Annotated in this window: 220 protein-coding genes, 1 tRNA gene, 1 other RNA gene and 1 riboswitch (2 of these 223 only partly in view); of the genes, 107 read left to right on the plus strand and 115 right to left on the minus strand. The window is 64.3% G+C overall.

Translation table 11 applies throughout. The features are described 5' to 3' along the window. The 7 genes from hrcA to R2N11_RS05035 all read left to right on the plus strand — a co-directional run. On the plus strand, positions 1 to 828 hold the 3' portion of the coding sequence (hrcA, locus tag R2N11_RS05005) for a heat-inducible transcriptional repressor HrcA (protein ID WP_199031377.1). The gene continues 231 nt to the left of window position 1, outside the view; only the last 828 of its 1,059 coding nucleotides appear in the window; the start codon falls outside the window, past its left edge; the stop codon is at positions 826 to 828. Between the two features lie 215 nt (positions 829 to 1,043). Continuing rightward, positions 1,044 to 2,105, plus strand: a complete 1,062-nt coding sequence (gene tauA / locus R2N11_RS05010) for a taurine ABC transporter substrate-binding protein (protein ID WP_199031378.1) — start codon at positions 1,044 to 1,046, stop codon at positions 2,103 to 2,105. Further along, positions 2,102 to 2,893, plus strand: coding sequence for a taurine ABC transporter ATP-binding protein (locus tag R2N11_RS05015; RefSeq protein ID WP_316680372.1), 792 nt, complete (start codon positions 2,102 to 2,104; stop codon positions 2,891 to 2,893). Before tauA ends, R2N11_RS05015 begins: the two co-directional genes overlap by 4 nt. Beyond that, on the plus strand, positions 2,890 to 3,759 hold the full coding sequence (locus R2N11_RS05020) for an ABC transporter permease subunit (RefSeq protein ID WP_316680373.1): 870 nt from the start codon (positions 2,890 to 2,892) through the stop codon (positions 3,757 to 3,759). The genes R2N11_RS05015 and R2N11_RS05020 overlap by 4 nt, the downstream gene beginning before the upstream one ends. Before the next feature lie 106 nt (positions 3,760 to 3,865). Then, entirely contained in the window at positions 3,866 to 6,211 is a 2,346-nt protein-coding gene (locus R2N11_RS05025) for a hypothetical protein (RefSeq protein WP_316680374.1), read from the plus strand. Then, positions 6,208 to 7,446: a hypothetical protein gene (locus R2N11_RS05030; RefSeq protein ID WP_199033228.1), complete on the plus strand. Its 1,239-nt coding sequence runs from the start codon at positions 6,208 to 6,210 to the stop codon at positions 7,444 to 7,446. The genes R2N11_RS05025 and R2N11_RS05030 overlap by 4 nt, the downstream gene beginning before the upstream one ends. A gap of 12 nt (positions 7,447 to 7,458) precedes the next feature. Then, a complete protein-coding gene (locus tag R2N11_RS05035) occupies positions 7,459 to 8,127 on the plus strand; it encodes a DUF1266 domain-containing protein (RefSeq protein ID WP_316680375.1) in 669 nt (222 codons plus the stop codon). Here the strand turns inward: R2N11_RS05035 and hutC are convergent. Next, entirely contained in the window at positions 8,124 to 8,837 is a 714-nt protein-coding gene (gene hutC, locus R2N11_RS05040; protein WP_199032526.1) for a histidine utilization transcriptional repressor HutC, read from the minus strand. The genes R2N11_RS05035 and hutC overlap by 4 nt on opposite strands. Positions 8,838 to 8,990: 153 nt before the next feature. Here hutC and hutU point away from each other — a divergent pair, with 153 nt between their 5' ends. From hutU to hutI, 4 genes are all read left to right on the plus strand, one after another. Then, on the plus strand, positions 8,991 to 10,709 hold the full coding sequence (hutU, locus tag R2N11_RS05045) for a urocanate hydratase (protein ID WP_199032527.1): 1,719 nt from the start codon (positions 8,991 to 8,993) through the stop codon (positions 10,707 to 10,709). A 120-nt stretch (positions 10,710 to 10,829) separates the two neighbouring features. Beyond that, entirely contained in the window at positions 10,830 to 12,386 is a 1,557-nt protein-coding gene (gene hutH, locus R2N11_RS05050) for a histidine ammonia-lyase (protein WP_316680376.1), read from the plus strand. A gap of 2 nt (positions 12,387 to 12,388) precedes the next feature. Beyond that, a complete protein-coding gene (gene hutG, locus R2N11_RS05055) occupies positions 12,389 to 13,366 on the plus strand; it encodes a formimidoylglutamase (protein WP_316680377.1) in 978 nt (325 codons plus the stop codon). Continuing rightward, the gene (gene hutI / locus R2N11_RS05060) at positions 13,359 to 14,582 is read left to right on the plus strand and encodes an imidazolonepropionase (RefSeq protein ID WP_316680378.1); all 1,224 of its coding nucleotides are present in this window, start codon (positions 13,359 to 13,361) and stop codon (positions 14,580 to 14,582) included. The genes hutG (R2N11_RS05055) and hutI overlap by 8 nt, the downstream gene beginning before the upstream one ends. A gap of 17 nt (positions 14,583 to 14,599) precedes the next feature. On the opposite strand, the gene R2N11_RS05065 is transcribed toward hutI, so the two are convergent. Continuing rightward, positions 14,600 to 15,598, minus strand: a complete 999-nt coding sequence (locus R2N11_RS05065; protein ID WP_316680379.1) for a CsgG/HfaB family protein — start codon at positions 15,596 to 15,598, stop codon at positions 14,600 to 14,602. Positions 15,599 to 15,917: 319 nt separating this feature from the next. Between R2N11_RS05065 and hemH the strand changes: the two genes are divergently transcribed. Both hemH and R2N11_RS05075 read left to right on the plus strand, forming a co-directional pair. Next, a complete protein-coding gene (hemH, locus tag R2N11_RS05070; RefSeq protein ID WP_316680380.1) occupies positions 15,918 to 17,033 on the plus strand; it encodes a ferrochelatase in 1,116 nt (371 codons plus the stop codon). Beyond that, the gene (locus R2N11_RS05075) at positions 17,030 to 17,425 is read left to right on the plus strand and encodes an RNA-binding S4 domain-containing protein (protein WP_199032533.1); all 396 of its coding nucleotides are present in this window, start codon (positions 17,030 to 17,032) and stop codon (positions 17,423 to 17,425) included. The genes hemH and R2N11_RS05075 overlap by 4 nt, the downstream gene beginning before the upstream one ends. Positions 17,426 to 17,460: 35 nt before the next feature. Here R2N11_RS05075 and R2N11_RS05080 read toward each other — a convergent pair whose 3' ends face one another. After that, the gene (locus R2N11_RS05080; protein ID WP_021195890.1) at positions 17,461 to 17,655 is read right to left on the minus strand and encodes a hypothetical protein; all 195 of its coding nucleotides are present in this window, start codon (positions 17,653 to 17,655) and stop codon (positions 17,461 to 17,463) included. A gap of 262 nt (positions 17,656 to 17,917) precedes the next feature. Here R2N11_RS05080 and grpE point away from each other — a divergent pair, with 262 nt between their 5' ends. From grpE to rnk, 3 genes are all read left to right on the plus strand, one after another. Then, a complete protein-coding gene (gene grpE, locus R2N11_RS05085) occupies positions 17,918 to 18,556 on the plus strand; it encodes a nucleotide exchange factor GrpE (protein WP_199032534.1) in 639 nt (212 codons plus the stop codon). Positions 18,557 to 18,576: 20 nt separating this feature from the next. Further along, complete coding sequence (locus tag R2N11_RS05090) at positions 18,577 to 18,825, plus strand: hypothetical protein (protein ID WP_316680381.1); 249 nt, start codon at positions 18,577 to 18,579, stop codon at positions 18,823 to 18,825. Between the two features lie 162 nt (positions 18,826 to 18,987). Continuing rightward, positions 18,988 to 19,392 (plus strand): nucleoside diphosphate kinase regulator, encoded by a 405-nt coding sequence (rnk, locus tag R2N11_RS05095; RefSeq protein WP_316680382.1) that lies wholly within the window; start codon positions 18,988 to 18,990, stop codon positions 19,390 to 19,392. 133 nt (positions 19,393 to 19,525) lie between these two features. Here the strand turns inward: rnk and R2N11_RS05100 are convergent, their stop codons facing one another. Next, the gene (locus R2N11_RS05100; RefSeq protein ID WP_316680383.1) at positions 19,526 to 20,821 is read right to left on the minus strand and encodes a phospholipase A; all 1,296 of its coding nucleotides are present in this window, start codon (positions 20,819 to 20,821) and stop codon (positions 19,526 to 19,528) included. 270 nt (positions 20,822 to 21,091) lie between these two features. On the opposite strand from R2N11_RS05100, the gene dnaK reads away from it, so the two are divergent. The 3 genes from dnaK to R2N11_RS05115 all read left to right on the plus strand — a co-directional run bounded on the left by dnaK (position 21,092) and on the right by R2N11_RS05115 (position 26,258). Further along, a complete protein-coding gene (gene dnaK / locus R2N11_RS05105; RefSeq protein WP_199031952.1) occupies positions 21,092 to 23,050 on the plus strand; it encodes a molecular chaperone DnaK in 1,959 nt (652 codons plus the stop codon). Positions 23,051 to 23,184: 134 nt separating this feature from the next. Further along, positions 23,185 to 24,333 carry a molecular chaperone DnaJ gene (gene dnaJ, locus R2N11_RS05110; protein ID WP_199031953.1) on the plus strand — a complete coding sequence of 383 codons (1,149 nt, stop codon included), beginning with the start codon at positions 23,185 to 23,187 and terminating at the stop codon, positions 24,331 to 24,333. Between the two features lie 35 nt (positions 24,334 to 24,368). Continuing rightward, positions 24,369 to 26,258 (plus strand): bifunctional chorismate-binding protein/class IV aminotransferase, encoded by a 1,890-nt coding sequence (locus R2N11_RS05115; protein WP_316680384.1) that lies wholly within the window; start codon positions 24,369 to 24,371, stop codon positions 26,256 to 26,258. On the opposite strand, the gene R2N11_RS05120 is transcribed toward R2N11_RS05115, so the two are convergent. From R2N11_RS05120 to R2N11_RS05160, 9 genes are read right to left on the minus strand one after another with little or no spacing between them, the layout of a single operon-like run. Then, positions 26,202 to 26,900 (minus strand): ATP-binding cassette domain-containing protein, encoded by a 699-nt coding sequence (locus R2N11_RS05120; RefSeq protein WP_316680385.1) that lies wholly within the window; start codon positions 26,898 to 26,900, stop codon positions 26,202 to 26,204. The two genes, R2N11_RS05115 and R2N11_RS05120, sit on opposite strands and share 57 nt — an antisense overlap. Then, positions 26,897 to 27,604 (minus strand): ABC transporter permease, encoded by a 708-nt coding sequence (locus R2N11_RS05125; protein ID WP_316680386.1) that lies wholly within the window; start codon positions 27,602 to 27,604, stop codon positions 26,897 to 26,899. Before R2N11_RS05125 ends, R2N11_RS05120 begins: the two co-directional genes overlap by 4 nt. Before the next feature lie 11 nt (positions 27,605 to 27,615). After that, a complete protein-coding gene (gene panB, locus R2N11_RS05130) occupies positions 27,616 to 28,434 on the minus strand; it encodes a 3-methyl-2-oxobutanoate hydroxymethyltransferase (protein WP_199031957.1) in 819 nt (272 codons plus the stop codon). A gap of 56 nt (positions 28,435 to 28,490) precedes the next feature. Beyond that, positions 28,491 to 29,135, minus strand: a complete 645-nt coding sequence (locus R2N11_RS05135) for a deoxynucleoside kinase (protein ID WP_199031958.1) — start codon at positions 29,133 to 29,135, stop codon at positions 28,491 to 28,493. A gap of 27 nt (positions 29,136 to 29,162) precedes the next feature. Next, a complete protein-coding gene (folK, locus tag R2N11_RS05140; RefSeq protein ID WP_048935021.1) occupies positions 29,163 to 29,678 on the minus strand; it encodes a 2-amino-4-hydroxy-6-hydroxymethyldihydropteridine diphosphokinase in 516 nt (171 codons plus the stop codon). After that, positions 29,675 to 31,267, minus strand: coding sequence for a polynucleotide adenylyltransferase PcnB (gene pcnB / locus R2N11_RS05145; RefSeq protein ID WP_316680387.1), 1,593 nt, complete (start codon positions 31,265 to 31,267; stop codon positions 29,675 to 29,677). The genes folK and pcnB overlap by 4 nt, the downstream gene beginning before the upstream one ends. 12 nt (positions 31,268 to 31,279) lie before the next feature. Further along, entirely contained in the window at positions 31,280 to 31,954 is a 675-nt protein-coding gene (locus tag R2N11_RS05150; protein WP_199031960.1) for a histidinol-phosphatase, read from the minus strand. 52 nt (positions 31,955 to 32,006) lie between these two features. Then, entirely contained in the window at positions 32,007 to 32,708 is a 702-nt protein-coding gene (gene hda / locus R2N11_RS05155) for a DnaA regulatory inactivator Hda (RefSeq protein WP_199031961.1), read from the minus strand. A 45-nt stretch (positions 32,709 to 32,753) separates the two neighbouring features. Continuing rightward, positions 32,754 to 33,824, minus strand: coding sequence for an AI-2E family transporter (locus tag R2N11_RS05160; RefSeq protein WP_199031962.1), 1,071 nt, complete (start codon positions 33,822 to 33,824; stop codon positions 32,754 to 32,756). A gap of 164 nt (positions 33,825 to 33,988) precedes the next feature. On the opposite strand from R2N11_RS05160, the gene purM reads away from it, so the two are divergent. Next, positions 33,989 to 35,038 (plus strand): phosphoribosylformylglycinamidine cyclo-ligase, encoded by a 1,050-nt coding sequence (gene purM, locus R2N11_RS05165; protein ID WP_316680388.1) that lies wholly within the window; start codon positions 33,989 to 33,991, stop codon positions 35,036 to 35,038. 81 nt (positions 35,039 to 35,119) lie between these two features. On the opposite strand, the gene R2N11_RS05170 is transcribed toward purM, so the two are convergent. The 10 genes from R2N11_RS05170 to mutL form a co-directional block, all read right to left on the minus strand. Next, positions 35,120 to 35,557, minus strand: coding sequence for a hypothetical protein (locus R2N11_RS05170; RefSeq protein ID WP_316680389.1), 438 nt, complete (start codon positions 35,555 to 35,557; stop codon positions 35,120 to 35,122). A 38-nt stretch (positions 35,558 to 35,595) separates the two neighbouring features. Further along, a complete protein-coding gene (locus R2N11_RS05175) occupies positions 35,596 to 35,859 on the minus strand; it encodes an Ada metal-binding domain-containing protein (RefSeq protein ID WP_199031965.1) in 264 nt (87 codons plus the stop codon). Next, positions 35,856 to 36,935, minus strand: coding sequence for a bifunctional DNA-binding transcriptional regulator/O6-methylguanine-DNA methyltransferase Ada (gene ada, locus R2N11_RS05180; RefSeq protein ID WP_316680390.1), 1,080 nt, complete (start codon positions 36,933 to 36,935; stop codon positions 35,856 to 35,858). Before ada ends, R2N11_RS05175 begins: the two co-directional genes overlap by 4 nt. Positions 36,936 to 37,030: 95 nt before the next feature. Further along, the gene (locus R2N11_RS05185; RefSeq protein ID WP_316680391.1) at positions 37,031 to 37,669 is read right to left on the minus strand and encodes a DNA-3-methyladenine glycosylase family protein; all 639 of its coding nucleotides are present in this window, start codon (positions 37,667 to 37,669) and stop codon (positions 37,031 to 37,033) included. A gap of 16 nt (positions 37,670 to 37,685) precedes the next feature. Continuing rightward, positions 37,686 to 38,342, minus strand: coding sequence for a DNA oxidative demethylase AlkB (gene alkB / locus R2N11_RS05190; RefSeq protein ID WP_316680392.1), 657 nt, complete (start codon positions 38,340 to 38,342; stop codon positions 37,686 to 37,688). Between the two features lie 10 nt (positions 38,343 to 38,352). Further along, the gene (locus tag R2N11_RS05195; RefSeq protein ID WP_316680393.1) at positions 38,353 to 39,057 is read right to left on the minus strand and encodes a 2OG-Fe(II) oxygenase; all 705 of its coding nucleotides are present in this window, start codon (positions 39,055 to 39,057) and stop codon (positions 38,353 to 38,355) included. Next, a complete protein-coding gene (locus tag R2N11_RS05200) occupies positions 39,054 to 39,566 on the minus strand; it encodes a methylated-DNA--[protein]-cysteine S-methyltransferase (RefSeq protein WP_316680394.1) in 513 nt (170 codons plus the stop codon). Before R2N11_RS05200 ends, R2N11_RS05195 begins: the two co-directional genes overlap by 4 nt. 112 nt (positions 39,567 to 39,678) lie before the next feature. Beyond that, the gene (locus R2N11_RS05205) at positions 39,679 to 40,203 is read right to left on the minus strand and encodes a GNAT family N-acetyltransferase (RefSeq protein ID WP_316680395.1); all 525 of its coding nucleotides are present in this window, start codon (positions 40,201 to 40,203) and stop codon (positions 39,679 to 39,681) included. Next, entirely contained in the window at positions 40,200 to 41,180 is a 981-nt protein-coding gene (gene miaA / locus R2N11_RS05210) for a tRNA (adenosine(37)-N6)-dimethylallyltransferase MiaA (RefSeq protein WP_316680396.1), read from the minus strand. The genes R2N11_RS05205 and miaA overlap by 4 nt, the downstream gene beginning before the upstream one ends. A 7-nt stretch (positions 41,181 to 41,187) precedes the next feature. Further along, positions 41,188 to 43,092: a DNA mismatch repair endonuclease MutL gene (gene mutL / locus R2N11_RS05215; protein WP_316680397.1), complete on the minus strand. Its 1,905-nt coding sequence runs from the start codon at positions 43,090 to 43,092 to the stop codon at positions 41,188 to 41,190. Positions 43,093 to 43,227: 135 nt separating this feature from the next. On the opposite strand from mutL, the gene R2N11_RS05220 reads away from it, so the two are divergent. Further along, complete coding sequence (locus tag R2N11_RS05220) at positions 43,228 to 43,875, plus strand: VTT domain-containing protein (RefSeq protein WP_316680398.1); 648 nt, start codon at positions 43,228 to 43,230, stop codon at positions 43,873 to 43,875. Between the two features lie 3 nt (positions 43,876 to 43,878). Here the strand turns inward: R2N11_RS05220 and R2N11_RS05225 are convergent, their stop codons facing one another. Together R2N11_RS05225 and murJ are read right to left on the minus strand one after the other, a co-directional pair. After that, positions 43,879 to 44,724 carry a SirB1 family protein gene (locus R2N11_RS05225; RefSeq protein WP_021195860.1) on the minus strand — a complete coding sequence of 282 codons (846 nt, stop codon included), beginning with the start codon at positions 44,722 to 44,724 and terminating at the stop codon, positions 43,879 to 43,881. Next, the gene (gene murJ, locus R2N11_RS05230; protein ID WP_316680399.1) at positions 44,724 to 46,277 is read right to left on the minus strand and encodes a murein biosynthesis integral membrane protein MurJ; all 1,554 of its coding nucleotides are present in this window, start codon (positions 46,275 to 46,277) and stop codon (positions 44,724 to 44,726) included. Before murJ ends, R2N11_RS05225 begins: the two co-directional genes overlap by 1 nt. Before the next feature lie 309 nt (positions 46,278 to 46,586). Between murJ and rpsT the strand changes: the two genes are divergently transcribed. Next, positions 46,587 to 46,853 carry a 30S ribosomal protein S20 gene (gene rpsT / locus R2N11_RS05235; protein ID WP_199031893.1) on the plus strand — a complete coding sequence of 89 codons (267 nt, stop codon included), beginning with the start codon at positions 46,587 to 46,589 and terminating at the stop codon, positions 46,851 to 46,853. 143 nt (positions 46,854 to 46,996) lie between these two features. On the opposite strand, the gene R2N11_RS05240 is transcribed toward rpsT, so the two are convergent. Continuing rightward, positions 46,997 to 47,314 (minus strand): DUF3579 domain-containing protein, encoded by a 318-nt coding sequence (locus R2N11_RS05240; RefSeq protein WP_199031894.1) that lies wholly within the window; start codon positions 47,312 to 47,314, stop codon positions 46,997 to 46,999. Between the two features lie 369 nt (positions 47,315 to 47,683). Between R2N11_RS05240 and argF the strand changes: the two genes are divergently transcribed. After that, a complete protein-coding gene (gene argF / locus R2N11_RS05245) occupies positions 47,684 to 48,610 on the plus strand; it encodes an ornithine carbamoyltransferase (protein WP_199031895.1) in 927 nt (308 codons plus the stop codon). An 83-nt stretch (positions 48,611 to 48,693) separates the two neighbouring features. Here argF and argG read toward each other — a convergent pair whose 3' ends face one another. Together argG and ppnP are read right to left on the minus strand one after the other, a co-directional pair. Continuing rightward, entirely contained in the window at positions 48,694 to 50,031 is a 1,338-nt protein-coding gene (gene argG, locus R2N11_RS05250; protein ID WP_199031896.1) for an argininosuccinate synthase, read from the minus strand. A 32-nt stretch (positions 50,032 to 50,063) separates the two neighbouring features. Beyond that, the gene (gene ppnP, locus R2N11_RS05255) at positions 50,064 to 50,381 is read right to left on the minus strand and encodes a pyrimidine/purine nucleoside phosphorylase (protein WP_199031897.1); all 318 of its coding nucleotides are present in this window, start codon (positions 50,379 to 50,381) and stop codon (positions 50,064 to 50,066) included. Positions 50,382 to 50,514: 133 nt separating this feature from the next. On the opposite strand from ppnP, the gene R2N11_RS05260 reads away from it, so the two are divergent. Then, positions 50,515 to 51,564 (plus strand): patatin-like phospholipase family protein, encoded by a 1,050-nt coding sequence (locus R2N11_RS05260; protein WP_199031898.1) that lies wholly within the window; start codon positions 50,515 to 50,517, stop codon positions 51,562 to 51,564. Here the strand turns inward: R2N11_RS05260 and murB are convergent. Beyond that, positions 51,561 to 52,589: a UDP-N-acetylmuramate dehydrogenase gene (gene murB, locus R2N11_RS05265; protein ID WP_316680400.1), complete on the minus strand. Its 1,029-nt coding sequence runs from the start codon at positions 52,587 to 52,589 to the stop codon at positions 51,561 to 51,563. The genes R2N11_RS05260 and murB overlap by 4 nt on opposite strands. Before the next feature lie 106 nt (positions 52,590 to 52,695). Between murB and R2N11_RS05270 the strand changes: the two genes are divergently transcribed. Next, positions 52,696 to 53,181: a YajQ family cyclic di-GMP-binding protein gene (locus tag R2N11_RS05270; RefSeq protein ID WP_316680401.1), complete on the plus strand. Its 486-nt coding sequence runs from the start codon at positions 52,696 to 52,698 to the stop codon at positions 53,179 to 53,181. Between the two features lie 465 nt (positions 53,182 to 53,646). Here the strand turns inward: R2N11_RS05270 and aspA are convergent, their stop codons facing one another. Beyond that, complete coding sequence (gene aspA, locus R2N11_RS05275) at positions 53,647 to 55,053, minus strand: aspartate ammonia-lyase (protein WP_316680402.1); 1,407 nt, start codon at positions 55,051 to 55,053, stop codon at positions 53,647 to 53,649. Positions 55,054 to 55,262: 209 nt separating this feature from the next. Further along, positions 55,263 to 57,656 carry an acylase gene (locus R2N11_RS05280; RefSeq protein WP_316680403.1) on the minus strand — a complete coding sequence of 798 codons (2,394 nt, stop codon included), beginning with the start codon at positions 57,654 to 57,656 and terminating at the stop codon, positions 55,263 to 55,265. A 154-nt stretch (positions 57,657 to 57,810) separates the two neighbouring features. On the opposite strand from R2N11_RS05280, the gene R2N11_RS05285 reads away from it, so the two are divergent. After that, positions 57,811 to 58,827 carry a GlxA family transcriptional regulator gene (locus R2N11_RS05285; protein ID WP_316680404.1) on the plus strand — a complete coding sequence of 339 codons (1,017 nt, stop codon included), beginning with the start codon at positions 57,811 to 57,813 and terminating at the stop codon, positions 58,825 to 58,827. Here the strand turns inward: R2N11_RS05285 and plsY are convergent. From plsY to queG, 6 genes are all read right to left on the minus strand, one after another. Next, on the minus strand, positions 58,824 to 59,447 hold the full coding sequence (gene plsY, locus R2N11_RS05290; protein ID WP_199032817.1) for a glycerol-3-phosphate 1-O-acyltransferase PlsY: 624 nt from the start codon (positions 59,445 to 59,447) through the stop codon (positions 58,824 to 58,826). The two genes, R2N11_RS05285 and plsY, sit on opposite strands and share 4 nt — an antisense overlap. 70 nt (positions 59,448 to 59,517) lie before the next feature. Next, positions 59,518 to 60,009: a Cys-tRNA(Pro) deacylase gene (gene ybaK, locus R2N11_RS05295; protein ID WP_316680405.1), complete on the minus strand. Its 492-nt coding sequence runs from the start codon at positions 60,007 to 60,009 to the stop codon at positions 59,518 to 59,520. A gap of 18 nt (positions 60,010 to 60,027) precedes the next feature. Next, on the minus strand, positions 60,028 to 60,972 hold the full coding sequence (xerD, locus tag R2N11_RS05300; protein ID WP_316680406.1) for a site-specific tyrosine recombinase XerD: 945 nt from the start codon (positions 60,970 to 60,972) through the stop codon (positions 60,028 to 60,030). Further along, entirely contained in the window at positions 60,969 to 61,445 is a 477-nt protein-coding gene (locus R2N11_RS05305) for a methylated-DNA--[protein]-cysteine S-methyltransferase (protein WP_316680407.1), read from the minus strand. The genes xerD and R2N11_RS05305 overlap by 4 nt, the downstream gene beginning before the upstream one ends. Before the next feature lie 111 nt (positions 61,446 to 61,556). Next, a complete protein-coding gene (locus R2N11_RS05310) occupies positions 61,557 to 62,216 on the minus strand; it encodes a chalcone isomerase family protein (RefSeq protein ID WP_316680408.1) in 660 nt (219 codons plus the stop codon). A 231-nt stretch (positions 62,217 to 62,447) separates the two neighbouring features. After that, the gene (gene queG / locus R2N11_RS05315; protein WP_316680409.1) at positions 62,448 to 63,611 is read right to left on the minus strand and encodes a tRNA epoxyqueuosine(34) reductase QueG; all 1,164 of its coding nucleotides are present in this window, start codon (positions 63,609 to 63,611) and stop codon (positions 62,448 to 62,450) included. Positions 63,612 to 63,627: 16 nt separating this feature from the next. Between queG and tsaE the strand changes: the two genes are divergently transcribed. From tsaE to R2N11_RS05330, 3 genes are read left to right on the plus strand one after another with little or no spacing between them, the layout of a single operon-like run. After that, entirely contained in the window at positions 63,628 to 64,206 is a 579-nt protein-coding gene (tsaE, locus tag R2N11_RS05320) for a tRNA (adenosine(37)-N6)-threonylcarbamoyltransferase complex ATPase subunit type 1 TsaE (protein ID WP_199032825.1), read from the plus strand. Then, positions 64,200 to 65,735 carry an N-acetylmuramoyl-L-alanine amidase gene (locus R2N11_RS05325; protein ID WP_316680410.1) on the plus strand — a complete coding sequence of 512 codons (1,536 nt, stop codon included), beginning with the start codon at positions 64,200 to 64,202 and terminating at the stop codon, positions 65,733 to 65,735. Before tsaE ends, R2N11_RS05325 begins: the two co-directional genes overlap by 7 nt. Further along, positions 65,735 to 66,271, plus strand: coding sequence for a GNAT family N-acetyltransferase (locus R2N11_RS05330; RefSeq protein WP_316680411.1), 537 nt, complete (start codon positions 65,735 to 65,737; stop codon positions 66,269 to 66,271). Before R2N11_RS05325 ends, R2N11_RS05330 begins: the two co-directional genes overlap by 1 nt. Here R2N11_RS05330 and R2N11_RS05335 read toward each other — a convergent pair whose 3' ends face one another. Beyond that, complete coding sequence (locus tag R2N11_RS05335; RefSeq protein ID WP_316680412.1) at positions 66,272 to 67,291, minus strand: bile acid:sodium symporter family protein; 1,020 nt, start codon at positions 67,289 to 67,291, stop codon at positions 66,272 to 66,274. It lies immediately after the preceding gene. A gap of 119 nt (positions 67,292 to 67,410) precedes the next feature. Here R2N11_RS05335 and R2N11_RS05340 point away from each other — a divergent pair, with 119 nt between their 5' ends. Next, entirely contained in the window at positions 67,411 to 68,307 is an 897-nt protein-coding gene (locus R2N11_RS05340; protein ID WP_316680413.1) for a LysR family transcriptional regulator, read from the plus strand. A 9-nt stretch (positions 68,308 to 68,316) separates the two neighbouring features. Here R2N11_RS05340 and R2N11_RS05345 read toward each other — a convergent pair whose 3' ends face one another. The 7 genes from R2N11_RS05345 to R2N11_RS05375 all read right to left on the minus strand — a co-directional run bounded on the left by R2N11_RS05345 (position 68,317) and on the right by R2N11_RS05375 (position 73,459). Further along, positions 68,317 to 69,075, minus strand: coding sequence for a 3-hydroxyacyl-CoA dehydrogenase (locus tag R2N11_RS05345; protein WP_199033025.1), 759 nt, complete (start codon positions 69,073 to 69,075; stop codon positions 68,317 to 68,319). A gap of 159 nt (positions 69,076 to 69,234) precedes the next feature. Then, the gene (gene adk, locus R2N11_RS05350; RefSeq protein ID WP_199033024.1) at positions 69,235 to 69,903 is read right to left on the minus strand and encodes an adenylate kinase; all 669 of its coding nucleotides are present in this window, start codon (positions 69,901 to 69,903) and stop codon (positions 69,235 to 69,237) included. A gap of 337 nt (positions 69,904 to 70,240) precedes the next feature. After that, positions 70,241 to 71,047, minus strand: coding sequence for a 3-deoxy-manno-octulosonate cytidylyltransferase (gene kdsB, locus R2N11_RS05355; protein WP_316680414.1), 807 nt, complete (start codon positions 71,045 to 71,047; stop codon positions 70,241 to 70,243). 17 nt (positions 71,048 to 71,064) lie between these two features. After that, a complete protein-coding gene (locus R2N11_RS05360; protein ID WP_004631803.1) occupies positions 71,065 to 71,253 on the minus strand; it encodes a Trm112 family protein in 189 nt (62 codons plus the stop codon). 61 nt (positions 71,254 to 71,314) lie between these two features. Continuing rightward, positions 71,315 to 72,364 carry a tetraacyldisaccharide 4'-kinase gene (lpxK, locus tag R2N11_RS05365; RefSeq protein ID WP_316680415.1) on the minus strand — a complete coding sequence of 350 codons (1,050 nt, stop codon included), beginning with the start codon at positions 72,362 to 72,364 and terminating at the stop codon, positions 71,315 to 71,317. Positions 72,365 to 72,379: 15 nt separating this feature from the next. After that, positions 72,380 to 72,811 carry an ExbD/TolR family protein gene (locus R2N11_RS05370; protein ID WP_316680416.1) on the minus strand — a complete coding sequence of 144 codons (432 nt, stop codon included), beginning with the start codon at positions 72,809 to 72,811 and terminating at the stop codon, positions 72,380 to 72,382. 27 nt (positions 72,812 to 72,838) lie between these two features. Continuing rightward, entirely contained in the window at positions 72,839 to 73,459 is a 621-nt protein-coding gene (locus tag R2N11_RS05375) for a MotA/TolQ/ExbB proton channel family protein (RefSeq protein WP_199028423.1), read from the minus strand. A 1,100-nt stretch (positions 73,460 to 74,559) separates the two neighbouring features. On the opposite strand from R2N11_RS05375, the gene xseA reads away from it, so the two are divergent. Together xseA and sodB are read left to right on the plus strand one after the other, a co-directional pair. Then, positions 74,560 to 75,966 carry an exodeoxyribonuclease VII large subunit gene (gene xseA, locus R2N11_RS05380; RefSeq protein ID WP_316680417.1) on the plus strand — a complete coding sequence of 469 codons (1,407 nt, stop codon included), beginning with the start codon at positions 74,560 to 74,562 and terminating at the stop codon, positions 75,964 to 75,966. Positions 75,967 to 76,126: 160 nt separating this feature from the next. After that, positions 76,127 to 76,705, plus strand: coding sequence for a superoxide dismutase (gene sodB, locus R2N11_RS05385; protein WP_199028419.1), 579 nt, complete (start codon positions 76,127 to 76,129; stop codon positions 76,703 to 76,705). A gap of 57 nt (positions 76,706 to 76,762) precedes the next feature. On the opposite strand, the gene R2N11_RS05390 is transcribed toward sodB, so the two are convergent. The 3 genes from R2N11_RS05390 to R2N11_RS05400 form a co-directional block, all read right to left on the minus strand. Next, entirely contained in the window at positions 76,763 to 77,482 is a 720-nt protein-coding gene (locus R2N11_RS05390) for a site-2 protease family protein (RefSeq protein ID WP_316680418.1), read from the minus strand. 19 nt (positions 77,483 to 77,501) lie between these two features. Further along, positions 77,502 to 78,422 carry a DUF2167 domain-containing protein gene (locus R2N11_RS05395; protein ID WP_199028407.1) on the minus strand — a complete coding sequence of 307 codons (921 nt, stop codon included), beginning with the start codon at positions 78,420 to 78,422 and terminating at the stop codon, positions 77,502 to 77,504. Positions 78,423 to 78,568: 146 nt separating this feature from the next. Next, positions 78,569 to 79,108, minus strand: coding sequence for an ester cyclase (locus tag R2N11_RS05400; protein WP_316680419.1), 540 nt, complete (start codon positions 79,106 to 79,108; stop codon positions 78,569 to 78,571). 252 nt (positions 79,109 to 79,360) lie between these two features. Between R2N11_RS05400 and R2N11_RS05405 the strand changes: the two genes are divergently transcribed. From R2N11_RS05405 to R2N11_RS05435, 7 genes are all read left to right on the plus strand, one after another. Continuing rightward, on the plus strand, positions 79,361 to 79,879 hold the full coding sequence (locus R2N11_RS05405; protein ID WP_316680420.1) for a hypothetical protein: 519 nt from the start codon (positions 79,361 to 79,363) through the stop codon (positions 79,877 to 79,879). A 109-nt stretch (positions 79,880 to 79,988) separates the two neighbouring features. Continuing rightward, positions 79,989 to 80,750 carry an IclR family transcriptional regulator gene (locus R2N11_RS05410; protein WP_316680421.1) on the plus strand — a complete coding sequence of 254 codons (762 nt, stop codon included), beginning with the start codon at positions 79,989 to 79,991 and terminating at the stop codon, positions 80,748 to 80,750. A 66-nt stretch (positions 80,751 to 80,816) separates the two neighbouring features. Continuing rightward, positions 80,817 to 81,572, plus strand: coding sequence for a glutamine ABC transporter substrate-binding protein (locus tag R2N11_RS05415; protein WP_199028399.1), 756 nt, complete (start codon positions 80,817 to 80,819; stop codon positions 81,570 to 81,572). An 18-nt stretch (positions 81,573 to 81,590) separates the two neighbouring features. Further along, complete coding sequence (locus R2N11_RS05420; RefSeq protein WP_048934972.1) at positions 81,591 to 82,259, plus strand: amino acid ABC transporter permease; 669 nt, start codon at positions 81,591 to 81,593, stop codon at positions 82,257 to 82,259. Continuing rightward, complete coding sequence (locus tag R2N11_RS05425; RefSeq protein ID WP_269848263.1) at positions 82,256 to 83,056, plus strand: amino acid ABC transporter ATP-binding protein; 801 nt, start codon at positions 82,256 to 82,258, stop codon at positions 83,054 to 83,056. The genes R2N11_RS05420 and R2N11_RS05425 overlap by 4 nt, the downstream gene beginning before the upstream one ends. Further along, a complete protein-coding gene (gene hutG, locus R2N11_RS05430) occupies positions 83,053 to 84,000 on the plus strand; it encodes a formimidoylglutamase (protein ID WP_316680422.1) in 948 nt (315 codons plus the stop codon). Before R2N11_RS05425 ends, hutG (R2N11_RS05430) begins: the two co-directional genes overlap by 4 nt. Further along, on the plus strand, positions 83,997 to 84,581 hold the full coding sequence (locus R2N11_RS05435) for a HutD/Ves family protein (protein ID WP_199028395.1): 585 nt from the start codon (positions 83,997 to 83,999) through the stop codon (positions 84,579 to 84,581). Before hutG (R2N11_RS05430) ends, R2N11_RS05435 begins: the two co-directional genes overlap by 4 nt. Before the next feature lie 93 nt (positions 84,582 to 84,674). Here R2N11_RS05435 and R2N11_RS05440 read toward each other — a convergent pair whose 3' ends face one another. Further along, entirely contained in the window at positions 84,675 to 84,959 is a 285-nt protein-coding gene (locus R2N11_RS05440; RefSeq protein ID WP_003272088.1) for an HU family DNA-binding protein, read from the minus strand. A 312-nt stretch (positions 84,960 to 85,271) separates the two neighbouring features. Between R2N11_RS05440 and R2N11_RS05445 the strand changes: the two genes are divergently transcribed. Further along, the gene (locus R2N11_RS05445) at positions 85,272 to 86,024 is read left to right on the plus strand and encodes an oxidoreductase (protein ID WP_316680423.1); all 753 of its coding nucleotides are present in this window, start codon (positions 85,272 to 85,274) and stop codon (positions 86,022 to 86,024) included. A gap of 37 nt (positions 86,025 to 86,061) precedes the next feature. Here the strand turns inward: R2N11_RS05445 and R2N11_RS05450 are convergent, their stop codons facing one another. Further along, a complete protein-coding gene (locus R2N11_RS05450) occupies positions 86,062 to 87,402 on the minus strand; it encodes an MFS transporter (RefSeq protein WP_199028391.1) in 1,341 nt (446 codons plus the stop codon). A 190-nt stretch (positions 87,403 to 87,592) separates the two neighbouring features. Here R2N11_RS05450 and R2N11_RS05455 point away from each other — a divergent pair, with 190 nt between their 5' ends. Together R2N11_RS05455 and R2N11_RS05460 are read left to right on the plus strand one after the other, a co-directional pair. Beyond that, a complete protein-coding gene (locus R2N11_RS05455; protein WP_316680424.1) occupies positions 87,593 to 87,913 on the plus strand; it encodes a hypothetical protein in 321 nt (106 codons plus the stop codon). Positions 87,914 to 88,109: 196 nt separating this feature from the next. Continuing rightward, complete coding sequence (locus R2N11_RS05460; RefSeq protein ID WP_199028387.1) at positions 88,110 to 89,510, plus strand: GntP family permease; 1,401 nt, start codon at positions 88,110 to 88,112, stop codon at positions 89,508 to 89,510. A gap of 603 nt (positions 89,511 to 90,113) precedes the next feature. On the opposite strand, the gene R2N11_RS05465 is transcribed toward R2N11_RS05460, so the two are convergent. From R2N11_RS05465 to R2N11_RS05480, 4 genes are all read right to left on the minus strand, one after another. After that, the gene (locus R2N11_RS05465) at positions 90,114 to 90,881 is read right to left on the minus strand and encodes a TSUP family transporter (RefSeq protein WP_316680425.1); all 768 of its coding nucleotides are present in this window, start codon (positions 90,879 to 90,881) and stop codon (positions 90,114 to 90,116) included. Positions 90,882 to 90,944: 63 nt separating this feature from the next. Beyond that, positions 90,945 to 92,501 carry an ABC transporter permease/substrate-binding protein gene (locus R2N11_RS05470; protein WP_316680426.1) on the minus strand — a complete coding sequence of 519 codons (1,557 nt, stop codon included), beginning with the start codon at positions 92,499 to 92,501 and terminating at the stop codon, positions 90,945 to 90,947. Further along, positions 92,483 to 93,685 (minus strand): HD-GYP domain-containing protein, encoded by a 1,203-nt coding sequence (locus R2N11_RS05475; RefSeq protein ID WP_199028381.1) that lies wholly within the window; start codon positions 93,683 to 93,685, stop codon positions 92,483 to 92,485. Before R2N11_RS05475 ends, R2N11_RS05470 begins: the two co-directional genes overlap by 19 nt. Before the next feature lie 353 nt (positions 93,686 to 94,038). Continuing rightward, positions 94,039 to 94,311, minus strand: a complete 273-nt coding sequence (locus R2N11_RS05480; RefSeq protein WP_021195810.1) for a hypothetical protein — start codon at positions 94,309 to 94,311, stop codon at positions 94,039 to 94,041. A 410-nt stretch (positions 94,312 to 94,721) separates the two neighbouring features. Here R2N11_RS05480 and R2N11_RS05485 point away from each other — a divergent pair, with 410 nt between their 5' ends. Together R2N11_RS05485 and tet are read left to right on the plus strand one after the other, a co-directional pair. Next, a complete protein-coding gene (locus R2N11_RS05485) occupies positions 94,722 to 95,528 on the plus strand; it encodes a hypothetical protein (protein ID WP_199028377.1) in 807 nt (268 codons plus the stop codon). 145 nt (positions 95,529 to 95,673) lie between these two features. Beyond that, the gene (gene tet / locus R2N11_RS05490) at positions 95,674 to 96,855 is read left to right on the plus strand and encodes a Tet(A)/Tet(B)/Tet(C) family tetracycline efflux MFS transporter (protein WP_199028376.1); all 1,182 of its coding nucleotides are present in this window, start codon (positions 95,674 to 95,676) and stop codon (positions 96,853 to 96,855) included. A gap of 25 nt (positions 96,856 to 96,880) precedes the next feature. Here the strand turns inward: tet and R2N11_RS05495 are convergent, their stop codons facing one another. Together R2N11_RS05495 and R2N11_RS05500 are read right to left on the minus strand one after the other, a co-directional pair. Then, entirely contained in the window at positions 96,881 to 97,696 is an 816-nt protein-coding gene (locus R2N11_RS05495) for a transporter substrate-binding domain-containing protein (protein ID WP_316680427.1), read from the minus strand. 75 nt (positions 97,697 to 97,771) lie between these two features. Beyond that, on the minus strand, positions 97,772 to 99,199 hold the full coding sequence (locus tag R2N11_RS05500; RefSeq protein WP_199028372.1) for a M20 family metallopeptidase: 1,428 nt from the start codon (positions 99,197 to 99,199) through the stop codon (positions 97,772 to 97,774). Positions 99,200 to 99,400: 201 nt separating this feature from the next. Between R2N11_RS05500 and R2N11_RS05505 the strand changes: the two genes are divergently transcribed. Next, positions 99,401 to 99,673 carry a hypothetical protein gene (locus R2N11_RS05505; RefSeq protein WP_199028370.1) on the plus strand — a complete coding sequence of 91 codons (273 nt, stop codon included), beginning with the start codon at positions 99,401 to 99,403 and terminating at the stop codon, positions 99,671 to 99,673. Positions 99,674 to 99,710: 37 nt separating this feature from the next. Here R2N11_RS05505 and R2N11_RS05510 read toward each other — a convergent pair whose 3' ends face one another. The 5 genes from R2N11_RS05510 to R2N11_RS05530 all read right to left on the minus strand — a co-directional run bounded on the left by R2N11_RS05510 (position 99,711) and on the right by R2N11_RS05530 (position 105,077). After that, entirely contained in the window at positions 99,711 to 101,039 is a 1,329-nt protein-coding gene (locus R2N11_RS05510) for a HipA N-terminal domain-containing protein (RefSeq protein ID WP_316680428.1), read from the minus strand. Positions 101,040 to 101,401: 362 nt separating this feature from the next. Beyond that, positions 101,402 to 101,926 (minus strand): cytochrome b, encoded by a 525-nt coding sequence (locus tag R2N11_RS05515; RefSeq protein ID WP_199028366.1) that lies wholly within the window; start codon positions 101,924 to 101,926, stop codon positions 101,402 to 101,404. 104 nt (positions 101,927 to 102,030) lie between these two features. Beyond that, positions 102,031 to 102,948, minus strand: coding sequence for a DMT family transporter (locus tag R2N11_RS05520; RefSeq protein ID WP_316680429.1), 918 nt, complete (start codon positions 102,946 to 102,948; stop codon positions 102,031 to 102,033). A 75-nt stretch (positions 102,949 to 103,023) separates the two neighbouring features. After that, the gene (locus tag R2N11_RS05525) at positions 103,024 to 103,572 is read right to left on the minus strand and encodes a methylated-DNA--[protein]-cysteine S-methyltransferase (protein ID WP_316680430.1); all 549 of its coding nucleotides are present in this window, start codon (positions 103,570 to 103,572) and stop codon (positions 103,024 to 103,026) included. Between the two features lie 5 nt (positions 103,573 to 103,577). Next, the gene (locus R2N11_RS05530) at positions 103,578 to 105,077 is read right to left on the minus strand and encodes a DNA-3-methyladenine glycosylase 2 family protein (RefSeq protein ID WP_316680431.1); all 1,500 of its coding nucleotides are present in this window, start codon (positions 105,075 to 105,077) and stop codon (positions 103,578 to 103,580) included. A 137-nt stretch (positions 105,078 to 105,214) separates the two neighbouring features. Here R2N11_RS05530 and R2N11_RS05535 point away from each other — a divergent pair, with 137 nt between their 5' ends. Both R2N11_RS05535 and R2N11_RS05540 read left to right on the plus strand, forming a co-directional pair. Next, the gene (locus tag R2N11_RS05535; RefSeq protein ID WP_316680432.1) at positions 105,215 to 105,961 is read left to right on the plus strand and encodes an SDR family oxidoreductase; all 747 of its coding nucleotides are present in this window, start codon (positions 105,215 to 105,217) and stop codon (positions 105,959 to 105,961) included. 197 nt (positions 105,962 to 106,158) lie between these two features. Then, the gene (locus R2N11_RS05540; RefSeq protein ID WP_316680433.1) at positions 106,159 to 108,279 is read left to right on the plus strand and encodes a hypothetical protein; all 2,121 of its coding nucleotides are present in this window, start codon (positions 106,159 to 106,161) and stop codon (positions 108,277 to 108,279) included. A gap of 133 nt (positions 108,280 to 108,412) precedes the next feature. On the opposite strand, the gene ypfJ is transcribed toward R2N11_RS05540, so the two are convergent. Continuing rightward, positions 108,413 to 109,300, minus strand: coding sequence for a KPN_02809 family neutral zinc metallopeptidase (gene ypfJ / locus R2N11_RS05545; protein ID WP_316680434.1), 888 nt, complete (start codon positions 109,298 to 109,300; stop codon positions 108,413 to 108,415). Positions 109,301 to 109,613: 313 nt separating this feature from the next. On the opposite strand from ypfJ, the gene R2N11_RS05550 reads away from it, so the two are divergent. Further along, positions 109,614 to 110,183, plus strand: coding sequence for a hypothetical protein (locus R2N11_RS05550; RefSeq protein WP_316680435.1), 570 nt, complete (start codon positions 109,614 to 109,616; stop codon positions 110,181 to 110,183). 21 nt (positions 110,184 to 110,204) lie between these two features. Here the strand turns inward: R2N11_RS05550 and dapA are convergent, their stop codons facing one another. From dapA to R2N11_RS05570, 4 genes are all read right to left on the minus strand, one after another. Beyond that, a complete protein-coding gene (dapA, locus tag R2N11_RS05555) occupies positions 110,205 to 111,110 on the minus strand; it encodes a 4-hydroxy-tetrahydrodipicolinate synthase (protein WP_316680436.1) in 906 nt (301 codons plus the stop codon). 8 nt (positions 111,111 to 111,118) lie between these two features. Then, positions 111,119 to 111,469 (minus strand): hypothetical protein, encoded by a 351-nt coding sequence (locus R2N11_RS05560; RefSeq protein ID WP_316680437.1) that lies wholly within the window; start codon positions 111,467 to 111,469, stop codon positions 111,119 to 111,121. A 126-nt stretch (positions 111,470 to 111,595) separates the two neighbouring features. After that, positions 111,596 to 112,912: an MFS transporter gene (locus tag R2N11_RS05565; RefSeq protein ID WP_316680438.1), complete on the minus strand. Its 1,317-nt coding sequence runs from the start codon at positions 112,910 to 112,912 to the stop codon at positions 111,596 to 111,598. Between the two features lie 100 nt (positions 112,913 to 113,012). Next, positions 113,013 to 114,641, minus strand: coding sequence for a gamma-glutamyltransferase family protein (locus R2N11_RS05570; RefSeq protein WP_316680439.1), 1,629 nt, complete (start codon positions 114,639 to 114,641; stop codon positions 113,013 to 113,015). Positions 114,642 to 114,762: 121 nt separating this feature from the next. Here R2N11_RS05570 and R2N11_RS05575 point away from each other — a divergent pair, with 121 nt between their 5' ends. After that, complete coding sequence (locus R2N11_RS05575) at positions 114,763 to 115,653, plus strand: LysR family transcriptional regulator (RefSeq protein ID WP_316680440.1); 891 nt, start codon at positions 114,763 to 114,765, stop codon at positions 115,651 to 115,653. 28 nt (positions 115,654 to 115,681) lie between these two features. Continuing rightward, positions 115,682 to 116,092 (plus strand): DoxX family protein, encoded by a 411-nt coding sequence (locus R2N11_RS05580; RefSeq protein WP_316680441.1) that lies wholly within the window; start codon positions 115,682 to 115,684, stop codon positions 116,090 to 116,092. A 10-nt stretch (positions 116,093 to 116,102) separates the two neighbouring features. On the opposite strand, the gene R2N11_RS05585 is transcribed toward R2N11_RS05580, so the two are convergent. Beyond that, positions 116,103 to 117,659 carry an MFS transporter gene (locus R2N11_RS05585; RefSeq protein ID WP_316680442.1) on the minus strand — a complete coding sequence of 519 codons (1,557 nt, stop codon included), beginning with the start codon at positions 117,657 to 117,659 and terminating at the stop codon, positions 116,103 to 116,105. Between the two features lie 73 nt (positions 117,660 to 117,732). Between R2N11_RS05585 and R2N11_RS05590 the strand changes: the two genes are divergently transcribed. From R2N11_RS05590 to R2N11_RS05600, 3 genes are all read left to right on the plus strand, one after another. Next, a complete protein-coding gene (locus R2N11_RS05590; protein ID WP_316680584.1) occupies positions 117,733 to 118,635 on the plus strand; it encodes a LysR family transcriptional regulator in 903 nt (300 codons plus the stop codon). 64 nt (positions 118,636 to 118,699) lie between these two features. Beyond that, complete coding sequence (locus R2N11_RS05595) at positions 118,700 to 119,668, plus strand: LysR family transcriptional regulator (protein WP_199028337.1); 969 nt, start codon at positions 118,700 to 118,702, stop codon at positions 119,666 to 119,668. A gap of 57 nt (positions 119,669 to 119,725) precedes the next feature. Beyond that, complete coding sequence (locus R2N11_RS05600) at positions 119,726 to 120,193, plus strand: MliC family protein (RefSeq protein WP_316680443.1); 468 nt, start codon at positions 119,726 to 119,728, stop codon at positions 120,191 to 120,193. Here R2N11_RS05600 and R2N11_RS05605 read toward each other — a convergent pair. From R2N11_RS05605 to R2N11_RS05625, 5 genes are all read right to left on the minus strand, one after another. After that, positions 120,190 to 121,152: an MBL fold metallo-hydrolase gene (locus tag R2N11_RS05605; RefSeq protein ID WP_316680444.1), complete on the minus strand. Its 963-nt coding sequence runs from the start codon at positions 121,150 to 121,152 to the stop codon at positions 120,190 to 120,192. The two genes, R2N11_RS05600 and R2N11_RS05605, sit on opposite strands and share 4 nt — an antisense overlap. Positions 121,153 to 121,190: 38 nt before the next feature. Continuing rightward, a complete protein-coding gene (locus tag R2N11_RS05610; RefSeq protein ID WP_316680445.1) occupies positions 121,191 to 121,643 on the minus strand; it encodes a DUF192 domain-containing protein in 453 nt (150 codons plus the stop codon). 91 nt (positions 121,644 to 121,734) lie between these two features. Further along, a complete protein-coding gene (locus R2N11_RS05615) occupies positions 121,735 to 123,057 on the minus strand; it encodes a cytochrome-c peroxidase (RefSeq protein WP_316680446.1) in 1,323 nt (440 codons plus the stop codon). Beyond that, complete coding sequence (locus R2N11_RS05620) at positions 123,054 to 124,574, minus strand: metallophosphoesterase (protein WP_316680447.1); 1,521 nt, start codon at positions 124,572 to 124,574, stop codon at positions 123,054 to 123,056. Before R2N11_RS05620 ends, R2N11_RS05615 begins: the two co-directional genes overlap by 4 nt. A 184-nt stretch (positions 124,575 to 124,758) precedes the next feature. Further along, positions 124,759 to 124,968: a hypothetical protein gene (locus tag R2N11_RS05625; protein WP_021195779.1), complete on the minus strand. Its 210-nt coding sequence runs from the start codon at positions 124,966 to 124,968 to the stop codon at positions 124,759 to 124,761. A 277-nt stretch (positions 124,969 to 125,245) separates the two neighbouring features. Here R2N11_RS05625 and R2N11_RS05630 point away from each other — a divergent pair, with 277 nt between their 5' ends. Both R2N11_RS05630 and icd read left to right on the plus strand, forming a co-directional pair. Beyond that, positions 125,246 to 125,713, plus strand: coding sequence for a sugar dehydrogenase complex small subunit (locus tag R2N11_RS05630; protein WP_316680448.1), 468 nt, complete (start codon positions 125,246 to 125,248; stop codon positions 125,711 to 125,713). A 242-nt stretch (positions 125,714 to 125,955) separates the two neighbouring features. Beyond that, positions 125,956 to 127,206 (plus strand): NADP-dependent isocitrate dehydrogenase, encoded by a 1,251-nt coding sequence (gene icd / locus R2N11_RS05635; RefSeq protein WP_021195777.1) that lies wholly within the window; start codon positions 125,956 to 125,958, stop codon positions 127,204 to 127,206. Between the two features lie 201 nt (positions 127,207 to 127,407). Here the strand turns inward: icd and R2N11_RS05640 are convergent, their stop codons facing one another. Next, a complete protein-coding gene (locus R2N11_RS05640; protein ID WP_199029054.1) occupies positions 127,408 to 128,082 on the minus strand; it encodes a DsbA family oxidoreductase in 675 nt (224 codons plus the stop codon). Between the two features lie 152 nt (positions 128,083 to 128,234). Continuing rightward, a complete protein-coding gene (locus R2N11_RS05645) occupies positions 128,235 to 130,169 on the minus strand; it encodes an SBBP repeat-containing protein (RefSeq protein ID WP_316680449.1) in 1,935 nt (644 codons plus the stop codon). A gap of 391 nt (positions 130,170 to 130,560) precedes the next feature. Here R2N11_RS05645 and R2N11_RS05650 point away from each other — a divergent pair, with 391 nt between their 5' ends. The 7 genes from R2N11_RS05650 (at position 130,561) to R2N11_RS05680 (ending at position 137,620) form a co-directional block, all read left to right on the plus strand. Further along, entirely contained in the window at positions 130,561 to 131,358 is a 798-nt protein-coding gene (locus tag R2N11_RS05650) for a response regulator transcription factor (RefSeq protein WP_199029086.1), read from the plus strand. After that, positions 131,355 to 134,102 (plus strand): hybrid sensor histidine kinase/response regulator, encoded by a 2,748-nt coding sequence (locus tag R2N11_RS05655; RefSeq protein WP_316680450.1) that lies wholly within the window; start codon positions 131,355 to 131,357, stop codon positions 134,100 to 134,102. Before R2N11_RS05650 ends, R2N11_RS05655 begins: the two co-directional genes overlap by 4 nt. 223 nt (positions 134,103 to 134,325) lie before the next feature. Continuing rightward, entirely contained in the window at positions 134,326 to 134,502 is a 177-nt protein-coding gene (gene cydP, locus R2N11_RS05660; RefSeq protein WP_316680451.1) for a cytochrome oxidase putative small subunit CydP, read from the plus strand. Continuing rightward, the gene (locus R2N11_RS05665; protein WP_199029048.1) at positions 134,499 to 136,055 is read left to right on the plus strand and encodes a cytochrome ubiquinol oxidase subunit I; all 1,557 of its coding nucleotides are present in this window, start codon (positions 134,499 to 134,501) and stop codon (positions 136,053 to 136,055) included. The genes cydP and R2N11_RS05665 overlap by 4 nt, the downstream gene beginning before the upstream one ends. A gap of 10 nt (positions 136,056 to 136,065) precedes the next feature. Further along, a complete protein-coding gene (cydB, locus tag R2N11_RS05670) occupies positions 136,066 to 137,208 on the plus strand; it encodes a cytochrome d ubiquinol oxidase subunit II (protein ID WP_316680452.1) in 1,143 nt (380 codons plus the stop codon). 17 nt (positions 137,209 to 137,225) lie between these two features. After that, the gene (cydX, locus tag R2N11_RS05675; RefSeq protein WP_316680453.1) at positions 137,226 to 137,351 is read left to right on the plus strand and encodes a cytochrome bd-I oxidase subunit CydX; all 126 of its coding nucleotides are present in this window, start codon (positions 137,226 to 137,228) and stop codon (positions 137,349 to 137,351) included. Then, complete coding sequence (locus R2N11_RS05680) at positions 137,348 to 137,620, plus strand: cyd operon YbgE family protein (RefSeq protein WP_199029042.1); 273 nt, start codon at positions 137,348 to 137,350, stop codon at positions 137,618 to 137,620. The genes cydX and R2N11_RS05680 overlap by 4 nt, the downstream gene beginning before the upstream one ends. Positions 137,621 to 137,624: 4 nt before the next feature. Here R2N11_RS05680 and R2N11_RS05685 read toward each other — a convergent pair whose 3' ends face one another. The 3 genes from R2N11_RS05685 to R2N11_RS05695 all read right to left on the minus strand — a co-directional run bounded on the left by R2N11_RS05685 (position 137,625) and on the right by R2N11_RS05695 (position 139,192). Beyond that, positions 137,625 to 138,245 (minus strand): DUF4126 domain-containing protein, encoded by a 621-nt coding sequence (locus tag R2N11_RS05685; RefSeq protein WP_199029040.1) that lies wholly within the window; start codon positions 138,243 to 138,245, stop codon positions 137,625 to 137,627. A gap of 82 nt (positions 138,246 to 138,327) precedes the next feature. Beyond that, complete coding sequence (locus tag R2N11_RS05690) at positions 138,328 to 138,789, minus strand: YjjA family protein (RefSeq protein ID WP_199029038.1); 462 nt, start codon at positions 138,787 to 138,789, stop codon at positions 138,328 to 138,330. Positions 138,790 to 138,988: 199 nt separating this feature from the next. After that, positions 138,989 to 139,192 carry a cold-shock protein gene (locus tag R2N11_RS05695; RefSeq protein WP_004631953.1) on the minus strand — a complete coding sequence of 68 codons (204 nt, stop codon included), beginning with the start codon at positions 139,190 to 139,192 and terminating at the stop codon, positions 138,989 to 138,991. Positions 139,193 to 139,768: 576 nt separating this feature from the next. On the opposite strand from R2N11_RS05695, the gene clpS reads away from it, so the two are divergent. Further along, on the plus strand, positions 139,769 to 140,095 hold the full coding sequence (gene clpS, locus R2N11_RS05700; protein WP_011002382.1) for an ATP-dependent Clp protease adapter ClpS: 327 nt from the start codon (positions 139,769 to 139,771) through the stop codon (positions 140,093 to 140,095). Further along, a complete protein-coding gene (clpA, locus tag R2N11_RS05705; RefSeq protein ID WP_199029036.1) occupies positions 140,092 to 142,380 on the plus strand; it encodes an ATP-dependent Clp protease ATP-binding subunit ClpA in 2,289 nt (762 codons plus the stop codon). The genes clpS and clpA overlap by 4 nt, the downstream gene beginning before the upstream one ends. Before the next feature lie 78 nt (positions 142,381 to 142,458). Here clpA and dut read toward each other — a convergent pair whose 3' ends face one another. Genes dut through coaBC form a run of 3 tightly spaced genes read right to left on the minus strand, consistent with a single transcriptional unit; the run spans position 142,459 to position 145,150 of the window. After that, positions 142,459 to 142,905: a dUTP diphosphatase gene (dut, locus tag R2N11_RS05710; RefSeq protein ID WP_316680454.1), complete on the minus strand. Its 447-nt coding sequence runs from the start codon at positions 142,903 to 142,905 to the stop codon at positions 142,459 to 142,461. Continuing rightward, a complete protein-coding gene (locus R2N11_RS05715; RefSeq protein WP_316680455.1) occupies positions 142,902 to 143,948 on the minus strand; it encodes an LLM class flavin-dependent oxidoreductase in 1,047 nt (348 codons plus the stop codon). Before R2N11_RS05715 ends, dut begins: the two co-directional genes overlap by 4 nt. Further along, positions 143,945 to 145,150, minus strand: coding sequence for a bifunctional phosphopantothenoylcysteine decarboxylase/phosphopantothenate--cysteine ligase CoaBC (coaBC, locus tag R2N11_RS05720; RefSeq protein WP_316680456.1), 1,206 nt, complete (start codon positions 145,148 to 145,150; stop codon positions 143,945 to 143,947). Before coaBC ends, R2N11_RS05715 begins: the two co-directional genes overlap by 4 nt. 149 nt (positions 145,151 to 145,299) lie before the next feature. On the opposite strand from coaBC, the gene R2N11_RS05725 reads away from it, so the two are divergent. Then, positions 145,300 to 145,872: a YdcF family protein gene (locus R2N11_RS05725; protein WP_316680585.1), complete on the plus strand. Its 573-nt coding sequence runs from the start codon at positions 145,300 to 145,302 to the stop codon at positions 145,870 to 145,872. Positions 145,873 to 145,882: 10 nt separating this feature from the next. Here the strand turns inward: R2N11_RS05725 and R2N11_RS05730 are convergent, their stop codons facing one another. The 4 genes from R2N11_RS05730 to R2N11_RS05745 form a co-directional block, all read right to left on the minus strand. Continuing rightward, positions 145,883 to 146,260, minus strand: a complete 378-nt coding sequence (locus R2N11_RS05730) for a DUF4180 domain-containing protein (protein ID WP_316680457.1) — start codon at positions 146,258 to 146,260, stop codon at positions 145,883 to 145,885. 5 nt (positions 146,261 to 146,265) lie between these two features. Beyond that, positions 146,266 to 146,802, minus strand: a complete 537-nt coding sequence (gene lspA, locus R2N11_RS05735; RefSeq protein WP_199029027.1) for a signal peptidase II — start codon at positions 146,800 to 146,802, stop codon at positions 146,266 to 146,268. Continuing rightward, a complete protein-coding gene (gene ileS, locus R2N11_RS05740) occupies positions 146,802 to 149,681 on the minus strand; it encodes an isoleucine--tRNA ligase (RefSeq protein WP_316680458.1) in 2,880 nt (959 codons plus the stop codon). The genes lspA and ileS overlap by 1 nt, the downstream gene beginning before the upstream one ends. Before the next feature lie 101 nt (positions 149,682 to 149,782). After that, complete coding sequence (locus R2N11_RS05745) at positions 149,783 to 150,781, minus strand: bifunctional riboflavin kinase/FAD synthetase (protein ID WP_316680459.1); 999 nt, start codon at positions 150,779 to 150,781, stop codon at positions 149,783 to 149,785. Between the two features lie 222 nt (positions 150,782 to 151,003). On the opposite strand from R2N11_RS05745, the gene R2N11_RS05750 reads away from it, so the two are divergent. After that, positions 151,004 to 152,839 (plus strand): ATP-binding response regulator, encoded by a 1,836-nt coding sequence (locus R2N11_RS05750; protein WP_316680461.1) that lies wholly within the window; start codon positions 151,004 to 151,006, stop codon positions 152,837 to 152,839. Positions 152,840 to 152,894: 55 nt separating this feature from the next. Here the strand turns inward: R2N11_RS05750 and R2N11_RS05755 are convergent, their stop codons facing one another. Further along, positions 152,895 to 153,560, minus strand: a complete 666-nt coding sequence (locus tag R2N11_RS05755; RefSeq protein ID WP_199029019.1) for a response regulator transcription factor — start codon at positions 153,558 to 153,560, stop codon at positions 152,895 to 152,897. Positions 153,561 to 153,975: 415 nt separating this feature from the next. Here R2N11_RS05755 and purN point away from each other — a divergent pair, with 415 nt between their 5' ends. The 7 genes from purN (at position 153,976) to nadC (ending at position 161,758) form a co-directional block, all read left to right on the plus strand. Next, on the plus strand, positions 153,976 to 154,626 hold the full coding sequence (purN, locus tag R2N11_RS05760; RefSeq protein ID WP_199029018.1) for a phosphoribosylglycinamide formyltransferase: 651 nt from the start codon (positions 153,976 to 153,978) through the stop codon (positions 154,624 to 154,626). Then, a complete protein-coding gene (locus tag R2N11_RS05765) occupies positions 154,623 to 156,032 on the plus strand; it encodes an RsmB/NOP family class I SAM-dependent RNA methyltransferase (RefSeq protein WP_199029017.1) in 1,410 nt (469 codons plus the stop codon). The genes purN and R2N11_RS05765 overlap by 4 nt, the downstream gene beginning before the upstream one ends. Continuing rightward, the gene (locus R2N11_RS05770) at positions 156,029 to 156,595 is read left to right on the plus strand and encodes a phospholipase D family nuclease (protein WP_316680465.1); all 567 of its coding nucleotides are present in this window, start codon (positions 156,029 to 156,031) and stop codon (positions 156,593 to 156,595) included. Before R2N11_RS05765 ends, R2N11_RS05770 begins: the two co-directional genes overlap by 4 nt. Positions 156,596 to 156,607: 12 nt before the next feature. Then, positions 156,608 to 157,972: a mechanosensitive ion channel family protein gene (locus R2N11_RS05775; RefSeq protein ID WP_199033148.1), complete on the plus strand. Its 1,365-nt coding sequence runs from the start codon at positions 156,608 to 156,610 to the stop codon at positions 157,970 to 157,972. A gap of 371 nt (positions 157,973 to 158,343) precedes the next feature. Then, a complete protein-coding gene (locus R2N11_RS05780) occupies positions 158,344 to 159,534 on the plus strand; it encodes a DesA family fatty acid desaturase (RefSeq protein WP_199033149.1) in 1,191 nt (396 codons plus the stop codon). A 191-nt stretch (positions 159,535 to 159,725) separates the two neighbouring features. Beyond that, positions 159,726 to 160,874 (plus strand): quinolinate synthase NadA, encoded by a 1,149-nt coding sequence (gene nadA / locus R2N11_RS05785; protein ID WP_199033150.1) that lies wholly within the window; start codon positions 159,726 to 159,728, stop codon positions 160,872 to 160,874. Next, positions 160,871 to 161,758 (plus strand): carboxylating nicotinate-nucleotide diphosphorylase, encoded by an 888-nt coding sequence (gene nadC, locus R2N11_RS05790; protein WP_316680466.1) that lies wholly within the window; start codon positions 160,871 to 160,873, stop codon positions 161,756 to 161,758. Before nadA ends, nadC begins: the two co-directional genes overlap by 4 nt. A gap of 30 nt (positions 161,759 to 161,788) precedes the next feature. Here the strand turns inward: nadC and nadB are convergent, their stop codons facing one another. The 4 genes from nadB to radC form a co-directional block, all read right to left on the minus strand. After that, the gene (nadB, locus tag R2N11_RS05795; protein ID WP_316680467.1) at positions 161,789 to 163,390 is read right to left on the minus strand and encodes an L-aspartate oxidase; all 1,602 of its coding nucleotides are present in this window, start codon (positions 163,388 to 163,390) and stop codon (positions 161,789 to 161,791) included. A gap of 189 nt (positions 163,391 to 163,579) precedes the next feature. Beyond that, the gene (rpmG, locus tag R2N11_RS05800) at positions 163,580 to 163,750 is read right to left on the minus strand and encodes a 50S ribosomal protein L33 (RefSeq protein ID WP_003262397.1); all 171 of its coding nucleotides are present in this window, start codon (positions 163,748 to 163,750) and stop codon (positions 163,580 to 163,582) included. Positions 163,751 to 163,764: 14 nt separating this feature from the next. Then, positions 163,765 to 163,998 carry a 50S ribosomal protein L28 gene (gene rpmB / locus R2N11_RS05805; RefSeq protein ID WP_004631999.1) on the minus strand — a complete coding sequence of 78 codons (234 nt, stop codon included), beginning with the start codon at positions 163,996 to 163,998 and terminating at the stop codon, positions 163,765 to 163,767. Positions 163,999 to 164,178: 180 nt separating this feature from the next. Continuing rightward, complete coding sequence (radC, locus tag R2N11_RS05810) at positions 164,179 to 164,853, minus strand: RadC family protein (protein ID WP_199029494.1); 675 nt, start codon at positions 164,851 to 164,853, stop codon at positions 164,179 to 164,181. Positions 164,854 to 164,977: 124 nt separating this feature from the next. Here radC and R2N11_RS05815 point away from each other — a divergent pair, with 124 nt between their 5' ends. The 7 genes from R2N11_RS05815 to R2N11_RS05845 all read left to right on the plus strand — a co-directional run bounded on the left by R2N11_RS05815 (position 164,978) and on the right by R2N11_RS05845 (position 171,934). Continuing rightward, entirely contained in the window at positions 164,978 to 165,457 is a 480-nt protein-coding gene (locus R2N11_RS05815) for an FKBP-type peptidyl-prolyl cis-trans isomerase (RefSeq protein WP_064804675.1), read from the plus strand. Further along, positions 165,457 to 166,431 carry a 4-hydroxy-3-methylbut-2-enyl diphosphate reductase gene (gene ispH, locus R2N11_RS05820; RefSeq protein WP_316680469.1) on the plus strand — a complete coding sequence of 325 codons (975 nt, stop codon included), beginning with the start codon at positions 165,457 to 165,459 and terminating at the stop codon, positions 166,429 to 166,431. The genes R2N11_RS05815 and ispH overlap by 1 nt, the downstream gene beginning before the upstream one ends. 454 nt (positions 166,432 to 166,885) lie before the next feature. After that, on the plus strand, positions 166,886 to 168,094 hold the full coding sequence (locus R2N11_RS05825; protein WP_199029428.1) for a branched-chain amino acid ABC transporter substrate-binding protein: 1,209 nt from the start codon (positions 166,886 to 166,888) through the stop codon (positions 168,092 to 168,094). 231 nt (positions 168,095 to 168,325) lie between these two features. Further along, positions 168,326 to 169,261, plus strand: a complete 936-nt coding sequence (locus R2N11_RS05830) for a branched-chain amino acid ABC transporter permease (RefSeq protein WP_048934552.1) — start codon at positions 168,326 to 168,328, stop codon at positions 169,259 to 169,261. A gap of 13 nt (positions 169,262 to 169,274) precedes the next feature. Beyond that, positions 169,275 to 170,411, plus strand: coding sequence for an ABC transporter permease subunit (locus tag R2N11_RS05835; RefSeq protein ID WP_199029430.1), 1,137 nt, complete (start codon positions 169,275 to 169,277; stop codon positions 170,409 to 170,411). Between the two features lie 13 nt (positions 170,412 to 170,424). Beyond that, positions 170,425 to 171,201, plus strand: coding sequence for an ABC transporter ATP-binding protein (locus tag R2N11_RS05840; protein WP_199029432.1), 777 nt, complete (start codon positions 170,425 to 170,427; stop codon positions 171,199 to 171,201). Positions 171,202 to 171,217: 16 nt separating this feature from the next. Continuing rightward, positions 171,218 to 171,934, plus strand: a complete 717-nt coding sequence (locus tag R2N11_RS05845) for an ABC transporter ATP-binding protein (RefSeq protein WP_199029435.1) — start codon at positions 171,218 to 171,220, stop codon at positions 171,932 to 171,934. A gap of 53 nt (positions 171,935 to 171,987) precedes the next feature. On the opposite strand, the gene R2N11_RS05850 is transcribed toward R2N11_RS05845, so the two are convergent. From R2N11_RS05850 to R2N11_RS05860, 3 genes are all read right to left on the minus strand, one after another. Beyond that, complete coding sequence (locus R2N11_RS05850; RefSeq protein ID WP_199029437.1) at positions 171,988 to 172,464, minus strand: GNAT family N-acetyltransferase; 477 nt, start codon at positions 172,462 to 172,464, stop codon at positions 171,988 to 171,990. A gap of 91 nt (positions 172,465 to 172,555) precedes the next feature. Beyond that, the gene (locus R2N11_RS05855; protein WP_316680471.1) at positions 172,556 to 173,743 is read right to left on the minus strand and encodes an acetylornithine transaminase; all 1,188 of its coding nucleotides are present in this window, start codon (positions 173,741 to 173,743) and stop codon (positions 172,556 to 172,558) included. A gap of 287 nt (positions 173,744 to 174,030) precedes the next feature. Then, on the minus strand, positions 174,031 to 175,080 hold the full coding sequence (locus R2N11_RS05860) for a CDP-6-deoxy-delta-3,4-glucoseen reductase (RefSeq protein ID WP_199029441.1): 1,050 nt from the start codon (positions 175,078 to 175,080) through the stop codon (positions 174,031 to 174,033). Positions 175,081 to 175,139: 59 nt separating this feature from the next. On the opposite strand from R2N11_RS05860, the gene R2N11_RS05865 reads away from it, so the two are divergent. The 3 genes from R2N11_RS05865 (at position 175,140) to R2N11_RS05875 (ending at position 178,871) form a co-directional block, all read left to right on the plus strand. Continuing rightward, on the plus strand, positions 175,140 to 176,138 hold the full coding sequence (locus R2N11_RS05865) for an NAD-dependent epimerase/dehydratase family protein (RefSeq protein WP_430715415.1): 999 nt from the start codon (positions 175,140 to 175,142) through the stop codon (positions 176,136 to 176,138). Between the two features lies 1 nt (position 176,139). Beyond that, complete coding sequence (locus tag R2N11_RS05870) at positions 176,140 to 177,819, plus strand: sensor domain-containing diguanylate cyclase (protein WP_316680474.1); 1,680 nt, start codon at positions 176,140 to 176,142, stop codon at positions 177,817 to 177,819. Positions 177,820 to 177,914: 95 nt separating this feature from the next. Further along, positions 177,915 to 178,871 carry an OmpA family protein gene (locus tag R2N11_RS05875; RefSeq protein WP_316680475.1) on the plus strand — a complete coding sequence of 319 codons (957 nt, stop codon included), beginning with the start codon at positions 177,915 to 177,917 and terminating at the stop codon, positions 178,869 to 178,871. An 11-nt stretch (positions 178,872 to 178,882) separates the two neighbouring features. Here the strand turns inward: R2N11_RS05875 and R2N11_RS05880 are convergent, their stop codons facing one another. Both R2N11_RS05880 and R2N11_RS05885 read right to left on the minus strand, forming a co-directional pair. Then, the gene (locus R2N11_RS05880) at positions 178,883 to 180,694 is read right to left on the minus strand and encodes a chloride channel protein (protein ID WP_316680476.1); all 1,812 of its coding nucleotides are present in this window, start codon (positions 180,692 to 180,694) and stop codon (positions 178,883 to 178,885) included. Between the two features lie 4 nt (positions 180,695 to 180,698). Next, complete coding sequence (locus R2N11_RS05885) at positions 180,699 to 181,127, minus strand: MarR family winged helix-turn-helix transcriptional regulator (protein ID WP_233176838.1); 429 nt, start codon at positions 181,125 to 181,127, stop codon at positions 180,699 to 180,701. A 241-nt stretch (positions 181,128 to 181,368) separates the two neighbouring features. On the opposite strand from R2N11_RS05885, the gene R2N11_RS05890 reads away from it, so the two are divergent. Together R2N11_RS05890 and dkgB are read left to right on the plus strand one after the other, a co-directional pair. Next, positions 181,369 to 182,571: an MFS transporter gene (locus R2N11_RS05890; protein WP_199029451.1), complete on the plus strand. Its 1,203-nt coding sequence runs from the start codon at positions 181,369 to 181,371 to the stop codon at positions 182,569 to 182,571. A gap of 21 nt (positions 182,572 to 182,592) precedes the next feature. Next, complete coding sequence (dkgB, locus tag R2N11_RS05895) at positions 182,593 to 183,399, plus strand: 2,5-didehydrogluconate reductase DkgB (protein WP_316680477.1); 807 nt, start codon at positions 182,593 to 182,595, stop codon at positions 183,397 to 183,399. 75 nt (positions 183,400 to 183,474) lie between these two features. Here the strand turns inward: dkgB and R2N11_RS05900 are convergent, their stop codons facing one another. The 9 genes from R2N11_RS05900 to R2N11_RS05940 form a co-directional block, all read right to left on the minus strand. Further along, positions 183,475 to 184,338 (minus strand): ion transporter, encoded by an 864-nt coding sequence (locus tag R2N11_RS05900; protein WP_316680478.1) that lies wholly within the window; start codon positions 184,336 to 184,338, stop codon positions 183,475 to 183,477. A gap of 84 nt (positions 184,339 to 184,422) precedes the next feature. Next, a complete protein-coding gene (locus R2N11_RS05905) occupies positions 184,423 to 185,232 on the minus strand; it encodes a prolipoprotein diacylglyceryl transferase family protein (protein ID WP_316680479.1) in 810 nt (269 codons plus the stop codon). Positions 185,233 to 185,399: 167 nt separating this feature from the next. Beyond that, a complete protein-coding gene (gene ilvD / locus R2N11_RS05910; RefSeq protein ID WP_316680480.1) occupies positions 185,400 to 187,259 on the minus strand; it encodes a dihydroxy-acid dehydratase in 1,860 nt (619 codons plus the stop codon). A 180-nt stretch (positions 187,260 to 187,439) separates the two neighbouring features. Continuing rightward, complete coding sequence (locus tag R2N11_RS05915) at positions 187,440 to 188,087, minus strand: LysE family translocator (protein ID WP_316680481.1); 648 nt, start codon at positions 188,085 to 188,087, stop codon at positions 187,440 to 187,442. A 71-nt stretch (positions 188,088 to 188,158) separates the two neighbouring features. Then, the gene (locus R2N11_RS05920; RefSeq protein ID WP_233176839.1) at positions 188,159 to 188,932 is read right to left on the minus strand and encodes an AraC family transcriptional regulator; all 774 of its coding nucleotides are present in this window, start codon (positions 188,930 to 188,932) and stop codon (positions 188,159 to 188,161) included. A 183-nt stretch (positions 188,933 to 189,115) separates the two neighbouring features. Further along, a tRNA-Leu gene (locus R2N11_RS05925) sits at positions 189,116 to 189,200 on the minus strand. Positions 189,201 to 189,270: 70 nt separating this feature from the next. Next, positions 189,271 to 190,155 carry an NAD(P)-dependent oxidoreductase gene (locus R2N11_RS05930; RefSeq protein WP_316680482.1) on the minus strand — a complete coding sequence of 295 codons (885 nt, stop codon included), beginning with the start codon at positions 190,153 to 190,155 and terminating at the stop codon, positions 189,271 to 189,273. A gap of 21 nt (positions 190,156 to 190,176) precedes the next feature. Beyond that, on the minus strand, positions 190,177 to 191,346 hold the full coding sequence (locus R2N11_RS05935) for an ABC transporter substrate-binding protein (protein WP_199029464.1): 1,170 nt from the start codon (positions 191,344 to 191,346) through the stop codon (positions 190,177 to 190,179). Between the two features lie 37 nt (positions 191,347 to 191,383). Continuing rightward, a complete protein-coding gene (locus tag R2N11_RS05940; protein ID WP_199029466.1) occupies positions 191,384 to 192,325 on the minus strand; it encodes a CysB family HTH-type transcriptional regulator in 942 nt (313 codons plus the stop codon). A 150-nt stretch (positions 192,326 to 192,475) separates the two neighbouring features. Between R2N11_RS05940 and R2N11_RS05945 the strand changes: the two genes are divergently transcribed. The 7 genes from R2N11_RS05945 to cobA all read left to right on the plus strand — a co-directional run bounded on the left by R2N11_RS05945 (position 192,476) and on the right by cobA (position 199,599). Further along, positions 192,476 to 193,249 (plus strand): sulfite exporter TauE/SafE family protein, encoded by a 774-nt coding sequence (locus tag R2N11_RS05945; protein WP_316680586.1) that lies wholly within the window; start codon positions 192,476 to 192,478, stop codon positions 193,247 to 193,249. A 157-nt stretch (positions 193,250 to 193,406) separates the two neighbouring features. Beyond that, complete coding sequence (locus tag R2N11_RS05950; RefSeq protein ID WP_316680483.1) at positions 193,407 to 195,068, plus strand: nitrite/sulfite reductase; 1,662 nt, start codon at positions 193,407 to 193,409, stop codon at positions 195,066 to 195,068. Positions 195,069 to 195,085: 17 nt separating this feature from the next. After that, positions 195,086 to 195,634: a DUF934 domain-containing protein gene (locus tag R2N11_RS05955; protein ID WP_316680484.1), complete on the plus strand. Its 549-nt coding sequence runs from the start codon at positions 195,086 to 195,088 to the stop codon at positions 195,632 to 195,634. Continuing rightward, a complete protein-coding gene (locus tag R2N11_RS05960; protein ID WP_316680485.1) occupies positions 195,631 to 196,446 on the plus strand; it encodes a phosphoadenylyl-sulfate reductase in 816 nt (271 codons plus the stop codon). The genes R2N11_RS05955 and R2N11_RS05960 overlap by 4 nt, the downstream gene beginning before the upstream one ends. 20 nt (positions 196,447 to 196,466) lie before the next feature. After that, positions 196,467 to 197,426 (plus strand): sulfate adenylyltransferase subunit CysD, encoded by a 960-nt coding sequence (gene cysD, locus R2N11_RS05965; RefSeq protein WP_199029474.1) that lies wholly within the window; start codon positions 196,467 to 196,469, stop codon positions 197,424 to 197,426. Positions 197,427 to 197,428: 2 nt separating this feature from the next. Beyond that, on the plus strand, positions 197,429 to 198,736 hold the full coding sequence (locus R2N11_RS05970) for a sulfate adenylyltransferase subunit 1 (RefSeq protein ID WP_316680486.1): 1,308 nt from the start codon (positions 197,429 to 197,431) through the stop codon (positions 198,734 to 198,736). Positions 198,737 to 198,792: 56 nt separating this feature from the next. Beyond that, complete coding sequence (cobA, locus tag R2N11_RS05975; protein WP_316680487.1) at positions 198,793 to 199,599, plus strand: uroporphyrinogen-III C-methyltransferase; 807 nt, start codon at positions 198,793 to 198,795, stop codon at positions 199,597 to 199,599. A 7-nt stretch (positions 199,600 to 199,606) separates the two neighbouring features. On the opposite strand, the gene R2N11_RS05980 is transcribed toward cobA, so the two are convergent. Further along, the gene (locus R2N11_RS05980; protein ID WP_199029480.1) at positions 199,607 to 200,623 is read right to left on the minus strand and encodes a zinc-dependent alcohol dehydrogenase family protein; all 1,017 of its coding nucleotides are present in this window, start codon (positions 200,621 to 200,623) and stop codon (positions 199,607 to 199,609) included. A 125-nt stretch (positions 200,624 to 200,748) separates the two neighbouring features. Here R2N11_RS05980 and R2N11_RS05985 point away from each other — a divergent pair, with 125 nt between their 5' ends. The 3 genes from R2N11_RS05985 (at position 200,749) to R2N11_RS05995 (ending at position 203,047) form a co-directional block, all read left to right on the plus strand. Continuing rightward, positions 200,749 to 201,645, plus strand: coding sequence for a LysR family transcriptional regulator (locus R2N11_RS05985; RefSeq protein WP_199029482.1), 897 nt, complete (start codon positions 200,749 to 200,751; stop codon positions 201,643 to 201,645). A 29-nt stretch (positions 201,646 to 201,674) separates the two neighbouring features. Next, positions 201,675 to 202,079, plus strand: coding sequence for a 5-carboxymethyl-2-hydroxymuconate Delta-isomerase (locus tag R2N11_RS05990; RefSeq protein WP_316680488.1), 405 nt, complete (start codon positions 201,675 to 201,677; stop codon positions 202,077 to 202,079). Positions 202,080 to 202,225: 146 nt separating this feature from the next. Further along, positions 202,226 to 203,047 carry a hypothetical protein gene (locus R2N11_RS05995; protein WP_316680489.1) on the plus strand — a complete coding sequence of 274 codons (822 nt, stop codon included), beginning with the start codon at positions 202,226 to 202,228 and terminating at the stop codon, positions 203,045 to 203,047. A 31-nt stretch (positions 203,048 to 203,078) separates the two neighbouring features. On the opposite strand, the gene R2N11_RS06000 is transcribed toward R2N11_RS05995, so the two are convergent. From R2N11_RS06000 to lptF, 3 genes are read right to left on the minus strand one after another with little or no spacing between them, the layout of a single operon-like run. Beyond that, positions 203,079 to 203,459, minus strand: coding sequence for a sirohydrochlorin chelatase (locus R2N11_RS06000; RefSeq protein WP_316680490.1), 381 nt, complete (start codon positions 203,457 to 203,459; stop codon positions 203,079 to 203,081). Next, the gene (lptG, locus tag R2N11_RS06005) at positions 203,459 to 204,655 is read right to left on the minus strand and encodes an LPS export ABC transporter permease LptG (RefSeq protein ID WP_199029502.1); all 1,197 of its coding nucleotides are present in this window, start codon (positions 204,653 to 204,655) and stop codon (positions 203,459 to 203,461) included. Before lptG ends, R2N11_RS06000 begins: the two co-directional genes overlap by 1 nt. Continuing rightward, positions 204,655 to 205,782: an LPS export ABC transporter permease LptF gene (gene lptF / locus R2N11_RS06010; protein WP_316680491.1), complete on the minus strand. Its 1,128-nt coding sequence runs from the start codon at positions 205,780 to 205,782 to the stop codon at positions 204,655 to 204,657. Before lptF ends, lptG begins: the two co-directional genes overlap by 1 nt. A gap of 136 nt (positions 205,783 to 205,918) precedes the next feature. Between lptF and R2N11_RS06015 the strand changes: the two genes are divergently transcribed. The 3 genes from R2N11_RS06015 to R2N11_RS06025 are packed head-to-tail and all read left to right on the plus strand — an operon-like array spanning position 205,919 to position 208,309. Continuing rightward, entirely contained in the window at positions 205,919 to 207,427 is a 1,509-nt protein-coding gene (locus tag R2N11_RS06015) for a leucyl aminopeptidase (RefSeq protein WP_316680492.1), read from the plus strand. A 31-nt stretch (positions 207,428 to 207,458) separates the two neighbouring features. Then, on the plus strand, positions 207,459 to 207,887 hold the full coding sequence (locus R2N11_RS06020; RefSeq protein WP_199032382.1) for a DNA polymerase III subunit chi: 429 nt from the start codon (positions 207,459 to 207,461) through the stop codon (positions 207,885 to 207,887). Beyond that, a complete protein-coding gene (locus R2N11_RS06025; protein WP_316680493.1) occupies positions 207,884 to 208,309 on the plus strand; it encodes a DUF2486 family protein in 426 nt (141 codons plus the stop codon). Before R2N11_RS06020 ends, R2N11_RS06025 begins: the two co-directional genes overlap by 4 nt. 44 nt (positions 208,310 to 208,353) lie before the next feature. Here the strand turns inward: R2N11_RS06025 and R2N11_RS06030 are convergent, their stop codons facing one another. Then, positions 208,354 to 208,830: a DUF2938 domain-containing protein gene (locus tag R2N11_RS06030; protein WP_199032384.1), complete on the minus strand. Its 477-nt coding sequence runs from the start codon at positions 208,828 to 208,830 to the stop codon at positions 208,354 to 208,356. 58 nt (positions 208,831 to 208,888) lie between these two features. Beyond that, positions 208,889 to 210,562, minus strand: coding sequence for a dihydroxy-acid dehydratase (gene ilvD / locus R2N11_RS06035; protein ID WP_199032385.1), 1,674 nt, complete (start codon positions 210,560 to 210,562; stop codon positions 208,889 to 208,891). A 247-nt stretch (positions 210,563 to 210,809) separates the two neighbouring features. Here ilvD (R2N11_RS06035) and R2N11_RS06040 point away from each other — a divergent pair, with 247 nt between their 5' ends. Then, positions 210,810 to 211,742: a LysR family transcriptional regulator gene (locus R2N11_RS06040; RefSeq protein ID WP_316680494.1), complete on the plus strand. Its 933-nt coding sequence runs from the start codon at positions 210,810 to 210,812 to the stop codon at positions 211,740 to 211,742. A gap of 12 nt (positions 211,743 to 211,754) precedes the next feature. After that, positions 211,755 to 212,675 carry a prolipoprotein diacylglyceryl transferase gene (gene lgt, locus R2N11_RS06045; protein WP_316680495.1) on the plus strand — a complete coding sequence of 307 codons (921 nt, stop codon included), beginning with the start codon at positions 211,755 to 211,757 and terminating at the stop codon, positions 212,673 to 212,675. 64 nt (positions 212,676 to 212,739) lie between these two features. Here the strand turns inward: lgt and R2N11_RS06050 are convergent, their stop codons facing one another. The 5 genes from R2N11_RS06050 to R2N11_RS06065 all read right to left on the minus strand — a co-directional run bounded on the left by R2N11_RS06050 (position 212,740) and on the right by R2N11_RS06065 (position 215,194). Further along, positions 212,740 to 213,441, minus strand: coding sequence for an SIMPL domain-containing protein (locus tag R2N11_RS06050; RefSeq protein ID WP_316680496.1), 702 nt, complete (start codon positions 213,439 to 213,441; stop codon positions 212,740 to 212,742). Positions 213,442 to 213,535: 94 nt separating this feature from the next. After that, complete coding sequence (locus R2N11_RS06055) at positions 213,536 to 214,006, minus strand: EVE domain-containing protein (RefSeq protein ID WP_199032389.1); 471 nt, start codon at positions 214,004 to 214,006, stop codon at positions 213,536 to 213,538. Positions 214,007 to 214,133: 127 nt separating this feature from the next. Next, positions 214,134 to 214,354: non-coding RNA, 6S RNA (gene ssrS / locus R2N11_RS26385), on the minus strand. A gap of 208 nt (positions 214,355 to 214,562) precedes the next feature. Then, the gene (locus tag R2N11_RS06060; RefSeq protein ID WP_021195656.1) at positions 214,563 to 214,880 is read right to left on the minus strand and encodes a cell division protein ZapA; all 318 of its coding nucleotides are present in this window, start codon (positions 214,878 to 214,880) and stop codon (positions 214,563 to 214,565) included. After that, positions 214,877 to 215,194 (minus strand): hypothetical protein, encoded by a 318-nt coding sequence (locus tag R2N11_RS06065; protein WP_199032390.1) that lies wholly within the window; start codon positions 215,192 to 215,194, stop codon positions 214,877 to 214,879. Before R2N11_RS06065 ends, R2N11_RS06060 begins: the two co-directional genes overlap by 4 nt. Positions 215,195 to 215,350: 156 nt before the next feature. Further along, positions 215,351 to 215,603: riboswitch (cobalamin riboswitch) on the plus strand. Positions 215,604 to 215,728: 125 nt separating this feature from the next. Between R2N11_RS06065 and R2N11_RS06070 the strand changes: the two genes are divergently transcribed. From R2N11_RS06070 to cobC, 7 genes are read left to right on the plus strand one after another with little or no spacing between them, the layout of a single operon-like run. Then, complete coding sequence (locus R2N11_RS06070) at positions 215,729 to 217,615, plus strand: TonB-dependent receptor plug domain-containing protein (RefSeq protein ID WP_316680497.1); 1,887 nt, start codon at positions 215,729 to 215,731, stop codon at positions 217,613 to 217,615. Between the two features lie 11 nt (positions 217,616 to 217,626). Beyond that, positions 217,627 to 218,634: a FecCD family ABC transporter permease gene (locus R2N11_RS06075; RefSeq protein ID WP_316680587.1), complete on the plus strand. Its 1,008-nt coding sequence runs from the start codon at positions 217,627 to 217,629 to the stop codon at positions 218,632 to 218,634. Beyond that, on the plus strand, positions 218,631 to 219,467 hold the full coding sequence (locus R2N11_RS06080) for an ABC transporter ATP-binding protein (protein ID WP_316680498.1): 837 nt from the start codon (positions 218,631 to 218,633) through the stop codon (positions 219,465 to 219,467). Before R2N11_RS06075 ends, R2N11_RS06080 begins: the two co-directional genes overlap by 4 nt. Next, entirely contained in the window at positions 219,448 to 220,089 is a 642-nt protein-coding gene (gene cobO / locus R2N11_RS06085) for a cob(I)yrinic acid a,c-diamide adenosyltransferase (protein ID WP_430715416.1), read from the plus strand. Before R2N11_RS06080 ends, cobO begins: the two co-directional genes overlap by 20 nt. Positions 220,090 to 220,107: 18 nt before the next feature. Continuing rightward, positions 220,108 to 221,160 (plus strand): nicotinate-nucleotide--dimethylbenzimidazole phosphoribosyltransferase, encoded by a 1,053-nt coding sequence (gene cobT / locus R2N11_RS06090; protein ID WP_316680499.1) that lies wholly within the window; start codon positions 220,108 to 220,110, stop codon positions 221,158 to 221,160. Next, positions 221,157 to 221,927 (plus strand): adenosylcobinamide-GDP ribazoletransferase, encoded by a 771-nt coding sequence (locus tag R2N11_RS06095; RefSeq protein ID WP_316680500.1) that lies wholly within the window; start codon positions 221,157 to 221,159, stop codon positions 221,925 to 221,927. Before cobT ends, R2N11_RS06095 begins: the two co-directional genes overlap by 4 nt. Then, the gene (gene cobC, locus R2N11_RS06100; protein WP_316680501.1) at positions 221,912 to 222,499 is read left to right on the plus strand and encodes an alpha-ribazole phosphatase; all 588 of its coding nucleotides are present in this window, start codon (positions 221,912 to 221,914) and stop codon (positions 222,497 to 222,499) included. The genes R2N11_RS06095 and cobC overlap by 16 nt, the downstream gene beginning before the upstream one ends. Before the next feature lie 3 nt (positions 222,500 to 222,502). Here cobC and R2N11_RS06105 read toward each other — a convergent pair whose 3' ends face one another. Continuing rightward, positions 222,503 to 222,505, minus strand: the end of a protein-coding gene (locus R2N11_RS06105; RefSeq protein ID WP_316680502.1) for a cobalamin-binding protein. It continues 945 nt past the right edge of the window; 3 of the gene's 948 nt are visible here — the last part of the coding sequence; its start codon lies beyond the right edge, outside the window; it ends in the stop codon at positions 222,503 to 222,505.

Here is a 222,505-nt window from a genome sequence, read left to right on the forward strand (position 1 = left end):
CTGACGGCCAGCCCGCTCGACGTGCTCGGCGCGCAAGATCGCATGGCGCAGCAGATGGCCGGCGTGATTGCCGATCAGGTACGCGCTCAACTGGCGTCGCACGGTTCTGAATCGTCGCAGCGGGTGATTGCGGCGGCGGCGCAGACGCTGTCCAACCTGTCGCAGTTTGCCGGTGTGGTGATGACGCCGCGGCGCTCGCACGCGTTCCGGCAGATCGAATTCCTGCGGCTGTCGGAAAACCGCATCCTGCTGATCGTCGTCACGCCCGAGGGCGACGTGCAGAACCGCATCATCCATACCGATACGCCCTACACCCCGTCGCAGCTGGTGGAGGCGGCGAACTACATCAACGCGCATTACGGCGGCCTGACCTTCGACGCCGTGCGCGAGCGCCTGCGCGGCGAGCTGTCTGCGCTGCAGGCCGACATGACCTCGCTGATGCAGGCGGCGGTGGAGGCGGGCAGCAGCGCCGCCTCGGAAGAGGACCCGGTGGTCATCTCTGGCGAGCGCAAGCTGCTGGATGTGGAAGACCTGTCGTCCTCCATGGACAAGCTGCGGCGCCTGTTTGCCGTGTTCGAGCAGAAGACCGGCCTGCTGCAGCTGCTGGACGTCTCCAGCCGCGCCGAGGGCGTGCAGATCTTCATCGGCGGCGAAAGCAGCCTCGTGCCGCACGAAGACATGGCCGTCATCACCGCGCCGTACGAGGTGGACGGCAAGATCGTCGGCACGCTGGGCGTGATCGGCCCGATGCGCATGGCGTATGAGCGCGTGATTCCGATCGTGGACATCACCGCCAAGTTGCTATCCAGCACCCTCAGCCAATATTGATCCGGAAGCCACTTCAGAACGATTCTGGCGTCGTTGCGCAGCCTTGCCGTACGACTTGTACTGTCTGCGGCTGCGCGCCTAGCCAGAACCGCCCTGAAGCGGCTTCTTAGTCAGAGGCATAAGCTCAGCCGATTTTCTTCGACGACAGCGCGGTCTGCCGTCCCACACAATCGACTCCGGCGCATGTGCGCGTTTCTCTTCTGCCGGAGTCTTTCATGGCTGGTTTCTCCATCCCCCGTCTGCTGGCTGCGGCGTTGTCCGCAGCTGTTTCGTTTGCCTTGCTCGGTACTGCCCCCGCACGCGCGGCGGACCGCGAGGTCGTCATCGCGTATCAGGACATGGTGCTGCCGTGGCGCTACGCCCAGGCCACCGGCGAGGTCGAGCGCGCCACCGGCTACAAGGTGACTTACCGCCAGCTCGCCAGCGGCGCCGATGTGGTGCGCGCCATTGCGTCGGGCTCGGTGCAGATTGGCGAGGCGGGGTCGAGCCCGATTGCGGCCGGTGTGTCGCAGGGTGTGGATCTCTCGCTGTTCTGGATTCTGGACAACATCAACGATGCGGAGGCGCTGGTGGCCCGCAACGGCAGCGGCGTGACGCGCGTGGCGGACTTGAAGGGCAAGACGCTGGGCGTGCCGTATGTGTCGACCTCGCACTTCCACGCGCTGGTCGCGCTGCAGCAGGCGGGGCTGGACCCGCGCGACGTGAAGGTCGTCAACCTGCGGCCGCAGGAGCTGTCTGCCGCGTGGGATCGGGGCGATGTGGATGCCGCCTTCATCTGGGACCCGGTGCTCGCCAAGGTGAAGAAGAACGGTACGGTGCTGACCACCTCCGGCAAGATTGCCGCCGCGACCGGCAAGTCGACCTTTGATGGCTTCGTGGCGGACCGCAAGTTTGCGCGTGACCATGCAGAGTTCATCGCCAAATTTGTGGAAGTGCTCGCCAAGGCCGATGCAGCCTACCGCGACAACAAGTCTGCCTGGACGGTGACCTCGCCGCAGGTGGCCGCGGTGGCCAAGACCTCGGGCGCGGCTGCGGCCGATGTGCCGGCAAGCCTTGCGCTGTATGCCTTCCCGGATGCGGCGGAGCAGGCTTCCAAGCGCTGGCTGGGAGGCGGCGCGCAGTCGGGCGCGGCACAGTCGCTGCTGGCTACTGCGCAGTTCCTGAAGACGCAGGGCACGATCCAGACGGTGCTGCCGGACTACGGCGCCACGATCGACGCACGCTTCGTGCAGCGTGCGGCGGGTGGTGCGAAGGCCGTTGCTACGGCATCGCGATGAGCCGCATTGATGTACGTGGCCTGCGCGTCGACTACACCGATGCGCGTGGCCGCACAACGCAAGCGCTGAGCGGTGTCGATCTGACGATTGAGGCAGGCGAGTTTGTCGTTGCGCTAGGTGCCTCGGGTTGCGGCAAGACCACGCTGCTGAACTGCCTGGCTGGTTTTGTCGCGCCAACGGCGGGGCGCATCCTGCTCGACGGACGGGAGGTGGAAGGCCCGGGCGCCGAGCGTGGCGTGGTGTTCCAGCGCTATGGCCTCATGCCGTGGTTGAACGTGCGCGATAACGTGGCGCTCGGCTTGAAGCTGCGCGGCGTGGATCGCAAGGTGCGCCACGCACGGGCGCTCGAACTGCTGCGATTGGTGGGGCTGGAGGCACACGCCACCTCGCCTGTGTATGCCTTGTCGGGCGGCATGCAGCAGCGCGTTGGCATTGCCCGCGCGCTGGCGACCGAGCCGCGCGTGCTGCTGATGGACGAGCCGATGGGTGCGCTCGACGCCTTCACGCGCGAGACCATGCAGACGCTGGTGCTGGACGTCTGGCAGCGCACCGGCACCACCGTATTCTTCATCACGCACGACGTGGAAGAGGCGTTGTTCCTGGCGACGCGGCTGGTGGTGATGTCGCCATCGCCCGGGCGCATTGTGCAGACGTTCGATTTGCCGTTCTCGCGGCAGGTGTTGGCGGGTGGGGATGCACGGGCCGTGAAGTCGTCGCCGGAATTCATTGCGTGGCGCGAGCGCGTGCTGGCGCTGATCCACCGGGCACCCGAGGAGCTGGCCGCATGAGCGCGATCGAAACGGCGGTGTTCAAGGGTGTCTCTGTTGAAACGGCAGCACCTTCCGTCAAACCGCCGCGCAAGCTGCGCGGCTACCAGTTGCCGGGCGAGGGCAGTGCGCTGGGGTTGAGTCTGTTTTCAGTGGGTGCGTTTCTGCTGCTGTGGTGGGCGGCCACGACCTTCCATTGGGTACCGCCGCTGTTCTTGCCATCGCCGCAGGCAGTCGGCCACGCCTTCCTCGACGCGTGGCATGGCGACATCCAGGGTGGTCGGCCACTGGCCGCCCATCTGGGCTGGAGTGCGTTGCGCGTGTTTGGCGCGTTTGCGTTGGCGGCTGTCACCGCTGTGCCGGTCGGCCTAGCGATGGGCGTATCGCGCACCGCCCGCGGCTTGCTCGACCCGCCCATCGAGTTCTACCGCCCGCTGCCGCCATTGGCGTATCTGCCACTGGTCGTCATCTGGCTGGGCATCGACGAGCGCGCCAAGATCGTCGTCATCTACCTGGCGTGCTTCGCACCCATTGCGATGGCCGCGCGTGCCGGTGTGCGCAGCGCCACGCGCGAGCAGATCAACGCCGCCTATGCGCTGGGCGCGAGTTTCTCGCAGGTCGTGCGGCACGTGATCCTTCCGGCGGCACTGCCGGAAATCCTGACCGGCTTGCGCATCGCCATCGGCTTCGGCTGGACCACGCTGGTGGCCGCAGAGATGGTAGCCGCCACGGTCGGCCTTGGGCAGATGGTGCTCAACGCATCGAGTTTCCTGCGCACCGATCTGGTGGTGATGGGCATCGTGCTGATCGGCGCAATTGCCTGGGCGTTCGATCTGGCCATGCGCGCCATTGAAGCTCATGCGGTGCCCTGGAAGGGGCGCGCCTGACGTCTTGCTTGCGCGTCATTTCAGCGCGGTCAGTATTACCAAAGCTTAATTAAGTCTCGCCCGGCTGGGCGCTAAGCTGCGCGGCGTTCCCTCCGGAGAAGAAGAGATGACGCCCGATCGCGATGCCCTGAGCGGCGCGCAACTTGAACAACTGCTCGACCGGCTCGAAGCCGACCTGGAAGAAAGCAATTCGAGCGAAGCGGCTGACCTGCTGGCGCGCTTGCGCGCCAAGCCCTTGCGTGCCGATACGCTCGATGCGGTCGACCGCCTGCACACGCTGTGGATGCGTGCGGGTGATACGCCTGCCGCGCGCGCCGTGGTTGATGGCGATGGTGCTGCCGTGCTGGCCGCCGCGCCCGCAGATGCCCAGACCGGTGTGCAGATGCAGCTCGCGTTGTACCGTCTGCAGATGGCCAGCTATCTGCGCGATGAGGCCGCTGCACTGCAGGTGCTGGCCGAGATGCACACCATCGTTCGCGAGCGGCCCGATCTTGACGCCGATGCGTATCGCCAGTTGCGCGTGTTCGATCAGCTCGAATACGCTGCGCCTGCGGTTGCGTTGGTGACCATCGACCTGCGCGAGGCCATCGATCAGGCCATTCCAGGCCGTGCGGCGTTCCGTGCGTGGGATACCGCCGACCATCACCGGCGCCGTGCATGGGCATATTCCCGCCACGAGCAGCCTGCCGAGGCACGCGCCGCGGCCGAGGCCAGTATTGCCGCGTTGCAGACTGCCGCCCCGGATCAGGATGTCGACGAAAACGATTGGCTACGCCTGGGCGATGCGCTGATCGAGATCGTGCCGGACCATCTGGCCGCATTTGTGCAGCCGGTGAACGCGCTCACGGCCGACTGGCCACTGCCGCGCCGCCGCGAGGCGGAGGTTCGCCTGGCCCGCCTGGGTGCCCGTGCCCAGCGCAAGCAAGGCGATCTGGCCGGCGCGCTGCAGGCCTGTGCCGCTGCGCGCTACAGCCTGTCGTCGGATGGCAGCGACGACTTTATCGAATATGAACTTGAATGGCTGATCGAGGCCGGCCGCTTTGACGAGGCCGGACAGCGCGCCTTCTTCCACATCTACCAGGTGGAAACCGGCATGTGGGAAGGCTTGCCGCCCATCGTGAGCGAGCGCCTGGCCGATCCTGCAGACACCTCGGTCTGGTGGGCGCTGTGTGCCTTGCGTGCCTGCCATCTGGACGAGACCTTCGAGCGCTTCGTGCAATTGGCGCAAGGCCGTGGCCCGGCGCTGCACGAGCGCTCTGACGTGCACCGCGCGCTGTTTGCCGCGCTGGCGGGTAAGGACGCTGAAGATGCCCTGCCAGAGGTCGTTGTTGCGGCCCAAGCGCTGGCCGAGGCCCGCGCCCCCAAGCACCCGTGGACCACGCGCCTGATGGCGGTGCGCAACGGCATGGCTGGGCGCATCGACCCGACTACCGAAGCGGCCCAACTGCTGGCTGCCACGCATGAGACCGAGATGGAGGACAACCGCACGGCGTACTCGCTCTTCCATGCGCGTGCGCGCTCGCTGGGGCTGCTGGAAACGCTCCGGCTGCCGGCGCCGGCGGTGCCCAGCGGCCTGTGGGGTTACGCCTTTGCCGTGACTGTCGACAACGAATACGAGGAGCAGCTCGACGACCTGCCGGCCAAGCACCAGGACGAGGCGCAGAAGCTGTACCGCAAGCTGCTGTGCTCTGTCTACGAGCAGGCGCAGGCCCGCATGGAGCGCTACTTCGCAACCGGCACCGGGCATCCGTACGATGCGTGCGCGCACCTGTACTCGATGCTCTGCAACAACCTTGCGATCCAGTATCGCTACTACGAAAGCCGGTACGACGACGCCGTCGAGCTGCACCGGCGCGGCATCGCCGCCAGCCCGTTTGCCGAGCACTACGACGGCATCCTGCGCTCCCGCATCGAGCAGGAAGATCATGCCGGCGTGCTGGATGCCGCCGAGGCACTCTGGAATTTCTCGGCCGACTACGGCTACAGCCGGCACGAACCGAACGACTACGTAGGCGATGTGGCGTGTGCCCTGCTGACGCTGGAACGACCGCACGAAATCTCGATCTGGCTGGAGCGTCTGGCGCACTGGCAGCAGGAGAACGGCGAGAAGGAAGATGCCCTGACATCCGGTGCGCTGGGCGCGCGCCTGCGTGTGCTGCTTTACATGGGGCAGGCCCTGGAGCAAGAGGCAGCGACCTACTGGAACCGCCTGGAACCGCAGGTGCGTGTCTGCGACGACTACTGGGCATTGGCCAAGGCCGCCCAAGTCCAGGGTGCGCTGGAGCGCTTTGATGAAGCTGCGGCCCTGTGCCAGCGTTCAATGGACTGCAATCCGCGCGACGATGCCTCCTCCCGTCAGGACTACGAGGCCATGAAGACACTCCAGGCCTCGTACAAGCGTGGTGGCAACGGTGCCTCGACCGGCAAGTCGTGGTGGCAAATCTGGAAATGAGTCGCACTGCCCGGTCGACCGGCTACGCCCCGCGCAACGCGCTCAACGCTGATCGGCTCAAAGCCGGCATTGCCGCGCGCAGTGAAGCCCGTGGCGACGCGGCGCCGGTACGTGCCTGGCTGCTGAATCATTTCTATCGCCACCTGGTGGCCAACTTCGAGCCGGCGCGCCCGATCGCCTCGCTGGACGAAGCGCGCAAGGCGCTGGGTGCCGCCACATTGCCTGAATGGGTGGCGGCACGCTTTGCGACTGCCAAGGCTGCACCGGGTTCTGACGCCGCCGCGCTTGCACCGGTGGTGTGGATCGACCCCGTCGAGCCCCAGCTGTTGGCACTGGAGCAGAAGCTGCTGGAGTTCCTGACTTCGCGCCGGGGCACCGCACTGGAAGGCAAGCTCGATCGCGTCAATTGCCCGCAGGCCCTGGCGCAATGGGAGCGAGAGCATGCCGAGATGGCCGCGCGCATCGAACGCGGCTGGCGCGAGAGCCAGCCCGAGGCACTGCTCGCACTGCTGACAACGCCCAACGGCAGCTTTGTCGAGTTCCGGCACGACAGCACGTTGCTGCGCGCCGAGATGGCCTTCGAGAGCTATGTCATGCGTCATTGCCTCGGCCAGTTCGCGGATCGCCGCACACTCTGCGGCGGCTACGGCGAGCGCTATGCCGAAGCGATCGAACAACAGCGCCTGCGCCTGCTGAGCTTTCGTGATGCCGGTGGGCAGCCGCACATCACCATCAGCCTGATCGTCGGGGCCGATGGTGCGCTGACGGTCGAGCAGGTCAAGGGCAAGCAGAATCGCCCGCCGATCGACCGCTATGTCGGTGATGTGCTGGCCTGCCTCAACGCGTTGGCCCCGAGCGGCGACACCCCGGCGGATTGCATTGCGATTGGCCTGGTGCGCACGCCTGTCGGCTGGCAGCGGATTGAGGATGTGACCGATGCCGCCACGCAGACGCAACTGGTGGCGCACCATCCGCAGCTGTTCCCGCGCCTGCGCGCGCCGACGCCCATGGTGGAGTGGCTGATTGCCGCGCGCCAACCGGCGTTGCTGGCCGAGCATCCGCCGCGTGCGGCGTCTGTTGCCTATGCCACACGTCAGGCGCGCGCCAAGCGGGGGGCGGGCACGTTGTCGCCCAGCCCAGACGTGGGTTTCGCTACGGAAGACGTGCCTTGGCCCGACATGTCCGCGCAGGAAGCGGAAGCACTGGCCACGCAAGCCGGCGCACACCACGGATAGGCGAGGATATCGATGCCCACCTGGCTCAAGATTCTGCTGGCGGCGTATGTGCTGTGGCGCGTGGTCCGGTACTTCCGGCCGGCCAAGCGCGCCGCCTTCACGCCGCGCAAGCACTGGGCGCTGGCTTTGGCGCAGCCCATGGTAGAGACGACCGGCTTGACGGGCTTCATGAGCCCGATCACGACTGAACTCAATGCAGAGGCGCGCAAGCTGTTTCGCGCGCCGCTGCTGCACCAGATGGAGTTACGCCCCACCACATCCGATGATGAGGTGAGGGCGCATCTTTCACGGGTGCTGGAAGCCCAATGGTTTCGCGCAGACCTGCATGCACTGCAGCCCACGGACGACCCGCGTGCGGCGCTGGCGTTTGCCTGCGTGCGCATGGCGTTCCTGGTGCGCAACGCCATGCTGATGGGGTGGGCCGACCCGATGGTGGCGTGGCGGGTGCTGCTGCTCAACGCACAGCGCGCGCAGGATTGTTTTGTGGGTTGGGAAGACTTCGGCCACGCCTTCATTGCGGGGCGGCGGCAATGGGTGGCCGCGTTTCGCGCCGATCCGCTGGGCAGCGGTTTTGATGCCTCGCACGTGCGCCAACTGCTCGATCCCAAGGGGGCGTGGGCGGGGCTGCCGTGGCCCGGTGAACCTGCACTGAGTCCCGGCGCAACGCCGGTGGCTGCCTAGAAACTCCCCGTGAACTGATAGCGCCCGCCCGGGTGCCACATGGTCGCCACCGAGGCGACCTGACCTTGCGACAGGGTCTTGCGCCGCAGCATCAGGCACGGCTCGCGCACATCCATATGCAGCATCTCGGCGATGTCACGCGGGGGCAGACGTGCCTCGATACCGTAGTCGACACCCTGCAGCGGGGCAGCACGCATCAGGTAGGCATTCGGCGTGGTCTGCGTGAAATCCTGCTCCATGTAGTCAGGCGCCAGTGCAGCATTGACCCAGCGGTCTTCCGCCTGGATCGGCAGGTCGTTCTCGAAATGCACGATCAGCGAGTGAAATAGCAGGTACCCCGTCGACACGCCAAACGCTGCAGCCAGCGCCTCATTGGCGCGGGCGCGTTCAAGCTTGTGCAGCTCGGCGCGGTGTTGGTGGCCGCGTGCGGCAATCTCCTCGGCAATGTTGCGGATCGCCACCAGCGTCGCCTGGTACTTCTGCTGCGCAACGAACGTGCCGAGCCCCTGCACGCGCGTGAGGATCTGCTCGGCAGTCAGCTCGCGCAGTGCGCGGTTGACCGTCATGCGCGACACGCCAAAGGTCTGCGCCAGGGTTGTTTCCCCCGGAATCATCTCGCCCTCCTGCCACTCGCCGCTGCGGATGCGCATGAGGATGTCTTCCTTGATGCGCTGGAAGGCGGGGGTGCTGGCGGACTGATCTTGTGACATGGAGTCGACTTTGGGGGCGGTTTGGAGACGGATGTGATGTGCGGATGCCAGCCATCATCAGGGTTTGCTCTTAGCTTGTAAAGTTTTCTTGCCTAAGTTGTATATACAACATAAGATGCTCAGCACACCCAAGGAGTTCGCAGGAGACCTCACATGAATGCCCCGACCAACACCGCACACCTGACCAATGACCCGCGTTACGACGCCTCGCGCGAGATCCGCGCACCGCGCGGGACTGAGCTGCACTGCAAGAGCTGGCTGACCGAAGCCGCCTACCGCATGCTGCAGAACAACCTTGATCCGGACGTGGCCGAGAACCCGAAGCACCTGGTTGTCTATGGCGGCATCGGCCGTGCGGCGCGCGACTGGGCCTGCTTCGACAAGATTCTGGAAACGCTGCGCGAGCTGAACGACGACGAATCGCTGCTGGTGCAATCGGGCAAGCCGGTGGGCGTGTTCAAGACACATCCGGACGCACCGCGCGTGCTGATCGCCAACTCGAACCTCGTGCCGAAGTGGGCGAACTGGGAGCACTTCAACGAGCTGGACCGCAAGGGCCTGTTCATGTACGGCCAAATGACCGCCGGCAGCTGGATCTACATTGGCAGCCAGGGCATCGTGCAAGGCACGTATGAGACGTTTGCCGAAGCGGGCCGCCAGCATTACGACGGCAAGCTGGCTGGCCGCTGGATCCTGACCGCCGGCTTGGGCGGCATGGGCGGTGCACAGCCGCTGGCCGCCACGCTGGCCGGCGCCGTGTCGCTGAACATCGAATGCCAGCAATCGAGCATCGACTTCCGCCTGCGCACGCGCTACCTCGACAAGCAGGCCAAGGACATCGACGACGCATTCAACCTGATCCGCCACCATTGCGAGCGCGGCGAGGCCGTTTCCATCGGCTTGCTGGGCAACGCAGCGGAAATCTTGCCGGAGCTGGTCAAGCGTGCCCGCGCCGGCGGCCTGAAGCCGGATCTGGTGACCGACCAGACCTCGGCGCATGATCTGGTCAACGGCTACCTGCCGGTGGGCTGGACGGTTGAGCAATGGCGTGCTGCGCAACGCGATCCGTCGCAGCACGCCCGCCTGACCGAAGAGGCCGCCAAGTCTTGTGCGGTACACGTGCAGGCCATGCTCGACTTCCAGGCCATGGGCATCCCGACCGTCGATTACGGCAACAACATCCGCCAGGTCGCGTTCGACCAAGGCGTGAAGAACGCCTTCGACTTCCCGGGCTTCGTGCCGGCCTACATCCGCCCGCTGTTCTGCGAGGGCAAGGGCCCGTTCCGCTGGGTGGCACTGTCGGGCGATCCGGAAGACATCTACAAGACTGACGCCAAGATCAAGGAACTCTTCCCGCACAACACGCACGTGCACCGCTGGCTCGACATGGCGCGTGATCGCATCGCCTTCCAAGGTCTGCCCGCACGTATCTGCTGGCTGGGCCTGGGTGAGCGCCACCTGGCTGGCCTGGCCTTCAACGAGATGGTCAAGAACGGCGAGCTGAAGGCCCCGATCGTGATCGGCCGCGATCACCTCGACACCGGCTCGGTCGCCAGCCCCAACCGTGAGACGGAATCCATGCGCGACGGCACTGACGCCGTGTCGGACTGGCCGCTGCTCAACGCGCTGCTCAACACTGCCGGTGGCGCGACCTGGGTGTCGCTGCACCACGGTGGCGGCGTCGGCATGGGTTACTCGCAGCACTCGGGCGTGGTGATCGTGGCTGACGGCACGGACGCTGCGGCCAAGCGCCTGGGCCGTGTGCTCGTCAACGATTCGGGATCAGGCGTGATGCGCCATGCCGACGCCGGCTACGAGAGCGCCGTCGCCTGCGCCAAGCGCAACGGTTTGAACCTGCCGATGATCGGCTGAGCCCGGATCGGATTCAGGCATCCCCGCGCGGGCGGGGATTGGATACGACCAGACGATGTGCCCCTGCGATGTACGCTTTTTTGTGCAAGGGCGACAATGAAACATCCCATTGCTTTGACCATGAACACCATGACCACGCCCCCTGTCCTGACGCTGCAACCCGGCGCGATGTCCTTTGACGACCTGCGCCGCGTCTGGCTCGCGCCCACGCCCGTCGCGCTGTCGGGCGATTGCGCTGCCGCCATCGAGGCATCGGCCGCCACCGTGCAGGCCATCGTCGCCAAGGGTGCCCCGGCGTATGGCATCAACACCGGGTTCGGCCTGCTGGCCAAAACGCAGATCCCCACGCACGAGCTGGAGCGTCTGCAACGTAACCTGATCCTGTCGCACGCCGTGGGTACTGGCGAAGACGTGAGCGACAGCGTTGCGCGCCTCGTGCTGCTGATGAAGGCAGCGAGCCTCGCACGCGGTTACTCCGGCGTGCGCCGCGTTGTGATCGACACGCTGCTGGCGCTGCTGAATGCGGGCATCACGCCGTGCATTCCGTCCAAGGGTTCGGTGGGTGCGTCGGGCGACCTGGCGCCGCTCGCACACATGACGCTGGCCCTGCTGGGCGAGGGTGATGTGCGCGTGAACGGCGTGCGTACCCCGGCACGTGAAGCGCTGGCCGCCGCCGGTATCGAACCGATCGCACTGGCCGCCAAGGAGGGTCTGGCGCTGATCAACGGCACGCAAGTATCGACCGCGCTGGCATTGAATGGCCTGTTCCTGGCCGAGCGCCTGCTGAAGGCCGCCACCGTGGCCGGTGCGCTGTCGGTGGACGCCGCCAAGGGCAGTGATGCGCCGTTCGACCCGCGCGTGCATGCCGTACGTGGTCAGGCTGGCCAAATCGCCACCGCCGCCGTGTACCGCAACCTGCTGGCCGGCAGCGCAATCCGCCAGTCGCACCTCGTGGGCGACAAGCGCGTGCAAGACCCGTACAGCCTGCGCTGCCAGCCGCAAGTCATGGGCGCGTGCTTCGACCTGATCCGTCAGGCCGGCGCCACGCTGCTCACCGAAGCCAACGCCGTGACCGACAACCCGCTGGTCTATGCCGAAGCCGGTGAAGTGATCTCGGGCGGCAACTTCCACGCCGAGCCGGTGGCGTTTGCTGCTGACATGCTCGCGCTGGCGATTGCCGAAATCGGTGCACTGTCCGAGCGCCGCATCGCGCTGCTGATCGATTCCACACTGTCGGGCCTGCCGCCGTTCCTGGTCGAGCAACCGGGCTTGAACTCGGGCTTCATGATTGCGCACGTCACGGCGGCTGCCCTGGCGTCGGAAAACAAGACGTTCGCCCACCCGGCCAGCGTCGACAGCCTGCCGACCTCCGCCAACCAGGAAGACCACGTCAGCATGGCGACCTTCGCCGGCCGCCGTCTGCAGGACATGGCAGAGAACACCGCCACCATCGTCGGTATCGAGGCACTGGCCGCTGCGCAGGGCATTGACTTCCACAAGCCGCTGGCCACATCCGACACGCTGCAGAAAGCGCATGGCTGCATCCGGTCACGCGTGGCGTACTACGGCGAGGACCGCCTGTTCGCTCCCGACATCGAAGCGGCCCGCCGCCTCGTGCTCGATGGTGACTTGGGCGATTCGTGCCGCGTCCAACTGGCCGACCTCGCACTCGTCTGATCATGCTGGCCCAAGCTGAACCGAACGTCTGGCAAGGCCGTGTGGATGCGGAGGAGGGGCCGCTGGGCCTGCGCTGGCATCAGACGGTCCACCGCATTGATGCGTCGACGTCGCTGGCCAACACGGTCGCGCTGGCGGGGTTTGCGTGCGATGCTGGTGTCGCGCGTAACCACGGGCGCACCGGTGCGCAGGCTGGCCCGAACGCTATCCGCAAGATGCTCGCGAACCTGCCCGCACGGGCCGGCCGCGTGGTCGTCGATGCGGGCGACGTGACGTGCCAGGGCGATGCGCTGGAAGACGCGCAGAGCGAGCTGTCCGGCGTGCTGCACGATCTGCTTGACCGTGGCGCGTTTCCCATCGCGTTGGGCGGTGGGCATGAGATCGCATGGGCATCGTTCGGCGGCTTGGCGCGGCACTTGGCCGCCAAGTCGAAGCAGGCACCTCGTATCGGCATCCTCAACCTCGATGCGCATTTCGATTTGCGCGCAGGCGAGCGCGGCAGCTCCGGCACGCCGTTCCGCCAGATCGCCGAAGACTGTGCGCGGCGCGGCTGGCCGTTCCACTACGCCTGCCTGGGCGTGAGCACCTACGCGAACACTGAAGCGCTGTTTGCCCGCGCCCGCCAGCTAGGCGTACGCTGGATGCATGATGACGAGATGGACATCATGCAGCTCGCACACGTGCTGCAAGTGGTTGAGGTGTTCCTCAGCCAAGTCGATCATGTCTATCTGACGATGTGCCTGGATGTCCTGCCGGCCGGCGTCGCCCCGGGCGTGAGCGCGCCCTCTGCACGCGGCGTGTCGATGGACGTGATCGAGCCCATCGTGGATCGCGTGGTCAGCTCGGGCAAGCTGCGGCTGGCAGATGTGGCGGAACTGAACCCGTCGCTCGACATTGATCACCACACGGCACGTGTCGCGGCCCGCCTGGTTGCGCGGGTGGCAGACGGCATCGGCCTGCAAGGAACCGCTCATGGCTGACACGCAGTGGGATGCACTCTGGGTCAACGTCCATCTCGCCACGCTGGCGGCCGATGCCGACGGCTACGGTGAGATTCGCGACGGCGCCATCGCTGTCAAGGACGGCCGCATTGCGTGGCTGGGTGCGCGTGCCGACCTGCCTGCCAATGCCCGCGCTACATACGAGCACGACGGCGGCGGTGCGTGGCTCACGCCTGGCCTGATCGACTGCCACACGCACCTCGTCTACGCCGGCAACCGCAGCAACGAATTCGAGGCGCGCCTGAACGGTGTGCCGTACGAAGAGATTGCGCGCGCGGGTGGCGGCATTCTGTCCACGGTGCGCGCCACGCGGGCGGCCAGCGAAGATGCGTTGGCCGAAGCCAGCCTGCCGCGTCTGAACGCGTTGCGCGCAGAAGGCGTCACGACCGTCGAGATCAAATCCGGCTACGGTCTGGATCTGGAAACCGAGCGCCGCATGCTGCGCGTCGCACGCCGCTTCGGCCAATTGTTGCCGGTGCGCGTGCGCACGACGTTCCTCGGCGCGCACGCCGTGCCGCCGGAGTTCGCCGGCCGCGCGGATGACTACATCGATTACCTCTGTGCCCAGGTGTTGCCCGCACTGGCGGAAGAGGGCCTCGTCGATGCCGTCGACGCGTTCTGCGAAACCATCGGCTTTTCACCCGCACAGACGGCGCGCATGTTCGACGCTGCGCAGCGTCTGGGCCTGCCGGTCAAGCTGCACGCGGAGCAACTTTCCGATCAGGGCGGGGCGGCGCTGGTGGCACGTTACGGCGGTCTGTCCGCCGATCACCTCGAATGCCTGACCGACGCCGGCATCGCCGCCATGGCGCAGGCGGGCACGGTGGCCGTGCTGCTGCCCGGCGCGTTCTACTGTCTGCGCGAGACCCGCCTTCCGCCGATGGCCGCGTTACGCGAAGCCGGCGTGCCGATGGCCGTATCGACCGACTCCAACCCGGGCACTTCGCCGCTCACGTCGCTGCTGCTGGCGATGAACATGGCCTGCACACTGTTCCGCCTGACACCGCTGGAAGCACTGACGGGCGCCACGCGCCACGCCGCCGCCGCACTGGGTCTGTCCGGCACCTGCGGCGTGCTTGCGCCAGGCTGCGTGGCCGACTTCGCGCTCTGGCGCATCGATCGGCCTGCCGACCTGGCTTATGCGATGGGCCTGAACCCCTGCGTCGGCGTGGTCAAGGATGGCGTGGCAGTGTAGAGGGGCGCATTTATCGCTCAGCGGGTTGCCTGCGGAGCCGAAGCGCGAGGGTCGCCTGGCTTCTTCTTCAGCTTGTCCTGCTGGGCGATGCCTTCGCGCACCCGTACGAGGGCTGCGTTGACATCTGGGTTCGGCTTTGTCAGCGTCGAATCCACTTGTTGGTATTTCACCAGGGCTGAATCGAGGCGGCCACTGACTTCATCACACACGGCGAGGTTGTACTGCAGCGCAAAGCTTGAAGGATTGGCGCGTGCGAGTTCGCCCCACTGTGTGCACGCCCGATCGAATCGTCCAGCATTTGCAAACTCCAAGGATCCTCTGAACGTCTCTAGAGACTGCGGGTCGATCCCATCCTCATTGCTCTGGAACTTGACGAGCACGTTTTTCTCGTATGGCGCCACGTCTTCCCGCGCCTGTTGGAAAGCACTCGCCGCGGCTTTGGCCAGCAGCACCTGTTCGGGGTCGTCGGTCGCCTGATCATCACACCGATACGAGCTTGCCAAACCGACCTTGGTTTCGCTGTAGACAACCGTGCCGCGAGTCACCTCAACAAGTCTTGGCGTTAGTTCAAATCGAGCCGTTTTTGTCGTGCAGCGGACCTGCGTTGTGAAGCACTTCTTGTCCTTGTCTTTTGGGCAGACAGTTCGGCTTTCCGTGGAGTACTTGTAGGCGATCGGGGCAATGACAACGGTGCCGCCATAGAGCGCTTCAGCGCCGGTCAGGCGCCCGATCTTCGAGGCCGAGCGAGGGTCGACAAGCCCGCTGCGCTGTAGTGCGAGTTCGCCAATCACATTCAGAAGCTGCTGCCGATCAACAATCGTGAAGTAGGGGCGTTGTTCGTACCGCACGGAAGACAGCATGCTTTCGAAGTCGACGGTGGCTTTTGCACCGCCATCTCCATCAAATGGCAGCACTGCCACGCGGCGATATTTTGCCGCATCGGTTTTCGCCGCAAACTGCATCGACACCGGTGCCGTATTGCTCGCGCACCCGAGCAGTACGAACGGTGCGATCAACAGGGCTGCGCAGGTTCGGTACACAGATTTCGAGGTCGTGCGAACCGTCGCTTTCTTGACTCCCATAATCACCTTGTTCTTGTTGGTCGAATTCTAGGGCTGATGGAATGGCGTGCAATATCGGCGCTAAGAGGCGATTCCGCTGTTGCGGCGACTGCCATTTGAGCCGCGAGTTTAGCCCAGGCGTTGAGCAAGTCGAATATCGGCATCGCCCTGTGCAGCCCAATTCTGTCAGGTTCTTTAGAGCAGACGAGGTTGGGAGGGGTACGTTTTACTCACACTCGTATAATCAGCCGGTTCATCCGCGAACCCGCGTTCCATGCCCTTCTTGCCCGAACCTCTGTTCCAGCACGGCCAGCCCGATCGCACGGCGATCCTGCTGGTCAACCTCGGTACACCCGACGGCACCTCGCCGCGCGAGGTCGGCCGCTACCTGCGCCAATTCCTGTCTGATCCGCGCGTGGTGGAGATTCCGCGCGCCGCGTGGTGGTTCATCCTCAACGTGCTGATCGTGCCGCTGCGCTCGCGGGCGTCCGCACACAAGTACGAAAGCATCTGGCTGCGCGAGGCCAACATGACGGGCTCGCCGTTGCTCGTCTATACCGAGCGCCAAGCGCATGCGCTGCAGCAGTTGTTGAACGCGCAAGGCCACGACGTGGTGGTCGCCTGTGCGATGCGCTATGGCAATCCGTCGATCTCGTCAGTCATGCAGGCACTGCGCAAGCAGGGCGTCGAGCGCATCCTTGTGCTGCCGATGTATCCGCAGTATTCCGGCACCACCACGGCCACGGCGTTCGACGAGGTCTTTCGCGTACTGGGGGAGATGCGCAATCAGCCGGAGCTGCGTCTGGTCAAGCATTTCCATGACGACCCGGCCTATATCAATGCGCTGCATCAGCAGGTGGGCGCGTACTGGGCGCAGCACGGCACGCCGGACTTTGCGCATGGCGACAAGCTGCTGCTGTCGTTCCACGGTGTGCCGCGTCGCACGCTCGAACTGGGCGACCCGTACCACTGCGAATGCCTGAAGACCGGTCGCCTGCTGGGCGAAGCGCTTGGCCTGCAGCCGGGGCAATACCTCGTCACTTTCCAGTCGCGCTTTGGCCGCGCCGAGTGGCTGCAGCCGTATACCGCACCCACGCTGGAAGAGCTTGGCCGTGTCGGCACCAACCGGGTCGACGTGTTCTGTCCGGGTTTCCCGGCTGACTGCCTGGAGACGTTGGAAGAGATCGCCATGGAAGGGCAATCCACCTTCCGTGTCGCCGGTGGCAAGGATTTCCACTACATCCCGTGTCTGAACGACAACGAGGCGTGGATCGCCGGCATTGCCGACATCGCACTCGCGCATCTGCAGGGCTGGCCGCTGACGCTCACGCATCCGCACGTGCTCGAAGCTAGCCGCACGCGCGCGCAGAGCAAGGGTGCCGCTGCATGAAAGTGAGCACTGACGCGGCAGACCGCGTACGTATCGACAAGTGGCTATGGGCGGCGCGCTTCTTCAAGACGCGCTCGCAGGCGACTGACGCGGTGGAGCGCGGCCGCGTGCAGATCAACGATCAGCCGGTCCGCCCGGCCAAGGACGTGAAGATTGGTGACCGCGTACGGGTGCACGCGCATGAACAGCAGTGGGAGTTGGAAGTGCTGGCGCTGGCCGAGATACGCGGTCCCGCTTCTGTTGCGCAAACGCTCTACGCCGAGACGGATACGAGTCGCTTAAAACGCGAGGAAGATGCCGACAGACGTCGGCTCTATCGAGAGCCCGCCACACAAATTGCGGGTCGACCGACCAAGCGGGACCGGCGTCGCATCGACAAACTGGGTGATTGAGACGGCTGAAGTTAGCCGATGCGCGCGAGTGTGTGCTAACTTGCGAAGCTCAGGCCGCGCGACAACTGCTGCATCTGCGCCGGTTTGCTGATGTAGTGCTTGAAGATCGCCTTGCCGCTGCCGTACTCCGTATAACGCGGTGTGACGGCGCCGGACAGGCAAATGAACGTTGTCGCTGCGGTCAAGGTCAACAGCAGGAGCACGGTGAATACGGGTAGCTTGTTGTGCATGGTACGAACCCTCAAAGAAGCTCGCGCCCCCCAGATTTTTCTTGCATCATAGGTGGCCAATTGTGGCGTCGCAATCGCCGTGCCGTTGCAGTTGGATGAAACTTGTAACGCGATATTTCGTGATGCACGGCGCACAGTTGCCGTGCATCACGCGCCCTTGAAAGGCGCGCCAAATGCCCCATATCGGGGAGAAATCGTTTGTGAAAATCCAGCGGATCTGGCGCCCGGCACATGTTGTGCGTCGATCCCTTTATCCAGCGCTATGAAACACACTTCGGAAACCCCCTCGACCCCGGACACGCAAGCCGCCCAGCCGACGCAATCCGCTGCTGCCGGCCAGGCTGCCAATGCCTATTCGAGCCAGGCTCAGCGCGCCAGCGCCGATGCCCAGGCCGTTGCCGGTGACGAAGCTGCCGTGGCGGAAGCCGTGGCCGATGCGGACGTCGCCGAACTGCGCCGCCAACTGGAAGCTGCCGAGGAAAAGGCGCGCCAGAACTACGAAAACTGGGCACGTGCCACGGCTGAAGGCGAGAACATCCGCCGCCGCGCGCAGGACGATGTGGCCAAGGCGCACAAGTTCGCCATCGAGAGCTTTGCTGAATACTTGCTGCCCGTGATGGACAGCATGCATGCTGCCCTAGCCGATAACTCGGGTGACCCTGCCAAGCTGCGCGAAGGCGTCGAACTGACGCTCAAACAGCTCAACGCCGCTTTCGAAAAGGGTCGCGTGACCGAGCTGAACCCGGTGGGCGAGAAGTTCGATCCGCATCGTCATCAGGCTATTTCGATGGTGCCGGCCGATCAGGAACCCAACACCGTGGTGACCGTGCTCCAGCGCGGTTACACCCTGGCCGACCGCGTGCTGCGCCCGGCCCTGGTGACGGTGGCTGCACCCAAGTAAGCGAAAGCTGACCTCGCTCCATGATCCAGAACACCACCGCCTCGCACGCTGCGACTGCCGCAATCCCGGTCGATACGACCGTGTTTGCGGTGTTCGGCGTGTCTGGCGCGCCGGTGTTCCTGCGCTTTCAACGTGGCATGCAGCTTGCCGCGGCTTTTTTCGTTGCACTCTCTTCCCGCGTCGTGCGCCCGAAGCGCATGGCGCACGCATTGCCGCACGCCGCTCAGGCGATGACCGCGGCCCTTGCCGCTGCCCGGCGGTTGTTCTAGTGCCCTAGCGGCACCTCGCCGCCGGGCTCCCTCCCACACCTGCAGTTCGGTATCACCACCGGCCGGCGTTTCGCCCGCTGGTTTTCTTGCCATCGCCCAGGGCTGTCATGCCATCGGCGGTGGCGTTACCTAGTGTTCAAGACGAATCCGTAGGAGATCGCTATGTCCGCAGCCGTCATCTATCTGACCGAGCTCGACCTCACCCGCCTGGAAAACGCCGCTGCCCGCGCCGGTAGCAGCTCGCCGTTGGCCGAGCTCGTCGATGACCTCATCGCCCGTGCCAACGTTGTGCCCGGCAACAAGATTCCCGCCAACGTGGTGACGATGAATTCGGTGGTCCGTGTGGTGGATGACGCCGGCGCGGAGCAGGAGTGGACGCTGGTGTACCCGGAAGAGGCCAACGTGGCGTCGGCCAAGCTTTCGGTGCTCTCGCCCATGGGCGCGGCGCTGCTGGGCCAGCGCGAGGGCAAGTCGGTCAAGTACACCGCGCCCAACGGCGCTAAGCATGGGCTGCGCATCGAGCGCGTCGCCTTTCAACCTGAAGCCAGCGGCCAGCACACGCTGTAACGCTGACGGGCGGAACCTGTTCACGATCCGTAGCGAGCAGCCCGAGGTTGGTCCGAGAAACGCAGCCGTACATGGGTACGGCGAGTATCACAGGGCCAAGATCGGGCTGCGCAGTAGGATCGTGAGCAGGTTCCTAGCGCGAGAGGCTGTAGCCGATGCGCAACTGCGAGCCCAGCTTGTGGTTGTAGTCGAGCAGGCTCTCGCCGTAGCCGGTGAAGTACTGGATGAACAGGTAACCGGCCGTGCCGCTGAAGATGCGGCTCATCGGGTAGGTGAGTTGCGCATCCACGCTGCCGTAGCCTTTGCGCATGCCCTTGCGCAGCGTGGCGGCCAGCTCCCAGCCATTGGGCGCGCCGTACGACACACGGAAATCTCCAAAACCGCGGTAGTTCGCGATGTCGGTGTTGCCGCTGCGCGTGAGGTAGGCGTACAGCTTGGGCTCGAATTTCCAGTGATAGTCGGTCAGATCACCAAAGTGGAAGGTCGGGCGCACGAACACAGTGTTGATGGCACGTGAGGCGTCCCCGTCGCGGCCGTTCGACTCATGCTCAATGCCGCCCGCGAATGAGAGGCGCGAGAGTGCGCCGCCCTGGATGCCAGTATCAGGCCGGTAGTAGAACAGGCTCGGCCGATAGTTCGTGTCGCGGAACGGCGCGGATTCCTTGCCCAGATCCCACAGCGAAAACTGCGTGTAGCCGAAGTACAGGTTGTCCAGCAGCGCTGTCGATGCCGGGTTCTCTGGCTGGAAAATGCGGAATTTGAAGCTCAACTGGAACTTCATGTTCAGGCCCTCGTGCGCCCCTAGCGCCGCGAACATGGGCTCGTGGAAGGTCAGTCGAGCGGTTTCCTCCGGCGGGCGGGGCGCTTCGCCGGTACCGGCCACTGCCACCGTGGCAGGTGGCGTGGCGTTGGCGCCGACGGTCGCTGCGCTCGGGTTCGTGCCCAATGCGCCGCCCGGGCGGGTGGCGTCTGCAGCGGCGTTGCGGGCGGCGCCGGCCGGCGCCCCTTCAGCGGCGATCTGTGGGGCGTCAGCGCCACGCACCAGGGTGACCAGCACGGGCGCGGCGTCCAGCTCCGGTACGTCGATGCGCACGGCGCCGCGTAGCACCTCGGGCAGCGTGCCACTGTAGGTGATGGTGCGAACCTGACCCGGGCGCAAGTGCAGCGTCTCCGCGCCTGCGCTATGTCGATTCAACGTCACCTCAACTGAGCCCTGCAGATCGGCGGTGGCCGTCACGCGCAACCTAGCGGGCACGACATAGCTACGTTGGGCCGCATCGCCCGAGATGACGAGTGTGAGCGTGAAAGGCTGGGTGGCGTCGACGCGGCGCGCGGGCTGGAGCAGGGCGACGGCGGCATCGACTGAGGGTGAAGCGCAGGCGGCAAGCACGGCTGCGCCCAGAACGGATCGGAATGGGGGCAAACGCATCGGGGACGAGTGGCCGGGTGAGATACCCGGCGAGTGGCAATGTGCACAAGGGTACCATCGCGACCTTTTCGGCCCGGTTGGCCACCCTTCAGACCTCGCAAACGCTTGGTTTCTGCCCAGGAGGGCATGCTTTCGGGTGCTTTCCCGAGAAAAACCGGCCAAAATGCTCAACTTTTCAAAAATCGGCCTTGAAAAGCCGGGCGGCACTCCCACATCCGATCCAAGTTTGTATTCAGTGCAGTCCTGACACCAAATTCGAGGAGTAAGACCATGGGCAAAATCATCGGTATCGACCTGGGTACCACCAACAGTTGCGTCTCCATCATGGAGGGCAACACCCCCAAGGTGATCGAGAACGCCGAAGGCGCTCGCACTACCCCGTCGATCATCGCCTATATGGAAGATGGCGAGATCCTGGTCGGCGCCCCGGCCAAGCGCCAGGCCGTGACCAACCCGAAGAACACGCTGTACGCCGTCAAGCGCCTGATCGGCCGCAAGTTTGAAGAGAAGGAAGTCCAGAAGGACATCGGCCTGATGCCGTATTCCATCGTCAAGGCAGACAACGGCGACGCCTGGGTGGAAGTGCGCGGCCAGAAGCTGGCCCCGCCGCAAATCTCGGCTGAAACCCTGCGCAAGATGAAGAAAACCGCCGAGGACTACCTGGGCGAGGAAGTGACCGAAGCCGTGATCACGGTGCCGGCGTACTTCAACGATTCGCAGCGCCAAGCCACCAAGGACGCTGGCCGCATCGCCGGCCTGGACGTCAAGCGCATCATCAACGAGCCGACCGCGGCTGCGCTGGCATTCGGCCTGGACAAGAACGAGAAGGGCGACCGCAAGATCGCTGTGTATGACCTGGGCGGCGGCACGTTCGACATCTCGATCATCGAGATTGCCGATGTGGACGGCGAGAAGCAGTTCGAAGTGCTGTCGACCAACGGCGATACGTTCCTGGGCGGCGAAGACTTCGACCAGCGCATCATCGATTACATCATCGGCGAGTTCAAGAAAGAGCAGGGCGTTGACCTGTCGAAGGACGTGCTCGCGCTGCAACGCCTGAAGGAAGCGGCGGAAAAGGCCAAGATCGAGCTCTCCAGCACGCAACAGACCGAGATCAACCTGCCGTACATCACGGCGGACGCCTCGGGCCCGAAGCACTTGAACCTGAAGATCACGCGCGCCAAGCTCGAAGCGCTGGTCGAAGACCTGATCGCCCGTACGATCGATCCGTGCCGCACCGCCATCAAGGATGCCGGCGTGAAGGTGTCGGACATCCATGACGTGATCCTGGTCGGCGGCATGACCCGTATGCCGAAGGTGCAGGAGAAAGTGAAGGAATTCTTCGGCAAGGAAGCCCGCAAGGACGTGAACCCGGACGAGGCCGTTGCCGTGGGCGCCGCCATCCAGGGTCAGGTGCTGGGCGGTGACCGTACCGACGTGCTGCTGCTGGACGTGACGCCGCTGTCGCTGGGCATCGAAACGCTGGGTGGCGTGATGACCAAGATGATCGGCAAGAACACGACCATCCCGACCAAGTTCTCGCAGACTTTCTCGACCGCCGACGACAATCAGCCGGCCGTGACGATCAAGGTCTACCAGGGCGAGCGCGAGATGGCCTCCGGCAACAAGATGCTGGGCGAATTCAACCTCGAAGGCATTCCGCCGGCACCGCGCGGCACGCCGCAGATTGAAGTGTCGTTCGACATCGACGCCAACGGCATTCTGCATGTGGGCGCCAAGGACAAGGCGACCGGCAAGGAAAACAAGATCACGATCAAGGCAAGCTCCGGCCTGTCGGAAGCCGAGATCGAGCGCATGGTGAAGGACGCCGAGGCCAACGCCGAGGAAGACAAGAAGCTGCGCGAACTGGTCGACTCCCGTAACCAGGGCGAAGCACTGGTGCACTCGACCAAGAAGGCACTGGGCGAGTACGGCGACAAGCTGGAAGCTGGCGAGAAGGACAAGATCGAAGCCGCGATCAAGGAACTTGAAGAAGCCCTGAAGGGCACCGACAAGGCCGCGATCGACGCCAAGACCGAAGCGCTGGCCACTGCCTCGCAGAAGCTGGGCGAGAAGGTCTACGCCGACATGCAGGCCAAGGGCGAGGCCGGTGGTGCTGAACAAGCCGCCGGTGCCCAGGCAGGCGCAGGTGCTCACGCTGGGCAAGGCGCACCGCACGACGATAACGTCGTCGACGCCGAGTTCAAGGAAGTGAACGACAAGAAGTAAGCCCCAAGTCCGCCACGGCGGACGTGAGGGACCGCCGGGCAGTGGCCATCGGGTTGTGCAGAGCGCACCTGATGCCACGCTCGGCTTTTTTGCTATTCGACACGCAGTAAAAACAGGCGACGAGTTCAGCCACTATGGCAAAACGTGATTACTACGAAGTGCTCGGGGTGGGCAAAAACGCGAGCGACGACGAGATCAAGAAGGCCTATCGCAAGCTCGCGATGAAGTACCACCCGGACCGCAATCCGGACAGCAAGGAAGCGGAAGAGAAGTTCAAGGAGGCCAAAGAGGCCTACGAGATGCTCTCCGACGCTGAGAAAAAGGCCGCGTACGACCAGTACGGCCACGCCGGTGTCGACCCCAACATGGCGGGTGGATTCGGGGCGGGCGGCGCCGGCTTTGGTGGCGGCTTTGCCGAGGCCTTCGGCGACATCTTTGGCGACATCTTTGGCCAAGCACAGGGCCAGGGTGGCCGTCGCGGCGGTGGCCCGCAGATGTACCGCGGCGCAGACCTGCGCTACAGCATGGAGATCACGCTGGAGCAGGCCGCGCACGGCTACGACACGCAGATCCGCGTGCCCCACTGGGACGAGTGCGACCACTGTCACGGCAAGGGCGCCGAGCCCGGCTCCAGCGTCGAGACCTGCCCGACCTGCCATGGCGCTGGCCAGGTGCGTGTGTCGCAGGGCTTCTTCACGATGCAGCAGACCTGCCCGAAGTGCCACGGCAGCGGCAAGTACATCCCCAAGCCGTGTACCAAGTGCCACGGCCAGGGCAAGCTGAAGAGCCAGAAGACGCTGGAAGTGAAGATTCCGGCCGGCATTGACGAGGGCATGCGCATCCGCTCCTCGGGCAACGGCGAGCCGGGCATCAACGGCGGCCCGCCGGGGGACCTGTATGTGGAGATCCACATCAAGCCGCACCCGGTGTTCGAGCGCGACGGTGATGACCTGCATTGCCAGATGCCGATCTCGTTTGCAACGGCGGCCATCGGTGGCGACATCGAGGTGCCGACGCTGGGCGGCCGCGTGGCGTTTCCGGTGCCTGAAGGTACGCAGGCCGGCAAGACGTTCCGCCTGCGCGGCAAGGGCATCAAGGGCGTGCGTTCGGGCTACGCGGGCGATCTCTATGTGCACATCAACATTGAGACACCGGTCAAGCTGACGGAGCATCAGAAGGATCTGCTCAAGCAGTTCGACAAGTCCGTGCACGAAGGCGGCTCGCGGCACAGCCCGCAAGAGCAAACGTGGATGGACAAAGTGAAGAACTTCTTCTCGTCGTAAGCACAGCGTTACCGCAGTAACCGGGGGACATCGTCATGCAGTTGCCGCAAGCCGGCGCGCCGTTCGCGCTGCTGGACGATGCCACCTCGGGCGGCGTGCCGTGTTCGCGCTGGTACACCGATTACGCCGGTGAGTTCTTCCGGCCGGCCGGCGTACTCGATGGTCTGGACGACGATCTTCGTGCTGCATGGCGCGAGGGGTTGCATGCGCTGATCATTGCGCCGTACGAGTTTGGCGGGCCGTTGGTCGGCTTGCCCACTTCCATCGAGGTTTCCTCTGCATTGCCTGGCCATGACGGCCGTCTGCGCGTGCTGCTGTTCCGCTCGCTGCAGGTGCTGTCGCCGGCCGAGGTTGACGCGCTGTTCGACGCGTGGCCCGAAGTGACGGGCGCGGCCGGTCTGTTCGACTGTGCCGCCAGTGTTGATCATGCCGCCTACACCCACGCCATTGACCGCATCCACGACTGGATCGCGGCGGGCGACACCTACGAAGTCAATTACACCTACCGCCTGCGCATGACGGCGTTTGGCGCGCCGGGGGCGTTGTATCGCCGCCTGCGTGCACGCCAACCGGTGCCGTACGGCGCGTTCATTGGGCTGCCGGAGGGTGGGGCGATCCTGTCGTGCTCGCCGGAACTTTTCTTTTCGCACCATGCGGGCCAGCTCGTCGCACGGCCGATGAAGGGCACGGCACCCGCCACCGGCGACGCCGAAGTCGACGCGACCCGCGCCATCGCGTTGGCTGCTGATGAGAAGAACCGTGCAGAAAACCTGATGATCGTCGACCTGTTGCGCAACGACCTGGGGCGCCTCGCGCGCCCCGGCTCGGTGCGCGTGCCGGCGCTGTTCGAGGTGACGCCGTTCGGCAGCGTACTGCAGATGACGTCCACCGTGGAGGCGGAGATTCCGCCCGCAACCGGCCTCGCCGATTGTCTTCGCGCGCTGTTTCCGTGCGGCTCGATTACCGGTGCACCCAAACGGCGGACCATGGAAATCATCGATGCACTGGAGCCTGAGCTGCGCGGTCTTTATACCGGCGCCATTGGCTGGGTCGATGCGCCTGCCGACGATCGTGCGATGGGCGATGCGTGCTTCTCGGTGGCGATCCGCACGCTGGTGCTGAGTGCGCCCGGCAGCGATGGCCTGCGAAAAGGCGAACTCGGTATCGGCTCGGGCATCGTGCACGACAGCGTGGCCGACGAGGAATATGCGGAATGCCAGTTGAAGGCGCGCTTTGTCACGGCCCTGGATCCGGCGTTGTCGCTGTTCGAGACTATGCGCGCCACGCGCGAAGGCGTGCCGCTGTTGGATCGGCATCTCGGTCGATTGGCTCACTCGGCAAATGCATTTGATTTTCCGTTTGATCGAACCGCGCTGTCAGACGATGTTGCGCGTGTGTGCGCGTCACTGGAAGGCGAGGGCGTCTACCGCGTGCGCCTGTCGCTTGCGCCGGACGGTGCTGCCACCGTTACGGCAGCACCGCTGCCGCCTCTGCCCGCAACCTGGGATGCGCCGGCGCGCTTGCTGGTCGCTGCGCAATCGCGCGAGGTCACGCACAGCCTGCCGATGCACAAGACCACCTTGCGCGCAGGCTACGACGCCGCCTGGCAGGCGGCTGAACGCGAAGGCGCGTTCGATGCCGTGTTCTTCAACGCGGACGGCACATTGGCCGAAGGCGGGCGCAGTACCGTACTGGTCAAGCTGGATGGCGCGTGGTGGACGCCGCCGCTGTCGTCGGGTGTCTTGCCGGGCGTGATGCGTGCCGTGCTGCTGGAAGACGCAACACCTTGGTTGGGTGCGCCGTTGCGGGAGCGCGCGTTGACGCGCGCCGACGTTGCCCGTGCCGAGGCCATTGCTGTATGCAACGCCCTACGTGGCGTGGTGCCCGCGTATTTCGAGCCGCCCCTGACCGTCGACGTTCTCTAGTTTCCAGCGCGCCACGCCGGGCAGGTTGATGAGCTCGCGGTCGTGGCACACCATCAGCAGCGCGCGGCCTTCTGCGGCCAACTCGCCCACCAGCGCAATGACCTGTTCGCGTGCGGTGCCATCCAGGTTCGACGTCGGTTCATCGAGCAGCAGCACATCGGTGCGCAGTGCGCGAGCGCGGGCCAGCGCCAGGCGCTGCGTCTCGCCGCCGGACAGGCGCTCGGGCGGCACATCCACCACGTGCTGCAGCCCGGCCCAACGGATGGCTTCGTCGATGCGCCCTGCCAGTTCCGCGCGCGGCACGCGGTGCGCTCCAGTGGTTAGCCCATAGCCGAGGTTGGCCCGAACGGATGTGCGGAACAGGTACGGATGCTGGTGCACATACGTGAGCCGCGTGCGCAGATTGGTTGGGTAGGGCGACAGCGGTTGTGGTCCACGGCCCAGGTCGACCGTCGCGCCAGCAGCCGGTGCGAGCCCCGCCAGCATGCGTAGCAGCGTTGTCTTGCCGACGCCATTGGCGCCGGTAATGACAATCGCGTTGCCTGCCGAGAGTGCCAGACGCGGGATATCGAACAGCATGCGCGTGCCGTGCTGGCAGCGCAGGCGCTCGAACACCATCATCGGTTGCGAGGGCGCGCTCATGCTGGGTCCCGCCGATAATTGCCGGCGCCCTGCAGCCACGCCAGCACAAGGTTGACGAGCAGCGCCAGCGCGATCAGCACGATACCCAACGCAATGCCTTGCGCGAACTCACCCTTGCTGGTTTCCAGCGCAATCGCCGTGGTCATGGTGCGCGTGACACCCTCGATATTGCCGCCCACCATCAGTGCGGAGCCGACCTCTGCGATGACCCGACCGAAGCCTGCTACCACAGCCGCCATCAGGCCGAAGCGGAGTTCACGAAACACCGTCAGCAGCAGGTGCACGCGTCCTGCGCCGAGCACACGCGCTGTCTCCGCCAGGCGTGGATCAGCGCGTTCAAGCGTTGTCAGCGCAAACGCGACAATGACCGGCAGCCCCAGCACCGCTTGACCGAGGATCATCCCGCCCTGCGTGAACAGCAACCCGAAACCCCCGAGCGGCCCTTGGCGCGAGAGCAGCAGATACAGCAGCAGACCGATCAGCACGGTCGGAAACGACAGCGAGGCCTGCGCCAGCACCACCAGTGCGCGACGCCCGGCAAAGCGGTGCATGGCGATGGCGTAAGCGATGAGAAGACCGGGCGGAGCCGCCAGTAACAGCCCGGCAATCGCCACCTTCAACGATACCCAGACGATCGTCCACAACGCTGCATCGCCGCTGGCGAGCAGGGCGAACGCGTCGACGGTAGCCGACCAGATTTCCATCCGCGGGTCGCTTAGGCGAACGTGTGTTCCGGGCCGGGGAACGTGCCATCCTTGACGGCGGCCACGTAGGCCGCGACCGCGCCGTCGATGGTGGTCTGCCCGTCCATGAAGTTGCGCACGAATTTGGGGCGGTGGCCGGGGAACACGCCCAGCATGTCGTGCATGACGAGCACCTGGCCCGAGCACTCCAGCCCCGCGCCGATACCGATGGTCGGGACATTCAGCAGGCGAGTCACCTCGCCGGCCAGCGCGGCGGGCACGGCTTCCATGAGGACAATCTGCGCGCCCGCATCCTGTGCGGCCAGCGCATCGGCCTTGAGCTGTGCCGCAGCCTCGTCGCCGCGGCCCTGCACCTTGAAGCCGCCAAAGGCATGCACCGATTGCGGCGTCAGGCCGATGTGCGCGCATACCGGAATGCTGCGCTCGATCAGGAACTTGATGGTGGGTGCGAGCCACACGCCGCCCTCGAGCTTGACCATTTGCGCACCGGCCTGCATCACACGCACGGCGCTGTGGAAGGCTTGTTCGGGCGTGCCGTAGGTGCCGAAGGGCAGGTCCGACATCAGCAGTGCCTTGTCGATGCCGCGCGACACGCATTCGGTGTGATAGACGATGTGGTCCAGCGTGACCGGCAGCGTGGTCTTTTGACCTTGCACCACGTTGCCGAGCGAATCACCGACGAGCAGTACATCGGCGCCGTTGCGGTCCATCAGGGCGGCGAAGCTGGCGTCGTAGGCCGTCAGCATGGCGATGCGTTCGCCCGCGGCGCGCATGGCCTGCAGTGAAGTCACCGTGACGGCCTTGCGGTTCGATTCCTGGAGATAGCTCATGGACTGGTGCTCAATGGGACATCGCGCGAGCCCGCGCAGACCATGCGGCGCGTCGGCTAGCGCGTTGCCAGCTTGATGAATTCCTTGGGACCGCGCATCGCGTCGATGCGGGCAAGCAAGGTGCGGAAATCGTCGTCGTTGCCTGCGGGGTCGAAGGCAGCGGTATCGACGATCAGCGTCGGTGCGGCATCGTAATACAGAAACAGCTCGCCGTACGCGGCGCAGATGCGTTCAAGGTAGTCGGCATCGATGCCCGTTTCGTAAGGAACGGCACGCTTGGCAATACGCGGCAGCAGGTCTTCGGCACGGGCCTGCAGGCAGATCACCAGATCGATGCGTTGCTGGGGCAGCGCCAGCGCTTTCGCCATCGCGTCGTACAGCGCGAGTTCGTCAGCCGGCAGCGTGAGCTGAGCGAAGAGGCGGTCGCGTGGCAGAAAGCTGTCTGCCACGATGCGCTCGCCGGCGAGTGTGGCCTTGTGCCATGCGGCGAGCCGCTCGGCGCGTTGCAGCAGGAAGCGCAGCTGCACCGGCAGCGCATAGCGAGCGGGTTCAGCGTAGAAGCGGGCGAGGAAGGGGTTTTCAGCCGGCGCCTCGAACAGCGTGGCCGCACGCAGGTGATCGGCCAGGCGCTGAGCCAGCGTGGTTTTGCCCACGCCAATGGGCCCTTCAACAACGATACGGCGCAGATGATCAAGTGCCATCAACAGGCGGTAATACGAAATGCAGAGTTAGGCGGCAGGCTGCTTGGCGCGCATGCATTGGCACATCGTAGTTTTCTCGATGCGCTGGTCGGCCACGCCAGGCAGCAGGTCGGCCACGGCGCCGATGCCCGGGATGACGAGATCAGGCGCCAGTTCATGCAGCGGCAGCAGTGTGAAGGCGCGCTGGCCCACACGCGGGTGCGGTACGGTCAGCTCGGGCGAGGTGAGGACGTGGTCACCGTAGAGCAGCAGGTCCAGGTCCAGCGTGCGCGGTGCGTTGCGGAACGGGCGCTCGCGGCCGAACTGGTCTTCGATGTGGTGACAGATGCGGAGCAGTTGGCCCGCCGTGAAATGCGTATCGAGGCGCACCACCGCGTTGATGTAATCGTCGCCGCTGGCATCGACGGGCGCGCTGCGGTACAGGCTGGATTTGCCGGTAATGGTGATGCCGACCTGCTGCGCAAGGCAGACCACGGCGTCTTTCACAGCCTGGCGAGCGTCGCCCAGGTTGGCGCCGATGCCGATGTACGCCACTGTCTTCACGTTCCCTCCGAGCCTTCCGGACTGACGTGACCGACTGTATCTGATTTTGGCGGACCGCGTCGGCGGCGACGGCGCTTGGCCGGGCCCGTGGAGCCGCCGTTTGTCGCGCCCGCGTTGCCCGCTCCCGCTTTGCTCGGCGCCTGCTTGGCCTGGGCCAACAGGGCTTCGCGGGTCTCGCTGTCGCCATTCTGGAAGTCGGTCCACCAATCGGCGAGTTCCTGCGGCAGTTCGCCCGAGGCGCAGCGCAGGACGAGGAAGTCATACCCAGCGCGGAAGCGCGGCGATTCCAGCAAGCGATACGGCATCCGGCCCGAGCGCTTTTCAAAGCGCGGCTGCATGCTCCAGATTTCTTTCATGTCGGCCGTGAAGCGGCGCTGGATGGCGAGTTGCTCGGTCTGGCGGTCGAGCACTTCGTCCATGGCGGTGTGCAGCGCGGGGATCACCGGCTCACCGGCGGCGCGACGGCGGTTCCAGTGCTCGACCACGTGGTGCCACAGCAGCGAGGCAAACAGGAAGCCCGGCGAGACTGGCTTGCCGGCCTTCACGCGTTCATCTGTGTTGTCGAGCGCGAGCTGCACGAAGCGCTGGCCCATCGGTTGCTCCAGTGCCACGTCCAGCAGCGGCAGCAGGCCGCGGTGCAGGCCCGCCTTGCGCAGCTCCTGCAGCGATGCCCAGGCATGGCCTGACATCAGCAGCTTGAGCATCTCGTCGAACAGGCGGGCGGCCGGCACGTTGTGGATCAGCGGGCCAAGCTCGGCGATCGGCGCGCGCGTGTCGGGGTCGATGTCGAAGCCGGTCTTGGCCGCAAAGCGCACCACGCGCAGCATGCGCACGGGGTCTTCGCGGTAACGGGTGAGCGGGTCGCCGATCATGCGCAGCGTGCGTTCGCGCATGTCTTCCATGCCGTGATGGTAGTCATGCACGGTTTCGTCGGCGGGGTTGTAGTACATCGCGTTGACGGTGAAGTCGCGGCGGGTGGCGTCTTCGGCCTGGGTGCCCCAGACGTTGTCACGCAGTACGCGGCCGCTGGCATCGACGGCGTGCGTGTGGTGGTCCAGATCGGTGCGCTTGACGCGCTTGCCGGCGGGCACCTGCTCACTTTCCACGGCGTCAACCAGCGCGCGGAAGGTTGAGACTTCAATGATTTCCTGATCGCGCCCGCCGTAGAACGTTACGTGCACGATCTGGAAGCGCCGGCCGATGATGCGCGAGCGGCGGAACAGCGCCTGTACCTGGTCGGGCGTGGCGTTGGTCGCAACGTCAAAATCCTTCGGCTTGATGCCCAGCAGCAGGTCGCGCACCGCGCCGCCCACGATGAAGGCGTCATAGCCCGCTTCCTGCAGCGTGGAGGTGACCTTGACCGCGTTGCGCGAGAGCAGCTTCAGGTCGATGCCGTGCTCTTCCACGTTCCACACGCGTGCCTGGCGCGGTACACCACCAGTGGATTTACCGCGCGCCTTGGTCGCTTTGGGCGCCCTGGGGGCGCGGGCTTTCCTGGCGGGAGGCGTTCCTGGCTCGGTGGCCGGGTTGCTCGATGCGGGTTCTGCAGCGGTCTTGCCCAGCAGGCGATTGATGAGTTTCTTGATCACGCCGCGCTCAGCTTAGAAAAGATCCATGATGCGCCAATTGCGCGAAGCTGCGAGGTTGCGCAGCGTGTCGTCCGGATTGGTGGCGACGGGGTCTGTCACTTCTTCCAGCAGCGGCACGTCGTTGGCCGAATCGCTGTAGAACGTGCTGTGCTCGAAATCTTTCCAGCCGCGGCCCATGTCGGCCAGCCAGTCATGCACGCGTACGACCTTGCCTTCACGGAAGCTCGGCGTGCCGGCCACGTCGCCGGTGAAGGCGCTGTCAGGAGCGCCGTCGGTGGTGGCGGGTTCGGTGGCGATCAGGTGTTCGATACCGAACGCCTGGGCGATCGGGCGGGTGACGAAGCTGTTGGTGGCGGTGACCACACAGCAGAGGTCACCGGCATCCAGATGCTTGTAGACCAGCGCCTGCGCCTGCGGGGTGATCTTCGGGCGGATCACGTCGTGCATGAATTCCGCATGCCACTGAGCCAGCGTGTCGCGCGAATGCGCGGCCAGCGGTGCCAGGGCAAAGCGCAGGAAGGCTTGGATATCCAGCGTGCCGGCTTTGTAGTCGGCATAGAACTGGTCGTTCTTGCGCTGGTATTCGGCTTCATCCACCACGCCGCGGCGGATGAGGAAACGCCCCCACTCGTGGTCGCTGTCGGTGGGGATGAGGGTGTGATCGAGGTCAAAGAGGGCCAGATTCATGGGCGGCGATTTTACCCGAAGGTTACGTTACCAGCCGCGCAGGCCCCACGATTCACTTCATTAACGCGAGCATGTCGCGCACAAGCGGCAGGGTGACGGCGCGCTTGCGGGCGAGCGAATAGGTGTCGAGGGCGTCCAGCAGGGCCATCAGGCTCGGCATGTCGCGGTAGGAGTGCGTCACAAGCCACTGTGGAACGTCGGCGGACAGCTGCATGCCACGCTCTCGAGCAGCGTGGCGCAGGGCTTCAACCTTGTCGGCATCGGACAACGGGCGCAGCCAGTAGACCAGGCCCCAACCCAGGCGAGTGCGCAAGTCTTCACGCAACGGCATCGACATGGGAGCAGCTGCCCCGGCGATGGCGATGGCGGCATGGGGGTGCGCGCGCACTTCATTGACGAGATTGAACACGGCAATCTGCGCCCATTCGTCCAGGTGCTCGGCGTCGTCGATAGTCCAGACAGTGACGTCCGGGTCAAAGTCATAGGCTTCGGCCGGCGCGTCCGGCTCAAGCGTGCGGACTTCGTAGCCGCCGGCCTCGGCCTGGGCACAGATGGCCTGCAACAGGTGGCTGCGGCCGCTGCCTTCTTCACCCCACAGGTAGACGAGGCGGTCGGTGGCGGTGCCGTCCACCACCTGCGGAACCAGGGCACGCAGGCGCAGCAACGCCTCTTCGTTGCCAGCGGCGACGAAGTTGTCGAAGGTCGGAGCGGGGGGCGCGCCGAGTTCGAGCGGTAGCTGTTCTGGTTGGGCCATGAGGCGTGAAACAAGCGGTAAGGCAGTGGGTGAGTCGCAGTTGGCTTATTCGCGGTAGAGCCTGCTGTCCAGGTAGAGCAGCCGGATCTGCCGCAAACCGACCAGTAGCACAGCACTGATCGGCAGGGCCAGCAGGATACCGAAAAATCCGAACAATTGGCCAAAAGCCAGCAAGGCGAGGATGACGGCCAGCGGGTGCAGGCCAATGCGCTCGCCGACCAGGCGCGGCGTCAGATAGAAGCCTTCGAGCACCTGACCGATGCCGTAAACCACAGCCACTGCCAGCAAACCGTACAGGTTGCCGAACTGCAACAGCGCAGCAAGGACGGCCAACGTCAGGCCAATGCCAAAGCCGATGTAGGGGATGAACACCGCCAGGCCCGTGAAGATGCCGACCGGCAGCGCCACGTCAAAGCCGGCCAGCGCCAGGCTCGACGAGTAGTACACCGCCAGCACCAGCATTACGATGATCTGCCCGCGCAGGTATTGAGAGAGCAGGCCGTCGGTCTCGCTGGCCAGTTCGCGTGTTTTGGCGAGCCACCGGCGCGGTACGGCCGTTTCGATCCGGCGCATCAGCATGTTCCAGTCCATCAGCAGGTAGAACATCACGATCGGCACGAGGAAGGCCGTTGCCAGCACTTGCAGCGCTGCCGAGCCCGACACGCGCAGGGTGTTCAGCGCCGTGGACATCACGTCTTCCGGGCCGGAGGCGAGCTGCTCGGTCAACAGCTTGCGCAGGCCGGGAAAGTCGAGGCGCACCTGCACGCCCATCTCGGCCAGCTTGGGCGAGACCGCCGCATTGAGCTTGGCCAGCATGCCGGGCAACTGCTCGCGGATGGCGGGAATCTCCTTTTGCAGCACGGCCAGCACCAGCAGCGTGAGCGCCACGCCAATCACCGTCAGCAACAGGATCATCAGGAATACGCCCAGCGCCCGCGGCACCCGGTGGCGCTGCAGCCATTCCACGCCCGGGTGCAGGATGTACGACAGGATGAACGCGAACAGGAACGGCGTGAGCGTCGGTGCCAGCAGCTTGAGCAGCGCAAAAAAGACGATCGCCACAGCAATCCAGGCGAGCGTGCGCTTGGTCTCCTGCGACAGCAACGGGGCGTTCATGGGCGGCGACGGTTCTTGAAGTGGGTGGGCGGAGCCGAAAAGCGGCCATCGGGAGGGCCGCATCCGGTAAAATCGCGATTTTACTGGACCGGCGGGTCCGATTTTTGTGACTTCCCGCCGCCGTCTTGCCTTCCTTACCGGTTTTTTCCTATTCAGACGTCAGTATGAGCGCTTCCGAAACCCCATCCGCAGGCCTGTCTTACCGTGACGCAGGCGTCGACATTGAGGCGGGTGACGCCCTGGTGGACCGCATCAAGCCGTTTGCCAAGCGCACCATGCGCGAAGGCGTGCTGGGCGGCATCGGCGGCTTCGGCGCGCTGTTCGAGCTGTCCAAGAAGTACCAGGAGCCGGTGCTGGTGTCCGGCACCGATGGCGTGGGCACCAAGCTCAAGCTGGCCTTTGCACTGAACCGTCACGACACGGTCGGCCAGGATCTGGTTGCCATGAGCGTGAACGACATCCTGGTGCAGGGCGCCGAGCCGCTGTTCTTCCTCGACTACTTCGCCTGCGGCAAGCTCGACGTCGACACCGCCGCCACCGTGGTCAAGGGCATCGCCCAGGGCTGCGAACTGGCTGGCTGCGCGCTGATTGGCGGCGAAACCGCCGAAATGCCGAGCATGTATCCGGACGGCGAATACGACCTGGCCGGCTTTGCCGTTGGCGCGGTCGAAAAGCGCAAGATCATCGACGGCACCACCATTGCCGAGGGCGATGTGGTGCTGGGCCTGGCCTCGTCGGGTGCACATTCGAACGGCTACTCGCTGGTGCGCAAGATCATTGAAGTGTCGCGCCCGGACCTGAACGCCGACTTCCACGGCCAGCGCCTGCAGGACGCCATCATGGCGCCGACGCGCATCTACGTGAAGCCGCTGCTGTCGCTGATCGAAAAGCTGAACGTCAAGGGCATGGCGCACATCACCGGCGGCGGTTTGACCGAAAATGTGCCGCGCGTGCTGCAAGACAACCTCACCGCTGTGCTGCACAAGGATGCCTGGACGCTGCCGCCGCTGTTCCAGTGGCTGCAGAAGGCCGGCAACGTGGCCGACGACGAGATGCACCGCGTGTTCAACTGCGGCATCGGCATGGTCGTGATCGTGTCGGCAGCCGATGCCCCGGCGGCCATCGCGCACCTGAAGGACGCGGGCGAGACGGTCTACCAGATTGGTGAAATCCGTGCCCGCCAGGCTGGCGAAGCGCAGACGATTGTGGTCTGATGGTCTGACGCGAAGTTCGCGCCCAACAAAAAACCGCCGATAACCTCGGCGGTTTTTTTATGCGTGGCGCTGGCGAGCGGCTTACTTCAGCGGCACGTAATCGCCGTTTGCCGGGTCGTCTTTCTGCAGCGCGCCGGTGTTCTTGTCGATCAGCAGCGTGACCACGTGCGGCGCGGTGTTCGGATCGCCGCCGCAAGCCGGCGTGTGGTTTTCCAGCACTTCGACGTTGTAGTGCGTGTCGTCTTCCAGCCCGGCCATGAACGACAGGCATTCGGGCGAGAGGCTTGTCAGCTTGTACTTCTCGATGGCGGCGCGGGCGATGTCTGCGGCCTTGGCTTGCTCGGCTTCACTGAGCTCGGGGGTACTGGCGGCGGACGCTGCAGGTGCGCTCGCGGGTGCTGCGACGGGAGCAGAGGCCGGGGCGGGTGCCTGCGCCGCGGACTTCTGTGCGTCGTCGGAACGGCCGCAGCCCGCCAGCGCAACGGCGGCGAGCACGGCAAGAAACAGGGGTTTGATCATGGCGCGCGGGGCGTGGGTTCGAAGATAAGACCGCGACTTTACCCGGAATGCATTGATCTTTTCCACGCTGCGTATGCCTGTGGCATGCAGACCGCGCAGGGGCGATATCCGGCAGCACGCGCGTCGGCTTCGTTCAGGAAGAACACACGATGCCGGACATAGCCGCCCCGCGCGATAGCCTGGCGGGCCGCACGGCAATCGAGCCGGCCGTAGATGCGCGCGCGCCGATGCCCGCCTAGCGTACCGGGCACGGTGCTCTCATAGGGCTGGCCGCCTGCGCCCAGCAGCGTCCAGGTGTTCACGCCACGGGCAGGGCTTCGGCATGCGCTTCGCGCTCCAGCAGCGCACGCTTGCGCTCCACGCCCCAGCGATAGCCGGAAGTATTGCCGTCTCGGCGGATCACGCGATGGCACGGAATGGCCACGGCGATATGGTTGGCCGCGCATGCCTGCGCCACCGCGCGCACCGCTTTGGGCGAGCCGATGCGCTCGGCAATCTCCGTGTAGCTGGTCGTGCTGCCGGGCGGTACTTCGCGCAACGCCTGCCACACGCGCTCCTGAAAGGCTGTGCCGCGCACATCCAAGGGCAGATCCAGACCAAGCGAGGGCACTTCGATCAGGCCTACCACCTTGGCGACCAAATCCTCAAAGCCGGCGTCGCCGCCAATCAACTCGGCTTTCGGAAATGTGTCCTGCAGATCGCGCACGAGAGCGTCCGGGTCGTCGCCCATCAGGATCGCGCAGATGCCGCGGTCGCTCTGTGCGACCAGGATTGAGCCGAGCGAGCATTCGCCCACGGCAAAACGGATCGTCGTCTGTGGTCCGCCCGCGCGGTAACGGCTGGCGGTCATGCCGAGCACGTGGTCGGAGGCCTCGTAGAAGCGGCTGCTGGCGTTGAAGCCGGCGTCATAGATGGCTTCGGTGACGGAGCTGCCACGCCCGAGCTGCGCGCGCAGCTTGCGTGCCCGGTGGGCATCGGCATAGGCCTTGGGTGTCAGGCCGGTCACGCTCTTGAACAGCCGATGGAAGTGATACGTGCTCAGCCCTGCGTCCTGGGCGAGCACGTCGAGCGAGGGCGGTGTGTCCGATGCTTCGATGCGGCGGCAGGCGGCCGCGACCAATGCGCTCTGCTGCGCGCGTGCGGTAGTCTGGTCAGGGCTGGCGCGGCGGCTCGGGCGGTAGCCGGCGGCCTCGGCGTCAGCGGCGGTGTCGAAAAACTCTACGTTCTCCGGGCGCGGCAGGCGCGATGGACTGCTGGGCTGGCAGTACACACCGGTCGTCTTCACGGCATAGACGAACTGGCCGTCGGCGGAGGCATCGCGCGCGAGCACACGGGCCCAGCGCGGGTCGTCTTCGACGGAGAGCGGCAGGTTGGTCATGGCGTCAGGTTCCAGAAATCAATGCTTGTACTGTAGGCGCGTGCCCCGGCAGGAACACTCCGCGTCTTGCGGTCAAATTCGGCGCCGCGAGTGGGTCACTTTGTTGGCGTCCGCCAGAGGTACCACGCGGCAATTGTGCGGTAGGGGCTCCACGCACCGCCGATGTCTGCCATCTGTTTGCGGGTGGGGGCGGTTTCAAGGCGCTTGAGGCGCCGGTAGCCTTCGCGCACGCCGAAGTCGTCGGCGGGCAGGATGTCGGAGCGTTCCAACGTATAGATCAGCAGCATCTCGACCGTCCAGCGGCCGACACCGCGCAGGGTGACAAGCCGCTCGATGAGCGCGTCGTCCGACATGGCGAGTGCCGTATCGCGCGTGGGTACTACACCGTCGAGTGTGGCTTGTGCAATGCCGCGAATCGTCGCCAGTTTGGTGGCCGAAAAACCGCAGCTGCGCTGTGTTGCCGCATCGGTGGCCAGCAGTTGCGTCGGGGAGGGAAAGCCCACGCCAGGGTAGAGCGCCAGGAATCGGCCAAGGATGGCGTCGCCCGCCTTGGCGTGCAGTTGCTGATAGGCGATGGCACGCACGAGTGCCTCGTAAGGTTCGCGTGCAGGTTTGGCTGCGTGGCGACACGGGCCAATTGCAGCGACATGGCGCGCCCAGTCGTCGTCCAGCGACGAAAGGAAATCTGCAGCACGCGTGTAAGCATCGTCAGACAGATCGGCGGCGATGGTCATGTGGTGGCCAATGCGGTCAGCCCGCTTTGCGGAAGGTGAGGTTGATGCGTTGCGTGCCCAGCAGCGGATGCGCATGCTCCTTGAGCGGGGCCACGCCGTGATAGCGCAGGCGGTCCGACCCGCCCCACACAACGACGTCACCATGAAAGAGCGGTACGCGCTGCGTCTTGTCTGCGCGCTTGTGGCCGCCCCACAGGAACATCGCCGGCATGCCGAGCGACACCGAGACGATGGGCGCGCCGTAGTCCTGCTCATCGCGATCCTGATGGAGTGACAGCCGTGAGCCGGGCACGTAGCGGTTGATGAGACAGGCGTCAGGCGTGAAGCTGGGGAAGCCCGCTTCAGCGGCAGCACGGTGTGCGAGGCGCACCAACACATCGGGCAAGGGTGGCCATGGCTGGCTGGTCAACGGATCGTGCGTGGTGTAGCGATAGCCGCGGCGGTCTGATGTCCACCCCAGCGAGCCGCTGTTGGTGAGCGCCACTGACATTTCCAAACCGCCCGGCGTGACCATGTGGCGAAACGCTGCCCGCTCAACGATGGCCTCCACCGCGCAGAGCAACGCCGGCGCGTCAGCCAGGGCAAAGCCGCGCAGTACGAACGACGCTGGCCCGAGCACAATGCGAGCGTCGTCAGCGTGTTCTTGGTCGGCAAAGAGATCGCCGGTTGTCATGCGTACTGCCTCATAGAGCATCGTGGAAGATGATGCCTACAGTATGCCGCTGCCCGGTGTGCAGGCGGCTCACGCCGTGGCGCATGTTGACGCGATACACGCCGCGCGTGCCCTGTACGGGCCGGTGGTGCACGGCAAAGATCACGGCATCGCCTTTGCGCAGCGGTACGACCTCAGGACGCGACTGCATGCGCGGGCGCTGCTCGGTCATGACGAATTCGCCGCCCGTGAAATCGACACCAGGCTCGGATAACAGGATTGCCACTTGCAACGGGAAGACGTGTTCGCCGTAGAGGTCTTGGTGCAGGCAGTTGTAGTCGCCGGGGCCGTATTGCAGGATCAGCGGTGTTGGGCGCAACTGGCCGGCCTCGTGGCAACGGCGCAGGAAATCGGCATGCGCAGCGGGGTAACGCACGTCGATCCCCATTGCCTGATTCCAGCGATTGGCGATGGGCGCGAGTTGCGGATACAGCGTGGTGCGCAATTGCGCGATGAGGTCGGGCAGCGGATAGGCGAAGTACTTGTACTCGCCGCGACCGAAGCCGTGGCGTGCCATGACCACGCGTGAGCGATAGAGCGTGTCGCGCGGGTAGAGGGCGGTGAGCGCATCGCATTCGTCGTGCGTCAGCAGGCCGGGCAGTACGGCGCTGCCGACGTCGTTGAGCGCGTCTTCTGTGGCGTACCAATCCATGGTGTCGACGTGTGTGCGGGTCATGCGTGGTGCTCCATGTCGAGCAATGCGCGCTTGCGTGCGACACCCCAGCGATAGCCAGCCAGGCCGCCGTCAGTGCGCACGACGCGATGGCATGGAATGGCGATGGCCAGCACGTTGGCCGCGCATGCACTGGCAACGGCGCGCACCGCGTTGGGCTGGCCGATGCGCTGGGCGACTTCAGTGTAGGTCGTGGTGCTGCCCGCAGGGATGTCGCGCAGTGCTTGCCAGACCCGGCGTTGGAACGGTGTGCCGCCAATATCGAGGGTGCCGTCAAAGTTGCTGGACGGCGCATCGGCCAATGCAATGGCCCGCGCCAATTGTGTGGCGAGTGCGGCATCGTCGCGCGTCAGTACGGCATCAGGAAACGCCGCGGCGAGTTCCTCGCGTAGTGCGTCAGCCTGGTCGCCGAGCAGCAAGGCGCAAATGCCACGGCCACTGGCGGCGGCCACCAGCACTTGGCTGAGCGCGCTCGTGCCGATGGCGTAGCGCAGCGTGGTGGGGGTGTTCATGGTTCGCTCCATCAACGTGGTGATTGATGTAGCGAAGGGTAGGCGCCCGGCGCGCACGCGACACTCCGGGGCTTGCGGTCAAATTCGGGGGCCGAATCCGGAGCGTCTGGCCTTACGCTGCCAGCGTTGCTGGCATGGGGATGGCGGCCATCTTGCCGAGTGCGTCGCCAGTGGCGCGGCAGATGCGCCACTCGGGCAGCACGTCAGCGCCCATGGCTTCGTAGAAGGCGATGGACGGCGCGTTCCAGTCGAGCACGCTCCATTCAAAGCGGCCGCAGTCGCGTTCCTGCGCCAGGCGCGCGAGGTGAATCAGGAGTGCCTTGCCAATACCCAGGCCACGATGTTGCGGCTCGACGAACAAGTCTTCCAGATACAGGCCGGGCTTGCACAGGAACGTCGAGAAATTGTGGAAGAACAGCGCAAAACCGACGGCTTGACCATCGACTTCCGCCAGCACCGCCTCGCAATAGGGGCGTGGGCCGAACAGCATCGTCGCGAGCGCCTCGGGCGTAGTCTGCACGAGGTGCGTGAGCTTCTCGTACTCGGCCAGTGCGGTGATCAGGCGGACCAGTGCGGCGCAGTCCTCCGGCGTGGCCGGGCGCAGCGTGAAGGTGGTGGCGGTATCAGCGGTTGTCATTGTGGTGATGGCGATTCCAATGAGGTTTGGACCAGGCGCGCGACCTGGTCGACGTAATCGGGGGCGAGGCAATCGACCACGTGCCGCTCTGGTGTGCTGCGCAGCCACGTGATCTGGCGCTTGCAGAGTTGGCGTGTGGCGGCGATGCCCTGTTCACGCAAGGCAGCCATGTCGATCTCGCCATCCAGGTAGGCCCATGTCTGGCGATAGCCCACGCAGCGGATGGACGGCAGCGTGGGCGACAGGTCGCCTCGTTTGCGCAGCGCTTCCACCTCGTCGAGCAGGCCGCCGGCGAGCATGGCATCGAAGCGCTGGGCGATACGTGCATGCAGCACGAGGCGATCCGACGGCTCCAGCGCAATCGTCAAATACGGCGCAGCGGCATCGTGCTGCTGGAACGCATTTGCGCCGACCTCGCGCGCGAGCAGCGCCGACATCGGCTGGCCAGTAAGCCGATACAGCTCCAGCGCACGCTGGATGCGTTGCGCATCGGTCGTATGCAGTCGCGCAGCGGTGATGGGGTCGACCAATGCGAGCTTCGCATGCAGCGCCGGCCAGCCTTCGCGTGCGGCTTCGGCATCGATCTCTGCGCGGATAGTCGGGTCGGCACCGGGCAGATCGGAGAGCCCCTGCGTGAGCGCCTTGTAATACAGCATCGTGCCGCCAACGATGAGCGGCAGCTTGCCGCGCGCGCGGATGGCGTCGATCAGCGCGTTCGCATCGTTGGCGAACTGTGCGGCCGAATACGGGTCCAGCGGATCGATGATGTCGATCAGGTGATGCGGCGCGACGGCCTGCTCCTCGGGGCTGGGCTTGGCGGTGCCGATGTCCATGTCGCGATATACCAGCGCGGAATCCATGCTGATGATCTCGACGGGCCAGCGCTCGGCGAGCTTCAGCGCGGCAGCGGTTTTTCCCGATGCGGTGGGCCCGAGCAGGCAGACAGCGCGGGGCGCGTTGACAGAAGACACGGTCATCACACGCTCACTGGCCGCGCAGGAACAGGCGGTCCAGGTCGGCCACGGTCAATTGAATCCACGTCGGGCGGCCGTGGTTGCATTGGTCGGCGCGCTCGGTGGCTTCCATCTGGCGCAGCAGCGCGTTCATCTCGTCCAGGTTCAGGCGACGGTTGGCGCGTACGGCGGAATGGCAGGCGAGTGTGGCGAGCAACTCGTTCTGGCGCTCGGCCAGCACGCGCGAACCGCCATAGGCCTGCAGGTCACGCAGCACGTCGCGGGCGAGGGCTTGCGCGTCGGCTTTCTGCAGCAGCGTCGGCACCGAGCGCACGGCCAGCGTCGTCGGCGACACGGCGGAGATGTCGAAGCCGAGCAGCGTGAGCGTGTCGCGGAATTCCTCAGCGGTGCCGATCTCCACCGGGCTTGCGGCAAACGTGACCGGAATCAGCAGCGGCTGCACTTCGACGCGTTTGGCTTCCAGTGCCGTCTTCAGTTGTTCGTAGAGGATGCGCTCGTGCGCGGCGTGCATGTCGACCAGCACCATGCCGCGCGTGTTCTGTGCCAGCACGTAGATGCCATGCAACTGGGCGACCGCGAAGCCGAGCGGGTGGGCATCGTCATCGGATTCCGTTTCGGCGGTCGGCATGGCCGGCGCTGTAACGGGCGCCTCGACGATTGCGGTGCCGCCGTCGAACAGCGTGGTGGCGCTTGGTACGTCGGCCATCCACGCGGGGCGGCTCGATGGCATTGGCGTGCTGTCACCGCGCATCATCGACAGGTATTCCGCACGCGGCTGCGCGATGCCGAGCGACGTTTGCCGCGCAGCCATCTGGTTGATCCAGCGCGTGGTGTTGTCGGCAGGTGCAGGTGTGGCCGCAGCGCCTGGCGCATCCGCAATGTCCGTGCGCAGGCTGTCGCCTTGCTCGCCAGCATGGCGAGACAGCGCGCGCTGCACCGCGTGGTAGACAAACTGGTGCACGGCGCGGCTGTCACGGAAGCGCACCTCGATCTTGGACGGATGCACGTTCACGTCCACCGCTTCGGGCGGCAGCTCCAGGCACAGCACGTAGGCAGGGAAGCGGTCGCCATGCAGCACGTCTTCGTAGGCGCTGCGCACGGCATGTGTGAGCAGGCGGTCGCGCACAAAGCGGCCGTTGACGTAGAAGAATTGGTGGTCCGCCCGGCCGCGCGAGGCGGTTGGCAGGCCGGCAAAGCCGAAGAGGCGCAGCTCGCCCGCTTCCTCTTCGAAGGGCAGGCGCGCGCGCGCGAATTCGGTACCGAGCACGGCCGCCGTACGACTGTCGGCTTGCGTGGCGTTCCAGTGCTCCAGCGGCTTGCCGTTGTGATGCACGGAGATGGCCACATCGGGCCGCGCCAGCGCGGTGCGGCGGATCACTTCCATGCAGTGACCCAGCTCGGTCTGTTCGGTCTTCAGGAATTTGCGGCGCGCCGGCGTGTTGAAGTACAGATGCTGCACATCGACCGTGGTGCCGACGCCGCCCGAAGCCGGCTGCGCGCGCCCCGTTTGCGCGACGATTTGCGTGGCGTGCGTGTCATTGGCCGTGCGCGAGGTGAGCGTCAACTCCGCTACCGAGGCAATCGAGGCCAGCGCCTCCCCACGGAACCCCAGCGTCGCCACCGATTCCAGCTCTTCCAGCGAGCCGATCTTGCTGGTCGCATGCCGCATCAGCGCGACGGGCAGTTCCGCGGCCGGAATCCCGCCGCCGTTGTCGGTGATGGCGATCCGCCGCACGCCGCCTTCTTCCAGCTTGATCTGGAGCTGCGTGGCGCCCGCGTCCAGTGCGTTCTCCAGCAGTTCCTTGACCACGGAGGCCGGCCGCTCGACCACCTCACCGGCCGCGATCTGGCTGATCAACTGGTCGGGAAGCGGACGGATGGGGCGGCGGGTGGTGGAGTCGGAGGCGGAAGTCATCGACGCATTATAAATGTCACACCCTGTGCGGCGCAGGGACGCAAGCCCCTGATGTCCCCACAGAGGGCTAGGGGAAATCTAAGTCGCATCCGGTATCATTCCCCGCTCGCTTAGGGGGATGGTTTGGATATCGTGATGCAATTGGTCGACATCGTTCTGCATGTCGACAAATCATTGGGCCTGCTCATTCAGCAGTACGGCGCGTGGGTGTACGTGCTGCTGTTCGCCATCGTGTTTGCCGAAACCGGTCTGGTGGTGCTGCCGTTCCTGCCGGGCGACACGCTGCTCTTCATTGCCGGCGCCATGTGCGCGACCGGCCAAATGGATACTTGGCTGCTGATCGTGCTGCTGGTGATTGCCGCTACGACGGGCAACACTGTCAACTACTTCGTCGGCTCGTGGATCGGCCCCAAGGTATTTGACGGTCACATCCGCTTCCTTGATCACGAAGCACTGATGAAAACGCACGGCTTCTACGAGCGCCACGGCGGCAAGACGCTGGTGATGGCGCGCTTCATTCCGGTGGTGCGTACGTTTGCGCCGTTCGTGGCCGGTGTGTCGAAGATGACGTTTGCCAAATTCCAGCTCTTCAACATGATCGGCGCCGTGCTGTGGGTCGGCTTGCTGGTGTTGGCGGGTGATCTGTTCGGCAACGTGCCCATCATCCGTGAGCATCTGAACACGATCGTGCTGATCGGCCTGGGCGCGGCGATTGTGCCGCTGGCACTGGGCGGGCTGTGGAAGCTGCTCAAGCGCCGCCGCGGCGCGGTGGCGCAGAAGTAAGCGTCAATTCAAGTTCTTGCTCATGGCGCGCAGCGTTGGCATGCGCTCCTTGAGCTTGGCCGTATCGGCCGCGTCGGGCCGGGCGTCCACGTACGCTTCCAGGTCTTCCAGCGCGGGGCGGAAGCATTCCAGATTGGCGTAGGCCAGCCCCCGGTCGCGCACTTCTTCAATGGAATCGGGCAGAAGAATCACCAGCCGCTGCTGCACCGCCAGCAGCCGCTGCCAGCGCGACTCCTGTAAGTAGATCGCCTTCAGGTTGCGCAGCAGGCGCGCGATGATCTCGCGGTGCGTAGCCACTTGCAGAAACACCCCCAGCGGCACCGAGTTCGGGTCTTCGATGCCTTCCTTCTCCAGGTACGGGTCGAGCATGTCCTGCAACTCTTCCTTCGACAGCGTTTGCCCCGTCAGCGGATCGAGCACGACCTCGCCCGCAGGAATGCTCATGCGCACCAGGAAGTGATTGGGGAAGGACACGCCCTTGAGCGGCAGGCCGATCTGCTGGCCGATCTCCATGAGCAGGACCGCAAGCGAGATCGGAATGCCTCGTCGGCTTTGCAGCACAGCGTTCAGGTAGGAGTTCTCGGGGTCGTAGTAATCGTTGGCATTGGGCCCGAAGCCCAGCTCGCGGTAGAAGAACTGGTTGAGCAGGCGCAGGCGCTGGATGGCCGGCGTGCCGTCGGCCACGCGGTTCTTGATCCGCGCGACCAGCACGTCGATGGCGGCCAGCTCTGCCTGCAGGTCCAAGTCCGGATACGCGTCCTGTGCGATGGACAGGGCGGTTTCGGTAAGGGGAATGCTGTCGTCGTCCGCGACCAGGGCAGAAAAATAATCGAGGACTTTGGTGGTCATCAGATCGCCTTCTTTCTGAACGTGGAGAACTTCAAACCGGTGAGCCACAGTGTACCGAAATACACCACTGCGCACAGAACCAGGCTTGCCCCCAGCAATGCGATGCGCACGAGCGGCTTGCTGCCCAATCCCACCCAATCAAAATTGTGTGCAAGCCAGAGCAGCAGGCCGGCCAGCAGCAGCACGGCCGACGTCACCTGCGCCAGGAACAGCCCCCAGCCCGGCAGCGGGTGGTAGTAACCGCGGCGGCGCAGGCCGAAAAACAGCAGCGCTGCATTGATGGTTGCACCAAAGCTGATGGACAGCGCCAGCCCGGCATGGCCGAACACCGGCACGAAGAAGTAGTTGGAGAGCTGTGTCACCACCAGCACCACCAGCGCGATCTTTACTGGCGTGCGGATGTCCTGCCGCGCATAGAAGCCCGGCGCCAGGATCTTGATGACGATCAGGCCGACCAGCCCGACGCCGTACGACGTCAGTGCCTGCCGGGTCATCTCGACGTCCATGCCCGTGAATTTGCCGTAGTGGAACAGCGTGGCCGTGAGCGGCGCCCCAAAGACGAACAGCCCCACCGCCGACGGCAGCGCCAGCAGTACCGTCAGTCGCAGGCCCCAGTCGAGCAGGGAGGAATACTCTTCGCGATGGTCTTCCGCGCTGGCCTTGGACAGGCTCGGCAGCAGGATCGTCCCCAGCGCCACGCCCAGCAGCGCGGTCGGGAACTCCATCAGCCGGTCTGCGTAGTTCAGCCAAGACACGCTGCCTGCCGGCAGGCGCGAGGCGATGTTCGTATTGATGATGAGGCTGATCTGCGCCACCGATACCGACAGCGTGGCTGGCAGCATCTGCTTGAGCACGCGCCGCACGCCCGGGTGATGCCACGCCGCACGCACGTTGAACGACACGCGCGGCAGCATCCCCACCTTGCGCAGCGACGGAACCTGAATCGCCAATTGCAGGATGCCGCCCACCATCACCGCATAGGCCTGCGCGTAGATGGGCGTCTCAAGAAACGGCGCCACAAACACCGCCGCCACGATGAACGACAGGTTTAACAGCACCGGTGTGAAGGCGGGCACGGCAAACTGCCGCCACGTATTCAGGATGCCCGAGGCCAGCGCCACCAGCGACACCAGGCCGATGTACGGAAACATCACCCGCGTCATGAAGATCGCTGAGATATAGGCCTGGCTCTCGTGTTCCTTGAAACCTGTCGCTACGGCGGTGACGATCAACGGCGCGCCGATCACGCCCAGCGCGGAGATCACCACGAGGAACCACGTCATCACCGTGGCCACGGAATCGACCAGCGCCCGCGTTTCGTGTTCGCCCTGGCGGTTCTTGAATTCACCCAGGATCGGTACGAAGGCCTGCGAGAATGCCCCCTCGGCCGAGAGTCTGCGCAGGAGGTTGGGGATGCGGAAGGCGACGTTGAAGGCGTCGGTGTAGACCGAGGCACCAAAGGCACGGGCGATCAGCGTTTCGCGGATGAGCCCGGTGATGCGCGAGAGCATCGTCAGGCCGCTGATCGTGGCGAGGGTTTTGAGGAGATTCAAGATGAGTGCGAGGTTGGGCGCAGCCCCGTCAGCCACAACGGAGCGATGGCGGTCAGACCGGCGGCGCCAAGCGGGGTTCGCGGCTGGCGTCACGGACTGGCGCAAATGCGGCCGTATTATAGGGACTGCCCCGCCACCTGCCTAAAAGTGCAGCAAGAGGCGCAATGAGACACTGTTCGGGGGATTTCACAACACGGTTTGCATCTGGCATCGGAATCTGCGTATAATTGCCGTTTCTCACGCTTTCGCGCGCTTCGGCCTTCCGTGTCTCCCGGGGCGCTTGCAACAGTTTTCTTCAGGATATTTTCCATGGCAAACACCGCACAAGCACGCAAGCGCGCACGCCAAGCCGTTGTTCAGAACGCCCACAACTCGGCACTGCGCTCGCGTCTGCGCACCGCTATCAAGACCGTCCGCAAGGCCGTGGCTGGTGGCGACAAGGCAGCAGCCGCTGCTGCATTCAAGACCGCTCAAAGCACGATCGACAGCATCGCTGACAAGAAGATCGTCCACAAGAACAAGGCTGCACGCGCCAAGTCGCGTCTGTCCGCTGCCATCAAGGCAATGGCTGCCTAAGTTCGTCAGCTGATGTCGGCCTGGCCGGCATCGTGCGTCAGATAACCTGTCGCACTCGGCGGTAAAAAAGCCTGTCTTCGGACAGGCTTTTTGCTTTGGTGCGCCATGAAAAGTGCCTGGCGCGCCGCGGTGCTTGCTGTGCGTTAGGCTGGCGTGCCCTCGTCGGGCAGGATGCAGGCTTCGACCAATTGCAGGTTGTTGTCGTGCGCGAAGTTCAGCACGAAGTCGAGCGCCTTGGGTTCGATTTCGCGCAGGCGCTCGTCGACGAAGACGCTCTTGATGCCGCCCGACATGACGGGGCGCACGTAGGGGGAATAGGTCAGGCGGGGGTCCCCAGTGTCACCGGCGGGGCGGAACTGCGCCATCACGCCGCATAGCCGATCGGCCCAGTCGCTCGGGCGGAAGGTCTTTCCGTCACGGGTGACGCCCTGGATAAAAAATTGGCGAGGGTAGGCTGCCATGGACTGCGTGGGGCTTGTGGAGATTTGCAAACGGCTTCGACCGCGCGGGTGCCGCAACGTTCGAACGGGGTGCACTTGTGGTGCGGATGATGCGCTTGCTCGGTTGCCGATTCATGAATCAGACGAACCGGCTTGTCGTGCCGGTTTGCGGACGATCGAGGCATCCGAGGCAGCCAGTATTATATCTTATATAAGACTTTCATCGGCCTTTCACCCGCGCCTTTATGGTAGCGCGAACCGCCCGGCGGGAACTCGCCAAACTGGCGGCGATCCCGTATGATGGATTGAATCTTCACCAGACAAGGCGGCTAGGGCGACGTGCCACGGGAATTTTCCGGTGCGTCATCTGCGGGCCGCCTTCGTTGTTTTATGAACCCACCAAGCTCGATCAAGCACTACCTGCAGTTCAAGGACTTTTCGCTGGAAGAGTACGAGTACCTGCTGGACCGCTCCGCGATCCTCAAGGCCAAGTTCAAGAACTACGAGACGTGGCACCCGCTGCACGACCGCACGCTGGCCATGATCTTCGAGAAGAATTCCACCCGAACGCGCCTGTCGTTCGAGGCTGGTATCCACCAGCTCGGCGGCCACGCGGTCTTCCTCAACACGCGCGATTCCCAACTGGGGCGCGGTGAGCCGATCGAAGACGCGGCGCAGGTCATCTCCCGCATGACCGACATCATCATGATCCGTACCTTCGGGCAAGAGATCATCGAGCGTTTTGCCGCGCATTCGCGCGTGCCGGTCATCAACGGGCTGACCAACGAATACCACCCGTGCCAGGTGCTGGCCGATATCTTTACCTTCATCGAACAGCGCGGCCCGATCAAGGGCAAGACCGTCACGTGGGTGGGGGATGCCAACAACATGGCCTACACGTGGATTCAGGCGGCCGAGATTCTCGGCTTCCGCTTCCATTTCTCTGCACCGAAGGGCTATCAGCTGGATCCGGCCATGGTGGCCGATTCCGCGCGTCCGTTCGTGCACGTGTTCGAAAACCCGCTTGAGGCTTGCGAGGGCGCCCACCTAGTGACCACCGACGTGTGGACCAGCATGGGCTACGAAGCTGAGAACGAAGCACGCAAGAAGGCCTTTGGTGACTGGATGGTCACCGAGGCGATGATGCAGCGCGCGCAGCCTGATGCGCTGTTCATGCACTGCCTGCCCGCGCACCGCGGCGAGGAAGTCGAAGCCGCCGTGATCGACGGCAAGCAGAGCGTGGTGTGGGATGAAGCGGAAAACCGACTGCACGTGCAGAAGGCGCTGATGGAATACCTGCTCTGCGGGCGCTACTGAGCCCCGCAGCGAATTCAGAAGCCATATAAAAAGGCCGCTCCGATTGATGTCGGAGCGGCCTTTTCGCTTTGGGCAGCAGGCAGTTACTTCTTGCCGCCGTCGAGCTGGGGCAGTGCGTTGCTGGTGCCCAGCGACAGCAGGCCTGCCTTGGCGTAGATGGCCAGCTTGTCGCGCGTGTCCATCAGGTCCAGGTTGCGCATGGTCAGTTGGCCGATACGGTCTGCAGGGCTGAACGGCGCGTCTTCCACCTTTTCCATCGACAGGCGCTCGGGCGCGTACGTCAGGTTGGGCGACTCGGTATTCAGGATCGAGTAGTCGTTGCCGCGGCGCAGCTCCAGCGTCACGGTGCCGGTGACGGCACGGGCCACCCAACGCTGGGCGGTTTCGCGCAGCATGATGGCTTGCGGGTCGAACCAGCGGCCTTGGTACAGCAGGCGGCCCAGACGCAGGCCGTTGATGCGGTACTGCTCGATGGTGTCTTCGTTATGGATGCCGGTGACCAGGCGCTCGTAGGCGATGTGCAGCAGTGCCATGCCTGGGGCTTCGTAGATGCCGCGGCTCTTGGCTTCGATGATGCGGTTTTCGATCTGGTCGCTCATGCCCAGGCCATGGCGGCCGCCGATGCGGTTCAGCTCCAGGAACATCTCGACCGGGTCGGCAATTTCCTTGCCATTCACAGCAACCGGGCGGCCTTCGTCGAAGGTGACCGACACTTCCTCAGCCTTGACCTCAACTTCCGGCTTCCAGAACGCCACGCCCATGATCGGGTTGACGATGCGGATGCCGGCGTTCAGGAACTCCAGATCCTTCGCCTCGTGGGTGGCGCCCAGCATGTTGCTGTCGGTCGAGTAGGCCTTCTCGGCGCTCATCTTGTAGCCGAAGCCTTCCTTCGTCATGAAGGCCGACATTTCGGCGCGGCCGCCCAGCTCGTCGATGAAGGTCTGGTCCAGCCACGGCTTGTAGATCTTCAGGGCCGGGTTGGTCAGCAGGCCGTAGCGGTAGAAACGCTCGATGTCGTTGCCCTTGAAGGTCGAGCCGTCGCCCCAGATGTGGACGTCGTCTTCCTTCATGGCGGCCACCAGCATGGTGCCCGTGACGGCGCGGCCCAGCGGCGTGGTGTTGAAGTAGGTGATGCCGCCGGTGCTGATGTGGAACGCGCCGGCCTGGATGGCGGCGATGCCTTCGTTGGCCAGTTGCGGGCGGCAGTCGATCAGGCGCGCCTTCTCTGCACCGTACTCCATCGCCTTGCGCGGGATGGCATCGTAGTCTTCCTCGTCGGGCTGGCCGAGATTGGCGGTGTAGGCATAGGGCAGCGCGCCCTTGTTCTTCATCCAGCGCAGGGCCGCGCTGGTGTCGAGGCCGCCGGAGAAGGCGATGCCGACCTTCTGGCCGACGGGAACGTGTTGCAGGATGGTTTCCATGGTCTTTCTCTAAAAAGTCTTTCCGGGCGGGTTCAGGCGTAGTGGCAGATGTAGTGGTAGGCCTCGGTCACGCGAATGTCGAACTTGGAGTTCGCGGGAACGTGGAAGCTTTCACCGGCGCCGGAGGTCTTCCACTCGTCGGTGCCCTCGAGCTTGTATTCGCAGGAGCCGCCCACGCATTCCATGATCTCGGCGGCGGCCGTGCCGAAGGTCAGCGTGGCCGGCAGTACCACGCCCACGGACTTCTTGGTGCCGTCAGGCAGGGTAAAGCTGTGGCTGACGCACTTTCCGTCAAAGTACACGTTGGCCTTGGTGGTCAGGCGGACGCCGTCAAAAGTCTCGGTGGTCATGGAAGGGATCGCGAAAAAAACGTGGTCTAGGGTCGAACCTGCCATTTTAGGGCATATACGCCATGATCTACCGGTATCCTGGGTGATTCGAAGCGCGCTACGGGGCGAACGCTTCCAAAAAAATGGGGGAATCATGCAGAAGCCGCACGGCAAGCACATCAACCTCGCGCTGCAGGGCGGTGGCGCGCACGGGGCGTTCACCTGGGGCGTGCTTGATGCGCTGCTCGAAGACGGGCGACTGTCGTTCGAGGGCATGAGCGGCACGAGCGCCGGTTCGATGAACGCGGTGGTGATGCTCGACGGCTTGCTCGAAGGCGGGCCTGAGCGGGCGCGTGAAAAGCTGCATGCGTTCTGGCTGGCGGTGTCGACGGCCGGTTCGCCGCTTTCCACCGTGGGCGAGAGCGCCAAGGCGTTGCTTTCCGGCAAGCCGCTGTTTCCCGATAGCTGGCCGGTAGCCGACTGGATGCGCATGTGGGACAGCTGGATCAGCGCCACCTCGCAGGGCACGCACTACAACCCGCTGCGCGACCTGCTCGCCAGCCACGTCGATTTCGAGCGCCTGCGCGCCTGCCCCGACACCAAGCTGTTCCTGGCGGCCACCGACGTCAATACGGGCAACGTGCGCGTTTTCAACACGCCGGAGATCGATGCCGAGGTCGTTCTGGCCTCCGCTTGCCTGCCGTATTTGTACCCGGCCATCGAGATCCACCGCCACCACTATTGGGACGGCGGCTACATGGGCAATCCGGTACTGTTCCCGTTCTTCTACGAGACCAAGACGCAGGACATCCTGCTCGTGCACGTCAACCCGATCCTGCGCAAAGAGGTGCCCGACCAGCCGCACGAAGTGATGGAGCGCCTGAACGAGATCACCTTCAATGCGTCGTTGCTGCGCGAGATGCGCGCCATCGCGTTTGTGCAGAAGCTGATTGCCGAGGACTGGCTCAAGCCCGAATACCGCGATCGCCTGAAATACATCTACCTGCACGCCATCCGAGCAGACAAGCCGCTTGGCGACCTGTCGTCATCAACCAAGCTGGTGACGGACTGGAGCTTCCTGACCATGCTCAAGGAGCGTGGCCGGCACGAGGGCAAGGCGTGGCTGCGCAAGCATTTCGACGATGTCGGCAAGAAGGGGACCGTCGACATCCAGAAGGAATACCTGCGTGGCGAAGAGATTTAGATGACGATGGGTTCCGGTTCGATGCGCACGCCAAAGCGCGCATAGACCGTGTCCTGAATCTCGCGTGCCAGCGTCATCAATTGCACGGCGCTGCCGCCGCCCCGGTGCACCAGCACCAGCGCCTGCTTTTCGTACACACCAACAGCACCGCTCTGCCGGCCTTTGAAGCCGCATTGATCGATCAGCCAGCCGGCGGCCAGCTTGTAGGTGCCGTCCGGCTGCACATAGCCGACCAGATTCGGGAAACGCTCGACCAGCGCATGACGCGTGGCGGCATCGACGATCGGGTTCTTGAAAAAGCTGCCCGCGTTGCCGATCTCGGCCGGGTCGGGCAGCTTGCGGCGGCGGATGGTGACCACCGCGTCAAAGATGTTCTGTGCCGTGGGCGTGTCGATGTTCTGTGCCGCCAGCTCGCGCGCCAGCTCTGCGTAGTGCGTGTCGGGTTGCCAGTCAACGGGCAACGCGAACGTCACCTCGGTGATGATGTAGCGATCGGTGCCGGCGCGTTTGAAAAGGCTGTCGCGGTAGCCGAAGGCGCAATCGGCGGCGTTCAACGTGACGAACTCGCCGGCGTGGCGGTCGTAGGCACGCAGGGCGTGGAAGCGGTCTTTGATCTCGACGCCGTATGCGCCGATGTTCTGAATTGGCGCGGCACCGACTGTGCCGGGAATCAGCGCGAGATTTTCCAGCCCAGGCAAGCCATTGGCGACGGTGTGCGCGACCAGGCCGTGCCACGATTCGCCGCCGCCGGCCGTGACGGTGTGGACCTCTCGGCCATCGATCGTTTCCCGGCCCGTCTTGATGCCCGGAATCTCCATCAGCAGCACCAGACCGTCAAAGTCGCGCGTGAGCACGATGTTGCTGCCGCCGCCCAGGACCAGCACCGGCAGGCCCTGTACGCGCGGGTCGGCCAGTGCCGCAGGGATGTCCTCCGGCGTGCGCACGTGCGCGGCGTAGCGGGCAGTGGCCTCAAAACGGAACGTGTTGTGCCGGCCTAGGGGATAATGCGTGTCGAGCAACGCCATGGCGCAGGATCTGCTGGAAAAGCCGAGATTATAGAAGCCATGGCGCAGGCCGCACCCGCTGCCGGGCGCCGCCGCAACCCGAATTCAAGTCTGCAAGGAGAACACAATGCCGTCGTTTGACGTGGTATGCGAAGCCAACATGGTGGAAGTGAAGAACGCCGTGGAACAGGCCAACAAAGAGATTTCGACGCGATTCGACTTCAAGGGCTCGGACTCGCGCGTCGAGCACAAGGAGCAGGAACTGACGCTGTTTGCCGATGACGATTTCAAGATTGGCCAGGTGAACGACGTGCTGATGAACAAGCTCGCCAAGCGCAACGTCGACGTGCGCTTCCTGGATTACCAGGACAAGCAGAAAATCGGCGGCGACAAGATGAAGCAGGTCGTCAAGATCAAGAAGGGCGTGTCGGGTGACCTGGCCAAGAAGATCGTCAAGACGATCAAGGACAGCAAGATCAAGGTCCAGGCCAGCATCCAGGGTGACGCAGTGCGCGTGACCGGCGCCAAGCGCGATGACCTGCAAAGCGTGATCGTCATGCTGCGCAAGGAGGTGAACGATACACCGCTGGATTTCAATAACTTCCGCGACTAAGCCGAGCCGCGCTCCCAAAAAAACGCCCCGAATGTCCGGGGCGTTTTTTTGTGTCCGCATTCTGCTGTTTTCGGCAGGGCAGTCGTGAAATGCTACCGCTGCAAGCGAAGCCTGATGACGCGCTCGTCCAACCTCGGGTGGCGGACCTCAAGGGTGCGATGGCGGAGGTAAAGAGGTCCGGCTTTGCACCAAAAAGGGGCAAGCGCGGACCTTTGAGGTCCGACGCCGGAGGTGCGAGGTTCAACGTCGGACCTTAAAGGTGCGCGTGCGGAGGTGGAGAGGCCCGGCGTTGAACAAAAAAGCAGCAACGGCGGAGGTGGCGAGGTCCGGGCCTTCACCTCAAAGGTGCACGCGCGGAGGTCGGAGGTGCGGTGATGGAGGTTGGCGGGGCGGCGCCTGGAAGCGCCGCAGAGCACGCGGGCGAAACCGCGTGCGCGCACAGGCGCCCGCATCTTGCCGCGAAGATCAACTCGCCGCCACCGCGCGCGGCTGCGTCAGCATTTCAGGTTGCAGAATCTCATCCAGCGCTTCCTGGCTGAGCAGCCGCTTGTCCAGCACGAGCTGATACACGCTGGCGCCGCTCACCAGCGCTTCTTGCGCGATGGCGGTGGCGTTGGTGTAGCCGATGTGCGGGTTCAGCGCGGTGACGATGCCGATGGAGTGCTCCACGTTATCGCGCAGGTGGTCGACGTTGGCGGTAATGCCGTTGACGCACTTGTCGGCCAGCGTCAGGCAGCCGTTGCGCAAGTGCACGAGGCTCTTGAACAGGCTGTGCGCAATGACCGGCTCGAACGCATTGAGCTGAAGCTGCCCGGCCTCGGCGGCGAAGGTAATGGTGACGTCGTTGCCAATGACCTCATACGCGATCTGGTTGACCACTTCCGGAATCACCGGATTCACCTTGCCCGGCATGATGCTAGAACCGGCCTGCATGGCTGGCAGGTTGATTTCGCCCATGCCGGCGCGTGGGCCGCTGGAGAGCAGGCGCAGGTCGTTGCACGTCTTCGATAGCTTGGCCGCCATGCGCTTGAGCACGCCGGAGATATGCATGAACGCGCCGACGTCCGGGGTGGCCGCCACCAGGTCCTGCGCGGTGATCAGCGGGATGCCGGTGATCTGCGACAGATGCTTGCGCGCGGCTTCTGCGTAATTCGGGTGCGTGTTGATGCCGGTGCCGATAGCGGTGGCGCCCAGATTGATCTCCCGGATGGTCGATAGCGCTTCCAGCAGCCGAGCCTGATCTTCGGCCAGGCTGACCGCATAGCTGCCAAATTCCTGGCCCAGCGTCATCGGCACGGCGTCTTGCAGTTGCGTGCGGCCCATCTTCAGCACGTTGCGGAATTCGTTGGCCTTGTGCTCGAACGATGCGCGCAACACGTTCATGGCTTCCACCAGTTCGAGCACCAGCACGTGCGTGGCGATGTGCAACGCTGTCGGATAGACGTCGTTGGTGCTCTGGCTCATGTTCACGTGCTCGTTCGGGTGCAAGTGCTCATAAGCGCCGCGCGCGTGGCCGAGCTGCTCGAGCGCGAGGTTGGCGATGACCTCGTTGGCGTTCATGTTGGTGGACGTGCCCGCACCACCCTGGATGACGTCGACGACAAAGTGCGCGTGCGCGACGCCCGCCTGTACCTGCTTGCACGCGGTGACGATGGCATCGGCGCGGGTTTTGTCCAGCAGGCCCAGCTCGTGGTTGGTCAGCGCGGCGGCGGCTTTTACGGCTGCCAGCGCATTGATCAATTGCGGATAGACCGAGATGGGCGTGCCGGTAATCGGAAAGTTTTCAAGCGCGCGCAGCGTGTGCACGCCGTAGTACTTGTCGTTGGGGATGTCGCGGTCGCCGAGCAGGTCGTGTTCTATGCGAGTGGCCATGGCTGGATGTGTCTCCAAGTGGGGCGGTTGTGCGCCGAATGCACCAAAAGAAATGGCCCGCGATGAACGCGAGCCAGCTCGGGTGATACCGGAAATGCACGGCGCCTTCTGTGAACAACTGGCAAGAGTGGTTCAGGCAGGCGGAATCGTCCTGATGCGCGGCAAAAAGACGCGTCCCCGCGTTGCACGGGGACGACGCACGCTATGCGTTACTGCGACAGCTTGGTCACCTTCAATGCCGGGTCTCCTGCGATGGCGGCTTCCGAGAACGGCAGCCGGTTCCAGCGCTTGGCCGAGAACGCACGCATCTGGTCAAACGCATGCGGCGAGTCCGGATCGCTCGATTCGCCATAGGTCAGGATGGCGTCTGCCACCGGCCCCTGATCGTCGAATGTGACGGTCTGGATGTAGCTGGTGCCGAAGAATACCTGCAGGCCCTTCGGCCCGATCGGCAGGCTCGACAGCTTGTTGAGCACGCCCTCGTATTCCTCACCGCCATGCAGGGCGATGTCGCCGCCCGGTGCATGTGCCACCTGCACGGTGCCCAACGGCGCGTCCAGCGCAAAGCCGGCGGTACGCACTGCGCCCACGGCATCCTTGAGCGCCTTGAACACTGCCGTGCGTACCGTCGCGTCACTCATGCGCAGGCTGCGTGGCGTGTGGACGGGGTCGGCCGGGTTGAAGTCGACGGCGTAGACGTGCGGGATGTCCTTGGCGCGCATCCAGAATTCGCGGAACAGGTGGGCAGCGCGGGCGTCGACGTTGTCCGTGAGGTTCCATTGCGCAAGGGCGGCGCAGCCGTCGCGCACGTCGGCATCGAGGTTCTGCGTGACCTTGCATGCGGCCAGCAGATCATCACGCACGAGGTGGCCGGCCAGGTTGGCATCGCGGAAGATCATCGCCTGCAGGTTCGGCAGGTTGACGCGATTGCCAGGCAGGCCGTCGCTGCCTTCCAGCCGGCGGCCGATCTCGATCAGGCCGATGCGGGTGCGCAGGCGCTGCGGCACGTCGATCGAACCCATCACTGGCGAGAAGCCGGTCATCTTCTGCGCCGGATTGCTCAGCCACGAGCTGTCGTTGCTGTTGGCAACGTAGTCGTCGCGCACCAGCACCGGCATGCGTGCTGGCGCCACCAGCCCCGGCACCGGGGATGCCGGATCGACCTGCCAGTTGCACGTGCTGCGCGAGCCATCAAGCAGCACCAGCCCCACGCCGTGGAACAGCTTGTCGGCCAGGGGCGACGGGGCGCAGCGTTTGAGCGATTCGGTAGACACATCCGGCGTGGTCGACACATCGGCAAACATGGCGCGGCCGTTGCGGTCGGTGGCAATCGTGTTGACCCAGGGGATACCGAGGTTGCCGATCGCCTGGCGAATGCCCGCCACGTCCTTCGCTTGCGAGATGTGCAGCCACGTGTCGATGGAGCGCGTGTTGTTGCGGTTCGCATCACGCAGCGTATAGGCCTTCTGCGTGGTCCACGGCATGCCACCCGCAGGCATCGACAGCACGGGGCCGTACACCGTGTCGTAGAACGTGTGTGTGCGGCGCTCGATGCGGCCGTCCGGCAGCTTCACGTCAAAGGCCACGGTGCGCGTGGTCATCTTGTGCGGCGTGCCGTCGATCAGGTAGGTGGTCGGGTCGCCCTCGGCGAGCTTCAGTTCGAACACCGTGAAGCGGCGGCCGGTGGATACCGTGTGCGTCCACGCCACGTCCTTGTTGAAGCCGATGCTGACGACGGGGAAGGCGGCAATCGATGCGCCCATCACGTCCAGCTTGCCGGGCACGGTCAGGTGGACCTGATAGAAGCGGTTGGTGGTCGTCCACGGAAAGTGCGGGTTGCCGAGCAGCACGCCGCGGCCGTTGTCCGTGGCGGCCTTGCCGAAGGCCCAGCCGTTGGAGCCGATGGGCATGTCGCGCAATTGCAGATCGCGGTCAAGCGCAGCGGTGTCGATGGCATGCGGTGGGATCGCTACGCCGGAGACAGGCGTACCACCCGGCGGCTGTGCCGCAACAATGCTCTGCAGCATGGCGCCAGCACTGGCCTGGATGGCCTTCTCTTCGCCCATCAGCATCATGTCAGCCAGCGTAAGCGGGCGCACCCAGGCCGCGTTGCGGCAGGCAGCGGGGCGGTTTGCGGCAGGCGTGTCCTTCAGATAGCGGTTGTAGCCGGCGATGTAGCCGCGCAGCAGTTCCCGTGCTTCGGGCGACATCTGCGCGTAGCCCGCGCGCAGGCCGGCCTCATCAAAGGCGCCCTTGAAGAACGCATCGGACTGTGTGTTCGGCACCGGCTTGAACGACACGGTGACGGTGCCTTCCGGCCCGAACGTCTTCGAGCGCTCACCGTTGACGGTGACGACCTGATCGGCCAGCAGGCAGACGTTGTCCTGCGCGTAGGCATAGGCCATGCCGAAGCCGAGGCTGGCGTAGTCGTTGGCGCGGATGTGCGGAATGCCGAAGGCGGTGCGGCGGATCTCGGCCGAGAGGCCGGTGTCCGAAGGTGTGGCCCAGCCACTGCCGGTTGTGCTTGCGCAGCCGGCCAGCGCTGCAAGCGCGGCCATGGCAAGCGTGCCGCGCAGTGCGAATCCCTGCATGAATCGCTGCATTGTGCGTAGTCTCCTGATGTTGTTATCAGCGGCCGCGTCTGTGCGCAGCCACCGTCGCATCCTCAATCGGACGGGTCCGATCTGAAAGAGGTATTCCCGCCAGAGTTGGGGTTAATCCCGCCACGTGGATTGCCGCCCGTGCCTATACTGCGGCATGCCCAACATCGACCTGCTGACCTTTCCCGACGCCGGCTTTTCCGCACTGGCAACGGCTGCTGACACGCTTGGCGTGGCCAACGCGCTGGCTTCCATGCAGGCCGGCAAGCGGGCCAATGCCGCCAAGACCCCGGTGTTCGGCTGGCGGCTCGTTGCGCGTGACCCCGGGCGCTGGCAGGCGTCCGCAGAGACGCTCGCTTGCCGCTGCGATGCGCTACCGGAAGACGACGCCTTGCTTGGCGATGCGCTGATCGTCCCGCCGCTGCACTTCGATCACATCGGCACGATGGAGCAGCGCCTTGCCCTGCTGGAGCTGGAACGCGCCACCATCCGCCGCTATCTGGAGGCGGGCCGGCTGGTGGCGTCACCCTTTACCGGTGTGGCGATGCTGGCCGACGTGCTGGCACCCGGTCAGCGGCTGACGGTGACATGGCTGATTGCCGGCTGGGTGCAGGGCAATTTCCCGCAGTTGAAGGTGGTGCCGGCGCAGGCCATTGTCAGCAGCGGCAACGTTATTACCGCGCGGGCGATGGAGCATGGTGTGGCGTTGATGCACCGTGTCGTGGCGCGGCTGGCCGATGCACGGCTGGCGCGCACGCTGGGCAATACGGCGCTCGACCACCCATCACGCGGCGAGGCCATCGGTATCTGGCTGCGCAGCAGGCCGGCCATTCGCGACAGTGTCGTGCTGCGCGCGCGACGCTATCTGCAGCAGCATCTGCATGAGCGATTCGATCTGGGGAAACTCGCCGCCGCCGCGTCGACCAGCGAGCGGACGCTGCTGCGGCATTTCACGAAGACAGTAGGGACGTCGCCGCTGCAATTGCTGCACCAGCTGCGCGTGGAGCGCGCGTGTCACCTGTTGGAAGTCAGCACGCTGAGCCTGACGGCGATTGCCGAACAGTGCGGCTATCAGGATATGTCCGCCTTCCGGCGATTGATCCGGCGGCACACGGGGCGACCGCCGGGAGAGCATCGGCGCGCCCATTCTGTGCGCGCCGAGTTGCGGAACTAGGTGGCCTTTTTCTTCTCGCCGATGCGGCTTTCCTTGCCGGCCAGCAGCTTGGCGATATTGGCGCGGTGGCGCGCGATCAGCAGCACGGCCATCAGCGCAACGGCGCCGGCAATCCAGTCGAAACCGAACATCAGCACATAGAAGAACGGCGCAAACACCGCCGACACCAGCGCCGCCAGCGACGAATAGCGGAAGAACACGGCGATGATGATCCACGTTGCCAACGTCGCCAGGCCCAGCCAGACGTTGAGCGCCAGCAGGATGCCGGCCGCCGTTGCCACACCCTTGCCGCCGACAAAGCGGTGGAACACCGGATACAGGTGGCCCAGGAACACGGCGATCACCACCAGCGCGATGCCGGTCTCGTCCACGCCAAAGCGCGGGGCCAGCAGTTGTGCAAGCCACACCGCCAGCCAACCCTTGGCCGCATCGCCCAGCAGCGTCAGGATCGCGGCCTTCTTGTTGCCCGAGCGCAGCACGTTGGTGGCGCCCGGGTTGCCCGAGCCGTAGGTGCGCGGGTCCGCCAGACCCATGGCGCGGCTGACCACCACGGCAAACGAGATCGAGCCTATCAGGTAGGCGGCCACGGCAAAAACAACGGTTGCGACGACTGGGGACATAGGTGTTCTGTGAATTCAGGCTGCGCGATTGTAGCGTGGCCGCAAGCGTGCACCAGCCACCCCGGACGTTTCAATCGGGGTTTGCACAGTGCACGGGCTGCGCGTTCAGCACCGTGGTCAGCACCGTGGGCGCGATGCTTACCAGAAAGCCGCGCCGGCCGCCGTTGATATAGATGCGCTCCAGCTCCAGCACGGAGGCTTCCACGTACACCGGCATCGCCTTGCGCACGCCAAACGGCGACGTGCCGCCGACCAGGTAGCCGCTGTGCCGCTGTGCCACTTCGGGCTTGCACGGCTGCACGCTCTTGCGGCCAGTTTGGCGTGCGAGGTTCTTGGTGGAGACCGAGCAATCGCCGTGCATCAGCACGATCAGCGGCTTGGCATGCTCGTCTTCCATCACCAGTGTCTTGACGACGGCGTGTTCATCCACGCCAAGCTGGCGCGACGATTCGGTCGTGCCGCCCTTGTCGACATAGTCGTAGGTGTGTTCAGTAAAGGCCACGCCATGCGCCTTGAGGAACTGCGTAGCGGGCGTTTCGGAAACGTGCTTGGACTTGCTCATGTGGAGGAAGGCGGGATGCTATCCACGCGGATGGTGCTGCGCATGCAGCGTGCGCAGCCGCTCACGTGCGACGTGGGTGTAGATCTGCGTGGTGGAAATGTCCGCGTGGCCGAGCAGCATCTGCACTACGCGCAAATCAGCGCCGTGGTTGAGCAGATGCGTGGCAAACGCGTGCCGCAGCGTATGCGGCGAGAGCGGTGCGTGAATATCGGCGAGCAGAGCGTAGCGTTTGATCAGGTACCAGAACGCCTGGCGCGTCATGCCCTCGCCGCGGGCGGTGACGAACAGTGCATCGGCGGTGCGCTCGCCGAGCAGCGCCGTGCGGCCCGTTTGACGATCCTGGAGATAGCGCCGCAGCCAGTCACCGGCCTCGGCGCCAAACGGCACCAGCCGGTCCTTGCCGCCCTTGCCGCCGATCACGCGCACCACGCCTTCGTTCAGGCCCACTTCCACGGTCTTCAATGCGACGATCTCCGACACGCGCAGGCCGCTCGCATACATCAGCTCGATCATGGCGCGGTCCCGCAGACCGAGCGGCGTGTCGACATCAGGCGCTTGGATGAGCGCCTCGACCTGTGCTTCGGACAGCGTTTTCGGATAGCGCGGTGGTTGCTTGGCCGTGGGCAGTAGGCGCGACGGATCGGTGGTCACCACGTGTTCGCGCAAGGCCCATACAAAGAAGCGCTTGAACACGGTGCGACGTCGGTTTGCCGTGGAGGCGCGGCTCTCGGCATGTCGCGCGGCAAAGTAGTCGGCAAGGTCGCCGTCTTCGGTTTCGGCAATGGATTTGCTGCGCTCGGCCAGCCAATGCGCGTATAGCGTCAGGTCGCGCCGGTACGCATCGAGCGTGTTGCGCGCGAGGCCATCTTCGAGCCAGAGCGCATCGCAGAAACGTTGGATGGCGTCAGCACTCTGCGGGGGCAGGGCAGGGGCTTCGGCGTCTTTCAGTGCGGCCTTTCTCATATCAGCATCACGCCTTCATGGCGCAGCAGCCAGTGCTTGATGTTCAGCAGGTAGCCATCGGTATGGTGCGAGAACCCGCCAATGCCCGAGGCGCTCACCACGCGGTGGCATGGGATGAGGATCGGAAACCAGTTGTCGCCGCACGCCTGGCCCACCGCGCGCGGCACGCTGCCGATCTGGTGGGCGATGGTGCCGTAGGTGATCACGCTGCCGCACGGGATGGCGCGGATGGCATTCCACACGCGGTGCTGAAAATCCGTGCCGGCAGGCGTGAGCGGTATATCGAAGGCGGCGTTGGGGTTGCTGTAGTACGCATCGAGCTGGTGGGCCAGTTCGCGGATCAGCGCATTGCTGGAATCGACCGTGGGCGTGCTCTCCGGCAGGTAGACGAGTTCACGTAGGGCACCGTCGGCCACGCGCACGCCCAGCTTGCCGAAGGGCGCTTCGAGAACGGCATCGAAAGGGGAGAGCATGACGGCGAAGTCCGGCGCGGAAAAACGATCCCGCGAATCTAGCACGTCGCTCGGCGCCGGGCGTGCGCCGCGATACGTAGCATCGCGGCCCGCGGGTTTGCAGGCGGATCGTCAGCTTCCGAGCAGCCCGCTTTTCAGATCCCGGTCGACAGGGTTGTTGCCGATGAAGATGCTGAGCACGGCCTGGTAGAAATCTTCGCCGGGGATGGGCTTGCCGCGTGCCACGCCGTTGATGCTGACCGTGGTGCCGGCGTCAGGCGTGTAGTCGAAGTTGATGGTGTCGCCACGGCGGGTGGAGCCGATCTGCCGCATGGCGTCTTCCAGCTGCGTCAGACGGTCGGACAGCCGCTGCAGTTGGATTTCGGTCTGGTTGCGGTGGATGCCGTCATTCAGCGCGTGAATGAAGGTGTCGGCACCCACATCGCGCAGCGGGTGGATCTGCAGCCGCTTCGGCCCCTTCATGGCCAGGACCAGCGCCGCATTCTTCGCGCGTTCAGGCAGGTACAGGCCCGCCACATAGCCCTTGATGACGAACACCGAGCGCAGCCCCGTGCCGTTGAGCGGCAGTTCGCGGCCGGCAAGGCGCGTTGCGTCGTCAAAGTGCACGCCCTCGAGGTCCACTGTCGCCCAGGCCGGCAGCGTGCAGGCGGCCAGCAGTGCGGTGCCTGCAATGCCGTGGCGCCATGCGCGCCGAACCATGGGCATGCGATTGGATGCACCGGCACGCACTTCACGCAATGCGCGACGAAGAAAAAACAGGGCGGAGAACATCGAAAACAAGCGGTTTTTTGTGAGGTTCTATTTTTGCAAATTTCTATTTCAAAACCATTGGTGTCTGCCCTGATTCGCAACCGTTTGCGTACCGCCAGGTATAAGGGCTGGCTTCATCTAGCGTTAACCACGGTTTCTTCTATTTGTGCTAGATGTGAATTGTCTTGTTTTTAAAACAATAGCCGCCCCTGACTCCAATGGGGAATTAAAGCGCGGGATATTGCGTTGCCGTCAGGCTGCCAGCGCCCAGGCGACGTGTTCACGCACGAGTTCGGAGGGGTGATCGGCCCGCGCGTGCAGCGCAGCCCGCAACTGCGCACGCGATGCGTCCGGCAACGGCCCGCGCAATGCATTGCCCAGCGCAATCGCAATATTGCGCAGCCAGCGCTCATGCCCGATGCGCCGGATCGGGCTGCCTTCCAGGCGCTGGTTGAATTCGCTTTCGGTCCAACCGAACAGGTCGACCAGCGTGGCCGCATCCAATCCATTGCGCACGTCGAAATCCGGCAGGTTGGCCGGCACCGCAAACTTGTTCCACGGGCAGATGAGCTGGCAATCGTCGCAACCATAGACGCGATTACCCATCGCCTCGCGCAACTCCACGGGGATGCTGCCCTTGTGCTCGATGGTCAGGTACGAGATGCAGCGGCGCGCGTCCACCGTGTACGGGGCGACGATGGCCTGCGTGGGGCAGACGTCAATGCAGCGCGTGCAATTGCCGCAATGCGGCTCGACTGGCGGGTCGACTGGCAGCGGCAGGTCGATCAGGATCTCGCCGAGGAAGAACATCGAGCCGGCATCGCGATCAAGCAGCAGCGTGTGCTTGCCGCGCCAGCCCAGGCCGCCGTTGCTGGCCAATGCCACCTCCAACACCGGTGCGGAATCCGTGAACACGCGAAAGCCATAGGGCCCGACCGCGCCGGCAATCTTCTCGGCCAGCTTCTGCAAACGCTGGCGCAGCACCTTGTGGTAGTCCCGGCCGCGCGCATAGAGCGAGATGGTGGCATCTTCGGGGCGGCGCATGCGGTCCCACTCGACGGTGCGCCAGTCGCTGCCTGCTGCTGGCTGATCCGGGCGCGCATGGGTGTCATGTGGCAGATACGGCATGCGTGCGACCACGGCGCGTACCGTTCCGGCAACAAGTTCGGCGGGACGTGCGCGGAGCAATCCATGGTTCGCCATATAATCCATGTCACCGTGAAACCCCTGCGCAAGCCACGTCTGGAGCCCTTCTTCAGCGTGCGAGAGGTCGACGCTGGCGATGCGGATGGCATCGAAGCCGAGCTCGGCGCCCCAGGCGCGGATCTGCGCAACCAGCGCAGCAGCATCTGCCGCATTAGCAGGCAGGCGTGCATCGAGGTTTGTGTCGAGCGATGGCGTGGGGGTGGCGGACATGCCCAAATTGTACGCAATGCCTACTGTGCCCCCTGTTGCCACACCCGCTGGTCTGAACTCACCGCTTGCCGAGCGCACCGTGCCGCTTGTCGACGAGGCGGCCACTTCGGCCTTCGGAGCGGCGCTCGCTCAGGCCGTGCTGGCGCTGGGTCCGCGGCCCGTGCAGGTGCAACTCTCAGGCGATCTGGGGGCGGGCAAGACTACGCTGTCGCGCGCCATCCTGCGCGGCCTGGGCCATACCGGGCGCGTGCGCAGCCCCACCTATACCCTGGTTGAGCCGTATGACGTGACGGGAACCACCGGCACACAGAAGGTCTATCACTTCGACCTGTACCGCTTTGCCGACCCCGAAGAATGGACCGACGCCGGCTTTCGCGATTGCTTTGCCGAACCCGCGCTGTGCCTGGTCGAATGGCCCGAGAAGGCACAGGCGTTGCTCGGTACGCCCGATCTTCATATCGCTTTGGCCGTTGACGTTGTGCACGAAACCTACGATGACGGCGTTGAACATGCACCGCGCCTGGCCCATCTGAGTGCTTGCACGCAGACCGGCCTTCAACTCTTACAGTCGTTGCAACCTCTGCCCCCATGCTGATCAAGCATCTGCCGACCGATCAACCGGACGATTCCACCCTGCCGAGCCACGCCCGCAGGCAATGGCTCACGCGCATGGCCAAGGCTGGTGCGGGAACCGTCATCCTCAGCCTGGCCGGCACGCAGATCGCACGCGGCGCCAACATCGTGGCGGTGCGCGTGTGGCCGGCGGAGGACTACACGCGCGTGACCATCGAATCCGACGTTGCGCTCAAGGCCACGCACCAGCTCATCAAGGATCCGGACCGCCTGATGGTCGATGTCGAGGGGCTGGATCTGAACCCGACCTTGCGCGAGCTGGTTGCCAAGATCACGCCGAACGATCCGTACATCCGCCAGGTGCGCGTGGGCCAGAACCGGCCCAGCGTGGTGCGCCTGGTGTTTGACCTGAAGGAAAGCGTCAACCCGCAGGTCTTTACGCTGCTGCCGATTGCCGGCTATCGCAACCGGCTGGTGTTCGACCTGTACCCGACCAACCCGCCCGATCCGCTGATGCAGCTCGTGCAGGCGACCGAAAGCAAGCAGGAGCGCTTTGCTGCCTCGGGCGGCACGCCGGTGCCGCAGTCGTCCGCGGCGGACGACGATGATCCGATTGCCGCGTTGGCCCGCCGTGAGAGCAGAGGGGGGGTGACTGCGCCCGCCGTGCCGCCGGTGACCGACTCGCGCCCGACGATTGCCAGCCGCCCGCCACCGGTCAAGACGCCGCCCGTGAAACCCGCGACGCCGCCATCGACGCTTGCCAATGCGCCGATGACACCGCCGCTGGAGATCGTGCCCGAGCAGCCCGTGCCGCGTGCGCCGGCAGGCGGCACGCGCATGCGCCGCCTGCTGACCGTCGCCATCGACCCCGGTCATGGCGGCGAAGACCCAGGCGCCACTGGTGCTGCGGGCACGCATGAGAAAGACGTGGTGCTGTCGATTGCCCGCATGCTCAAGGCCAAGATCGACGCCCAGCCCAACATGCGCGCCATGATGACGCGCGATTCAGACTACTTTGTCCCGCTGGGCGTGCGCGTGCAGAAGGCACGGCGCGTGCAGGCCGACCTGTTCGTCTCCATCCACGCCGATGCATTCGTCACGCCGGAAGCGCGCGGGGCGTCCGTGTTTGCGCTCTCTGACCGTGGTGCCTCCAGCGCGCAAGCCAAGTGGCTCGCCAACAAGGAGAACGCCGCGGACATGATTGGCGGCGCCAACCTGGGCTCGAAGGACGCACAGGTCACGCGCGTGCTGCTGGATCTCTCGACCACCGCGCAGATCAGCGACAGCATGAAGGTCGGCAAGGCCGTGCTGGAGCAGATTGGCGGCATCAACCGCCTGCACAAGGGGGCCGTCGAGCAGGCCGGGTTTGCGGTGCTCAAGGCGCCGGATATTCCGTCGATCCTGGTTGAGACGGCCTTCATCTCCAACCCGGAAGAAGAGGCCAAGCTCAACGATCTGGGCCATCAGAATCAACTGGCTGACGCGATCCTGCGCGGCATCCGCGCGTACTTCGCCAAGAACCCGCCGCTGTCGCACAACTCGGGCGTCTGATGGCCGAAGTCATCTTGCGCCAAGGCAGTGCGGCCGATGCGGACACCATCGCCAGCATCCATACGCGGAGCTGGCAGAGCGCGTATCGTGGGCTCGGCATCCTGACGGACGCCTACCTCGATGGCGCGGTGCAGGCCGACATGCAGACGAAGTGGCACGAGCGCATGATGGCTCCTGCTGCCGGCCAGCACGTCTGGTGTGTCGATCTCGATGGTCAGACCATCGGATTCCTCTGCGTACTGCTGCATGACGACACGCCGTGGGGCGCGCTCGTCGACAACCTCCACCTACTGCCCGCCGCACGCGGCCACGGCGTCGGCAAGCGATTGATGGGCGAAGCTGCCCGCTGGGCCGCAGCCCAAGGTGTCGCGCAACTCCATCTGCTGGTGTACGAGGTGAACACCGCCGCAATCGGCTTCTATGAAGCCCTGGGTGGTGTGCCGGTCAGCCGCGATTGGCTGGAGACGGCCGATGGCGGGCATGCGTGGGTGCACACCTACCACTGGCCGGAAACGACGGGCTTGATGGCCCTGTGACTACGCCGGGCGGCTGGCCGGTGCGCCAGCATTGGCTTCGGTATGCGCCATGCGATCCGCATATTTGCGCGCCAGCGCCGAGCACACGATCAACTGCAACTGGTGATAGATCATGGTCGGCAGCACGATCAGGCCCAGGGCGGGGTTGCCGGCAAACAGGATCTTCGCCATCGGAATGCCGTTGGCCAGGCTCTTCTTGGAGCCGCAGAACACGGCAGTAATCTCATCGGGCAAGCCAAAGCCCGCGCGCCGCGAGAGCCACGTCGTCGCGCCCAGCACGACGAACAGCAGTGCGCCGCTCATGACCGCCACGGCCACGATGGTTTCCCACGGATACTTCGACCAAACGCCCGCGTGTGTCGAATCGGCAAACGAGTTGAACACGATCAGCAGGATCACCACGCGGTCCACCTTGTTGATGATCGCCTTGTACTTGGTGATGAGTCCGCCGATCACCGGGCGCAGCAACTGGCCCAGCACGAACGGCAGCAGCAGTTGCTCGGCCACGCCCAGCAGCGCCTTGCCCACCGACAGTTCCGCGCCCGAGGCCTGGATCACGAAACTCATCAGCAGCGGTGTGGCAATCATGCCGATCAGGCCAGAGATGGTGGCGTTGAAAATCGCGGCCGGCACGTTGCCCTTGGCCATCGCCGTCATCGCCACTGACGACGACACGGTAGACGGCAGCGCGCACAGGTAGAACACGCCCAGCAGCAGCTCGGCCGGGATGAACGGCTTGCACACAAACAGGATCACGGCGCCGATCAGCGGGAACAGGATGAACGTGCAGCTCTGCACGAACAGGTGCAGGCGCCAGTTGCGCGCGCCTTCAACGATCTTCTCGCGCGAGAGTGCCGCGCCGTGCAGGAAGAACACCAGCGACACGCCAACGATGGTGACGACATCCAGGTGCAGCGGGCCGTCGCTGGCGCCCAGGCTGGGGAAGAACACGGCCAGCGCAACCATCACCAGCATGGCCTGGATGAACCCATCAATACGAGATAACAGCGGAATCTTCATGTGCGTGCATCATCACCATTGCGTGACGGTGCGGGTTGGAGTGGGGGATAGGCGCTATTGCACAACATCCCTATCTAGAATACAAATGCATTGATCGAATCAATTCATACGGCTTCGGCATGAATGTGACCCTGCGGCAGTTGCGCGTCTTTCTGGCGGTGGCACGTGCGCACAGCTTCAGTCGCGCGGGCGACACAATCGGCCTGACGCAGCCGGCTGTCAGCCGCTCGATCTCGGAACTGGAGGGCGAGCTGGGCCTGAAGCTGCTCGACCGTACCACGCGCGAAGTGGTGCTGACGGAAGTGGGGCGCTCACTGGCAACCGCGCTCGATCGCTTGGTTGCTGATCTGGATGACACGCTGCATCAGGCGCGCCAAGTGGGTGAGCAGCGGCGCGGGCGCGTGGTGGTGGCGTCCAGCCCGACGGTGTCGACGCGTTTGATGCCGCTGTACGTGGCGGAATGCGCGGCGCGCTACCCGGACATCCGCATGATCGTGCGTGATTCGGTGCAGGTCGATACGCTGCAATTGATTCGCACGGGCGGGGCGGATTTCGGTGTGGTGGTGGAGCCGCTGGATACCGAAGGCCTGTGGACGGAGCCGCTACTGACCGACCCGTTCTGCCTCGTTTGCCGCCGTGACCATCCATTTGCCCAGCGCAGCAGCGTGCGCTGGAAAGATCTGCACCGCGCGCCGGTCGTGCTACTCGATCACGCGTCGGGTAGCCGCCCACTGATCGATCGCATCTTTTTGCGCCACGGTGTGCAGCCCGATGTGGCGCAAGAGATGGGGCATAGCAGTGCCGTGTTTGGCATGGTGGATGCCGGCATTGGCGCGGGCGTGGTGCCGGCGCTGTCGTTGCCGCTGCCGTCGTCGTCGCAACTGGTGTCGGTGCCGCTCACACCCAAGGAGACGCGTGGCATTGTGTTGGCGCGCCGGCATGACCGGTCGCTCTCACCGGCGGCGGAGGCGGCGTGGCAGATGATTCGCCGGATGGCACTGCCGGCCGCCGCTTGATCGCGCTGCTTACTTCGGTTGCATGCGAATGGCGCCATCCAGGCGGATGGTCTCGCCGTTGAGCATCGGGTTCTCGATGATGGCGCGTGCAAGCTGTGCATATTCCGCCGGCTTACCCAGGCGCGGCGGGAACGGCACCATCTTGCCCAGCGCATCCTGCACCTCGGCAGGCATGCCCAGCAGCATCGGTGTCTCGAAGATGCCAGGTGCAATCGTCATCACGCGGATGCCATCGCGCGACAGATCACGTGCGATCGCCAGCGTCATCGCCACCACGCCGCCCTTGGACGCCGCGTAGGCCGCCTGCCCGATCTGCCCATCGAACGCCGCCACCGAGGCTGTGTTGATGATCACGCCGCGCTCGCCGCCGGCATTGGGCGTGTTGCTGGCCATGGCCGTCGCCGCCAGCCGGATCATGTTGAACGTGCCGATCAGGTTGATGTTGATCACGCGAGCGAACTGGTCCAGCGGATGCGGCCCCGTCTTGCCCACCGTGCGCGACGCCGTGGCGATGCCCGCGCAGTTCACCAGCCCGCGCAGCGTGCCCAGCGACGTGGCCGCGTCGACCACGGCCTGCCCATCGGCTTCCGATGCGACATCGCAGCGCACGAAGCGCCCACCCAATTCCTGCGCCAGCGCATTGCCCGCCGCTTCGTTCAGGTCTGCAATCACCACCTTGCCGCCGGCTTCTGCCAGCGTACGTGCCGTGCCGGCACCCAGTCCCGATGCCCCGCCAGTGACGATGAATACCTGGTCGCGAATCTCCATGTCGTGTCTCCTTGGTTGTGGTCTGTGTGTTACTTGACGTTTACGTTCGCGTCAATTTCAGCGTCATATGGTAGCGCGAAGCGGCGGGTGACCGCGCAAAAAAAAACGGCGCCTCGTTCATGAGGCGCCGTTTTCATGGGCGGGGTCCGTGGGGTGCGTTCAGTCCTGCAGCGCACCGAACGCGCGGATGGTGATCTCATCCACGCTACCCACACCGGCGATCTTGCGATACTTCGGCGGTGCCACCTTGGCGGTGTCGTTGCCGTTGGCAGCCCACTGCGAGTAGTAATCCACCAGCGGACGCGTCTGGTTTTCATACACGTCCAGGCGCTTGCGTACGGTTTCTTCCTTATCGTCGTCGCGCTGGATCAGCGGTTCGCCGGTGACATCGTCCACACCGTCGGTCTTGGGCGGGTTGTACTTGACGTGGTACGTGCGGCCCGATGCGACGTGCACGCGGCGCCCGCTCATGCGCTCGATGATGGCGTCAAACGGCACGTCGATTTCCAGCACGTAGTCGATCGGCACGCCGGCATCCTTCATGGCTTCCGCTTGCGGGATGGTGCGCGGGAAGCCGTCGAACAGGTAGCCGTTCTTGCAGTCGGGCTGCTGCAGGCGGTCTTTCACCAAGCCGATGATGATGTCGTCCGACACCAGGCCGCCAGCGTCCATCACTTTCTTGGCTTCGATACCCAGCGGGGTGCCGGCCTTGACTGCAGCGCGCAGCATATCGCCGGTAGAGATCTGCGGAATGCCGAACTTCTCGCAGATGAATTTGGCTTGCGTACCTTTGCCGGCGCCGGGCGCGCCCAACAGAATCAACCGCATGGTGACGAGTTCCTCAAGTTTTCGAATCTTGTCGCGCTGTCAGGCAACGTGAAGCGCGTTGGGAATCGGTCCGAGAGGGCGGATTCCCAAAACGCCTAATGCGCGCCTGATCGACACAAACAGGCAGCCTAGCGGGCGAAATTGACGCCAGCCTTACCGGGACACTGGATGGAACAGGCGCTCGCCGGACGGCGGCACCGATGGCTCGATTTGTCTCCCTGCAGCCGCTGAGGCACCTTGCGTGGGCGCCAGCATGCGACTTGTCGTCCTCGCGATTATGCCATGCCAGCGCCGGGGTTTCGGCGTGGCGGCTGCAAGTTCCGCGAAATCTATGCTTTCAGGGGCCGTCCTGGGCCAGCAGTTCACTCCAGGCGGCGCGCACGCGGGCGAGGTCTTCCGGCGTGTCGACACCAGCGGCCGGGGCGTCATCCGTGGTCAGCACGGCGATGCGCTCGCCGTGCCACATGGCGCGCAACTGCTCGAGCTGCTCGGTTTGTTCGAGCGGCGCGGCAGCCAGTTGCGGGAAGCGGCGCAGGAAGCCAGCGCGATAGGCGTAGATGCCAATATGGCGCAGCACGGGCATGGCGGGCAGCGGGCGCTCAGCGGTGGGTTGCGCCAGCACGGCGGACGTCCAGGTATCACGTGCCCAGGGCAGCGGGGCGCGCGAGAACAGCAGCGCACGCTCGGCGGCATCCAGTACGACCTTGACGACGTTCGGGTTGAACACGTCAGCGGCGTCGTGGATCGGGTGGGCAGCGGTGGCGATGGCGCAGTCCGGGTGGTCGCGCAGGTGGGCGGCCACGTTGTCGATCAGCGTCGGGGCGATCAGCGGCTCGTCGCCTTGCACGTTGACGACGATGGCGTCATCGGGCAACCCCAGCACGGTGGCCACTTCGGCCAGGCGGTCGGTGCCGGAGGCGTGGTCGGCGCGGGTGAGTACGGCTTCTACGTGGTGCTGCATGCAGGCATCGGCGACCGACGCTGCATCGGTGGCGACCACCACGCGCGCGGCGGACGACTGATGCGCGCGCTCGGCCACACGCACCACCATCGGCTTGCCGTCGATGTCGGCCAGCGGTTTGTTAGGCAATCGCGTGGATGCCAGCCGCGCGGGAATGACGGCGATGAACGGTGCGTGCGACATGGCGGGTAGCCTTCGCGTCAGGCCGGATCGACCGGCGTGCCTTCCACGGTCTGGCGGGCTTCGTCAGCCAGCATGACGGGGATGCCGTCGCGGATCGGGTAGGCCAGCTTGTCGACGTGGCAGATCAGTTCGTTGTTGGCGCGGTCGTGTTGCAGCGTGCCCTTGCACAGCGGGCAGACGAGGATTTCCAGCAGGCGATTGTCCATGACAGTAGAGGCTCCATGGCAGCGCCTGAGCGGCGCTCCGGTACAGCGGATGAGGGGTGAGTTATTTTGCGCCCGCTTTGGCGGTTGCGCGATCGGCCAGGGCGCGTACGCGCTGGCAGACCTGTTCGACCAGCGCCGTGTCGACCACCGGCGTGGTCGGCACCACCCAGATGCGCGGGTCGTCGAGATGCCCGCATTTTACGGCATCCTTTTCGGTGATCAGGATCACCTCGGCGTGGCTGTCGGCGAACGGGTTGTTCGCGAAGTCGTAGTGATCGGGCAGCGGCAGGGTGCTGGGCTTGAGGCCCTCGGCGCGCAGCGAGGCGAAAAAGCGCTCGGGGTTGCCGATGCCGGCGGCGGCCAGCAGTTGCTCGCCTTCAACGCGTGCGAACTGGGCGAGCGGGCGGCGCAGCGCCGGGTCGGCCAGGTTGTAGGCGTCCTGCAGCGCGAGATGCATGCCGAAGATATTCGGGCGGTCGGGCGTGGCGCGGTAGTTCGGGTCGTTGATCAGTGTGGCGTCGCGCTTGCGCGTCATCGGTTCGCGCAGGGGGCCGGCGGGCAGCAGGAAACCGTTACCGCCCATACGCGCATCGAACACGATGATTTCGATGTCGCGGCGCAGGCGGTAGTGCTGCAGGCCATCGTCGCACACGATGACATTGCAGCCGGGGTGCGAGGCCAGCAGCGTTTGCGCGCACAGCACGCGATCGGGGAACACCCACACGGGCAGGTCGGTGGCGCGGGCGATGAGCAGGGGTTCGTCGCCCACGTCTTCCGCGCGCGAGTGCTCGCGCACCGGGCGCGGGTGCTTGAGCTGCGCGCCGTAGCCACGCGAGACGATGCCCGGGCGCATGCCGGCATCGGCCAGCGCTGATGCCAGCGCAATCACGGCGGGTGTCTTGCCCGCACCACCCACGGTGACGTTGCCGACCACCACCACCGGCATCGGCAGGCGCACCGAGCGCATCCAGCCCAGGCGGAACAGCAGCCGGCGCAGTGCGCTCACGCCGCCAAACAGCCACGAGAGCGGCCACATCACCCACGCGAACCAGCCCCGTTGCTGCCATTGGCGGGTGACGAAGCTGGCGAGACGGTGCTGGGCGACGGGCATGTCGTGCGTGTGGGTTTAGCGGGAGGCGTTGCCGGTTTGCGTAGCGAAGGTCAGGTGCGACAGGCCAGCCACGCGCGCGGCTTCCATCACGTTCACCACGGCCTGGTGCGCGGCTTGCGCGTCGGCGTTGACGACGACGATGGGTTCGCGGCCGCCAGCCTTGTCTGCGGCAGCGCGCAGTGCATCGGCCAGGCTGGTCACATCACGCGTGTCGAGCACTTGTTTGTCCACAGAGTAGACGCCGTTGGCGGTGACGGACACGACGATCTGTCCTGGGCGCTCGGTTGCCTTTTCGGCGTCGGCAGTCGGCAGGTTGACCTTTAGTTCGGTATAGCGGGAATACGTGGTCGTGATCATCAGGAAGATGAGGATCACGAGCAGCACGTCGATCAGCGGGATCAGGTTGATCTCCGGCTCTTCGCGAGCGTGGCGCGGGCGGAAGCGCATGGCGTTCTCAGGAATGCGTTGCCCGGATCAACCGCGCCGCGGCGGCAGGATCGCGTCGAGGTACATGGTCGACAGGTGCTCCAGCTCGGCAACGTAGTTATCCACCACGCCACGGAAGTAGCGCCAGAAGATCAGCGTCGGGATGGCTACGACCAGGCCCAGCGCCGTGTTGTACAGGGCCACCGAGATACCGTGTGCCAGGGTTTGCGGATTGGTGCCCGCAGCGCTCTGGCTGCCGAAAATCTCGATCATGCCGACCACGGTGCCGAACAGGCCCATCAGCGGCGCCACCGAGGCGATGGTGCCGAGCGCGTTCAGGTAGCGCTCCAGGCGATGGGCGACATTCTGGCCGGCTTCTTCCACCACTTCCTTGGCGGCATCGCGCGTGGTGTTGGGGTGCAGCACCACGTGACGCAGCGCGGCAGCCAGCAGGCGGCCCAGCGGCGAGCCCTGTTCCAGCGTGTTCACCACTTCCGGTGTGGCCTTGCGTTGGTGCGCGACGGCCAGCGCCTCGTCATAGACCTTGGGCGGAATGATCTTCTTGCGCTGCAAGGCGACGAAGCGTTCGATGATGAGCGCGAGGGCGAGCACCGAGGCGATCAACAGCGGCCAGATCGGCCAGCCGGCGGCTTGAATGATGGAAAACACTGGACAACCCGTTTTGTCGTTGTGGAAGGAATTTGATTCAGGACGCCGATTCGCGGTGCATTTGGCGCCCTGACTGCCGTTCATGCCGTCCGCGTCCCCGAACGCGGTCCGTTGCGGCAAAAACAGGCGCCACTCTAGCGCGTCGGACCTGCCTCGGCAACACGATGGCGTACCGTAGCGACAGGCGCCTCTGACAGTCAAAGGGTCGTCACAGAATTCAGTGCGCGGACAATCCACAACGAAGCGGGACAGTCTTGTGGACGGGTTGTGGACAGTGTCAGAACAAGCAAGCTAAGTGCTTGATGTGAAAGGATGTTCGGTGCGCTGCTTAAAAAACATGCAATGGGTGTTTCTGTGGCCAATTCATGCGCAAAACGTCTGACGGCCCTTGAAACTGGCGAGTAATCCACACCGCGGCGGGACAGTTGTGTGGACGGGTTGTGGACATTCCCAGAACAAGCGCGCTAAGTACTTGATATGAAAGGGCGTCCGATGCCGTGCTCAAGAATTGTGCAGCCGGGGTTTCTGTGCGGATTTTGGGAAAATTCCGGGCGTGGCCCGCAAAACCGGCGGGAAATCCACAACGAAGCGGGACAGTCTTGTGGACGGGTTGTGGACATTGCTCGGACAAGCACCTTAAGTGATTGATTAAAAAGGGTGTTCGGTGCGCCGCTTAAAAAATGGGCAGTAAGGTTTTCCACGAAAGAACAGGGGTGCAAGCGCCGGACATGTGAGAATCGGCGGCCGATTTATCCACTGCCCAGGCGTCACATTCGGGTTTTCCAGCGCAGCTGTGGATAACTTTGTGAACATCCTCGGGAGCCCTGCGCTAAATGCTTGACGCAGAACGAAATTACTTGCGCTGCTGAATTTTTAACACGAGCAGATTTTTCATAAAAATCAAAGGGTTGCGTCAAAATGCCGAGAACGCGTCACGTAACGTCTGTCAAGCTTGACAAGGGCGTTATGCTGTGGACAGGTAGCCCGATAGACGCGAAATCCCTCCCTCATTCAAGGTAGAAGTTGCCCCGAAGCCCCATCGCATTGCGCCGCCACGACCACTTATGACCACGCCACCGTCTTCCCGCCGACCTTTCTGGATGGATGCTCCCGCCGCTGCGCCGAGTGCATCAAAGGCCACTCAAGAGACTCCGGCATCGCCTGCGCCGGCGCGGAGCGGGCAGGATGTATTGACCGTCAGCGAGGTCAACCGGCGGATTGCCGGGTTGCTTGAACGCAACTTTCCGCTGGGCTGGGTGCGCGGTGAAATCTCCAACTTCACGCGCGCGGCCAGCGGCCACTGGTATTTCTCGCTCAAGGATGCCGGCGCGCAGATCCGCTGCGTGATGTTCAAGGGCCGAAACCAGTACGCCGATTTCACCCCGCGCGAAGGCGAGGCCGTGGAGGTGCGCGCGCTGGTCACGATGTACGAGGCGCGCGGTGAGCTGCAACTGAGCGTAGAGGGCATCCGTCGTGCCGGGCTGGGCAATCTGTACGAAGCCTTCCTGCGACTGAAGGCCGCGCTGGAGGCGCAAGGCTTATTTGACCCCGAGCGCAAGCGGCCGCTCCCGCGCCACCCCCGCGCGATCGGTGTTGTGACGTCGTTGCAGGCGGCAGCCTTGCGCGATGTGCTGACCACGCTGCGCCGTCGCGCGCCACATGTGCCTGTGATCGTCTATCCGGTGCCGGTGCAGGGTGCAGGCGCCTCCGAGCGCATAGCTGCCATGCTCGATACGGTCAATGCCCGCGCAGAAGTCGATGTCGTCATCCTGTGCCGGGGCGGCGGCAGCATTGAAGACCTGTGGGCCTTCAACGAAGAGCTGGTCGCACGCGCGGTGGCCGCTTCCGGGATTCCTATCGTGGCGGGCGTCGGGCACGAGACGGATGTGACGATCGTCGATTTTGTGGCCGATGTGCGCGCACCCACGCCCACCGGTGCCGCAGAACTCGTCAGCCCCGACCGTGCTCGCATGCTGCGCGACGTGGTGCGTGACTGGGATGCGCTCTCAGCGCAGTTTCGTCGCCAGCTTGACCGCCGCGCCCAGACCGTCGATTGGCTCGCGCGCCGCCTGCGTAGCCCGCAGGCGCAGATGCGCGAGCGCCGCACGCAGCTGTCGCATCTGGAGGGGCGCCTGCGCTTTGCCCTGACCGGCCGCGTGCAGCGTGCCGAGCACGTGCAGCGCCTGCTCGCCATGCGCCTGGCGGCCGCCCGCCCAGACGTCTCCCGCCAGCGCGCTGTGCTGCAACAGGCCGAAGCTGCGCTGGCACGCGCCATGCGTGACACGTTGGCCCGGTCGCAGGAGCGCTTGGCGCGGCAGCACGCCGGCCTGGAGCTGCTGGCACCGCAGCGCACACTGGAGCGCGGCTACGCGGTGCTGCTCGACGCGAAGGGTCACGCCATCCGTGATCCGAACGCGTTGCATGCCCGGGCACGCATCGAGGCACGGTTGGCGCAGGGCGCGGTCGACATCGAGATCGCCCAGGTGCAGCCCAAGCTCGATATGTGACCGGCGCATGTCCACATAACGGTCATTGCTGCGATTCCGCACGTGTTTCGCGGGTATTCCGAGTATTTGGCACGCTGTTTGCGCCGGTTTTGCAACTCTCCTACAATCGTCGCTCCCGACTCACGCAACCCCGCACACAACCCACAGAAGGGAAAAACACATGGCCCACACGCTCCCCCCGCTGCCGTACGCACTCGACGCCCTGGCGCCGACCATCTCCAAGGAAACCCTGGAGTTCCACTACGGTAAGCACCACCAAACCTACGTCACGAACCTGAACAACCTGATCCCGGGTACCGAGTTCGAGAACCTGAGCCTGGAAGACATCGTCAAGAAGTCCTCGGGCGGCATCTTCAACAACGCCGCACAGGTGTGGAACCACACGTTCTACTGGAACGGCCTGAAGCCGAACGGCGGCGGCGCTCCGACCGGTGCCCTGGCTGACGCCATCAACGCCAAGTGGGGCAGCTTCGACAAGTTCAAGGAAGAGTTCACGAAGACGGCCGTTGGCACCTTCGGTTCGGGCTGGGCCTGGCTGGTGAAGAAGGCTGACGGCTCGCTGGACCTGGTGTCCACCTCGAACGCCGCTACGCCGCTGACCACCGATGCCAAGCCGCTGCTGACCTGCGACGTGTGGGAACACGCCTACTACATCGACTACCGCAACGCTCGTCCGAAGTACGTCGAGGCGTTCTGGAGCCTGGTCAACTGGGACTTCGTCGCCGCGAACTTCGCCTAAAGCGAAACCAAGCAAGCACAGTACCAAGAAAAAACCTCCGCATTTGCGGAGGTTTTTTTATGCGCGCACGCTGCCCAGCATGTCGTGCAGCTCGTGACTCATCATCGCCAGGAAGACGACCAGGCCGATGTAGTACACCGTGTAGGTCAGGCGCGACTCGTTGGAGATGCTGTAGTACGCGCGGTTTTCCGGCGCGTCCGGATCGTAGCGCCATGCCTTCATCAACTGCGGCACGGCCAGCACGGCGATCAGGATCAGGATCGGGCTCGGTCGCCACATGAACAGCGCCACCAGCACTGGCACCCCCAGAAACCAGATGCGCGGCGACAGCACCGCCGTGATGCGCCCGCCGTCAAACGGCGACATCGGGATCAGGTTGAACAGGTTCAGGAAGCAGCCGGCGTAGGCCAAGGCGAGCAGCAACTGGCTATCGGTATAGCGCGCGAGACCGTAGCAGAGCATTGCCCCGACTGTGCCCGCGACGGGGCCTGCCAGGCCGATGTAGGCCTCGGTCTCGACATCCATCGGTTGCTTTTTGAGGTCGATCCACGCGCCCACGAACGGGATGAAGGTGGGCGCGCCCACTGCCAGCCCGCGCTGGCGTGCCGCCATGAAATGCCCCATCTCGTGGATGAACAGCAGCACCACGAAACCCACCGCATAGCGCCAGCCGAACGCAAAGGCATACACCACCACCGACAGCAGCATCGTGCCGCCGGTGGTCAGCAGCTTGCCGAACTTGAGCCCCGAGAACAGCAGGATCAGCAGCTTGGCCATGATGTCCGTGCTCGCCTGATCAGGCGCTCGGCTTGCGCTTGAAGAACTTGGCAATCGCTGCGCCAAAGCCCGCCACGGCCAGGATCGCCACCTTGGCAAACTTGGCCAGGAAAGCGGCAATCACGGCAAACAGGCCGAGCTTCTTGGCGGCGATGCCACCGACCAGCGCAGCCAGGCCGTACTCGGCCACCTTGTCTGTCTTGGCGTTGAAGTCGGTGTAGCGCTTGCCGTCCTTGAAGTCGAGGTCGGCCAGCAGCTTCTGCACGGCGGGCTTGTCGGCGGCCACGTGGTCGCTTGCGGTGATCAGGTTCAGGCTGATGTAGCCGTCGCGGCCCAGTGCGTAGGTGTTGTAGTTGACCGATTCCGGCTCGTTGGCGGGCTGGCCCTTGGAGCGCGCGGCCATCGACCAGATCAGGCGGTGCGTGGCGGCGTCATAGTGCGGGCGCTCAACCCAGCCCTGGATCTCCAGCGCGGGGATGCCACGCTTCTCGCGCTCTTCGTTGGCGGCAGCGGTGCCTTCCTTGAGCGACTTGAACAGGTCGTCGACGTTCCAGTCTTTGGCGTCGTCGTCCTTGATATAGCCCGACGCCTCGTACTCGGCGATCACCATCCAGTCGCTCTCTTCGTCGGTGGGCATGACCAGGCCGAGCAAGTCCTGGCTGTTGCCGTTGCCCATGGCGTGCATGAGCTGGCCGGCGGCCGGCTGCGGGATGAAGACTTCGTTCGCGCCGATCTTGAGCGTGGCCTGGTCACGCAGTGCAACCGACGTGGGCCCCGCCTTTGCACTGGCCTTGGCGGCAGCCCAGGCCTGCTTGATTTCCTGTTCCGGATTGCTGGCCTGTTGCGCGTGGGCAGCCGTGGCGCTCATCAACCCCATGACCGACATGCAGGCAAGTGCGCCTGCCCAGGCGCGCAGTGCGCCCTGAAACCCCATTCCCATGTGCTTCTCCTGAAGACGTTTTGTTGTATTCGCTGGCTCGTTTCTTCTATCGCTCTGGCAGCCGCTAAGCGGCTTGCAAGCTGGGGCGAAGCATAGCGGGAGTGGGGTGCAAGCTTGTTAAAGGGCGTTAATAGATTCGTGCGAATTCAGGGCTGCAATCCCATCTGCCCAAGCAGCGTCTGGTTGTCTTCCAGGTGCCAGTTTTCTGCGATCTTGCCGTCGGCCACGCGGTACAAATCGAATGCCTGGAAGTCGATTGGCTGGTTCTGTCCGTGCGTGTGCCCGAACTCGCCGGTGAAATGTCCGCGAAAGCGCAGATGCACGGCTACACGGTTGCCGGCCACAACCATGTCTTCGATTTCCACACGCATGTCGGGTACAGCGGCGCGGAAGGCCTTGGAAGCGTCAAGCGGGCCTTGCGGACCTTGCACGCGCCCTGCCGGCAGCGTGCGGTCGGCAAAGTCGGTCGACAGCGCCTGCGTGGCATAGCGCGCATCGCCGGTATGCCAGAAGGTGGCGTAGCGGCGCGCCGCCAGCACGGCGGCGGCAACCTGCGGTGTGTCCGGGGCAGCCAGATGTTGCGGGCGGACCAGCTCGTCGTCTGCGGCGAATGCCGGTAGCGCGGCAAGCAGCGCCAGCGCGGTGGTGGCCAGCAGGGCGGGGCGGAGGACGGGGTGAGTGGGCATGGAAAGCTCCGGTGGGTTGAGATGCGCCGCACTGTAGGCTTCTATCCGGAGGCGATAAACGGGTTGTGAGTCGATCTGGTTTCAACTCGCATTTGATGATCGACGCGTGCGTCGGTCCATCCTGCAAATGCAATGCCGCGCACGTGATAGTCGGTATGCCGCGCCTGACCGCGTTCAAACGGTCCGCGCTGCGCCGCGTTTTTCTAGACTGACCCTTCATCGAACAGACACATAAAAAAAGGGAGGGGAACGATGGACCTGAGCCATATCCTGTCGCGCACCGAGCGCGGCACGCAGGAGCTGCAGACGCGCAGTGGGCATGTCACGCATCGCCAGCGCGCGATCCTGCTGCTGGTCAACGGCGAGCGGTCCGCCGCGGAGATCCTGGCGCAGTTGAGCAGCGCTGGCCCGGACATGGAAGATCTCATGCGCTTGGCTGCCGACGGCTACGTGGTCGGGCGTGCGCCCGTTAAGGTGGCACCGAAGCCCAAGGCGCCGCCCAAGCCGGTGGTCACCACGCAGGTGGCAACGCGCCATGTGCGGCAGGCCTCGATTGCCGACTGGCGCCTGAGCCAGGCGGGTGCGTTCTCGGCGTTGCAGCGCTACCTTGCCGAGGGGCCGGAAGCGCCGCTCGATTTTCTCAACGGCCTGGCCGCGCCCTTGTACGCTGCGCTGGCCACGTGCCGCAGCGAGGCATCCGCCCACGCTGTCGTCGCGTTCCTGGAAGCACGCTTGGACGAAGACCGTTGGAATGTGACCGAGACGTCCTAGGTGTAAGTACTGAATTTGCGTGATTTTCTCATCCAACGGGAATTGCGTGTTGATGATTTGAGAAAACCGTCGCATTCTCCGTTGCATTCCACGCCACGGAGCTTTTGCGATGGCCGAGCCCGGTTCCACACAACTTGCAGCACAACCCACCGCCGGTGCGGACCGTGTGCTGATGGTGCTCGCCACCATCGCACGCTACGGCCGGCCGGTCGCGGCGCGTGAACTGGTTGAGCTGACCGGCCTGCCGCAGAGCACGCTGTACCGCCAAGTGGCGATGCTCAAGCGCTGGGGCTTCGTGCTCGAATCGTCCGGCACCTACGCGCCGGGTCCGATCAGTCTGCAGCTCGCGCTTGGCTTCGACCACGCGTCGCACCTCGTGCAGGAAGCGCGCATCGGCATGGCCAAGCTCGTCGCTGAGTCGGGCGAATCGGTCGGGCTGGTGGTGGCCGTCAAGGACCAGGCTGTCTGTCTGGAAATGGTCGAGAGCCAGCAGTCGCTGCGCTGCTCGTTCGAGAAGGGGCGCGGTGTGCCACTGCTGGCCGGCGCCTCGGCAAAATCGTTGCTCGCGTTCATGCCGCCGACAGCGGCGCGCGCCATCCTCGCTGACTTGCTGGCCATCGATACGGACCAGCAAGCGCAACTGCAAACCGAACTTACCGACATTCGCGCCGCGGGCTACGCGCTGTCCGAAGGTGAAGTCGACCCCGGCGTCTGGGGCGTGAGTGCACCGGTGTTCCGGATGCCCGGCCACGCGCTCGGCTCCATTACGTTGATGGCGCCTGCCACGCGTGTGCGCGGCAAGGAGCAGCGCCTGATCGACATGACCGTTGCTGCCGCTGCGTCCATTTCGGCGCGGCTGCAGGACAGTTGAATCTTCGAATTCTTCAAGTCGCCCGAATTGTTTTTTCCACCCCACATGCACATTAGGAGACCACTCATGGGGAATCGCCGTCGTTTTATGCTGGCTTGTGCCGTGGCGTTGTCCGCTGCGGCGTCCTTCGCTACTGCTGCGCACGCTGCGGGCGAACCGCTGCGCGTGGCCACCGATGCCACCTTCGCGCCGATGGAGTTTGTCGAGAACGGCAAGCGCACCGGCTTTGATGTGGACCTGATCGAGGCGCTGGCCCGCACCATGGGCCGACCGGTCGAGTGGACCGACATCGACTTCAAGGGCCTCGTGCCGGGCCTGATCTCGCGCCGCTTCGACGTGGCCATCTCGGGCATCTACATCACCGAGGAGCGCAAGAAGGTCGTGGACTTCACGGTGCCGTACTACCACGGTGGTCTGGTTGCACTGGTCAAGCAGGGCAACACGACGGTCAAGACGCCGGCCGACCTGAACGGCAAGAAGGTGAGCGTGCAGGTGGGCACCAAGTCGGTCAACTACCTGCGCGAGAACTACCCGAAGGTCGATCGCGTGGAAGTCGAGAAGAACAACGAGATGTTCAACCTGGTCGAGATCGGCCGCGCTGACGCTGCGGTCACGGGCCGCCCGGCTGCCGCGTACTACGTCAAGGCACGCCCGGGCCTGCGCATCGTCGAGCCGGCGCTGACGACCGAGGAATACGGCATCGCCGTGCGTCGCGATCAGCCTGAACTCACCAAGGCGCTGAATGCTGCGCTGGAGAAGATCAAGGCCGACGGCACGTACGACCAGATCCTCAAGAAGTGGTTTGGCGCTGCTGCCAAGTAACGACAAACGGACACGCTGATGGAATTGGATTTTTCTCCTGTCTGGGCGGGATGGACCGACATCCTCCACGGTGCGCTGGTCACTGTGGAGGTGACGGCTGTCGCGTTGATGCTCGGCTGTGTGCTGGGCCTGCTGGTCGGCATCGGTCGGCTGAACCCGCGCCGGCGTTTTGTCTACGGCATCTGCACGGTGTACGTGACGTTCATCCGTGGCACACCGCTGCTGGTGCAGCTCTTCCTGCTGTTCTTCGGGCTGCCGCAGTTCGACATCCTGCTGCCGGCCTTCGTGTGCGGCGTGCTGGGGCTGGGCGTGTATTCGGGCGCCTATGTGTCGGAAATCGTGCGCGGTGCGATCCAGTCGGTCGATCGTGGGCAGATGGAAGCGGCGCGCTCGATCGGCATGTCGTCGGCGCAGTCGATGCGCGCCATCATCCTGCCGCAGGCCGTAGTGCGGATGATCCCGCCGCTGGGCAACGAGTTCATTGCACTGATCAAGAACTCGGCGCTGGTGTCGCTGCTGACCATTCACGACCTGATGCACGAAGGGCAGAAGATCATCAGCGTGTCGTACCGCTCGCTGGAGGTGTACCTGGCGATTGCACTGGTGTATCTGGTGCTCACCAGCGCCGCGAGCTATTTGCTGCATCGGCTTGAACGCAACATCCGTGCGGGAGGCATGGTGCAATGAACATGGCAAACGCAAATCCGCAAACGCTCAAATCCGCACTGGATGTGCCGATGATCCAGATCCGCGGCCTGACCAAATCGTACGGCGATCACACCGTGCTCAAGGGCATCGACTTCGAGGTCGACGCCTCGCAGGTGGTGGTGGTGATCGGCCCAAGCGGCTCGGGCAAGAGCACCTTCCTGCGCTGCTGCAACGGGCTGGAAGTGCCCGAAGGCGGCACCATCGACATCTGCGGCAAGCGGCTGATCGACAACGGCACGATGCTGCCCGAGAACGACCTGAACCACCTGCGCCAGCAGGTCGGCATGGTGTTCCAGTCGTTCAACCTGTTTCCGCACCTTTCGGTGCTGCACAACGTCACCATCGGCCCGCGCATGCTGCGCAACAAGTCGAAGAGCGAAGCAGAAGCCGAAGCGCGCGAGCTGCTGCAGAAGGTGGGCCTGGCACACAAGGCTGATGCGATGCCAGCGAGCCTCTCCGGTGGCCAGAAGCAGCGTGTGGCGATTGCCCGTGCGCTGGCGATGCGGCCGAAGGTGATGCTGTTTGATGAGCCGACGTCTGCACTGGACCCGGAACTCGTCGGCGAGGTGTTGCAGGTGATGAAGCTGCTCGCCAAGGAAGGCATGACGATGCTGGTCGTCACGCACGAGATGGGCTTTGCGCGAGAAGTGGCCGACGTGGTGGTGGTGATGGATGGTGGCGGCATCGTCGAGGCCGGACCGCCGTCGGTCATCTTTGGCGAGCCCAAGGAAGCGCGTACGCGATCGTTCCTGCAAGCGGTGCTCACGCGTTCATGACCATGATGTTCGATGCTTCCATCTGGCAGGGTCGCCAGGACAGCGGCGAGCGCGGCGACGTGACGCGCCTGTTCCAGATCGCACAGCCTGCCGGTGCGATGAACTTGTCGGGCGTGGCTGCCGTGCTCGGCTTTGCCTGCGATGCAGGCGTGGTGCGCAATCACGGGCGCGCCGGTGCGGCGCAGGGGCCGCGCGAGATTCGCCGCGCGCTGGCCAATGTGCCGGCACACGGCCTCGCGCGCCTGGCCGATGCCGGTGATGTGACCTGCGACGACGGCGATCTCGAACGCGCGCAGACCGCGCTCGGTGAGGCCGTCTCCGGCCTGCTCGATGCCGGCGCGCGTCCGGTGGTGCTGGGTGGTGGCCACGAGGTTGCGTTTGGCACGTACCAGGGCCTGCGCAAGCATTGGCAGCAACAGGGCTGGCGCGGGCGCCTGGCCATCGTCAACTTTGATGCGCATTTCGATCTGCGCACGAGCCGCCCTGGCAACTCCGGCACGCCGTTCGACCAGATTGCTGAAGACTGTGCAGCGCACGGTATCGACCTGACGTATTGCTGTCTGGGCGTGAGCCGCTTGTCCAACACGCCTGCACTGTTCGATCGTGCCGATGCGCTGCATGCGCACTATGCGGAAGACACCGACGTGCAGGAGCGCCACCTCGACGCGCGCATGGCCGATCTGGATACGTGGCTGGCCGATGTCGATCACGTCTACTTGACCATCGACATGGACGTGCTGGCCGCCGCAGTCGCACCCGGTGTGTCCGCGCCCGCCGCATATGGCATCACGCTGCCAGTGCTCGAAGCGCTCGTGCAGCATGTGTGCGCCACGGGCAAGGTGCGCGTAGCGGACATCGCCGAGACCAACCCTGAATACGACCAGGACCGCCGCACCGTGCGTGTGGCAGCGCGCCTGGCGTATCACCTGCTGCGCCGCCAATGAAGCTGATTCCTGCAGACGCAATGCGCCGCATGCCGTGGAAGAACGGCGGCGGCGTCACCACCGAAATCGCCATCGCACCCGAAGGTGCCACGCTCGACAACTTCGACTGGCGCATCAGCACTGCGCAGGTCGATGCTGCAGGGCCGTTCTCGCGTTTTACCGGGTTTGACCGCTCGCTGGCTGTGATCGCGGGTGGTCGGCTGACGATGCACCGCGCAGACGGCAACGTCATCTCGCTCGCACCGGGCGAGGCCCCCGTGCGCTTTCCGGGCGAAGTGGACATTCACGCGACAGTGGATGCGCCGTTGTCAGACTTCAACGTGATGACGCGCCGCGACACCTGGGTGCATCACGCCGAGCCGATCACGCTGGCCGCCGGTGAACGCCGGTCGCTGCCGACTACGCGCGCACGCATGCAGTGGGTGGTCTATTGCGTGCATGGCGCGCTGTCGCTCGATGGCGCGGATGTGTCGCTGTCGCAAGGTGCGGCGGTGTGGTTGGATGCGCCGTCGGGCAACGATACGCTGGTCGCGCGAGTTGGGTCAGTCGGCTATCTGGTGGCGCTCTGGCCAGTCGCCTGATCTTTTCGCTCAGGCAAAAAGCAGGCAAAAGAAAAGGGACCCAACAGGGTCCCTTGCAAGTCTCCCGGCCCCGTAGAGCGCGGCAGAAGACTCTTACTTCTTCTTGTTCACGGCGTCCTTGAAGCCCTTGCCAGCCGTGAACTTCACGGTCTTGGTTGCCGGGATCTTGATGGCTTCGCCGGTGCGCGGGTTGCGGCCGGTGCGTGCAGCACGCTTGCCCGACGAGAACGAACCGAAGCCAACCAGCGTGATGGTGCCGCCCTTGGCGACGGTCTTCTTGATGTTTTCCAGCGCGGAGTTCAGCGCGCGCTCGGCGGCGGCGTTGCTCAGTTCTGCGTCTTTTGCAATGGCGGCTACGAGTTCGGATTTGGTCGTCATGTCAGTTCCCCACATCAGGTTTGTTGGACAGCGTTGTACTGCGACCCGTTTTATATCACCGTTGCGCAGGGTTGCACATCCCCTCCCTGCAAGGCTTTGCGGGCCGTTGCTCGTAACCGACACTTGTCCCGTCTACGTTTGCGGGGCGGGCATACGGGAAACACCTGATATCGACGGGGTTTGTTTGCATTTCCGTCAGCCTTGCTCGCACCCGGAATGCACCGAAAGCGCGCAAGCCCGGCACCGGAAATTGGTGCGAAAGCCGCCGTACACTGTGTATTCGCAGCCCATGCAAACCTTATGGAGAACATCATGTCGAGTTCGCAAACGCCTGTCGCACAAGGCTTCGCGGGCGATGGCGATGCCGCCGAACAGCCACGCGGACCAGCCGTGCTTGTCGCTGGCGCCAACGGATTGGTGGGCCGCGCGGTGGTGCGCCGCTTGGTCGCCCAGACCTGGGCCGGTAGCGTAACGGCGTTGGTGCGCCGCCAAGGGGCCTTGACAGCAGGGCAGGCAATGCCCGGCAGGTTGCGTGAACGCGTGGTCGATTTCGATCGGTTGGATGCACCCGAAGCGCGCGCCGCCTTGGCTGCAAATATCGTGATTTGCGCGCTGGGCACGACCATTCGGCAGGCCGGTTCGCAGGCGGCATTCCGGCGCGTTGATGTTGAGTATCCGGCGGAACTGGCGCGGCGCGCGTTCGCAGCCGGGGCGCATCATTTCTTGCTGGTCAGCGCGCTGGGCGCCGATGTGCGCTCGGGTGTTTTTTACAATCGGTGCAAGGGTGAGGTGGAAGCGGACATCCTGTCGATCGGCTTTCCATCGGTCACGATCGTGCGGCCATCGCTGTTGCTCGGCAAGCGCAGTGAATTCCGCTTCGGCGAACGCATTGCGCAAAATCTGTCGCACGCAATCGGATGGATGGTGCCGACCGTGTGGCGGCCCGTGCCGGCGGAGTCGGTGGCGGCGGCGCTGGTGAGCGCCGCACGTGTGGATGCACCCGGCGTGCGTGTGTTGGAGAACGGCGCATTGCTGGCCGCAAAAGACGAACGGCCGGTGGGTTGAGCCACCGGCCGTTGCCGAGTCGAGTGATTTCCGTTGCTTACTTCTCGATTGGCTTGCCTGTGCGATCGTGCATCAGCGACAGTGCACACACGCTGATGATGGCCGCGACCATCACGTAATACGACGGCGCCAGCTTGCTGCCCGTGCTGGCGATCAACCACGTCACGATCAGCGGAGCAAAGCCGCCGAAGATCGTCACCGCCAGGTTGTAGGAAATGGATAGGCCGGTGGAGCGCACCGCCGTCGGGAACTGCTCGGCCAGCACGGCCGGCGCCGGGCCCGTGAACGCCGCCAACAGCACACCCAGGATCACCTGCACCTGCAGCAGTGTCTGCACGGTCGGGTTGACGTTCAGCCAGTGGAAGAGCGGATACGCAGCGGCAGCGATGATGAGTGCCACCGTGCCCAGCATGCGCTTGCGCCCGATGCGGTCAGACAGCGTACCCATGATCGGGCACAGCACGAAGATGATCGCGCCGCACAGTGCCGTCGACTGGAACGTTGCACCCAGCGGCAGGCCGAGTTGCTGCTTGGCGTACGTCGGCATGTAGAACACCAGCGTGTACGTGCAGACCGTCCAGAGGATGGTCACCCCCAGGCCGCCGAGCACTTCACGCGGATGGTCGCGCAGCACCTGCGAGAGCGGCGCGAGGCGCGACTCCTTCGCGGCCTTGGTCTTCTGCTCTTCAAATGCGGGCGGCTCGTGCAGGTGCGAACGGATGTACATGCCGACCGGGCCGATCAGCAGGCCGAACAAGAACGGAATGCGCCAGCCCCAGGCGTCGATCTGCTCGGGCGACAGGCCGTTGGTGACGATCGCACCCATGGCTGCACCGAGGATGAACGAAATGCCCTGGCTTGCCTGCTGCCAGCTGGCGAAGTAGCCGCGGCGCTCGTCCGGCGAATACTCGATCAGGAAGGCCGTGGCACCGCCGACTTCACCGCCGGCAGAGAAGCCCTGGATGAGCCGTGCGATCACGATCAGAATCGGCGCGCCGATGCCGATTTGCGAATACGTCGGTGCCAGCCCGATGATGGCTGTGCCCAGCGCCATCAGCATGATGGTGAGCGTGAGCGCTGCCTTGCGACCCACGCGGTCGGCGTAGACGCCGAGCACCACGGCGCCGACCGGCCGCATGAAGAAGCCCACGCCAAACGTGGCGACCGTCAGCATGAACGAGGTGAAGTCATTGCCGGTGGGAAAGAACAGCCTGGCGATGATGACGGCAAAGAAGCTGTAGACCGTGAAGTCGAACCACTCGAGGCCGTTGCCGATGGTGGCGGCAATGATGGCCTTGCGTCGGGTAGCTGCGGAGATGGCCTGGGCCGGTGCACGATTGCCCTGGGCGGGCGCAGTCGTGGCTTCGGTGGCTTGCATGGATGTGTCCTCCAATATATGTGTGGATATCGTCCGCCGCGCTTTCTCCCCCGAGCTCCCCCGCGCAGCAGCGAAGCGGCCATGGTAAGTGATTCAGCAGCGATTGGCAGCGCCAGTATCAGAAGTCCTTGGAATCGAATGGGCCAAACGCTGTCCAATGCATATGCACATGCATCTGACGGAGCACATCATGGACCCGACATCGCAACGCGCCCGGCTGAGTGCCATCCTGCCCGGTGCGCTGGCCGTGTGCGCAGCGGCCCTGCTGAGCGGCTGCGTGGTCGCGCCGTACTACGACGCCTATGGCAATCCGATTGCCCCGGCGGCGGTTGCGCCGGTACCGGTCGCCTCATACCCGGCCTACCCGGCCTACCCGTACGACCCTTACTACTACTATGGTCCTGCGTTCTATCCAGCCCCCGTGTTTGGCAGCGTGTGGATTGGCGGCGGCGGATGCTGGGGCTGCCGCGGCCGGGGCTGGGGACGTGGCGGCTGGGGCCATCGTCACTGATCTGTCACATCTGTCTCACGAAGACGCACGTCTGGCGCGGCGCAACGCCAGTTCTGCCGACAGTTCAATACGCGTGATTGCGTAACGGAATCTGCTGCATTGCGACATACAATCCTTCGCTCCCAAGAACCTGTTTCCGGTGTCGTTTGCTGCGGATCGGGCAGGTTCAAAAAAGAAGAATGCGAGGAGATTGTTCATGTCCGTCATCATCGTGCTGGCTGCGCTGGCATTTCTGATGTTCGCCGCATACCGTGGCTATAGCGTCATCCTGTTTGCACCGCTGGCCGCCTTGGGCGCGGTGCTCCTGACGGACCCTTCGGCCGTGGCACCGGTGTTCTCCGGCATCTTCATGGAGAAGATGGTCGGCTTCGTCAAACTGTATTTCCCGGTGTTCCTGCTCGGCGCCGTGTTCGGCAAGGTGATCGAGCTGTCTGGCTTTTCGCGCTCGATCGTGGCGTCGGTCATCCGCGTGGTGGGTGCCAAGCGTGCGATGCTGTCCATCGTGCTGGTTTGTGCGCTGCTGACGTACGGTGGTGTATCGCTGTTCGTTGTGGTGTTTGCGGTGTACCCGTTTGCGGCGGAGATGTTCCGCCAGGGCAATATCCCCAAGCGCTTGATCCCGGGCACGATCGCGCTGGGCGCGTTCTCGTTCACGATGGATTCACTGCCGGGCACGCCGCAGATCCAGAACATCATCCCGACCACGTTTTTCCACACGACCTCGTGGGCCGCGCCGTGGCTCGGCACGATCGGTGCGCTGTTCATCATCGTGGTGGGCATGGCCTATCTGGAGTGGCGCCGCCGCGTAGCACTGCGCAACGGCCACGGTTATGACCATGGCCTCACCAAGCTGGTGAACGAGCCGGAAACGGCCGAAACCGGCACGCTGGCGCATCCGCTGATTGCGCTGTCGCCGCTGGTGCTGGTGGGCGTGATGAACCTGCTGTTCACGCGCTGGATTCCGACGTGGTACGGCAAGGTCGTCACCGTTGCGCTGCCGGGCCTGCCCAAGCCGCTGACGGTCGAGGCTGACAAGCTGACCGCGATCTGGGCCGTGGAGGCCGCATTGCTGATCGGCATCATCGTGGTGTTGGTATTCGGCTTCCGCGCCGTAAAGGGCCGCTTTGCAGAAGGCAGCAAGTCGGCCGTGTCCGGCGCGCTGCTGGCTGCAATGAACACGGCATCGGAATACGGCTTTGGGGGCGTGATTGCAGCGCTGCCGGGCTTCCTGGTGCTGGCCGATGGGCTGCGCGCGATTCCGAACCCGCTCGTCAACGAAGCGGTGACGGTGAGCACGCTGGCGGGTATCACTGGGTCTGCGTCGGGCGGCATGAGCATTGCACTGGCGGCGATGGCGGATCAGTTCGTGCAGGCTGCGCAGGCGACGGGCATTCCGATGGAGGTACTGCACCGCGTGGCGGCGATGGCCTCGGGTGGCATGGACACGCTGCCGCATAACGGCGCCGTCATCACGCTGCTGGCCGTGACCGGGCTTACGCACCGCGAGGCGTATCGCGATGTGTTTTGCGTCACGATCATCAAGACGCTGGCTGTGTTCTTCGTGATTGCTGTGTTTTACGCGACGGGTATTGTTTGATTGGTTTGGTGTGAGTTCTGGTGCAGCAGGGAATGGGCCTTTGTGGTGCGTTCCCTATTTTTTTGGTGGGTGGTGCATCTCTTGTTTCATCCCCTGCCGGGGCTGACTCACTTTTCTTTGTCTTGCCAAAGAAAAGTAAGCAAAAGAAAGGCGCGCCCGAGATGGCGACCCCCTCCTTGGATTTTTGTCGCGGGGAGGGAGAGGAGGCAAACTCGCTTCGCTCAGACAGCCTCCTCTCTTTATCCTCCCCGCAACAAAAATCCAAGGCGCCATCAAGGGCCTAACGTCAAAAGAAAAAGGCCAACCCCTCGCGAGGTTGGCCTTTGTCGTTCTGGCTGGCATCCAGATGGTTTGTCTTTTTGCCTTTGACTTTCCCTGCCCTATGCGGCGCCTTGAATTTTTGTGAGCGGGCGGAAAAAGGAAGGAGGCTTGTTTGAGCGTAGCGAGTTTGCCTCCTTCCCCGCACGGTCACGGAAATTCAAGGAGTCTTTCGCCGCATCGGGCGCGCCTTTCTTTGCTTACTTTCTTTGGCAAGACAAAGAAAGTGAGTCGGTCCCGGCAGGGAACGAAAGGGAGGTGGACCACCCAGTCCCAAATCAAGGCTCAAGCACGCACAAACAACCAAACCGTCAACACAACCCCAACCACCACCACGAAGCCACGCAGCACCTTCTCTGGCAGCCGGTGAACCAGCCACGCACCGGCAAACCCGCCTGCGATGCCGCCGATGCCCAGGGCCAGCACCGCCAGCCAGTTCACCTGCGGCGAGAAGGCAAACACCGCCACCGCAGACGCGTTCATCGTCATGGCGAGCACGTTCTTGGTGGCCACCGCCATGCGTACCTGCTGTCCTGCTACGGTGAGTGCCGCCAGCATCAGAAACCCGATCCCGCCGCCGAAGTAGCCGCCGTAGATGGCAATCGCAAACTGGATCGTCGCCAACGTCGTGCTCGACAGGCCGGTGGCGGCATGCAGCGGCTTGCGCCGGAAGCTTCCCCACGCAAACACGCTGGTGGCAAACAGCACGAGGTACGGCACCAGCTTGGCGAAGAATGACGGCGGCGTCGCCAGCAGCAACAGCGCGCCGAGTACGCCGCCAATCAGGCTGATGATGATGAGCGTCTTGAGCGAGAGGTGGTGCTCGCCGGCATCCACGCCACCAGCCAGTTTGCGCCCGGCTACCGACGTGGTGATCTGGCTGGGGAACAGCGCGATCGTCGAGGTCATGTTGGCGGCCAGCGGGTTGAGCCCCGCCAACAGCAACGCCGGAAATGTGATGAACGATCCGCCGCCGGCTATGGCATTCTGCGCACCGGCATAGACGCCGGCCGCTGCAACGAGCAGGGCGGTGGAGAGCGAAAGCGTGGACATGAGCGGGGAGGCGAGCGATCGAATGGTCCGCGCATGGTAATGGAACGTCCGCGCTTGCGCTTGCTACCGATTGGGTGTGTTGCCCCCATGCCGGCGCAGCTGCCATTCGATGACCTCGAATACCCCCTGCACGAGCAGCGCCAGGATGGCAGCAGGGATGGCGCCAGCCAGCAGCGTTGCGCTGTCGTTGAGTGCAAGCCCGGTCGCAATGCGTTCACCATAGCCGCCTGCGCCGATGAACGCGGCGATGGTCGCGGTGCCCACGCTGATGACGGCGGCCGTCTTGATGCCGGCCAGGATGACCGGTAGCGCCAGCGGCAGATCCACCACGCGCGTGCGCTGCGCGGGCGTGAAACCGAGTGCCAGTGCTGCATCACGCAGGCCATCGGGCACCTGTTCCAGGCCGACGATGGTGTTGCGCACGATGGGCAGCAGCGCATACAGCGCCAGTGCGATCAGCGCCGGCACCACGCCGATCGACCCGACAATGGGGATCAACATGGCCAGCAGCGCCAGCGATGGAATCGTCTGCAGCACGCCCACCACGGCAAGGATCGGCTGCTTGATCCGCCGCCGTGCGGCAGCCAGACCCAGCGGCACGCCAAGCAATACCGCAACGCCCGTTGAGATGCCGACCAGCATGAGGTGCCGTTGCGTCAATTGCCACAGGCCATCGGTCAGTTGTGCGAAGAACGCCCGGGCCGGCGTGGCGGCCGGCGCATTGTGCTGCCCGGCGAGAAACTGGCGCGCGACCTGCGAGAACGATTGGCCCTCCAGCTCGACCGCTGCGTTCATCGCCACCATGTCGTCTCGCTGGATACGGCCGGTGAGTGCCGAGATGGCCTGCCATTGCGCCGCGTGTTTCTGCGCAACGTCGCTGCGGTAGAGCAGCACCGCGTCGTAGCGCGGGAAGACGTGCGCGGTGTCGTCGAGCACGCGCAGATGCTCGCGGCGGATCTTGGCGTCGGTAGAGTAGATGTCGATCACGTCGATTTGCCTGGCACGCAGCGCGTCATAGGCAACGCCATGGTCGAGGCCGGTTGGATGTTGTGGCAGCGCGTAGTGTGCTGCGATGGCCGGCCAGCCGTCGGTGCGGCCGAGAAATTCGTGCGACAGGCCGAGGCGCAGCGCCGGGTGGGTCGCCAGATCGGCGAGCGTGCGGATGTGCTCGCGTTCGGCATCGGCCTCGCGCATGGCGAGTGCGTAGGTATCTTCAAAACCGAGCGGCACGCCCGCAGCCAGGCCCATGGGGCCAAGCGCACGGTTCACGTCGGCCAGCAGTGCGGTCTGATCTGGGTTGGCAGCTTGTGCCTGCGGCAGGTGGAGGATCTCGGCGGCGATGGTGCCGAGGTAGTCGGGGTAGGCGTCAATGCTGCCGTTCTGGAGCGCCGCGAAGACGATGGCGGTGTTGCCCAGGCCGGGTACGTGTTCGGCGGGGCCGACTTGGCCGGCGGTTTGCGTCAGGATTTCGCCCAGTACGTACGACTCGGTGAAGCGCTTGGAGCCAATGCGCAGCGCAGGCTCTGCAATCGCCGATGTGCTGTACGCCAGCCAGCCCAACGCGAGCCACACGAGGCAACGCCGGAGGGGAAAACTACAGGTCAGTCGCCGTGTATCCAAAGTTCGTTGAGGTCGGTCAGGCCCCAGTCGCTGGGTTCTTCTCGTGAAACGATCTGATCGCCGGTGTGTGCCAGGTCGATGAGCTCGGGCGCAATCCGCGTGCCCGACGATATGGAGAAGAATACCTTGACCGTGGGCGTGAGCAACGCGCCCGGCGTGTGTTGCATGACCACAGCCAGCCTGCCCGAGCGCAATCGCACCAGTGAGCCCACCGGATAGATGCCCACGCTTTTGACGAAGGCGTTGAATACCATCGGGTCAAAATGGTTGCCGCGCCATTCGACCATGCGCTGGATCGCGTAGGCAGCCTCCCATGCCTTCTTGTAGGGGCGGTCGGAGGTGACCGCGTCATACACATCGCAGATGGCGCCCATGCGCGCAAACAACGAGATGCCCTCGCCGGCCAGCTTGTGCGGATAGCCCGTGCCGTCCATGCGCTCGTGGTGGTGCAGGCAGACGTCCAGCGCGATATCGCGCATCTGGGTGTCGCCCACCAGGATGTCGTGCCCGGCCTGTGGATGAACGATTACGGTACGGAACTCATCGGCGGTGAGCGCGCCCGGTTTGTTCAGTACCTCGGGCGGAATGGCGATCTTGCCGATGTCGTGCAGCAGGCCGGCCAGGCCCGCGTCACGGACTTCATCATCGGACAGGCCGAGCTGGCGGCCGAGCGACACCATCAGTGCGCACACGGCCACGGAATGCAGAAACGTATAGCGATCTTTCGTCTTCAGGCGCGCGAGGCTGATCAGCGCGCTCGGGTGGCGGTCGACCGAGCCGGAGATCGCCTCGACCAGGGGCAACGCGTCGCGCGCCTCGATGGTGCGGCCCATGCGGGCGTCGGAGAACATCGCCTTGACGGCAACTTCTGCCTTGCTGATCAGTCGTCCGGCGCGGCGCATCTCCTCCGCGTAGGTGATGGGGCGCGGCATGATGCCGGCGTCCGGCTGTGCGGACGGCGGGCTGGGTGGTGCGGGTGGCGCAGCGTTGGCTGCTGCCACATCGGTGCCGCGCGCGGTATCGATCCAGACTTCTCGGATGCCGCTGGCACGCAGGCGTTGCAACTGGGCGGAATCTTCAACGCGAAAGCGGGCCCGCCAGAACGGGTGGTCCAGCCACGAGCCGACAAATTCCTCCAGATACATTCCCACCCGCAGGTGTTCGATGGCGATGCGCTTGCGCATGTTGGTGTCTAGACAATCGGATGCCTTGGCAGGGCACGTCCTATGCAGCGGGCGCAAGGGGGCGCTGCTGTGCCAATGGTTGCCATTCATCTTATCGGACGTAGCGGGCGCGGCTTGAGGGGGGGAAAGCCCGGTAATACCGGGTGCGACCGCGTGAGGCGAGGCGGTGCGGCGAACACGCCTTGCTATGTATGCGTGGCGCAGCAAAGATGGCGCCACACGCATGCTGTCGCCGGTAACGGCGCGGCAAAAAATAAGGCGGCCGGAAAGGGCCGCCTCAGCAAACCGGCACCGGCGCCGCTTGGGCGCCCGGCATCGGGGAGGGAGATGAATCAGGGGTGATGCAGATGTGCTTACAGACCGTCGGTGAACGGGTCGCGCTTGCCGGCCAGGGCGCCATCGGTGTACGGGTCTGCCTTGCGCAGGGCGCCATCGGTGTACGGATCGGCCTTGCGCAGTGCGCCGTCGGTGTACGGGTCAGCCTTGCGGGCACCATCGGTGTACGGGTCGCCCTTGGTCACGGCTTGGCCGTTGGTGTACGGGTCTTTGCCCTGCACGCCGGCTGCGAAAGCGGGCACAGCAGCAATAGCGATCAGCGAGGCGATAAGCAGGTTCTTGGTCTTCATAATGGACTCCACAACAGGGGGGTGAGCATTGCTACAGGGCAGATTCGCTGCAGTGCAGTAACGCGATGGCATAAGCTTAGTCGTTGCTTGGGCGGGTAAAAAGCAGTTCTCTTAAACTCTTTGTTCAAAAAACACGAACAATTGTGACCCCTCAGGCACCGCAATCTGCACATAAGTCATTGATATGACACATGAATATGAGATGCGGGATAACCCTTACAGCGAACATCTGACGGTGGCATCCAGCAAAAAATTCCGTCCAAGGGTGCGACAGATTGTTGCGTCGCATTACAGACCTGGGGATTCCCCCTCCCTCCAGTAAGGCGGTACGCCACTAAACATTCCACGCGAACGGTCGTTGAAGCAGGTGAGGGGCGACGCTTTCCGCCCCTGCTGCAAGGAAGACCATCATGACCATCACCACTGCGTCCATCGCCCGTTTCGAGATTGACGGCGTTGCCTACCAGGCGAGGCTGTTTGCCATGCCGTTTCACGTGCCGGAAAACGGCCGCGTGCGCGCGCATGCGATCGGGCGCCCGGAGATGCCGTTCAGTGGTGTGCATGTGCTCGCCCGGTGGCTGGAGGCGCGTGTGCTGCCCGAGGGCGTGGGCTTGGTGATGGCCGATCGCCTGTTCTCGCATGGCGCGGTGGAGCAATGGTCTGGCGCCGACGGCGCGCGCGCGGCCAAGGTGCTGTCGCAGGTGGCGTTGGGCAGCAAGAGCAGCCACCGCCTGTGGCGCAACACGGCGGCGGGCGGGTTTCGTGATGAGACCGCGTTCTTCCTGGGCGCTGCCTTCGTACAGACGGATACCGCTGTCGACGACGTCCGCCTGCTGGGCGATCTGATTCCTGCCGCCGAGTGGTCGGGCGTGGCCGATGCTGCGTCCACCATGATGGGCCTGCACCTGTATCGTCCGGACGAGCCCGAAACGCTGGTCGATTGTGCGCTGCTGGCGCCGTCCTGGACGGAAGCCGCGGTGGAACGTGCCGACGGCTATCGCGCGCTCACCCTGCTGCATTCCTTTACTGAAGACGACGAGGACATCCACGTCGACATTGAACTGCTGCCGCCGGGTCAGGTCGTGCTGCAGGTGGAGTCGTGCTCGACGCGCTTTTCTGCGCGCTTCGACCCTGCACTGCTGGGCCGCGACATGACCGATGCGCTGCTGCGCGACGCACTCGCCCTGCAGCACGGCCTCCCCGCCAACCTGCACTGACCTGAGCGGACGCTGAACCCGCCGGCAAGCTTGCGCTTGCCTTGCGCACCCGCCGTACCCGCTGCACAGCGCCACCGCTTGGGCGCATCATCGCGACTTTCTTTCCTCATGCGCCGCCGCCCGCCTGGGCCTGCGGCGTGTTCGCATGCCTGCCTTTGCCGTCATTCTTTCCACGTTGGCGCTCGATGCCATGGGCGTCGGGCTCATCATGCCCATCCTGCCGAGCCTGCTGCGCGAGCTCGATCACACCGGTGACATCGCATTCGAATTCGGCCTGCTGATCGCCGCCTATGCGGCCATGCAGTTCCTGTTCGCGCCGATCCTGGGGGCGCTGGCGGATCGGTTCGGGCGCCGGCCGGTGCTGCTGGTGTCGCTGGCAGGCGCGGCAATCGACTATCTGGTGATGGCGCTGTCGCCGCATGCGTGGGTGCTGTACCTGGGGCGTGTGGTGGCGGGCATCACGGGGGCCAACTACGCCGTGGGCACGGCCTATATCGCCGACATCACCGCACCGGCGGACCGCGCACGCCGTTATGGGCTGATGAATGCGTGCTTTGGTCTGGGCTTCATCGCCGGGCCGGCACTGGGCGGCCTGCTGGGTGACTGGTGGCTGCGCGCGCCGTTTCTGCTGGCGGCGGTGCTCAACGGCGTCAATTTCCTGATCGCATGCGTGGCGCTGCCGGAATCGCGCCGTACCGAGCGCGCGCCGTTTGCCTGGCGCACGTTGTTGCCGGTGCAGTCTCTGCGGCGCATGGCGCGCGTGCCGACGCTGCTGCCTTTCCTGATCGTGCTGGCCATCATCGAGATCGTCGGGCAGATTCCGCAGACGCTATGGGTGATCCACGGTGAAGCGCGCTTCGGCTGGGACACGCGTGCGGCCGGCCTGTCACTGGCCGCCTACGGATTGATGCATGCGCTGTCGCAGGCGTTCTTGACCGGGCCGATTGCACGCGCCGTGGGTGAGCGCCGCGCCGTAGTGTTGAGCGTGATGATGGACATGGCCGGCTTTGCAGCAATGGCGTGGATCAGCGCCGGCTGGATGGTCTACCCGACCATGGTGCTGCTGTGTATGGCCGAGATCGGCATGCCCGCCATGCAGGCGATGTTGTCGCGCCAGGTGAGTGAGCACGAGCAGGGCGAACTGCAGGGCGCGTTAGCCAGCATGGCCAGCGTCGCCGCCATGATCGGGCCGCTGGCAGCAACCGCAGTCTATGCGGCCACCGCGCAGTTCTGGTCTGGCACGGTCTGGCTGATGGGCGCTGTGCTCAATGGCGTCTGCCTCATCGTGCTGATGCAGCGTGCGGCCCGGCGTGCGGTTGAGGCGTAGCGCGCCGGAGCCGGCGGGACTTGGCTTACTTGGCGACCGGCGCGTTCCACGGGTAGGCCAGCCACGCATCAAAGCGCTTGGCAAACTCTCCGCTTTCCATGGTCTGCCGCAGCCATTGGTCGACGAAGTTCTTGAACACCACGTCGCGCGGCAGCAGGTAGGCCTTCTCCGAGAAATCAAACGGCGCCTCTGGGTGCACGGCGCACAGTTCCGGGTGTAGCTTCTGCTGCAGCTTGGTTTCCACCGCGTCGGTCATCATCAGGTCCGCACGGCCGGCAACGATCTCGTTGAAGATCGTCACGTTGTCCGGATACACGCGGATCTGCGCCTGCTTCAGATTCGCGCGCGCGAACTTCTCGTTGGTACCGCCCGGGTTGACGATGGCGCGCACGTTCGGCTGGTCGATCTGCGCCAGCGTTTGGAACTTGGCCTGGTTCTCGCAGCGCGTGATCGGCGTCTTGCCGTCGCGCTGATACGGGATCGAGTAGAACGCTTTCTTCTGACGATCCAGCGTCACCGACACGCCGCTCATGGCGATGTCGTAGCGGTCCGCCGCAAAGTCCTGCATCAGGGTCGACCACGTGGTTGGTACCACCTCCAGCTTCACGCCGAGCGCGCGGGCCAGGCGCTCGCCCATCTCCACGTCCAGGCCGATGAAGTGGCCGTCGGCGGGGTTCTTGTAGCTGAAGGGCTTGTAGTCGCCGGTGGTGCCCACGCGCAACGTACCGCGGGCGATGATCTCGTCGAGGCGGTTGGCGGCTTGCGTGGTTTGGGCCAGGGCAGGCACAGCCAAGGCGGCGCACAGCACGAATGCGCTGGTGCGGATGAAGCGGTTAAGCATGAAAGTCCCCATCTGAAAGACAAGCAAAAAGGCGCGGCCGCCGTGGCGCCGCGCCTTGCGTTGGCGATTCGCCGATTATTGTCCGGCCGCGGGTCCGGTGGTCTTGTTCCACTGCAATGCATTGAGCACCGCCAGCGACATCGCCGTCACGCCCGTCTTGATGGAAGGCTCCGGCACCGGCGCAAACAGCGGCGAGTGGTTGGTCGGCAGCGGCTTGGCACCCGGCTTGAGCGAGGCAAAGAAGGTTTGCGGATCATTCACGCCGATGAAGAAAAACATCGACGGAATGCCCGCGTCAACAAATGCCGAGAAATCTTCGCTGGCCGTGATCGGCGGCACGCGCAGCACGCGGTCGTTACCGAAGGCGGTCTTGAACATCGCCTCGGTGCGTGCCACCACGGTCGGGTCGTTGTTGACGGCCTTGCCACCCTCCGTGATCTTGATCTCGGCGTCCGGCGCACCCGACATCTCGGTGACCGCCTTGGCCGTGCGGCGGATGCCGTCGAGCATCTTCTGGCGTACCGCCGGCTTGTACGAGCGGATCGTGCCTCGCAGCAGCACGCTGTCGGGGATGATGTTCTCCGCGCTGCCGCCCTGGATGGCGCCGATGCTCACCACGCCAAACTCTTGCGGGTCTTTCTCACGGCTGATCACGCTTTGCAAGTCCACCACGAAGCGCGCTGCCATCATCACCGGGTCGATGGTCTTGTCAGGCGCGGAGCCGTGGCCGCCGCGGCCTTTGAAGGTGATCTCCAGCCCATCGGAGTTGGACGTGATCGGGCCGCTGTTGAAGACGATCGAACCGTACGGCCCCGGGCCGGTGTGCAGCGCAAACGCATAGTCCGGTTTCGGGAAGCGCTTGAAGAAGCCATCGTCGATCATGCTTTGCGCGCCCGACACGGTCTCTTCGGCCGGTTGCGCCACGAATACCAGCGTGCCGTGCCAGCGGTCCTTGAGCGACACCAGCGTCTTGGCTGTGCCCACCCACGATGCCATGTGGAGGTCGTGCCCGCAGCTATGCGCCACACCCACGTCTTCGCCGCGCCATTTGGTGTGCACGTGGCTGGCGTAGGGCAAGCCGGTCTTCTCTTCCATCGGCAGCGCGTCGAGCTCGGTGCGCACCAGGATCGTCGGCCCCGGGCCATTGCGATACACCGCCACCACGCCGGTTTTGCCCACGTGCTCCGTCACGTCAAAACCGATCTTGCGCATCTCTTCGGCCAGCTTGGCGGCCGTGCGCGTTTCCTGGAAGGCCAGTTCCGGATGTGCGTGGATGTCTTTGTAGAGCGAGTCGAGCTGGCCGTATTCGGCATTGACCGCGGCGTCTACCGCCGGCTTGATCTGCGCCACGTCGATTCCGCCACCTGCAGCAACCGACGCCTGTGCCGGCGCAGATGCACTGCCGGCGGGGCTGAACGGAATCTGCGCAAAGGCTGGCAGTACGGTCCCGGCCATCAACCAGGCGAGGGCTGTCCGTCTCAGGCGCTTCTGGCGGTGGGTCATGGGCATCTCCTTGTTGGCATGTCGTAGTGGGCAAAGTCGTTGCTTCGTCAATCGATTCGATTATGCAGGGGGATGCCGCTGTGCGCACCCGGGGTATCCCCAAGTCGACGGCAACGTGCCTGTGTGGGTCATCACGCTTGGCACTCGATAGGCGTTTTCCTAGACTGGGTTGGGTGTGCCGTTCCAGAGATCGAAACGCGGATGAATCCGACGTCCTGTCTACAGCTTGCGTTTCGCGATGCCCCGCCCGGTGAAACGGCGATTCGTGCGGCATTGGAAGCCGCGCAGCGGGTGCTTGAGCGCAGCGGCGTGTCGCCGCGCGACGCCTACGAAGCCTATCAAGCCTTTGCCACCGGGGCTGGCAGCCCCGATGTGCTGGCGCTGACCTTTGCCCGTGCTGAAGCCGAGGCGATGGACACGCTGGCCGCACACGGCTACGCCCGTTACGGCACGATCAGCCTTGCCGTTCTATAGCCCGTTCGATCGCCTGTTGGCCGATTTCGGCCCCGCGTCAGATTTCAGCTGTTTTTCCACCCAGCCGCCGGGCCGTTTCCGATACGTGACGATGGATGCGTGCGAGGAAATCGATCTCTGCGGCGCGCGTGGGCGAATGCCCCAGTGCTTGCGACAAATGTGTCGCCACGAACGACGATTGTGGCGCCAGCATGCTGATCAGGCGCAGGAGTTCACGCCGGGCCTGGGCCGCGTCGTAGCCGAGGTGATCGGCCAGGGCCAGCAGGGCATCCTGATCGATGGCGTCGTAGCGGGCTTGCGCATCGGGGGTGCGTTCGCCGTCGAGCGACAGCGCATCGGCATCCCACTCGTTGGCGTAGACGGCGGCGCAGAACAGGTGATCGTGTGCGGCCAGGCGGACGCCATCCGGGCCGATATGAAAATGCAGCGTGCCGGCAGAGGCGTTGCGCCCGCCGATCAGCAGGCAGAACACCATCCAGCGGAACAGAGATGCCGTGGCGGCTGTCGGGTCGGCGCACATGCGTGCGCATTGCGCGACCTGCTCAACGGTGATCGGCAGGAAGCGATGCTCGGGTGAGAGCCCGAGCAACTGCACAGCGGACACGACATAGCGGGCTTGCACGAGCGCGGTGTCGTCGCTCTTGCAGCGCAGGGTGCGATCCAGGCGCTGCACGACGGCGGCGGTTTCCGGAAACTGCCGCAGGCCGAGGAAGGGCGTTTCCAGCCCGATGCTGCGGCCGAGCAGCGTGGCCCAGCAGTGGTTGATGGTGGCGTAGGGCAGGTTGCTGCCTTCGCCCAGATCCAATCGCACAAAATGGCTGGATTGCGCAGCGTTGGCTGGCGCGGCAAAGCGGCCCAGCCACATCGACACCGGCAAGCCATTGGAGGCCAGGAAGGGCAGGCTGATCTCGCTGGATTCCGGCGCCGCACTCACGCCGTAGTGCGCGCGCGGTTCGGCCACACGCAGCGGTGTGGGCTGGCGTGGGCGCCCAACGCTTTGCTGAAACTGCAGGACCAGATCGCGCTCGGACAGGCCATCTGCGCGGCCGTTGCACGGCTTGAGGCCGGTGGGCACCAGCGATAGCGGGCCATCCAGATGCGGTGCAGCCTGTGCGAGATGCTCCAGCGCGGCCGCCGCGGCCTTGGGGGCAACGCGTGCCGACTCAGGTAGCAGATATTCAAAGAAGTGACGTACCGGCTGCGCCTTCGCCGTATCGGCAATGTTGCCTGCGGCGCGCGGCAGATGCGGGCTCAGGTCAAAACCCTGCGAGGAGGTCCGCCACCGCGAATCGTATTCGAACGCCCAACCGCTGCGGTCGCACGACAGTTGACCGATCAGATGCTTGTTCAGGTAGACGTCCAGCATGCGCGTATCCAACGTATTTGACTGGAGCGTGCGCGGTTGGCCGCGTAGCGGAGGATCCGCCAGCCACCGGGAATTGCCATGCGCAAATGCGATTGCGCGATTCCCTTGCACGCCCCTCTTCGACCGAGGCCCGAGCATAGCAAAGAAAATCTACGTAACAATCGGAAAAACCCGATTTCGGTGATGCAGTTTTCTGAAATCGGATTATCGAATGGTTAAGATCGATTGCGCAAAATTAGATGTTTATGGCGTCTATCTCAGTTTTTAGAATTTTTAAGTTCTGGCTGTAGAACCTTTGCTGAGGCCATGGAAGAAGTTTCTATGACGACTGGATGGCAAGGTATTTGTTGCAAAGCGAGGATTTATCGCATTCGTGTCAGCAATTTGTCGCGGTGCACGAATTGGTGCCAAAGCGCCCCCACAATGTGAAGGCCAACGATGAAATACACCGCATTGCCGACAAACTCATGTGCCGATTTAAGTGTCGACTTCAAATCGGGGTTTTCTGCCACAAATCGGGGTAGCGTCCACGTGAGGAAGGTGACGTCCTTGCCGGCGGCCTGCACGAACAGGATGCCGCTGATGGGCATGGCAAACATGATGGCGTACAGCACCCAGTGCACCAGTTTGGCGCTGGCGATCTGCCAGGCTGCGCCGATGTTTGCCGGCGCGGTGTAACGCCAGCGCGCCCAGACGCGTACGCAGGCGAAGAGCAGGATGCACTGTCCCAGCATCATGTGGATGGAGGTGAACAGTGCGCGACCGGCGGAGCCCTTGGGCAGCGTGCCCTTGTATTCGATGGCCGCCAGCGCACCCGCAAACAGCAGGAACATCAGCCAATGCAGGACGACGGAAGGGCGGGCGTAGCGCTCTGGGGAAGGGGGCATGGTGACGTCTTCTCTAGTGAGGAAACGTCACCCTAACGCACGCGCCGGTCAAGCAGATTGATCTCGCCCGGCCTGGCGGGCGAGATTTCACAAAAAGAACATCATCAGCGGCCCGAACGCGAAAGCGAATCCTTCTCGTTGGCAGTACTCACCTTTTTGCCCGGCGCCAGCACGCCGGTCGACAGCGACGTGCCAAGCAGGATCACCGCGCAGCCCAACACCATGTTGAGCGTGAGTTGTTCGCCAAGGAACAGGATGCCCCACAGCACGCCAAACACCGGGATCAGGAAGGTGACCGATACCGCGCGCGTCGGCCCCACGTGGGCCACCAGGCGGAAGAACAGGATGTAGGCGATGCCTGTGCAGGCAATGCCCAAGGCAATCACGTGCAGCCACACGCTGCCGGTGGGCGTATGCGCGGGCCATAGCCACACCGCCAGTGGTGCCAGCACGATGGTTGCCGCCAATTGGCTGCCGGTGGCGACAGCCAGCGGGGGCACACCGGTCAGGAAGCGCTTGGTGTAGCTGCTGGCCACGCCATACAGCACCGTGGCTGAGAGCGCCGCTGCCACCGCCACGCCGCCCTGCGTAGCATCGATGGCGGACGACCCACCCACCAGCACGATCACGCCGACAAAGCCAATGGCCAGCCCCAGCACACGCAGCGACGAGATGCGCTCGCCCAGCCACGCAAACGCAACGATGGCTGCGAACAGCGGCGCTGCGGCGTTCAGTACCGACGTGAAGCCGGCCGTGAGCGTCAGCTCAGCATAGGCGAACAGGCAGAACGGAATGGCCGAGTTCAGTACCCCAACGGCCAGCAGATGCGGCCAGTGCGCACGCAGCGCACCCATGCCTCCGCGCCAGGTCAGCACTGGCACCAGGAAGCACGAGGCGATGGCCACGCGCAGCGCGATCAGCGCAACCGGTCCGAACTGCGGCGCAGCAACACGCATGAATAGGAAGGAGCCGCCCCAGAGGGCAGCAAGCGTCAGGAGTTCCAGCACATCGGAGCGGCGCATGGGGTTGTCTCGTTATCGTTGTCGGGTGAGTGAAATCGGGAGGGGGCGGACGCCATTGTCCGCGCTTCAATCGTTTTACGCTGATACCAGATCCAGCGTGCCCTGGCGGTTGTCGTCAAGCATCGGCAGCCGTTCACCCACCTGCGCGGGGTGGCCTTCGAGCCGCAGCAGCGCGGCCTTGCGCGGCAGGCCGCCGGCATACCCGGTGAGGGCGCCGGCGGCACCCACTACGCGGTGGCAGGGGATGGCGATCGAGATTGGGTTGCGCCCCACCGCCGTGCCAACGGCACGTGCGTGCTCGCGCGTGAGGCCCAGGTGCGCGGTGATCTGGCCATAAGTGCTGCGCTGGCCGAAGCCAATCTCGCACAGCAGGCGCCAGACATCCTGCTGGAACGAGGTGCCCGCAGGTGCCATCGGCAGATCGAAGACGTGCAGCTTGCCGGCAAAGTACGCCTCGAACTGCGCCTGCGCTTCACAGATGATCGATAAGTCAGCGCCCGGTGCCATGCGCGCGGCGTTCACGGGAATCGTCTTCTGGCCGGTGAAGAACGCGCCGGTCAGATGCGTGCATGTGGCAGTCAACAGCAGATCGCCCAGTGGGCAGGGGAAGGTGTGGCGGTACATGGCGGTCAGCTCGTCACGGCAACGGGTGCGTCGGCTGGCTCGGGGTGGAGCGCATCGTCGCGGTGCCAGAGATGCATGGCGGCGTAAGCGCGCCACGGGGCCCACGGTTCGGCGCGCTCGATCATGGCGCGGCGCGTGGGTAAGGCGCCATCGCCGTTGGCCAGGCGCTTGCGCAGCACGTAGTCGCCCAGCGGAAACGCGTTGGGCCAGCCGAGCGCACGCATGGCGACGTACTGCGCGGTCCATTCGCCGATACCGGGCAACGCCTGCAGTGCGGCCAGCGTGGGGGCGAGCGGCACCAGCGGCTCCAGCCGCAACTGGCTGCTATCGATGGCGCGGGCAAGTTCAACCACCGCAGCGGCGCGGCTGGCCTGCAGGCCGGTTTCGACAGACAGCGCGTGCGGGTCGACCCGTGCCAGCGTGGCAGCGGATGGAAATGTCATCGAGAGACTCTCGCGCGGTTGCGCCAACGCGGTGCCATGCGCAGCCGTCATGCGTGCCAGGATGCGCCGCGCCTGCGCCAGTGAAATCACCTGCCCCGCGATGGCGCGCACCGCAATCTCGAAGCCGTCCACTGCACCGGGCACGCGCAGGCCCGGCATGTCGTCCGCCAGCGCGCCAAGATGCGCGTCCACCATGTCAGGCCGGCAATCCAGATCGAACAGGCGCCGTGCGCGGGCCAGCACGGGTGGCATGGCGTGCAGCAGGCTGGCCGACAGGGTGAGTGCGATGGCATGGCGTTGCGGCACGTTGCGCGCATGCAGCCAGCCGGTATGCCGTGCACCGGCATAGTCGACGGTGATCGTGCGTGCGTAGCTGTCGGCATCGACCACCTCCACGCCATCGACCGCACGGGCGCGCAGGAAGTCGAGCAGTGCATGCCACGCGAACGGTGGACGGTAGCCGAGCATGAGCGTGGGGCCGTCATCCGTGGCCGCTGCAACGGCAGTGCGGGTGCGCAGGCGCGTTGGGGCAAAGCCGTAGTGTTCGGCAAACCCGCTGTTCAGGCGCCGCACGCTGCCAAAGCCCGCTGCAAAGGCTACGTCGCCGACGGGCAGGGTCGTATCCGTCAGCAGTTGCTTGGCGAGCAGCAGGCGCTGCGTTTGCGCATATTCAATGGGGGAGACGTCGAACTCCGCGCGGAAGATGCGTCGCAGATGGCGATCCGTCACGCCCACGGCTGCCGCCAGTGCCGCCAGGTTGTGCTCCTGCAGGAAACCCTCGTCGATCATGCGGGCGGCCGCGCGCGCGAGATTGGACGACATCTCGCCCAGGCTGTGCCCTGGTGCCAGCTCCGGCCTGCAGCGCAGGCACGGGCGAAAGCCCGCGCGCTCGGCCGCGGCGGCTGCGATGAAGAAGCGGCAGTTCTTCTGCTGCGGTGTACGGACTGCACAGATCGGCCGGCAATATACGCCGGTGGAAGTCACGCCCACGAAGAACCAACCGTCAAAGCGCCGGTCGCGCGATTGCACGGCGTGGTAGCAGGCGTCGTGGTCGAGATGCATGGTGGTGGTCGGGGAGTTTGGAGCCTAGTCTAGCCCTGTCGGGTCGCATGTGTTCGCCGGATTCGGACAACTCCCTCTGTGCCTGAAAACCGATCCCCCGGCACAATGCGAACACAACAACACATCGGGAGACCAGCATGTCCAAGACCATCGTCATCACCGGCGGGGGCCGGGGTATCGGCCGCGCCACGGCAGTGTTGTGCGCACAGCGCGGTTGGTCTGTTGCGCTGCAGTACCGCGGCAATCGCGCTGCAGCCGAGGAGACGGTCGGCCTGATCGAACAGGCCGGCGGACACGCGCTGGCGGTGCAGGGCGATGTGTCGAGCGATGAGGATGTGATCGCCTTGTTCGAGGCCGCCGCCGGGCGCTTCGGGCCGCTGCACGGTGTGGTCAACAACGCCGGCATCGTGGCCGAGGCGCAGGACGTGGCCGACATGACCACGCACCGCTTGCGCACGATGTTCGAGACCAATGTGCTGGGCGCCTTTCTGGTGGCGCGTGAGGCGGCGCGACGGTTATCGACGTCGCGCGGTGGCGTAGGCGGTGCGGTGGTGAATGTGTCGTCTGCGGCGTCGCGGCTGGGCTCGCCACACGAGTATGTAGACTACGCGGCGTCCAAGGGCGCGGTCGATACCATGACGCTGGGCCTGGCGCGCGAGCTGGCCCGCGACGGCGTGCGCGTGAACGCCGTACGCCCCGGCCTGATCGAGACCGACATCCACGCTTCGGGCGGACAGCCTGACCGCGCACAGCGGCTGGGCTCCGCCACCCCCATCGGCCGCCCGGGCAAGCCGGAAGAAGTGGCCGAGACCATCGTCTGGCTGCTCTCCGACGCAGCGTCGTACGTGACTGGTGCGCTGCTGGATTGCTCTGGCGGGCGCTGATTCCCAGGCGCGGAATCCCCCCTCCGTTGTCCGTTTGCACCATCCCCAAAATTGGGGATGCGCTGCCCGGCTGGCGTTTCTACGATGACCGGCGTGTCGTTGTGGCTAGGACAGCCATCACGGCATCCGGCATGCGCCGTCAGAGCGCACCCGGCTGAATCCACGGGAAATCGGTAGAACCAACGCACGGGGGTCTCATGCAAACGAACAGCACCGGCCGCGGCCGGCATACGGGCACTGTTGTCTTGACAGCGGCAGCATTGGCAGTGGCGCTCCTGGTCGCTGGCTGTGGTGGATCGGACAGCAGTTCGACCAGCGCCGGCGGCGGCACCACCACACCTGCCTCGGCATCGTTGACCGGCACGGCCGCCACCGGCAGCGCGTTGCCCAACGCCAACGTGGCTGTGACTGACAGCGCCGGCAATTCGCCGTGCGTAGAAACCGCCATCACCACCACCGCGCTGGGCGCGTACACCTGCACGTTGAAGGCGGGCGAGACCGCACCGTTCTTCGTCGTGGTGACCGACCCGACGGGCAACACTGCACCGCTGGTGAGCGTGACCACCGTCACGCCGCCGGCTGGCTCGCCACTCACGCTCAACGCCACGCCGCTGACGACCGCCATCGTTGCGCAGCTCTCACCGGACGGCAATCCGCTGACGGTGGTCAACGCCAAGACAGTGGACGCGACGGCGCTCAAGACGGTGACGGCCAACGTGGTCGCACAGTTGGCGTCCGTGCTCAGCGCCATTGGCGCACCGGCCAACTATGACCCGTTCGGTACCAGCATCTCGGCCGCCACGGCGTCTTCCAGCGGCAATACCGCCGACCAGGTGCTTGATATCGTCAAGGTGTCGAAAGACCCGAGCAGCGGCCAGCTGCAGCTGTCGACGGTCGGTAGCACCACGCCGCCGGTGCCGCTGGCCACGGCCAGTGGCGGTGGTTCCACGCTCCCCGCACCGGCAGCCAATGTTTCGACCCTGACGCAGGGTGTGCAGGCCATGGCGAGCGCATTGACCACCTGTTTCGCGCAGCCCGTCGCGCAGCGCGCGGTGGCCACCGACACCACCGTGCCCGCCACCCAGGGTGGCGCCACCGTGACGTCGTTTGGTGCGGCCTGCCAGAACATCGTGTCGGACACCAGCAACGCGGGCGGCATCGCCTTCCTGCACAACGGCTACAACGGTGGGCAGTGGCTCTACAGCCTGCTGACCAGCAGCACGATGACGGGCGCGCAGTTCAGCGTGCCAGAGATCATGTCGTTCTCTCCGGCAGCGTCCAACGCATCCGGGCTGGATGAAGCGACCGTGAACATCAAGTACCTGGACGCCAACGGCAACCCGGGCAACCTGATCACGATGGCACGCTTCATTACGGCGGGGGCATCGAGCGCGCATGCGTCGAACTGGTGGCTGGTGGGCAATCAGCAGCCGGTAGACATCACGGCCAAGACGGTGATCCGGCGCGTCGAGCAGTTCAACCCAAGCTCCGGAAACTTCAGCCATTTCCGCAACGGGGTCCAGTTCCTGATCAATGCCGCCGGTCCTGGCACCGTCATCAACGGCAAGGGCAATTTGAGCTACGCGATCGTGACGGGTCCAGGGCTGCCGCAGGCGGGTCTGGTCTTCATTCCACCGGTGGTGAGCGGCCAGGCCTACATGGACCTGGCCAACAAGACGGGAACGATTCCCGCCTCCTATCAGTGCGGGAATACATCCACCACCAAAACGCCGACCTACAACTGCCCGAACTTCTGGATCTCCAAGACCACTGGGATCAGCGGTTCAGCGGCCTCTCAACTGGTGAGCGCCAACCCCGGCGGCGTCACCTGGGCGCAGTCTGCAGACAACCTCGACCCAACCGCCGTGACCAAAGGGGTGAAGTACACGATCGCGCTGTTCTACGGCTCGAATACGAACGCGGCAAACCCGGATCTGACTATCAGGAAGACGCTTCTGACGGACCTCGTCGCGGCAACGCAGGGCGTCAATCTGCCGTGGAATACGCCCGGGAGCCAGTCGCTGGCAGCGCTTGATCCAACCAACAGCAGTCTGAACGGTCCCCTGACGTCGTTGACGGTGGATTGGGTGCAGAACGTTTCGGCTCAGCAAATCGGCGGCGTTGCGGTCACCATTGACCCTGCTGGCACAACATACAGCCCGCAGACTGCAGTGCCCAAGGGGGCCACGTCGGCGGTCATCAGTCTGTCGAATGGACAGCAAGTCCCCGCGCTGACGACCAGCACCCCACGTTCGCTGAACTTCAGCTATCGCATGCTGGACAACAGCGCCAAGAGCACGATCTACACGTACAACTAAAGGGGAAGAAGCGGGCGCTACACCAGAACGGTGTCGCGCATCGATCAGTCTCTGTACAGCAACGGATAAGTCGGCAGTTGTACAGATCGTGGGCGTGCCTGTTGCGGGCACGCCCTTTTTTCATGTGCGCCGATCAGGCATCCGCCCCGGCCTTGAACGTGTCGCACTGGCGGATATCGCCGCCATCAAAGCCCTGGCGGAACCAGTGCATGCGCTGTTCCGACGTGCCGTGCGTGAAGGCATCGGGCGTGACGCTGCGGCCGGCGTTGCGTTGCAGGGTGTCGTCGCCGATGGCGTGGGCGGCGGTGAGTGCCTGCTCCAGATCGCCGCGTTCCAGCAGGCCACGCTTCTGCGCGAAATGCCCCCACACGCCGGCCAGGCAGTCGGCTTGCAACTCCAGCTTGACCGACAGCGCATTGGCCACGGCCTGCGACTTGCCTGCCTGCGCACGGCTGACCTTATCGGACACGCCCAGCAGGTTCTGCACGTGGTGGCCCACCTCGTGCGCGACGACGTAGGCCGCCGCAAAGTCGCCCGGCGCGCCAAACTTGCGGCGCAGCTCATCGAAGAAGCCGAGGTCCAGGTAGACCTTGGTATCGGCCGGGCAGTAGAACGGGCCGACGGCAGAGGTGGCGTCGCCGCAACCCGAGCGGATGCCCTGGCGGAACAGCACGAGCTTGGGCGGCTGGTAAGCGCGGCCGGCCTGCTTGAACAGTTGCGACCAGGTGTCTTCGGTATCACCCAGCACATGCGAGACCAACTGCTTGCTGCGGTCGTTGTCGGTCTCGCCGGTGGGGCGGGCGGGTGCATGCTGCGTGCTCTGCGTGGTGGGCGCGTTTTGCGACACCTGCATCACCATGCCCAGGATTTCCAGCGGGTTCTTGCCCATCAGCAGGCCAACCACCGCCACGATGGCGATCCCGCCGATCCCCAGCCGCATGCCGCCACCGCCAAATCCACCACCCGAGGATGCGCGTTCATCCTCAACGTTGTTGCTTTCGCGCATGTCATCCCAACGCACGTCTTTCTCCCTTGATGTGCAGACTCGGGTGTCACACCCGGTAAACTTTGCAAAGTCTACCCGCCTTGCATGCACACGGGCACGCCCTTGGATGGCCAAAACGTCTGTTTCTGGGGCGGGCGCCCGCACTGGCAAGGGTTGGCGGGTGTTTGTCGCAACGCACAACACCCGGCAAGGAACTTGCTATGCAAGGCTGACCGCCGCAACGGAGCCACACGGCAGCGCCATGCTGTCACGTACGTGTCATGCGGCCATTCCCGAATAACGATCGGCAACGTGCGATGTTGCCGACCCACGATCTTGAGTTCTCGCCATGCGTTTGCCCGCTTCCGTGACCACCCAGCCACCCGAACCCGCGGATGCACCGCAGCTGGCTGCCACCTATGTCGACCCTGCCGAGGTGTCTGACGTGCCGCAAGCGCAGCGTGCGCGCAAGCCGTGGTGGACACGTGCTTCACGCGCCATCGTCAACGGTGCATTCACCAATGTGGCGGCTGCGTTCATTGCCGTGACGGGCGCAATCTACGTGGGGATGGTGCACGCGCCGTGGGTGCGCGGTCTGGCTGGGCATACGTCCACCGCCGCGCAGGCCAGTGACGCGATGAGCGTGGCGATGGCGGCGACCCCGGCCAGCGCCGCAACCACGCCGCAAGCTGCGCAGCCTGATCCGGTCGAGGCAGCACGCGACCGCATGGAGCAGCGTGTCTACTCGCAGGTGTCGCCAGCCGCCGCGCACACCGTGGCGGCGACGGAATCTGCCAACGACGTTGACAGCGACGGCCCCGTCGCGAGCACGCCGCGCCGCCACCATCGCGGCACGCGGCACGCCACGTACCGCAGGGCGGCCAGCGCTTGGAACGCGCACTGGTACAAGGGCGCGTAAGCGGCGGCTTGAACGCAGGGATCAGGCCAGCCGCAGTGCGCGGTCGGCCTCGACAGTCTCCAAAGCCTGCAAGGCAGCAACCAGACGGCGCCGTAACGATTCCGTGACCGGCAGGATCGGTGCGCGTGTCTGCTCGCCGATGTGCCCGGCTTCGGCCAACAGCGCCTTGACCGGCGCCGGGTTGGGCTCCGCAAACAGCAGGGTAGCCAGCGGCGCGAGTGCGTGGGCCAGCCGCCTGGCCTCGTCGATGCGGCCTGCGCGGTGGTGTTCGACCAACGCTACAAACAACTCTGGGCGAATATGCGCCCCGGCCAGAATGCCGCCCGCGCCGCCGTGCGCGAGGCAGTCGAGCAGCGCGCTGTCATCTCCGCTCAGCACATCCAGTGGGCCGCCTTGCAGCGCGCCAAAATTGTCGGCCACGCATTCCTTGATGGCGACGATGTTCGCCTGCTCGGCCAGTACCAGCGCGGTATGTGGTGCGATGGACACGCCCGTGCGCTTGGGCACGTTGTAGAGCACCACCGCCCGCGACGTGCTGGCTGCCACCTGCGTGTAGTGCCAGCGCAAGCCCGCCTGCGATGGGCACACGTAGTACGGCGGCGGCACGAGGTAGCCCGCGCTGTTCCAGCGCTCGTAGTGGCGAATCTGCGCACAGACCTCACGCGTGTCGGCCGCGCCCACGCCGATCAGGTAGGGTGTGCCGCCATGCTCTCGCTCGCCACACGCCTCGGCGATCGTCTCCAGCACGGTGTAGCGCTCGATCTGTGAGAGCAGCGCGGCTTCGCCTGTGGTGCCCAGCGCGACGAAGCCTGCCACGCCTGCCGCCTGGTAGTGATGCACCAGGCGGCGCAGTGCGGCGGTGTCGACCCGACTGTCAGGACCATCGTGAAAGGGCGTGACCAGCGGAATCCAGATACCTGAGAACATGACGTGCCTCAGTGCAGCAGGTGGGCATGCCCGCGCTTGAGCGGGGTGATGCGGCCGAGCGTGGCACGTGGCAGGCCGCGCAGCAGCGCGCCCATGACGGCATCCACATCGGCATGCACGAGCTCCAGGTCGACGCTGATGGTGTGACGGCGCGCGTCATGCTGGACGATGTACAGGCCCAGCGCGTCGCCCAGCAGCGCATGCAACTGACGACGGACCGCATGTGGTGCATCGCTCGGTACCGTGACGCGCAAGCACACGTACTGGCGTGCAGGTGCAGCTGCAGGTGTCGCGGCCACACGGGGCGCTGCTGCCGGCGAGGGCGGCAGCAGATGCGGAACGAGCGAAGACAGGAGCATGGATCGGCCCATGATGAAGGGCGACGGCTCGCGTCGCCATGTCGTTGAACATGGCGACACCGTATCGGTTCGCTCGTAAAAAGCGTGAAAAAGGGCAGCGGGGCGGTGTAAAGAAAGAGTAAATGCTCAGGGAGCACGCCCCGCTTTGCGATGGCGCAGCGCGATGATCGTGAGCGAGATGCCGCTCACCACAGCTGCCGTCAGCACGTAGTAGCTCGGCGCCAGCGTATCGCCTGTCGTATGAATCAACCACGTGACGATGAATGGTGCGAACCCGCCAAACAGCGTTACGCCCAGGCTGTAGCCGAGCGAGAGCCCCGTCGAGCGCACGCGCGTGGGGAAGATCTCCGACATCAATGCGGGCATTGGCCCCGAGTACGCCGCCTTGAAGATGCCGGATACGGCCTGCAGCGCCAGCAGTGCGCCGATGGTCGGGTACGCACGCAGCAGCGCAAACATCGGATAGATCAGCAGGATCATCAGCACCGACGTGGTGAGCATGATGCGGATGCGGCCGATGCGATCCGACAGCGCGCCCATGACCGGCGACAGCAGGAACTGCAGCCCGCCGTTGAGCACCACCACGGCGAACGACTGCGCCGCCGGCAGATGCAGTTGCTTGACGGCATATGTCGGCATGTAGAGCTGCAGCACGTACACCGACACGGTGGATTGCGCCACCACGCCCACCGCCAGCAGCAGGTTGCTCCACTGCGCCTTGAACGAGGCCTGCGGGTCGACCGTGGTCTTCTTCTGCTCGGCAACGAACTCGGGCGTCTCGTCGAGATGGCGGCGGATATAGAAACCGACCGGACCGACCAGCAGGCCGAAGATGAACGGCAGGCGCCAGCCCCAGCCCTCCAGGTCCGCCGGCGTGAGCGATGCCGTGAGCAGTGCGCCCAGCCCAGCCGCGAGGATGGTCGCAATGCCCTGGCTGGCGAACTGCCAGCTTGCGTAGTAGCCGCGCCCGCGCGTGCTGTGCTCCACCATGAAGGCCGTCGCACTGCCGAACTCGCCGCCCACCGCAAAGCCCTGCACCAGGCGCGCCAACAGGATGGTGACCGGCGCCACGATGCCGATCTGCTGATAGCTCGGCATGACGGCAATCGCCAGCGTGCCGACGATCATCAACAGGATCGACAGCGTCAGCGCGGCCTTACGCCCCTTCCTGTCCGCATACATGCCGAGCACGATCGCGCCCACCGGCCGCGTGATGAACGACACGCCAAAGCTGCCCACCGCAAACAGCAGCGATACCCACTCGTCATCCGCCGGAAAGAACAGCTTGCCGATGATGGATGCGAAGAACCCGTAGACGAGAAAGTCGTACCACTCCAGCGCATTGCCGATCGACGACGAGATGACGATGCGGCGTGTGTGGGCCGCATCGGTTCTTACAGGACGAGCGGGCGCAGCAGCGCCTGCCGCAGAGGGGGCGGTCATGATGAGGGTTCCTTTGGTGCCGGCCGGGTCGTGTTTTTATGGGAGCTGCAACACGCTGCTTCGGCCCAGCCGACGAAGCAGCGTGCTTGTGTGGCGTTGCCTAGAAGCCCACAGCGTGCCCGTCGCGGCGGCTGTCGCTGGCAGCCACGTAGCCGTGGTCAGCGTCGTCCGACAGGCGCCAGATGAACTGGCCCGAGCCGAAATCCATGTACGGGTCGGCCACCGATTTGAGCTTGTGCCCGCGGGCTTCCAGCGCGGCAACGGTGGTGGCGTTCATGGTGGCCTCCACGTCGAGCGTGAAATCGCGGTTGACCTTCCAGCGCGGCGCATCGCACGCAGCCTGCGGCTGCTGCTTGTAGTCGAGCATGCGCACGAGCGTCTGCAGGTGGCCTTGCGGCTGCATGTCGCCGCCCATCACGCCAAAGCTCATCTGCGGCTTGCCGTCTTTGGTGAGGAAGGCCGGGATGATGGTGTGGAACGGCCGCTTGCCGCCTTCCACCACGTTGGCCGACCGTGCATCCATCGAGAAACCGAAGCCGCGGTTCTGCAGGCTGATGCCCGTGCCCGGCACCACCACGCCCGAGCCGAAGCCCATGTAGTTGGACTGGATGAACGACACCATCATGCCGTTCTCATCGGCGGCTGTCAGGTACACGGTGCCGCCGGCGCGCGGCATGCCGAAGGTCGGCACCTGCGCACGGCCCATGTCGATCAGCTTGGCGCGCGCATCGAGGTACGCATCGTCGAGCATCTGCTCGGGCGTGACTTCCATCGCGCGCGGATCGGCCACGTACTTGTAGAGATCGGCAAACGCCAGCTTCATCGCCTCGATCTGCAGGTGCTGTGAATCGGCGGAATCGACGGGCAGGGCGCCCAGATCAAAGCGGTCGAGAATGCCCAGCGCGATGAGCGCGGCGATACCCTGGCCGTTCGGCGGGATCTCGTGCAGGTCGTAGCCGCGGTAGCGCTTGGTGATCGGCTTGACCCACTCGGGCTGATAGTTGCGCAGGTCTTGCGCGGTCATGGCGCCGCCGCATTCGTGCGCATACGCGGCCATGCGCTCGGCGAGTTCGCCTTCGTAGAAATCGCGGCCGTTGGTCTGGCCGATGCGGCGCAGCGTGGCGGCGGCATTGCCCAGGATGAACTTTTCGCCCACTTCCGGTGCGCGGCCGTGCGGCATGAAAGCCTGTGCGTAGCCCGGCTGGTTCTGCAGATCAGGAATGGCGGCCGCCCACTTGTGCGCGACGATGGGCGAGACGGTGTAGCCGCGCTCGGCAATCTCCGCGGCGGGTTCCAGCACGTCGGCAAACGGCAGCTTGCCAAAGCGCGCATGCAGGGCAGCCCAGGCCGAGATGGCGCCGGGCACCGTCACCGCATCCCAGCCGCGCGTCGGGCGCTTGGGCGTGCCGTTTGCGTCTTCGCCGTACTTGTTGCGGAAGTACTCCAGGTTCCACGCCTGCGGTGCCGTGCCGGAGGCATTCAGGCCGTGCAGTTCTTTACCGTCCCACAGGATGGCAAAGGCATCGCTGCCGAGGCCGCACGAAACGGGTTCCACCACGGTGAGCATGGCCGCCGCAGCAATCGCCGCATCCACCGCGCTGCCGCCCGCGAGCAGCATGCGCAATCCGGCCTGTGCAGCCAGCGGGTGCGAGGTGGAGACAACATTGCGCGCAAACAGCGGAATGCGCACGGTGGGGTAGGGGTTCTGCCAATCGAAGCGGTGGGGCATGGCTCAGAGATGGAGGCGGGTTCAGTGGATCGGATGATTATTTGCGGTGAACGAAATTTAATAAAGCTAAAATTCGTTGGATATTGCTTAAGAAAAACTTGAGATTCGTCCACGCATTACCGTGAGTACCGTCCGCTTTCTCCGCACCTTTGTTGCCGTGGCGCGCCATGGCTCGTTTGCCGCCGCTGCAGAGCGCGTGGCGCTCACGCAGGCTGCCGTCAGCCTGCAGATGCGTGCGCTGGAGGCCGAGTTGCGCCGTGACCTGTTCGACCGCTCCGGGCGCACCGTCACGCTCAACGCGCATGGCCGCGCACTGCTGCCCCAGGCCGAGCACCTGCTGTCGTTGTACGACGCCATGCGCATCGGCGATGAACCGCAGACCGAGTTGGCGGGCGCGGTGGCGATTGGCGCGGTGGTGTCGGTGATGGGCTCGCTGGCACACGCCGTGGCGGGGCTCAAGCAGGCGCACAAGGGGCTCGATGTGAGGCTGATCACGGGCAAATCCGGCGAGCTTGCCGAGCAGGTGGAGGCAGGTGAGCTGGATGGCGCGCTGGTGGTCGAGCACCTGGAGCGCCTGCCCGCCAACCTGGCCTGGCACCCGCTCTATACCGAGCCGCTGGTCGTGGTGGCGGGGCGTCAGACGCGTGGCCGTGCAGAAGAGGTCTTGCGCACGCATCCGTTCCTGCGCTTTGACCGCGCGGTACGCACCGGCGCACTCATCGACCGCGCCCTGCGCAAGACGCACATGGCCGTCAACGAATTCATTGAGGTCAATTCGATCGAGGCGATTGTCGAACTGGTGCGCCAGCAGGTGGGCGTGACGCTGGTGCCGCGCCTGCGCCGCGCGAGCTGGGAGAGTGACCCGGCCTTGCGCGTGCTACCCATGCCGCCGCAAACGCCTGTGCGCACGGTCGGCATGATCGAGCGACGTGAGCACGTGCGGCACGGTGTGATTCAGGCGGTACTCGATGCGCTCGAAACCACACTTGGGGCTGCAGCGCCTAAACTTTAAGCATCACCAACGGGCCCCGGAGGCCGACATGAATGCGTTTGTCGAACGTTGGCGCGACGAGTTGATCCTGCTCGGTCGCGTGCTGATGATGCTGCTGTTCCTGATTTCCGGCTGGGGCAAGCTGACCGGTTTCCAGGGCACAGTCGGGTACATGGGGACGGTGGGCGCACCGATGCCGATGCTCGCCGCCGCCGTCGCGGTCATCATGGAGTTCGGTGTGGGGATCGCGCTGCTGATCGGCTTCTGGGTGCGGCCGCTGGCCTTGCTGATGGCGCTGTTCGTGCTGGGCACCGCGCTCATCGCGCACACCTTCTGGAATGTGGAAGGTGCCATGCAGACTGCCAACATGGTGCAGTTCTACAAGAACCTAAGCATCATGGGCGGCCTGTTCCTGCTGGCTGTGACGGGGCCGGGGAAGTACGCGGTGCAGAAGTCCTAGGGCAACGCTTTTAGCGCAGCGACCGCTGCACCAGCACCACCACCGCCAACACGCCGCACGCGACCGCAAACCAACTGAACAGCTGCGTACCCGCCAGCAGCGTCGCCTGGCGGTCGATTTCGGCCGACAGGCTGGCCAGCCGCTGCGGCGTGAGCGGGTTGGCTGCCTGCAGGTCCGAGGTGAAGCGCGTGACATGCGCGACGATCAGCGAGCGCGATTCCGCCTGCTGCGTCTGCAGCGACACCACGGCCAGCCCCGTGCCCACCGCGGTGGCGAACTGGCGCGCGATGTTCTTCATCTGATAGCCGTGCGCGAAGTCTTCGCGGTCGAGATCGAGGTAGGTCATCATCGCGATCTGGATCATCACCGTCCCCGGCGTCATGCCTTCCAGGAACGACACGGGGAAGAACGCGTAGTCCGGCGCACCGGGCATCAGGCTCGTCGCCAGCAGCAATGCGGCCGCCGCATAGATGGCAAAGCCGATGGCGATAAAGCGGCGCTTGCGGAAGAAGAACGGCAGCCAGATCGTCATGACAACGGCCACCACGGTCGACACCGCGCCGCTGATCATCAGGAACAGCGTGGTGGTGCGGAACGTGAAGCCCAGCCCGCCTTGCGACACCGCCGGAAACAGGTACGACCAATACCCGCTCATCAGGTAATACACGCCGTAGAAGCCGATGCCCCACAGGTAGCGGCGGCCGCTCAGGCGCGAGAGATCGAGCCACGGGTCCGGGTGCGTGCGCAGGCGGTGGATGGCCAGCAGCAGCGCAGCGGCACCACCCAGTAGCAACAGCGGAATCACGGGCGATGCGGTCAGCCGGTTGTAGCGCAGCTCCGACAGGCCCATCAGGAACGACAACGCACCGATGGCGATGGCACCCACGCCAATCCAGTCCCATTCGCCATCTTCCGGCGGGGCCTCGTGCGGGCGGCGCGCGGCACGTGTGCGCGGCTGGTGGCGTTCCGGTGGCAGGAAGAACATCGCAATCCACGCGATCACGGCCAGCACCAGTTCCAGCCAGAAGATCACGCGCCATTCGCTGTATTCCAGCACCTCGGCACAGATCCACGGCGCGATGGTCGTCAGCCCGAACAGGCCGACGCTGAACATCAGCATGGGCGGGATGCGCTCGTCGGGCTCGGTGGTGAGCTGCACCAGAATGCGCGAAGCCGAGAACAGCCCGCCCGCGCCCAGGCCCTGGATGGTCCGGCCGATGACGAGTTCGCCAATATTGTTGGAGGTTGCGCAGACCACGCAGCCGATGCCGAACAGCACAATGCCCGCCAGCGCGAACATCCGGTAGCCCACGTGCGCGGCAATGCGGCCGATGGCCAGGTTGGCCACCACGGCTGCCACGGCATAGGCGGTGACGGCGTACAGATACGCATCGGGGCTGGCATGCACGCCGCCCTGGATATGCTGGCCCGCCACGGCCATCATCTGGGAAGAGACGAAATCGAGGCCCGTGGCCAGGCCCACCGCCAGGCCAAAAGCGTGGATGCGAGCCGAAGAGAAATGGGGAAACGCCCGCAGAGAGGCGGGCGGAAGGATTTGCAGCGACATGTGCCCGAGCATAAACTTGCCCGCCAGCCGGATAAACGGCCAACTCTAGGAACACTGTCCAGTCATGCGAACAATGGAGTGGAACGACTGGGAAACCTTCTGCCGCGTGGTGGAGGCCGGCAGCTTTACCGCCGCCGCCGAGGCTTTGGGCATTCCCAAATCGACCGCCAGCGCCGCTGTATCCCGGCTGGAGGCCGCGCTCGGTGTGCGGCTCATGACCCGCACCACGCGCCAGCTGCGCCTGACCGAGGCCGGCTCGCATTTCTACGATGACATCGCGCCACTGTTCGAGCGCCTGCGTGAAGTCCACGCCGACACCACTGCCGCCAGCGAGACCGTGGCCGGCACGCTGCGCATCGCCGCGCCGTACGAGGTGGGCGCGCAGCATCTGACCGAGCCGGTGTGCCGCACGCTGGAGAAGTATCCGCACCTCCAGATTCAGGTGCACATCTCGTGGGAGCAGCCGGATCTGCTGGCCAGCGGCTACGACATCGTCTTCGTGATGGTCGATCAGGTGTTGCCGGATTCGTCCTTGGTGGCGCGGCGTGTGGTGCTGATTCCGCGCGGTTTGTACGCGTCGCCGACCCTGCTGGCGGAACGCCCGCCGCTCAAGACGCCTGCCGATCTGGCGGGCTGGCCGTGCCTGTCCGGCCCCGACGATGCAAGCTGGGCCTTCCGCCCTGTCGGCGAACCCACGGCCGAGCCCATTGAAATTCCCATCCAGCCGCGCCTGCAGACCTTGAATGCCGAGATGCGTGCCCGCGCCGCCGTGCGTGGCCTGGGCGTGGCGCGCATGGCGCGCTCCGTGGGTGATACGGAAGTCGCTGCCGGCCGTCTGGTGCGCGTGCTGCCCGATTTCGAACTGACGGCGTTGCGCGTCTACGCGCTGATGCCGGCCCGTAAGCTGGTGCCGCGCAAGGTACGTGTGTTCCTGGATGCGCTGGAGGCAGAGGGCGCGCCGGCCAAGCCTGCCTAGCCGGAGACCGGCGCCGGATGTCACAATCGGCGCTTTCAGACTCGGATTGTGAGGATCGGCGGCCATGCGTTTGCGCCAGATCGAAGTCTTCCGCGCGGTGATGCTGGTCGGCACAGTCAGCGAAGCGGCGCGCATGCTGAACGTGTCGCAGCCGGTGGTGACGCGTGTGCTGCAGCATACCGAACTGCAGCTCGGCTTTCGCCTGTTCGATCGCACCAAGGGCCGCTTGCAGCCCACCGCGGAGGCGTTTGAACTGTTCTCCGAGGTCGAGCGCCTGTATCAGGAGGTCGAGCGCGTACGGCGCGTGTCGGCCAACCTGCGGCACAAGGGGGCAGGGCGCCTGCGCGTGGCGGCCACGCCCAGCCTGGCACCGAGCATCCTCGCGCCCGCCGTGCGGCGTTTCTCGCAGCGGCATCCCGATACGCTGGTGCGCGTGTTCACACACCACACGGCTGAGATCGTGCAGGGCCTGCTCTCCCAAGATATCGATGTGGGCTTCGCCTTTGCGCCACCCGTGCATCCCGCCATCAGCACCAGGCCCGTTGCGCAGGGCCGCATCCTGCTGGCCGCGCCGCGCGCCTGGGTAGGCGGCAAGACGGATGGCCGGGCGCTGCACAAGCTCGTCGCGGAGAAGCCGTTCATCGGGCTGGAAGATCAGATCTCGCTCGGCTCGCTGGTCGGGCAGACGCTGGCGCGCGGCGGGCTGGCACCGCAATCGACGCTGGAGGTGCAGACGTATTCGCTGGCGCGCTCGCTGGTGGAAGAGTCATTGGGCGTAACGATGCTCGATCAGTTCACGGCTGCGACTGGCAGCATGGACCGCATCGCGCTCTTCGCGCTGGAGCCGGCGCAGACGTTTGAGGTGCGCGCCATGCGTGCCGAGCACCATGCACCGTCTTCGCTGGCGGATAGCCTGGTGCAATGCTTTGCCGAAGCCGCCCGTGCGTTGTCTGATGAGTTACCGCAACGCCTGGAGCCGACGCCGTTTGTCCTCAAGACCGGTGCAAACGTGGACGCTGCCGCAGCCGACTAACTTTTTTGTCGCACGCGCGTCTAACGGGTTCTGTTGACCTTGCAAGGAGACTGATCGATGCGACGTTCTGCAACTGCTTTGATCTTTGGCGTGGCGTTGTCTGCCAGTGTTTTCAGCGGCGTGGCCGTGGCGCAGCAATCGCCGGTGCCTGGCATGTCGTCTGAGGATCTGAACACCGCGCTCGACTTTGCCAAGGCCGGCCTGAACAAGGCCATCGACCAGGCGCGTGCCTACACGGCATTGCCGATCAAGGACCCGCGCGATGTGCGCTACACCTGCGAGGGTGGCAAGACGCTGACCGTGAAATACATGACAGTGGGGGAGTCACCGCTGGCTTCCATCGTGCTCGACGGCAAGACACTCGTCTTCGCCAATGTGATTGCAGCCTCGGGTGCCCGCTATGCGTCGGGCCCGTACGTCTGGTGGACGAAGGGCCCCACCGGCTTCCTTGTCGATGAGACCCTGCCCAGCAATCGCAACATGCTCTACCGCGATTGCAATGAGGCTACGAGCGGCCGTCCTTAAACTTCGAGCAGATCGCGCCCCACAATGATCTCGCCCTTGAAGTGCGGGCGCACGGCGTCCAGCCACACCGAATCTTCCAGGAACGGATAGCCGCCCGGCACGAAGTGCGACAGCACCAGCGTCTTCACCTTGGCTTCGGTGGCGATGCGGCCGACGTCTTCGGTAGACGTGTGGCTCGCCAGCAGATGCTCGCGCAGCGTCTTGGCGTTGGGCTCGGTGGAGAGCAGCTTGTCGAGCGAGGGCAGGTGCATCACTTCGTGCACGAGCACATCCGCGCCGTAGGCCAGGCGCACGAGGTTTTCGCTCGGCGCCGTATCGCCCGAGATGACGATGGAGCGGTCCGCCGCATCAAAGCGGAACGCAAATGCCGGCGATACCGGTGGGTGCTTGACCAGTGCGCTCGTCACTTTCACGTTGGCGTCTTGCATGACCAGCCCGCCTTCGGTCAGTTCGTGCGGGTGGATCATCGGCGCCAGCGGCGGGCGGCCTTCGTCGGCGATGCGGGTGCGGATGTCGTAGTCGTACAGATCTAGGAACTTGGTCGTCATCGAGGCCAGCGGGGGCGGGCCCCAGGCATCGACGGGGCCGGTCAGGTCGGTGGCCCAGGCGAGCAGCATCAGCGTGCCGTAGTCGGCGTTGTGGTCAGAGTGCTGGTGCGTGATGAAGACGTGGCGGATGGCCTTGAGCTTGAGCCCGGCACTCACGTACTGGCGCCCCACGCCGTTGCCGCAATCGACCACGTACGACACGCCGTTGATGACGATCACCTGGGCCGGCGCCGAGCGATTCTTCTTGGGCGTTGGCCCGCCGCCGGTGCCCAGCAGGATCAGCCGCGTGCCCTTGGGCGCGTCAGCCGCCGAGGCTGCCAGCGGCCAGCCTGCGGAAGCTGCACCGGCGCTTACCGCCAGCGCGCCAGCTTGCCGCATCCAGCGGCGACGGTTGTTGTCGAAAGCGTGCATGCGGCGGTCTCCTCTCTGTTGTTATCGGTACTCGCGCTTTAGCGGGGCAGCCCACCTACCTTCATGCCGGGCTTGATCCCCTTGCGTGCGAACCAGCCTTTGTTCATTTCCAGCGCATAGACACCGGCCTTGGTCGGGCAGTGGTTGTCTTCCGTCTGCGGCTTCATCTCAGCAATGTCGGAGATGGTGCCGTCGTCGGTGATGAAGGCGATCGACAGCGGCAGGTCGGTGTTCTTCATCCAGAAGCAATGGCCGGCGGATTCATCAAACACGAATAGCATGCCGGCCGTGTCGGGCATGGTCTTGCGGAACATCAGGCCGGTCTCGCGAGATTGCGGGGTGGCGGCCACTTCCGCCTTGATCTTGTACATGCCCATGGTCAGGTCGACGACGGGCAGGCCGGTTTGTGGGCCGGTGGGCGTTTGCGCAAATGCGCCGGTGGTGGCAACGGCCACAGACAGCGCGGCAAGCAGGCGGGACAGGGTGGTCATGGAGGGAGCGGGTTAGAAACGAAACGCTCCATGATCGGTACTCGGCCAGCCGCCGTCAATGAGACAGCGGCGCATGCTGGCAACGAAGTTGTTACCGCGAGTTTGTCGCGCGCGCGACAGCTTTGGCCGCATGTGCCGAGCGCGCTTTGTCCGCTGCTGGATCAGGCATCAGCGCCACGTAGCGCGCATCGGTGAGCGTGCGCAGGAAGGCGACGATGTCGTCGATCTCGTCTTCCGTCAGCGCCGGCGTGGTCCCAGGGCGGCGGTTCATTGGCACGGCGTTCACGTTGATGTTGCCCTGGTACTTGGCGGGCACATCGTCAAAGCGCAGGGGTGTTCCCTTCGTGCCCGGGTACCACTGCACCGGGTTGGTCGACCTCGTGGCGTAGAAGGCCACCGTGTCGCGCAGCGTGCGGAACACGCCGTTGTGCATGAAGGTCTGGCGCACCGCCACGTTGCGCAGGCCGGCCGTGCGGAAGTACCCGCACCACTGGTCGGGCTCGGGCCACTTGAGCTTGTGGGCGGTCTGGCAGAGGCCGACGTCGAAGTGCTTGGCGTCTTTGTTGGCGGGCAGCAGCGGATTGCGCGGCACGGCAATGGCGTCGTAGCCGAAATCGGTGAACAGCGAACGCTCGGGCCGCGACGACGATTCCACCATCAGGTGGCACGACGCGCAGTTGCCCTTGTCCGGGTTGCGGAACAGGGCAAGGCCGCGCATCTCGGCGGCGGAGAGCGGCGTGCGCTTGCGTAAAAAATCATCGAAGCGCGAGCTGAACGGCGCCATCTCGTCGCTCTGGAAGTAGGCCTCCAGCGCCTTGCCCAGTACGCCAATGAGGCGTTCCGGGTTGCGCACCGCCTCGGCGCCGAACTGCTTTGTCAGCGCTTGGCCTAGGTCGGTGCCGGCCACCTTGCGCTGCAAGGCGCGCGGCGACGGGTTGCCCATCTCATCGGGGCTGAACAGCGGGCCGCGGATCTGCTCGGCGATGGTGTTGGCGCGGCCATCGGCAAAGAAGCCGCCAAACGGCGAGGGGAAGCTCGCGTCGTCGTCCTGGAAGAAATAGCGCTGCGGGAGGTAGCGCAGGTACAGCAGCGACGGCGCGTTGCGCGCCGCCACGTGCCCCGGGCGGCTGCCAGCCGGCACGCCGATGCGCAGCGCCTCGCCGGCCAGCGTGGGCGCGAAGGCGCGCCCCGGGTCATGGCAGGTTGCACACGAGGTGCCTTGCGGCTCCGATAGCCGTGGGTCAAAGAACACCCGCTTGCCGAGCGCGACGAGGTTCGGGTCCGGCTTGAACGAGGTCGACTCGGCAGGCGGCGGCACGGCGTCCAGCTTGGGCGTCATGCCGATCGATTCGGCCGCCGCCGCACCCGAGAAGAGTGCGGCAGCCACCAACAGCGCAGTGCTCAGGTTTTTCAAGGTGCAACGAAGCCCGTCTTGTCGCACACCAGGCTGGAGCCGTTCTGCGTGCAGGTGGTCAGCAGCTTGCCGTTGACGGTGTAGGCCTTGAACAGCCAGCCCTTGGCGGGTGCCGGCTTGCGGTCCATCACCATGAACCCGAACGAGTTGTTGTGCGAGATGCTGCCCACCGTCACGCCAGAGGCCGGGCTGATGGCCGGGAACGGATCCGGCAGGGCCACGTCCAGCGAATCGCCAGCATTGCCCGCCACGATGGTCGCCGGGTGGTTGCTGGTGAAGTTGATGGCCTGGAAGTCATGCACGTGACCATGCAGCGCGACCTGCACGCCCGGCGGGTAGTAGGCCGTTGCGTTCAGGCTGTTCATGACCGACAGCAGCGCGGCATTGCCGCCCAGTGGCGTGCTGCCCGCGATGGGCACGAAGCCCAGGATCGGGTGGTGGTTGGTGAAGATCGACATCACGCCCGGCTTGGCGGCCAGCGTGCCCACCGTACTGAACTGCTTCTGGTAGGTTTGGAACCACGGGTCGTTGGTTGCCAGCGCCGTCGTACCCACCTTGGCCGAATCGAACACGATGACTTGCGTGTCAGTGCCGATGGCGACGGCGTACGGGTCCGATGCGTTCGCACCGTTGTCGTTGGCCGGGTTGTCGCACGAGCGGGCGGCAGAGTAGGGGCGCGGGTCCAGGAAGCGGAACCAGCCCTGGCCGGCGCGTGCGCATTCTTCATGGTTGCCGCGCACGAGCACCCACGGGGCGGCGGCCATCAGCGGAGCGGCGGGCTGGAACAGGTCGGATTGCCACGTATCCCAGCCATAGCCCCAGGGGCTGCCCTGGCAGCCGGCTACGTCGGGCGGGCAGGCGTTTTCACGGTAGTGGTAGTCGCCCACGTGCAGGACGAGGTCGGGGTTCATCGTTGCGGCCGTGGCGGCAGCGGTAGCGAACGGCCATGACAGCGGATCGTTACACGACTGGAACGTGTTGCTCGACTTCTTCATCCGGCAGCCGGTGTCCGCCAGGATCACCACGCGCTGCGGGTTGGCCTTGGGCAGCGGCAGCACGCGTGCGCCAATCGACGCGGCCTTTGCCGTGGAAGGCACCGTGGCCTCGCAGGCATTCACCGGGAAGGCCGAAGCTTTCGAATCGCTGGCGGCGCTGGCCGTGGTGCGCTGCGCAGGTGTGCCGGCGGCCACGCGCAGGCTCATGCGCGTGGAGGTGCCGTCCACCGTCAGCAGCGGGCAGACCGAGTTGTCCGCCGGGGAGGCGCTGTTCGTATACGTGGTGACCGCACGCACGACAGCCTGGTTGCTATCACCAATCTCAACCCATGCGGCCTGGATATTGCTGTCGCTGGTGGCGGCATCAGCCGGGGCGACCGGCGATGAGGTGAGCGGTGCCGAATCGGACGACGAGCCGCCGCAGCCGGCTATTACGGCAGCGGCGGTCAGTGCGGCAAGTGTGACCATCGTGAACACGGTGCGCTTGCGCCGCACCGGAGCGAACATCGATCGAATTTCCATTGCGCCTTCCCTGATTCTTGTTGTGAGGAAGGCGCAAGGTACCCAAGACAGATGGCGCTATTTTGACAGCCCCGCATGCGGGCTCAGGGAAATTGCAAAAAGTGCAGGCGAAAAAAAAGCAGACGCATAAGCATCTGCTTTTTCGGTATCAGCCGAGCCGCGAAGGCCCGGCAGAAACACCAACTTATTGCTTGGCAGCGTCAGCAGCCGGAGCAGCAGCGTCAGCCTTCTTGGCGGCCTTCTTGTGCTTCTTGGCGTGCTTCTTGGCCTTAGCCGGAGCCTTTTCAGCGGCAGCCGGAGCAGCAGCAGCGTCAGCAGCCGGAGCTGCCGGGGTTTGTGCGTACACACCAGCAGCGAACAGGCCGGCGATCAGGGCAGCGATCAGCTTCTTCATGGTGAATCCTTTTATTGATCAGTGAGTTAACCAACGACCCGCTAAATGAGTCATCTGCAATAACGCAGGCCGTTACGGGCGCGTTGACACGTCGCATCGATTTTTTTTTTGAGGTATTGAGGCGCAGAGGGCAGCGTGCGGATCGGGATGTGGCGTATGTTGCGCCGCGCAAAAAAGATGCCTGACATTCGAGCCCGGCCGATCGGGTTTCGGACGTATCCGATTGGACGAAACCGGCCCGGCCCCGAGAATCGCTCGGACTCTCCCAAGATCCGCCGTGCCGCTCCCTCCGCTGCTCTCCCATCCCCTAAAACCTGCCCGATTCACCCGTCGCGACTTTCTCTTTGGCGGCGGGGTGCTGGCAATGCTGGCCGTCACACTGGGCTTGCGTCGGGCGCCCGATCAGGCTGTCTCCAGCCTGGACGATTTCATGCTCGTGTCACAGACGCTCGCTGGCCAACCGCTCGACCGCCGTGTGGGGCTGAATTGTTTCAGCAGTCTGTACCGGGCAGATGCCCGTTTCGTCGACCACGTCCAGACTCTGGCGTGGCTGGTGCGCCGTCATCCTGGGTTGAACGGTGCAGGCCTGATTGGCTTGCTGGAAACCGATCGCCAGATGGAGTTGCGCGCCGCCGTCGGCCGGCTAGTCGACGCCTGGACCGTCCAGGCTGGCGCCACTCCCGCGCTGGTCGATGCCCGCAGCCTGATTGAACGCGCCTCCGGTACCACTCAGCCCAGCAGTTGACTTGCCGTTTCGCCATGTGCGCGACTGTGGCGGATGGTGAAATTTTCCGGCATAATGCGAAATTAACTCTTGTGTCTTATATAAGAGTTATGGTTTGTGCGGTGCACCGTGAGAGTGTCATCGCAGCCCGCTAGAATCACCAGTTCATTGCAGCGTGCCACCCTGGCCAACCCTGGGTGGCACGCTGTGCTGTCAACCCCCACCGTCCACCCGCTTACCTGCGGTCTGCACTGGAGTCGTCCATGTATCAACACATCAAGGTCCCGGCCGGCGAGAAGATCACCGTCAACCAAGACTTCTCCCTGAACGTCCCCAACAACCCCATCATTCCCTACATCGAGGGTGACGGCACCGGCTTCGACATCACCCCGGTGATGATCAAGGTGGTGGACGCAGCCGTTGAAAAGGCCTACGCCGGCAAGCGCAAGATCTCGTGGATGGAAATCTACGCTGGCGAGAAGTCGACCAAGGTGTATGGCCCGGACGTGTGGCTGCCGGAAGAAACCCTGCAAGTCCTGAAGGACTACGTGGTGTCCATCAAGGGCCCGCTGACGACGCCGGTGGGCGGCGGCATCCGTTCGCTGAACGTGGCGCTGCGCCAGGAGCTGGACCTGTACGTCTGCCTGCGCCCGGTGCGCTACTTCAAGGGCGTGCCTTCGCCGGTTAAGGAGCCGGAGAAGACCGACATGGTCATCTTCCGTGAGAACTCGGAAGACATCTACGCCGGCATCGAATTTGAAGCCGAGAGCGAAAAGGCCAAGAAGCTGATCAAGATTCTGCAGGACGAGTTTGGCGTCAAGAAGATCCGCTTCCCGGAAACCTCGGGTATCGGCGTCAAGCCGGTTTCGCGCGAAGGCACAGAGCGCCTGGTGCGCAAGGCCATCCAGTACGCGATCGACAACGACAAGCCGTCCGTCACGATCGTGCACAAGGGCAACATCATGAAGTTCACGGAAGGTGGTTTCCGTGACTGGGCCTACGCGCTGGCACAGAAGGAATTCGGCGCCGAGCTGATCGACGGCGGCCCGTGGTGCAAGTTCAAGAACCCGAAGACGGGCAAGGAAATCGTCGTCAAGGACGCGATTGCCGACGCCTTCCTGCAGCAGATCCTGCTGCGTCCGGCCGAATACTCGGTGGTGGCGACGCTGAACCTGAACGGCGACTACATCTCCGACGCCCTGGCTGCGCAAGTTGGCGGTATCGGTATCGCCCCGGGCGCCAACCTGTCGGATTCGGTTGCAATGTTCGAAGCCACCCACGGCACGGCACCGAAGTACGCTGGCAAGGACTACGTGAACCCGGGTTCCGAAATCCTGTCGGCCGAAATGATGCTGCGCCACATGGGCTGGACGGAAGCCGCTGACCTGATCATCTCGTCGATCGAGAAGTCGATCCTGTCGAAGAAGGTCACGTATGACTTCGCCCGCCTGCTGGAAGGCGCGACGCAAGTGTCGTGCTCGGGCTTTGGTCAGGTGATGATCGACAATATGTAAGCATGCGCCTCGCGGCTTCGGCCGTGATGCAAAGAAAAACCCCGACAGCTTTGGCTGGCCGGGGTTTTTTGTTTCGTGCGGTATTGGACCGGACGCCGGTGGCGCAATCGCTGCGGTTGCTCGCCTAGCGCGGGAGATCGCATGCCGTGCTCGTGCTAGATACCGGCCACTAGCTGCGCGTTGGCTGGCCGGGGATCTTCATTACGCCGACTCGTCAACGGCTCGCTGCATGCTGCTCAGCAGGGCATCTACCGAACGCGCACCCGATACGGTCTCCGTGCCATTGAAGACGAAATGGGGCGTGGCCAGTATCTCCCCCTTCATTGGGCGCCCACGCCGCGTCGGCTTCCGCGTGGCTGGGGGGCGGTTGCGGAGGTCGTCCAGGCACGCCAGCAGGGTCTGTGGTTTTACACCGCATTCCAAGCCCAGCCGCTCCAGCACCTGCAAGTCGCCAATGTCCGCACCCTCTGCAAAAAAGGCCTTGAATAGGCGATCGACTAGCACGAACGTTTCCGTGGTGGTGCCGTGTGCGGTCATGCAGCCGATCAGGCCGTGCGCTGCGGTGGTGTTGGGCAAGACACTGATGCGCTTGAAGTCGAACGTGACACCCGCGGCATGCCCAGCGTGCTGTATCTGCTCGCGCCGCAATGCTGCCGAGGTGGGGCCGCCTGATCGGCTCAGATAGAACGATTGGTAAGAGGCGCCAGCAAGCGGTGTGTCTGGGAGTAACGGGTGTGCACGCCAGTGCACCGCGGGCTCAATGGCCGGGTGCAGTTGCAGGAATTCGCGCAGGGCGGCTTCCAGATTGCGTGTGCCGATCCAACTCCACGGACAGATGAGATCGAAGAATACGTTGATGCTCAGGAGACGCGTCATGCTGTCAGTCATTCGCAGGGTTGCGGGCGCAGTCATGCCGGTAGTGAAGAAAAAACGAGGAGGTCACCCTCCTCGAAAGTGTGCCGGGGAGGAGAGAGGGTCATCTCCTCCTCGGTACGGGGTTGTTTCGAACGCGCGGCAGATGCCGCCGCTCACTGCCGGGGCAGGGCGGTGCCGTCGGCATAGCCGCTCGAATTGACGATACCCGCCAGGGTCGATACGTTGCCGGCCGGGGTGATCATGCGGATCAGGGAGCCATTGTTATCCGCCACGTACAGGTTGCCGTTGCTGTCCATGGTGATGCCTGCGGGATAGTCGAATTGGGCATTTATCCCCAGGCCGTCCACGCTGCCGTTGGTGCCAACGGGGGAGCCGGCCAACGTGGTCACCACGCCGGCGGCCGTGACCTTGCGGATGGTCTGGCCCTTGTTCTCCGTCACGTAGATGTTGCCGTTGCCATCGACGACGAGAAATTTCGGCTGGTTGAACGCCGCTGCGGTTCCGGTGCCATCGGTATGCGCGCACACCCCAGAGCCGGCCAGCGTGGTCACCACGCCAGCGGATGTGACCTTACGGATATGGCAGCCCTGTCCTTCGGCCACGTACAGCGTGCCATTTCCATCAATGGCGAGACCTTGCGGACTGTTGAAACTGGCTGCGGTGCCCGTGCCATCCAGACTGCTGTTGGCACCGGAGCCGGCCAGTGTGGCGACGACGCCGGCGGGTGTGATTTTGAGCAGGAGGTTGGTGCCAGAATCCACCACATAGACGTTGCCGGCTGTATCGACGGCAATGCCATTGGGCGTGCTGAAGGAGGGGCCGGGGCCGGCCAGGGTGGTCACCACACCGGCAGGTGTGATCTTGCGGATAGTCTGGCCGATATCGGCCACATAGAGGTTACCGGCACTGTCGGCGGTGATGCCCACCGGCACGACGAAGCTGGCTGCTGTCCCGGCCCCATCTTTCTCGGCGTGCGTACCGGAGCCGGCAAACGTCGACACCACACCGGTCGGGGTGATCTTGCGGATTCTGGCGTTAGCTCCATCGGACACGAAGAGATTGCCGCTGCCGTCGATGGTCATCCCGAGCGGTCCGTCGAACTGCGCCGTGGATTGGAAGTTGAGGATGATCTTGACGGATTGCTGCAACGAGCCAGCCGTGGCTGTGACGGTGGCCACATCGTTGATGGTTGTGTCGGCTGGGTCAGGGGTATACGTCACCGTGGCACCTGTGGAGGCGCTCAGGCTACCGCGTCCACTTGTGAGGGCCCACTGCACGGTGGCAGCTGAATGAGCGATGGTTGCCGTCAAGGACACCGGGGCGCCAGCAGGCGTGGTAGCGGCAACGGAAGGTGACACCGACAGCGTGGCGCTTGGCATGACCGAGATCGTCGCGCTGAACGGCGCGCTGCTGCCATCGGTGGCGCTGATGGTGGCAACCGTTGCGGTGGACAGCGTGGCGGGCGGCGTGTATGTGGCACTGCCATCGGCATTGACCGTGATGTTGCCGACCGAAGCCATCCACTTCAGCGTGCCGTGGCTGATCGTTGATGGCACGGTGAGCGTAACGCTGCCGCCGCCGGCCTGTACCGAGGGGCTGCTCAGTATCAGCGTCTTCTCGCTCGCTGGCTTGAGCATGATGCTGACGGATTCGGTACGGCCGCCTGCGGCAACGGAGATGACGACCGGCGTGTCGCTGGTGACGGCTCCTGGCGTAAAGATGGCGTTATGGCCCTGCATGCCACTGAGCGCGCCGACGGTATTTGGAGCAGACCAGATTGGCGCGCCGTTGGTGAACTGCGGCGAAACGGACAGCGCAATCGGCGCATCACCCACGTACCACGTGACCTGGCTGGCCACCGGGTTCAGCACAGCTGCGTGCACGGTGATCGTCTTTGAGACGGTGGTGCCGCCCGCAACGGCCGTAATGGTGACCTGCGTATCAGCCGGTACGGTCGGCGGTGGCATGTAGGTGACGGTGGTGCCCTGTGTTGCGCTCAGCGAGCCCGGGCCGGTCAACGACCAGGTGGCCGCGCTATTGGCGGTGAGGACCATCTGACTGCCGCCGCCAAAAGTGTCCAGGCCCATGAGGCTGTCAACGGAGAGCGGGGTGGCCGGTGAAGTCGTGGCGATCGGCTCGGCGGGGGAGGAGTCGCCTCCACATGCCGGCAATAGAACCGTGGAGGCGCAGAGCAACGCGCCACTCAGCGCGATCGGGTATCTGAACATGGCAATTCGGGAATGGAATGAAGAAGCAAGACGATGTGTTTGCACCGCGACCAAAGCCGCGCGTGCCACATACGAAGGCAACTTATCGCGTGTGAGTGGGGGTGTGGCGGCCACGAGTTTTGCGCGGCGGCACGATTGTTTTGCGGGCGGGAAAAATCTTGGTCGGGCGGCAATCAGCGCAAAAACTTTAGCGTGCGAGGCGCCGGAGATCGCCGCCAATTTCTGCCCGGAGCGTGCTTTAATCGCGCCCATGGCTGACGACACTCCCGTCTCTCTCTCTTCAGATCCGTTGCGCGGACAGCGCATCCTGGTCGTCGACGATGTCGACGAAAGCCGCATGCTGCTGGTGGATTTTCTGCAGCGCCGGGGTTGTCGCGTCTACATTGCGCGCGACGGTCAGGATGGCGTTCAGAAGGCGCAGAGTGTGCGGCCCGACCTGATCCTGATGGACATTCGCATGCCGGTGTGCGACGGCATGACTGCGTGCAGGCTGCTCAAGGCCAATCCGGCCACGCGGGCCATTCCGCTGATCTTTCTGACCTCTGCAGCGTTGCCGGAGGAGCGCGTGGCGGGGCTGGCAGCGGGCGCTGTGGACTACGTGACCAAGCCCTTCGACTTTGAAGAGGTGCGCCTGCGTTTGTGCATTCACCTCAAGCCCATCGCCATGCCAAGCGGTGCGCCAACGGAAGGCGATGTGAACGCAGCCTCAAGCACGCTGGATGCGATTCTGTATCGGGCGACACGCAAGCTGCTGCTTGAGCGGCTTGGAGAAACGCCCAGCCTGGTGGAATTGGCGGCTGCAGTCGGCACCAATGCGCGCCGGCTGAATGGGGCATTCAAACAATGCGTTGGCGTGACCGTGTTCGATTTTCTGCGCGAGGAGCGTATGAAGGAGGCGCGGCGCATGTTGTCCGAGACTGCGCTCGACGTGCAGACGATTTCTCGGGAGCTGGGTTACAGCAGCGCAGCCAATTTCTCCACCGCATTTCGTGACCGCTTTGGCCTGCCGCCGAGTCAGTTCCGGCAGGGTTCTGGCGGCAACACGTGAGCGCTCGCACATCCGCTGTCACAGCGTGGCGCCCGGGTTTGCGCTGGGCGATATGCGTGACGCTGGTGATGGGGCTGTTCATCTGGGTGTTCGGCCAATCAGCCTGGGCTACGCCTGTTGACGTGGGGCAGGCCGAGGGCAGAGGTGATAAGCCCGTTGCGCTGCTGTCTCATCTGTCCGTGCTGGAAGACAAGACCGGTCAGATGGATCTCGGAGCGGCGATGGCCAGCACCGGCTGGGCAGCCATTGCCGGCGAAACCTTGAACCCGGGCTATACCGCCTCCCGATTCTGGTTGAAAGGAACGCTCTACAACAGCGGCGCACAGCCGGTTACGCGCTGGCTGGCGGTCGGCCCCGCGCGGTTGGAGTCGGTTGACTATTTTCGGCTCGCGCCGGGTGGGCATGCCGTGCTCGAAACGATTCTGAGCGGCAATCGTCTGCCACTGGATGCCCGACCCGTCACGGCCATGATTCCGGTTTTCCCGATCACGCTGGCCCCGGGCGAGCAGATGACGTTTGCCTTGCGGCTCCACAGCCGGTCAGCAGTCGACATCAATCCCGAACTCTGGGAGCCCGCTGCATTCCGGCAACAGGAAGGTTTTGACTTGATGCTGCAGGCATTCCTGGTCGGGCCCGCATTGATGCTGGCGCTGTACGCGTTGATCCAGGGGTGGTCGGGGCGTGACCGCAGCTTCCTGTTGCTGTTCGGGTGGATCTGCCTGGCTGTGCTCTACAGCATGGCTATTCAGGGGTATCTGTATCGCTACATCCTGCAGGCTGGTGGCGCGTGGGTGCTGCGTGCGCCCTCAACGCTGGGTGTGCTCACCAACGTGTTCTACGCCGCGGCAACCATGACCTTTGTGGGGTTGGGGTGCGTCGCAGCGTGGAAGTGGACCTACCGTATCGTCATTGTGCTTCTGCTGGTCGGGTGTGCCTGGACCATGCTGGGGGACTACCGTGCCGGGGCTGTTTATTCCAACGTCGTGGTTGGTGTGTTCAATGTGTTGTGGGCGATCTCGATGGTAGATGCCTGGCGTCGAGGTCTGCCCAACGCACGGCTGTTCATTTTGACTTTCGGCGTGGTGTGGGCCGTACAACTGGTGGGGCTGCTGGAGTTCCACGGTATTCTGAACCGCGGCTGGCACGCCGGCCTGGGCTTGTCCTGGCTGGTGGAACTGGCGACGCTGCTGATGATGGGGGCGCTGGTCATCCAGCGCTCGCGGGAGCGGTCCACCGCGCACGCCGCGATCCAGCAGGCACTGCTGGATGCCAAGAGCCAGGAGCAGCTCAAACTGGAGCACGCCGTCGTCGAGCGTACGCAGGAATTGCGCACGGCACTCATTGATGCTGACGAAGCGAACCGCGCCAAGACCGACTTTCTCGCCCGCATCAGCCATGATCTGCGAACACCGTTGACGTCGATCATCGGCTTTGCCGAGCTGGTGCAGACGGCGGGTCAGGAGAACGCAGAGCGAGGCCGGATCATCGGCCGCAGTGCCCGGCACATGCTCGCCATGGTCAATGACCTGATCGACTACGCACGCGGTGGTGAGCCCGATGCATTGCACAGTGCGCCGGTCTACGTGCATGCCCTGCTCGATGCGGTTGTGCAGGAGGGTGCTGAACTGGCGCGACGCCGCGGCAATCAGTTCAGCTTCCGTATCGAGCGTCCGTTGCCGCCCGTGCTGGAGCTGGATGCGAAGGGCCTGCGGCGGGTGCTCGGCAATCTGCTGGACAACGCAACCAAGTACACCACCGATGGCCGTATCGAACTCCTGATCGACTGTGAGGGCGAGGCCGGGATCGCACACCCGGTACGGCTGACATTCATCGTCAAGGACACCGGGCCGGGTATCGCCGCCAAAGATCAGCAACGCATCTTCGAACCCTTTCAGCGGTTGGACACGGCGCGCACGCAGCCTGGCACCGGGCTGGGATTGGCGATCGTCCGGCAATGGATCGAGCGTATGGGCGGTTCGCTGAAGATCGACAGCGCGCTGGGTGCCGGCACGTCGATGCGCCTGGAGGTGAGTGCAACAGTCGCCACCGAAGATGCGGTCTCGCGTCACCACGTTGCCGACATTGGCGCGGTTGTGCCCAGCATCGACGGCAGCGGCCTGCGCATCTGGATTGCAGAGGACACGGCGGACATCCGCCGCTTGCTTGCCGACGAGTTGTCGAGCCTGGGCTTTACTGTCGAGACCGCGTCGGACGGTGTCTCGATCATCGAGCGGATGACGCAGGCGGGTGACGCCCGCCCCGATCTCGTATTGACCGACTACCTGATGCCTGGCGCCGATGGTATTGCCGTGCTGCTGGCTGCGCGGCAATACCTGCCTGGGGTTCCAGTGGTGGTCCTGTCGGCGATTCCGCAACCAGCGTCGGCCAGCGACGATCCTGCAGCGCCCGAGTTTGATGCCTCTCTGCTCAAGCCGATCAATCTGGCCGAGTTGCAGGAGACCCTGATGCGCTTGCTGGGGCTGCAACGGCTCCCACCGGTGGTGGACGCTTCAGAGGTGGTGCCACTGGTAGACCCGCCTCCGCAAGCGTGCGCTGTTGCGCTGGCATTGATCGACTTGGGTGCGATCTCGGATCTGATCGACTGGGCCGATGCGCTGCGTTCCGAATACCCGCAATGCGACGCGTTTGCCATGCGAGTCCGTCAACTGGCCACCCGTGGCGATTTGGCCGGGCTGCAGCGGCTTTGCAGCCCAACAACCGATGAGGCTTGCGGCCACGAGTGATGGAGCGGGGCCAATTGCAGTGTGGCAGTGCGGTTTTCCACCGAAAACCCCAAGGCAGAAACGCGCTTGCGGGCGTGCACGTAGCAAATGCATCACAGGCTTCCTGAGGAATCGTTTGCCAGTCCCGCACGGGATGACTAGACTGCCCCTCATGTGACTTTCTGTGCCACCGGCAGGAAGCTCCGCCGATGGTACTGGCTGCACTCTCGATCGCCCCGACCCCGTGAGCCCCAACGACCGCCGACTCCTCCGCCATCTGCTCGTCATCGTCACCATCAAGGTGATGGTGTTGGGCGCGCTGTGGTGGGTGTTCGTGCGGGACGTCCGCGTGCCGGTCGATGCCGAGCGTGCCGCCGATCGTCTTGGCATGACACCACCAGCGCAGGGAGGGCATCCGTGATATCCGAGCACTTGGTCGATCTATCCAGGCTGCAGTTTGCGGCCACGGCGTTGTACCACTTCCTGTTCGTGCCGCTTACGCTGGGCATGGTCTGGCTGCTGGTCATCATGGAGAGCGTCTACGTGATGACCAACAAGGTCATCTGGAAAGACATGACGCGCTTCTGGGGCAAGCTGTTCGGCATCAACTTTGCGCTGGGCGTGACCACCGGCATCACGCTCGAATTCCAGTTCGGCACCAACTGGGCGTACTACTCGCACTACGTGGGCGACATTTTCGGGGCGCCGCTGGCCATTGAGGGGTTGATGGCGTTCTTTCTGGAATCCACCTTCATCGGCCTGTTCTTCTTCGGGTGGGATCGCCTCACCAAGACACAGCACTTGTTGGTGACGACGCTCATGGCGATCGGCACCAACCTCTCCGCGCTGTGGATCCTGATCGCCAATGGCTGGATGCAAAACCCGGTGGGTGCCGACTTCAACTGGCAGACCATGCGCATGGAGATGTCGGACTTCTGGGCCGTCGTCTTCAATCCGGTGGCGCAGGCCAAGTTCGTGCATACGGTGTCTGCCGGCTACGTGACGGGCGCGATGTTCGTGTTGTCGATTTCGAGCTGGTATCTGCTGCGTGGGCGCGATGTGGAATTCGCGCGGCGCAGCTTCCGTGTGGCAGCGGCATTTGGGCTTGCCAGCGTGTGCTCGGTGATCGTGCTGGGTGACGAATCCGGCTATACGGTGGGCGAAGCGCAGGAAACCAAGATGGCCGCCATCGAAGCCATGTGGGAAACCGAGCCCGCGCCGGCCAGCTTCAACATGATCGCGTCGATCAACCAGCGCGAGCAGAAGAACGACTGGGCGGTCGAGATTCCCTATGTGATGGGCCTGATTGGCACACGCTCCGTGTCGAAGCAGATTCCGGGTATCCACGAGATCAAGGTGCGCAATCGCGGCCGCATTGTCAGTGGCATCGAAGCGGTGGCCGCGCTGGAAACGCTGCGCAAGAACCCGGACGATGCCGCTGCCCACCAGACGCTGCAGATCCACCAGCAGGATCTGGGCTTCGGTCTGCTGCTCAAGAAGTACGTGACCGATGTGCGGCAAGCCACGCCCGAGATCATCGACAAGGCTGTCGACGACACCGTGCCGCGCGTATGGCCGATGTTCTGGGGTTTCCGCGCCATGGTTGGATTGGGCTTCCTGATGCTGGCGCTGTTTGGCCTGTCGTTCTGGAGCACGCTGCGGCCGCAACGCAAGGCGCCGGCTTGGCTGCTGCGCTGGGCACTGTGGATGCTGCCCGCACCGTGGCTTGCTGCAGAGCTTGGCTGGGTCGTCGCCGAGTACGGCCGCCAGCCGTGGACGATCTACGGCGTATTGCCCACGCACCTGAGCGTTTCGACGCTGAGTGAGGCCAGCCTGTACGGCTCGCTGGCAGGATTTATTGGTTTCTACACGCTGCTGTTGATTGTCGAGATGTACCTGATGATCAAGTTTGCGCGGCAGGGCCCCGGCAGCCTCGGCACCGGTCGCTACGATTTCGAAGCCGCCCACGCTTGAGGAGGCCACCATGTTCGACTATCCCACCCTCAAGGTCATCTGGTGGCTGCTGATCGGTGTGTTGCTGATCGGCTTCGCCATCATGGACGGGCATGACATGGGCGTCGGCACGTTGCTGCCCTTCGTCGGCAAGACGGACGACGAGCGGCGTGTCGCCATCAACACCATCGCCCCGCACTGGGACGGCAATCAGGTTTGGTTCATTACCGGCGGCGGCGCGATCTTTGCAGCGTGGCCGCTGGTGTATGCCACCGCGTTCAGCGGGTTCTACTGGGCAATGCTCGCGGTGTTGTGGGCCTTGTTCTTCCGCCCGGTCGGGTTTGACTACCGCAGCAAGATCCACAACGCCACGTGGCGCAAAGCGTGGGATATCGGCCTCTTTGTCGGGGGCGCGGTGCCGCCGCTCATCTTTGGCGTGGCGTTCGGCAATCTGCTGCAGGGTGTGCCGTTCCATTTCGACACCTTCATGGTGGTGACGTACACCGGCACCTTCTGGCAATTGCTGAACCCGTTCGCCATCCTCACGGGCGTGGTGTCGAGCGCGATGATCACCATGCACGGCGGCATCTATCTCGCGCACCGTACGGAAGGGGCGATCCAGCAACGTGCGACGAAGGCCGCAACCGGCGCCGCGATTGTCGCCGTGATTGCCTTCGTAGCGGCGGGTGCATGGCTGCGCTGGGGTGGCATCGAAGGCTATGCCATCACCTCGGCCATTGACCCGGCTGGCGTGTCCAACCCGATGGCCAAGACGGTGGCACGCGCCGCCGATGCTTGGTGGCACAACTACCAAGTGCAGCCGTTGCTCTGGCTGCTGCCCTTGCTCGGCGTGATTGGGCCGCTGCTGGCGACGATGCTGGTGCGGGCAGGGCGCACGTTGATGGCCTTCGTGCTGTCGGCGCTGGGGCTGGCGGGCATCATCACCACGGCGGGCGCTTCGATGTTCCCGTTCGTGCTGCCGTCATCCAGCATGCCCGCCGCCAGCCTGACCGTGTGGGACAGTGTCTCCAGTCACTTCACGCTTGGCCTGATGTTTTGGGCGGCGATCATCTTCACGCCGATCATCCTCGTCTATACGAGCTGGTGTTACCGCGTGATGCGAGGCAAGGTAACGGTCGAACATATCCGGGCCAACGAGCATTCGCTCTACTAACCGCAGGAGGACATGGCATGTGGTATTTCACTTGGGTCCTGGGGGTCGGTTTTGCCGTATTGCTGGCCGTGCTCAATGCGATGTGGGGTGAGGTGAGCGACGCGCGCGCCGCGGGTGTCGCAACAGACGAGGACCGCGTGTGAGCACTGCCGACAAGCCGCGCATCCACGCGGCAAGCCTGAGCACCGGGCTGGTTGTCATGGCGGTCGGCACGGTGTATCCGTACATCGTCACCAATGGCGCTGGCCATGCGGACCATACCCTCGCCATGCTGCTGTTTTGGGCGATGAGCGCGGGGTTGGTGCGCGGTGTGGGGTTCATTCCGCGCCACTGGGTGTGGCGCGTGTTGTTTTCAGGGTGGTCCTGCGCGCTGGCCCTGGTGCTGTTCGGGCTGCTGCGTTTCTTGGGGTGAAGCGCTAGCGCGGCAGGCGGGTGGGGCCGGCGGCAGGTGGCTCCGATGTGCGCCCGCGCAGCACATCACGCAAGCGCCGCACAGCACGCCACAGCTTCGGCAGCAACCAGACGGCCACCAACAGCAGGATCGCCAGCACTATCAGGAATGCAACCGGCAGGAAAAACGACATCAACAGTCCGCCGGTCGCGGTGATGTCTTCGCTGAACGACGCCACCCAGTTCGAGAACGGCTCGGGAGAGGCGTTGATCAGCGCACGCGTTCCCGCCTTGGTGGCGTGCGCCGTTCCAGCCAGTGTGCCGCCAATCAATCCTGCCGCCACCATCCATTGAGGATCGAGTTGCCCAAATGCGGCTGCCGCCAGGATGGCCCCAGCGGGAATGCGGATGAAGGTCTGGATGCTGTCCCAGACGGAATCGAACCCCGGGATCTTGTCGGCCAGGAACTCAGCCACGGCCAGCACACCGGCCAACCCGATCACCCACCACGATTCGAGCATCTGCAGCCCCTGCGGCAGGTGAAGCCAGCCTGTGCGACCCAGCACACCGGCAGCAAACACGGCCAGGTAGAGGCGGAATCCGCTGGTCCAGGACAAGCCTGCGGCCAGCGCTGCGGTTTCCAGCATGGGGCTCCTTGCACGTTCAGGCAGGCCCGACGGGCGCTTGCCGATACTGGCAGTGTAGTGCCCGTACGCCTGCCCGGTTGGCTTACAGCAGCGACTTGCCCTGCGACAGGATCTTGTCGCACGCCTGCTTGGTGATCTGCTCCTTGATGCTGCTCAGGTCGAACGTACTGCCATTGGAGCCGGTGAGCAGGCCCTTTGCGCCGTCGCTGTAGCCGGGGTCGGAGGACGGCGTGCCGCCCAGCTTGCCCAGCAGCTTGTCTTTGACGGAGGCTGCGCCCGATGCGCCACCCAGGTAGTTGTTCTTGATGCAGAATTCCAGCACACCGGCCACATTGCCCGTGCTGCCAGACGTCAGCGAGCCCAGCGAAGGCAGTCCACCTGCCCCACCGAGATTGCCGAGGCCGCCCAAACCACCGGATGCGCCCTGGCTATTGCCCTGCGTCGCCCCTTTGATGAGATCGCCGATCTGGGCTTGGGCAGCGGCTGGCAGTAGCGCAGCAACCAGGGTGAGGGCGGCGGCGATTCGGATTGGGTGGCGTGTCATGTGGGGCTCCTTGGGGTGGATGGTGCGGATAACAGAGGGGACACCACTACCGTAGCGCACGGCCGGGCGAAATGACGTGTTGCGCAACATGTGGCATGGCCGTCATTCTCCACCGCCCGAGCAACAAAAAACCCGGCTGGTCGCCGGGTTTTTTGCATTTCAGTACCCTTGCCAGAGGCCGGGTGCTGGATGACGCGAATCAGGCCGCCTGGATGTTGGTGGCTTGCTTGCCCTTCGGGCCCTGCGTCACTTCGAACGAGACGCGCTGATTTTCCTTGAGCGTCTTGAAGCCAGCCATCTGGATGGCAGAGAAATGCGCAAACAACTCTTCGCCGCCTTCATCAGGCGAGATGAAACCGAAACCCTTGGCGTCGTTAAACCATTTGACAGTACCGAGTGCCATGAAAACCCCTCCGAGAAAACACAAGTCCAAGCCGGGAGGAGTTGCCTGTCGGGGCAGTGCAGAGCGGTACCGCGCAGTCATCGCCCGGCCGTCGGCTCTGGAGCACGACGAATGGCGCGGGTGGAACCGCGCCGCAAGCGATCGGTCTTCTTGTGGCAAAACACCACAGCCTGAAGCGGTTGTCGATCTGTTGTCGACTGGTGTGAGGCCTCCCGGGCTCACCATTCATGAGGCTTGCTGCCAAGTGTTTTTGGGGCAGTAAGGCGCACATGTTGAGTTCGATTGTTCGAGGAAAGCAACAGACTGTCAAGGCTACCAAAGGTGGGTTTGTGGCGAAAATCGGTCAGTTTTTGAAGAGGTTTTGCTCGAAACTCCGCAAATCGTCCCCACCTGCCGGAAACGTTCGGCAATCAGGGCTGGTGCGTGCCCCGTTCCCAGTCCTTGGCTGGCGGGTGGCGCGCCTCTCGCCCGAGGTGCCGACTGGCGAACGCAGTTCCGGCCAAACCATTTGCAGGGCTTGAAATCGGCGTTATTTCCCTAAATTGCGAAGTCGAAAGGAGTGGTTAGAATAAGACCATGGCAATCCGGCAAGCGACCACTCCACAACACGATGCAGGCACCGTCCTGGAGCGGAAAGAGCAAGCGCTCAAACCGCCCGCGATGTACAAGGTGCTGCTGCTCAACGACGACTACACCCCGATGGAATTCGTCGTGATGATCCTTCAGCAATATTTCAGCAAAGACCGGGAGACAGCGACGCAAATCATGCTGACTGTGCATCGGGAAGGTAGGGGCGTGTGCGGTATCTACACTCGGGATATCGCCGCGACGAAAGTGGAATTAGTATCGACCCATGCACGGCAGGCGGGGCATCCGCTGCAGTGCGTGATGGAGGAAGCATGATCGCGCAAGAACTGGAAGTCAGCCTGCACATGGCGTTTGTCGAAGCCCGGCAGGCTCGCCACGAATTCATTACGGTGGAGCATCTGCTGCTTGCGCTGCTGGACAATCCGACGGCTGCGGAGGTGCTGCGCGCCTGCGCCGCCAATATCGAAGACCTCCGAACGCATTTGAAGAACTTCATCGCCGACAACACCCCGGTGGTGCCCGGCACGGACGAGGTGGATACGCAGCCCACGCTGGGTTTCCAGCGTGTGATCCAGCGCGCCATCATGCACGTGCAGTCCACCTCCAACGGCAAGAAAGAGGTGACGGGCGCCAACGTGCTGGTTGCCATCTTCGGCGAGAAGGATTCCCACGCGGTGTACTACCTCCAGCAACAGGGCGTGACCCGGCTGGACGTCGTCAACTTCATCAGCCACGGTATCCGCAAGGATCAGGCAGAGCCGGCCAAGCACGGTGACGCCAACCCCGAAGGTGAGGGCGGCGACGGCAAGGAGAGCCCGCTGGAGCAGTTCACCCAGAACCTGAACGCGCTGGCCAAGGCCGGCAAGATCGATCCGCTGATCGGCCGTGAGCAGGAAGTAGAGCGCGTGGTGCAGGTGCTGTGCCGCCGCCGCAAGAACAACCCGCTGCTGGTGGGCGAGGCTGGTGTCGGCAAGACCGCCATTGCCGAGGGTTTGGCATGGCGCATCACCAAGGGTGAGGTGCCGGACATTCTCGCGAAGTCCGTCGTCTACTCGCTCGACATGGGCGCCCTGCTGGCCGGCACCAAGTACCGTGGTGACTTTGAGCAGCGCCTGAAGGGCGTGCTGAAGTCGCTCAAGGACAACCCGAACGCGATCCTGTTCATCGACGAAATCCACACGCTGATCGGCGCGGGCGCCGCTTCGGGCGGCACGCTGGACGCCAGCAACCTGCTCAAGCCGGCACTGTCGTCGGGTGCGCTCAAGTGCATCGGCGCGACCACGTTCACGGAATACCGCGGCATCTTTGAGAAGGATGCAGCCTTGTCGCGGCGCTTCCAGAAGATCGACGTGGTGGAACCGACGGTCGACCAGACTGTGCAGATTCTGCGTGGGCTGAAGTCGCGCTTTGAAGAGCACCACGGCGTGAAATACGCGTCGTCGGCGTTGACCGCTGCGGCTGAATTGTCGGCGCGCTTCATCACCGACCGCCACCTGCCGGACAAGGCAATCGACGTGATCGACGAAGCCGGTGCCGCGCAACGCATCCTGCCGAAGTCGAAGCAGAAGAAGACGATTGGCAAGACCGAGATCGAAGATATCGTCTCGCGCATCGCCCGTGTCCCACCGCAAAGCGTGTCGCAGGACGACCGCAGCAAGCTGCAGACGTTGGAGCGCGACCTGAAGTCTGTTGTGTTCGGGCAAGACCCGGCTATCGACGCGCTGGCTTCGGCAATCAAGATGTCGCGCGCCGGGCTGGGTAAGACGGACAAGCCGATCGGCTCGTTCCTGTTCAGCGGCCCGACGGGTGTTGGCAAGACGGAAGTCGCCAAGCAACTGGCGTTCATCCTGGGCATCGAGCTGATCCGCTTCGACATGTCGGAGTACATGGAGCGTCATGCGGTGAGCCGGCTGATCGGCGCGCCGCCGGGCTATGTGGGCTTTGACCAGGGCGGTCTGCTGACGGAAGCCGTCACCAAGAAGCCGCACTGCGTGTTGTTGCTGGACGAGATTGAGAAGGCGCACCCGGACATCTTCAACATCCTGCTGCAGGTGATGGACCACGGTGCGCTGACGGACAACAACGGCCGCAAGGCGGATTTCCGCAACGTGATCATCGTCATGACGACCAACGCGGGCGCCGAGACGATGAACAAGGCGACCATCGGCTTCACCACGACGCGCGAACAGGGCGACGAGATGGCCGACATCAAGCGCATGTTCACGCCGGAGTTCCGCAACCGTCTGGATGCGACCATCAGCTTCCGCTCGCTGGATGAGGAAATCATCATGCGTGTGGTCGACAAGTTCCTCATGCAGTTGGAAGAACAGCTGCACGAAAAGAAGGTGGACGCCATCTTCACCGAGAAGCTGCGTCGCTTCCTGGCGAAGAAGGGTTTTGACCCGCTGATGGGCGCGCGCCCGATGCAACGCCTGATCCAGGACATGATCCGCAAGGCGCTGGCCGACGAGTTGCTGTTCGGTAAGCTGACCAGCGGCGGTAAGGTGGTTGTGGACCTGGACGACGCCGATGCAGTGAAGCTGGAGTTCTCCGAGAATGAAGCGCCGCCCGCGCCTGCACAGGAAGAAGCGGAAGCCTGACGGAACTGTCGCTCCAAATGAAACGGCCCGGCGAGGTTTGGTAACTCGCCGGGCCGTTTTCTATCGTGTGGACGGTGCTTAGTGACGTCCAGTGCTGCCGAAACCGCCAGCACCACGGTCGCTCTCGGCAAAGTCGTCGACGATGTTCAGTTCGGCCTGCACCACCGGCACGATCACGAGTTGTGCAAGGCGCTCCATCGGATTGAGCACGAATGCCGTGCTGCCACGGTTCCACGTGCTCACCATCAACTGGCCCTGGTAGTCCGAATCGATCAGGCCGACCAGGTTGCCGAGCACGATGCCGTGCTTGTGGCCCATGCCCGAGCGCGGCAGGATCAGCGCCGCATAGCTGGGGTCAGCCAGGTGGATGGCCATGCCGGTCGGGATCAGGTGCGTGGTGCCGGGTTCGATGGTGAGCGGGGTGTCGATGCAGGCGCGCAAGTCCAGGCCGGCGCTGCCGGTGGTGGCGTACTGCGGGAGCTGTTCGTGCAGGCGGGCGTCGAGGATCTTGACGTCGAGTTTCATGCGGGGCAGGCCGAAGAGGAGGTGACAGAAGCCGGAGATGGTAGCGCAAACGCCTCGGCCAGCAGCTCGTACGAGCGCAAGCGGGCTTTGTAGCTGGGCGCGACGGTCAGCACGATCAGCTCATCGGCGACGAAGCGGTCCTTGAGGGCATGCATCTGGTCGGCAATCGATTCTGGCGTGCCGATGATGCTGCGCGGCCGTTCGCGCATGACGATGGCCTGATCGCGCTCGGTATAGACGTGGGCTTCGCCTTGCTCGACGGTCGGGATGGGGCCGTTGGCGCCGAGCGCCATCTGCAGGCGGCGCAGGTCGACGGCAGCTTCATAGCGGCGCGCTTCGGCTTCCGTGTCCGCAGCAATCACGAAGACAGCGGCTGCACTGTACGGGCGCGCGTCATAGTTCGGTTCGAAGTCCGTACGGTACTGCTGCGTGACGATGTGGCCGACGTGCGGGTTGATGAAGTGCGCGAAGGCGAAGCGGATGCCCAAACGCGCGGCCAGTGCACCGCCAAAATCGCTGGAGCCGAGCATCCACAGCTCGGGCTTGGTGTCGATCTCGGGCTGCAGGAGCACGCCATACGCGGGGTGATCGGACGGCAGCGTGCCGGTCAGATGCCAGATCAGTTCCTGCACCTGCTGCGGGAAGATGTCGCCGCGGTTGTAGTCGCCCATGGCCACGGCTTGCGCGGTACGCATGTCGCCGCCGGGTGCGCGGCCGACACCGAGGTCGATGCGGTTCGGGAACAACGCTTCCAACAGGCGGAACTGCTCGGCCAGCTTGAACGGGCTGTAGTAGGGCAGCATCACGCCGCCGGAGCCTACGCGCAGGTGCTTCGTGGCGCTCGCCACACGGGCGATCATGACCTCGGGTGCGGGGTTGCTGACGCCGCGCAGGCCGTGGTGCTCTGCGCACCAGTAGCGCGTGTAGCCGAGCGAATCGGTGAGTTGCGCCAGGTCCACTGTCGCGGCAATGGCGTCGCGTGCGCTGTGGCCGTAGATGACGGGGCTCTGGTCGAGAACGGAGAGTCGGATTGGCGTGTTCATGACTGCACCCCATGCAGGCGATCGGCAATGGCGGCAACGATCTGGCGTGCCAGCGTCAGCTTGTCGGCGCGCGGCAGGCGCGTGATGCCGCTGGCATCGAACAGCGCGACTTCGTTGTCGTCGCGGCCAAACGTCTGGTGGCCAAGGTTGCCGACCAGCAGCGGAATCCCTTTCTTCTGGCGCTTGGCCTCGCCAAATTCTTCCAGTCGCTCGGTCTCGGCAGCAAAGCCGACGCAGAACGGCGCATGTGCACGATGGGCGACGGCGGCGAGGATGTCCGGGTTCTGCGTGAACGTGAGCGTCGGCACGTCGGTGTCGTTCTGCTTCTTCAGCTTCTGGTCGGCAGCCTGCACCACGCGCCAGTCGGCCACCGCAGCCACGGCGATGAAGATGTCGTTCTTCGTGGTGTCCAGCTCGCGCATCACCGCATCGTGCATCTGCTGGGCGGTCTGCACATCAATGCGCAGCACGCCGGCGGGCGTGTTCTGGTGACAAGGCCCGGCGACGAGCGTGACTTCCGCACCCGCTTGCGATGCGGCGCGCGCCAGCGCAAAGCCCATCTTGCCGCTGGAGAGATTCGTGATGCCGCGTACGGGGTCGATCGGTTCGAAGGTCGGGCCGGCAGTCAGCAGCACACGGCGGCCGCGCAGCAGCTTGGGGCTAAAGAAGCCGATGAGCTGTTCGACGATATCTTCTGGCTCCAGCATGCGGCCGTCACCGACTTCGCCGCAGGCCTGGTCGCCAGCATCGGGGCCGAGCAGGGTGACGTCGTCTGCGCGCAGTTGGGCGGCGTTGCGCTGCGTAGCGGGCGCGGCCCACATCTGCCGATTCATGGCGGGGGCCACGAGCAGCGGGCAATCACGTGCGATACACAGCGTAGAGAGCAGATCGTCGGCCATGCCGTGCGCGAGCTTGGCGAGGAAATCCGTCGACGCTGGGGCGATGACGATGGCATCGGCCTCGCGCGAGAGGTCGATGTGCGGCATGTTGTTGCCGATCCGGTTGTCCCATTCCGACGTGAAGACCGGGCGGCCGGAAAGCGCCTGCATCGTCACCGGCGTGATGAAGTGCGTGGCGGCGTCGGTCATCACCACCTGCACGGTGGCGCCTGCCTTGGTCAGCAGCCGCACCAACTCGGCCGACTTGTAGCACGCGATGCCGCCGGTCAGACCGAGAACAAAGTGTTTGCCTTGCAGTTCCATAAAAACCCGCTTGGGAATGCGATTGACGCAATGTGCGTGGGCAGGATACAACCCGGTGCCCGGGTCGCCTGCTGAACAGTGGCGATGATACCGGCTTGGCTTCAGGCGCGTCCGGCGCCCCGATTTGTCCTCAAATGCTTATTCTCGATATGGTTTTCTGTCGTTCAGCAGTTCGCAACGTATTGGCTGTGATTGGCGCCTGCGCCATCGTGGCGGTGGTGGTTGGGACCGCGCTCGTGCGCGAGTCCAAGGCTTGGTTGCGGGAGGAATTCGTGCCTGCCCACGCGGACGTGATCGTTGTGCTGGGCGGGGAATCGGGCCAGCGCGTGATTGGCGCAGCGGAGCTGTTCCATGCTGGCGTGGCGCCGCGTGTGTTTGTGAGCGGCGAGGGTGATTGCCTATTGATCGAGCGCCGCCTAGTGATGGCTGGTGTGCCGGCTGACCGTATCGGCCACGAATGCCAATCCGGCAGCACGATGGAAAATGCGCAAATGACGCGCCAGACACTGGCCGGCAATCCCGTGCACAGCGCTGTGCTGGTCACAAGCTGGTACCACACGGGTCGTGCGTTGAAGGTGTTCCGCCAGGTCTGGCCGGAAGTGACGTGGGGTGTGCGCGGCGTATTCCCCGGTGACACGCTCACCAAGTCGTTCCCGATCTACGAAGCCGGGACGATTGTGGCGGAGTACATCAAGCGGGCGTGGTACGCCGTGCGCTATTGAGGATTGAAGGCTATTGAGCCGGCATGGGCCGCGCATTGACGGCCAGGTCGGCAAGCGTCGGCACAAAGCGGATCGTGTCGCGCTTGTTGGACTCGCGCACCCAGTCGCGCAGCGCGCTGCTGGCGTCCAGGTGTGCTGAGATGTCGCCCACCACGGCGAGCTTCAGCCGGTAGTTGGTGATCTTCTGCGCGATGCCGCCAGCCAGACCGGAGCGCAGCGCAAAGAACGCTGCGTCCAGCCGGTCAACGGGCACGGCGACCATCGATGCGCCGTGGCCCAGGGCTTCGCCAATCAGGTAGTCCAGCGCGTCCTGCTCGCTGGCGATGCGCGGGCCGTCCTGGCTGAGGCACAGCACCGCTTCACCGTTCCACTGCTGAAGTTCGGCCATGGGGCTCAGCGACGCACGCGCCGCAGTTCATCGATGATCAGTAGCACCGCGCCGATGCAGATACCGCAGTCCGCCACGTTGAAGGCGGGCCAGTGGTAGCCATTCAGGTGGAAGTCGAGAAAGTCCACTACATGGCCGTAGATGACGCGGTCGATCACGTTGCCCAGCGCGCCGCCCAGGATCAGCGCCAGCGCGAAGCAGAACATCTTCTGCCCGCTGTGTCGCTTGAGCAGCCAGATGATGAACACCGCTGCCGCCACGCCCAGACCCGTGAAGAACCAGCGCTGCCAGCCGCCGGCCGCCGCCAGGAACGAGAACGCCGCGCCCTTGTTATAGGCCAGCACCAGGTTGAAAAACCCGGTGATGGGGCGCGATTCTCCCCAGACAAAGGTCTTGCTGATGGCAACCTTGGTCAACTGGTCCAGCAGGATCCAGATGACAGCGAGGCCCAGCCATGGGCCAACGCCGTGGCCACCGCTGCTGCTTTTCTTCAACCCGACCGCTTTGCTCTTGCCGTTGTTGCCGCCGTTACGAGCCGCCATCACGCAGCGCTCCGTTGTTCACCAGCGCCGAACAGGTTGTCGGTGCAACGGCTGCACAGTGTCGGGTGCGCGGCGTCATGGCCGACGTCGGCACGATAGTGCCAGCAGCGCTCGCACTTGGCGTGTGCAGATGGCACCACGCTGATGAGCAGATCGCCGCCCTCCGGCGCGCGCTCCAGTTTGGCGGCTGACGTGATCAACACAAAGCGCAGGTCGTCGCCCAAGCTGGCCAGTGCGTCGTACACCGAGTCGCCGGCCGAGACGGTCACTTCCGCCTGCAGCGACGAACCGATTTTGCCGTCCACACGCAGCGTTTCCAGTTGCTTGGTCACTTCGCCGCGCACGTTGCGGATGGCAGCCCACTTCTCCAGCAGGGCGCTGGCGCCTTGCGGCAGCGGAGCGTTGTAGTAGGTGCTGGTGAAGATGGTGTCGGTGTTCTCCGTGCCGTGCGCGAAGACTTGCCATGCTTCTTCCGCCGTGAACGACAGGAACGGCGCCATCCAGTGCAACATCGCCTGGGTGATGTGATACAGCGCGTTCTGGGCCGAGCGGCGCGCCACCGAATCGGGCGCCGTGGTGTACAGGCGGTCCTTCAGCACGTCGAGGTAGAAGCCGCCCAGGTCTTCCGAGCAGAACGTCTGCAGCTTGGCGACCACTGGGTGGAACTCGTACACGTCGTAGTGCGACAGGACTTCCTTCTGCAGCGCGTCCGTCATCGCGACGGCGTAGCGGTCGATTTCGAGCCATTGCTCGGTCGGCAGCGCGTGCTTGGCGTGGTCGTAGTCCGTCAGGTTGGCGAGCAGGAAGCGCAGCGTGTTGCGGATGCGGCGATAGCCTTCCACCACGCGCTTCAGGATCTCGTCCGAGATGGCGAGTTCGCCCGAGTAGTCGGTCGAGGCCACCCACAGGCGGATGATCTCGGCGCCCATCTTGTTGGCGATTTCCTGCGGCGCGATCGTGTTGCCGATCGATTTCGACATCTTGCGGCCTTCGCCATCCACCGTGAAACCGTGCGTGAGCAGGCCCTTGTACGGTGGCTTGCCGTACAGCATCGAGGCGGTCAGCAGCGATGAATGGAACCAGCCGCGGTGCTGGTCCGATCCTTCCAGGTACAGGTCAGCCAGGCGACCGTCCGGCAGGTCAGCCGAGGCGTCGTACAGGTCCGCTGCGTGCGAGCCGCGGATGACATGCCAGTGCGTCGTGCCCGAGTCGAACCACACGTCGAGCGTGTCGCGGTTCTTTTCGTACATGTCGGCGTCATCGCCGAGCAGTTCGCGCGGGTCGAGCGTCTGCCAAGCTTCGATGCCATCTTTCTCGATGCGCTGGGCAACTTGCTCCAGCAGCTCGGGTGTGCGCGGGTGCAGCGCGCCGGTTTCCTTGTGCACGAAGAAGGCCATCGGCACGCCCCATTGACGCTGGCGCGAGAGCGTCCAGTCCGGGCGGTTGGCAATCATGTTGTGCAGGCGCTGCTTGCCCCACGACGGATAGAACGCGGTGGCGTCGATGCCAGCCAGCGCCGTTTCGCGCAGCGTGCCGTTGCCGTCGTTGGGCTGCACGTCCATGCCCGCGAACCACTGCGAGGTGGCGCGGTAGATGATCGGCGTCTTGTGGCGCCAGCAGTGCATGTAGCTGTGCGGGTGCTTGTGCGCGTCGAACAGGTTGCCCGAGTCACGCAGCACTTCGACGATCTTCGGGTTGGCATCCCAGATCATCTGGCCGCCGAACAGCGGCAGCGTCGATGCGTACACGCCGTTGCCCATCACCGGGTTGATGATGTCGGCGTCGACCATGCCGTGCGCCTTGCACGACTGGAAGTCCTCCACGCCATAGGCGGGCGCGGAGTGGACGATGCCGGTACCGGTATCGGTGGTCACATAGTCGCCCAGGTAGACAGGCGACAGACGGTCATAACCCGCGTCCATCTTGGCGAGCGGGTGGTGGAAGCGCACGCCCGAGAGCGCCGCACCTTCGCACGTGGCCAGCACGGTGCCTTCGAGCTTCCAGTTCTGCAGGCAGGCCTCGACGCGCTCCTTGGCGACGATCAGCAGGCCGCGCGGCGTGTCGACCAGCGCATATTCCACTTCCGGGTGCAGGTTCAGCGCTTGGTTGGAAGGGATCGTCCACGGCGTGGTGGTCCAGATCACGATCCAGCCCGGCTTGGCCTTGAGCACATCCGCGCCTACGTGGAAGGCGCTCGACAGTGCGTCGATGTCGGCAAACGGGAAGCCGACATCGATCGACAGATCAGTGCGGTCCGCATATTCGACTTCTGCCTCGGCCAGCGCCGAGCCGCAGTCGAAGCACCAGTTGACCGGCTTCAGGCCGCGGAACACGTAGCCCTTCTCCAGGATCTTGCCCAGCGCGCGCACCTCGTCCGCTTCATTGCGGAAGTTCATGGTCAGGTACGGATCGGCCCAGTCGCCCAGCACGCCCAGGCGCTCAAAGTCCACCTTCTGGCGGGCAATCTGGCCGGTGGCGTAGGCACGCGCCTTCTCCTGCACTTCCTTGACGGGCAGGCCCTTGCCGAATTGCTTTTCGATCTGGATTTCGATCGGCATGCCGTGGCAGTCCCAGCCCGGCACGTAGACGGCGTCCAGGCCCGTCAGGCCGCGCGCCTTGATCACCATGTCCTTAAGGATCTTGTTGACCGCGTGGCCGATGTGCAGGTCGCCGTTCGCATACGGCGGACCGTCGTGCAGGATGAACTTCTTCGCGCCTTTGCGCGCGGCGCGGATCTTCTTGTAGAGCTGCTTGTCCTGCCACTGCTTGACCCATTGCGGCTCGCGCTTGGGCAGATCGCCGCGCATGGGGAAGGGGGTGTCGAGCAGGTTAACCGGGTACTTGCTCTTCTCCGGCGTGGGCTTCTTGGAATCGGACATGGTGTGATGTGAGGCAGATTCGGGCAAATCGGATCGATGCAGCGCCTGTCAGTGCTGGGCGTGCGCGCGGAGTAGCTTCGGGCGGCGAGTGTGTCAGCCGCCTACTGAATTCGGTCGGTGGCGGAGGTGGCGAAATCGCGCCGCAGCGCGGGGGATTCGCCGGCTGCCGGAATCGGCAAGCCGAAGAAGTTGCGCGCGTCCACACAGTCTTGCGCGATGGCGTCTTTCAGCGCATCAAGCGAATCGAAGCGGGCCTCGTCGCGCAGCTTCTTCATGAATTCCACGCGCACCAGCTTGCCGTAGACGCTGGCGTTGTAATCGAAGATATGGACTTCCAACAGCACGCGGCCGGAGTCATCCACCGTCGGGCGCACGCCGATGCTGGCGACGGCCGGCAGCGGTTTCTCTGCCAGCCCGTGCACCTGCACCACGAAGATGCCCGACACCGCCGGTTTGCGGTGCGAAATCCGCAGGTTCAGCGTCGGAAAACCCAACGAGCGCCCGAGCTTCTGCCCGTGCACCACGTGCCCGCTGATGGCGTAACCGTGGCCGAGCAGGCGGCGCGCGTGTTCCAGATCACCGGCGGCCAGCGCCTCGCGCACGGCTGAGCTGGAGATGCGGATGCCGGATTCCGACACCGAGCCCATCTGCTCGACCTCAAAGCCGAACTGCGCGCCGGCAGCCTGCAGATAAGTAAAGTCGCCCGCGCGCTTGGCGCCGAAGCGGAAGTCATCGCCCACCAGCAGCCAGCGCGTGTGCAGGCCGTCAACCAGCACATTGCGCACGAACTCGTCTGGCGTCTGCCCTGCGAAGTGGGCGTTGAAGTGCTCCACGACCACGCGATCAACGCCCTGGCGGCGCAGGCTTTCCAGCTTGTCGCGCAGCAGCGCGATGCGGGTGGGCGCACGGTCCGGCATGAAGAACTCGCGCGGATGCGGCTCGAAGGTCATGACCGTGAGCGGCAACCCGCGTGCGTCGGCCGCCGCGCGTGCGCGGGCCAGCAGAGACTGGTGGCCACGGTGCACGCCGTCGAAGTTGCCGATGGTCAGCGCGCAAGGCGCGCGACTCTCGGCGTTGGGCAGGCCGCGAAAGACTTTCACGAGAAGCGTTGGTGGTCGAGGAAAAAGAAGCTGTTTTCGTGCCGGATTGGCGTGGCAATCCGCAAAAATCCAGCAAAACGCACATTATATAAGGGATTGCCCCAGCGCCGTCGGGCGCGGGGCCGAACGGGGGCAGGGGTGTTGCACAATCATCCGAACGGTGTGCCCGCCCGTTGTAACCTTGCGGCACAATCCGGTATCCGGTTTCTTCCCCGCATTCCTTTGAACGCCCCGTTGCGCATCTTCTTTACCAAGTTTGGGCTTGCCAGCCGCGCGCCGCTTGAACTGGACGCTCGTGCCAAGCTGCTTGCTGCCGTGCATCGCGGCGCACCCATGGGGATCGCGGCTTCTGTCGTACTGCCCGCCTTGACCGTGGCGGCGTTCTGGACAGATGCCTCGATCCGTCCGGCCCTGCTGGGCTGGTGCCTGATCATGCTGTGCCTGACCGCCTCGGGCCTGCGCTTCTATTTCGGCTATCGCTACGACCTGACGCGCATGACGTTGGCCGCGCACACCCGTAAATGGTGGACGGGCATGCACGTCATGTCGGGCGTGGGCGGGGTGGCCTGGGGCTGCTCGGCGGGGTTGTACCTGATGTCGCCGTCGCTGGAGTTCAGCAGCCTGCTGATGATCGTCATCATCGGCGTGGCGGCGGGGGCGGTGCTGTCGCAGGCGCCGGTGCCGTCCAACCTGCTGATTCTCGGGACGGGCATTTTGGCGCCGCACTTTGCGCTGGCCGAACAGGCGTTTCCGGGACACGGCTTGTATCTGCGCGGCGTGCTGCTGTTCTTCGCGGCGTTCCTGGCCCGGCATGCGGTGAACATTCACAACACGCTGGTGCGCGAAATTCAGCTCGAGAACGAAAGCCGTCAGCTTGCGCGCCGGTATCAGGATGAGAAGCAGCGTGCGCTGTCGGCGTCCGAAGAAAAGTCGCGCTTCCTGGCCGCGGCCAGCCACGACCTGCGCCAGCCGGTGCACGCGATCGTGCTGCTGGTGGAAGCGCTGCGGGCGCGCAACCAGTCGGAATCGCTGGCGCCGCTGGTGGAGCAGTTGGCCTCGGGCGCGGCCACCATCGACCTGCTGTTCCGCTCGCTTCTGGACCTGTCCAAACTGGAGAGCCGCAAGACCTCGCCGACGCTGGAGCCGGTGGACCTGGGAGAGGTCATCACCGAGGTGGTCCAGCAGTTCATGCCCGATGCGCGCGCCAAGGGGCTGACGCTTGCGCAGCGCATTCCGCCGCTACCGGTATTTGGCATGGCTGAGCCGGTGCTGCTGCGCCGGGCGCTGTTCAACCTGCTGCAGAACGCCCTGCGCTATACCGAGCGCGGCGGCGTGATGGTGGCGCTGCGCGTACGCCAGAAGTACCTGCGGATCGAGGTGTGGGATACCGGTATCGGTATCGCGCCGGAGCACCAGAAAGACATCTTCTCGACGTACTACCAGGTCGAGAACCCGGAGCGTGACCCGAGCCAGGGTCTCGGCCTGGGTCTGTCGATCTACAAGGAATGCGTGCGTTTGCTGCGTGGCACCTTTGGCGTGCGCTCGGTGCCGGGGCGGGGCTCGATGTTCTGGATGGCGCTGCGTCCGGTGCCGGCTGAAGTCAAGGCGCCGCTGGCTGCCCAACCGCGCGCCGAGCAGAAGCGTGCGGTGCTCGATCAGCCGCGCTTCTCGGGCGTGGTGCTGGTGGTCGATGACGATCCTCAGATCCGCAAGGCCTGGCACGCGCTGCTCGAAGCCTGGGGGGTGGAGGTGCACAGTGCCGCCGATGGCACTGCCGCCGATCAACTGCTTGCGAAGGGCCTGCGTCCGCAGATCATCTTCTGCGACCTGCGCTTGCCGGGTAAGGAAGACGGCCTGCAACTGCTGGAGCGCTGGCAGGTCAGTCATCCGGACGCCCATGCGGTGTTGCTCACGGGCGATCGCAACTCCGACGCCCTTGCGCGCGCTGAGGAAGCTGGCTACCTGCTGCTGGCCAAGCCGATGGACCCGAATATGCTGCGCGTGCTGCTCAAACGCTGGCTGCGCGGGCGCGCAGCCGAGCCGCAGATCGCGTACTGAGGGGAAAGGGCTGGATTGGCGCCGTCGTCGATGGCGGCGCCATGAAGATCAGGCGTCAGGCCGCGCCTGTCAGGCGGAAGCGCTCCATACGCGAGATGATCTGGATGCGCGTACGCACGCCCAGCCGCTGCAGGATCGCCGAGACGTGTTCCTTGACGGTGTTCTCCGTTAGACCCAGCTGGCGAGCGATGGACTTGTTCGGCAGGCCCTCAAGCAGCAGCGCCAGCACCGAGCCCTGACGCGGCGTCAGGCCCAGTTCGGCCGGCGTGATGGGGATGCCGTGCGAGGCACTGCCCTTGCCATTGGCGCCGCCCAGATCATCTTCCGACGGGAACGACGAATCCCCGCCGAAAATGCCGGCCACTGCCTTGGAGAACGCATGCGCATCGGCGTGCTTGCCGATGAAGCCGATGGCGCCCAGGGCCTGTGCCTTGGCGACGATTTCGGGTGTGTTCTCGGCTGACATGAAGGCAAAGCGTGCCTCGGGCAACTTGCCGCGCAGCTCGCGCATGGCATCGAAGCCGGTGCAGTCAGACAGCCAAACGTCGAGCAGCACGACATCCGGCCGGACACCGTCATCGACGAGCGCCAGCGCCTGGCGGCGGCCGATGGCCGCGTGCACCTGGACTTCAGGCAAGGCTTGTGCAAGAAACGTGGTCGTGCCAGACAAGGCGAGAGGGTGGTCGTCGACCACCAGCAGGCTACGCAGCGAGCTCGTCATTCTTATTCCCCGGTGAGGGCAGTGCCCTCTTGTTGTTGTAACGCGTGCCGACCCGGCGCGGGCGGTGGCCGTCAAGCTTGGTGCCGATCAGCCGTCACGGTTATCGACCGCACGATGTTGCAGCGCAGGATGATCGTTGGCGAGATATGCGACGGATCACCGCTGGCAGCACCCCGACCCCCGGGTGCGCGGACAATTATGGGGCCGAGATTATCAGACGGCGGCGCAGCGCGCCAACGTCCCTACGCCCGTTTTTATCGGCACGAGAGGGATTTTGCTGAAGCCCGTCGGCTAAATACCACGCTACCGGTAAAAGCGGGCCTGGCACGGCCATGGGGGCGCCACCCAGGGCGTCGTCCGAGGCATCTCACCGGATTTTCTCGGGGGAGTGCGGCGCACTTGATAAAATGCCGCGATGAAAAACATCGTCATTCTCATTTCCGGACGTGGCTCGAATATGGAAGCCATCGTTCGTGCCTGTCAGACCGAGGGTTGGCCGGGGCGCATTGCCGCCGTGATCTCCAACCGCCCCGACGCCGCTGGCCTCAAATTTGCCGCCTCGCACGGCATCGCCACTGCGGTGGTCGACCACAAGGGCTTTCCCGACCGCGACAGCTTCGACACCGCCCTGGCGCAGGTCATCGACGGGTTCTCGCCCGATCTGGTGGTGCTGGCGGGCTTCATGCGCATCCTGACGCCGGGCTTCGTCAACCATTACGCCGGGCGCATGCTGAACATCCATCCATCGCTGTTGCCGTGCTTCCCCGGCTTGCATACGCATGAGCAGGCACTGGCCATGGGCGTGAAGGTGCATGGCGCAACGGTCCATTTCGTGACTGCCGAGCTGGACCACGGCCCGATCGTGCTGCAGGCCGCCATCGAAGTGCGGCAGGGCGACACGCCGGATTCGCTCGCCGGGCGATTGCTGACGCAGGAGCATGTGATCTATCCGCGTGCCGTACGCTGGTTTGTGGAAGGACGCTTGCGCGTCGAGCAGGGCGTGGTCCGGGTTTCGCCGGATGCGTCGCAACTTGTCATTGGCGCCCGCGCCCAGGAGGCAGCATGAGTCAGGATCGTCAGCGTTCGCGCAACGGCGGTGGTAACAGCGGTGGCGGCAACAAGCGCCCCAGTTCAGGTCACGGCGCGGGCGGCGGTGGGTGGTATCGCGCGCCGCAGGGCAAGCCCCAGCAACGCAGCGCCCCGCGCCCGCGCACGGGTGTGCACGGCAGCCATTTCGAGCACCTGGACAAGGTGCTTGCACGCCTGCTGCACTTTGCGGCACCGGCCGACATGGTCGTTAGCCAGTATTTCCGTGAGCACCACGAACTGGGCCATCGCGAGCGCGGCATCATTGCCGAGGCGGCGTTTGCCGTGCTGCGCCGCAAGGTCGAATTCGGCCAGTTTGCCGAGAGCGGCTCCGGCCCGGCGCGTCGCCGCCTGGTGGTGCTTGGCCTGCTGCAGACCGCTGGCCGCGAGGCCATCGCCCCGTTCCTGACGCCGGTCGAGGTCGAATGGCTGGATCGCTGGGAGCTCCGCGATCGCGCTGCCCTGGCGCCACGCGTGCGCGCCAACCTGCCGGACTGGTTGTTCGACGCGCTGGTCGCGCAGCATGGCGCCGACTTTACCGAGGTACTGGCGCAGGCCTGGCTGACACCGGCGCCGCTGGACTTGCGCGTGAACACGCTCAAGGGCGAACGCGATGCGGTGCTTGCCACCTTGGCCGAGGCCGGTATCGAAGGCGCGGCTGCGCCGTTGTCGCCGGTGGGCATCCGCCTGGCGGGCAAGCCAGCGCTGAACAAGCTCGACATCTTCACCAACGGCACGGTCGAGGTGCAGGACGAGGGCAGCCAGCTGCTGTGCCAACTCCTGGCGCCCAAGCGCGGCGAGATGGTGGTGGACTTCTGCGCGGGCGCGGGTGGCAAGACGCTGGCGATTGGTGCGGCGATGCGCTCGACTGGGCGGCTGTATGCCTTCGACGTGTCGGAAAAACGCCTGTCCAACCTGGGCCCGCGCTTGGCGCGCAGTGGCCTGTCGAACGTGCATCCGAGCCGCATCGACAGCGAGCACGATGCCAAGATCAAGCGCCTGGCCGGCAAGATCGACCGCGTGCTGGTCGACGCGCCGTGCAGCGGACTGGGCACGCTGCGCCGCAATCCGGATCTGAAATGGCGCCAATCTGCGCAGGCCGTGGAAGAGATGTCGACCAAGCAGCAGTCGATCCTCGCCTCGGCGGCGCGGCTGCTCAAACCGGGCGGTCGCCTTGTCTACGCAACGTGCAGCGTGCTGGCGCGCGAGAACCAGCAGGTGGTCGAGCAGTTCCTGGCCGCCCATGAAGACTTCGTGCTCGTGCCCGCCGGCGAAGTGCTGGCTGCGCAGAAGATCGCGCTGGAGATGGGCCCGTACCTGGAGCTGTATCCGCACGTGCATCAGACCGACGGCTTCTTCGCGGCCGTGCTGGAGCGCCGCGCATGATATTGCGCCTGGGGTTGCTGTTGGCCACCGTGTTGGCCTTCAGCGCGGGCGGCATTGCACAGGCACGCAACACGCCGCCGGTGCAGCCCGCCAAGGGCACGGTGCAGGCGGCCTTCACGCCGGACGATGACATCGAAAGCTTGCTGGCCGACGCCGTTGACCAGGCCCGCGAGCAGGTACTGGTGCAGGCCTACCTGCTCTCGAACAAGGCGATCACGCGGGCGCTGCTGGCCGCGCATCAGCGTGGCGTGGATGTGCGCGTGCTGGCCGACCGTGAGCAGATGATGCGTTCGAACGGCAGCCGAGTCCCTGAAATCGCCAACGCCGGTATCCCTGTGTGGCTGGAGGTGCGCTACAAGAACGCGCACAACAAAGTCATCGTGATCGACCCACGCGGGCCGCATCCGGTGCTGGTGACCGGCAGCTTCAATTTCACGCAGACCGCGCAGCGCGGCAACGCCGAGAACGTGCTGATCGTGCGTGGCGATGCCGACCTGGCGCAGCGCTACGCCGCCAACTGGCAGAAGCATGTGGGCGATGCGTTGCCTTATCGCACGCAATAACGGCCGTCCTCGATGAATGGAATTCCGCTGAACCACATCGCGCTGGGCCACATGATCGGCGACATCGTCTCTGATCTGGGCGGCCCGCGCTTCATCTGGCAGCTGGGCGTGCTCGTGCTGCTGCTGGGCGCCGCTTGGCTGATGGCACGGCCTATCGCGCGGCGCCTGCACGCGGGCCACGTGAATGACACGTTCGCGTTGCGCTTCGCGTGGTCGAGCCTGGAGCGGGCGATGTTCCCGCTGATTGGCTGGCTGCTGGTGCTCGGGGCGCGCTACGCGCTGGTCGGGGTCATGCCGATCAGCGTGTTCCGGCTGGCGGCGGTGCCGCTGTTCGGCCTGACGATGCTGTACCTCACGTTCTACGTGCTGCGCCGCGTGCTGTCGGCCAATGGCGAACTGCACGGCATGCTGGTGCTGGTTCAGCGTGTGCTGACCACATTGATGTGGATCGGCATGGTGCTTTACGTGCTGGGCGTGCTGGGTGACGTGATCGATTATCTGGACGGCATCCGGTTCGCGATCGGCGGCAAGCAGAAGGTGAGCCTCGCGGCCATGCTGATGGGCGCGGTGTGGATCCTGCTCACCGTGCTGATCGCAATGTGGTTCGGCTCGTGGCTGGACAACCGTATCACGCGCGCCAAGGCCATCGACGCCAACCTGAAGGTGGTGCTCTCGCGCGTTGCCAAGGCGGTGCTGCTGCTGGTGTCGTTGTTGCTGAGCCTGTCGCTGGTGGGGATCGACCTGACAGTGCTGTCGGTGTTTGGCGGCGCACTGGGTGTGGGCCTGGGCTTCGGCTTGCAGAAGATCGCCAGCAACTATGTCTCGGGCTTCATCATCCTGCTGGAGCGCTCGCTCAAGCTGGGTGACCAGATCACGGTCAGCACCTATACGGGCATCGTCACGCAGATCCGCACGCGCTACACCGTGGTGCGCAACGGTGATGGCGACACGTTGGTGCCGAACGAGTTGATGGTTGCGCAGGCGGTGCAGAACCATAACGAGCGCGGTATGGTGCGCGTGGCAGTGCGGGTGCAGGCGTCATATGCGGCGGACCCGGAAGCAGTGCTCGCGCTGCTCGTGCAATGCGCCGAAGGGGTCCCGCGTGTGTTGACCGATCCGGCGCCGGCCGCATTCATGGCGCTGTTTGCCGACAGCGGCATCGAGTACGAGTTGGGTGTGTGGATCAATGACCCGCACAACGGCAAGCTGGGTGTGCAGTCTGCCTTGAACCGCGCCATCTACCGCCGCTTCAAGGAGGCGGGGATCGAGATTCCGTATCCGCAGCGCGAAGTGCGCGTGCTGGGGCCGCTGGCATTGCAGCAAGGTGTCTCGGGTGATGCGGGCGTCCCATCCGTCGACTCGTCTGCGCCGGCCTGATGATTTAGCACACTGCCGTCAGGAACGATGCCCCTTTGTTTTGGGTCAAACTGACGGTTTTCCCTCATGGATTAGAGGGGGTATTCGGTTAAAATGCCGGATGTTCCCGTAAAGGATCAGACGGCACCGTCGCAGTGGCTTCCACTTGCGGCAAAGGGCCGCGAACAGCTTGCATTGCGCAGGAGCGGAAGTCATATGACCGGCGACACGGCGCTCGCCGATGTGACGCGCAAGCCGGGTGCCAACACCCGATTCCCCGCCAAGACGACCCCACTGTCGCAGCCTTGCGACAGCGGATGGCCTCAAGAGGCAGCAACGTCGCTTTCGACCTAGGCTGCTTTGATCACCCCGAGTTGACCACGGAGACCACTTTGATCGACTCCTTTCTGAATTTCCTTGCCAACGGCACCCTGGATTGGGCCTGGTGGCAAATCCTGATTTTCACGCTGGTGGTGACGCATATCACCATCGCCGCTGTCACGATCTTCCTGCACCGCTGCATGGCGCACCGCGCGCTGGATCTGCATCCGATTCCCGCGCACTTCTTCCGCTTCTGGCTGTGGCTGACGACCGGCATGGTCACGCGTGAATGGACTGCCATCCACCGCAAGCACCACGCCAAGTGCGAAACCGAAGACGATCCGCACAGCCCGCAGACGCGCGGCATCCGCAAGGTGCTGCTGGAAGGCGCCGAACTGTATCGCGCTGAAGCCAAGAATCAGGAAACCATCCAGAAGTTCAGCCACGGCACGCCGGACGACTGGATCGAGCACAACCTGTATTCCAAGTTCACGTGGCAAGGCGTTGGCCTGATGCTGATCCTGGACGTGCTGATGTTCGGTGCGATCGGCCTGACGGTGTGGGCAGTGCAGATGCTGTGGATTCCGATCAATGCTGCCGGCATCATCAATGGCCTGGGCCACTACTGGGGCTATCGCAACTTCGACTGCGAAGACGCTTCGACCAACGTGTCGCCGTGGGGCCTGATCATTGGTGGCGAAGAGTTGCATAACAACCACCACACGTACGCCACGTCGGCCAAGTTCTCGGTCAAGTGGTATGAGTTCGACATCGGTTGGGGTTACATCCGCGCGCTGGAGATCGTTGGCCTGGCCAAGGTCAAGAAAGTGGCGCCCAAGGCACGCTTTGTGGATGCAAAGCCGGTTGACCAGAACACGCTGGAAGCCATCATCGCCAACCGTTATGACGTGATGGCTCGCTACGCCAAGACCGTCAAGGCGGCTTACCGCCAAGAGCTGGCCAAGCTGAAGGATTCGCGCGACGTGGAATACCGTGCGCTGAAACCGGCCCGCAAGTGGTTCCATCGCGACGAAACCAAGCTGGGTGCGCCGCAGCGTGAGCAGCTCTCGCAGATCGTCTCGGATCACTCGTCGCTGCACACCTTTGTGGAAATGCGCCGCGAGTTGGGCGCCCTGTGGGGCCGCTCGAACGCGACGCGCGAGCAACTGCTGCACCAACTGCAGGACTGGTGCAAGCGTGCCGAGGAAAGCGGCATCCACGCGCTGCAGGAATTTGCCCTGCGCCTGCGCCGCTACGCCTGAGTTTCCTGTTTCATAGGTGAAGCCCCGCTCCACAGCGGGGCTTTTCTTTTGGGTAAACTGCGTTAAATCACACGTTTAACAGGCCGCAAAAATCGCCTACGAGAGCGCATCGCGGCACGCGTCCTCCTCACACGCCGTCCGTTTCATTGCCACGCCACCTGCGCGACACTCTGCCGGACGGGGAGACCATCATGGAAACCCACATCAAGACGGTTGAATTCGATCGCCCGGACATGCTTGCCGAGGCGCAGTCCGGTGCCAGCTGCGTCGCCCACGCCTGGGCCAAGGTACCGCCCGTGTTGTCGCGCGAGGAGCGCGATGAACTGAAGGCCCGTATCAAACGGCTGCTCAAGGAGCGCGAGGCTGTGCTGGTCGCGCATTACTACGTGGATGCCGATCTACAGGACTTGGCTGAGGAAACCGGCGGCTGCGTGTCGGATTCGCTGGAGATGGCGCGCTTTGGCCGCGACCATTCGGCCAAGACGCTGGTGGTGGCGGGTGTGCGCTTCATGGGGGAAACCGCCAAGATCCTCAGCCCGGAAAAGACCGTGCTGATGCCGGACCTGGATGCGACTTGCTCGCTGGATCTGGGTTGCCCGCCGGACGAGTTCGCCGCTTTCTGCGATGCGCATCCGGATCGCACGGTGGTTGTCTATGCGAACACAAGCGCCGCCGTGAAGGCGCGTGCGGACTGGATGGTGACATCCTCCATCGGACTGAAGATCGTGCAGCACCTGCATGAACAGGGCAAGAAGATCCTCTGGGCACCGGACCGCCATCTTGGAAATTACATCCAGCAGCAGACCGGCGCCGACATGCTGATGTGGCAGGGCTCGTGCCTGGTGCATGACGAGTTCAAGAGTGTCGAGCTGGATTTGCTGCGTGCTGAGCACCCGAACGCGAAGATCCTCGTGCACCCCGAATCGCCAGCCTCGGTGGTGGCACAGGCGGACGTGGTGGGATCGACCTCGCAGCTGATTGCGGCGGCACAGTCGCTGTCGGCCAATGAGTTTATCGTCGCGACCGACAACGGCATCCTGCACAAGATGCGCATGGCTGCGCCGGGCAAGCGCTTTATCGAAGCGCCGACCGCTGGCAACAGCGCCACCTGCAAGAGCTGCGCGCATTGCCCATGGATGGCGATGAACGCGCTTACCAATCTGGCCGAGGTGCTGGAAACTGGCCGCAACGAGATCCACGTCGATCCGGTGATCGGCAAGCAGGCCGTGGTCTGTATTGACCGCATGCTTGATTTCTCCGCGCGTGAGAAGGCCGCCGTCCGGCCGCAAGGCGATCTGGCGGCCAACGCACAGCTCTTTCAAGGAATTGGCCCAGCATGACAGCGACTCAGATGAGCGTGAACGCCGCGCAGGCGATTTTCGATAGCTTTGGCCCGGCGCTGCGTGAAGCGCTGGCTGCCAATGTGGCCGCCGCGATTGCCGAGGACGTCGGCACCGGTGACTGTACGGGCTTGCTTGTCCCAGCCGATCGCCATGCACGCGCACGCGTGATCGTGCGTGAAGACGCCGTGCTGTGCGGCACGCCTTGGTTCGACGCCTGCATGCACGCGGTGGACCCGACGCTGCGCGTGACGTGGCGGCAGCAGGAGGGCGACCGCATTGCGCCAGATTCGGTGGTGTGCGAGATCGAAGGCCCGGCGCGCTCGCTGCTGACCGCCGAGCGCCCGTCGCTGAATTTCTTGCAGTTGCTCTCCGGCGTGGCCACGGCAACGGCGCGCTATGCCGATGTCATTGCGGGTACGCGCGCTCGCGTGCTCGACACACGCAAGACGATGCCCGGTCTGCGCCTGGCGCAGAAGTACGCCGTGCGCATTGGTGGTGGCGAGAATCAGCGCCTTGCACTGTACGACGGCATCCTCATCAAGGAAAACCATATCGCTGCGGCGGGTGGCGTGACGGCGGCCTTGCGTGCGGCGCAGGCGCTGAACGCGGGCGTGTCGATTCAGGTTGAGGTGGAAACGCTTGCGCAGCTGGATGAGGCGCTGGCGGCCGGCGCCACGTCCGTACTGCTCGACAACTTCGATACGCCTGCCATGCGCGAGGCCGTGCGTGTGACGGCGGGCAGAGCGCTGCTGGAGGTATCGGGCGGTGTGAACATCGACACGATTCGCGCGTTTGCCGAGACAGGCGTGGACCGCATCTCCGTCGGCGCGCTCACGAAGGACATGCGCGCAACCGACTACTCCCTGCGTATCGTGGAATAGGCGGTCGAATAAGCCGTCGGATCAACCGGCTTAGCTTTTGCGCGCGATCTGCCGATGGGTCGGCTGCACGACCGTCGGCAGAGCCTTGGGCAGCGTTTCAGGGTAGTCGCGCGAGAAATGCAGGCCGCGGCTCTCGTGCCGTGACAGCGCGCTATCGACGATCAGCGAGGCCACCTCGACGAGGTTGCGCAGCTCCAGCAGATCGTGGCTCACACGGAAATTCTTGTAGTACTCGACAATCTCTTCGCGCAGCAGTGCAATGCGATGCTGCGCGCGTTCGAGCCGTTTGTTCGTGCGCACGATACCAACGTAGTTCCACATCATGCGGCGCAACTCGTCCCAGTTGTGTGAGACGACGACTTCTTCATCGGCATCCGTCACGCGGCTCTCATCCCACGCCGGTATTTGAATGGCAGTCGGCTTTGACTGCGGCTGGGCGAGGATGTCTTCCGCTGCGCCGCGCCCGATCACCATACATTCCAGCAGCGAATTGCTTGCCAGCCGGTTGGCGCCGTGCAGGCCGGTGTAGGCCGTCTCGCCCACTGCGTACAGGCCAGTGATGTCGGTGCGGCCGATGTGATCTGTCACCACGCCGCCGCATGTGTAGTGCGCTGCAGGCACCACCGGAATCGGCTGGCGCGTGATATCGATGCCCAACTCCAGGCAGCGTGCCAGGATCGTCGGGAAATGCTCCTTGAGGAATTCGGGGCTCTGGTGACTGATGTCCAGGTACACGCAGTCCAGACCACGCTTCTTCATCTCGAAGTCGATGGCGCGGGCAACGATGTCGCGTGGGGCCAGCTCGGCGCGTTCATCGTGCGCGGGCATGAAGCGCGTGCCATCCGGCAGGATCAGCTTGCCGCCTTCACCACGCACGGCCTCGGTAATCAGGAAGGATTTGGCAAACGGGTGGTACAGGCAGGTCGGGTGGAACTGGATGAACTCCATGTTCGCCACGCGGCAGCCCGCACGCCACGCCATGGCAATGCCGTCGCCACTGGCCGTGTCCGGGTTGGTCGTATAGAGGTAGACCTTGCCTGCACCGCCAGTGGCCATCACGTTCTGGCTGGCAGTGAGTGTCTTGACCCGGCCGCTCTTGCAGTCGAGCACGTACAGGCCATGGCAACGGGTGCCTGGCTGACCCAGCTTCGCATCGGTAATCAGGTCGATCGCGAAGTGGTCTTCCAGCAGCGTGATGTTCGGGTGATTGCGTACTTTTTCCACCAGCGTTGTCACCACGGCGTGGCCGGTGGCATCGGCTGCGTGGATGATGCGTCGATGGCGGTGGCCGCCTTCGCGCGTGAGGTGGAAGCCGAGTTCGGCTTGCTCGTCGCGCGTGAAGGGCACACCGTGTCCGATCAGCCACTCGATGGCCGATCGCCCGTTCTCGACGATGTAGCGCGTGGCCGCTTCATCGCACAAGCCGGCGCCGGCGATGAGCGTGTCGTCGACGTGCTCGTCATGGCTGTCGCCCGAGTCGAGCACCGCGGCAATGCCGCCCTGAGCCCAATCACTGGCGCCCGCCGAGAGGCTGCGTTTGCTGATGACGACCACACGGCGGTGATCGGCGAGGTGCAGGGCGACGGTCAAGCCCGCCAGGCCGCTGCCGACGACGGCAACATCGAAGTTCATGGGAGACGCGAGACGCTGGGCAGACGCGGCTGCAGACCAGGGCGAGCCCTAGCACAGTCGCGTGTCAATCGGAAAGAGAAGCAGTGTACACCGCGCCTCGCGCCAAACGACAGGCAACAAAAAACCCGCCTTGAAGCGGGTTTTTGCTGTCGGTCATGCCGACGGAAACAAGATGCGCAATCCAGAGGATTACTTGATCTTGGTTTCCTTGTAAGCGACGTGCTTGCGGGCGACGGGATCAAACTTCATGATCTCCATCTTTTCCGGCTTGGTGCGCTTGTTCTTGGTGGTCGTGTAGAAATGACCCGTACCTGCGGTCGATTCCAGCTTGATCTTGTCGCGTCCGCCTTTGCTGGCCATGATTTAACTCCTAATTAGACTTCGCCGCGTGCGCGCAGATCCACGAGCACTTCGTCGATGCCTTTTTTATCGATCAGGCGCAGACCGGCGTTCGAGACGCGCAGGCTCACCCAGCGGTTTTCGGATTCGACCCAGAAGCGGCGGTTCTGCAGGTTCGGCAGAAAACGGCGCTTGGTCTTGTTGTTTGCGTGGGAAACGTTATTGCCGACCATCGGCGCTTTCCCGGTCACTTGACAGACGCGTGCCATGGAGCACTCCTAACTAAATACGTTGGCTACAGTTTGCGACCGGGCGCTGGGACCAAAACCAAGCGCAGCGCCACTGTAGAGGTGGGACTTCAGCGAAACGCGGATTATACACATAAAACTGCTGGCAAATCAACGAGATCAGTCGATTGCCGTTGAGCAACGCGCGATGCGGCGTCTGCGCTACATCTTGCCGTGTTCCAGAAAGCCATAGACCGTGGTGCGGCCGACGATCATGTGATCCAGAACAATCACATCCAGCAGCGCCAGCGCGCGGCAAAGCTCCCGGGTCAGGACGATATCGGATTCGCTGGGCTCGGCGTGGCCGGTGGGGTGGTTGTGGGCCAGGATGACGGCTGCCGCATTGTGATGCAGGGCGCGCTTGGCGATCTCGCGGGGATAGACGCGTGCCTCGGTCAGCGTGCCACGGAAAAGCTCCTCCCACGCAATCAGCCGGTGCCGCACGTCCAGAAACAGACAGGCGAAGACTTCGTGTGGGCGGTGGCCGAGCGACAGTCGCAGGAAATCCTTCACGCTCTGTGGAGAATCGAAAGTCTGGCCGTGGGTGATGTCTTCTTTGAGTGCACGCCGGGCAACTTCCAGCAATGCATGCAATTGTGCATATTTGGCCGGCCCCATGCCGTTGATCGACGAGAACTCCTGTTGCGAGGCGTGGCACAGCCGCCCGAGCGAGCCGAAATGCACCAGCAGTTCACGCGCCAAGTCGACGGCGCTTTTGCCGGGCATGCCGACGCGCAGGAAGATGGCCAGCAGTTCCGCATCAGACAGCGCAGCGGGACCGTGAGCGAGCAGTTTTTCACGCGGCCGCTCGTGGGCGGGCCAGTCGACAATTGCCATATAGATACTGTAGGGGAGGGCGTTGATGCCCACGTGCGGCCTGTGTGGAGCAGGCGCCGCGCCAGCGACCGAGAGGAGGGCTGACGTACAATAACGGGTTACTTTTTGGTCAAGCAGGTTGAGCGTGCAAGATTTGACGAATCAGGCGTCGGCAAGCGGCGCAGGCAAGGTAGTTGGGGCGGATTCCTATTTGACGCTGCACTACCGCGTCGCTCTGGAGAACGACACGGACGTTGTCACCACCTTTGGTGACAAGCCCGCGACGCTGCTGCTCGGTCAAGGTCAATTGGCGCCGACGCTGGAGCAGGCGCTGTTCGGTATGCGCGAGGGCGAGCGCACGACGTTCCGCCTGGCGCCCGAGCATGCGTTCGGCCCGCGCAATCCTGAGCTGCTGCAGCGCGTGTCGCTGGCCACGCTGCGTGAAAATTCCTCGTTTGAAGAGGACTACCAGCCGGGTGATCTTGTCGAATTCAACGCGCCGAGCGGTGGCAAGTACGCCGGCGTGCTGAAAGAGATCGGTGAGACCTCCGCGCTGTTCGATTTCAACCACCCGCTGGCTGGGCAGACCATCCTGTTCGAAGTCCAGCTGATTGGCATTCTGTGATGAGCACCACCATGAACACCCCGGTCGACCCCGTCACCCAGATCGACGCTGAGGTTCTGCTCGCGCAGCCGCGTGGCTTCTGTGCCGGCGTGGACCGGGCCATCGAGATCGTCGAGCGCGCACTGCAACTGTTTGGCGCGCCTATCTACGTGCGCCACGAGATCGTGCACAACGCCTTTGTGGTGAGCGACCTGCGTAACAAGGGGGCGGTGTTCGTGCAGGAGCTCGACGATGTGCCGGTGGGCGGCACGGTCATCTTCAGCGCGCATGGTGTGTCCCGCGCGGTGCGCGAGGCGGCTGAGGCGCGCGGCCTGCGCGTGTTCGATGCGACCTGCCCGCTGGTGACCAAGGTGCACGTCGAGGTCTCGAAGATGCGCTCGCAGGGCTTCGAGATCATCATGATCGGCCACAAGGGGCACCCTGAAGTGGAAGGCACCATGGGCCAGGCCGACGACGGCATGTTGCTCGTCGAATCGGTGGACGACGTGGCGCATCTTGCGGTGAAGGACCCGACGCGACTGGCGTATGTCACGCAGACCACGCTGTCGGTGGACGAGACGCAGGAGATTGTGGCCGCCATCAAGGCGCGCTTCCCCGCCGTGAACGAACCCAAGAAACAGGACATCTGCTATGCCACGCAGAACCGCCAGGACGCCGTGAAGTTCATGGCGCCGCAGGTGGAGGTGGTGATCGTGGTGGGCAGCCCGAACAGTTCCAACTCGAATCGCCTGCGCGAACTGGCCGAGAAGCTCGGCGTGCCAGCCTATATGGTGGATACGCCCGAGCAGGTGAAGCCCGAATGGCTGGCCGGCAAGCGCCGCGTGGGCCTGACGGCGGGCGCGTCGGCGCCGGAAGAACTGGCGCAATCGATCGTCGATCGACTCAAGGCGCTGGGTGCGCGCACCGTGCGTCCGCTCGAGGGCATTCAAGAAAACATGTCCTTCCCCCTTCCGAGGGGACTTCAAATCAATTGAAGTCGATTATGTAAATGCCCACTTAAAAGCGCACAAAAATAGTGCGCCCTAATGCGGTGCATAAAGCGCTTTCGACATGCCGACGGCCACTTCTAACAGGAGTGGCCGTTTTGTTTTGTGCATTGCAAAAACCGATTCAACGCCTGCAAAGCCTTGATTTACCGTGCGGATCGCCCGCCAAGCCGCGTAAATACAGGGTTTCCCCTACTCTGGCATGCTTCTTGTTATGCCTATCTGCCATTCGCGAATGCCTGCGCGAAATGACGCCTGTTTGGGCATTGGGGAAAGCCCGTAAAGCGGCGTAGTTACTGTAAAAATCGTTGTTGCGACGCGTATTGCATCCGCAAAAAAAGGGGATACAATTCGCGCGTTTCAAATTGAAACAATCGGCGCAGGGGGAGCGGCCGGGAGGCAGGACGCTCTTCTTGCTCTTGCGAGATCTAGGAGATCACTCATGCAAATCAAGTTTGCCAAAGTTCTGCCGCTTGCGGCTGCCGTGGCACTCGTAGCAGCTTGCGGTAAGAACGAGGAAAAGCCCGCAGACCAAGCTGCTGCACCTGCAGCAACGTCGGCTCCGGCCGCTGCTGCTGGCGGCGGCGAGACCGTCGTCAAGATCGGTCACGCGGCTCCGCTCACGGGCGGTATTGCTCACCTTGGCAAAGACAACGAAAACGGTGCACGTCTGGCCGTTGAAGAAGCCAACAAGGAAGGCCTGACCATCGACGGCAAGAAGATCAAGCTGGAATTGGTCGGTGAAGACGATGCGGGCGACCCGAAGACTGGCACCGCCGTGGCGCAGAAGCTGGTTGACGAGCACGTTGTTGCCGTCGTTGGCCACCTGAACTCGGGCGTTTCGATTCCGGCTTCCAAGATCTACAGCGATGCAGGCATCGTGCAGATCTCTCCGTCGTCGACGAACCCCGACTACACCAAGCAAGGCTTCAAGACGACCTACCGCGTGGTTGCGACCGACGCGCAGCAAGGCCCGGCACTGGCCAACTATGCTGCCAAGACCCTGGGCGCAAAGACCGTGGCCATCGTTGATGATGCCACCGCCTACGGTAAGGGCCTGGCCGACGAGTTCGAGAAGACCGCGAAGGCTGACGGCGTGAGCGTTGTGGCACGTGAAGCCACCAACGACAAGGCCACCGACTTCAAGGCCATTCTGACCAAGATCAAGGGCAAAAAGCCGGACGTGATCATGTACGGCGGCATGGATGCCACCGGCGGTCCGTTCGCCAAGCAAGCCAAGGAACTTGGCATCACGGCCAAGATCGTTGGCGGCGATGGCGTGTGTACCGACAAGGTGGCCGAACTGGCTGGCGACGCCATCGACAACATCGTCTGCTCGGAAGCAGGCTTGGCGCTGTCGAAGATGGAAAAGGGCGCGGACTTCGACAAGAAGTACCAAGACCGTTTCCACACGCCGGTGCAGATCTACGCACCGTTCACGTATGACGCTGTCAACGTGATCATCGACGCGATGAAGCGTGCCAACTCGACCGATCCGGCCAAGATCCTGGCTGCCATGCCGGCAACCAACTACAACGGCGTGATCGGCAACATCTCGTTTGACGAGAAGGGTGACCTGAAGCAAGGCTCCATCACCCTGTACAACTACAAGGACAAGAAGAAGACCGTCCTTGATGTTGTGAAGATGTAATCAGTAATCGAAGGGCGATTCTCATTACGATTTGCCCTTAAAAACGGCACCGCGCATACCCTTGCGGTGCCGTTTTTTATAGCCTAGCCAGTCATACAAGGCCCTCACCATGGGCGCGTTCGGCAGGCCGCTTACCAGCAACCTCACCTTACCCATCCGATTGATCGCATACCTTGCGGGCGCGCCATCCCGTCGCCTACAACAAAGCAAGGCATAGCAGGAGCTGTTCTCATGGATATCTTTATCCAGCAGATCGTGAACGGTCTGGTGCTCGGCAGCATTTACGCGCTGATCGCACTTGGCTACACCATGGTCTACGGTATTCTCGGCATCATCAACTTCGCCCACGGCGATGTCCTGATGGTCGGTGCAATGTCTGCGCTGACTGCCATCAACTTCCTCCAGAAGTACTTCCCCAATCTGCCTGACTGGCTCACGCTCGTCATTGCGCTGCTGTTTGCAATGCCGGTCTGTGCCATCGTGGCGTACACCATCGAACGGGTTGCCTACCGGCCGCTGCGCAATGCGCCGCGTCTGGCGCCGCTGATCACCGCCATCGGCGTGTCGATCGTGCTGCAGACTCTGGCGATGATGATCTGGTCGCGTAACCCGCTGACCTTCCCGCAACTGCTGCCTTCGAGCCCGATCGATATCGGCTCCACGGGCGCGACCATCACCGGCAAGGAAATCGTCATCATCGTGGTGGCTATCCTGGTGATGATCGGGCTGATCCTGCTGGTCAACCGCACCAAGCTCGGCCGCGCCATGCGTGCTACCGCCGAGAACCAGCGTGTGGCAGGGCTGATGGGCGTCAATCCGAACTTCGTGATCTCCGCCACTTTCATGATCGGTGCTGCCCTGGCAGCTGTCGCAGGCGTGATGATGGCGACCAACTACGGCAACGCCCACTTCTACATGGGCTTCATCCCGGGCCTGAAGGCGTTTACCGCCGCAGTGCTGGGCGGCATCGGCAACCTGGCAGGCGCCATGGTGGGCGGCATGCTGCTGGGTCTGATCGAGGCACTGGGTGCCGGCTACATCGGGGACCTGACTGGCGGTGTGTTCGGTTCGAACTACCAGGATGTGTTCGCGTTCATCGTGCTGATTGGCGTGCTGCTGTTCCGCCCGTCCGGCATCATGGGCGAACGCGTTGCGGACCGTGCATAAGAAGGGGAGCGCCATGACAGAAACTGCAACCGAATTCAAGGCACCGAAGAAGACGCGTGCCGCGCTTTACGGCTTCCTGATCCTCGCCCTGTTCGCACCGTTCATCGTGGGTGCCGCAGGTGGTAACTACTGGGTACGCGTGCTGGACTTCGCGCTGCTGTACATCATGCTGGCCCTGGGCCTGAACATCGTGGTGGGCTTTGCCGGCCTGCTCGACCTGGGCTACATCGCGTTCTACGCGGTGGGTGCCTACATGATGGCGTTGCTGGGTTCGCCGCACCTGTCCAACCAGTTCGAGTGGATCCACCAGCTGTTCCCGAATGGGCTGCACCTTATCGTCTGGTGGGTGATACCACTGGGTGCCGGGTTGGCTGCGTTGTTCGGCATTCTGCTGGGCACGCCAGTGCTGAAGCTGCGCGGTGACTACCTCGCCATCGTGACGCTGGGCTTTGGTGAAATCATCCGGATCTTCATGAACAACCTCGACCGTCCGGTGAACATCACCAACGGTCCGAAGGGCATCAACCTGATCGAGCCAGTCAAGATCTTCGGGTTCGACTTCTCGAAGCGCCATGACTTCTTTGGCATCCGCTTCGACTCGGTCTACATGTACTACTACCTGTTCGTGTTCCTGGCCGCGATCATCATCATCGTGTGCCTGCGGTTGCAGAACTCGCGTATCGGTCGTGCATGGGTGGCGCTGCGTGAAGATGAAATCGCTGCCAAGGCGATGGGCATCAACACGCGCAACATCAAGCTGCTGGCCTTTGCCATGGGCGCGTCGTTCGGTGGTGTGTCGGGGGCGATGTTCGCGTCGTTCCAGGGCTTCGTGTCGCCGGAATCGTTCGTGCTGTGGGAGTCGATCTACATCCTGGCCATCGTGGTGCTGGGCGGCATGGGCCATATCCCGGGCGTGATCCTGGGCGGCATCCTGCTGGTGGGCTTCCAGGAGTTGCTGCGTGCGCTGGCCGAGCCGGTGCAGAACAAGCTGTTCGGCCATGTGATTGTGGAAGCGGAAGTGCTGCGTCAGTTGCTGTTCGGCCTGGCGATGGTGGTGGTGATGCTGTATCGCCCTTCGGGCCTGTGGCCCTCGCCGCGCAAGGAAGACCGTCCGCAAAAAGCGCGGGCTGGTGGACTGTCCCGTATCTGATGGAGGCACGCACATGAGCAATAACAACGTCCTCCTCTCGATCCGAGGAGTGCAGAAGCGTTTCGGCGGCCTGCAAGCGCTGTCCGACGTGAGTCTGGAAATTCGCGAAGGCGAAATCTACGGTCTGATCGGCCCGAACGGTGCCGGCAAGACCACGTTCTTCAACGTCATTACGGGTCTGTACACGCCGGATGCCGGCGAGTTCGTGCTGGGCGGTGTGCCGTATCAGCCGACCGCTGTGCACGAGGTGGCCAAAGCCGGTATCGCCCGCACGTTCCAGAACATTCGTTTGTTTGGCGACATGACCGCGGCGGAAAACGTCATGGTCGGCCGTCACGTGCGCACCAAGGCCGGCCTGATCGGCGCGGTGTTCCGCACCAAGGCGGCCCGCGAAGAGGAAAAATCGATCGAAGACTGGGCTTACGACCTGCTGGAGTACGTCGGCATCGGCAAGTACGCCAACTACACGGCGCGCAACCTGTCGTACGGTCACCAGCGTCGTCTGGAGATCGCGCGCGCCCTGGCCACGCAGCCCAAGCTGTTGGCCCTGGACGAACCGGCTGCCGGCATGAACGCCACGGAAAAGGTCGAGCTCCGCGGCTTGCTCGACAAGATCCGTTCCGACGGCAAGACCATCCTGCTGATCGAACACGACGTGAAGCTGGTGATGGGCCTGTGCAACCGCCTGACCGTGCTGGACTACGGCAAGGTGATCGCGCAAGGCCTGCCGCACGAAGTGCAGAGCAACCCGGCCGTGATCGAGGCCTACCTCGGCGCATCGACGCATTGATGCGGAGGAACGGAATATGAAACCAGTAATGTTGAAGATCGACGGCCTGAAGGTTGCCTACGGCGGCATCCAGGCGGTCAAGGGCGTGGATCTGGAGATTCGCGAAGGTGAGCTGGTCACGCTGATCGGTGCCAACGGCGCCGGCAAGACGACCACCATGAAGGCCATCACCGGGCTGCAGGGCTGGGCTGCGGGTGACGTGCAGTATCTGGGCAAGTCCATCAAGGGCGTGCCGAGCTACAACCTGCTCAAGCAGGGCTTGGCGATGGTGCCGGAAGGCCGCGGCGTGTTCGCGCGCATGACCATCGTCGAGAACCTGCAGATGGGTGCCTTCACGCGCAACGACGAGGCGCAGATCAAGGCCGACATCGACCGCATGTTCGGCATCTTCCCGCGCCTGAAAGAGCGTGCAAACCAGCTGGCCGGCACAATGTCGGGCGGCGAGCAGCAGATGCTGGCCATGGCGCGTGCGCTGATGAGCCAACCGAAGCTGCTGCTGCTGGACGAACCGTCGATGGGTCTCTCGCCGATCATGGTGGAGAAGATCTTCGAGGTCGTGCGCGACATCTCGGCGCAAGGCGTAACCGTGCTGCTCGTCGAGCAGAACGCGCGCCTGGCGCTGCAGGCGGCGCACCGCGGCTACGTGATGGACTCCGGTCTCATCACCATGAGCGGCGATGCCAAGCTGATGTTGGACGATCCGAAGGTGCGTGCTGCCTATCTGGGCGAATAAGCATCAAGCGTCATGAAAAGAGCCCCGCACTTGCGGGGCTTTTTCTTTGTGCGTCAGGCAGATGTTGCTGTGTAGATATTTGGCCGGTGCAGTTGCATGAAGCCAATGCCCCCAGGCACATCGGTAAAGCCATGCTTGCGATAGAGCCAGTCCGCACCCGTGGTGACCAGCACCGTGCGGCGCAGACTCTGCAGTTCGGGGTGCTCGCGTAGGAAATCCATCAGCGCGTGCGAGACACCCTTGCCGCGCCACTCAGGCAGTACAAACACGTCGCACAGATAGGCGAATGTCGCGCGGTCGGTGATAGCACGTGCAAAGCCCACGAGGTCGCCGTGCAAGCCGTCATCGCTTTGCTGATAGGCGGCGAAGCACAGCGAATTGGCGATCGATCGGTCGAACACGGCGCGCGGCAGGCCGCGGGCCCAATGCGTTTCCTGCGAGAGGAAATCGTAGATCTGGTCCAGCGGGAGCCACGCGGAATCGTCAGACAAAACGATCCCCGTGGCCGGAACAGCAAGCGTCACGGCCATGGCAAACCTCGAATTGGCGAAATGGAAACTGCGGTGGTGAAGCGATGCAGGGCGACGCATTGCGCGCCGCCCCAGGGTGAAGCGTTTCGCTTTAGGCGTGTGCCTTGAGCAGCGTACGGAGCATGCCGATCATCGTGTCGATTTCTTCGGTCGTCACGTTCAGTGCGGGCATGAAACGCAGGATGTTGGGACGCGGTGCGTTCAGCAGCAGGCCCGTCGGGTTCATCTCACGCGCGGCTTCGACCAGTTGGCCGCCGATGTCCTTGCCGAGCAGCAGGGCGCGCAGCAGGCCTTCACCACGCTCACCGGCCAGGCCGAACTCTTCCGACAGTTGCAGCAATTGCTTGCGCAGGTAGGCGCCGCGTTCCTGCACGCCTGCCAGGAAGCCCGGGGCCAGCAACTGCTCGATTACCGAGCAACCGACGGCGGTCATCAACGGGTTGCCGTTGTAGGTCCCGCCCTGGTCGCCAGCTTCGAAGCTCGCCACTTCATCCGTGCACAGCAGGGCCGACAGCGGCACGCCGCCACCGATGCCCTTGCCCAGCGTCATGATGTCGGGCTCGATGTTCGAGAGCTGGTAGGCGAAGAGGGTGCCGCAACGTCCGCAGCCGGCCTGCACTTCATCGACGATCAGCAGGATCTTGTGCTTCTTGGTCAGCGCACGCAGTTGCTGCATGAATTCCGGCGTGGCAGGCAGCACGCCGCCTTCGCCCTGCACGGGCTCCAACATCACGCCGACGGTCTCGTCGGTGATCAGCGCTTCCACCGACGCGATGTCGTTCAGGATGGCCTTCGGGAAGCCCGGCACCTGCGGCGCGAAGATGGTGTCCCAGCCGGCCTTGCCCGATGCGCTCATGGTGGCGAGCGTGCGGCCGTGGAAGCTGTGGTCAAAGGTAATGATCTGGAAGGCGCCGTTCTTATGCTTCTTGCCCCACTTGCGGGCGAGCTTGATGGCGCCTTCGTTGGCCTCGGCGCCGCTGTTGGCGAAGAACACCTTGTCGAAGCAGCTGTGCGCGGTCAGCAGGTCGGCCAGCTTGGCCATGGGCTCGTTGTAGAAGGCCGGGCTCGGGTTGATGAGCTTCTTGGCCTGGGCGTTGAGCGCTTCGATCATGCCGTCGTTGGAGTGGCCGAGGCAGTTGACGGCCCAGCCCTGCATGAAGTCCAGGTATCGCTTGCCGTTGTGATCCGTCAGCCACGAGCCCTTGCCTTCGGTGAAGACGATCTCGGGCCGGTTGGTGATGTACATCAGGGACTGGACAGGGTAGTCAGCAAACGCCATGGCAAAGCTCCAGAAAAAGGCGGCAGGAAGATGAAAAAATTGAAAAGCGCTGATTGGAAAAAGACAAAGGCCACGGGGGGTGCCCCGTGGCCTTGTGATCGTCGAATCCTGTGAACCCGATATGCAATCAGCAGACAGCCGCGCGGCTTCCCGGAGGGAGCAACGTACGGCGGCGTCGGAGGTGCAGGGCTTGGTTCATAAGGCGCAAGAATAAGACGGATGCCAAGTCAAGTCAAAACGAAATTTCGACGTTCTTTGGATTTGTGCAACGGTAGGTAAGTCGATTGTCAGCCGGCCGGATGCAGGTCCGCCTCCGAGGTGAACGAGTCGGCGAAGAACGCATCCGGGTGCATTTGGCACTGGGCGGCAAAGTCCGTGCGGGCCGAGTTGATCACCACCGGCGCGCCGCAAGCGTACACCTCGTGGTTCGACAGATCGGGGTGATCGGCCATCACGGCCTGGTGGACGAAGCCTGTGCGGCCGGTCCAGGCGTCTTCGGGCAAGGCGTTGGAGACGACCGGCACGTACGTGAATCCAGGGATCGTGCGCGCCCATTCTTCCGCCTTGGCGTGCATGTACAGGTCTTGCGGGCGGCGGCCGCCCCAGTACAACGTCATCGGGCGCTTGCTGCCGATGAATTGCGCATGCTCGACGATGGCCTTGATGGGCGCGAAACCCGTGCCCGAGGCCAGCAGGATGATCGGCTTGTCGGACTCTTCACGCAGGAAGAAGCTGCCCAGCGGCCCTTCGAAGCGCAGGATGTCGCGTTCTTTCATGGCCGGGGCGCCCTCCTTGGCACCGAACACGTAGTCGGTGAAGGCGCCGCCCGGCATGTGGCGGATGTGCAGCTCGATCGGGCCCTCTTCGTGCGGCGGGTTGGCGATCGAGTAGCTGCGGCGCTTGCCGTCGCGCAGGAGGAATTCCACGTACTGCCCGGCCAGAAATTGCATACGCTCGGTGGCTGGCAGTTGCAGTTTGACGATGGTGACGTCCGGTGCAGCCTTTTCCAGCGAGGCCACGCGGCAGGGGATCTTCTTGATGGGCACATCGCCGGCGCCATGCACTTCGCGCACTTCAATGGTGACGTCAGTTGCGGGCGTGGCACAGCAGAACAGCGCGCGGCCTTCGGTGGCTTCCTGGGCGGAGAGCGCGTTGGGCGAGTGGTTGCCCTGCACGATGGAGCCCTCGCGGACATGGCCCTTGCACGAGCCGCACGCGCCGTTTTTGCAGCCGTACGGCAGGCCGATGCCCTGGCGCAGCGCCGCTGCAAGGATGGTCTCGCCGTCTTCGGCCTGGAACTGGCGGCCGCTGGGCAGCACGTTGATCTGATAAGCCATACTACAATCCGAATATGTTGAAAAGAGTGTCTGGTCGCCTTACTGCGGCACGTCCAATCATGACCCCGGCAAGAGCCCGGTCACCGAAATCCATGTCCCGCCTGGGGGCACCAAGCGTGCTGATCGTCGGCTGCGGTGATGTCGGCCAGCGTTGCCTGACGATGCTGCGCAAGCGCTTTCGCGTCTTTGCCGTCACCTCGCGCCAAGAAGGTCGTACACCACTGCGCGAGGCCGGCGCCGTGCCGGTCCTGGCCAACCTGGACGATGCCGCATCGCTGCGCCGCCTGCGGGGCTTGAGCCCGCGCGTGCTGCACTTGGCGCCGCCGCCGTCCACCGGCAATGACGACCCGCGTACCGCCGCACTGGTGCACGCGTTGGCCCGTCCGGGCCCCATGTCCCGAGGCACAAAACAACGCATTTTACCCGACCGGGCGCGTCGGTTTGGTGGCTTGACGGGCCGCTTGAAAACCCGCCTCCAGGCGCGTGCATTCGTGTACGCGAGCACCAGCGGCGTCTACGGTGATGCGGCCGGCGCATGGGTGGATGAATCCCGCCCGGTCAAGCCGACCACCGCGCGCGCCCAGCGCCGTGTGGCGGCAGAACGCCGGGTGCGCTGGTTTGGCGTGGGCGGCGGCTGGCGCACGTCGATTCTTCGCATTCCCGGTATTTATGCCGCCGACCGCCTTCCGGTGGCACGTCTGCAGCGTGGCACACCTGCCTTGCGTGCAGAAGATGACGTCTACACCAACCACATCCACGCTGACGATCTGGCGCGCGCGCTGATTGCTGCACTGGTGCGCGGCCGCGCCCAGCGCGTCGTGCACGCCAGCGATGCCTCCGAGTTGCGCATGGGCGATTACTTTGATGCTGTGGCAGACGCGCGCGGCTTGCAGCGGCCGCCGCGCATCTCCAGGGCCCAAGCCGTTGCGCAGATCGAGCCGTCGCTACTGTCCTTCATGAGCGAGTCGCGCCGATTGCGCAATGCACGGCTGATGCGCGAGCTGCGTGTGACGCTGCGCTATCCGACCGTGGCCGACTTCCTGCAAGCTGAGGCCTGACATGGCTGCGCCCGCGCCTTCGCCAACCTCCGCATCGACCTCGTCCGAGCGCCGCCGCATTGCGCGTGTTGCACTCGTGCTGGCGGGCTTGGCCGTGGGCGTGGTGCTGTGCGGGTTTGCCGCCAACATGGTGGCCGATGCGATGGGCGCACGCGATGTACAGCAGATGGTGGATGCGCGCCGGCAGTTGGCTGCCCAGGTGGCCGAGGGCATGTCGAACCAGATCACCGCTGACGTGGCGCTGTTGCGTGCCATTCCGCAGACGCTCGCGCAGATCGATGCCGTTCCGCGTGCCGTGGATCGCGTCGACACGCGGCGCTGGAACCTGATGGACCAGGGCTCGCGCGCCAAGGAAGCGCTGGCGCATCCTGAAGTCGCGGATACCAGCGCGTTCCTGGGCACCGCCGCGGGTGATCTTGGGCTGGACTACGTGTGGGTCGTCAACCAGCGCGGCTACGTGGTGCTGGCCAACAACGCGAGCCATGCGGAATCGTTCCTCGGCGTGCAGTCGGCCATGCAGCCCTACATGAAGGAGGCAATGCTGGGCGGGCTGGGCGAGCAGTTCACCGTGGGCATGGTGACGGCCGTGCCGGGCTTGTTCTTTGCCGCGCCGGTGTATGACGATGCGGGCTATCTCGTGGCGGCGGTGGCCACCAAGGTGAGCCTTACGCGCCTGCAGCACTGGGTGTCGCATCCCACCTCGCTGCTGACGGATCCGAACGGGCTCATCATTCTGTCGACCGATGCTTCGCTGGTGGGCAAGATCCTGCCGGACTCACGCCTGCAGCACATGAGCGCAAGCGAGCGCTACAACGCGTATCAGCGTGTCGATTTTGATGTGTGGCCGTATCACCCAAGCGGACCGACGGCGCAAGCGCATCGCGACGTGCCTAACTGGGTGCCGGTCGAGGTGCGCAACGCACTGACCTGGCGTGATGGCGTGGCCACGCCTTCGCTGACCGTGTCGCGCAACGCGAGCGCTGACCTTACGATCATGGTGGCCGAGCCGCTGCTGGCGTGGTCTCAGCAGATGGCCAACCATGACCGCAACCGCGCGATCGGTTTCGCGCTGTTCGTGAGCGTGTTGCTGAGCTTTGTGCTGGTGGTGTGGTCATTGGTGCGTGAGCGGCAGCACCATCGCCTGACACGCCACTTGAACCAGCGGCTGCAGCGCACCAACAGCGCGCTCGCCAACGAGGCGCACTTCGACCACCTGACCGGTGTACTGACGCGGCGCCGCTTCCTTGCGCTGTTCGATACCGTGCTCACGCGCGCGCACAATCGCGGCGAGCCGCTCGTGCTGGTGCTGGCCGATCTGGATCATTTCAAGCGCATCAACGATACGTGGGGCCACGCGGTGGGCGACATGGCGCTGCAGCGCTTTGCTTCGCTGGCCACGGGGGCTTTGCGCAGCAGCGATCTTGTTGGCCGCCTGGGCGGCGAGGAGTTTGCCGTTGTGATGGGCCGCACCACGCTGGAGGAGGCCACCGAGGTGGCCGAGCGCCTGCGCGCCGCCGTGGCCGAGCCCGACGAGAACTTCCCCACCGGCCTGACCATGACCGTCAGCATGGGCATGACGGGCTATCGCACAGGCGACACCGCATCGGAGATGCTCAAACGTGCCGATCTGGCGCTGTACCGTGCCAAGGAGAGCGGGCGCAACCGGCACATCGCAGGTTAGGCAGGTTAAGGCGGCGTAACACAACGCAGCAGACAGCTTCCTATACTCGGCCGACGCGCCAGATGGCGCCTGTCGATCGTGCTCCGGAGGGAATCTTGTCGAATCGTCTGTCTGTATTGGCGGTGTTGCCGCTGTTGGTCGCCACCGCGCTGGCGCATGCCGCTGATATCAAAGGGTCCAAGGACCACCCGGCGCTGGGGCGCTTTGCCGGTGCCACCATTGCTGCCTACAAGGTCACGAGCTTCGACGAAGCCGTGTTGCCCAACGCACCGATCGAAGACGACCACAACCCGAAGGTGCTCAAGACCGAGGGCAAGATCACCTACATCAGCTACCGGATTCCCGGCGACAAGAGCGCGCTGGAGATTACGCGCAACTACGAGCAGGCCTTGGCCAAATCGGAGTTCAAGGTGTTGTTCCAGTGTGCGAACGATGCCTGCGGAAGCCGTTTTGGCGGCTACGTGCACAACATGAACAAGGTCGCCCCGACGGGGTTTGGTGACGCATCATTCGGCCCGCCCCATCGGGCGATTCTGGCGCAGCGTACCAATGCACAGGGCACCACCACGGTGTTCCTGCACGTGATGGAAGCCAGCACCTCCGGCAATGGCGGTGCGTACGTCTACGAACAGGTGGTTGACGGGCAGGCCATGCAGACCGGGCAGGTGCAGCTGCTGGACGCGCCGGCCTTGCAGAAGGCCCTGCAGAGCGATGGCAAGGTCGCGCTATACGGCGTCTACTTCGACACCGACAAGGCGACGCTCAAGCCGGAGTCGAAAGCGCAGCTCGACCAGATGGCGCAATTGCTGAAGACGGCGCCTGCGCTGAAGGTATTCATCGTGGGGCACACCGACAACCAGGGGCAGTTTGCGCGCAACCAGGATCTGTCGCAGCAGCGTGCGGATGCAGTGGTCAAGGCGCTGTCATCGCAATATGGGATTGCGGCAGGGCGCTTGTCGGGCAAGGGCGTGGCATCGCTGGCGCCCGTGGCCAGCAACGACGCCGAGTCCGGACGCGCGAAGAACCGCCGCGTCGAGCTCGTCCTCCAGTAAGCCGCAAGGCACTATCGTGGGGCCCGGCTGGCCCGCCGGCGCCTGAGCTCCAGCTGCGTGCGTGCGCCCGACAGTGGCGCACGGCGAAAGCGCTCGCGGCGCTGCTCTTCATCAAAGAATGCCAGTGACGGCTTGACCAGGTCGCTGCGCGACACGATGCCCACCAGCTTGCGCGCGTGTGAATCAGCCACCACGGGCAGCCGCTCCAGCCCGTGCACAGCCAAACGCGTGGCGACGATGCGGCAGGTTTCGTCCGGCAGTGCCATCACAGGTGCATTGGCGCCGAACAGTTCGGCAATGGCGGTTGCACCGCGTTTCTGGCTGGCCAGCAGGGCATCGCGATCCAGCATGCCGATCAATGCGCCGTCGCGAACGACGGGAAATGCGCGATGCGCCTGCGCCGCGCCAAAGTGCGCCATCAGTACGTCCGTGATCGAAGCGGTGGCTTCAATGGTTTGCACGGATCGCGTCATCACCTCGCTCACGGCGTGACGTTCGAGCGGGTCGACGGCGTATTCGCGATAGATGTGGAAACCGCGCCGCGCGATCTTCTCGGTCATGATTGAGCGAGGCATGGTCAGCACGACAAAACCGTAGGACACCGCCACCGCCAGCAGGACCGGCAACAAGGCGTTGACGTCTTGCGTAAGTCCGAAGGCAAAGACGATGGCCGTGAGTGGGGCGCCCAGCACGCCGGCCAGCGTGGCAGCCATGCACACGAGTGGCCACAGGCCCGGATCGCCGCCGGGCAGCACGGGGCCGATCAGCACGCCCAGGCCCGCGCCCATCATCAGCAGCGGGGCGAGCACGCCGCCCGAGGTGCCTGAGCCCAGCGCGATCACCCAGATGATGGCCTTGACCACCAGCAGCGCCAGCGCTACGCGGATGGCCAGATGGTTGTGCAGCAGATCGCCGATCACGTCGTAGCCGACCCCCAGCGCACGCGGCTCAAAGTATCCGCCAATGCCGACCGCCAGCCCGCCGATGGCTGGCCACCACATCCAGTGAATCGGCAGGCGGCCGAACAGGTCTTCTACCTTGTAGAGCGCCATCGACAGCGAGCGTGCCAGCGCACCGCACAGCAGCCCCGCGACCACGCATGAGCCCAGCGCGGGCAGCGTTGCCGGTGCCGTCTCCAGCGGGAAGAGCGGACCCGTCTCCAGCACCAGCATGCGCAGGAAACCCGCGACTGCACACGCCACCGCCACCGGCAGCATGCTGCGCGGGCGCCATTCAAACAGCAGCAGCTCCACCGCCAGCAGCAACGCGGCCACCGGCGTGCCGAACACCGCCGTCATGCCCGCCGTGGCACCGGCCACCAGCAGCGTCTTGCGCTCAGCGGCGGTCAGCTTGAAGAACTGCGCGAATAGCGAACCGATTGCACCGCCGGTCATGATGATCGGGCCTTCTGCGCCGAACGGTCCGCCGCTGCCGATCACGATGCCCGACGATAGTGGCTTGAGCACGGCCACCTTGGGCGACATCTTGCTCTTGCCGAACAGGATGGCCTCAATGGCTTCGGGAATGCCGTGGCCGCGGATCTTCTCCGAGCCGAAGCGCGCCATGAGCCCGACGATCAGCCCGCCAATGACCGGCACTACGATTACCCACAGCCCCAGCGTGTTGGCCGCCGGCGAATGGTCCACCAGCGACAGCGTCTGGAAGAAGAACAGGTTGGTGAAGAAGCGGATCAGGTTGAGCAGCGCCACCGCCGCCAGCGTGGCGAAGGCGGCGATGACAACCGCCAGCGCGGTGGTCCGAAAGAGTGTCGTGTCGGTCGCGAAGTCACGCCGATGCGCGTGTTCATGGGCGAGGATGTGCATGACGTTACAGCTCGGCGGATGGTTCGATCTGAGGAATCTTGAAAGCGCGGCTGAAGGCGCTCAGCTCGCTCTGGTGCAGCGCGGCCAGCAGGGCGACCAAGCGGTCGCCCTTTTTGGTGAGATGAACCTCGACCTGGCGCGCGTCGGCGTCACTCGGGCGGCGTTCGACCAAGCCTGCTTCCTCGCAGCGGGTGACCAGTGCCACCGTGCCGTGCGGCGAGGCTTGCAGACGCTCTGCCAGCTCACCAACGGTCGCCCATTCGCGTCTCGCATAGCCTTTGATGTGCAGCAGCAACTGATATTGCAGCGGCGTGATCCCCTCGGACTGGATCAGGTCTTCGGACGCGCGCAGGAAGCGGCGCAGGTGATAGCGGAAGTCGGACAGGGTTTCGAAATCCTGCTTGGACAGTGGGCGTGGTGTGGCGGGCGACATGATGTGGCGGTACGTTTTCGGTGAAATATATCACATCATGACATATATAAAAAAGTGAAGGATAGGCCAATTGCAACGTGCCGGTGCCCTTGGATTGTTGATTGAGATTCAAGAGTCTTTCTTGTCAGACCGGGTTTATGCGCACGGGCAAAGCCAGCACACTGCGCACCATTCCCACGACGCCAAGCGGTCACCCCTGGGGTTATCGCCGTCCGCGTGCTGGTCTTAGGAGAGCACCAACATGAACCCAACCCCCCTTTCTACCGAGCGCACCCGCAGCAGCGCAGCGCTGCCGCTGCTTGCGCTCGCTGCCGGTGCCTTCGGCATCGGCACCACCGAGTTTTCACCCATGGGTTTGCTGCCCGTGATTGCCGACGGCGTGCATGTGTCGATTCCGCAAGCCGGGATGTTGATCAGCGCCTACGCCATCGGCGTGATGGTTGGCGCGCCCGTGATGACGCTGTTGCTTGCGCGCTGGCCCCGCCGGAAGGCACTGATCGCGCTGATGAGCATCTTCACGATCGGCAACTTGCTGTCGGCGGTTGCTCCGGACTACATGACGCTGCTGCTTGCGCGGCTCGTCACCAGCCTCAATCACGGCGCGTTCTTCGGGTTGGGTTCCGTTGTGGCGGCCAGCCTCGTGCCGCGCGAGAAGCAGGCAAGTGCGGTGGCAACCATGTTCATGGGCCTGACGATCGCCAACGTGGGCGGCGTGCCGGCCGCAACGTGGTTAGGCCAGATGATCGGCTGGCGCATGTCGTTTGCCGCTACGGCCAGCCTGGGCCTGATCGCCATTGCGGGGCTGCTTGCCGCGCTGCCCAAGGGCGAGGCCGGCAAGATGCCCAACTTGCGTGCTGAATTTGCGGTGCTGACGCGGCCTGTCGTGCTGGGTGCGCTCGCCACCACCGTGCTCGGCGCCGGTGCCATGTTCACGCTCTACACGTACGTTGCGCCAACCCTGGCGCAACTGACCGGCGCAACGCCTGCATTCGTGACGGCGATGCTGGTGCTGATCGGCATCGGTTTTTCGATCGGCAACATTGCAGGTGGCCGCCTGGCTGATCGCTCGCTCGACGGCAGCCTGATCGGCTTCCTGGTGCTGTTGATCGTGACGATGCTCGCCTTCCCCATGCTGGCCAAAACACACGTTGGTGCAGCCGCAGCGCTGCTGGTGTGGGGCATCGCTACCTTTGCCGTCGTGCCTCCTCTGCAGATGCGCGTGATGCGCGCAGCGGCCGAGGCGCCTGGGTTGGCATCGTCGGTCAACGTGGGCGCGTTCAACCTCGGCAATGCACTGGGTGCGGCGGCGGGCGGTGCGGCCATCTCCGCAGGCTTCGGCTATGCGGCGGTGCCGGTTGTCGGTGCGGTGATCGCGGCGGCTGGTCTCGCACTTGTCGGCTTGCAGGTCACGCAGCGTCGGACGCGTGTTGTCGTGAACCCTTAGTCTGATTCTACGGAGCACATGATGAACAAGATTCCCGCTTTCGGTCTCGGCACGTTTCGCCTGAAGGGCCAGGCTGTCATTGATTCGGTCCGCAATGGCCTTGAGCTTGGCTATCGCGCGATCGACACCGCGCAGATCTACGGCAATGAAGCCGACGTGGGTGCGGCGATTGCCGGCTCGGGCATCCGCCGTGAAGATCTATTCCTGACCACCAAGATCTGGGTTGATAACTACGCGAAAGACAAGCTCGTGCCGAGCCTGGAAGACAGCCTCGCCAAGCTGCGCACGGACTATGTCGATCTCACGCTGATCCACTGGCCTGCACCCAACAATGGCGTGCCGCTCGATGTGTTCATGAACGCGCTGGCCGATGCCAAGGCCAAGGGCCTGACCCGGCAGATCGGTATCTCGAACTTCAACATCGCGCTGACGCAGCAGGCGATTGTCGCCGTCGGCAAAGACGCCATCGCTACCAACCAGATTGAGCTGAGTCCGTATCTGCAGAACCGCAAGCTCGCGGCATTCCTGCAGCGCGAGGGTATTCACGTCACGTCGTACATGACGCTCGCCTACGGTAAGGTGCTGGGCGATCCGGTGATCGGCGCGATCGCGCAGCGGCATCATGCGACGCCGGCTCAGGTCGTGCTTGCCTGGGCGATGCAGCTTGGCTACTCAGTGATTCCATCGTCGACCAAGCGCGAGAACCTCGCCAGCAACCTGCTCGCGCAGACGCTGCATCTGACGGACGACGACATGACCCAGATTGCCGCGCTTGAACGCAACGGCCGCGAAGTCTCGCCTGAGGTGCTCGCAGCGCAGTGGGACTGAACTTCGCATCGCGAGAGATATGAAAAGGCCAAGCAGTTGCTTGGCCTTTTTCTTTGCGCGTCGAGAACTCGCGTCTCAGGTTGTGTTCTTTCGAGCGATCAAATCTTCGGCCGCGCTTGTGCTGGATGCTTCCGTTGCGGTGACCGCTGCGCCACAGTGCGGGCAACATGGTGGGGCGGCCTTGGTGGCCTGTTGCTGCGGTCGGTGGCGCTCCAGCGCGCCGGCCATCAGCTCAGCGCCCATGATGCCGGTCGGGAACGCGATAATGCCGTAGCCGAGCAGGATGGCGCATGACGTGATCAACCGCCCCAACGGTGTGTGCGGCGTGAGGTCGCCGTAGCCGGTTGTGCTCATCGTCACCGCTGCCCAGTACACGCCCACCGGGATGCTCGTGATGCCATTCTCTGGCCCTTCCACGAGATAGATCACCGTGCCGAGAATCACAGTGAGCACGAACATGACACCGATGAAGACAAAGATCTTGCGCCGAGCCCGGTTAAGCGCGCGAATGAGCGCATGCCCTTCCTCAAGATAGATCGCCAGTCCCAGGATGCGAAAGACGCGCAACAGCCGCAGCAGCCGCACATCGATCAGCGCGTGCAGCCCTGGGAAGAAGAAGGCGAGGTAGGTGGGCAGCACGGAGACGAGATCCACGATGCCGAAGAAGCTGCGTGCATAGGCCGCAGGCTTGGGCGCGGTGAGCAGGCGAAACAGGTATTCGGCCGTGAAGATGAGCGTGAAGGCCCACTCGGCCATATAGAGTGCACGGCCATGCGGCGCATGCACTTCCTGCACGCTGTCGGCCATCACCACGAGCACGCTCGCAACGATCAGCACCAGCGCCGTGATATCGAGGGCGCGCTGGAATTTTGCAGAACCGGTGGCATCACGCGCCGCGTGGCGCAGCGTGCTCAGGGAGTGTCGGATGGAGGTTTGCATGCGCCTGAGTCTAGGAGGCGCGTTGATCGAATCCTATGGGACTTGTCCGATTCGGGTGCGAGAACGCTCCAGACTGCGCCCGTATCAAGGGGTGAGATGACCTTGTACCGCCTCCTTCAGACGCGCGGCCGTGATTTCGCCCATGTGCGAATCAACCAGTTTGCCCCGGGCATCGAAGAACAGCGTGGTCGGCAGCCCGCGCGAGCCGAAGGTCTGCATTGCTTCTGATAGCGGGTCGAGCAGCACGTGGTTGAACGACAGCCCCTGTTGCGCGAGGAACTGCTGCACGGTGGACGCCTGCTCGCCTTGATTGACCATCAGGAACACGACCCCAGGGTAGTCGGTTTGCGCCTGGGCGAGGATCGGCATCTCGCGCCGGCAGGGCGGGCACCAACTGGCCCACAGATTCAGCACAACGGGTTTGCCGATGGGCTTGTCGAACGACACGGCAGATCCGTCCATGCCTTCAAGCTGCAGCGCAGCCAATGATGGCGTGGCGCGTTGCAGCGTCGACAACGTGCCTTGTGCAGCGGCCCACACCAGCATGCCGGCGGCAATACCCATCAAGGCAGGCCGGCGCAGCGCGCGCACATGGCGGGACTTCCAGAGAACGAACATGATGGCCACCGGCAGTCCGATCCACCAGTCGAACCCGCCGTCGCCGATCGCGAGGATGGACCTGGGCGTGGCAAGGTACTCTGGCCACCAGCGTGCGACATAGCCGAGGCGCGCGGCTATCAGGCCAGCGAACAGGGCGTCGAGCAACAGGCTGGCTGCCGTCTTGCGCGGGGTATTCGGTTCAGCGCGCTGCATCGATCGCGCAACGAGCCACGCGATCAAGGCTGCCAGCGCCACCACAATCACGTGCACTGAGAACGGGCCGATACTCATCATGGGGAATCTGCGGTCAGGGTAGGGAATGAGACGCTAGACAGCGGCCGACACGGGGAGTTCGGTGCGCGCACTTGCGACATCTTGTGGATGCTGCAGCGGGCAACGTCCAAAGAAAAAGCCGCTCCGTAGAGCGGCTTCGAAAACCGGGCACAGAGCCCGTCGCCATATCAGTCGTCCAGCAGCGACAGGTCGCGCACGGCGCCCTTGTCGGCCGACATGACCAGCTTGGCGTACGCCTTGAGCGCCGCTGACACCTTGCGAGGACGAGCCTTGGCCGGCTTCCAGCCCTTCGCGTTCTGCTCTGCGCGGCGACGCGCCAGTTCTTCATCGCTCACCAGCACGTTGATCGTGCGGTTGGGGATGTCGATGCGGATCTTGTCGCCATCGCGCACCAGGCCGATGGCGCCACCCGCTGCCGCTTCCGGCGAGCAGTGGCCGATCGACAGGCCCGACGTACCGCCCGAGAAGCGGCCGTCCGTCAGCAGCGCGCATGCCTTGCCGAGGCCCTTCGACTTGATGTAGCTCGTCGGATAGAGCATTTCCTGCATGCCGGGGCCGCCCTTCGGGCCTTCGTAGCGCACAATCACCACGTCGCCGGCCTTGACCTTGTCTGCGAGGATGTTTTCGACCGCTTCGTCCTGCGATTCGGTCACGTGAGCCGTGCCCTCGAACACCAGGATGCTTTCGTCCACACCCGCGGTCTTCACCACGCAGCCGTCGAGCGCAATGTTGCCCGTCAGTACGGCCAGGCCGCCTTCCTTCGAGAAGGCGTGCTCGTTCGAGCGAATGCAACCCTCAGCACGGTCCAGGTCCAGGCTCGGCCAGCGCGTGTTCTGGCTGAACGCCACCTGCGTTGGGATGCCGGCAGGGCCTGCGCGGTAGAACGTCTGCACCGCCTCGTCCGATGTGCGAACGATGTCCCACTGGTCCAGGGCATCCTTCAGCGTGGGCGCGTGCACGGTCGGTGCATCGGTGTGCAGCTTGCCGGCGCGGTCCAGCTCGCCCAGGATGGCCATGATGCCGCCTGCGCGGTGCACGTCTTCGATGTGGTACTTGTTCGTGTTCGGTGCGACCTTGCACAGCTGCGGCACGACGCGCGACAGGCGATCAATGTCCTTCATCGAGAAGTCGATCTCGGCTTCCTGCGCAATCGCCAGCAGGTGCAGGATCGTGTTGGTCGAGCCACCCATGGCAATGTCGAGCGTCATCGCGTTCTCGAACGCCTTGAAGCCCACCGAGCGTGGCAGCACACGTTCGTCTTCCTGCTCGTAGTACTGGCGGGCCAATTCCACGATCCGGTGGCCAGCGCGCTTGAAGAGCTGTTCGCGGTCTGCGTGCGTGGCAACCACGGTGCCGTTGCCCGGCAGCGACAGGCCCAGCGCTTCGGTCAGGCAGTTCATCGAGTTGGCGGTGAACATGCCCGAGCACGAACCGCACGTCGGGCAAGCCGAGCGTTCGACTTCTGCGACTTCCTCGTCGGTGTACTTGCTGTCGGCGGCGATGACCATTGCGTCGATCAGGTCGAGCTTCTTGATCTCGATCGCCTTGGTAACCGGATTGGCCAGTCGCGTCTTGCCGGCTTCCATCGGGCCGCCCGACACGAAGATCACCGGAATGTTCAGGCGCATCGCGGCCATCAGCATGCCCGGGGTGATCTTGTCGCAGTTGGAGATGCACACCATGGCATCTGCACAGTGCGCGTTGACCATGTACTCGACCGAATCGGCAATGATGTCGCGGCTGGGCAGCGAATACAGCATGCCGTCGTGGCCCATTGCGATGCCGTCATCCACGGCGATCGTGTTGAATTCCTTGGCGACGCCGCCCGCGGCTTCAATCTCACGCGCGACGAGCTGGCCCAGATCCTTCAGGTGCACGTGGCCGGGCACGAACTGGGTGAACGAGTTGACCACCGCGATGATCGGCTTCTGGAAGTCTTCGTCTTTCATGCCGGTGGCGCGCCACAGCGAGCGCGCACCTGCCATGTTGCGGCCGGCGGTGGAGGTTTTAGAACGGTATGCGGGCATTGTGGGTACTGAAGAAGGATCGATTGTGGGAGCGGGCCACGCGGATAAAGGCCCTCGCGCGCCCGTGCAATCAACCTCTTGAGCCGTGCCCGGGGCAAAGGGCCTCATTATCCCACGTCTATCGGGAGCGCTGTCTCCAGCCAAGGTTCTTGCGCCTCAGCGCAAAATGCTTCGTGAGGCTTAGCGCCGGAGTAGGGCAATCATGACGCCCAGCGCGAGCAGAATCAAAACAACTCCCGAAATACGCTCCAGCCAAGGCAGCGTCTGCGCGAAGCGTCGCAATACGGCCTGGTTACCGATCAGGATGGCGATCAGCATGTCCCATAGCAGCACTGCACTGAACATCCACGTGCCGTAGACTAGCTTCCAGCCAACGCTGGCGTGCGGCCCGCTCAGCATTGCGGCCAGGCTCGCGTAGAACAACGCGTTTTTCGGATTGAGAATGCCCGAGAGAAAACCCGCGCTGGCCGCACGCAGCCACGCCACAAGCGGTTGCGTGAGGGCTGCGTGACGGCCCGAGACCGACACCTGCAGCGTGCTGTTACCGGCATGGCGCACGAACTGCACACCGAGATAGAGCAGGTAGACACATCCGGCCACTTGCAGCGCAACGAACAGCATTGAGTCAGGCCGAAACGCAGCCGTGCCGGTGAATGCGGCAACGATGAACACGCCGTTGGCCAGCGCAATACCCATGCATGTACCACTGGCCACGCACCATCCGGCTGATAGTGAGGTTCGGGCGATCAGGAAGAAATCCGGTCCCGGAGATAGCAGCGCGAGAAAATGCACTGCGGCAATGATCAGGAACTGCTCCATCTGGGGCATACGTGCGAGTCGTTTTTCGCAGTGTGCCGACCGCGGCGTTTCCTGTATTGAAGGAAATTGCAATCGTGGCGTTATGGGCGAAAGCTGCCTGGCGTCGCGCCCGCATGCGCCTTGAAGACCCGTTGGAAGTGCGCTTGATCGGCAAAACCCAGGTGTTGAGCCACGTCGGAGAGGCTGTTCCCGGCGCGTATCGACTCCCTGGCCAGGTTAATTCTGTGGTTGAGTTGCCAAGCATGCGGCGTCATGCCCGTGACGGCGCGGAAGGCGCGAATTGTTTGATAGCGGCTCAAATCTGCCAGGCGCGCCAGCGTCTCCAGGGGCGTGCTGGCAGCAGGCGCTGCCCGTAGGCAGTCCAGTGCGGGTTCGATCTGCTTAGCCAAGTGCGTGGGAATGCAGGGCGTCTCGATGCGCAAGCCTTGCTCGGTGTCGCAGTCGCCAATGAACTCGACTAGCGCCGCTTCCTTGTCGCATGGGCTGGCTTTGGAGAACAGCAACGCGTTGAGCTGACAAAAGCGCGCATAGACCGTTGGCGCGGTAACGATGTGCACGGACTCGGCGTCGACGGGGTTGGCCTGGGCATACTCTCGCCTGAGCGCGCTGAGCCAGTCAGCATCCAGGTGCAGCATCTGGTAGCTCCACGCCGTGTTGGGGGCCGGATTGCAGGCATGTACGCGAGCGGCGGGCACGAACACCAGCGTGCCGGGATGCAGCGCGACTGGGCCATCGGCCGCGCCAGTGAATATGCTGCTGCCGTCATCGACCGCCCCGATAGAGAAGGTCGGATGGCAGTGCGGCTTGTAGCAGGCACGGCTATGGCAGGCGCGGCGGCTTTCGACGAATGGCATGGCAGGGTCATGCCAGAATGCCTGGGTCGAATCGCGACTCGGCTTCGTGTGCAATGGGCTGGCTGGCATATCGGGGGCCTCGGCGAGGTGGGTCGTGTTTCGTGACAACGGCGCGTGTGGCCCAGCGACTCCCTGCACAGAATGAAAAAGCCGCTTCTGAATGAACAGAAGCGGCTTCGAATCTGGTGCCCGAGGCCGGAATCGAACCGGCACGCCTTGCGGCGGGGGATTTTGAGTCCCCTGCGTCTACCAATTTCACCACTCGGGCAGGTACAGCTGAGCCGCTAATTATGCCAGAAGTCTGGCCAGCCAAACAAGGCGGGCTGGGGAGGGCGCGGTCAACCCGCTTTTTGCGCGTTCTGCAGCTCAAGCACGCGCAGCAGCGATGCCGTATCGTCAAACCCCCAGCCGTTAGCGACCAGCGTGTTGAGTTGCGAGGCCACCAGCTCCATCGCCGGCATTTGCAGACCCAGTTCCTGGGCAATTTCACGCACGAGGCCGAAATCCTTGTCGTGCAGGCGCGCTTCGATGCCGGCGGCAAAGTTGCGCTCCGCCATCTTCGGCCCTTCCATGTCGAGCATGCGGCTGCCGGCAAAGCCTGGCCCGATGGCGGCCAGCACGCGCGACGGATCGGTGCCCTGGGCGCGCGCAAACAGCATGGCCTCGGCAATGCCCTGGATGTTGATGACCTGCACGATCTGGTTGCACGCCTTGGCAACCTGGCCCGAACCATGGCCGCCGATGTAGGTGATGGTGGTGCCTAGCAGTTGCAGCAACGGGCGCACGCGTTCGAGCACCTCCGGCTTGCCGCCCACCATGATCGACAGCGTGGCCTTCTGCGCGCCACCGGTGCCGCCGGAAACAGGCGCATCCAGGAACTCCAGCCCTGCGGCTTCCAGCTCGGCCGCAATGCGGCGCGTGGCCACGGCGGAGATTGTGCTGTGGTCGATACACACCGCGCCGCGCGGCGCACCGTTGACAACGCCATCGGGCCCCAGCAGCACGCCTTCCACATCGGCGGTGGAGGTGACGTTGGTAAAGATAACCTCCGTGTCGCGGGCCGCCTCAGCGGGTGTGCTGCACGGTTCGGCGCCAATGGCGCGGGCGTTGTCGGCGGCTTCCGGGCGGCGCACGTAGGCGCGCACGGTGTGGCCGGCGGCAATCAGGTGCTGGACCATCGGCGTGCCCATGTTGCCGAGGCCGATGAAGGCGAGTCGTGTCATGGCGAATCTCTACGTGTTGATCTAGCGCGGGCCCGCGTAAGCGAAGCGGCTGTTCTTGATGATGCCCATCACGCGCGAGCGTTGGTCGAAGCCTTGGTGATCCTGGGCATTCAGGTTCAGCACGCCATTGGGCACGGTCAGGTCGCGCGTGGTTTCCAGCGCGTCGCGCAGGGCGGCGCGGAAGGCTGGGGTGCCGGGTTGTGCGCCGGTCTTGAGCGCACGGGCCGTGGCGTTGTCGAGCAATTGCCAAGCGCCCCAGGCATCGCCCGCAAACTGGGTGACGCTGTTCGGGCCGTACTTGGCTTCGTAGCGATCGGCAAATTCCACTGCCACCTTGCGTACCGGATGGCTGGCTGGCAGTTCGCGGGCGACGACCACCGGGCCGGTCGGGAAGAGGGTGCCTTCAACATCCTTGCCGCCCACCTTCAGGAACTCCGTGCTGGCAATGCCGTGCGTCTGATAGATGCGGCCCTTGTAGCCACGCTCGACCAGCGTGCGCTCAGGCAGGGCAGCCGGCGTGCCGGCGCCGGCAATCAGGATGGCGTCGGGTTTGGCGGCCATCAGCTTGAGCGCCTGGCCGGTGACGCTGGCGTCCGTGCGGGCAAAGCGCTCGTTGGCGACCACCTTCAGCTTGCGCACCTCGGCCAGCTTGGAAAACTCGCGCCACCAGCTCTCGCCATACGCATCGGTAAAGCCGATAAAGCCCACCGTGTGCACGCCGCTGTCGGCCATGTGCTGCGTGACGAGCGTTGCCATCTGCGAGTCGTTCTGCGGCATCTTGAAGGCCCAGCGGCGCTTGGCGTCCTGCGGCTCGACGATGGAGGCGGAGGCCGCCAGCGTGATCATCGGCGTCTGTCCTTCAGCCACGGCATCGAGCGCGGCTAGCGCCGTCGGCACAATCGTCGGGCCGACGATCACGTCCACCTTGTCTTCGGCGATCAGCTTGCGCACGTTGCGCACCGCCATCGACGGGTCAGACGCATCGTCCAGCACGATCACCTGCGCGCGCTGTCCGCCAATGGTGGCCGGCCACATCTGCACGGTGTTCTTGCTGGGGATGCCGATGGCCGCAGCCGGGCCGGTGGTCGAGAGCACTACACCCACACGGATGTCAGCTTGGGCAGGAAGGGCAAGGGCGGCAGCGCTCGCAAAGAGCGCCATGCCGCACAGCAGGCGGCGTCGTGTGGTCATGGAATCTCCGGAAAATTCAGGCCGTGTGACAGGCAATTCAGAGTTCGTAGGCTTCGTGCTCACCGGACATCAGTTGCTCGACCAGCTTGCGAGTGAGCGCCGGCGCAAACAGCTCGATGAAGGTGTAGACGAATCCACGCAAGTACGCGCCCTGCTTGATGCCCAGGTGCGTGACATTGGTGCCGAACAGGTGGCCGGCGGGAATCGCACGCAAGTTGCGGTCGCGCTCGGGGTCAAAGGCGACGCCGGCCACGATGCCCACGCCCAGGCCCACTTCCACGTAGGTCTTGATGACGTCGGCGTCGATGGCCTCCAGCACGATGTCCGGCTTGATCTGGCGTAGTTCGAAGGCGTGGTCGATCTTGGGGCGGCCGGCAAAGTGCTGGTCGTACGTGATGAGCGGATAGCCCTTCAGGTCTTCCAGCGTCAGGTGCTGGCGCGAGAGCAGTGGGTGGTCGGGTGGCGTGACCACCACGTGTTGCCATTGGTAGCCGGGAATCGAGATCAGGTCCTTCACATGCGACATGCCCTCGGTGGCGATGGCGATGTCGGCCTGGTCGTGCAGCACCATCTCGGCGATCTGTGCGGGTGTGCCCTGCTGGATGGAGAGGCGCACCTTTGGGTACTTGCGCGTGAACTCGGCAATCGCGCGGGGCAGGGCGTAGCGCGCCTGCGTATGTGTGGTGGCGATTGTGAAGTTGCCTTGGTCCTGGGCGGCGTAGTCCTTGCCGACGCGCTTGAGGGTTTCAACTTCCTCCAGCACGCGCTCGACTGAGGCCAGGATCCGGCGGCCCGGCTCCGTGAGACCCCGGATGCGCTTGCCATGCCGTGTGAAGATGTCGACACCCAGTTCCTCTTCCAGCTCGATGATGGCCTTGGAAACCCCTGGTTGTGACGTATAGAGCGCTTTTGCGGCCTCGGTCAGGTTGAATTTCTGCCGCACGGCTTCGCGCACGAAGCGGAATTGGTGGAGGTTCATAGCTGCGCGGTCGATATAGAAGAACGAGAGCGATCTGATCGCTACTTATAACCGAGACCATATAAACAAACAATTTTTTATTGGTTTGGGATATGAGGCGGCGTCATTACGATGCTCGAACTCCGTGATAACACGCCCTCACTGTCCCCCATGACGCTCGCCTATACGGTTTCCGGTTTGCTGGTCGGCCTGTTGGTCGGCCTGACGGGCGTTGGCGGCGGTTCGCTGATGACGCCGCTGCTGACGCTGATGTTCGGCTTTTCGCCGGCCACCGCCGTGGGCACGGACTTGGCGTTTGCGTCGCTGACCAAGGGCGTGGGCACGATCGCGCACCGCAGCCACGGTCACATCCGCTGGGACATCGTCAAGCGCCTGTGCCTGGGCAGCCTGCCTGCTGCGCTCGTCACGGTGATCGTGCTGAAGAACGCTGGCAACCTCGATGCCGAATGGATGCACCTCATTCGCCTGACGATCGGCGTGTCGGTCATCCTGACGGTGATTTCGCTGCTGTTCCGCCAGCGCGTGCTGGGCTGGCTGGCCGCCAACCCGCGTTACCGCCTGCAGGGTTCGGCGTTGGCCGTGGCGACGATCGTCGTCGGCGCGGTGCTGGGCGTTCTGGTGACGGTGTCGTCCATTGGCGCTGGTGCCGTGGGCGCGACGCTCATCCTGATCCTGTACCCCGAATTGAAGAGCGCCGAAGTGGCCGGCACCGACATCGCTTACGCCGTGCCGCTGACCGCCGTGGCGGGCCTCGGTCATATGTACCTGGGCACGATCGACTGGAATCTCCTGGTGTCGCTGCTGGTGGGCTCCATCCCGGGTATCTGGCTGGGCGCCCGCCTGTCCAAGAATCTGCCGGAGCGTCTGGTGCGCGGCGCGCTTGCCGCCACGCTGACGGTCACGGCCATCAAGCTGGTGTCGTGATGCGTGAAACCATGCAGGCGCCGCTTGTGATTGTGATGTGTTGCCGCCGTCGTCGCTGCCTTCGCTGAGAAGGCCCCAGCCGCAACACAACGAACGCTTTCCCCCAATTGAATTGCACGCCGGGCGCCACGCTGGCCCGGACTGAACAGTCAAAGCCATGTACCAATACGACGCTTACGATCACCGCCTCGTCGCCGACCGCGTTGCGCAGTTCCGTGACCAGGTGCGCCGCCGCATTTCGGGTGAGCTGACGGAAGAGGAGTTCCTGCCGCTGCGTTTGCAGAACGGCCTGTACTACCAGCGTCACGCCTACATGCTGCGTGTGGCGATTCCGTATGGCCACCTGCGTGCCAACCAGATGCGCATGCTCAGCCATATCGCCGCCGAGCATGATCGCGGCTATGGCCACTTCAGCACGCGCCAGAACATCCAGTTCAACTGGATCAAGCTGGAAGAGGTGCCGGACATTCTGGCCAAGCTGGCCTCGGTGGAAATGCACGCGATCCAGACGTCCGGCAACTGCATCCGCAACATCACGACCGACCAGTTTGCCGGCGTGGCGGCAGATGAGTTTGTCGACCCGCGTCCGCTGGGCGAGATCCTGCGCCAGTGGTCGACCTTTATCCCTGAATTCGCCTTCCTGCCGCGCAAGTTCAAGATCGCCATTTCGGCCACGCGCGAAGACCGTGCCGTGACGCAACTGCACGACATCGGCGTGTACGCATATGAAAAGGACGGCCAGACGCTGCTGCGCATCCTGGCCGGCGGCGGCATGGGCCGCACCCCGATCCTGGGCGCGGTCATCAAGGAAGACTTGCCGTGGCAGCACATGCTGTCGTACATCGAAGCCGCCGTACGCGTGTACAACCGGTACGGCCGCCGCGACAACAAGTACAAGGCGCGCATCAAGATTCTCGTGAAAGCGATCGGCGCGGAAGAGTTCGCTCGCCAAGTGGAAGACGAATGGCAGCACATCAAGGACGGCCCATCGACCATCCCGCAGGCCGAGTTTGACCGCGTGGCCAAGGATTTCGCACCGCCTGCCTATGAAAAGCTGGCCGACACCGACGCTGCTTACGAGAAGGCATTGCTGGAGAACAAGGCGTTTGCGCGCTGGGTCAGCCGCAACGTGCATGCGCACCGCGTGCCGGGCTATGCGTCGGTCACGCTGTCGCTGAAGCCGGGCGTGGCACTGCCGCCGGGTGACGCCACTGCCGAGCAGATGGCGCTGGTGGCCGACTGGTCCGAGCGCTTCGGCTTTGGCGAGCTGCGCGTGGCGCACGAGCAGAACCTGATCCTGCCGGACGTGAAGAAGCACGACCTGTTTGAACTGTGGCAACTGGCCAAGGAACACGGCATGGCCACCGCCAACATCGGCCTGCTGACGGACATGATCGCTTGCCCGGGCGGTGATTTCTGCTCGCTGGCGAATGCCAAGTCGATCCCCATTGCACAGGCCATTCAAGCGCGCTTCGATAACCTCGATTACGTGTACGACTTGGGCGATCTGTCGCTCAACATCTCGGGCTGTATCAATTCGTGCGGCCACCACCACGTGGGCAACATCGGCATCCTGGGCGTCGATAAGCACGACGAAGAGTGGTACCAGGTGTCGCTGGGTGGCGCGCAGGGCAACGATTCGGCGATCGGCAAGATCATCGGCCCGTCGTTCAAGGCCGAAGAGATGCCCGACGTAATCGAACGCATCATCGACACCTTCGTCGCCAACCGCACGGAAGACGAGCTGTTCATCGATACCTACAACCGCATCGGCATGGCCCCGTTCAAGGAACGCGTGTATGCCCGTGAAGAAGCCTAACGCCGAGGGGAACGAACATGAGCAAGATCATCAAGCTGCAAAACGGTGCCCCACAAGTCGTGGCCGATGACTGGACTGTGCTGCGAACACCCGAGGGTGGCGAACTGACCCAGGCTGACGTGGACGCCGCCGCGCACGCCATCGTGCCGCTGGCCTTCTGGCAAGCCAACCGCGACGCGCTGCTTGGTCGCGCTCGTGCCGGCACGCTGGCTGTGTGGCTGGCCCCGGACGACGAGCCGTTCGCCCTGGAAGCCGATCTGCCGAGCCTGCCGCTGGTGGCGGTGGACTTTCCGGTCTTCCGCGATGGTCGGGGCTACAGCACGGCGTTCCTGCTGCGCCAGCGTCTCGGTTTCACGCGTGAACTGCGCGCCATTGGCGACGTGCTGCGCGATCAGCTCGACTACATGCGCCGTTGCGGCTTCGACGCCTTTGCCGTGCGCGCTGACAAGAACATTGACGACGCGCTGAACGGCTTTGGCGAGATCAGCGTGCGCTACCAAGGCGCCGTCGATGAGCCGCGTCCGCTGTTCCGCCGCGAGCGCGCAACCGAGGCGAACGCAGCATGAGCGATCTGCAAGAAGCCGCTGTGTCCGAAGTGCCGGTGTCAGCAATCGGGCGCCCGGTGCTGTGGACGCGCCCCGTCTACACCGGGACCGCCGAAGCACTGGCCGCCAAGGAAGCTGCGCTGTTCGCGCGCCTGGCCGAGATCGCCGCCAAGCACGGCGTGGCAAAGTTCGCCACGAGCCTGGCCGCCGAAGACATGGTCGTGACGGATGCCATTCTGCGCAGCCCTGAGGCTGTGCGCGTGCACCTGCCGATCTTCACGCTGCAGACGGGTCGCCTGCATGCCGAAACGCTGGCGATGCTCGACCGTATCCGCGAGCACTACGGCGTTGCGATCGAGCAGTACGCACCAGACGCCCGCGCAGTGGAAGCCTACGTGCGCGACCACGGCCTGAACGCGTTCTACGACAGCATCGAGCTGCGCAAGGCCTGCTGCAATATTCGCAAGGTGGTGCCGCTGAACCGAGCGCTGAAAGATGCGGATGCGTGGCTGACCGGCCAGCGCCGCGAGCAGGCTGTCACCCGTGCCGACCTGCCGTTTGCTGAGGACGACGTCGCTCGCGGCATCGCCAAGTACAACCCGCTGTTCGACTGGTCCGAGCCTGAAGTCTGGGCCTACCTTGAACAGCACAACGTGCCCACCAATGCGCTGCACGCCAAGGGCTATCCCAGCATCGGCTGCGAACCCTGCACGCGTGCGGTGCGCGCCGGTGAAGACGTACGCGCCGGCCGCTGGTGGTGGGAATCGCGCGACAGCAAGGAATGCGGTCTGCATGTGACAAATTCGGCGACGAACTTGTCGCAAAAGAATTGAGCGAAAGCGAAGGAAGAATCATGGGAGTGATGAGCGAGATCCCCGGCACGGCAGCATTCAACATTGAGCCCGTGCAGAACGAGCACCTCGACTGGCTGGAAGCCGAGTCGATCTACATCATCCGCGAGGTGGTGGCCGAGTGCCGCAACCCGGCGCTGCTGTTCTCCGGCGGCAAGGATTCGATCGTCATGCTGCACCTGGCGCTCAAGGCCTTCCGCCTGGGTGATCGCAAGATCGAACTGCCGTTCCCGTTGGTGCACATCGACACGGGACACAACTACCCGGAAGTGATCCAGTTCCGCGACCAGCGCGTTGCTGAGTTGGGCGCACGCCTGGTGGTTGGGCATGTGGAAGATTCCATCAAGCGCGGCACGGTTCGTCTGCGCAAAGAGACCGATTCGCGGAACGCCGCACAGGCCGTCACACTGCTGGAAACCATTGAATCGCACGGCTTCGATGCCCTGATGGGCGGCGCCCGCCGCGACGAAGAGAAGGCCCGCGCCAAGGAGCGCATCTTCTCGTTCCGCGACGAATTCGGCCAATGGGACCCGAAGGCTCAGCGCCCGGAGCTCTGGAGCCTGTACAACGCCCGCATGTCGCAAGGCGAGCAGATGCGCGTGTTCCCGATCTCCAACTGGACGGAGCTCGACGTGTGGCAGTACATTGCCCGCGAAAACCTCGCCCTGCCGCCGATCTACTACGCGCACGAGCGCGAAGTCGTGCGCAAGAACGGTCTGCTGGTGCCGGTCACGCCGATCACCCCCAAGGCCGATGGCGACGAGAGCGAAGTCCTGTCGGTGCGCTTCCGCACCGTGGGTGACATCAGCTGCACGTGCCCGGTGGCGAGCACCGCCGCCACGCCGGCCGAGATCATCGCCGAGACGGCCATTACTGAAATTACCGAACGCGGCGCCACGCGCATGGACGACCAGACGAGCGAAGCCTCGATGGAAAAGCGCAAGAAGGAAGGGTATTTCTGATCATGACGAACCAAACATCCCACCAAGGCCTGTTGCGCTTCATCACCGCCGGTTCGGTTGACGACGGCAAGAGCACGCTCATCGGCCGCCTGCTGTACGACAGCAAGGCCGTGCTGACCGACCAACTGCAAGCGCTGACCCGTGCCAAGAACAAGCGCACCGCCGGCGAAGACATCGACTTTTCGCTGCTGACCGACGGCCTGGAGGCCGAGCGCGAGCAGGGCATCACGATTGATGTGGCGTACCGCTATTTCTCCACCGCGCGCCGCAAGTTCATCATTGCCGACACGCCGGGCCACGAGCAGTACACGCGCAACATGGTGACGGGCGCCTCCACCGCGCACGCTGCCATCATCCTGATCGACGTGACGCGCGTGACGACCGTTGACGGCAAGGCCGAACTCCTGGCTCAGACCAAGCGCCATTCGGCCATCGTCAAGCTGCTGGAGCTGCAGCACGTGATCGTGGCCATCAACAAGATGGACTTGGTCGACTACAGCGAAGCGCGCTTCAACGAAATCCGCACCGCTTACGATGCGCTGGCCGCGCAACTGGGTTTGAAGGACGTGCGCTATGTGCCGGTATCGGCCCTGCGCGGCGACAACATCGTGCACGCGTCCGAAGCCATGCCGTGGTACCAGGGCGAGCCGCTGTTGGCGTTGCTCGAAGACCTGAAGGTGGAAACCACCGCTCCGGTGGGTGACGACGCACTGCGCTTCCCTGTGCAACTTGTGGCGCGGCAGGATGGCTCGCAGGCCGATGACTTCCGTGGTTACATGGGCCGTGTGGAAGCCGGCACCGTGCGCGTTGGCCAAGCCGTGCGCGTGCTGCCAGCCAACCGCGAGACCACCGTGGCCGAAGTGCTCGCGCCCAATGGCGCCGCCGATTCCGCAGGTCCCGGCGAGACCATCACCGTGCGCCTGGCCGACGACGTGGACATCTCGCGCGGCGACACCATCGTCGCCACACCTACTACGGCTGCCAACGCCGCCAAGAAGCTGCACGCGGACCTCTGCTGGTTTGACGAACACGAACTGAACCCGGCCCGCAAGTACGTGCTCAAGCACACCACGGCCACCGTGTTCGCCCGCGTGTCGGAAGTCGAGCGCGTGCTGGATGTGCACACGCTGTCGCACGAAACCGGTCGCAAGCAGATCGCGCTGAACGATATCGGCACCGTCAACATCAGCCTGCAAAAGCCGATCGTGTGCGATGCGTATGGCGACAACCCTGCCACCGGTGCATTCATCCTGGTGGACGAAGCCACGCACCACACCGTGGCGGCGGGCATGATCCGTGCATTTTCCTAATGTAAAAGGGGCGCAGTCATTGCGCCCCGCAGGGAAAAGCAAAGGAAGCTAGGCAAATGGAAGCGAAGACCCCCAAGACACTCGGCCGCGTGAGCCTGATTGGTGCCGGCCCCGGCGCTGCGGACCTCATCACGGTGCGCGGTGCGCGATTGTTGGGCGAAGCCGAGGTCGTACTGCACGACGCATTGGTCTCGCCCGAGGTCTTCCAGTACTGCCCGCAGGCCGTGCTGATTGCCGTCGGCAAGCGCTGCGGCAAGCGCTCGACCGCGCAGCGCTTCATCAACCGCCAACTCGTCGATTTGGCGACCAAGTACCAGCGCGTGGTGCGCCTCAAGGGCGGCGATCCGATGCTGTTCGGCCGTGCCGACGAGGAATTGCAGGCCCTGGAGCAGGCCGGTATCGACTACGAAGTCGTACCCGGCATCACGGCGGCCCTGGCAGCGGCTTCGGCCATTCGCCAGCCGCTGACCAAGCGCGGCGTGGCTCGCAGCGTGGCGTTCGTCACGCAGGCCAAGGCCGCTGATCCGGACACGCCGCAGTCCGAGAGCATTACGCCTGAACCGGCTGCGCAAGCGGATTCGCTCGTCTACTACATGGGCCGCGACCAGGCCGCTGGTATCGCGGCGGACTTGATCGCCCGTGGCCGCGCACCATCGACGCCCGCATGGGTGGTCGAGGCCGCTACCACGCCCGAGCAGCGCTCGGCGTGCTTCACGCTGCAGCAGATGGCCGATGGCGCTGCGGCTGCGTGGATCAATCCGGAGCACCCCAGCCTGCTGATGATTGGCGACGCGTTTGCCGCGCGTGCAACCAACGCTGCGCCGGAAGTCTTTTCCAGCGCGCCCCACGTCCTGGCAGCCTGAGCATCGCTCAGAACGCCAGCGCGATCTTTCCAAAGACTTTCCCGGCTTCCGTCAGCCGGAACGCCTCCGAAGCGTCTTGCCACGGCAGCACCTGGTCGACGATTGGGTGTAGGCCATGCAGTGCCAGCGCCCGGTTCATCGCCTCAAACGACGCCCGCGAGCCGACCGACGCTGGCCGGATCAGCGCTTTGCGCGCAAAGATTTCCAACGGGCTCACGCCACCCTCGCGCCCGGCCAAGTAGCCGACAAGGTGAATCTGTCCACCCACCCGCAGCGCTTTCAGTGAGCGTTGCAGCGTACCTCCGCCGCCCACTTCGATGACGTGATCGACGCCACGGCCGTTCGTGCACGCGAGCACCGCTTCATGCCACTCGGGCGTCGTGCGGTAGTTGATCGTGTCAGATTCGGGCACGCCCAAGGTCTGCACACGTTCGAGCTTCGCGTCGCTGCTCGACAGCACGATGGGCCGTGCACCCGCCATCAACGCGAATTGCACCGCGAACATCGACACACCGCCCGTGCCTTGCACGAGCACGGTTTCGCCGGGCTGCAGGTTGCCTGCTTCGATCAGGCAATGCCATGCGGTGAGGCCGGCGCAGGGCAGGGTGGCGGCTTCGGTATCGCTCAGGTGCGGCGGCACCACCACTGCGCCGCCCGCATCCAGGCGGATGGTGTCGGCCAGCCAGCCGTCGATCGGGCCGCCGAGTATGCGGCGCGTGTCGGCGTTGCGGAAGTCGCCGCCGTCCCAGCGCTGCCAGAACGTGCCGGCGACACGGTCACCCGGGCGCACGCGCGTCACGTTGTTACCGATGGCGACCACTTCGCCCACGCCATCGGAGAGCGGGATCAGCGGCAGCGGAAAGCGTGTGAAGAATGTGCCGGAGACGATTTCCAGGTCGCGATAGTTGAGCGAGGCGGCGCGCGTGCGCACGATGATTTCGTCGGGTGCGGGTGTCGGGTCGTCGCGCTCGATGGGGCGCAGGGCGTGGATGCCGTAACCGTCGGTCAGTGCCAGGGCTTTCATGGTGTCCTCGTGGTGGCTGTGGAGGAAAGCAACGCAAAAGCGCGTCTGGCGATACTGTGGCGCGTCACCTAAGATGAATCCAATTCAATTTGTTCAGACAGAACATAACGATTGGGAATGTTGTCATGCTCGAGGAAATGCGCACGTTCGTGCTGCTGGCACAGACCGGGTCGATTGCGCGAGTGGCCGAGCACCTGCCGCTCACGCAGCCGGCCGTCACCAAGCAGATCCAGCGGCTGGAGCGCGCGCTCGATACCGTGCTGTTCGATCGGCGCGTCAAGCCGTTCCGGCTCACCGCCGAGGGCGAGGCGGTACTGGCGCGCTGCCGCACCATCGTCGGTGAATTCGAGGCGCTGCGTGGCGCCGTGCGTGCTACCGGCGAGCCCGAGGGCGTGCTGCGTGTTGGCGTGAGCCACGCGGTAGGTGATGCGCGGTTTGCGCGCCTGCTGTCGGGGTTGCGGGTGCGCTATCCGGGGGTGTCGTTCCGCCTGAGCTGCGAGTGGGGCGGCGTGCTGCGCGAGCGCCTGAAGCGGGCCGAGCTGGACGCCGCGTTGTGGCTGGTGCCGTCCAACGCGCGTGGCCATCACGCCGATGCGGATATCCGCGTGATTGGCACCGAACCCGTCAGCCTGATTGCCGCGCCATCGCGCAAGTTGCCGCCGACGTTGTCGATGGTGCAAGTCACTGATGAGGCCTGGGTACTGAACCCGGCCGGCTGCGAGATGCGGGCGTGGTTGCTGGGCCGCTACGAGGCGGATCGGCTAACCCCGAACGTGGCCGCCGAGGTGCAGTCCGTGCCGCTGCAGCATGCGCTGGTGGCGGAGGGTTTCGGTCTTGGCTTTGCGCCTGTGAGGCTGATTGGACAGCAGATCGCAGAGGGTTTGCTGTCCGTGCACAAGTTGGCGTCCGCGCCGTCCGAGTGGGATGTGTGTGTGCAGCGTGCACCCTCGCTTGGGCGACTGGCGCGGGTAGTGGATGCCCTCGAACTGGCGCTGTCCACCGAGGCTGCAGCGGCGCGTTAATCACTGAACCCTTCTTTCGGATGCCTGCGATGCCGCACGTCATCATCGAGTACACCGCCAATGTTGAAGCCGACGCGCGCATTCCCGAACTGATGCGCCTGCTCAACGGCGTCCTGATCGGCCATGCGGATGTGTTTCCTACCGGTGGTATCCGCACGCGTGCGCTGCGTCTGGACCAGTACTGCATGGCAGATGGCGCCGAGGACGACGCCTTCGTCCACGTGGTATTCCGCATCAAGGCGGGTCGGCCCAAGGCTGTGACCGGGCCGATCTGCGCAGAATTGTTCGCCGCTTTGCGTACGCATCTGGCCCACGTGTTTGCACGCCGCAATCTCGGGTTGACGTTGGAGTTGGTGGAGTTCGACACCCATGGCTTTCACGTCGAAAACAACGTGCACGCACGCTTTGCGCAAATCGAAACCGAGGGCGGCTAGCGGGGGGTGAGTGAGACGTGGCGAAAGCTTGATGAGACACCCGCACCAATCGCATGCACCACGCGGTTGCATGCTTGAGCCAGCATGGTTGCCATGGGAGTATCCCGGCCGCCACCGCCTGAGTGCGGGATCTCCAGCCCTATGCCATGCCTGCCACCCAATCGTCCATTCAACTTTCTGCTGTGCACCTCGGGGCTTGGATGCCTGTTGTTGCCGTGCTCGCCTCGCTGTCTGCTTGCGGCGGTGGCGACGACAGTGCGAGCGCCGCATCAGCTCCGCGCACCATGAGCGGCATGGTGGCGATGGGCGATCTCCTGCCGGGTGCACAGGTGAGGGTGACCGACGCGCAGGGCAAGACGCTCAGCACGGTTTCCGACAGCACGGGCCACTACGAGATCCCGCTTGCCGGGTTGACCGCCCCGCTGTTGGTCACCGCAGACGACGCCAGCGGGGATGATCCGACGCTCTATTCGGTGCTGCCCGAACTACCGACCCATGACGACGAGGCGATTGTGAACGTATCGATCATGACGTCGGCCCTGGTGGCAGAACTGAGTGAAGACGAAGATCCTGCTGCGCTGGGGGCGCCGCAGGTGTTGACCCGGCGCGTAACACCAATCAGCGTCAACGCCACCATTGCGCGGCTGAACAGTCAACTTGCGCCGATTCTTGCTGCCGCTGGCGAGAATGCCGCGTCGTACAACCCCATTCATCAGCCGTACCTGACCGCGCCGCAGCCCAAGGGCATTTTCGCGGACATCTTGAGGCAGGTGGCGCCGACGAAGGGCTCGATTGTCGGGCAACTGCTCCCGTATATGACCTGCCAAGGCGGCGCGACGCCAACGTATGCAACGCGCGTCGACTTTGGTCGCACCGTGGTGGATCTGGCCTCGGTGATACCGAGTACTGGGAGGGTCGCCCCGCAGGGTGTTTGCGGCAACGGCGGGGGCGCTCCTCTGCCGTTCTGAATGCTTGCCGGCGAATGGTCGATCAGGCCGATCAGGTTGGCGAGGCGAGTTGCCGCACGCAATAGCCGGCAATCGCATCGAGCACAGCGTCGTCTTCGCCGACGGCATCGGCGCAGCGGATGGAGAGGGTGGGGTGCGCCTGTGCGCAGCGTTCGACCAGCGCGGGCAGATCTCGCCGCAAGTGGCCGCCCTGGCCGAAGAACACGGGCACGACGGTGATGTGCTGTGTGCCGGCCGTGGCCAGTTCGTCGATCGTGCCCGGCAGATCGGGCGTCATCAGCTCAAGAAAGGCGAGGCGGACATCAACGCCGGGTTGCTGGGCCGCCAGGCGCTTCTGCAAACGGTCGAACGGCTCGCGCCAGCGAGCGTCGCGCGCACCATGCGCAAACAGCACGAGTGCACGCGCGGTCATCAGTGACGTTCCACCCAGCGTAGTGCCACCAGCGCCAGTGCCAGATATAGCGCACCAGGCACGATGGCCGTGAAGATCGCCGGCCAGGTATTGAGCAAGCCCACGTGCGAGAACAGGTTGTTCACCAACTGGAACGACAGGCCAAGCATGATCCCACCGAACACCTTCAGGCCGACGGCTCCGGCGCGTGCGTGCAGGTAGGCGAAGGGCAGAGCCAGCGCCATCATCACCAGCACGGTGAACGGGTAGACGACCTTCTTCCACAACGCGATCTCGTAGCGTTGCGCATCCTGTTTGTTGTCACGCAGATGGCGGATGTACTGGAACAGGTCCAGCGTGGCCATGCGGTCGGGCGTGACCATCAGCACCGACAGGAGCTGCGGCGTGAGTTCCGAGCGCATCTCCTGTTGCGGTACCGTGAGCTGTTCGCCACGGAAATCCGGCGCCAGCGCATCGGGTGCGCCGGGTGCGGCCTGCACGTTGTCCTGCGGCGTAGCGGCAGCAGCCTTGCGCGGGAATTCAATGAAGCGTGTCTCGGTCACGTTGCTCAACTGCCAGCTCTGGTGACCTTCATACCGCGCCTGTTGCGCCACGCGAATCGTGCTCAGACGGTAGTCTGAATCGAATTCATAGATGCGCAGGCCCTGGATGGACTGGTCTGCCTGCAGCGCGCCCACGTTGATGAAGCGTGTCACCTCGCCGCCGCTGCCATCCGGCTTGGCAGGGCCGCGGTCCTTGACCCACACGCCCGAGCGAAAGCCCGCCGATACCGTGGCGCCCAGCGCCTCGAGCCGCACCTTCTGCGCGTATTGCTCCGCCTTCGGGCCGATGAACTCGCCGAAGATGTACGTCACCAGCGCCAGCGGCAGCGCAATCTTGAACAGCGACATCAGCGCACGCCGCGTATCCAGTCCGGCCACGCGGAAGATCGTGAACTCCGACTGGCTCGCCATCTGGGAGAACACGTAGATGGCACTGATGAGCGCGGCCACCGGAATCACTTCATACACGCGCGTCGGCGCTTGCAGCATCACGTGGAAGAACGCGATGAGCGTGGTGTAGCGCCCCATGACCGAGCCTAGCTCGCCCAGCATGTCGAAGAAGATGAACAGCGCCAGCACCGCAAACAGGATGAAGACGAACACGCCGTAGATCTGGCGCGCGAAGTATTTTTCGTAGACAGGCATCTTCAGCATCATGCCCCCGCCTTCGGTGCGGTTTTCGGCGCGAAGCCGAGCAGGGCAGAGATGCCCTTCAGGCCAGCGGCGCTGTAGTGGCGGAAGCGGAACAGCAGTACCGCGCAGATGAATGCGATGACGTGGAGCGGCCACCAGGCGAGCATTGCGTTGATTTTGCCCTGCGCCACCCATGCCTGCGACAAGTTCAGCAGGTTGGAGTACGTCAGGTAGATCAGCACGGCAAAGATCATCGGCGTGTAGCGGCCCAGGCGCGGGTTGACGTAGGCCAGCGGAATGGCAATCAGCACGAAGTTCAGCGCCAGCAGCGGCAGGCCGATGCGCCAGACCAGCTCGCCCAGGTTCTCGGGCGTCGGGTTGGCGAGCAGATCCTGCGTGGAGCGGCTCTTGGTCGGCAAGTTGGCATCGGCTTGGGGCGGCTTGTTGGCCACCTTCACGCCGTACTTGTCGAATTCAACGATGCGGTAGTCGAGCTTGCCGGGCGTGCCCTCATAGCGTCGGCCCTTGTCGAGCACGACGTAGCGGTCGCCGTTGGGCATGGTCTTGAATTCGCCGGTCTTGGCCAGTGCCACACCGATCTTGTCCTGCGCGGCATTCGCCACGAACAGGTTGCGAGCGTGTTTCATGCCGGAGTCCACGCCTTCGATGAAGAGCACGTAGTTGCCGTGTGCGGGCTCGATGAAGCGGCCGGCGGAGATCATCGAGAGCACGTCGCGCTGCTCGAAACGGTCGCGGAACAGTGCGCTCTGCTGGTTGGCCCACGGCCAGCCGAACAGTGCCAGCAATGCCACCAGCACGATGAACGGCGCTGAGAAGCGCAACACCGGGCGGATGAAATCGGTCAGGCTGATGCCCGAGGTGAACCACACCACCATCTCGGAATCCTTGTACCAGCGCGTGAGCACCAGCAGCACCGAGATGAAGAGGGTGGCGCACAGCAGAATCGCCAGGTAGCCCAGCGTAGCCAGGCCGATGAGGAGCAGGACGTCGTTCGGGTTGGCTTCACCATTGGCGGCCATGCCGAGAATGCGGATCACCAGGGTGGTCAGCATGAACGTCAGCAGCACGAGGAAGACGGCGCCGGCGGTAAAGGACAGCTCGCGTCGCAGGGCTTGTTCGAAAATCATGCGGATGCGGGAAGGGAGGGCGAGGTCTTGGCCATGGTTGGGACGATGCACGCCCCATCAGGGTTCCATCGGAGCCCCCGCGCAAAATCGCGGATAATGTGGGCTTTCGTTGACTAGCCCCATAGAGAGAAGCGCGATGGAATTTAGCACAAAAGCCCTGGACTGGGCCAAAGCGGGCGCCCTGGCTGCCAAGAGCGATTGCCTCGTGATCGGTCTGTTCGAGTCGCAGACCCTGGCGGGCGCCGCCAAGGCGCTGGACGTGGCGACCAAGGGCCTGGTCGGCCGCTTGATCAAATTGGGCGACTTTGAAGGCAAGCGCGGCACGTCGCTGCTGCTGCACGAGGTGGCTGGCGTGGGCGCCGCCCGCGTGCTGCTGGTCGGCCTGGGCAAGGAAGCCGATTTCACCGACCGCGCCTACGCTGAAGCCGTGCGCACCGCGCTGCGCGCGCTGGCCAGCACCAAGGCCGCTAACGTGACCTGGACGCTCACCGAGCACACGGCCCGCGACAAGGACTCCGCCTGGGCCGTACTGACTGCCGTCACGCTCATCCGCGAAACGAGCTACCGCTTCATTGCGCGCCATCCGGCGCTCAAGAGCAAGGGCGACAAGAGTGGCACCAGCCTGCGCAAGGTCGTGTTGGCCGTGCCGGCCGCCGATGCCAAGGCCGCCAGCGTGGCCGCCGCACGCGGTACCGCCATCGCCAACGGCATGGATCTGACGCGTGATCTGGGCAACCTGCCGTCCAACATCTGCACGCCAACGTACCTGGCCAACACCGCGCGCCAGATTGCCAAGGAATTCAAGCTCAAGGTCGAAGTGCTTGGCCGCAAGCAGATCGAGGCCCTGAAGATGGGCGCTTTCCTGGCCGTGACCAAGGGCAGCGAAGAGCCGCCGCAGTTCATCGTGCTGCGCTACGAGGGCGGCCCCGCCAAGCAGGCACCGGTGGTGCTGGTCGGCAAGGGCATCACGTTTGATACGGGTGGCATCTCGCTCAAGCCGGGCGAGGGCATGGACGAGATGAAGTACGACATGTGTGGCGCCGCCTCGGTGCTGGGCACGTTGCGCGCTGTGGCCGAGATGGGTCTTAAGCAGAACGTCATCGCCGTGGTGCCGACCTGCGAGAACATGCCCAGCGGTATCGCCACCAAGCCAGGCGACGTGGTCACCAGCATGTCGGGCCAGACCATCGAAATCCTCAATACCGACGCCGAAGGCCGCCTGATTCTGTGCGATGCGCTGACCTACGTGGAGCGCTTCAAGCCGGCCGTGGTGATTGACGTGGCAACGTTGACTGGCGCGTGCATCATCGCGCTCGGCCACATCAACACCGGCATGTACGCCCGCAGCGATGCGCTGGCGGATTCGCTGATCGCGGCGGGCAAGCAGTCGCTCGACACCGCCTGGCGCATGCCGCTGGATGAGGAATACCAGGAGCAGCTCAAGTCCAACTTTGCCGACATGGGCAACATCGGTGGCCGCCCGGCCGGCAGCGTGACGGCCGCCTGTTTCCTGGCGCGCTTCACCGAGAAGTACGACTGGGCCCACCTGGACATTGCCGGCACCGCCTGGAAGAGCGGCGCGGCCAAGGGCGCCACGGGCCGCCCGGTGCCGCTGCTGACGCGCTTCCTGATGGACCGCGGTTGAGCCGAGCGAGCCAAGTCAGCCGAGGAGCCGTATGACCCGCGTCGATTTCCACAGCAACGTGCCCGGCAAGCTGGCGTATGCCTGCCGGCTCGTGCGCAAGGCATATGGCGCGGGCCAGAAGGTGATCGTGGTCGGAGATCAGGCTGCACTGCAAGCGTTCGACACGCAGTTGTGGACCTTCAGCCAGCTTGATTTCCTACCGCACTGCGGCCTGCGGCACCCGCTGGCCGCGCAGACGCCCATCCTGCTGGCCGATGCCGCCGAGCCGCTGGACGACGCGCCGCATCACGACATCCTCGTCAACTTGTCGCATGAGCCGCCGCCGCTGTTTGCACGCTTTGCCCGGCTGATCGAGATCGTTGGCGATGACGATGCCGACCGCGCCGCCGCGCGCGACCGCTTCCGCTTCTACCGCGACCGCGGTTATCCGATCCAACACCACGACGTGGGGCGCGCATGACCGACGGCCGCAACGCTGGGTCCCCCGCGGACAACAACATCCCCGTTCTGACGGAGATCGTCGAGCTGGAGGATGCTGAGCAGGTGGCTGCTCCGGCGGCTACGCCGTCTCCAGTTGCTGCCCCTGCTGCCCCAGCCGTGCCGCCTGTCTTGCGCGAGCAGGGCCTGGCGCCTGTGTCCGCCATGCCGCCGGCCGGCACCGACGCCGCGCGGGTGATGGGTGAGGTGATGTGGCGCTTCCAGTCCGAATGGCCGGCGCTCATTGAAGCGCAATGCCGCGCTGCACTGGAATCGCGCCTGTCGCTGCTGACCGAACAACTGGCAGCCGACCTGACCCGCACGCTGGAAGCTCGCCTGATGGACTGGCTGGGCGCCGCACTTGACGACGCGCTGGCCGCCCAGCGCAAGCCGCCGCAGCGCTAAGCCAACGCCGCCGCCTTCTGCATGCGGGCGCGCTGGCGCGGCCCTCAATGGGTGAGCTGTGCCACGCCATACAGGCCGACTGCAAAGACGCTGTGGCTTACGATGCTCAGACAGCGGATCTGCGTGGCGTTGGCGCGCTTGGAGACCGCCCAGCCGGACCCCATGCCCGGATGCAGCAAAAACCAGCCCGGCAGGATCGTCACCATGCCAAATATCCAAGTGGGCAACAACGCTGGCGTGACTAGCCAACCGGGTGCAATCAGCACCAGGATGACGGCGTAGGCGATGCCAATGGCGTAGTGACAGAACCAGCCGAAAGCCAGTTCATGCGCGTAAGGCTTGGCGTGGGCAATGTCGTCGTGGAAGACCTTGCCGGTGCGCAGGTGCCAGAACCAGCGTCCGACGAGCGCCCAGTTCGTCATCGGCTGCCTGAATACGCGGTGCAGTGTGTAAATCCAACTATCCATCAGGGCGGTTGCCCCGACGCCGATCAGCACGGCGGTACTCGTCGCGTTCCACATGATGTCGGGAGGGAGGCGCCGTCCCCGTGTGTGCAGGCTGGGGACGGCTGTTGCCGGATCAGTCCGTTACGGCACCCTTGCTGGCGGGTGCCGCCAGCTTCGCAAACTTCGCCAGTACGCCACGCGTATAGCGTGGTGCCGGCTGCTTCCACGCGGCGCGGCGGCGGGCGAGTTCGTCGTCAGGCACGTTCAGTTGCAGCAGGCGCTGGTGCGCGTCAATGGTGATCGAATCACCCTCGTGCACCAGGCCAATCGTGCCGCCCACATACGCTTCCGGTGCGACGTGGCCGACTACCATGCCCCACGTGCCACCCGAGAAACGCCCGTCGGTGATAAAGCCCACGGACTCGCCCAGGCCCTTGCCGATGATGGCGGACGTCGGTGCCAGCATTTCCGGCATACCTGGGCCGCCCTTGGGCCCCAGATAGCGCAACACGAGGATGTCGCCCGCCTTGATCTGGTCCCCCAGGATGGCGCTCATCGCGCTCTGCTCATCGTCGAATACGCGGGCCGGGCCTGTAATGACCGGGTTCTTCAGGCCGGTGATTTTTGCGACGGCGCCTTCTTCAGCCAGATTGCCCTTCAGGATGGCGAGATGACCTTCCTTGTAGAGCGCCTTGTCGATCGGCAGGATCACGTTCTGGTCCGCACGCGGTTGGTCAGGCACGTTGGCGAGTTCTTCGGCGAGCGTCTTGCCGGTAATGGTGATGCAGTCACCATGCAGCAGGCCGGCGTTCAGCAAGAGCTTCATCACCTGCGGGATGCCGCCAGCGGCGTGCAGGTCGGTCGCCACGTACTGACCCGATGGCTTGAGGTTGCAGATGACGGGCACGCGTTGGCGCACGCGCTCGAAATCGTCGATGGTCCATTCCACTTCCGCCGCATGGGCAATCGCCAGGTAGTGCAGCACCGCGTTGGTCGAGCCGCCGGTGGCCATGATGACGGCCACGGCGTTTTCGATGGATTTGCGCGTGATGATGTCGCGTGGCTTGAGGTCGCGGCGTACGGCTTCGACCAGGACACGCGCAGATTCGGCCGCGCTGTCGACTTTTTCCTGGTCCGGGTTGGCCATGGTCGATGAATACAGCAGCGACATGCCCAGCGCCTCGAACGACGAGCTCATCGTGTTGGCCGTGTACATGCCGCCGCACGAACCCGACGTCGGGCAGGCGTTCTTCTCCACGCCTTCGAAGTCTTCCTCGCTCATGCGGCCTGCGGTGAATTCGCCCACGGCTTCGAACGACGACACGATGGTCAGGTCCTTGCCCTTCCAGTGGCCCGGCTTGATGGTGCCGCCGTACACGTAGATGCCCGGCACGTTGGTACGCGCCAGGGCGATCATGCCGCCCGGCATGTTCTTATCGCAGCCACCGATGACGACCACGCCGTCCATCCACTGCCCGTTGACGCAGGTCTCGATGCAGTCGGCAATGACTTCGCGCGAGATCAGCGAGAACTTCATGCCCTCGGTGCCCATCGACATCCCGTCGGAGATGGTGGGTGTGCCGAAAATCTGCGGGTTGGCTTTGGCTTCCTTCACGGCAGCGACCGCCGCATCGGCCAGCTTCTGCAGGCCCGAGTTGCACGGCGTGATGGTCGAGTGGCCATTCGCCACGCCGATCATCGGGTTGTTGAAGTCGTCTTTGGTGTAGCCCAGCGCGTAGTACATCGAGCGGTTGGGCGAGCGCGCCACGCCCTGGGTGATGTGCTGGGAACGCTTGTTGTCTGGCATGGGAGGTCTCCGTGGGGGCGGGAATGTCGTTCGGGAGCACCGCAAACCTACTGCGCAGCCCGATCTTGGCCCTGCGATGCTCGCCGTACCCATGTACGGCTGCGCTTCTCGGGCCAACCTCGGGCTGCTCGCTACGGTTTTCGGTACTCCCGAGAAACAGTGTGGCGCCCAGCATGCGCTTGGACAAAAGGCGCGTCAAATATATTATTGAGCGATTATTGAGTCGAAAAAGCTATCAATTGCCGATATGGACTTGCGCCAACTCCGCTATTTCGTGACCGTTGCCGAGGAATTGCATTTCGGCCGCGCTGCCGAGCGTCTGTCGATGACGCAGCCGCCGCTGTCGCAGCAGATCCGTGCGCTGGAGGAGGAACTGGGCGTCACGCTGTTCCACCGCACGCAGCGTTCGGTAGCGCTCACGCCGGTGGGGGCTCGCTGGCTGGTCGAGGTGCGACGCGTGCTGGCCGAGGCGGGAGCACTCCCAGCGCTGGCGCAGCGGCTCGCACGTGGGGAGGTGGGCTCGCTGTCGCTGTCCTTCGTCAGCACCGCCGACTACGGCATCCTGCCGGCCGTGCTGCGGCACTTCCGCGACGCACGCCCAGATGTGCAGTTTCAGTTGCGTGAAGCCACCAGCGATGTGCAGATCGAAGCGCTGCTGGCCGACGAGGTGGATGCGGGCGTTGTGATTGCGCATCACGCGGGTTCTGTCCCCGGTGAACTGGAGTATCGACCGCTGGTGCGGGAGCGCTTGGTGCTGGCGGTGCCCACATCGCGTGCGGAAAAGTGGGGTGTCGAGCCCGGCCAGCTTTTTGCGCTGGCCGATGCGGCGGCCGAGCCGCTCATCATTTTTCCGCGACGGTCCGCGCCTGCGCTGTATGACATCATTACCGGATATCATGCCGCGCACGGCGGTGGGGAGGCCGCCACGCGAATCGGCCAGGAAGCCATCCAGATGCAGACCATCGTCAGCCTCGTCTCCGCAGAGATGGGCGTCGCGCTGGTGCCCGCATCGCTATGCAACCTGCAGCGGACCGGCGTGGTCTATCTTCAACTCGCCGCGCCGAGCCCGCTCATCGAAACGGGGCTGGTGTGGCGGCGCGATGCGGCCTCGCCGGTGCTGCCGTGGTTCGTGGCCAGCGCCGAGGCCGTCGCCAAACTGCACAAAGACAACTCAACCTGAACCCCAGGATTCATGCTCATCCATCCGCAATTCGATCCCGTCGCCCTGCATCTGGGGCCGCTCGCCATCCGCTGGTACGGCCTGATGTATCTGGCGGCGTTCATCATGTTCCTGTGGTTCGGCCGGCTGCGCACGCGCCAGCCGCACATCGCCGCGGAGGGTTGGAGCGGCCGAGATCTCGACGACATGCTGTTCTATGGCGTGCTGGGCGTGATTCTGGGCGGGCGTCTGGGCTATGTGCTGTTCTACAAGGCCGACTGGTACTTCGCCCACCCGCTCGACATCTTCAAGGTGTGGGAGGGTGGCATGGCCTTCCACGGCGGCTTCCTCGGCGTGGTTGTGGCGATGATGGTGTACGCCCGCATGCGCGGCCGCTCGTGGATGCAGGTGACCGATTTCATCGCGCCGATGGTGCCGTGCGGGTTGGCCGCGGGGCGCCTGGGCAACTTCATCAACGGCGAGTTGTGGGGTCGCGTGGCCTCGCCCAATCTGCCGTGGGCGATGATGTTCCCGCAGGCGCAGGGCGAAGACCGCGAGTGGCTGCTCTCGCACGCGCAGGAGGCGGTCACCAGCGGCGTGCAGGCCGTGTTCGACCAGTACCACATGCTGCCGCGTCACCCCTCGCAGATCTACCAGTTCCTCGGCGAAGGTGTGCTGTTCTTCATCCTGCTGTGGCTGTACTCGCGCAAGCCGCGGCCGATGGGCGCGGTGTCGGGTGCCTTCCTGCTGGGCTATGGCGTGTTCCGCTTCCTCGCCGAATTTGCGCGCGAGCCGGACAACTTCCTTGGCCTGCTGGCGGCGAACCTGTCGATGGGGCAATGGCTGTCGCTGCCGATGATCCTGGCAGGGATTGCGATGCTGGCGTGGGCGTATCGACGTAATGGCCGCGCCGGCAGCAACGGCAACGGCGCGAAAACCCAGGCGCACGCCTGAGGCCGCATCGGCGCAAAGAAAAAGCCACCGCAAGCGGTGGCTTTTTTCATGGCTGGCGGGTGTGTTACTTCAGCATCTGCACGGCGCCGGAGACCGTCACCGTCACTTGCGCCTTGCCGCCCTCGATGGGCACCGGTGCCGAATCGAACGAAGCCGGCGCGGCTGCCATACGCATCATCGGACGCGGGCCCGGATTGTTGCTGCCTTCGCTTACGTGCACGTCGCGGATCGTGTAGCTCGTGTAGCCGAACAGCTTGGTGGTCGCCAGCGCCTTGTCGCGGAACGTGTTCACAGCTTGGTCGATCAGCTTGGCTTCAGCTGCCGTGCGCGCCTCGCGCGAGAGCGTGAAGTTCACGTTCTGTACCTGCATCTGGTTGGCCAGTTGACCGGCGAGCTTGGAGGCTGCCGCAAAGTCCTTCGACGTGAGGCGCACTTCGGCATGGCCGCGCCAGGTGCTGATCTTGCCGTCGCGATTGGTGTTCGGGTAGATGTTGAAGCCGCCGGTTTCTGCCTGCACGCCGGACGTACGCTTGGCCTGAGCGATCACCTCGTCGGCCTTGCGCGAAAGTGCCATGGAGATCGCGCCCGGGTCCGCACCTTCCTGCTCGGCGCCCAGCGTCAGGGTAACGGTGTCGGTCGGTACCTCGGTCACGGCCTGTGCATCCAGTGACAGCACGCCCGAATGATTCGTCTCAGGTGCGGCTTGTGCGAAAGCAGTCGTCATCATTGCGGTCCCCAGAATGGTTGCGGCCAGGACAGATTTCATTGTGTTCTCCCAAAAAAGCAATGTGATGCGTCTGACCAGCGACTACGCGCATCGTTCATCACGTTTGTAACAATTCCCAACCGTTGCGCGCCATTTACTCAGAATCGCGCATCAATTTGGTGGTGATGTAGCGCCATTGCGCGGGGGTGACCGGCGTGATCGACAGGCGATTGCCACGCTGGAGCACGGTCATGTCGGCAAGTTGCTCCTGCGCACGCAGCGTGGGCAGATCAATGAGCGCGCATTTGCGCACGAACTTCACGTCGACCAGCATCCAACGCGGCGCCTCGGGCTTGGAGGCCGGGTCGTAGTAATGGCTTTTGGCATCGAACTGTGTCGGATCGGGGTAGCTGGTCGAGCAGACCTCCGCTAGCCCCGCGATACCCGGCTGAGGGCAGGACGAGTGGTAGAACAGCACGCCATCGCCAACGCGCATGCGGTCGCGCATGAAGTTGCGGGCCTGGTAGTTGCGCACGCCGGTCCAGGGCAGCGCGCCCTCGGTGTGCAGTGTGTCGATGCTGGCCTCGTCGGGCTCTGACTTCATCAACCAGTATTGGGCGGCCATGATGCGCGGCGTGCAGAAGTGACGGTGTGCGCAGCATAGCAACACCGCCGTGGCCTTGCCATTGGCGGTGTGCTACCGAAAGCGCAAAGAAAAAGGCGGTAGCGCGCAATGCACTACCGCCTTTTGTTGGGTCCCCACCTCGGCCGCTAGACCCGCATCCTGAACCCAAGTGAGGTTCAGAGAGGCTGCGGAAGCCGCATTTTGGGTACATCACCGGCGCAGGGAGCCCACGACTTGCGTCGCACGCTGTGCACTGGAAGACGCGCTCGCCCACACGGCATATCCCGCACCAAGCAATTGCTTATCGGTTCAAGGAATTAATGGCCATGGCGAACCAGGCAGGGAAACTGTCAGACGCATCACCACGTTGTGACGACATGGCGATGCGTCTGAGAGATTCATCGCAAGCAACCCAGTTTGTCAGTCTGTAGTCGCTAAAGCCTTATACTGTAAGGGTTTGCGGGAGACCACCGGGAGCCATTGGGTGCCACTATACACCGGATCGCATCCGAACCCAAGCCCGGATGCGATCCGGTTACAAACACGTTGTATTAGGTCAAATGACTTCGCCGTACTGACGCAGGGCCTCATCGGCGCGGGCGTTCAGGTCGGCCAGTTTTGCGCGGATCGTGTCGATCGGCAGTGCGGAATCGGAGGCAGCCTGGCGCTGCATCGACAGCAGATCCGACGCGATGCTGATGGCGGCCATCACGGCAACGCGCTCGATGCCCTTGGTGCTCGAGCCGTTCTTGATGCGCGTCATCTGGTTATCGACCATGGCAGCGGCTTCGCGCAGCGCGGCTTCGTTGTCGGGCGAGACGGCAAATTTATACGCTTGCCCGGCGATGTTCACTTCAATTTGCTTGCTGCTCATGCTTTGGTCTCCGAGTGCGGGGCAGTGGCGGCATCATCGCCGGCAGCCTGGCCGAGGAGGTCGAGCTGGCGAGCGTCGGTAGCCGTCGGCAGCTTGTCGAGAATCGACTGGATACGCAGTTGCGCTTCTTCGATCTTGGCATTGAGCACGCTGCGATCGGCCACCATGGCGTCGCGCTCGGTCTTGGAGACCTCGGCCTCGGCGGTCAGCCGTTCGACTTCTGCGCGCAGGCGCTGGTTCTCGGCGGCAAGCGCGTCGGCGTGACGCAGCACGCGCGCGATCTTGTCGGCGAGGTGTTCGAGTTCGTTCAGCATCGGTTGTCAATCAGAATCGAGTGGGGGGGATTTTAGCCCATCATGCCGATTGCGCCTGTCCTCCATATGGATGCGCAATCGTGCTGAATACACAGGCGACGACCGGGGCACAACAGCTTTGCCTGTCTTTTTGGGGCGGACAGGGGTGTTTGACGGTAAACTCGCTGCCGTCCTGGTGCCCGCAGCACCAACTGCAGTTAAACGGGAAGCAGGGAGCGCCCGCCCCCAAAGCGATGCGCCAACCTGCGCTGCCCCCGCAACGGTAAGCGAACGTCGCGTGTGCCCGCCATCTCTCGCAAGAAGAGGGGGGCGCCGCGCGGTCTGTCCACACGCCACTGTTCCTTTGGGAATGGGAAGGCGGACAGACCGGGTCGCCAGCCCGGATACCGGCCAGGACGGTGGATCTCAGAGCCGATGTGCAACCCTGGAGGGAACCGCATCGAGATCCTGCTGCCAGCGACCCGCGGGGGAACGGGTCCGGCTGACGCTTCTTGTCTTTTCAACATGAGCTTGACTACAAAGCGGCCACTCCGGATGCCCCGGACGGCCATGCGTGCGCTTGCCAGCGCACTGACGGGGGTCATGGCGGGTGCGGTTGCGCCAGCCTGGGCACAAAGCAACGTACAGACGGCAAGTACGCCAGTGGGCGAACTGAACCCGACGGTAGTGACTGCCTCGCGCAGCGAGCAGTCACTGTCGGACGCACTGCCGCATACCACGGTGATCAGCCGTGCCGATATCGAACGCTCGCAAGCCGCCGACGCCGTGACGCTGCTGCGCCGCGAAGCCGGCATCGAAATCGCGCAGAACGGCGGCCCCGGCACCAACGCCAGCCTCTTTATGCGCGGCGCCGGTTCCAACCAGACGCTGATCCTGATTGATGGCGTGCGCGTGAGTTCCGGCACCGCCGGCAGCGTGCAGATCGGGCAACTGATGGCCGACCAGATTGACCATATCGAGATCGTGCGCGGCAACGTGTCTGCGCTGTACGGCTCCGATGCCATTGGTGGCGTGGTGCAGATCTTCACGCGCAGCGGCAAGGGGCATGCCCCGCTGGCCAATGCCGAGATCGAATACGGCGCGCGCAACACCAAGCGTGCGCAGGCCGGTATCGGCGGCTCGCTGGGCGAGAACGGCGATACGTCGTTCGCGGTGTCGGTGTCGGAGTTCAAGACCAGCGGCTTCTCGACCATCAACCCGCTGCAGGCGCCCAAGGCCAACCCGAACGACAATCCGTACACGAACAAGAGCGTGTCGTTGCAGCTATCGCATCGGTTTTCGGCGGACTGGCAAGCCGGCCTGACGTACTTCCAGACCTGGGGCGATGTCAGCTACGACAATGCCTTTGGCAAGCCGACCGACATCAACACCGCGCACAACGGCGTGCGTTCGATGTCGGCTTACGTAGACGGCAAGGTGACGCAGGACTGGAAGACGCGCCTGACGCTATCGCAGGGTGACGACCGCAGCCTGAACTTCACCAACGGCGTGCTGCAGGTGCCAGCGCGCTTCAACACGCGCAACCAGACGGCGAGCTGGCAGAACGATTGGGCCTTCATGCCTGATCAGCTGCTCAAGGTGGGTCTGGAACATCTGCAGACCAGCGTGGACAGTGATGCCTATAACGTACCGACGCGTAACGTTGATTCTGCTTACATCGGTTACGAAGGCAAGTTTGGCCCGCACCAGTTGCAGTTGAACGTGCGTCGCGACCGCTACTCGGACTTTGGCGGTGCCAACAGCTACTACGCCGGCTATGGCTTCTCGTTCAACCCGCAGTGGAAGGCTGTGGCGAGCGTGAGCAACGCTTTCCGTGCGCCGACGTTCAATGAGCTGTACTACCCGTTCTACGGTACCCCCAACCTGCAGCCCGAGAAGGCCCGTTCGGTGGAAGGTGGCGTGGAGTACAGCAGCGCGATCGGCCTGGTGCGCATGACGGTGTTCGAGACCGACTACAGCAACCTGATCACCAGCGTGTTCAATCCGGTGTCGGGCAGCTTCCTGGCAGCCAACGTCAACCGTGCGCGCGTGAACGGTCTGGAGACGTCATATCGAGGTTCGATCTATGGCGTGGATCTGCGTGCCAGCTTTACCATGCAGAACCCGCAGGATCTGTCGGCTAACCAATTGCTGGCCCGCCGCGCCCGGCACTTCGGTAGCGTGTCGGCCTACAAGACGTTCGGACCGTTCTCGGCCGGTGTGGAGTGGAATGCCGCGGGTGATCGGCAGGATTCGACCAAGACGCTTGGCGGCTATGGCCTGCTGAACCTGGTTGGTCGCTACCAGATCACGCGTGACTGGGCACTGTCGGCGCGCCTTGAAAACGTGACGAACAAGAGTTACCAGTTGATCTATCCGTACAACACGGCATCGCGAGGGGTGTTCTTCACGCTGTCGTGGCAACAGCACGAGCCGAAGTGACGAAACCTCAGATGACATCTGCGCTGCCCGCACGCGGTTTTGCCTGGCGACTCTGGTTGTTGCTGGCGCTCGCGTGCGTGGTGGTGCTGGTGGCGTCATTGATGCTCGGCAGCGTGAAGCTGTCGCCCGCTGAAGTCTGGCGGGCCTTGATTGGCGGTGGCGATGATCTGGCTGCAGGCATCGTCACCGAGTTGCGCCTGCCGCGTGCGGGTGCTGCATTTGCTGCAGGCGGGTTGCTGGCCTTTGCCGGGGCGCTCATGCAGATGCTGCTGCGCAATCCGTTGGCGGATCCGTATGTGCTGGGGGTGTCCGGCGGCGGGGCGGTGGCGGCGTTGACGGCAATGTTGTTCTCGCTGCCGTGGTGGGGCGTGCAGGCCAGTGCTGGTGCTGGCGCATTGCTCTCGATGGCCTTGGTAGCAGCACTTGCGCGCCAGCACCTGTGGCGTGGTGAACCTGGCGAGGCCAATGCACGCTTGCTGCTCGGCGGCGTGGTGATGGCCTCCGGCTGGGTCGGGCTGATTACTCTCATTCTGACGGTCGCGCCCGAGAACAAGCTGCGCGGCATGATCTTCTGGATGGTCGGCGACCTGGGGGGCGCCGATCGTTACCTCGGCGCGCTGGCCGCTCTCGTCGTGGCGGTAGCCGTGGTGCTGCCGCATGCGCGCGACCTGAACGTGCTGCTGACTGGCGAGACGCGCGCCCGCGCGCTGGGTGTGCCGGTCGCACGCGTACGCACGCTGATCTACGTGGTGGCTTCGTTGTGCACGGCGGTGGCCGTGACGATTGCGGGCTCCGTCGCGTTTGTTGGCTTGCTGGTACCGCACATGGTGCGCCTGGCCTGGACGCGTGACGTGCGCATCCATCTGCCTGCCACGGTGATGGCCGGTGGGGGCATGCTGATGCTGGCCGACCTGATCGCCCGCACCCTGATCGCGCCCACGCAGTTGCCGGTGGGTGTGATCACCACGCTGCTGGGCGTGCCGACGTTTCTCTACTTGCTGATGCGGAGCACGCGATGAACTGGTTGCGCCGCGCCCCCGCTCCGGCTGCGTTTGTCGAGGTCGATGCTGTGCCCGAGCTCGCGCTGCACGATCTGCGTGTGGCCATTGATGGGCGTGTACTGATCGAACGCTTGTCGATGACGGCCACCGGCGGGCAGCTCTGGTGCGTGGTCGGCCCGAACGGCGCAGGCAAATCGACATGGCTATCGGTGCTGGCGGGTCTGCGCGATGCGGATGGCGGCAGTGTCATGTTGGACGGCCAATCACTCGCGGACTGGCCAGCCGCTGCAATGGCGCGCCGCCGCGCGTTCCTGCCGCAAGCGCTGCATGACACCTTTCCGATGACCGTGTATGAGGCCGTCATGACCGGTCGCCATCCGCACCTCGCGCGTTGGGAGTGGGAGGGCGATGCCGATGCGCGCGCCGTGGCGTCTGCCATCGCCGCACTTGCGTTGGAGCCGCTTGCGCAGCGTGATGTCCGCACGCTCTCAGGTGGCGAGCGCCAGCGTGTGGCCATGGCGGCCGTGTTTGCGCAGGACGCGCGCGTGCTCATGCTCGACGAGCCCGTCGCGCATCTGGACCTGCACCAGCAGATTGCCGTGCTTCGCCTGTTGCGCGAGGGCTGTCGCAAACGCGGCTGGCTGGTCGTGCTGACGGTGCACGATCTGAACCTGGCGCGCCGCTTTGCCACGCACGTACTCCTGATGGATGGCGAAGGCCACACCAACGCAGGCCCTGCTGCCGAGGTACTTACCCCCGAACATTGCGCCCGCGTGCTGCGCACCCCAATAGCCGAGGTGGCGGATGGCCACCGCACGGCCTTGATTCCTGATGACCCCGATGACAACTGAACACAACCGCAGTGACAACGACAGCGGCCTGAACGAGCGCCACCGCACACGCATGCAACGCAAGAAGGCGGTGGTGGACGCCAAGATTGCTGCCGCTACCGACGTGCGCGGTGTGTTGCTGGTCAACACCGGCAACGGCAAGGGCAAATCCAGCTCCGGCTTTGGCATGGTGATCCGCGCCATGGGCCACGACATGCAGGTTGGCGTTGTGCAATTCATCAAGGGCGCAATCCCGACCGGCGAGGAGCGCTTCCTGCGCCGGTTTCCCGAGCAATGCGAGTTCTACGTGATGGGCGAGGGTTACACGTGGGAGACGCAAGATCGCACGCGTGACATTGAAAAGGCAGAAGCTGCCTGGGCTTGTGCGCGTGAACTGTTGAGCGACCCGTCTATCGGCCTGGTGCTGCTGGATGAACTGAACATCGCGCTCAAATACCACTATCTTGATGTGCAGACGGTGCTGGCCGACTTGCGTGCACGGCCGGCTGCGCAGCACGTCGTCATTACCGGACGCGGTGCGCCGCCCGAGTTGATTGAGGCCGCCGATACCGTGACCGACATGACGCTCGTCAAGCACGCATTTTCCCAAGGCATCCAGGCGCAGCCGGGTGTCGAACTGTAGGCCTTGTGGGCTCCAACCATGCAGATTCCTTCTTTTGATCCGGCGCTGCGCACCCGCCTGCAGACCGCTGTTGATAGCAAGACCAAGCCGCTGGGTGCGCTGGGTCGGCTGGAGCCGCTGGCCGTGCAGATCGGCCTGATCCAGAACACCGATGCGCCGGTGCTCACGCGTCCGGCCATGGTGGTGTTCGCCGCGGACCACGGTGTCGCCCATGCGGGCGTGAGCGCTTATCCGCAAGCGGTGACGGCGCAGATGGTGCTGAACTTCATCGCGGGCGGTGCGGCGATCAACGTGTTCAGCCGACAGCATGGGTTTGCACTGGAAGTGGTCAACGCCGGCGTGGCCGCGCCGCTGTGGACGGCGGACACGCCGGGGCTGGTTGATGCCCCTGTTGGCTCCGGTACGCGCAACTTTGCCGACGAGCATGTCCACCAGGCTGCCATGACCGCCGACGAGCGCGATCGCGCCATGGCACTGGGCGCGCAGCGTGTGGCGCACCATGCATCGCTCGGCACCAACGTGATCGCGCTCGGTGAGATGGGCATTGCCAACACGGCGTCTGCTGCATGCCTGATGGCGCGATTGTGCGACCTGCCGGTGGCGCAATGCGTTGGCCGTGGCACGGGCCTGGATGACGAGGGCCTCGCCCACAAGCGCGCCGTGCTGGAGGCTGCGCTCGCTATACACATCGACGTGCGGGATCCGCTGGACGTGCTGGCCTGCTTTGGCGGCTTTGAGGTTGCGGCGATTGCCGGGGCGGTGATCGAAGCGGCCAAGCGGCGCATGGTCATTCTCGTCGACGGGTTCATCGCCACAGCGGCCGTGCTGGTGGCAGCGCGCGTGGCGCCTGATGTGCTGCACTACTGCGTGTTCGGCCACGTATCGGATGAGCGTGGTCATCGTGCGCTGCTCGAGGTGCTGGATGCTCGGCCGCTGCTGTCGCTGTCGTTGCGCCTGGGTGAGGGCAGCGGTGCGGTGCTGGCGTATCCGCTGGTGGTGTCCGCCGTGGCCTTCCTGCGCGAGATGGCGACCTTCGCCAGCGCGGGTGTGAGCGAGCGCTCAGGCTCATGAGCCTATTGCGCGAACACTGGCAGGCGTTATGGACGGCGGTCGGGTACTTCACCCGCATTCCCGTGCCGGCGTCGGTCGGGTTTTCGCAAACGGGGTTGAATCGTGCGGCGCGCTACTTTCCGCTGGTCGGCTGGCTGGTGGGCGTGGTGGCAGCGGCAGTGTATTGGCTGGTGTCGCGCACGGTGCCTGCGCCCGGCGTGGCGGTCGCCGTGTCGATGGTGGCCACGCTGTTGCTGACCGGCGCCTTCCATGAAGATGGCCTGGCCGATTGCGCCGATGGTTTTGGCGGCGGTTACACGCCAGAAGACCGGTTGCGCATCATGCACGACTCGCGCATCGGTGCATTCGGGGCCATCGCGGTGTGCATGGCGCTACTGTTGAAGTGGCAGTTGCTGACGGCATTGGCGGTGCGCCCCGTCGCCATTCTGGCGGCGATGGTGGGCGCACATGCCGCCAGCCGCGCCGCTGCAGTCAGTTATCTGCTCACGCATGACTATGTGCGTGCTGAAGGCAAGGCCAAGCCCGTTGCACAGCGCATGCGCTGGAGCGATGCGTTGTGGGCAGGCATTTTCGGTATCGCGCCACTGCTGTGGTTCGGGCCGGTGTGTGCGGTGCTCGTGTTGGTGGCGGTGTCTGTCGCGCGCTGGCTGCTCGGCCGCTACTTCGTGCGTCGCATTGGCGGCATCACGGGCGATTGCCTGGGGATGGCGCAGCAGGTGTTCGAACTGCTGATCCTATGGGGCTTGCTGGCATGGATTTCATTCTGATCCGACACGCGCGGCCCGCCATGACCACCGGCCTGTGCTATGGGCGCACCGATCTGCCGCTTGACGCACCGATGGACCCTGATCCGTCGGCCATTACCCAGAAACTCAGCGCACATCCACCACAGCGTCTGCAGGCCAGCCCGCTACAACGCAGCCAACTCACCGCACAGGCAATCCGGCAGGTGGCTGAGCTGCCCCCGCTGGAGATTGACGCGCAACTGATGGAACTCGACTTTGGTGCCTGGGAGGGCCGCCAGTGGGATGACATTCCGCGCGTGCAAGTCGATCGCTGGGCGCGCGATCTGGTGCACGGTAACCCGCACGGGGGAGAGTCTGCTGCCGACTTGCTCGCGCGCGTGACTGCGTGGGCCGAATCGATGGCTGCGTCTCCCGTCCCTTGTCTCTGGGCCGTGACGCACGCGGGCTGCATGCGTGCACTGGCGGCGCACTGGCTGCGGCGTCCGCTGGCCGAAACGCTGCAGTGGCCGCTGCAATGGGGAGGGGCTTGCGGTTTTCGTGTGCACCCTGGGCAACCCGACGCGTTGCCCATCCTGCTGTTCTGGAACCGCTGACGGTCA

It is taken from the genome of Ralstonia flaminis (genome assembly GCF_958415495.1).
Classification (GTDB): Bacteria; Pseudomonadota; Gammaproteobacteria; order Burkholderiales; family Burkholderiaceae; genus Ralstonia; species Ralstonia flaminis.

Bases quoted from the DNA above. Each gene is read 5' to 3' on its own strand.
- tauA (WP_199031378.1), top strand. From the start codon at position 1,044: ATGGCTGGTTTCTCCATCCCCCGTCTGCTGGCTGCGGCGTTGTCCGCA.
- R2N11_RS05015 (WP_316680372.1), top strand. From the start codon at position 2,102: ATGAGCCGCATTGATGTACGTGGCCTGCGCGTCGACTACACCGATGCG.
- R2N11_RS05020 (WP_316680373.1), top strand. From the start codon at position 2,890: ATGAGCGCGATCGAAACGGCGGTGTTCAAGGGTGTCTCTGTTGAAACG.
- R2N11_RS05025 (WP_316680374.1), top strand. From the start codon at position 3,866: ATGACGCCCGATCGCGATGCCCTGAGCGGCGCGCAACTTGAACAACTG.
- R2N11_RS05030 (WP_199033228.1), top strand. From the start codon at position 6,208: ATGAGTCGCACTGCCCGGTCGACCGGCTACGCCCCGCGCAACGCGCTC.
- R2N11_RS05035 (WP_316680375.1), top strand. From the start codon at position 7,459: ATGCCCACCTGGCTCAAGATTCTGCTGGCGGCGTATGTGCTGTGGCGC.
- hutC (WP_199032526.1), bottom strand. From the start codon at position 8,837: ATGTCACAAGATCAGTCCGCCAGCACCCCCGCCTTCCAGCGCATCAAG.
- hutU (WP_199032527.1), top strand. From the start codon at position 8,991: ATGAATGCCCCGACCAACACCGCACACCTGACCAATGACCCGCGTTAC.
- hutH (WP_316680376.1), top strand. From the start codon at position 10,830: ATGAACACCATGACCACGCCCCCTGTCCTGACGCTGCAACCCGGCGCG.
- hutG (WP_316680377.1), top strand. From the start codon at position 12,389: ATGCTGGCCCAAGCTGAACCGAACGTCTGGCAAGGCCGTGTGGATGCG.
- hutI (WP_316680378.1), top strand. From the start codon at position 13,359: ATGGCTGACACGCAGTGGGATGCACTCTGGGTCAACGTCCATCTCGCC.
- hemH (WP_316680380.1), top strand. From the start codon at position 15,918: ATGCCCTTCTTGCCCGAACCTCTGTTCCAGCACGGCCAGCCCGATCGC.
- R2N11_RS05075 (WP_199032533.1), top strand. From the start codon at position 17,030: ATGAAAGTGAGCACTGACGCGGCAGACCGCGTACGTATCGACAAGTGG.
- R2N11_RS05080 (WP_021195890.1), bottom strand. From the start codon at position 17,655: ATGCACAACAAGCTACCCGTATTCACCGTGCTCCTGCTGTTGACCTTG.
- grpE (WP_199032534.1), top strand. From the start codon at position 17,918: ATGAAACACACTTCGGAAACCCCCTCGACCCCGGACACGCAAGCCGCC.
- R2N11_RS05090 (WP_316680381.1), top strand. From the start codon at position 18,577: ATGATCCAGAACACCACCGCCTCGCACGCTGCGACTGCCGCAATCCCG.
- rnk (WP_316680382.1), top strand. From the start codon at position 18,988: ATGTCCGCAGCCGTCATCTATCTGACCGAGCTCGACCTCACCCGCCTG.
- R2N11_RS05100 (WP_316680383.1), bottom strand. From the start codon at position 20,821: ATGCGTTTGCCCCCATTCCGATCCGTTCTGGGCGCAGCCGTGCTTGCC.
- dnaK (WP_199031952.1), top strand. From the start codon at position 21,092: ATGGGCAAAATCATCGGTATCGACCTGGGTACCACCAACAGTTGCGTC.
- dnaJ (WP_199031953.1), top strand. From the start codon at position 23,185: ATGGCAAAACGTGATTACTACGAAGTGCTCGGGGTGGGCAAAAACGCG.
- R2N11_RS05115 (WP_316680384.1), top strand. From the start codon at position 24,369: ATGCAGTTGCCGCAAGCCGGCGCGCCGTTCGCGCTGCTGGACGATGCC.
- R2N11_RS05120 (WP_316680385.1), bottom strand. From the start codon at position 26,900: ATGAGCGCGCCCTCGCAACCGATGATGGTGTTCGAGCGCCTGCGCTGC.
- R2N11_RS05125 (WP_316680386.1), bottom strand. From the start codon at position 27,604: ATGGAAATCTGGTCGGCTACCGTCGACGCGTTCGCCCTGCTCGCCAGC.
- panB (WP_199031957.1), bottom strand. From the start codon at position 28,434: ATGAGCTATCTCCAGGAATCGAACCGCAAGGCCGTCACGGTGACTTCA.
- R2N11_RS05135 (WP_199031958.1), bottom strand. From the start codon at position 29,135: ATGGCACTTGATCATCTGCGCCGTATCGTTGTTGAAGGGCCCATTGGC.
- R2N11_RS05150 (WP_199031960.1), bottom strand. From the start codon at position 31,954: ATGAATCTGGCCCTCTTTGACCTCGATCACACCCTCATCCCCACCGAC.
- hda (WP_199031961.1), bottom strand. From the start codon at position 32,708: ATGGCCCAACCAGAACAGCTACCGCTCGAACTCGGCGCGCCCCCCGCT.
- R2N11_RS05160 (WP_199031962.1), bottom strand. From the start codon at position 33,824: ATGAACGCCCCGTTGCTGTCGCAGGAGACCAAGCGCACGCTCGCCTGG.
- purM (WP_316680388.1), top strand. From the start codon at position 33,989: ATGAGCGCTTCCGAAACCCCATCCGCAGGCCTGTCTTACCGTGACGCA.
- R2N11_RS05170 (WP_316680389.1), bottom strand. From the start codon at position 35,557: ATGATCAAACCCCTGTTTCTTGCCGTGCTCGCCGCCGTTGCGCTGGCG.
- ada (WP_316680390.1), bottom strand. From the start codon at position 36,935: ATGACCAACCTGCCGCTCTCCGTCGAAGACGACCCGCGCTGGGCCCGT.
- R2N11_RS05185 (WP_316680391.1), bottom strand. From the start codon at position 37,669: ATGACCATCGCCGCCGATCTGTCTGACGATGCTTACACGCGTGCTGCA.
- alkB (WP_316680392.1), bottom strand. From the start codon at position 38,342: ATGACAACCGGCGATCTCTTTGCCGACCAAGAACACGCTGACGACGCT.
- R2N11_RS05195 (WP_316680393.1), bottom strand. From the start codon at position 39,057: ATGACCCGCACACACGTCGACACCATGGATTGGTACGCCACAGAAGAC.
- R2N11_RS05200 (WP_316680394.1), bottom strand. From the start codon at position 39,566: ATGAACACCCCCACCACGCTGCGCTACGCCATCGGCACGAGCGCGCTC.
- R2N11_RS05205 (WP_316680395.1), bottom strand. From the start codon at position 40,203: ATGACAACCGCTGATACCGCCACCACCTTCACGCTGCGCCCGGCCACG.
- miaA (WP_316680396.1), bottom strand. From the start codon at position 41,180: ATGACCGTGTCTTCTGTCAACGCGCCCCGCGCTGTCTGCCTGCTCGGG.
- mutL (WP_316680397.1), bottom strand. From the start codon at position 43,092: ATGACTTCCGCCTCCGACTCCACCACCCGCCGCCCCATCCGTCCGCTT.
- R2N11_RS05220 (WP_316680398.1), top strand. From the start codon at position 43,228: ATGCAATTGGTCGACATCGTTCTGCATGTCGACAAATCATTGGGCCTG.
- R2N11_RS05225 (WP_021195860.1), bottom strand. From the start codon at position 44,724: ATGACCACCAAAGTCCTCGATTATTTTTCTGCCCTGGTCGCGGACGAC.
- rpsT (WP_199031893.1), top strand. From the start codon at position 46,587: ATGGCAAACACCGCACAAGCACGCAAGCGCGCACGCCAAGCCGTTGTT.
- R2N11_RS05240 (WP_199031894.1), bottom strand. From the start codon at position 47,314: ATGGCAGCCTACCCTCGCCAATTTTTTATCCAGGGCGTCACCCGTGAC.
- argF (WP_199031895.1), top strand. From the start codon at position 47,684: ATGAACCCACCAAGCTCGATCAAGCACTACCTGCAGTTCAAGGACTTT.
- argG (WP_199031896.1), bottom strand. From the start codon at position 50,031: ATGGAAACCATCCTGCAACACGTTCCCGTCGGCCAGAAGGTCGGCATC.
- ppnP (WP_199031897.1), bottom strand. From the start codon at position 50,381: ATGACCACCGAGACTTTTGACGGCGTCCGCCTGACCACCAAGGCCAAC.
- R2N11_RS05260 (WP_199031898.1), top strand. From the start codon at position 50,515: ATGCAGAAGCCGCACGGCAAGCACATCAACCTCGCGCTGCAGGGCGGT.
- murB (WP_316680400.1), bottom strand. From the start codon at position 52,589: ATGGCGTTGCTCGACACGCATTATCCCCTAGGCCGGCACAACACGTTC.
- R2N11_RS05270 (WP_316680401.1), top strand. From the start codon at position 52,696: ATGCCGTCGTTTGACGTGGTATGCGAAGCCAACATGGTGGAAGTGAAG.
- aspA (WP_316680402.1), bottom strand. From the start codon at position 55,053: ATGGCCACTCGCATAGAACACGACCTGCTCGGCGACCGCGACATCCCC.
- R2N11_RS05280 (WP_316680403.1), bottom strand. From the start codon at position 57,656: ATGCAGCGATTCATGCAGGGATTCGCACTGCGCGGCACGCTTGCCATG.
- R2N11_RS05285 (WP_316680404.1), top strand. From the start codon at position 57,811: ATGCCCAACATCGACCTGCTGACCTTTCCCGACGCCGGCTTTTCCGCA.
- plsY (WP_199032817.1), bottom strand. From the start codon at position 59,447: ATGTCCCCAGTCGTCGCAACCGTTGTTTTTGCCGTGGCCGCCTACCTG.
- ybaK (WP_316680405.1), bottom strand. From the start codon at position 60,009: ATGAGCAAGTCCAAGCACGTTTCCGAAACGCCCGCTACGCAGTTCCTC.
- xerD (WP_316680406.1), bottom strand. From the start codon at position 60,972: ATGAGAAAGGCCGCACTGAAAGACGCCGAAGCCCCTGCCCTGCCCCCG.
- R2N11_RS05305 (WP_316680407.1), bottom strand. From the start codon at position 61,445: ATGCTCTCCCCTTTCGATGCCGTTCTCGAAGCGCCCTTCGGCAAGCTG.
- R2N11_RS05310 (WP_316680408.1), bottom strand. From the start codon at position 62,216: ATGTTCTCCGCCCTGTTTTTTCTTCGTCGCGCATTGCGTGAAGTGCGT.
- queG (WP_316680409.1), bottom strand. From the start codon at position 63,611: ATGTCCGCCACCCCCACGCCATCGCTCGACACAAACCTCGATGCACGC.
- tsaE (WP_199032825.1), top strand. From the start codon at position 63,628: ATGCCTACTGTGCCCCCTGTTGCCACACCCGCTGGTCTGAACTCACCG.
- R2N11_RS05325 (WP_316680410.1), top strand. From the start codon at position 64,200: ATGCTGATCAAGCATCTGCCGACCGATCAACCGGACGATTCCACCCTG.
- R2N11_RS05330 (WP_316680411.1), top strand. From the start codon at position 65,735: ATGGCCGAAGTCATCTTGCGCCAAGGCAGTGCGGCCGATGCGGACACC.
- R2N11_RS05335 (WP_316680412.1), bottom strand. From the start codon at position 67,291: ATGAAGATTCCGCTGTTATCTCGTATTGATGGGTTCATCCAGGCCATG.
- R2N11_RS05340 (WP_316680413.1), top strand. From the start codon at position 67,411: ATGAATGTGACCCTGCGGCAGTTGCGCGTCTTTCTGGCGGTGGCACGT.
- R2N11_RS05345 (WP_199033025.1), bottom strand. From the start codon at position 69,075: ATGGAGATTCGCGACCAGGTATTCATCGTCACTGGCGGGGCATCGGGA.
- adk (WP_199033024.1), bottom strand. From the start codon at position 69,903: ATGCGGTTGATTCTGTTGGGCGCGCCCGGCGCCGGCAAAGGTACGCAA.
- kdsB (WP_316680414.1), bottom strand. From the start codon at position 71,047: ATGTCGCACGCACCGTTCATCGCCGTCATTCCCGCGCGGCTGGCATCC.
- R2N11_RS05360 (WP_004631803.1), bottom strand. From the start codon at position 71,253: ATGGACAATCGCCTGCTGGAAATCCTCGTCTGCCCGCTGTGCAAGGGC.
- lpxK (WP_316680415.1), bottom strand. From the start codon at position 72,364: ATGCCCGTCGCCCAGCACCGTCTCGCCAGCTTCGTCACCCGCCAATGG.
- R2N11_RS05370 (WP_316680416.1), bottom strand. From the start codon at position 72,811: ATGCGCTTCCGCCCGCGCCACGCTCGCGAAGAGCCGGAGATCAACCTG.
- xseA (WP_316680417.1), top strand. From the start codon at position 74,560: ATGGATGCTCCCGCCGCTGCGCCGAGTGCATCAAAGGCCACTCAAGAG.
- sodB (WP_199028419.1), top strand. From the start codon at position 76,127: ATGGCCCACACGCTCCCCCCGCTGCCGTACGCACTCGACGCCCTGGCG.
- R2N11_RS05390 (WP_316680418.1), bottom strand. From the start codon at position 77,482: ATGGCCAAGCTGCTGATCCTGCTGTTCTCGGGGCTCAAGTTCGGCAAG.
- R2N11_RS05395 (WP_199028407.1), bottom strand. From the start codon at position 78,422: ATGGGAATGGGGTTTCAGGGCGCACTGCGCGCCTGGGCAGGCGCACTT.
- R2N11_RS05400 (WP_316680419.1), bottom strand. From the start codon at position 79,108: ATGCCCACTCACCCCGTCCTCCGCCCCGCCCTGCTGGCCACCACCGCG.
- R2N11_RS05405 (WP_316680420.1), top strand. From the start codon at position 79,361: ATGGACCTGAGCCATATCCTGTCGCGCACCGAGCGCGGCACGCAGGAG.
- R2N11_RS05410 (WP_316680421.1), top strand. From the start codon at position 79,989: ATGGCCGAGCCCGGTTCCACACAACTTGCAGCACAACCCACCGCCGGT.
- R2N11_RS05415 (WP_199028399.1), top strand. From the start codon at position 80,817: ATGGGGAATCGCCGTCGTTTTATGCTGGCTTGTGCCGTGGCGTTGTCC.
- R2N11_RS05420 (WP_048934972.1), top strand. From the start codon at position 81,591: ATGGAATTGGATTTTTCTCCTGTCTGGGCGGGATGGACCGACATCCTC.
- R2N11_RS05425 (WP_269848263.1), top strand. From the start codon at position 82,256: ATGAACATGGCAAACGCAAATCCGCAAACGCTCAAATCCGCACTGGAT.
- hutG (WP_316680422.1), top strand. From the start codon at position 83,053: ATGACCATGATGTTCGATGCTTCCATCTGGCAGGGTCGCCAGGACAGC.
- R2N11_RS05435 (WP_199028395.1), top strand. From the start codon at position 83,997: ATGAAGCTGATTCCTGCAGACGCAATGCGCCGCATGCCGTGGAAGAAC.
- R2N11_RS05440 (WP_003272088.1), bottom strand. From the start codon at position 84,959: ATGACGACCAAATCCGAACTCGTAGCCGCCATTGCAAAAGACGCAGAA.
- R2N11_RS05445 (WP_316680423.1), top strand. From the start codon at position 85,272: ATGTCGAGTTCGCAAACGCCTGTCGCACAAGGCTTCGCGGGCGATGGC.
- R2N11_RS05450 (WP_199028391.1), bottom strand. From the start codon at position 87,402: ATGCAAGCCACCGAAGCCACGACTGCGCCCGCCCAGGGCAATCGTGCA.
- R2N11_RS05455 (WP_316680424.1), top strand. From the start codon at position 87,593: ATGGACCCGACATCGCAACGCGCCCGGCTGAGTGCCATCCTGCCCGGT.
- R2N11_RS05460 (WP_199028387.1), top strand. From the start codon at position 88,110: ATGTCCGTCATCATCGTGCTGGCTGCGCTGGCATTTCTGATGTTCGCC.
- R2N11_RS05465 (WP_316680425.1), bottom strand. From the start codon at position 90,881: ATGTCCACGCTTTCGCTCTCCACCGCCCTGCTCGTTGCAGCGGCCGGC.
- R2N11_RS05475 (WP_199028381.1), bottom strand. From the start codon at position 93,685: ATGCGCAAGCGCATCGCCATCGAACACCTGCGGGTGGGAATGTATCTG.
- R2N11_RS05480 (WP_021195810.1), bottom strand. From the start codon at position 94,311: ATGAAGACCAAGAACCTGCTTATCGCCTCGCTGATCGCTATTGCTGCT.
- R2N11_RS05485 (WP_199028377.1), top strand. From the start codon at position 94,722: ATGACCATCACCACTGCGTCCATCGCCCGTTTCGAGATTGACGGCGTT.
- tet (WP_199028376.1), top strand. From the start codon at position 95,674: ATGCCTGCCTTTGCCGTCATTCTTTCCACGTTGGCGCTCGATGCCATG.
- R2N11_RS05495 (WP_316680427.1), bottom strand. From the start codon at position 97,696: ATGCTTAACCGCTTCATCCGCACCAGCGCATTCGTGCTGTGCGCCGCC.
- R2N11_RS05500 (WP_199028372.1), bottom strand. From the start codon at position 99,199: ATGACCCACCGCCAGAAGCGCCTGAGACGGACAGCCCTCGCCTGGTTG.
- R2N11_RS05505 (WP_199028370.1), top strand. From the start codon at position 99,401: ATGAATCCGACGTCCTGTCTACAGCTTGCGTTTCGCGATGCCCCGCCC.
- R2N11_RS05510 (WP_316680428.1), bottom strand. From the start codon at position 101,039: ATGCTGGACGTCTACCTGAACAAGCATCTGATCGGTCAACTGTCGTGC.
- R2N11_RS05515 (WP_199028366.1), bottom strand. From the start codon at position 101,926: ATGCCCCCTTCCCCAGAGCGCTACGCCCGCCCTTCCGTCGTCCTGCAT.
- R2N11_RS05520 (WP_316680429.1), bottom strand. From the start codon at position 102,948: ATGCGCCGCTCCGATGTGCTGGAACTCCTGACGCTTGCTGCCCTCTGG.
- R2N11_RS05525 (WP_316680430.1), bottom strand. From the start codon at position 103,572: ATGTACCGCCACACCTTCCCCTGCCCACTGGGCGATCTGCTGTTGACT.
- R2N11_RS05530 (WP_316680431.1), bottom strand. From the start codon at position 105,077: ATGCATCTCGACCACGACGCCTGCTACCACGCCGTGCAATCGCGCGAC.
- R2N11_RS05535 (WP_316680432.1), top strand. From the start codon at position 105,215: ATGTCCAAGACCATCGTCATCACCGGCGGGGGCCGGGGTATCGGCCGC.
- R2N11_RS05540 (WP_316680433.1), top strand. From the start codon at position 106,159: ATGCAAACGAACAGCACCGGCCGCGGCCGGCATACGGGCACTGTTGTC.
- R2N11_RS05550 (WP_316680435.1), top strand. From the start codon at position 109,614: ATGCGTTTGCCCGCTTCCGTGACCACCCAGCCACCCGAACCCGCGGAT.
- dapA (WP_316680436.1), bottom strand. From the start codon at position 111,110: ATGTTCTCAGGTATCTGGATTCCGCTGGTCACGCCCTTTCACGATGGT.
- R2N11_RS05560 (WP_316680437.1), bottom strand. From the start codon at position 111,469: ATGCTCCTGTCTTCGCTCGTTCCGCATCTGCTGCCGCCCTCGCCGGCA.
- R2N11_RS05565 (WP_316680438.1), bottom strand. From the start codon at position 112,912: ATGACCGCCCCCTCTGCGGCAGGCGCTGCTGCGCCCGCTCGTCCTGTA.
- R2N11_RS05570 (WP_316680439.1), bottom strand. From the start codon at position 114,641: ATGCCCCACCGCTTCGATTGGCAGAACCCCTACCCCACCGTGCGCATT.
- R2N11_RS05580 (WP_316680441.1), top strand. From the start codon at position 115,682: ATGAATGCGTTTGTCGAACGTTGGCGCGACGAGTTGATCCTGCTCGGT.
- R2N11_RS05585 (WP_316680442.1), bottom strand. From the start codon at position 117,659: ATGTCGCTGCAAATCCTTCCGCCCGCCTCTCTGCGGGCGTTTCCCCAT.
- R2N11_RS05590 (WP_316680584.1), top strand. From the start codon at position 117,733: ATGGAGTGGAACGACTGGGAAACCTTCTGCCGCGTGGTGGAGGCCGGC.
- R2N11_RS05595 (WP_199028337.1), top strand. From the start codon at position 118,700: ATGCGTTTGCGCCAGATCGAAGTCTTCCGCGCGGTGATGCTGGTCGGC.
- R2N11_RS05600 (WP_316680443.1), top strand. From the start codon at position 119,726: ATGCGACGTTCTGCAACTGCTTTGATCTTTGGCGTGGCGTTGTCTGCC.
- R2N11_RS05605 (WP_316680444.1), bottom strand. From the start codon at position 121,152: ATGCACGCTTTCGACAACAACCGTCGCCGCTGGATGCGGCAAGCTGGC.
- R2N11_RS05610 (WP_316680445.1), bottom strand. From the start codon at position 121,643: ATGACCACCCTGTCCCGCCTGCTTGCCGCGCTGTCTGTGGCCGTTGCC.
- R2N11_RS05620 (WP_316680447.1), bottom strand. From the start codon at position 124,574: ATGGAAATTCGATCGATGTTCGCTCCGGTGCGGCGCAAGCGCACCGTG.
- R2N11_RS05625 (WP_021195779.1), bottom strand. From the start codon at position 124,968: ATGAAGAAGCTGATCGCTGCCCTGATCGCCGGCCTGTTCGCTGCTGGT.
- icd (WP_021195777.1), top strand. From the start codon at position 125,956: ATGTATCAACACATCAAGGTCCCGGCCGGCGAGAAGATCACCGTCAAC.
- R2N11_RS05640 (WP_199029054.1), bottom strand. From the start codon at position 128,082: ATGACGCGTCTCCTGAGCATCAACGTATTCTTCGATCTCATCTGTCCG.
- R2N11_RS05645 (WP_316680449.1), bottom strand. From the start codon at position 130,169: ATGGGCCTGGACACTTTTGGCGGCGGCAGTCAGATGGTCCTCACCGCC.
- R2N11_RS05650 (WP_199029086.1), top strand. From the start codon at position 130,561: ATGGCTGACGACACTCCCGTCTCTCTCTCTTCAGATCCGTTGCGCGGA.
- cydB (WP_316680452.1), top strand. From the start codon at position 136,066: ATGTTCGACTATCCCACCCTCAAGGTCATCTGGTGGCTGCTGATCGGT.
- cydX (WP_316680453.1), top strand. From the start codon at position 137,226: ATGTGGTATTTCACTTGGGTCCTGGGGGTCGGTTTTGCCGTATTGCTG.
- R2N11_RS05685 (WP_199029040.1), bottom strand. From the start codon at position 138,245: ATGCTGGAAACCGCAGCGCTGGCCGCAGGCTTGTCCTGGACCAGCGGA.
- R2N11_RS05690 (WP_199029038.1), bottom strand. From the start codon at position 138,789: ATGACACGCCACCCAATCCGAATCGCCGCCGCCCTCACCCTGGTTGCT.
- R2N11_RS05695 (WP_004631953.1), bottom strand. From the start codon at position 139,192: ATGGCACTCGGTACTGTCAAATGGTTTAACGACGCCAAGGGTTTCGGT.
- clpS (WP_011002382.1), top strand. From the start codon at position 139,769: ATGGCAATCCGGCAAGCGACCACTCCACAACACGATGCAGGCACCGTC.
- clpA (WP_199029036.1), top strand. From the start codon at position 140,092: ATGATCGCGCAAGAACTGGAAGTCAGCCTGCACATGGCGTTTGTCGAA.
- dut (WP_316680454.1), bottom strand. From the start codon at position 142,905: ATGAAACTCGACGTCAAGATCCTCGACGCCCGCCTGCACGAACAGCTC.
- R2N11_RS05715 (WP_316680455.1), bottom strand. From the start codon at position 143,948: ATGAACACGCCAATCCGACTCTCCGTTCTCGACCAGAGCCCCGTCATC.
- coaBC (WP_316680456.1), bottom strand. From the start codon at position 145,150: ATGGAACTGCAAGGCAAACACTTTGTTCTCGGTCTGACCGGCGGCATC.
- R2N11_RS05725 (WP_316680585.1), top strand. From the start codon at position 145,300: ATGGTTTTCTGTCGTTCAGCAGTTCGCAACGTATTGGCTGTGATTGGC.
- R2N11_RS05730 (WP_316680457.1), bottom strand. From the start codon at position 146,260: ATGGCCGAACTTCAGCAGTGGAACGGTGAAGCGGTGCTGTGCCTCAGC.
- lspA (WP_199029027.1), bottom strand. From the start codon at position 146,802: ATGGCGGCTCGTAACGGCGGCAACAACGGCAAGAGCAAAGCGGTCGGG.
- ileS (WP_316680458.1), bottom strand. From the start codon at position 149,681: ATGTCCGATTCCAAGAAGCCCACGCCGGAGAAGAGCAAGTACCCGGTT.
- R2N11_RS05755 (WP_199029019.1), bottom strand. From the start codon at position 153,560: ATGACGAGCTCGCTGCGTAGCCTGCTGGTGGTCGACGACCACCCTCTC.
- purN (WP_199029018.1), top strand. From the start codon at position 153,976: ATGAAAAACATCGTCATTCTCATTTCCGGACGTGGCTCGAATATGGAA.
- R2N11_RS05765 (WP_199029017.1), top strand. From the start codon at position 154,623: ATGAGTCAGGATCGTCAGCGTTCGCGCAACGGCGGTGGTAACAGCGGT.
- R2N11_RS05770 (WP_316680465.1), top strand. From the start codon at position 156,029: ATGATATTGCGCCTGGGGTTGCTGTTGGCCACCGTGTTGGCCTTCAGC.
- R2N11_RS05775 (WP_199033148.1), top strand. From the start codon at position 156,608: ATGAATGGAATTCCGCTGAACCACATCGCGCTGGGCCACATGATCGGC.
- nadA (WP_199033150.1), top strand. From the start codon at position 159,726: ATGGAAACCCACATCAAGACGGTTGAATTCGATCGCCCGGACATGCTT.
- nadC (WP_316680466.1), top strand. From the start codon at position 160,871: ATGACAGCGACTCAGATGAGCGTGAACGCCGCGCAGGCGATTTTCGAT.
- nadB (WP_316680467.1), bottom strand. From the start codon at position 163,390: ATGAACTTCGATGTTGCCGTCGTCGGCAGCGGCCTGGCGGGCTTGACC.
- rpmG (WP_003262397.1), bottom strand. From the start codon at position 163,750: ATGGCCAGCAAAGGCGGACGCGACAAGATCAAGCTGGAATCGACCGCA.
- rpmB (WP_004631999.1), bottom strand. From the start codon at position 163,998: ATGGCACGCGTCTGTCAAGTGACCGGGAAAGCGCCGATGGTCGGCAAT.
- radC (WP_199029494.1), bottom strand. From the start codon at position 164,853: ATGGCAATTGTCGACTGGCCCGCCCACGAGCGGCCGCGTGAAAAACTG.
- ispH (WP_316680469.1), top strand. From the start codon at position 165,457: ATGAGCACCACCATGAACACCCCGGTCGACCCCGTCACCCAGATCGAC.
- R2N11_RS05825 (WP_199029428.1), top strand. From the start codon at position 166,886: ATGCAAATCAAGTTTGCCAAAGTTCTGCCGCTTGCGGCTGCCGTGGCA.
- R2N11_RS05830 (WP_048934552.1), top strand. From the start codon at position 168,326: ATGGATATCTTTATCCAGCAGATCGTGAACGGTCTGGTGCTCGGCAGC.
- R2N11_RS05835 (WP_199029430.1), top strand. From the start codon at position 169,275: ATGACAGAAACTGCAACCGAATTCAAGGCACCGAAGAAGACGCGTGCC.
- R2N11_RS05840 (WP_199029432.1), top strand. From the start codon at position 170,425: ATGAGCAATAACAACGTCCTCCTCTCGATCCGAGGAGTGCAGAAGCGT.
- R2N11_RS05845 (WP_199029435.1), top strand. From the start codon at position 171,218: ATGAAACCAGTAATGTTGAAGATCGACGGCCTGAAGGTTGCCTACGGC.
- R2N11_RS05850 (WP_199029437.1), bottom strand. From the start codon at position 172,464: ATGGCCGTGACGCTTGCTGTTCCGGCCACGGGGATCGTTTTGTCTGAC.
- R2N11_RS05855 (WP_316680471.1), bottom strand. From the start codon at position 173,743: ATGGCGTTTGCTGACTACCCTGTCCAGTCCCTGATGTACATCACCAAC.
- R2N11_RS05860 (WP_199029441.1), bottom strand. From the start codon at position 175,080: ATGGCTTATCAGATCAACGTGCTGCCCAGCGGCCGCCAGTTCCAGGCC.
- R2N11_RS05865 (WP_430715415.1), top strand. From the start codon at position 175,140: ATGACCCCGGCAAGAGCCCGGTCACCGAAATCCATGTCCCGCCTGGGG.
- R2N11_RS05870 (WP_316680474.1), top strand. From the start codon at position 176,140: ATGGCTGCGCCCGCGCCTTCGCCAACCTCCGCATCGACCTCGTCCGAG.
- R2N11_RS05880 (WP_316680476.1), bottom strand. From the start codon at position 180,694: ATGCACATCCTCGCCCATGAACACGCGCATCGGCGTGACTTCGCGACC.
- R2N11_RS05885 (WP_233176838.1), bottom strand. From the start codon at position 181,127: ATGTCGCCCGCCACACCACGCCCACTGTCCAAGCAGGATTTCGAAACC.
- R2N11_RS05890 (WP_199029451.1), top strand. From the start codon at position 181,369: ATGAACCCAACCCCCCTTTCTACCGAGCGCACCCGCAGCAGCGCAGCG.
- dkgB (WP_316680477.1), top strand. From the start codon at position 182,593: ATGAACAAGATTCCCGCTTTCGGTCTCGGCACGTTTCGCCTGAAGGGC.
- R2N11_RS05900 (WP_316680478.1), bottom strand. From the start codon at position 184,338: ATGCAAACCTCCATCCGACACTCCCTGAGCACGCTGCGCCACGCGGCG.
- R2N11_RS05905 (WP_316680479.1), bottom strand. From the start codon at position 185,232: ATGATGAGTATCGGCCCGTTCTCAGTGCACGTGATTGTGGTGGCGCTG.
- ilvD (WP_316680480.1), bottom strand. From the start codon at position 187,259: ATGCCCGCATACCGTTCTAAAACCTCCACCGCCGGCCGCAACATGGCA.
- R2N11_RS05915 (WP_316680481.1), bottom strand. From the start codon at position 188,087: ATGCCCCAGATGGAGCAGTTCCTGATCATTGCCGCAGTGCATTTTCTC.
- R2N11_RS05920 (WP_233176839.1), bottom strand. From the start codon at position 188,932: ATGCCATTCGTCGAAAGCCGCCGCGCCTGCCATAGCCGTGCCTGCTAC.
- R2N11_RS05930 (WP_316680482.1), bottom strand. From the start codon at position 190,155: ATGACACGACTCGCCTTCATCGGCCTCGGCAACATGGGCACGCCGATG.
- R2N11_RS05935 (WP_199029464.1), bottom strand. From the start codon at position 191,346: ATGACCACACGACGCCGCCTGCTGTGCGGCATGGCGCTCTTTGCGAGC.
- R2N11_RS05940 (WP_199029466.1), bottom strand. From the start codon at position 192,325: ATGAACCTCCACCAATTCCGCTTCGTGCGCGAAGCCGTGCGGCAGAAA.
- R2N11_RS05945 (WP_316680586.1), top strand. From the start codon at position 192,476: ATGACGCTCGCCTATACGGTTTCCGGTTTGCTGGTCGGCCTGTTGGTC.
- R2N11_RS05950 (WP_316680483.1), top strand. From the start codon at position 193,407: ATGTACCAATACGACGCTTACGATCACCGCCTCGTCGCCGACCGCGTT.
- R2N11_RS05955 (WP_316680484.1), top strand. From the start codon at position 195,086: ATGAGCAAGATCATCAAGCTGCAAAACGGTGCCCCACAAGTCGTGGCC.
- R2N11_RS05960 (WP_316680485.1), top strand. From the start codon at position 195,631: ATGAGCGATCTGCAAGAAGCCGCTGTGTCCGAAGTGCCGGTGTCAGCA.
- cysD (WP_199029474.1), top strand. From the start codon at position 196,467: ATGGGAGTGATGAGCGAGATCCCCGGCACGGCAGCATTCAACATTGAG.
- R2N11_RS05970 (WP_316680486.1), top strand. From the start codon at position 197,429: ATGACGAACCAAACATCCCACCAAGGCCTGTTGCGCTTCATCACCGCC.
- cobA (WP_316680487.1), top strand. From the start codon at position 198,793: ATGGAAGCGAAGACCCCCAAGACACTCGGCCGCGTGAGCCTGATTGGT.
- R2N11_RS05980 (WP_199029480.1), bottom strand. From the start codon at position 200,623: ATGAAAGCCCTGGCACTGACCGACGGTTACGGCATCCACGCCCTGCGC.
- R2N11_RS05985 (WP_199029482.1), top strand. From the start codon at position 200,749: ATGCTCGAGGAAATGCGCACGTTCGTGCTGCTGGCACAGACCGGGTCG.
- R2N11_RS05990 (WP_316680488.1), top strand. From the start codon at position 201,675: ATGCCGCACGTCATCATCGAGTACACCGCCAATGTTGAAGCCGACGCG.
- R2N11_RS05995 (WP_316680489.1), top strand. From the start codon at position 202,226: ATGCCTGCCACCCAATCGTCCATTCAACTTTCTGCTGTGCACCTCGGG.
- R2N11_RS06000 (WP_316680490.1), bottom strand. From the start codon at position 203,459: ATGACCGCGCGTGCACTCGTGCTGTTTGCGCATGGTGCGCGCGACGCT.
- lptG (WP_199029502.1), bottom strand. From the start codon at position 204,655: ATGCTGAAGATGCCTGTCTACGAAAAATACTTCGCGCGCCAGATCTAC.
- lptF (WP_316680491.1), bottom strand. From the start codon at position 205,782: ATGATTTTCGAACAAGCCCTGCGACGCGAGCTGTCCTTTACCGCCGGC.
- R2N11_RS06015 (WP_316680492.1), top strand. From the start codon at position 205,919: ATGGAATTTAGCACAAAAGCCCTGGACTGGGCCAAAGCGGGCGCCCTG.
- R2N11_RS06020 (WP_199032382.1), top strand. From the start codon at position 207,459: ATGACCCGCGTCGATTTCCACAGCAACGTGCCCGGCAAGCTGGCGTAT.
- R2N11_RS06025 (WP_316680493.1), top strand. From the start codon at position 207,884: ATGACCGACGGCCGCAACGCTGGGTCCCCCGCGGACAACAACATCCCC.
- R2N11_RS06030 (WP_199032384.1), bottom strand. From the start codon at position 208,830: ATGTGGAACGCGACGAGTACCGCCGTGCTGATCGGCGTCGGGGCAACC.
- ilvD (WP_199032385.1), bottom strand. From the start codon at position 210,562: ATGCCAGACAACAAGCGTTCCCAGCACATCACCCAGGGCGTGGCGCGC.
- R2N11_RS06040 (WP_316680494.1), top strand. From the start codon at position 210,810: ATGGACTTGCGCCAACTCCGCTATTTCGTGACCGTTGCCGAGGAATTG.
- lgt (WP_316680495.1), top strand. From the start codon at position 211,755: ATGCTCATCCATCCGCAATTCGATCCCGTCGCCCTGCATCTGGGGCCG.
- R2N11_RS06050 (WP_316680496.1), bottom strand. From the start codon at position 213,441: ATGAAATCTGTCCTGGCCGCAACCATTCTGGGGACCGCAATGATGACG.
- R2N11_RS06055 (WP_199032389.1), bottom strand. From the start codon at position 214,006: ATGGCCGCCCAATACTGGTTGATGAAGTCAGAGCCCGACGAGGCCAGC.
- R2N11_RS06060 (WP_021195656.1), bottom strand. From the start codon at position 214,880: ATGAGCAGCAAGCAAATTGAAGTGAACATCGCCGGGCAAGCGTATAAA.
- R2N11_RS06065 (WP_199032390.1), bottom strand. From the start codon at position 215,194: ATGCTGAACGAACTCGAACACCTCGCCGACAAGATCGCGCGCGTGCTG.
- R2N11_RS06070 (WP_316680497.1), top strand. From the start codon at position 215,729: ATGCCCCGGACGGCCATGCGTGCGCTTGCCAGCGCACTGACGGGGGTC.
- R2N11_RS06075 (WP_316680587.1), top strand. From the start codon at position 217,627: ATGACATCTGCGCTGCCCGCACGCGGTTTTGCCTGGCGACTCTGGTTG.
- R2N11_RS06080 (WP_316680498.1), top strand. From the start codon at position 218,631: ATGAACTGGTTGCGCCGCGCCCCCGCTCCGGCTGCGTTTGTCGAGGTC.
- cobO (WP_430715416.1), top strand. From the start codon at position 219,448: ATGACCCCGATGACAACTGAACACAACCGCAGTGACAACGACAGCGGC.
- cobT (WP_316680499.1), top strand. From the start codon at position 220,108: ATGCAGATTCCTTCTTTTGATCCGGCGCTGCGCACCCGCCTGCAGACC.
- R2N11_RS06095 (WP_316680500.1), top strand. From the start codon at position 221,157: ATGAGCCTATTGCGCGAACACTGGCAGGCGTTATGGACGGCGGTCGGG.
- cobC (WP_316680501.1), top strand. From the start codon at position 221,912: ATGGATTTCATTCTGATCCGACACGCGCGGCCCGCCATGACCACCGGC.